234 protein-coding genes, 3 tRNA genes, 8 pseudogenes and 1 other annotated feature (2 of these 246 only partly in view) are annotated in these 230,686 nt (G+C 33.9%); of the genes and pseudogenes, 100 read left to right on the forward strand and 145 right to left on the reverse strand.

Translation table 11 applies throughout. The features are described 5' to 3' along the window. Window positions 1–1,415, forward strand: partial view of an alpha-2-macroglobulin gene (locus GYM75_RS05835; protein WP_220217214.1) — the 3' portion only. 4,600 nt of this gene lie to the left of the window's left edge; only the last 1,415 of its 6,015 coding nucleotides appear in the window; the start codon falls outside the window, past its left edge; the stop codon is at window positions 1,413–1,415. 75 nt (window positions 1,416–1,490) lie between these two features. Here GYM75_RS05835 and GYM75_RS05840 read toward each other — a convergent pair whose 3' ends face one another. Continuing rightward, window positions 1,491–2,474 carry an AEC family transporter gene (locus GYM75_RS05840; protein ID WP_220217215.1) on the reverse strand — a complete coding sequence of 328 codons (984 nt, stop codon included), beginning with the start codon at window positions 2,472–2,474 and terminating at the stop codon, window positions 1,491–1,493. Window positions 2,475–3,474: 1,000 nt separating this feature from the next. On the opposite strand from GYM75_RS05840, the gene GYM75_RS05845 reads away from it, so the two are divergent. From GYM75_RS05845 to GYM75_RS05855, 3 genes are all read left to right on the forward strand, one after another. Then, complete coding sequence (locus tag GYM75_RS05845; RefSeq protein ID WP_220217216.1) at window positions 3,475–3,921, forward strand: LexA family transcriptional regulator; 447 nt, start codon at window positions 3,475–3,477, stop codon at window positions 3,919–3,921. Continuing rightward, a complete protein-coding gene (locus GYM75_RS05850) occupies window positions 3,918–5,183 on the forward strand; it encodes a Y-family DNA polymerase (protein ID WP_220217217.1) in 1,266 nt (421 codons plus the stop codon). The genes GYM75_RS05845 and GYM75_RS05850 overlap by 4 nt, the downstream gene beginning before the upstream one ends. Window positions 5,184–5,781: 598 nt before the next feature. After that, entirely contained in the window at window positions 5,782–6,603 is an 822-nt protein-coding gene (locus GYM75_RS05855) for a helix-turn-helix transcriptional regulator (RefSeq protein WP_220217218.1), read from the forward strand. A 763-nt stretch (window positions 6,604–7,366) separates the two neighbouring features. Here the strand turns inward: GYM75_RS05855 and GYM75_RS05860 are convergent. From GYM75_RS05860 to GYM75_RS05870, 3 genes are read right to left on the reverse strand one after another with little or no spacing between them, the layout of a single operon-like run. Beyond that, window positions 7,367–8,500, reverse strand: a complete 1,134-nt coding sequence (locus GYM75_RS05860) for an ABC transporter permease (RefSeq protein ID WP_220217219.1) — start codon at window positions 8,498–8,500, stop codon at window positions 7,367–7,369. Window positions 8,501–8,502: 2 nt separating this feature from the next. Then, window positions 8,503–11,301: a ribosome-associated ATPase/putative transporter RbbA gene (rbbA, locus tag GYM75_RS05865; protein WP_220217220.1), complete on the reverse strand. Its 2,799-nt coding sequence runs from the start codon at window positions 11,299–11,301 to the stop codon at window positions 8,503–8,505. 13 nt (window positions 11,302–11,314) lie between these two features. Then, window positions 11,315–12,388, reverse strand: a complete 1,074-nt coding sequence (locus GYM75_RS05870; protein WP_220217221.1) for an HlyD family secretion protein — start codon at window positions 12,386–12,388, stop codon at window positions 11,315–11,317. Between the two features lie 351 nt (window positions 12,389–12,739). On the opposite strand from GYM75_RS05870, the gene argE reads away from it, so the two are divergent. Then, entirely contained in the window at window positions 12,740–13,897 is a 1,158-nt protein-coding gene (gene argE / locus GYM75_RS05875) for an acetylornithine deacetylase (protein ID WP_220217222.1), read from the forward strand. Between the two features lie 37 nt (window positions 13,898–13,934). Here the strand turns inward: argE and rnz are convergent, their stop codons facing one another. Beyond that, window positions 13,935–14,852, reverse strand: a complete 918-nt coding sequence (gene rnz, locus GYM75_RS05880) for a ribonuclease Z (RefSeq protein WP_220217223.1) — start codon at window positions 14,850–14,852, stop codon at window positions 13,935–13,937. Between the two features lie 5 nt (window positions 14,853–14,857). After that, window positions 14,858–15,085 (reverse strand): YccJ family protein, encoded by a 228-nt coding sequence (locus tag GYM75_RS05885; RefSeq protein ID WP_220217224.1) that lies wholly within the window; start codon window positions 15,083–15,085, stop codon window positions 14,858–14,860. Window positions 15,086–15,160: 75 nt separating this feature from the next. Here GYM75_RS05885 and yaaA point away from each other — a divergent pair, with 75 nt between their 5' ends. Both yaaA and GYM75_RS05895 read left to right on the forward strand, forming a co-directional pair. Further along, the gene (gene yaaA, locus GYM75_RS05890) at window positions 15,161–15,934 is read left to right on the forward strand and encodes a peroxide stress protein YaaA (RefSeq protein ID WP_220217225.1); all 774 of its coding nucleotides are present in this window, start codon (window positions 15,161–15,163) and stop codon (window positions 15,932–15,934) included. Window positions 15,935–15,948: 14 nt separating this feature from the next. After that, window positions 15,949–16,908 carry an AEC family transporter gene (locus GYM75_RS05895; protein WP_220217226.1) on the forward strand — a complete coding sequence of 320 codons (960 nt, stop codon included), beginning with the start codon at window positions 15,949–15,951 and terminating at the stop codon, window positions 16,906–16,908. Window positions 16,909–16,919: 11 nt separating this feature from the next. On the opposite strand, the gene GYM75_RS05900 is transcribed toward GYM75_RS05895, so the two are convergent. After that, window positions 16,920–17,777, reverse strand: coding sequence for a carboxylate/amino acid/amine transporter (locus GYM75_RS05900; protein ID WP_220217227.1), 858 nt, complete (start codon window positions 17,775–17,777; stop codon window positions 16,920–16,922). Window positions 17,778–18,783: 1,006 nt separating this feature from the next. Here GYM75_RS05900 and GYM75_RS05905 point away from each other — a divergent pair. From GYM75_RS05905 to GYM75_RS05980, 16 genes are all read left to right on the forward strand, one after another. Next, entirely contained in the window at window positions 18,784–19,905 is a 1,122-nt protein-coding gene (locus GYM75_RS05905) for a hypothetical protein (protein WP_220217228.1), read from the forward strand. A 329-nt stretch (window positions 19,906–20,234) separates the two neighbouring features. Next, window positions 20,235–20,918: a toxin-antitoxin system YwqK family antitoxin gene (locus GYM75_RS05910; RefSeq protein WP_220217229.1), complete on the forward strand. Its 684-nt coding sequence runs from the start codon at window positions 20,235–20,237 to the stop codon at window positions 20,916–20,918. Window positions 20,919–21,125: 207 nt separating this feature from the next. Then, a complete protein-coding gene (locus GYM75_RS05915; protein ID WP_220217230.1) occupies window positions 21,126–22,121 on the forward strand; it encodes a hypothetical protein in 996 nt (331 codons plus the stop codon). A gap of 82 nt (window positions 22,122–22,203) precedes the next feature. Next, on the forward strand, window positions 22,204–22,740 hold the full coding sequence (locus GYM75_RS05920; RefSeq protein ID WP_220217231.1) for a hypothetical protein: 537 nt from the start codon (window positions 22,204–22,206) through the stop codon (window positions 22,738–22,740). A 78-nt stretch (window positions 22,741–22,818) separates the two neighbouring features. Next, on the forward strand, window positions 22,819–23,529 hold the full coding sequence (locus GYM75_RS05925; RefSeq protein WP_220217232.1) for a hypothetical protein: 711 nt from the start codon (window positions 22,819–22,821) through the stop codon (window positions 23,527–23,529). Window positions 23,530–23,867: 338 nt separating this feature from the next. After that, entirely contained in the window at window positions 23,868–24,860 is a 993-nt protein-coding gene (locus GYM75_RS05930; protein WP_220217233.1) for a hypothetical protein, read from the forward strand. 167 nt (window positions 24,861–25,027) lie between these two features. Beyond that, entirely contained in the window at window positions 25,028–25,585 is a 558-nt protein-coding gene (locus GYM75_RS05935; protein ID WP_220217234.1) for a hypothetical protein, read from the forward strand. Window positions 25,586–25,601: 16 nt separating this feature from the next. Beyond that, window positions 25,602–25,835, forward strand: coding sequence for a hypothetical protein (locus tag GYM75_RS05940; RefSeq protein ID WP_220217235.1), 234 nt, complete (start codon window positions 25,602–25,604; stop codon window positions 25,833–25,835). Window positions 25,836–25,852: 17 nt separating this feature from the next. Continuing rightward, a complete protein-coding gene (locus GYM75_RS05945; RefSeq protein WP_220217236.1) occupies window positions 25,853–27,244 on the forward strand; it encodes a PAAR-like protein in 1,392 nt (463 codons plus the stop codon). 67 nt (window positions 27,245–27,311) lie between these two features. After that, window positions 27,312–28,313: a hypothetical protein gene (locus GYM75_RS05950; protein ID WP_220217237.1), complete on the forward strand. Its 1,002-nt coding sequence runs from the start codon at window positions 27,312–27,314 to the stop codon at window positions 28,311–28,313. Window positions 28,314–28,374: 61 nt separating this feature from the next. After that, entirely contained in the window at window positions 28,375–29,184 is an 810-nt protein-coding gene (locus tag GYM75_RS05955; protein WP_220217238.1) for a hypothetical protein, read from the forward strand. Next, complete coding sequence (locus tag GYM75_RS05960; RefSeq protein ID WP_220217239.1) at window positions 29,171–30,901, forward strand: hypothetical protein; 1,731 nt, start codon at window positions 29,171–29,173, stop codon at window positions 30,899–30,901. Before GYM75_RS05955 ends, GYM75_RS05960 begins: the two co-directional genes overlap by 14 nt. 12 nt (window positions 30,902–30,913) lie before the next feature. Beyond that, window positions 30,914–31,942 (forward strand): hypothetical protein, encoded by a 1,029-nt coding sequence (locus GYM75_RS05965; RefSeq protein ID WP_220217240.1) that lies wholly within the window; start codon window positions 30,914–30,916, stop codon window positions 31,940–31,942. Window positions 31,943–32,051: 109 nt separating this feature from the next. Beyond that, complete coding sequence (locus GYM75_RS05970; RefSeq protein WP_220217241.1) at window positions 32,052–33,281, forward strand: peptidoglycan recognition family protein; 1,230 nt, start codon at window positions 32,052–32,054, stop codon at window positions 33,279–33,281. Between the two features lie 35 nt (window positions 33,282–33,316). Further along, window positions 33,317–34,111 carry a hypothetical protein gene (locus GYM75_RS05975; RefSeq protein WP_220217242.1) on the forward strand — a complete coding sequence of 265 codons (795 nt, stop codon included), beginning with the start codon at window positions 33,317–33,319 and terminating at the stop codon, window positions 34,109–34,111. 118 nt (window positions 34,112–34,229) lie between these two features. Then, entirely contained in the window at window positions 34,230–35,822 is a 1,593-nt protein-coding gene (locus tag GYM75_RS05980) for an ABC-F family ATPase (protein WP_220217243.1), read from the forward strand. Between the two features lie 85 nt (window positions 35,823–35,907). On the opposite strand, the gene GYM75_RS05985 is transcribed toward GYM75_RS05980, so the two are convergent. Next, window positions 35,908–36,243 (reverse strand): YggL family protein, encoded by a 336-nt coding sequence (locus GYM75_RS05985; protein ID WP_220217244.1) that lies wholly within the window; start codon window positions 36,241–36,243, stop codon window positions 35,908–35,910. A gap of 17 nt (window positions 36,244–36,260) precedes the next feature. Continuing rightward, the gene (locus tag GYM75_RS05990) at window positions 36,261–37,583 is read right to left on the reverse strand and encodes a DEAD/DEAH box helicase (RefSeq protein ID WP_220217245.1); all 1,323 of its coding nucleotides are present in this window, start codon (window positions 37,581–37,583) and stop codon (window positions 36,261–36,263) included. A 296-nt stretch (window positions 37,584–37,879) separates the two neighbouring features. Between GYM75_RS05990 and nikA the strand changes: the two genes are divergently transcribed. From nikA to GYM75_RS06025, 7 genes are all read left to right on the forward strand, one after another. Then, a complete protein-coding gene (gene nikA / locus GYM75_RS05995) occupies window positions 37,880–39,445 on the forward strand; it encodes a nickel ABC transporter substrate-binding protein (RefSeq protein WP_220217246.1) in 1,566 nt (521 codons plus the stop codon). A gap of 24 nt (window positions 39,446–39,469) precedes the next feature. Next, window positions 39,470–40,414, forward strand: coding sequence for a nickel/cobalt ABC transporter permease (gene opp1B, locus GYM75_RS06000; protein ID WP_220217247.1), 945 nt, complete (start codon window positions 39,470–39,472; stop codon window positions 40,412–40,414). Next, window positions 40,411–41,244, forward strand: a complete 834-nt coding sequence (gene opp1C, locus GYM75_RS06005; protein WP_220217248.1) for a nickel/cobalt ABC transporter permease — start codon at window positions 40,411–40,413, stop codon at window positions 41,242–41,244. The genes opp1B and opp1C overlap by 4 nt, the downstream gene beginning before the upstream one ends. Further along, on the forward strand, window positions 41,237–42,103 hold the full coding sequence (locus GYM75_RS06010) for an ABC transporter ATP-binding protein (protein ID WP_220217249.1): 867 nt from the start codon (window positions 41,237–41,239) through the stop codon (window positions 42,101–42,103). The genes opp1C and GYM75_RS06010 overlap by 8 nt, the downstream gene beginning before the upstream one ends. Beyond that, on the forward strand, window positions 42,104–42,883 hold the full coding sequence (locus GYM75_RS06015) for an ABC transporter ATP-binding protein (protein ID WP_220217250.1): 780 nt from the start codon (window positions 42,104–42,106) through the stop codon (window positions 42,881–42,883). It begins immediately after the preceding gene. Window positions 42,884–42,886: 3 nt separating this feature from the next. Continuing rightward, window positions 42,887–44,212 (forward strand): MATE family efflux transporter, encoded by a 1,326-nt coding sequence (locus GYM75_RS06020; protein WP_220217251.1) that lies wholly within the window; start codon window positions 42,887–42,889, stop codon window positions 44,210–44,212. Window positions 44,213–44,363: 151 nt separating this feature from the next. Next, window positions 44,364–45,107, forward strand: a complete 744-nt coding sequence (locus GYM75_RS06025) for an SDR family NAD(P)-dependent oxidoreductase (RefSeq protein WP_220217252.1) — start codon at window positions 44,364–44,366, stop codon at window positions 45,105–45,107. A gap of 67 nt (window positions 45,108–45,174) precedes the next feature. Here GYM75_RS06025 and GYM75_RS06030 read toward each other — a convergent pair whose 3' ends face one another. From GYM75_RS06030 to GYM75_RS06045, 4 genes are all read right to left on the reverse strand, one after another. Further along, complete coding sequence (locus GYM75_RS06030) at window positions 45,175–47,514, reverse strand: TonB-dependent hemoglobin/transferrin/lactoferrin family receptor (protein ID WP_220217253.1); 2,340 nt, start codon at window positions 47,512–47,514, stop codon at window positions 45,175–45,177. A 390-nt stretch (window positions 47,515–47,904) separates the two neighbouring features. Beyond that, window positions 47,905–48,525, reverse strand: coding sequence for a peptide chain release factor H (gene prfH / locus GYM75_RS06035; RefSeq protein ID WP_220217254.1), 621 nt, complete (start codon window positions 48,523–48,525; stop codon window positions 47,905–47,907). Then, complete coding sequence (locus tag GYM75_RS06040) at window positions 48,525–49,613, reverse strand: RNA ligase RtcB family protein (RefSeq protein ID WP_220217255.1); 1,089 nt, start codon at window positions 49,611–49,613, stop codon at window positions 48,525–48,527. Before GYM75_RS06040 ends, prfH begins: the two co-directional genes overlap by 1 nt. 515 nt (window positions 49,614–50,128) lie before the next feature. Next, window positions 50,129–52,042 (reverse strand): hypothetical protein, encoded by a 1,914-nt coding sequence (locus GYM75_RS06045; RefSeq protein ID WP_220217256.1) that lies wholly within the window; start codon window positions 52,040–52,042, stop codon window positions 50,129–50,131. 603 nt (window positions 52,043–52,645) lie between these two features. Between GYM75_RS06045 and GYM75_RS06050 the strand changes: the two genes are divergently transcribed. Then, a complete protein-coding gene (locus GYM75_RS06050; RefSeq protein WP_220215090.1) occupies window positions 52,646–53,596 on the forward strand; it encodes an arsenic resistance protein in 951 nt (316 codons plus the stop codon). A 40-nt stretch (window positions 53,597–53,636) separates the two neighbouring features. Here GYM75_RS06050 and GYM75_RS06055 read toward each other — a convergent pair whose 3' ends face one another. From GYM75_RS06055 to GYM75_RS06065, 3 genes are all read right to left on the reverse strand, one after another. Beyond that, window positions 53,637–54,542 carry an endonuclease/exonuclease/phosphatase family protein gene (locus tag GYM75_RS06055; RefSeq protein WP_220215091.1) on the reverse strand — a complete coding sequence of 302 codons (906 nt, stop codon included), beginning with the start codon at window positions 54,540–54,542 and terminating at the stop codon, window positions 53,637–53,639. A 185-nt stretch (window positions 54,543–54,727) separates the two neighbouring features. Then, complete coding sequence (locus GYM75_RS06060; RefSeq protein WP_220215092.1) at window positions 54,728–55,639, reverse strand: endonuclease/exonuclease/phosphatase family protein; 912 nt, start codon at window positions 55,637–55,639, stop codon at window positions 54,728–54,730. 482 nt (window positions 55,640–56,121) lie between these two features. Beyond that, window positions 56,122–56,943 carry a MetQ/NlpA family ABC transporter substrate-binding protein gene (locus GYM75_RS06065; RefSeq protein WP_220215093.1) on the reverse strand — a complete coding sequence of 274 codons (822 nt, stop codon included), beginning with the start codon at window positions 56,941–56,943 and terminating at the stop codon, window positions 56,122–56,124. 221 nt (window positions 56,944–57,164) lie between these two features. On the opposite strand from GYM75_RS06065, the gene GYM75_RS06070 reads away from it, so the two are divergent. Together GYM75_RS06070 and GYM75_RS06075 are read left to right on the forward strand one after the other, a co-directional pair. Beyond that, complete coding sequence (locus GYM75_RS06070) at window positions 57,165–57,926, forward strand: hypothetical protein (RefSeq protein WP_220215094.1); 762 nt, start codon at window positions 57,165–57,167, stop codon at window positions 57,924–57,926. Window positions 57,927–57,941: 15 nt separating this feature from the next. Further along, the gene (locus GYM75_RS06075; RefSeq protein WP_220215095.1) at window positions 57,942–58,667 is read left to right on the forward strand and encodes a hypothetical protein; all 726 of its coding nucleotides are present in this window, start codon (window positions 57,942–57,944) and stop codon (window positions 58,665–58,667) included. Window positions 58,668–58,781: 114 nt separating this feature from the next. On the opposite strand, the gene GYM75_RS06080 is transcribed toward GYM75_RS06075, so the two are convergent. The 6 genes from GYM75_RS06080 to hemA all read right to left on the reverse strand — a co-directional run bounded on the left by GYM75_RS06080 (window position 58,782) and on the right by hemA (window position 63,723). Beyond that, entirely contained in the window at window positions 58,782–59,744 is a 963-nt protein-coding gene (locus GYM75_RS06080) for an aldo/keto reductase (protein ID WP_220215096.1), read from the reverse strand. A gap of 190 nt (window positions 59,745–59,934) precedes the next feature. After that, window positions 59,935–61,338, reverse strand: coding sequence for an FAD-binding oxidoreductase (locus GYM75_RS06085; protein WP_220215097.1), 1,404 nt, complete (start codon window positions 61,336–61,338; stop codon window positions 59,935–59,937). A gap of 273 nt (window positions 61,339–61,611) precedes the next feature. Continuing rightward, a tRNA-Leu gene (locus GYM75_RS06090) sits at window positions 61,612–61,698 on the reverse strand. A 99-nt stretch (window positions 61,699–61,797) separates the two neighbouring features. After that, the gene (locus tag GYM75_RS06095; protein ID WP_220215098.1) at window positions 61,798–62,040 is read right to left on the reverse strand and encodes a zinc ribbon domain-containing protein; all 243 of its coding nucleotides are present in this window, start codon (window positions 62,038–62,040) and stop codon (window positions 61,798–61,800) included. 123 nt (window positions 62,041–62,163) lie between these two features. Further along, window positions 62,164–62,421 carry a DUF1289 domain-containing protein gene (locus GYM75_RS06100; RefSeq protein ID WP_220217291.1) on the reverse strand — a complete coding sequence of 86 codons (258 nt, stop codon included), beginning with the start codon at window positions 62,419–62,421 and terminating at the stop codon, window positions 62,164–62,166. A 30-nt stretch (window positions 62,422–62,451) separates the two neighbouring features. Further along, window positions 62,452–63,723, reverse strand: coding sequence for a glutamyl-tRNA reductase (gene hemA, locus GYM75_RS06105; RefSeq protein ID WP_220215099.1), 1,272 nt, complete (start codon window positions 63,721–63,723; stop codon window positions 62,452–62,454). A gap of 173 nt (window positions 63,724–63,896) precedes the next feature. Between hemA and lolB the strand changes: the two genes are divergently transcribed. Both lolB and ispE read left to right on the forward strand, forming a co-directional pair. Further along, window positions 63,897–64,514, forward strand: a complete 618-nt coding sequence (gene lolB / locus GYM75_RS06110) for a lipoprotein insertase outer membrane protein LolB (RefSeq protein ID WP_220215100.1) — start codon at window positions 63,897–63,899, stop codon at window positions 64,512–64,514. Window positions 64,515–64,526: 12 nt separating this feature from the next. Beyond that, window positions 64,527–65,360, forward strand: a complete 834-nt coding sequence (gene ispE, locus GYM75_RS06115) for a 4-(cytidine 5'-diphospho)-2-C-methyl-D-erythritol kinase (RefSeq protein ID WP_220215101.1) — start codon at window positions 64,527–64,529, stop codon at window positions 65,358–65,360. A 74-nt stretch (window positions 65,361–65,434) separates the two neighbouring features. Here ispE and GYM75_RS06120 read toward each other — a convergent pair whose 3' ends face one another. After that, window positions 65,435–66,082, reverse strand: a complete 648-nt coding sequence (locus GYM75_RS06120) for a DUF421 domain-containing protein (protein WP_220215102.1) — start codon at window positions 66,080–66,082, stop codon at window positions 65,435–65,437. A gap of 660 nt (window positions 66,083–66,742) precedes the next feature. Between GYM75_RS06120 and GYM75_RS06125 the strand changes: the two genes are divergently transcribed. Next, window positions 66,743–67,153: a DoxX family protein gene (locus GYM75_RS06125; RefSeq protein ID WP_220215103.1), complete on the forward strand. Its 411-nt coding sequence runs from the start codon at window positions 66,743–66,745 to the stop codon at window positions 67,151–67,153. Between the two features lie 180 nt (window positions 67,154–67,333). Here the strand turns inward: GYM75_RS06125 and GYM75_RS06130 are convergent, their stop codons facing one another. Beyond that, the gene (locus GYM75_RS06130) at window positions 67,334–67,624 is read right to left on the reverse strand and encodes an isochorismatase family protein (protein WP_220215104.1); all 291 of its coding nucleotides are present in this window, start codon (window positions 67,622–67,624) and stop codon (window positions 67,334–67,336) included. Between the two features lie 241 nt (window positions 67,625–67,865). Beyond that, window positions 67,866–67,991, forward strand: a sequence feature (His leader region). Window positions 67,992–68,029: 38 nt separating this feature from the next. Here GYM75_RS06130 and hisG point away from each other — a divergent pair. Genes hisG through hisIE form a run of 8 tightly spaced genes read left to right on the forward strand, consistent with a single transcriptional unit; the run spans window position 68,030 to window position 75,098 of the window. After that, complete coding sequence (hisG, locus tag GYM75_RS06135; protein WP_220215105.1) at window positions 68,030–68,929, forward strand: ATP phosphoribosyltransferase; 900 nt, start codon at window positions 68,030–68,032, stop codon at window positions 68,927–68,929. Between the two features lie 3 nt (window positions 68,930–68,932). Then, complete coding sequence (gene hisD, locus GYM75_RS06140; RefSeq protein WP_220215106.1) at window positions 68,933–70,234, forward strand: histidinol dehydrogenase; 1,302 nt, start codon at window positions 68,933–68,935, stop codon at window positions 70,232–70,234. A gap of 9 nt (window positions 70,235–70,243) precedes the next feature. Continuing rightward, window positions 70,244–71,302 carry a histidinol-phosphate transaminase gene (gene hisC / locus GYM75_RS06145; RefSeq protein ID WP_220215107.1) on the forward strand — a complete coding sequence of 353 codons (1,059 nt, stop codon included), beginning with the start codon at window positions 70,244–70,246 and terminating at the stop codon, window positions 71,300–71,302. An 8-nt stretch (window positions 71,303–71,310) separates the two neighbouring features. Then, window positions 71,311–72,378, forward strand: a complete 1,068-nt coding sequence (hisB, locus tag GYM75_RS06150) for a bifunctional histidinol-phosphatase/imidazoleglycerol-phosphate dehydratase HisB (RefSeq protein WP_220215108.1) — start codon at window positions 71,311–71,313, stop codon at window positions 72,376–72,378. Continuing rightward, window positions 72,378–72,965 carry an imidazole glycerol phosphate synthase subunit HisH gene (gene hisH / locus GYM75_RS06155; RefSeq protein ID WP_220215109.1) on the forward strand — a complete coding sequence of 196 codons (588 nt, stop codon included), beginning with the start codon at window positions 72,378–72,380 and terminating at the stop codon, window positions 72,963–72,965. The genes hisB and hisH overlap by 1 nt, the downstream gene beginning before the upstream one ends. A gap of 2 nt (window positions 72,966–72,967) precedes the next feature. Beyond that, window positions 72,968–73,720, forward strand: coding sequence for a 1-(5-phosphoribosyl)-5-[(5-phosphoribosylamino)methylideneamino]imidazole-4-carboxamide isomerase (hisA, locus tag GYM75_RS06160; RefSeq protein ID WP_220215110.1), 753 nt, complete (start codon window positions 72,968–72,970; stop codon window positions 73,718–73,720). Further along, window positions 73,702–74,478, forward strand: a complete 777-nt coding sequence (gene hisF, locus GYM75_RS06165) for an imidazole glycerol phosphate synthase subunit HisF (RefSeq protein WP_220215111.1) — start codon at window positions 73,702–73,704, stop codon at window positions 74,476–74,478. The genes hisA and hisF overlap by 19 nt, the downstream gene beginning before the upstream one ends. Further along, window positions 74,472–75,098 (forward strand): bifunctional phosphoribosyl-AMP cyclohydrolase/phosphoribosyl-ATP diphosphatase HisIE, encoded by a 627-nt coding sequence (hisIE, locus tag GYM75_RS06170; RefSeq protein WP_220215112.1) that lies wholly within the window; start codon window positions 74,472–74,474, stop codon window positions 75,096–75,098. The genes hisF and hisIE overlap by 7 nt, the downstream gene beginning before the upstream one ends. 82 nt (window positions 75,099–75,180) lie before the next feature. Here hisIE and cysB read toward each other — a convergent pair whose 3' ends face one another. From cysB to matP, 3 genes are all read right to left on the reverse strand, one after another. After that, window positions 75,181–76,152 (reverse strand): HTH-type transcriptional regulator CysB, encoded by a 972-nt coding sequence (gene cysB, locus GYM75_RS06175; protein WP_065558285.1) that lies wholly within the window; start codon window positions 76,150–76,152, stop codon window positions 75,181–75,183. A gap of 168 nt (window positions 76,153–76,320) precedes the next feature. Beyond that, entirely contained in the window at window positions 76,321–78,921 is a 2,601-nt protein-coding gene (topA, locus tag GYM75_RS06180; RefSeq protein WP_220215113.1) for a type I DNA topoisomerase, read from the reverse strand. Between the two features lie 29 nt (window positions 78,922–78,950). Then, entirely contained in the window at window positions 78,951–79,415 is a 465-nt protein-coding gene (gene matP / locus GYM75_RS06185; RefSeq protein ID WP_220215114.1) for a macrodomain Ter protein MatP, read from the reverse strand. A 148-nt stretch (window positions 79,416–79,563) separates the two neighbouring features. Here matP and GYM75_RS06190 point away from each other — a divergent pair, with 148 nt between their 5' ends. Both GYM75_RS06190 and GYM75_RS06195 read left to right on the forward strand, forming a co-directional pair. Next, window positions 79,564–81,249, forward strand: coding sequence for an amidohydrolase (locus GYM75_RS06190; protein ID WP_220215115.1), 1,686 nt, complete (start codon window positions 79,564–79,566; stop codon window positions 81,247–81,249). A gap of 562 nt (window positions 81,250–81,811) precedes the next feature. After that, window positions 81,812–82,369 (forward strand): imm11 family protein, encoded by a 558-nt coding sequence (locus tag GYM75_RS06195; protein WP_220215116.1) that lies wholly within the window; start codon window positions 81,812–81,814, stop codon window positions 82,367–82,369. Window positions 82,370–82,476: 107 nt separating this feature from the next. On the opposite strand, the gene GYM75_RS06200 is transcribed toward GYM75_RS06195, so the two are convergent. Both GYM75_RS06200 and GYM75_RS06205 read right to left on the reverse strand, forming a co-directional pair. After that, window positions 82,477–82,941 (reverse strand): SMI1/KNR4 family protein, encoded by a 465-nt coding sequence (locus GYM75_RS06200; protein WP_220215117.1) that lies wholly within the window; start codon window positions 82,939–82,941, stop codon window positions 82,477–82,479. A 412-nt stretch (window positions 82,942–83,353) separates the two neighbouring features. Then, complete coding sequence (locus tag GYM75_RS06205; protein ID WP_220215118.1) at window positions 83,354–84,637, reverse strand: toprim domain-containing protein; 1,284 nt, start codon at window positions 84,635–84,637, stop codon at window positions 83,354–83,356. Between the two features lie 209 nt (window positions 84,638–84,846). Here GYM75_RS06205 and GYM75_RS06210 point away from each other — a divergent pair, with 209 nt between their 5' ends. Continuing rightward, entirely contained in the window at window positions 84,847–85,143 is a 297-nt protein-coding gene (locus tag GYM75_RS06210) for a helix-turn-helix domain-containing protein (RefSeq protein ID WP_220215119.1), read from the forward strand. 36 nt (window positions 85,144–85,179) lie between these two features. Here the strand turns inward: GYM75_RS06210 and GYM75_RS06215 are convergent, their stop codons facing one another. From GYM75_RS06215 to GYM75_RS06300, 18 genes and pseudogenes are all read right to left on the reverse strand, one after another. Beyond that, complete coding sequence (locus GYM75_RS06215) at window positions 85,180–85,707, reverse strand: hypothetical protein (RefSeq protein WP_220215120.1); 528 nt, start codon at window positions 85,705–85,707, stop codon at window positions 85,180–85,182. Then, entirely contained in the window at window positions 85,707–86,378 is a 672-nt protein-coding gene (locus GYM75_RS06220) for an RHS repeat domain-containing protein (protein WP_220215121.1), read from the reverse strand. Before GYM75_RS06220 ends, GYM75_RS06215 begins: the two co-directional genes overlap by 1 nt. A gap of 556 nt (window positions 86,379–86,934) precedes the next feature. Next, the gene (locus GYM75_RS06225; RefSeq protein ID WP_220215122.1) at window positions 86,935–87,396 is read right to left on the reverse strand and encodes a hypothetical protein; all 462 of its coding nucleotides are present in this window, start codon (window positions 87,394–87,396) and stop codon (window positions 86,935–86,937) included. Window positions 87,397–87,710: 314 nt separating this feature from the next. Beyond that, a pseudogene (locus tag GYM75_RS06230) lies at window positions 87,711–87,920 on the reverse strand (RHS repeat-associated core domain-containing protein); the annotation flags it as partial. A gap of 460 nt (window positions 87,921–88,380) precedes the next feature. Then, window positions 88,381–88,980 carry an imm11 family protein gene (locus GYM75_RS06235; RefSeq protein ID WP_220215123.1) on the reverse strand — a complete coding sequence of 200 codons (600 nt, stop codon included), beginning with the start codon at window positions 88,978–88,980 and terminating at the stop codon, window positions 88,381–88,383. A 245-nt stretch (window positions 88,981–89,225) separates the two neighbouring features. Then, window positions 89,226–89,588 (reverse strand): Mor transcription activator family protein, encoded by a 363-nt coding sequence (locus GYM75_RS06240; protein WP_202112856.1) that lies wholly within the window; start codon window positions 89,586–89,588, stop codon window positions 89,226–89,228. A 3-nt stretch (window positions 89,589–89,591) separates the two neighbouring features. Further along, complete coding sequence (locus GYM75_RS06245) at window positions 89,592–90,098, reverse strand: hypothetical protein (RefSeq protein ID WP_220215124.1); 507 nt, start codon at window positions 90,096–90,098, stop codon at window positions 89,592–89,594. Between the two features lie 10 nt (window positions 90,099–90,108). Next, the gene (locus GYM75_RS06250) at window positions 90,109–90,510 is read right to left on the reverse strand and encodes a gp16 family protein (RefSeq protein ID WP_220215125.1); all 402 of its coding nucleotides are present in this window, start codon (window positions 90,508–90,510) and stop codon (window positions 90,109–90,111) included. Next, entirely contained in the window at window positions 90,511–91,200 is a 690-nt protein-coding gene (locus tag GYM75_RS06255) for a DUF2786 domain-containing protein (protein WP_220215126.1), read from the reverse strand. Then, window positions 91,197–91,400, reverse strand: a complete 204-nt coding sequence (locus GYM75_RS06260; RefSeq protein WP_065636007.1) for a hypothetical protein — start codon at window positions 91,398–91,400, stop codon at window positions 91,197–91,199. Before GYM75_RS06260 ends, GYM75_RS06255 begins: the two co-directional genes overlap by 4 nt. Beyond that, a complete protein-coding gene (locus GYM75_RS06265) occupies window positions 91,393–91,536 on the reverse strand; it encodes a hypothetical protein (RefSeq protein WP_220215127.1) in 144 nt (47 codons plus the stop codon). Before GYM75_RS06265 ends, GYM75_RS06260 begins: the two co-directional genes overlap by 8 nt. A 2-nt stretch (window positions 91,537–91,538) precedes the next feature. Continuing rightward, complete coding sequence (locus GYM75_RS06270) at window positions 91,539–92,060, reverse strand: host-nuclease inhibitor Gam family protein (RefSeq protein ID WP_220215128.1); 522 nt, start codon at window positions 92,058–92,060, stop codon at window positions 91,539–91,541. An 11-nt stretch (window positions 92,061–92,071) separates the two neighbouring features. Beyond that, complete coding sequence (locus GYM75_RS06275) at window positions 92,072–92,344, reverse strand: hypothetical protein (protein WP_220215129.1); 273 nt, start codon at window positions 92,342–92,344, stop codon at window positions 92,072–92,074. After that, window positions 92,344–93,576, reverse strand: coding sequence for an ExeA family protein (locus tag GYM75_RS06280; protein WP_220215130.1), 1,233 nt, complete (start codon window positions 93,574–93,576; stop codon window positions 92,344–92,346). Before GYM75_RS06280 ends, GYM75_RS06275 begins: the two co-directional genes overlap by 1 nt. Beyond that, window positions 93,576–95,354, reverse strand: coding sequence for a hypothetical protein (locus GYM75_RS06285; protein WP_220215131.1), 1,779 nt, complete (start codon window positions 95,352–95,354; stop codon window positions 93,576–93,578). Before GYM75_RS06285 ends, GYM75_RS06280 begins: the two co-directional genes overlap by 1 nt. A gap of 24 nt (window positions 95,355–95,378) precedes the next feature. After that, complete coding sequence (locus GYM75_RS06290; protein WP_220215132.1) at window positions 95,379–96,383, reverse strand: hypothetical protein; 1,005 nt, start codon at window positions 96,381–96,383, stop codon at window positions 95,379–95,381. Window positions 96,384–96,394: 11 nt separating this feature from the next. Then, window positions 96,395–96,700, reverse strand: coding sequence for a helix-turn-helix domain-containing protein (locus tag GYM75_RS06295; RefSeq protein WP_220215133.1), 306 nt, complete (start codon window positions 96,698–96,700; stop codon window positions 96,395–96,397). A 52-nt stretch (window positions 96,701–96,752) separates the two neighbouring features. Then, the gene (locus GYM75_RS06300; protein ID WP_220215134.1) at window positions 96,753–96,944 is read right to left on the reverse strand and encodes a DNA-binding protein; all 192 of its coding nucleotides are present in this window, start codon (window positions 96,942–96,944) and stop codon (window positions 96,753–96,755) included. 93 nt (window positions 96,945–97,037) lie between these two features. On the opposite strand from GYM75_RS06300, the gene GYM75_RS06305 reads away from it, so the two are divergent. From GYM75_RS06305 to GYM75_RS06470, 34 genes are all read left to right on the forward strand, one after another. Then, window positions 97,038–97,445, forward strand: coding sequence for a helix-turn-helix domain-containing protein (locus GYM75_RS06305; protein WP_220215135.1), 408 nt, complete (start codon window positions 97,038–97,040; stop codon window positions 97,443–97,445). Window positions 97,446–97,448: 3 nt separating this feature from the next. After that, window positions 97,449–97,904 carry a hypothetical protein gene (locus GYM75_RS06310; protein WP_220215136.1) on the forward strand — a complete coding sequence of 152 codons (456 nt, stop codon included), beginning with the start codon at window positions 97,449–97,451 and terminating at the stop codon, window positions 97,902–97,904. A 23-nt stretch (window positions 97,905–97,927) separates the two neighbouring features. Next, the gene (locus tag GYM75_RS06315) at window positions 97,928–98,242 is read left to right on the forward strand and encodes a hypothetical protein (RefSeq protein WP_220215137.1); all 315 of its coding nucleotides are present in this window, start codon (window positions 97,928–97,930) and stop codon (window positions 98,240–98,242) included. A gap of 28 nt (window positions 98,243–98,270) precedes the next feature. Next, window positions 98,271–99,125, forward strand: a complete 855-nt coding sequence (locus tag GYM75_RS06320) for a hypothetical protein (RefSeq protein ID WP_220215138.1) — start codon at window positions 98,271–98,273, stop codon at window positions 99,123–99,125. Window positions 99,126–99,137: 12 nt separating this feature from the next. Further along, window positions 99,138–99,383: a hypothetical protein gene (locus GYM75_RS06325; protein WP_220215139.1), complete on the forward strand. Its 246-nt coding sequence runs from the start codon at window positions 99,138–99,140 to the stop codon at window positions 99,381–99,383. Further along, window positions 99,373–99,756: a hypothetical protein gene (locus tag GYM75_RS06330; RefSeq protein ID WP_220215140.1), complete on the forward strand. Its 384-nt coding sequence runs from the start codon at window positions 99,373–99,375 to the stop codon at window positions 99,754–99,756. The genes GYM75_RS06325 and GYM75_RS06330 overlap by 11 nt, the downstream gene beginning before the upstream one ends. An 88-nt stretch (window positions 99,757–99,844) precedes the next feature. Beyond that, entirely contained in the window at window positions 99,845–100,261 is a 417-nt protein-coding gene (locus tag GYM75_RS06335) for a putative holin (RefSeq protein WP_220215141.1), read from the forward strand. Between the two features lie 2 nt (window positions 100,262–100,263). Next, a complete protein-coding gene (locus tag GYM75_RS06340; RefSeq protein WP_220215142.1) occupies window positions 100,264–100,887 on the forward strand; it encodes a transglycosylase SLT domain-containing protein in 624 nt (207 codons plus the stop codon). Continuing rightward, window positions 100,880–101,347: a hypothetical protein gene (locus GYM75_RS06345; RefSeq protein ID WP_220215143.1), complete on the forward strand. Its 468-nt coding sequence runs from the start codon at window positions 100,880–100,882 to the stop codon at window positions 101,345–101,347. The genes GYM75_RS06340 and GYM75_RS06345 overlap by 8 nt, the downstream gene beginning before the upstream one ends. Window positions 101,348–101,451: 104 nt before the next feature. Continuing rightward, window positions 101,452–101,652: a hypothetical protein gene (locus GYM75_RS06350; RefSeq protein ID WP_220215144.1), complete on the forward strand. Its 201-nt coding sequence runs from the start codon at window positions 101,452–101,454 to the stop codon at window positions 101,650–101,652. Then, window positions 101,649–101,951, forward strand: a complete 303-nt coding sequence (locus GYM75_RS06355) for a DUF2730 family protein (protein WP_065564393.1) — start codon at window positions 101,649–101,651, stop codon at window positions 101,949–101,951. The genes GYM75_RS06350 and GYM75_RS06355 overlap by 4 nt, the downstream gene beginning before the upstream one ends. Before the next feature lie 6 nt (window positions 101,952–101,957). After that, entirely contained in the window at window positions 101,958–102,254 is a 297-nt protein-coding gene (locus tag GYM75_RS06360; RefSeq protein ID WP_220215145.1) for an ArsR family transcriptional regulator, read from the forward strand. Between the two features lie 2 nt (window positions 102,255–102,256). After that, a complete protein-coding gene (locus tag GYM75_RS06365) occupies window positions 102,257–102,802 on the forward strand; it encodes a phage protein Gp27 family protein (protein ID WP_220215146.1) in 546 nt (181 codons plus the stop codon). Continuing rightward, window positions 102,799–104,190, forward strand: coding sequence for a terminase large subunit domain-containing protein (locus tag GYM75_RS06370; protein ID WP_220215147.1), 1,392 nt, complete (start codon window positions 102,799–102,801; stop codon window positions 104,188–104,190). The genes GYM75_RS06365 and GYM75_RS06370 overlap by 4 nt, the downstream gene beginning before the upstream one ends. Continuing rightward, window positions 104,190–105,683 carry a DUF935 domain-containing protein gene (locus GYM75_RS06375; RefSeq protein WP_220215148.1) on the forward strand — a complete coding sequence of 498 codons (1,494 nt, stop codon included), beginning with the start codon at window positions 104,190–104,192 and terminating at the stop codon, window positions 105,681–105,683. The genes GYM75_RS06370 and GYM75_RS06375 overlap by 1 nt, the downstream gene beginning before the upstream one ends. Continuing rightward, window positions 105,676–106,902, forward strand: a complete 1,227-nt coding sequence (locus tag GYM75_RS06380; RefSeq protein WP_220215149.1) for a PBECR2 nuclease fold domain-containing protein — start codon at window positions 105,676–105,678, stop codon at window positions 106,900–106,902. Before GYM75_RS06375 ends, GYM75_RS06380 begins: the two co-directional genes overlap by 8 nt. Before the next feature lie 94 nt (window positions 106,903–106,996). Continuing rightward, window positions 106,997–107,479, forward strand: coding sequence for a phage virion morphogenesis protein (locus GYM75_RS06385; protein WP_220215150.1), 483 nt, complete (start codon window positions 106,997–106,999; stop codon window positions 107,477–107,479). A gap of 231 nt (window positions 107,480–107,710) precedes the next feature. Continuing rightward, window positions 107,711–108,787, forward strand: coding sequence for a hypothetical protein (locus tag GYM75_RS06390; RefSeq protein WP_220215151.1), 1,077 nt, complete (start codon window positions 107,711–107,713; stop codon window positions 108,785–108,787). Window positions 108,788–108,852: 65 nt separating this feature from the next. Continuing rightward, entirely contained in the window at window positions 108,853–109,212 is a 360-nt protein-coding gene (locus GYM75_RS06395) for a hypothetical protein (RefSeq protein ID WP_220215152.1), read from the forward strand. Window positions 109,213–109,271: 59 nt separating this feature from the next. Next, a complete protein-coding gene (locus GYM75_RS06400; protein ID WP_220215153.1) occupies window positions 109,272–110,198 on the forward strand; it encodes a hypothetical protein in 927 nt (308 codons plus the stop codon). A gap of 50 nt (window positions 110,199–110,248) precedes the next feature. After that, window positions 110,249–110,770, forward strand: coding sequence for a gp436 family protein (locus GYM75_RS06405; protein WP_220215154.1), 522 nt, complete (start codon window positions 110,249–110,251; stop codon window positions 110,768–110,770). Then, entirely contained in the window at window positions 110,767–111,216 is a 450-nt protein-coding gene (locus tag GYM75_RS06410; RefSeq protein WP_220215155.1) for a hypothetical protein, read from the forward strand. The genes GYM75_RS06405 and GYM75_RS06410 overlap by 4 nt, the downstream gene beginning before the upstream one ends. 17 nt (window positions 111,217–111,233) lie before the next feature. Beyond that, window positions 111,234–111,995: a hypothetical protein gene (locus GYM75_RS06415; RefSeq protein WP_220215156.1), complete on the forward strand. Its 762-nt coding sequence runs from the start codon at window positions 111,234–111,236 to the stop codon at window positions 111,993–111,995. A 72-nt stretch (window positions 111,996–112,067) separates the two neighbouring features. Continuing rightward, on the forward strand, window positions 112,068–112,484 hold the full coding sequence (locus GYM75_RS06420) for a DUF6631 family protein (protein WP_220215157.1): 417 nt from the start codon (window positions 112,068–112,070) through the stop codon (window positions 112,482–112,484). Window positions 112,485–112,698: 214 nt separating this feature from the next. Then, entirely contained in the window at window positions 112,699–115,851 is a 3,153-nt protein-coding gene (locus tag GYM75_RS06425; RefSeq protein WP_220215158.1) for a phage tail length tape measure family protein, read from the forward strand. Continuing rightward, window positions 115,848–117,038, forward strand: coding sequence for a hypothetical protein (locus GYM75_RS06430; RefSeq protein ID WP_220215159.1), 1,191 nt, complete (start codon window positions 115,848–115,850; stop codon window positions 117,036–117,038). Before GYM75_RS06425 ends, GYM75_RS06430 begins: the two co-directional genes overlap by 4 nt. Next, the gene (locus tag GYM75_RS06435; RefSeq protein WP_220215160.1) at window positions 117,019–117,825 is read left to right on the forward strand and encodes a phage BR0599 family protein; all 807 of its coding nucleotides are present in this window, start codon (window positions 117,019–117,021) and stop codon (window positions 117,823–117,825) included. The genes GYM75_RS06430 and GYM75_RS06435 overlap by 20 nt, the downstream gene beginning before the upstream one ends. Before the next feature lie 10 nt (window positions 117,826–117,835). Continuing rightward, a complete protein-coding gene (locus GYM75_RS06440) occupies window positions 117,836–118,072 on the forward strand; it encodes a hypothetical protein (RefSeq protein WP_220215161.1) in 237 nt (78 codons plus the stop codon). A 33-nt stretch (window positions 118,073–118,105) separates the two neighbouring features. Further along, entirely contained in the window at window positions 118,106–118,291 is a 186-nt protein-coding gene (locus GYM75_RS06445) for a hypothetical protein (protein ID WP_220215162.1), read from the forward strand. Continuing rightward, window positions 118,281–120,608, forward strand: coding sequence for a phage tail protein (locus tag GYM75_RS06450; protein ID WP_220215163.1), 2,328 nt, complete (start codon window positions 118,281–118,283; stop codon window positions 120,606–120,608). The genes GYM75_RS06445 and GYM75_RS06450 overlap by 11 nt, the downstream gene beginning before the upstream one ends. 1 nt (window position 120,609) lies before the next feature. Continuing rightward, window positions 120,610–121,392 (forward strand): hypothetical protein, encoded by a 783-nt coding sequence (locus tag GYM75_RS06455; RefSeq protein WP_220215164.1) that lies wholly within the window; start codon window positions 120,610–120,612, stop codon window positions 121,390–121,392. An 11-nt stretch (window positions 121,393–121,403) separates the two neighbouring features. Beyond that, the gene (locus GYM75_RS06460; protein WP_220215165.1) at window positions 121,404–122,147 is read left to right on the forward strand and encodes a hypothetical protein; all 744 of its coding nucleotides are present in this window, start codon (window positions 121,404–121,406) and stop codon (window positions 122,145–122,147) included. A gap of 17 nt (window positions 122,148–122,164) precedes the next feature. Then, complete coding sequence (locus GYM75_RS06465; protein ID WP_220215166.1) at window positions 122,165–122,869, forward strand: hypothetical protein; 705 nt, start codon at window positions 122,165–122,167, stop codon at window positions 122,867–122,869. A gap of 1 nt (window position 122,870) precedes the next feature. Continuing rightward, complete coding sequence (locus GYM75_RS06470; RefSeq protein WP_220215167.1) at window positions 122,871–123,398, forward strand: tail fiber assembly protein; 528 nt, start codon at window positions 122,871–122,873, stop codon at window positions 123,396–123,398. 547 nt (window positions 123,399–123,945) lie between these two features. Here the strand turns inward: GYM75_RS06470 and GYM75_RS06475 are convergent. The 21 genes and pseudogenes from GYM75_RS06475 to GYM75_RS06570 all read right to left on the reverse strand — a co-directional run bounded on the left by GYM75_RS06475 (window position 123,946) and on the right by GYM75_RS06570 (window position 135,388). Next, window positions 123,946–124,383, reverse strand: a complete 438-nt coding sequence (locus tag GYM75_RS06475) for a hypothetical protein (protein ID WP_187755338.1) — start codon at window positions 124,381–124,383, stop codon at window positions 123,946–123,948. Between the two features lie 264 nt (window positions 124,384–124,647). Further along, window positions 124,648–124,983: a DUF6156 family protein gene (locus GYM75_RS06480; RefSeq protein WP_187755339.1), complete on the reverse strand. Its 336-nt coding sequence runs from the start codon at window positions 124,981–124,983 to the stop codon at window positions 124,648–124,650. 33 nt (window positions 124,984–125,016) lie between these two features. Further along, window positions 125,017–125,331 (reverse strand): hypothetical protein, encoded by a 315-nt coding sequence (locus GYM75_RS06485; protein ID WP_220215168.1) that lies wholly within the window; start codon window positions 125,329–125,331, stop codon window positions 125,017–125,019. A 326-nt stretch (window positions 125,332–125,657) separates the two neighbouring features. After that, window positions 125,658–126,008, reverse strand: coding sequence for a hypothetical protein (locus GYM75_RS06490; RefSeq protein WP_220215169.1), 351 nt, complete (start codon window positions 126,006–126,008; stop codon window positions 125,658–125,660). A gap of 390 nt (window positions 126,009–126,398) precedes the next feature. Further along, the gene (locus GYM75_RS06495) at window positions 126,399–126,695 is read right to left on the reverse strand and encodes an SMI1/KNR4 family protein (protein ID WP_370632166.1); all 297 of its coding nucleotides are present in this window, start codon (window positions 126,693–126,695) and stop codon (window positions 126,399–126,401) included. A 15-nt stretch (window positions 126,696–126,710) separates the two neighbouring features. Next, complete coding sequence (locus GYM75_RS06500) at window positions 126,711–127,205, reverse strand: SMI1/KNR4 family protein (RefSeq protein ID WP_220215171.1); 495 nt, start codon at window positions 127,203–127,205, stop codon at window positions 126,711–126,713. 69 nt (window positions 127,206–127,274) lie between these two features. Next, the gene (locus GYM75_RS06505; protein WP_220215172.1) at window positions 127,275–127,859 is read right to left on the reverse strand and encodes an imm11 family protein; all 585 of its coding nucleotides are present in this window, start codon (window positions 127,857–127,859) and stop codon (window positions 127,275–127,277) included. An 82-nt stretch (window positions 127,860–127,941) separates the two neighbouring features. Next, window positions 127,942–128,089, reverse strand: a pseudogene (locus GYM75_RS12385) (PoNe immunity protein domain-containing protein); the annotation flags it as partial. Beyond that, window positions 128,082–128,309, reverse strand: coding sequence for an RHS repeat-associated core domain-containing protein (locus tag GYM75_RS12390; RefSeq protein WP_220217293.1), 228 nt, complete (start codon window positions 128,307–128,309; stop codon window positions 128,082–128,084). The gene GYM75_RS12390 and the pseudogene GYM75_RS12385, both read right to left, overlap by 8 nt. Window positions 128,310–128,830: 521 nt before the next feature. After that, the gene (locus tag GYM75_RS06520; RefSeq protein WP_220215173.1) at window positions 128,831–129,286 is read right to left on the reverse strand and encodes a hypothetical protein; all 456 of its coding nucleotides are present in this window, start codon (window positions 129,284–129,286) and stop codon (window positions 128,831–128,833) included. A gap of 302 nt (window positions 129,287–129,588) precedes the next feature. Beyond that, window positions 129,589–130,320, reverse strand: coding sequence for a hypothetical protein (locus GYM75_RS06525; protein ID WP_220215174.1), 732 nt, complete (start codon window positions 130,318–130,320; stop codon window positions 129,589–129,591). 187 nt (window positions 130,321–130,507) lie between these two features. Then, window positions 130,508–130,570, reverse strand: a pseudogene (locus GYM75_RS12395) (RHS repeat-associated core domain-containing protein); the annotation flags it as partial. 49 nt (window positions 130,571–130,619) lie between these two features. Next, the gene (locus GYM75_RS06530) at window positions 130,620–131,231 is read right to left on the reverse strand and encodes a hypothetical protein (RefSeq protein ID WP_220215175.1); all 612 of its coding nucleotides are present in this window, start codon (window positions 131,229–131,231) and stop codon (window positions 130,620–130,622) included. 30 nt (window positions 131,232–131,261) lie between these two features. Beyond that, entirely contained in the window at window positions 131,262–131,465 is a 204-nt protein-coding gene (locus tag GYM75_RS06535; protein ID WP_220215176.1) for a hypothetical protein, read from the reverse strand. A gap of 204 nt (window positions 131,466–131,669) precedes the next feature. After that, a complete protein-coding gene (locus GYM75_RS06540; RefSeq protein ID WP_220215177.1) occupies window positions 131,670–132,284 on the reverse strand; it encodes a hypothetical protein in 615 nt (204 codons plus the stop codon). 451 nt (window positions 132,285–132,735) lie between these two features. Beyond that, window positions 132,736–133,296 (reverse strand): imm11 family protein, encoded by a 561-nt coding sequence (locus GYM75_RS06545; RefSeq protein WP_220215178.1) that lies wholly within the window; start codon window positions 133,294–133,296, stop codon window positions 132,736–132,738. A gap of 89 nt (window positions 133,297–133,385) precedes the next feature. Further along, on the reverse strand, window positions 133,386–133,556 hold the full coding sequence (locus tag GYM75_RS06550; protein WP_255556887.1) for an AHH domain-containing protein: 171 nt from the start codon (window positions 133,554–133,556) through the stop codon (window positions 133,386–133,388). 176 nt (window positions 133,557–133,732) lie between these two features. Further along, window positions 133,733–134,290 carry a hypothetical protein gene (locus GYM75_RS06555; RefSeq protein ID WP_220215180.1) on the reverse strand — a complete coding sequence of 186 codons (558 nt, stop codon included), beginning with the start codon at window positions 134,288–134,290 and terminating at the stop codon, window positions 133,733–133,735. 61 nt (window positions 134,291–134,351) lie between these two features. After that, window positions 134,352–134,594 carry a hypothetical protein gene (locus tag GYM75_RS06560; protein ID WP_220215181.1) on the reverse strand — a complete coding sequence of 81 codons (243 nt, stop codon included), beginning with the start codon at window positions 134,592–134,594 and terminating at the stop codon, window positions 134,352–134,354. Further along, window positions 134,543–134,842, reverse strand: a pseudogene (locus GYM75_RS12400) (hypothetical protein); the annotation flags it as partial. The pseudogene GYM75_RS12400 and the gene GYM75_RS06560, both read right to left, overlap by 52 nt. Window positions 134,843–135,067: 225 nt before the next feature. After that, window positions 135,068–135,388: a hypothetical protein gene (locus GYM75_RS06570; protein WP_220215182.1), complete on the reverse strand. Its 321-nt coding sequence runs from the start codon at window positions 135,386–135,388 to the stop codon at window positions 135,068–135,070. A 654-nt stretch (window positions 135,389–136,042) separates the two neighbouring features. Between GYM75_RS06570 and GYM75_RS06575 the strand changes: the two genes are divergently transcribed. Next, window positions 136,043–136,315, forward strand: a complete 273-nt coding sequence (locus GYM75_RS06575) for a hypothetical protein (protein WP_220215183.1) — start codon at window positions 136,043–136,045, stop codon at window positions 136,313–136,315. Window positions 136,316–136,401: 86 nt separating this feature from the next. Here the strand turns inward: GYM75_RS06575 and GYM75_RS06580 are convergent, their stop codons facing one another. The 20 genes and pseudogenes from GYM75_RS06580 to GYM75_RS12425 form a co-directional block, all read right to left on the reverse strand. Next, entirely contained in the window at window positions 136,402–137,073 is a 672-nt protein-coding gene (locus GYM75_RS06580; RefSeq protein WP_255556757.1) for a hypothetical protein, read from the reverse strand. A gap of 27 nt (window positions 137,074–137,100) precedes the next feature. Next, window positions 137,101–137,229 (reverse strand): annotated as a pseudogene (locus tag GYM75_RS12405) (RHS repeat-associated core domain-containing protein); the annotation flags it as partial. Between the two features lie 544 nt (window positions 137,230–137,773). After that, on the reverse strand, window positions 137,774–138,253 hold the full coding sequence (locus GYM75_RS06585; protein WP_220215184.1) for a hypothetical protein: 480 nt from the start codon (window positions 138,251–138,253) through the stop codon (window positions 137,774–137,776). 167 nt (window positions 138,254–138,420) lie between these two features. Further along, window positions 138,421–138,813, reverse strand: a complete 393-nt coding sequence (locus tag GYM75_RS06590) for a hypothetical protein (RefSeq protein WP_220215185.1) — start codon at window positions 138,811–138,813, stop codon at window positions 138,421–138,423. A gap of 7 nt (window positions 138,814–138,820) precedes the next feature. Beyond that, on the reverse strand, window positions 138,821–139,111 hold the full coding sequence (locus tag GYM75_RS06595) for a hypothetical protein (RefSeq protein WP_187755194.1): 291 nt from the start codon (window positions 139,109–139,111) through the stop codon (window positions 138,821–138,823). A gap of 122 nt (window positions 139,112–139,233) precedes the next feature. Next, window positions 139,234–139,707, reverse strand: coding sequence for an RHS repeat domain-containing protein (locus GYM75_RS06600; protein ID WP_305053822.1), 474 nt, complete (start codon window positions 139,705–139,707; stop codon window positions 139,234–139,236). A 379-nt stretch (window positions 139,708–140,086) separates the two neighbouring features. Next, complete coding sequence (locus GYM75_RS06605) at window positions 140,087–140,641, reverse strand: hypothetical protein (protein ID WP_220215186.1); 555 nt, start codon at window positions 140,639–140,641, stop codon at window positions 140,087–140,089. Window positions 140,642–140,670: 29 nt separating this feature from the next. Then, complete coding sequence (locus tag GYM75_RS06610) at window positions 140,671–141,618, reverse strand: RHS repeat-associated core domain-containing protein (protein WP_220215187.1); 948 nt, start codon at window positions 141,616–141,618, stop codon at window positions 140,671–140,673. 408 nt (window positions 141,619–142,026) lie between these two features. Next, window positions 142,027–142,473, reverse strand: a complete 447-nt coding sequence (locus tag GYM75_RS06615; protein WP_220215188.1) for a hypothetical protein — start codon at window positions 142,471–142,473, stop codon at window positions 142,027–142,029. Continuing rightward, window positions 142,464–142,901 carry a TNT domain-containing protein gene (locus GYM75_RS06620; RefSeq protein ID WP_255556758.1) on the reverse strand — a complete coding sequence of 146 codons (438 nt, stop codon included), beginning with the start codon at window positions 142,899–142,901 and terminating at the stop codon, window positions 142,464–142,466. The genes GYM75_RS06615 and GYM75_RS06620 overlap by 10 nt, the downstream gene beginning before the upstream one ends. Before the next feature lie 28 nt (window positions 142,902–142,929). Then, window positions 142,930–143,214 (reverse strand): annotated as a pseudogene (locus tag GYM75_RS12410) (RHS repeat-associated core domain-containing protein); the annotation flags it as partial. A gap of 398 nt (window positions 143,215–143,612) precedes the next feature. Continuing rightward, window positions 143,613–143,915: a hypothetical protein gene (locus tag GYM75_RS12415; RefSeq protein ID WP_370632167.1), complete on the reverse strand. Its 303-nt coding sequence runs from the start codon at window positions 143,913–143,915 to the stop codon at window positions 143,613–143,615. A 414-nt stretch (window positions 143,916–144,329) separates the two neighbouring features. Then, window positions 144,330–144,440, reverse strand: a pseudogene (locus GYM75_RS12420) (hypothetical protein); the annotation flags it as partial. A 23-nt stretch (window positions 144,441–144,463) separates the two neighbouring features. Then, a complete protein-coding gene (locus GYM75_RS06640; protein WP_220215192.1) occupies window positions 144,464–144,724 on the reverse strand; it encodes a hypothetical protein in 261 nt (86 codons plus the stop codon). Window positions 144,725–144,987: 263 nt separating this feature from the next. Beyond that, window positions 144,988–145,338, reverse strand: coding sequence for an immunity 51 family protein (locus GYM75_RS06645; protein ID WP_220215193.1), 351 nt, complete (start codon window positions 145,336–145,338; stop codon window positions 144,988–144,990). Further along, window positions 145,328–145,675 (reverse strand): hypothetical protein, encoded by a 348-nt coding sequence (locus GYM75_RS06650; protein ID WP_220215194.1) that lies wholly within the window; start codon window positions 145,673–145,675, stop codon window positions 145,328–145,330. The genes GYM75_RS06645 and GYM75_RS06650 overlap by 11 nt, the downstream gene beginning before the upstream one ends. 183 nt (window positions 145,676–145,858) lie before the next feature. After that, a complete protein-coding gene (locus GYM75_RS06655; protein ID WP_220215195.1) occupies window positions 145,859–146,218 on the reverse strand; it encodes a hypothetical protein in 360 nt (119 codons plus the stop codon). A gap of 53 nt (window positions 146,219–146,271) precedes the next feature. Then, on the reverse strand, window positions 146,272–146,730 hold the full coding sequence (locus GYM75_RS06660; RefSeq protein ID WP_220215196.1) for a hypothetical protein: 459 nt from the start codon (window positions 146,728–146,730) through the stop codon (window positions 146,272–146,274). Window positions 146,731–146,942: 212 nt separating this feature from the next. Beyond that, window positions 146,943–147,431 carry a tetratricopeptide repeat protein gene (locus tag GYM75_RS06665; protein WP_220215197.1) on the reverse strand — a complete coding sequence of 163 codons (489 nt, stop codon included), beginning with the start codon at window positions 147,429–147,431 and terminating at the stop codon, window positions 146,943–146,945. 18 nt (window positions 147,432–147,449) lie between these two features. Then, window positions 147,450–147,719 (reverse strand): annotated as a pseudogene (locus tag GYM75_RS12425) (tetratricopeptide repeat protein); the annotation flags it as partial. A 654-nt stretch (window positions 147,720–148,373) separates the two neighbouring features. On the opposite strand from GYM75_RS12425, the gene GYM75_RS06675 reads away from it, so the two are divergent. Continuing rightward, window positions 148,374–149,735, forward strand: a complete 1,362-nt coding sequence (locus GYM75_RS06675) for an APC family permease (RefSeq protein WP_220215198.1) — start codon at window positions 148,374–148,376, stop codon at window positions 149,733–149,735. Between the two features lie 124 nt (window positions 149,736–149,859). Here the strand turns inward: GYM75_RS06675 and GYM75_RS06680 are convergent, their stop codons facing one another. The 14 genes from GYM75_RS06680 to GYM75_RS06745 all read right to left on the reverse strand — a co-directional run bounded on the left by GYM75_RS06680 (window position 149,860) and on the right by GYM75_RS06745 (window position 168,103). After that, window positions 149,860–150,123, reverse strand: a complete 264-nt coding sequence (locus GYM75_RS06680; RefSeq protein ID WP_065558280.1) for an HPr family phosphocarrier protein — start codon at window positions 150,121–150,123, stop codon at window positions 149,860–149,862. A 136-nt stretch (window positions 150,124–150,259) separates the two neighbouring features. Then, entirely contained in the window at window positions 150,260–151,198 is a 939-nt protein-coding gene (locus GYM75_RS06685; protein WP_220215199.1) for a phosphatidate cytidylyltransferase, read from the reverse strand. 57 nt (window positions 151,199–151,255) lie between these two features. After that, a complete protein-coding gene (locus GYM75_RS06690) occupies window positions 151,256–151,741 on the reverse strand; it encodes a hypothetical protein (RefSeq protein WP_220215200.1) in 486 nt (161 codons plus the stop codon). Beyond that, window positions 151,728–153,044 carry a phosphatase PAP2/dual specificity phosphatase family protein gene (locus GYM75_RS06695; RefSeq protein ID WP_220215201.1) on the reverse strand — a complete coding sequence of 439 codons (1,317 nt, stop codon included), beginning with the start codon at window positions 153,042–153,044 and terminating at the stop codon, window positions 151,728–151,730. The genes GYM75_RS06690 and GYM75_RS06695 overlap by 14 nt, the downstream gene beginning before the upstream one ends. Window positions 153,045–153,056: 12 nt before the next feature. Further along, window positions 153,057–154,808, reverse strand: coding sequence for a bifunctional alpha/beta hydrolase/class I SAM-dependent methyltransferase (locus GYM75_RS06700; RefSeq protein WP_220215202.1), 1,752 nt, complete (start codon window positions 154,806–154,808; stop codon window positions 153,057–153,059). 13 nt (window positions 154,809–154,821) lie between these two features. Beyond that, entirely contained in the window at window positions 154,822–155,430 is a 609-nt protein-coding gene (locus GYM75_RS06705) for a CDP-alcohol phosphatidyltransferase family protein (protein WP_220215203.1), read from the reverse strand. 65 nt (window positions 155,431–155,495) lie between these two features. After that, complete coding sequence (locus GYM75_RS06710; RefSeq protein WP_220215204.1) at window positions 155,496–159,770, reverse strand: acyl-CoA dehydratase activase-related protein; 4,275 nt, start codon at window positions 159,768–159,770, stop codon at window positions 155,496–155,498. 256 nt (window positions 159,771–160,026) lie between these two features. Beyond that, complete coding sequence (locus tag GYM75_RS06715; protein WP_220215205.1) at window positions 160,027–160,746, reverse strand: epoxyqueuosine reductase QueH; 720 nt, start codon at window positions 160,744–160,746, stop codon at window positions 160,027–160,029. A 270-nt stretch (window positions 160,747–161,016) separates the two neighbouring features. Next, window positions 161,017–161,349: a multidrug efflux SMR transporter gene (locus tag GYM75_RS06720; protein WP_220215206.1), complete on the reverse strand. Its 333-nt coding sequence runs from the start codon at window positions 161,347–161,349 to the stop codon at window positions 161,017–161,019. Between the two features lie 198 nt (window positions 161,350–161,547). Further along, window positions 161,548–161,623: transfer RNA gene (locus GYM75_RS06725), tRNA-Lys, on the reverse strand. Window positions 161,624–161,904: 281 nt separating this feature from the next. Beyond that, entirely contained in the window at window positions 161,905–164,763 is a 2,859-nt protein-coding gene (locus GYM75_RS06730; protein WP_220215207.1) for a valine--tRNA ligase, read from the reverse strand. A gap of 245 nt (window positions 164,764–165,008) precedes the next feature. Next, window positions 165,009–165,854, reverse strand: coding sequence for a Rossmann-like and DUF2520 domain-containing protein (locus tag GYM75_RS06735; protein ID WP_220215208.1), 846 nt, complete (start codon window positions 165,852–165,854; stop codon window positions 165,009–165,011). Between the two features lie 293 nt (window positions 165,855–166,147). Then, a complete protein-coding gene (locus GYM75_RS06740; RefSeq protein WP_220215209.1) occupies window positions 166,148–166,603 on the reverse strand; it encodes a DNA polymerase III subunit chi in 456 nt (151 codons plus the stop codon). 18 nt (window positions 166,604–166,621) lie between these two features. Next, window positions 166,622–168,103 (reverse strand): leucyl aminopeptidase, encoded by a 1,482-nt coding sequence (locus tag GYM75_RS06745; protein ID WP_220215210.1) that lies wholly within the window; start codon window positions 168,101–168,103, stop codon window positions 166,622–166,624. A gap of 142 nt (window positions 168,104–168,245) precedes the next feature. Here GYM75_RS06745 and lptF point away from each other — a divergent pair, with 142 nt between their 5' ends. Together lptF and lptG are read left to right on the forward strand one after the other, a co-directional pair. Then, a complete protein-coding gene (gene lptF / locus GYM75_RS06750; protein WP_220215211.1) occupies window positions 168,246–169,349 on the forward strand; it encodes an LPS export ABC transporter permease LptF in 1,104 nt (367 codons plus the stop codon). Between the two features lie 11 nt (window positions 169,350–169,360). Then, complete coding sequence (lptG, locus tag GYM75_RS06755; RefSeq protein WP_220215212.1) at window positions 169,361–170,425, forward strand: LPS export ABC transporter permease LptG; 1,065 nt, start codon at window positions 169,361–169,363, stop codon at window positions 170,423–170,425. 64 nt (window positions 170,426–170,489) lie between these two features. On the opposite strand, the gene msrB is transcribed toward lptG, so the two are convergent. From msrB to msrA, 3 genes are read right to left on the reverse strand one after another with little or no spacing between them, the layout of a single operon-like run. After that, window positions 170,490–170,936 carry a peptide-methionine (R)-S-oxide reductase MsrB gene (gene msrB / locus GYM75_RS06760; RefSeq protein ID WP_220215213.1) on the reverse strand — a complete coding sequence of 149 codons (447 nt, stop codon included), beginning with the start codon at window positions 170,934–170,936 and terminating at the stop codon, window positions 170,490–170,492. A 33-nt stretch (window positions 170,937–170,969) separates the two neighbouring features. Continuing rightward, window positions 170,970–171,494 (reverse strand): cytochrome b, encoded by a 525-nt coding sequence (locus tag GYM75_RS06765; RefSeq protein WP_220215214.1) that lies wholly within the window; start codon window positions 171,492–171,494, stop codon window positions 170,970–170,972. A 3-nt stretch (window positions 171,495–171,497) separates the two neighbouring features. Then, window positions 171,498–172,046, reverse strand: a complete 549-nt coding sequence (msrA, locus tag GYM75_RS06770) for a peptide-methionine (S)-S-oxide reductase MsrA (protein WP_220215215.1) — start codon at window positions 172,044–172,046, stop codon at window positions 171,498–171,500. 99 nt (window positions 172,047–172,145) lie between these two features. Here msrA and GYM75_RS06775 point away from each other — a divergent pair, with 99 nt between their 5' ends. Then, window positions 172,146–172,418, forward strand: a complete 273-nt coding sequence (locus tag GYM75_RS06775) for a DksA/TraR family C4-type zinc finger protein (RefSeq protein ID WP_220215216.1) — start codon at window positions 172,146–172,148, stop codon at window positions 172,416–172,418. 234 nt (window positions 172,419–172,652) lie between these two features. Here the strand turns inward: GYM75_RS06775 and GYM75_RS06780 are convergent, their stop codons facing one another. After that, the gene (locus tag GYM75_RS06780) at window positions 172,653–172,862 is read right to left on the reverse strand and encodes a hypothetical protein (RefSeq protein WP_065558216.1); all 210 of its coding nucleotides are present in this window, start codon (window positions 172,860–172,862) and stop codon (window positions 172,653–172,655) included. A 329-nt stretch (window positions 172,863–173,191) separates the two neighbouring features. Here GYM75_RS06780 and GYM75_RS06785 point away from each other — a divergent pair, with 329 nt between their 5' ends. Then, on the forward strand, window positions 173,192–173,842 hold the full coding sequence (locus GYM75_RS06785) for a DUF421 domain-containing protein (protein ID WP_220215217.1): 651 nt from the start codon (window positions 173,192–173,194) through the stop codon (window positions 173,840–173,842). Window positions 173,843–173,893: 51 nt separating this feature from the next. Here the strand turns inward: GYM75_RS06785 and nsrR are convergent, their stop codons facing one another. Beyond that, window positions 173,894–174,310, reverse strand: coding sequence for a nitric oxide-sensing transcriptional repressor NsrR (gene nsrR / locus GYM75_RS06790; RefSeq protein WP_220215218.1), 417 nt, complete (start codon window positions 174,308–174,310; stop codon window positions 173,894–173,896). 169 nt (window positions 174,311–174,479) lie between these two features. Continuing rightward, complete coding sequence (hcp, locus tag GYM75_RS06795) at window positions 174,480–176,150, reverse strand: hydroxylamine reductase (RefSeq protein WP_220215219.1); 1,671 nt, start codon at window positions 176,148–176,150, stop codon at window positions 174,480–174,482. Window positions 176,151–177,297: 1,147 nt separating this feature from the next. On the opposite strand from hcp, the gene GYM75_RS06800 reads away from it, so the two are divergent. Beyond that, window positions 177,298–177,663: a nuclear transport factor 2 family protein gene (locus GYM75_RS06800; RefSeq protein ID WP_220215220.1), complete on the forward strand. Its 366-nt coding sequence runs from the start codon at window positions 177,298–177,300 to the stop codon at window positions 177,661–177,663. 411 nt (window positions 177,664–178,074) lie between these two features. Beyond that, complete coding sequence (cysK, locus tag GYM75_RS06805) at window positions 178,075–179,040, forward strand: cysteine synthase A (RefSeq protein WP_220215221.1); 966 nt, start codon at window positions 178,075–178,077, stop codon at window positions 179,038–179,040. An 82-nt stretch (window positions 179,041–179,122) separates the two neighbouring features. Here the strand turns inward: cysK and ruvB are convergent, their stop codons facing one another. The 7 genes from ruvB to recQ form a co-directional block, all read right to left on the reverse strand. After that, the gene (gene ruvB, locus GYM75_RS06810) at window positions 179,123–180,127 is read right to left on the reverse strand and encodes a Holliday junction branch migration DNA helicase RuvB (protein ID WP_220215222.1); all 1,005 of its coding nucleotides are present in this window, start codon (window positions 180,125–180,127) and stop codon (window positions 179,123–179,125) included. Between the two features lie 14 nt (window positions 180,128–180,141). Next, on the reverse strand, window positions 180,142–180,750 hold the full coding sequence (gene ruvA / locus GYM75_RS06815; protein ID WP_220215223.1) for a Holliday junction branch migration protein RuvA: 609 nt from the start codon (window positions 180,748–180,750) through the stop codon (window positions 180,142–180,144). A gap of 274 nt (window positions 180,751–181,024) precedes the next feature. Further along, complete coding sequence (locus tag GYM75_RS06820) at window positions 181,025–181,363, reverse strand: YbaB/EbfC family nucleoid-associated protein (protein ID WP_220215224.1); 339 nt, start codon at window positions 181,361–181,363, stop codon at window positions 181,025–181,027. Between the two features lie 32 nt (window positions 181,364–181,395). After that, a complete protein-coding gene (gene dnaX, locus GYM75_RS06825; protein ID WP_220215225.1) occupies window positions 181,396–183,522 on the reverse strand; it encodes a DNA polymerase III subunit gamma/tau in 2,127 nt (708 codons plus the stop codon). 326 nt (window positions 183,523–183,848) lie between these two features. Continuing rightward, a complete protein-coding gene (locus GYM75_RS06830) occupies window positions 183,849–185,027 on the reverse strand; it encodes a M20 family metallopeptidase (protein WP_220215226.1) in 1,179 nt (392 codons plus the stop codon). 142 nt (window positions 185,028–185,169) lie between these two features. Further along, window positions 185,170–186,396, reverse strand: coding sequence for a hypothetical protein (locus GYM75_RS06835; RefSeq protein WP_363317394.1), 1,227 nt, complete (start codon window positions 186,394–186,396; stop codon window positions 185,170–185,172). Window positions 186,397–186,511: 115 nt separating this feature from the next. Further along, window positions 186,512–188,341, reverse strand: a complete 1,830-nt coding sequence (gene recQ, locus GYM75_RS06840) for a DNA helicase RecQ (RefSeq protein ID WP_220215228.1) — start codon at window positions 188,339–188,341, stop codon at window positions 186,512–186,514. Window positions 188,342–188,576: 235 nt separating this feature from the next. Here recQ and GYM75_RS06845 point away from each other — a divergent pair. The 3 genes from GYM75_RS06845 to GYM75_RS06855 all read left to right on the forward strand — a co-directional run bounded on the left by GYM75_RS06845 (window position 188,577) and on the right by GYM75_RS06855 (window position 190,697). Next, window positions 188,577–188,653: transfer RNA gene (locus GYM75_RS06845), tRNA-Val, on the forward strand. Between the two features lie 711 nt (window positions 188,654–189,364). Next, window positions 189,365–190,258 carry a tyrosine-type recombinase/integrase gene (locus tag GYM75_RS06850; RefSeq protein ID WP_220215229.1) on the forward strand — a complete coding sequence of 298 codons (894 nt, stop codon included), beginning with the start codon at window positions 189,365–189,367 and terminating at the stop codon, window positions 190,256–190,258. Window positions 190,259–190,508: 250 nt separating this feature from the next. Further along, window positions 190,509–190,697, forward strand: coding sequence for a hypothetical protein (locus GYM75_RS06855; protein ID WP_220215230.1), 189 nt, complete (start codon window positions 190,509–190,511; stop codon window positions 190,695–190,697). Between the two features lie 36 nt (window positions 190,698–190,733). Here the strand turns inward: GYM75_RS06855 and GYM75_RS06860 are convergent, their stop codons facing one another. The 17 genes from GYM75_RS06860 to GYM75_RS06940 all read right to left on the reverse strand — a co-directional run bounded on the left by GYM75_RS06860 (window position 190,734) and on the right by GYM75_RS06940 (window position 203,443). Beyond that, window positions 190,734–191,171: a tail fiber assembly protein gene (locus GYM75_RS06860; protein ID WP_220215231.1), complete on the reverse strand. Its 438-nt coding sequence runs from the start codon at window positions 191,169–191,171 to the stop codon at window positions 190,734–190,736. Between the two features lie 2 nt (window positions 191,172–191,173). Beyond that, on the reverse strand, window positions 191,174–191,923 hold the full coding sequence (locus tag GYM75_RS06865; RefSeq protein WP_220215232.1) for a hypothetical protein: 750 nt from the start codon (window positions 191,921–191,923) through the stop codon (window positions 191,174–191,176). After that, window positions 191,920–192,576, reverse strand: a complete 657-nt coding sequence (locus tag GYM75_RS06870) for a DUF2612 domain-containing protein (RefSeq protein ID WP_220215233.1) — start codon at window positions 192,574–192,576, stop codon at window positions 191,920–191,922. Before GYM75_RS06870 ends, GYM75_RS06865 begins: the two co-directional genes overlap by 4 nt. Beyond that, a complete protein-coding gene (locus tag GYM75_RS06875; RefSeq protein ID WP_220215234.1) occupies window positions 192,569–193,690 on the reverse strand; it encodes a baseplate J/gp47 family protein in 1,122 nt (373 codons plus the stop codon). Before GYM75_RS06875 ends, GYM75_RS06870 begins: the two co-directional genes overlap by 8 nt. Further along, a complete protein-coding gene (locus GYM75_RS06880; protein WP_220215235.1) occupies window positions 193,671–194,036 on the reverse strand; it encodes a hypothetical protein in 366 nt (121 codons plus the stop codon). The genes GYM75_RS06875 and GYM75_RS06880 overlap by 20 nt, the downstream gene beginning before the upstream one ends. Beyond that, complete coding sequence (locus GYM75_RS06885) at window positions 194,026–194,700, reverse strand: Gp138 family membrane-puncturing spike protein (RefSeq protein WP_220215236.1); 675 nt, start codon at window positions 194,698–194,700, stop codon at window positions 194,026–194,028. Before GYM75_RS06885 ends, GYM75_RS06880 begins: the two co-directional genes overlap by 11 nt. Window positions 194,701–194,870: 170 nt before the next feature. After that, complete coding sequence (locus GYM75_RS06890) at window positions 194,871–195,707, reverse strand: hypothetical protein (protein ID WP_220215237.1); 837 nt, start codon at window positions 195,705–195,707, stop codon at window positions 194,871–194,873. Further along, window positions 195,682–196,017, reverse strand: a complete 336-nt coding sequence (locus GYM75_RS06895) for a hypothetical protein (protein WP_220215238.1) — start codon at window positions 196,015–196,017, stop codon at window positions 195,682–195,684. Before GYM75_RS06895 ends, GYM75_RS06890 begins: the two co-directional genes overlap by 26 nt. Window positions 196,018–196,086: 69 nt before the next feature. Beyond that, window positions 196,087–196,809, reverse strand: coding sequence for a phage baseplate protein (locus GYM75_RS06900; RefSeq protein ID WP_220215239.1), 723 nt, complete (start codon window positions 196,807–196,809; stop codon window positions 196,087–196,089). Then, window positions 196,809–198,893, reverse strand: a complete 2,085-nt coding sequence (locus tag GYM75_RS06905; protein ID WP_220215240.1) for a hypothetical protein — start codon at window positions 198,891–198,893, stop codon at window positions 196,809–196,811. The genes GYM75_RS06900 and GYM75_RS06905 overlap by 1 nt, the downstream gene beginning before the upstream one ends. Window positions 198,894–199,034: 141 nt before the next feature. Then, a complete protein-coding gene (locus GYM75_RS06910) occupies window positions 199,035–199,451 on the reverse strand; it encodes a phage tail assembly chaperone (RefSeq protein ID WP_220215241.1) in 417 nt (138 codons plus the stop codon). Then, window positions 199,451–199,885 carry a phage protein gene (locus GYM75_RS06915; RefSeq protein WP_220215242.1) on the reverse strand — a complete coding sequence of 145 codons (435 nt, stop codon included), beginning with the start codon at window positions 199,883–199,885 and terminating at the stop codon, window positions 199,451–199,453. The genes GYM75_RS06910 and GYM75_RS06915 overlap by 1 nt, the downstream gene beginning before the upstream one ends. A 9-nt stretch (window positions 199,886–199,894) precedes the next feature. Continuing rightward, window positions 199,895–201,406, reverse strand: a complete 1,512-nt coding sequence (locus GYM75_RS06920; RefSeq protein WP_220215243.1) for a DUF3383 domain-containing protein — start codon at window positions 201,404–201,406, stop codon at window positions 199,895–199,897. Continuing rightward, window positions 201,403–201,900 carry a hypothetical protein gene (locus GYM75_RS06925; protein WP_220215244.1) on the reverse strand — a complete coding sequence of 166 codons (498 nt, stop codon included), beginning with the start codon at window positions 201,898–201,900 and terminating at the stop codon, window positions 201,403–201,405. Before GYM75_RS06925 ends, GYM75_RS06920 begins: the two co-directional genes overlap by 4 nt. 283 nt (window positions 201,901–202,183) lie before the next feature. After that, window positions 202,184–202,660, reverse strand: a complete 477-nt coding sequence (locus GYM75_RS06930) for a lysis system i-spanin subunit Rz (protein WP_220215245.1) — start codon at window positions 202,658–202,660, stop codon at window positions 202,184–202,186. After that, window positions 202,660–203,100, reverse strand: coding sequence for a D-Ala-D-Ala carboxypeptidase family metallohydrolase (locus tag GYM75_RS06935; RefSeq protein ID WP_220215246.1), 441 nt, complete (start codon window positions 203,098–203,100; stop codon window positions 202,660–202,662). The genes GYM75_RS06930 and GYM75_RS06935 overlap by 1 nt, the downstream gene beginning before the upstream one ends. 16 nt (window positions 203,101–203,116) lie before the next feature. Next, complete coding sequence (locus GYM75_RS06940) at window positions 203,117–203,443, reverse strand: phage holin family protein (RefSeq protein WP_220215247.1); 327 nt, start codon at window positions 203,441–203,443, stop codon at window positions 203,117–203,119. 1,608 nt (window positions 203,444–205,051) lie between these two features. On the opposite strand from GYM75_RS06940, the gene GYM75_RS06945 reads away from it, so the two are divergent. Continuing rightward, entirely contained in the window at window positions 205,052–205,747 is a 696-nt protein-coding gene (locus GYM75_RS06945) for a helix-turn-helix transcriptional regulator (protein WP_220215248.1), read from the forward strand. Between the two features lie 637 nt (window positions 205,748–206,384). Here the strand turns inward: GYM75_RS06945 and GYM75_RS06950 are convergent. Beyond that, window positions 206,385–207,965: a hypothetical protein gene (locus GYM75_RS06950; RefSeq protein WP_220215249.1), complete on the reverse strand. Its 1,581-nt coding sequence runs from the start codon at window positions 207,963–207,965 to the stop codon at window positions 206,385–206,387. Between the two features lie 583 nt (window positions 207,966–208,548). Beyond that, window positions 208,549–210,519: a TonB-dependent receptor domain-containing protein gene (locus GYM75_RS06955; RefSeq protein WP_220215250.1), complete on the reverse strand. Its 1,971-nt coding sequence runs from the start codon at window positions 210,517–210,519 to the stop codon at window positions 208,549–208,551. Window positions 210,520–210,706: 187 nt separating this feature from the next. On the opposite strand from GYM75_RS06955, the gene GYM75_RS06960 reads away from it, so the two are divergent. The 4 genes from GYM75_RS06960 to GYM75_RS06975 all read left to right on the forward strand — a co-directional run bounded on the left by GYM75_RS06960 (window position 210,707) and on the right by GYM75_RS06975 (window position 216,640). Continuing rightward, the gene (locus GYM75_RS06960; protein WP_220215251.1) at window positions 210,707–211,630 is read left to right on the forward strand and encodes an ABC transporter substrate-binding protein; all 924 of its coding nucleotides are present in this window, start codon (window positions 210,707–210,709) and stop codon (window positions 211,628–211,630) included. 387 nt (window positions 211,631–212,017) lie between these two features. Next, window positions 212,018–213,334, forward strand: a complete 1,317-nt coding sequence (gene rimO, locus GYM75_RS06965; protein WP_220215252.1) for a 30S ribosomal protein S12 methylthiotransferase RimO — start codon at window positions 212,018–212,020, stop codon at window positions 213,332–213,334. A 9-nt stretch (window positions 213,335–213,343) separates the two neighbouring features. Then, complete coding sequence (locus GYM75_RS06970; RefSeq protein WP_220215253.1) at window positions 213,344–214,732, forward strand: MATE family efflux transporter; 1,389 nt, start codon at window positions 213,344–213,346, stop codon at window positions 214,730–214,732. Window positions 214,733–215,050: 318 nt separating this feature from the next. Next, window positions 215,051–216,640, forward strand: a complete 1,590-nt coding sequence (locus tag GYM75_RS06975; protein WP_220215254.1) for a phosphoethanolamine transferase — start codon at window positions 215,051–215,053, stop codon at window positions 216,638–216,640. 59 nt (window positions 216,641–216,699) lie between these two features. Here the strand turns inward: GYM75_RS06975 and tkt are convergent, their stop codons facing one another. From tkt to GYM75_RS07000, 5 genes are all read right to left on the reverse strand, one after another. Further along, window positions 216,700–218,706, reverse strand: coding sequence for a transketolase (tkt, locus tag GYM75_RS06980; protein ID WP_220215255.1), 2,007 nt, complete (start codon window positions 218,704–218,706; stop codon window positions 216,700–216,702). A 110-nt stretch (window positions 218,707–218,816) separates the two neighbouring features. Continuing rightward, window positions 218,817–219,767 (reverse strand): transaldolase, encoded by a 951-nt coding sequence (tal, locus tag GYM75_RS06985; protein ID WP_220215256.1) that lies wholly within the window; start codon window positions 219,765–219,767, stop codon window positions 218,817–218,819. Between the two features lie 354 nt (window positions 219,768–220,121). Continuing rightward, window positions 220,122–220,358 carry a FeoC-like transcriptional regulator gene (locus GYM75_RS12430; protein ID WP_370632093.1) on the reverse strand — a complete coding sequence of 79 codons (237 nt, stop codon included), beginning with the start codon at window positions 220,356–220,358 and terminating at the stop codon, window positions 220,122–220,124. Between the two features lie 65 nt (window positions 220,359–220,423). Further along, window positions 220,424–222,745, reverse strand: a complete 2,322-nt coding sequence (feoB, locus tag GYM75_RS06995) for a Fe(2+) transporter permease subunit FeoB (protein ID WP_220215258.1) — start codon at window positions 222,743–222,745, stop codon at window positions 220,424–220,426. Beyond that, window positions 222,742–222,984 (reverse strand): FeoA family protein, encoded by a 243-nt coding sequence (locus GYM75_RS07000; protein WP_220215259.1) that lies wholly within the window; start codon window positions 222,982–222,984, stop codon window positions 222,742–222,744. Before GYM75_RS07000 ends, feoB begins: the two co-directional genes overlap by 4 nt. Window positions 222,985–223,355: 371 nt before the next feature. Between GYM75_RS07000 and GYM75_RS07005 the strand changes: the two genes are divergently transcribed. The 3 genes from GYM75_RS07005 to GYM75_RS07015 all read left to right on the forward strand — a co-directional run bounded on the left by GYM75_RS07005 (window position 223,356) and on the right by GYM75_RS07015 (window position 225,179). After that, entirely contained in the window at window positions 223,356–223,712 is a 357-nt protein-coding gene (locus GYM75_RS07005; RefSeq protein WP_220215260.1) for an ArsC family reductase, read from the forward strand. A gap of 13 nt (window positions 223,713–223,725) precedes the next feature. Next, entirely contained in the window at window positions 223,726–224,862 is a 1,137-nt protein-coding gene (gene dapE / locus GYM75_RS07010) for a succinyl-diaminopimelate desuccinylase (protein WP_220215261.1), read from the forward strand. Window positions 224,863–224,987: 125 nt separating this feature from the next. Continuing rightward, window positions 224,988–225,179 carry a YpfN family protein gene (locus GYM75_RS07015; RefSeq protein ID WP_220215262.1) on the forward strand — a complete coding sequence of 64 codons (192 nt, stop codon included), beginning with the start codon at window positions 224,988–224,990 and terminating at the stop codon, window positions 225,177–225,179. A gap of 24 nt (window positions 225,180–225,203) precedes the next feature. Here the strand turns inward: GYM75_RS07015 and cysZ are convergent, their stop codons facing one another. The 6 genes from cysZ to dapA form a co-directional block, all read right to left on the reverse strand. Then, window positions 225,204–225,998 (reverse strand): sulfate transporter CysZ, encoded by a 795-nt coding sequence (gene cysZ, locus GYM75_RS07020; protein WP_370632168.1) that lies wholly within the window; start codon window positions 225,996–225,998, stop codon window positions 225,204–225,206. Window positions 225,999–226,054: 56 nt separating this feature from the next. After that, window positions 226,055–228,019 carry a GNAT family N-acetyltransferase gene (locus GYM75_RS07025; RefSeq protein WP_220215264.1) on the reverse strand — a complete coding sequence of 655 codons (1,965 nt, stop codon included), beginning with the start codon at window positions 228,017–228,019 and terminating at the stop codon, window positions 226,055–226,057. Window positions 228,020–228,022: 3 nt separating this feature from the next. After that, a complete protein-coding gene (locus GYM75_RS07030) occupies window positions 228,023–228,478 on the reverse strand; it encodes a DUF441 domain-containing protein (RefSeq protein ID WP_255556890.1) in 456 nt (151 codons plus the stop codon). Next, window positions 228,478–229,188 (reverse strand): phosphoribosylaminoimidazolesuccinocarboxamide synthase, encoded by a 711-nt coding sequence (gene purC, locus GYM75_RS07035; RefSeq protein WP_220215266.1) that lies wholly within the window; start codon window positions 229,186–229,188, stop codon window positions 228,478–228,480. The genes GYM75_RS07030 and purC overlap by 1 nt, the downstream gene beginning before the upstream one ends. A gap of 244 nt (window positions 229,189–229,432) precedes the next feature. Next, window positions 229,433–230,164: an outer membrane protein assembly factor BamC gene (gene bamC, locus GYM75_RS07040; RefSeq protein WP_220215267.1), complete on the reverse strand. Its 732-nt coding sequence runs from the start codon at window positions 230,162–230,164 to the stop codon at window positions 229,433–229,435. A gap of 36 nt (window positions 230,165–230,200) precedes the next feature. Next, window positions 230,201–230,686, reverse strand: the 3' portion of a protein-coding gene (dapA, locus tag GYM75_RS07045) for a 4-hydroxy-tetrahydrodipicolinate synthase (protein WP_220215268.1). The gene runs 393 nt beyond the window's last position; the window shows 486 of its 879 coding nt (coding positions 394–879); its start codon lies beyond the right edge, outside the window; its stop codon occupies window positions 230,201–230,203.

A 230,686-nucleotide genomic window follows, 5' to 3' on the forward strand; every position in this document is an offset into this window, starting at 1 on the left:
AGCAAGGATTAACACCATTATCTGAACTATTCCAAATACTTCAATCAAGACAGAATGATGAAGGTGCAATTGGATTATGGTATTCAACCTACAACGTCGATCCATTTATTACTTTATATGCTGTTAATTTTATGCTTGAAGCAAAAGAGATGGGACAAGTTATACCACAAAAAATGTTAGATAATGCGAACAAATATTTAGAACAGTTGGCACAATCTTCCTATAGTAATAACTACAATTTGCGATTACGAGCTTATGCTATTTATCTATTAACTCGTCAAAATAAAGTAACAACTAATTATTTAGCATCATTATTAAGTGATCTTAAAAGGAATGATTCATCATGGCAAACAGATCTGACTGCTTTGTATGTTGCATCATCTTATCAAATGTTAAAGATGGATAAAGAAGCCAATAAATTACTTAAACCAATTTGGCAAGATTTGGAAAGTGCCTATAACCATGCATGGTGGACACATAATTACTATGACCCATTAGTCATTAATGCAGGCAAAATTTATTTAATTAGCAAGCATTTTCCCGAAAGAGCAAAAGAAATTCCCGCTCAAGCACTCGAAAATATGGTGTTAATGTTAAATAAACAAAAATACACAACGCAATCATCTGCTATGACAATCCTTGCTTTAAGTAGTTATTCATCAAGCATTGATAATGCAAAACTAAAAAATGATTCGCTACAAATTAATACTATTTCGAAAGATAATGGTGTTGAAAAACAAAAAATCATTGCGAAATTAAAAGGTATTTTAGCTAAAGGTCAATTCAGTGCACAAGATTCAACATTAAATGTTATCAATAGCACTGATTATCCAGCATGGTATCTTATTTCACAACAAGGCTATGACAGAAATATTCCACAAAAACCTATCAAACAAGGTCTAGAAGTTTATCGAGAATTTACTGATCTTGATGGTAACCCAGTTGAACAGGTTAAACTCGGTGATAAAATCAATGTTACAGTTCAAATTCGAGCGATAGCCAAAGAAGGAGCAACCAATATTGCCATAGTAGATTTATTACCTGGTGGTTTCGAGGTTATCCAACAACCTATTACACCAGCAAATGAACTCAAAGGCGAATATACCCAAGATGATGATGAATATGAAGAGAATGATGATTATAGTGAAGAAAATCATTTTAATTGGGTTTCACCAATTGCTATAAAAACAGGTAACAACACATGGTATCCGGAATATACTGATGTACGTGAAGATCGAGTTATTATTTATGGTTCTACTTCAAATAATAAAATACAAAAATTCACTTATCAGATTAAAGCAACGAGTGTCGGAACTTATACCGTTCCACCTGCATTCGGTGAAGCAATGTACGATCGTGATATTCAAGCGGTATCTAAAGGTGGTAACACAATTACGATTCGACCAAATGAATAATTCTTTCTAAACTCGAAATAAATACAAAACGGGCTTAACGCCCGTTTTTTTATTTCATTTTTCAATTAACACAAATTATTGCACACCAGGTACGGTAAAATGCATAATTAAAAGCAACGTTGGTAAAATAAATATGGATAAAATTGTCGAAGCAAAGAAGATACTTGAAGCTTGTTCTTGCTCAACATTCCAATTATAAGCCAAAATAACGGCTGTTGATGCTGTCGGCATAGCTAACAAGAATACTAACTCTTCCGCTTCCATACCAGTAATACCAAAAAGATGCACAGCAATTAATGCAACCACTGGCGTAAAGAAGCTTTTCAAAATCACATTGACAATTAATGGTTTTGAAAAATTCAATTTAACACCATAAATACCAACCCCAACAGCTATTAACGAAATAAAGTTACAAGCATTTGACATAATATCAAAGGTATTAAATACAAAATGTGGTAACCATTTTGTTCCATCTGTAACACTAACAATTAAACCAAGAATGACCGCTAAAAACATTGGTTTCATTAACGAGTTCTTCACTGCGCTAAATACCATATTACTAGTCACTTTTCCGCCAGATATTTTCGTATCACATAATTCCAATAAGAAAATTGTCATTGGTATTAATGATAACGCCACCACAAAATTCGCTACAGCGACTGAAATGGTTGACGAAGCACCTAACATCAATGTTAAAAATGGTACGCCCATTCCTCCCATATTTGGGAAACAACATAACATAGAGTTCATTGCTGTTGATTTTAAATCTTTATGCAAAATGTATTTATTGGTTAAAAAACAAATTATCCACAAAAATGACATTGTACAGAAAAATGCAATCATCCAGATGCCGTTGAATATTTCAGACGGCTTAGCATGTGATGTATGCACAAAAAGCAATGCCGGAAATACAAAGTTTGATACTAAACCGGATAATAGCTTCTTGGAATCTTTGGTAAAAATATTCTGATGAACACACAACCAACCAAGAAAAATTAATAAAAACACCGGAAGACAAGAACTAACAACTTGCCCTACTGCTGACCAAATTAGATTCATTTTTTTTAAAACTCCTAAAATAATATTACTTAAAATACATATTCGGTAATTGGTCGGTAACTTTGGATTAGAATTTATATTTATAGACCGAGCTAAAATAAGTAGGTAAAAAAACTGAACATGGCGTAGTTATAATAAAACTAGCAACAAAATCATTTTTTCAGTTTTTCAAAAACTTTATATAACTAAATGTTGTTTTACGTACTTTGTGTTTTTGAAAAATATTTTTAATACGACAACCCTTGCTATATCTAAATGTCAAATAACATAACTTGGAAATATTATATCTGATTCTTTTCGCCCTTGTGTCGAGCAAGCAATACTGACTGTCTAAAAAAACAAAAAATCACGACAAATATTATTGATATACATCAATATTGATATTTTATTTTTATAAAAAACAAAGAGTGAGAAAATAAAAAAAACGAGCGTTAAATTAGAGTAAAAAACAAATTTAAGCTAAAATCAGCTAAATAGCACTTTTTATCATCGATAATCAATCAAAAATGCATCAGGTTTATTTAGGTTAACAAATTGACTTTTTGTATTATTTCGTTAAGTCACAATCAAAGATTACCTTTAGTCACATATATAAGGGCTATGAACAAAAATACAAGGTATAGTGAATTCTGTCTTAAATTAATCAATAAACAATCAACATAATGTAAATCATTTAAGTGTATTTGTAAAACACGGTAATACAATTTCAATCAATTGTTATGATAGCTTGCAATTTTGTTCTGTATCTTTATGAAAAACGTAAATCTAATTCCCTTTATTTTAGTCATTCTTGATACAAAGCTAGTATATTTATCAGCTCACTAAAAAACGCTAATCATCTATGACTTTATGTCCATTTTTATGACATTGCTATTTTTTTACAGTGATTTTCATTGAATCAAGAATTTTATACTGTATATTTATACACTATTCATTTTTAACTACGAACAATACTTCATTGTATATAAATTTTACTTATCAATTTTTAGGAGAAACACTCTTGAGTAAATCCTGTATTGTGCTAGGAACCGTTGATAGCACTATCAAAAATTACTTACCTTTGGTTGATACTCCTGTCAGGGCTGGCTTTCCATCCCCTGCTGATGATTACTTAGAAGCCAAACTGGACTTAACTGATCATTTAGTTAAACACCCAAGTGCTACTTATTATATTAAAGCACAAGGTGAATCAATGATTAACTATGGTATTTTTAGTGGTGATCTTTTAGTGGTAGATCGGTCATTGGTACCCCAAATAGAAGATATTGTTGTTGCAGCTGTTGATGGTGAACTAACATGCAAGTGCCTGGGATTTATTGATGGGCAACATTATCTATTATCGGGCAATGAACTTTATCCCCCTATTTCATTAGCGGGTAAAGAAGTTCATATTTGGGGCGTTGTTATACATACTATCCATTCTTTACGAAAGCGTGGTCATGCATGATTGGACTGATTGATTGTAATAACTTTTATGCTTCGTGTGAGCGTGTTTTTAACCCTAAATTAGAAGGAAAACCAATTGGCATTTTATCCAATAATGATGGATGCGTCATCGCACGCTCCAATGAACTTAAACCTTTAGTACCAATGGGTATGCCTGCCTACCAAATTGAGGCTAACATTCGAAAACAAATTACATTATTAAGTTCTAACTATGAACTTTATGGCGATATGAGCCAACGTGTTTTTGATACTGTCAGCCATTATACGGCTGATATTGAACCTTACTCTATTGACGAAGCTTTTATTAAACTAGTGGGATTTAACGATGTTACAACCCATTGTCAACATTTAAGGGCAATAGTAAAACGTGATACGGGAATTCCGGTAAGTATTGGCATTGCATCAACCCATACTTTAGCAAAGTTGGCAAACCACATTGCAAAAAAACAACCTATTTATCAGGGAGTTTATTGCCTTCCTAACGATTCAGCCTTACTTGATCAGATTTTAAAATCATTCCCTGTTGATGAAATTTGGGGCGTTGGCAGACGCATAGCCAAAAGATTACAAACGTTAGGCATTCATACTGCATGGGATCTGCGTCAGGCAAATTTAAAACAAATTAGACAACAATTTTCAGTGGTGCTTGAACGTACTGTATTAGAGTTGCAAGGTATTAACGCTATTGAATTAGATGACATTGCAACACCTAAAAAAAACATTATGACATCACGTAGTTTTGGGCAGTTAACAGGTGAATTATTCGACTTGCAAGAGGCAATTCGTATTCACGCCAGTCGAGGAGCTGAAAAACTGAGACAACAAAAATCAATTGCTAATGCTGTACTTGTTTTTTTGAAAACAAATCGGTTTCGACAAGACTTAATTCAATACAATCCCTCGATTATCGTACCGCTACTGTCACCTACTGATGATTCAAGAGTAATTATTCATGCGGCACAAAAAGGGCTAACAGCAATTTATAAAAAAGGATTTTTATTTATGAAGTCAGGTGTTATGTTACTCGATTTAAAAGCTAAAGATAGCTTTTGCCAATCTGACTTATTTGCTTCAAATAGTATGCCAGTCTTACAGCAAAAAAATGATAACTTAATGAAAACAATCGATACCATTAATCAAAAAATGGGCAAAAATACCATTCAGTTAGGCGGAAGTAGAAAAACTGCACCTTGGCAGATCAAACGAGAACGGCTTAGCCAACGTTACACAACTCGTTGGGATGAATTACCATTAGTTAAATGATAATTTCAATAAATATAAGTCATTTTTTATATAAATATAAATGAATAACCCATTAAAAATTATTTACTTACAAATAATTATTACAAAATATTAACGATATTATTAAAATATGTTAACATAATTGTTAAATTAATATACATTGAGTGTTTAATAATAACTCAAAACACGAATAAAAGAAGGATATATAGCTGCTATGTATGTCTTCAAAATGCATTTCATAAAATAACAAAGCTTTGAAATAAATAGTTTTTAGACGGAACTTATATCTTTATTCGAAATCATTAATGTACTCTAAATTTATAAGTTTCCTCATATGCAATGTTTAATAGGTTACGGTAAATTTTGTAAGGAAGCTATTCGTAGTTTTTTCACTCCAAAATTTTTTAAGTAAATATTTGCGTGTTGAATGCCACAACTTTTTAGACATTGCCTGAAATATTTTCATAAATAACTAAAGTGTTAAATGTGTTAAATAACTTTTGTCATTTTAATTTGTGCATTTTTCATCAAATTTCAAAACAGAAGGATATATTCATTAACATTATCAATGTTGTAATTTCCACGATAAAAAAAATACTGTAGCAATGAGGCAAATAGGATGAATAGTACAGCAGTAGAAATTGAAAAACTTAAACAGTTAAGTGAAGCAAATAGTAACAGCAATTATATCTCAATTTATACCTCTAAAAAGCAACAAAATTTATCAAATATACCAATTTTAAAGCCTTTACTGATAATTATATTAAGTGGTTGTAAAGTAATTGGCAATAAAACAAAACTGGCCTGTAATAGCGGTGATTTCATTTTTTTTACCGATGTTCAGTCAATGAACATGAGAAATATACCCGCAAATACGAATTATTTTGCATTACTTATTGATTTTGAGTTTTCAGATTTTAATGATACTTCGATCAATATAAACCCTAAAAAAAATAATGAATATACCGCAGGGAAAGTAAATCCAGCCTTATATAAATGTATTTCACAAATGATAGAGTGCTTAGAATGGGCATCTGATGACATCATTACTAATCGTAGAAAGGAAATTATTAAACTATTAGTCCATTCAGGTTATGAAAATTTGGCGTGTTTACCCAACAGAAAAGAAACTACGCAAAAAGTAATTGAAATATTTAATAAAAAAGACAATAAAAAAATAACCATTGATGAAATTTGCAAAGAAATCTGCATGAGTAAAGCAACGTTGTACCGAAAATTGAAACTCGAAGGGGAAAATATACAAAAAATTAAAGAAAAACTCGTAATGGGACAAGCCCTTCACTTATTACAAACCTCAAATTTTTCAACAGAACATATCGCTGAAATGATTGGATATTCTTCGTCAACTCGATTTTCACAAAGATTTAAAGCCAATTTTGGATTAACGCCAAGAGAATTAAAAAACACCAAACGAAATTAATAAACATTTCATCATTTATTCCATTAAATGGAAACCACGTTAAGAATGAATATTACTTTCGCTGGTAAACATGCTAGTTCTAGTAAATGAGTAAATGGTGAAACTATAAAATCTTAATATCTATTTTGTCAGAAAGACATTAAGAAAATTCTAAGACTAAGTAAGTCTTAATTTGAAACAAAAAATAATTAATTACAATATTACTGCTTTTACTTATTTTGTGACTTTTACTGAAAACTCGTGAAAACTTTTAGAGGTAACAAAACCACTAAAATTAAATTAATGAAATAGAGCTGAATTTCATTAAATGAAAAGGATTAAATTTTGCAACAACAACTATAAATGATAAACATACGCGATAATTTATTAATAAAAAAATAAACTTCGCGCCAACTGTTAACCTTAACCCTTTATGTTTATTAGGATTTAACACTTAAAGTCGGCTAAATCTGCGCTAAATTTTAACAATAACTGATATAAAAGAAATGACATTTACATTCATTTTAGTGACAAAATCATTCATATTTATAAAATAATGAAAATATTTGGCGTAATAGCCCAATATTGATGACAAACATTAATTTAACTCAATAAACGAAGATTGCAATTTTTATTCACTAATCGGTTTGAGTAATATGATTGATTCAAGATAATAATGACCATTATAGAAGATGAAGGCTATTAAATCGAAAAAATAAAAAACCATAACCAACTCATTAAAAACCAATCGATGATTATGGTTTATCAGCATATAGCAAGAGACTTACGATCCCATATTAACAATTGAGCTACGGAAACGCCTTAATGCAATTAGGAAAAAGATCGATCCGATTCCAATTAACCAGACATACGATGTCCATACAACGCTTAACCCTGCACCACGATACAATATAGCTTGTCCTAATTCGACAAAATGTGTTGTTGGGGCAATCATCATTATATTTTGAACAACTTCTGGCATACTTTCCCTTGGTGTACTACCACCGGACAACATTTGTAACGGTAATAAAATCAAAATCAACAACATAGCAAATTGTGCGGTTGATTTGGCAACCGTAGCCATGAAAATTCCAAGTGACGTTGTCACAAACAAGTGTAAAGCGGCACCAATTAAAAATAACGTAATTGAGCCAGTAATAGGAACATTAAGCCAGCTTTTTACTACTAATAGTAATGCCACCCAAGTTGAGATTAATACCACTAATCCCATTGACCATACCTTAGATATCATTATTTGAAACGGTGTGACAGGCATGGAAAGCAGATGATCGATAGTGCCATGTTCACGTTCTCGCATTAATGCAGCTCCAGTTAAAATAATAGATAACGTCGTTACAATATTAATGATTTCCATTACCGAGCCAAACCATGAACGAGTCAAATTCGGATTAAATGCGGTATGAACTTGAATATTAACAGGGAGATCGGTTACTTTGCTATAACGATTAACATACTCTGTCACTTCCCCCGTGATTATTTGTGTGATATAACCATTTCCCACAAAAGCTTGCCCCATTCGAGTCGCATCGATATTTAATTGGATTTCTGGACTTTGATTGTTCAACACATCACGCTGAAAATTAGGCGGAATATTCAAAGCAAAAGTGTAGCTATCGGTATCCATGCCTCGATCTACCTCATCCATTGAGTTTAATTTTACTGGTTGGTTAAACATTGGCGGATAAAAAGCAGCAACAATTTGTCTTGATAACGGTGAATCATCTTCATCAACCACCGCTATAGAGGCATGATGAAGCGAGTCAGATGTTGCTGTTGCAGCAATATAAATATCGAAGGTAAAACAGTAACCTATTAACAGAAGCATGATAGGATCACGTAATAACCCCCATAATTCTTTAATACCTAATCGATAAATATTAATTAAGCTTTGCTTCATAACTACCCTTCCTGCTTTTTAAGAAGAAAAATACTGGCGCACAGCACAACAGGAATAGTGACTAATAATGCGAATAAAGAATTGTGTAAATCATTAAAACCAAGTGCTTTATTAAATACACCTCGTGCAATGATTAGCATATGTGTTGTCGGATAAACTTCACCGATATAACGCCCACTCCCCTCCAATGAAGCCACTGGATTGAGTAAACCAGAAAACTGAATAGCAGGTAACATAGTGCCAACACAGGTTAAAAATATCACTGCAATCTGACTACGTGTAATTGTTGACGCCAACAGCCCAAGACCCGTTGAAATAATACAATAAGCTAAAGCAGCCAAGCATAACGTGAATAAACTGCCTTTGATTGGCACGCCAAAAATAGTAATCGCCATAAACAGCAACAGCAAAAAACTAAACATAGAAATGATAATATACGGTACTTGCTTCCCTAATAAAAATTCGGCACGAGTCACAGGGGTAACATATAAATTAATAATCGATCCCATTTCTTTCTCACGAACAACCGATAAAGCTGCCAGCATGGAAGGAATCATTAATAATAAAATAGGAATAACCGCAGGTACCATTGATGGTAAGCTTTTTACATCAGGATTATATCGATACCGCGTCTCAATATTCGCCAAACTAGTAGAATCTTTACCTGACATTTCTTTCACTTTTTGACTTAGCCAAGCAAGGTGCATGCCTTGTACATACCCTTTAATGGTTTCTGCCCGTAGTGGCATAGCACCATCTATCCAAACACCGATATCAACGGAATCCCCTCGTTGAATATCTCGTCCAAAATTAGGCGGAATTTCAATCGCTAACGCAATATCATTACTTCGTAAACGGGCATCCATATCTGCATAATCCGTTATAGGCGGTCTTTCAACAAAGTAACGTTTTGAACCAGACAAATTAAGGGTATAATTTTGACTGATTTCACTTTGGTCACGATCAAGCACGGCAAAACGTAGATTTTCGACATCTAGCGTAATCCCATAACCCATAACGAGCATTAAGATCGCCGACCCCATTAATGCCAACATCGCACGCAAAGGATCTCGCGACAGTTCAAGTGTTTCACGCCATAAACAACCAATCATCCGAGTTAAACTGAATCCTTGAAGATGATTCGCTGGTGGGATGACTGTTTGGGATTTGTCGGCGGTAACTGGAGCTTCGGTCGATTTTTGTTGTGCATCACTATCATCAGCTCCAGCATCAACTAGATAGCGGATGAAGGCATCTTCTAAAGTCGATGCGTTTTTCGATGCAATAATATTATCGGGAGTATCACTTGCCAACACTTTCCCCGCATGCATTAAAGAAATTCTGTCACATCTTGCGGCCTCATTCATAAAATGTGTGGTAATGAAAACAGTTACTTTATCTTTACGGGATAATTCAATGATCAAACGCCAAAAGTCATCTCGAGCAATCGGATCGACGCCCGATGTCGGTTCATCTAAAATTAATATTTCTGGGTTGTGCACAACAGCGACCGATAAAGATAAACGCTGTTTAACCCCTAAAGGTAAACTATCAGGTAGATTTTGAGCATCTTGCTCTAATCCAAACCGTTTAAGAAGTTCAGAAACACGTTCAGGTATTTTACTTTCTTCAATGCCAAATAAACGTGCATGTAGAACTAAATTTTGCTCAACAGTTAATTCACTGTACAAAGAAAAAGCTTGAGACATATAACCTAAATGCCGTCTGGTATTAATATCATTGGCATCAACAGGTTTTCCAAATAACCAAGCTTCACCGGACGAAATAGGTAATAACCCGGTTAGCATTTTCATGGTTGTTGATTTACCACAACCATTTGACCCTAAAAAACCAAAAATCTCACCTTGCTTAATCGAAAAATTAACATGATCGACTGCAATAAAATCACCAAATTGCTTAGTTAGCCCTTTCGCTTCTATCGCTGTTTGTAGATTGTTATTTACATCCAAAGGTGGAATTTCAACGGCTTGATAGCCTTGTTTGGCGCTCTCTGGCATCAACTGAATAAAGGCATCGTCTAAATTATCTTTTCCTGTTTGGCTTAATAATGATTTGGGTGTGCCTGTTTCTAAAATTTTACCGCCATACATCGCAACAAGCCAATCAAAGTTTTGTGCTTCATCCATATAAGCTGTTGCGACAATAACGCTCATTTGTGGTCTTTGCTGCCGAATTTTATTTATTAATTGCCAAAATTGCGCTCGGGAAAGTGGATCGACCCCCGTGGTAGGTTCATCAAGAATCAGTAAATCGGGATCATGAATCAAAGCTGAACATAAACTAACTTTTTGTTTCATACCACCAGATAGTCGCCCTGCTGGTCTTGATAAAAAGGGATACAGCCCGGTACTTTTTGTTAATTCGTCAATACGACGTCGACGCTCTGCGGCATCATTACCAAATAAACGGGCGAAAAATTGAAGATTTTCCTCAACAGATAATGTCGGATAAAGATTTTTACCTAATCCTTGTGGCATGTATGCAATGCGAGTACACACCGCTTTACGATGTGACTTATCTCGCATATCGCCATCTAAAACATAAACTAAACCATCTTGAATGACATGTGCACCCGCAATCAAAGACAATAAACTTGATTTACCTACTCCATCTGGCCCAATTAATCCCACCATACATCGTGGTGGAATAGTTAAACTAATGTTATCCAGTGCACAATTCTTTTTATAATGCAGTGAAACATCAGTAATTTTAACCACTGCATCATCAATAGACTTAGCTTCTGTTAATAAAGCTAAATCCTTATTGTCTGAATCTGACATATACTATCTCCAATTATTTAGCTGGACATTTGGCTACATCAGATAAATCAGCTGGCCAGGATGTATTCGGATTAAGCTTAACCCAAGCCACACCAGGTAATCCTGTTTTAACTTGATTAATAAAACATTTTAATAATTCAGGATCGAGCTGCGCTTTTACTCTAAACATCAATTTTTGGCGCTCATCTTTTGTTTCAACTGTTTTTGGGGTGAACTGTGCGACACTCGAAACAAACGAAATTTTCGCGGAAATGGCCTTTTCAGGTAAGGCATCTAGAATAAGTCTAACTTCGTCACCGATGGCCATTTTTCCAGCCACGGTTTCAGGTAGAAAGAAAGTTAAATAAACATCATACAAATTAACCAGATTAAGTACTTTACCACCTGAAGGCATCACTTCACCTAATTGAGCAATACGGTATTGAATACGTCCATCAACAGGTGCAACGAGCGTACTATCATCAATATCGGCTTGGATTTGTCTGATATTGGCATCAGCAACATTAATGGCCGATCTAGCACTTTCTACACCAGCTTGAGCTACCTCAATAGCTGCATCAGCTGCCGTAACTTGTGATTTTGCCGAATCTAATGCAGCTTTAGCGCTATTAAATTTAGCGGTATCATCATCGTATTGTTGAATGGATAAAGCCCCTTTTTGATAAAGGGTGGTTGTTCGTTGAAGATGTTTTGAGGCGATATCTAAATCGCTTTCTCGTTGAGTGACACCTGCTAAGGCAGCAACTTTATCACTCATTTTCAAAGCAACTTGTGCTTTAGCACTTGCCTCATTACTGATTGCTTGTCGGTATTGAGCCTGTGCTTCATTCAACTGTGCTTGCAAAGTATCTGTTTGCATAACGACTAATGGTTGACCTGCTTTAACAAAATCCCCTTCATTTACATTAATTTTTTCTATTCGACCGGCTAATTTAGCTGAAATATTGATTTCGGTTGCTTCAATACGCCCATTTCCACTGGTAAAATCAGCACCATATCCATCTGTTTTTAATTGCTGCCATGCAATAAAAATAATAGCAAGAATAACGAGGGTAATAATAATCCATTTTTTGCTTATTTGTTTCATAATGATGCCTTGTAGAAAATGATTGATTTATAGTAATGATTAACAAAATCATTAATCGTTATAAACTATTGGGTCGTGATGATTAAATAATAGCAAATGTTTTTTACAAATAAAATCAGCATATAAAATAAACGCAAAAAATGTTAAAAAATTGAAAATCACCAGATCGTTACAAATCTATCACATCAAATTCCAACCTTTTGGCAATAAAGATTAACTGATCATGATACCTAAACAGATACAACACGGATTGAAATAAGCGAGTTAGTCATAGGCAAATCTTACAGTAAGTGATATGCTTGTCATCTTATTAATGGATTTAATTTAATTAGCAAGTTAAGGTGATTTTGTATGGCACTGCCCTCTTTTTTAACACTTTATAGTGAACTGATATCAACCCCAACAATTAGCAATGTGACCAATGAAAAACTCGATTTTTCAAACAAACCTTTAATAGACAAATTAGCTAACTGGTTTGAAGAGTTAGGCTTCAAAATTGAAATACAGCCCGTTCCGAATACGCGCAATAAATACAACTTATTAGCAACTTATTCAAATAATGAAAACCAGACACAAGGTGGATTACTGCTTAGCGGTCATACTGACACCGTCCCTTTTGATGAAGGACAATGGACTAAAGATCCTTTCAAATTGACGGAAGAAAACAACAAGTTATATGGATTAGGCACAGCAGACATGAAAGGTTTTTTTGCTTTTATACTCGATGCTTTACGTGATATTGATCTAACCAAACTGACTAAACCTATTTATGTTCTTGCTACCGCTGATGAAGAAACCACTATGGCAGGTGCATCATTTTTTGCTAAAAATACTCACTTACAACCCGATTGTACAATCATTGGTGAACCAACATCATTAATACCGATACGTGCACACAAAGGCTTTATTTCCAACTCAATCAAAGTCATTGGTAAGTCTGGTCACTCCAGTGATCCAGACAAAGGAATAAATGCGATTGAAGTCATGCATTTAGCTATCGCACAATTGTTAAAACTTAAGCAACAGTTTAAAGAACGATATCATAATGACGGTTTTACTGTTCCCTATCCGACGCTTAATCTCGGGGTCATTCATGGGGGCGATGCAGCAAACCGTATTTGTGGTTGTTGCGAGCTAATTATTGATATTCGTGTATTGCCAAACAACGATGTTAATTCGCTTTATCATGATCTCTGTCAGGCTTTACAACCGGTCATGGACAAATACCCTAACCGTATTTCGGTTGAATATGAAGTATCCCCAATTCCGGGTTATGAATGTAAAAAAGATCATCCTGCTTTACAGCAAGTTGAAAAATTAGTTGGTCAAACTGCGCAAACCGTAAACTACAGTACTGAAGCCCCTTATTTAAACCAAATTTCACCCACAATTGTATTAGGTCCTGGTTCTATTGAACAAGCACATCAACCTGATGAGTTTATTTCAATGGATTTTTTAAAACCGACTAAAATAGCTATCGAAAATTTGATTAAAGATTTTTGTTTATAAAAAATATCCTTTTCGCCGTAACAGTCGGCGAGAAGGATTAGATATTGAACGTTGAAAAATCACTCGCAATTTCCGTATTAGCAAATATGCTTCTTGCCTCATTAAGTAATTTATCATTATCTTTAAGGCTATATCTTGGGCTGATATGGGTCATGATAAGTTGCTTGGCATTGGCATATTTAGCAATCGTTGCAGCATGAACAGTAGTAGAATGCCCGCGTTCCAAGGCTTTTTCTTCCAAAGCATGCTCTTGAGTCGCCTCATGCACCATTAAATCAACATCTTTGGCTAGCGCAATCGAGGCTTGACATGGCACCGTGTCACCAAAAATTGCCAATTTTCGACCTTGCCTTACCGATCCTAAATAATCATTACCATGAATAACACGACCGTCTTCTAAGGTAACGGTTTTACCGGCTTTCAAAAGTGCATAGTGTGCGCCAATTTCGATATTATCTTGTTTTAATTTATCGATATCTAAACTGGCTGGTAAATCCTTTTCAATAATACGATAACCAAAACAAGGAACACGATGCTGCAACAATGTTGCTTCAACTTTGAACTTTTCATCTTCGAAAACCGTACAGTCTTCTTCAAGCTCGATAATATTGAGTGGATAACTTAACCAAGAGTGACTAATTGCGATAAACGTTTCAATAAATTGCTTCACCCCTTTAGGTGCAATTAAGGTTAAAGCGGATTGATTTTGCATTAAAGAACGCGTGGTTAATACTCCTGGTAGCCCAAACAGATGATCACCATGTAAATGTGTTAAAAAAATCATTTCAAGTTTTGCAAGACTAAATTTAACTTTTTGCATTTGCATTTGTGTGGCTTCACCACAATCAAACAACCACAATTTGCCTCGTTCTTGCAAAAGATCGAGCACAATACTACTTACATTACGCTCAGCTGTTGGGCAACCAGCACTGGTGCCTAAAAAAGTCAATTTCATAAAACTTAGATATTTTTACGCTCGATTGTTTGTTCACCCCAAAACAGTCTATCTGCTTTTGTTTTAGAAAAGGCAAGTGGCAATACTTCATCACTTCCTTCTGACCAAATTTGTTCAGCAAGCTTTTCATCATTATGTGCTAACTCAAAAATGGCTTCTGCAATTTCTAGAGATGTTTCACGAATTTTTGCCCAAGAACGAAGATCATGTATTTCTTTTTTGGTTTGATTCATTTTTATACCCCTTTTTTGCAAGATTAGGTGTAAAATACCCTCAATCTACATAAATTACAATAGGTGTATCACTTTATGCTAACGATAATTTCTCCTGCCAAGACCCTCGATTTTCAAAGTCCGCTTATCACAAAAACACACACATTACCTAAATTTATTAAAGATTCTGAGATACTTATTAAAGAGTGTAAAAAATTATCCGCCGACGATTTAGCTAAATTGATGTCAATTAGTCCAAAATTGGCTGAAGTAAATTATGAACGATTTCAACATTGGCATAAAGAATTTAATCTTGAAAATGCCAGACAAGCAATTCTTGCTTTTAAAGGTGATGTGTATGAAGGGCTTCATGTCGACGATTTTTCAGAAGCAGATTTAAAATTTGCTCAATCTCATTTACGGATCTTATCCGGACTTTATGGCCTACTCACCCCCCTTGACCTTATTCAACCCTATCGTTTAGAAATGGGGATACGCCTAAAAAACGGTCACAACAGTAATTTATATCAATTTTGGGGGGATAAATTAACCGACCAGTTAAATAATGAGTTTCATAAAAGTGCAAATCCAACGTTGATCAATTTAGCCTCGAATGAGTACTTTAAAGCCATTAAACCAAAACAGTTAAAAGCGACAATTATCCAACCTATTTTTTTAGATGAAAGTAAAGGTGAATTCAAGGTAATTAGTTTTTATGCCAAAAAAGCACGAGGATTAATGAGCCGTTACATTATCAAAAATAACCTCAATCAACCTGATGATATAAAAAGCTTTAACCTTGAAGGCTATCAATTTGATCCAAAACGATCGACGCAGTTAGAATGGTATTTTATTCGTAAACATCAATAAATAGTAATTATCATATGGCTTTTTTTTCTACGTTAGGACAACAATTTGTCGCAACATTACCGCTATTTATTCTTATTTTATTAGGCTATATAGCGGTTAAATTAGGTCGCTGGCAAAAAACGGTGACCGACAGTTTAACCAAATTCACCTTTTATATCGCTTTTCCGATTATGCTCTTTCAAATTATGAGCCATTTTTCCGAACATTCTGAAATCGATATGAAACTATTATTCGTTTTCTTCGGTAGCTCATTTATTGTTTTTGCTTTAGGCTGCTTAATTGCCTACAAATGTTTTCACCTAAATGGTTCTGAAAGTACGATGTTTGCTATGGGGGGAATCTATACCAATACAGTGTTTGTTGGTATCCCAATCATAAAAATGCTACTAGGTGACAGTGCAATTCCAATTGTTGCGATTATTGTCATCTTTAATGCACTTATTTTATGGACGCTAGCAACCGTATCGATCGAATTTGTACAAATGGGAAAACTTTCCAGCAAAGGATTTATTAAAGCATTCAAAAATGTCACCAAAAACCCTATAATTATAGGGATTTTTGCTGGTATTGCGGTTAATTATACGGGTATCGCATTACCTAAATTCATTCAACAATCCACAAAAATGGTCAGTGACATGACAGCACCTTTATCACTTATTGTATTAGGCATGGGGCTGGCCGAATATCAAATCAGGAACAAATTACACATTACCGCAACAATCTGTATGATAAAACTGGCAATACTACCTATTGTTACATTTGTGACAGGAAAACTGTTAGGATTACCCGTATTGGAATTACAAGTTATTGTATTATTAAGCTCAGTATCGATTGCGATTAACTGTTATATGATGGCAAGACAATTTGAGGTATTACAAGGCCCTATTGCATCAAGTTTACTCATATCAACAGCATTATCATCCATAACAACACCGTTGATATTATCCATCATGTTACAATTTGGCTTAACATAATGTTATTTAATTTATTTTGGGGAGTGGCGTTTTACCTTGTGATGAAGTATTAAAGCAAACACAATCACCACACTTCCAATTGAAAATCGAATCCAGTCAATGGATTGATGCCAAACTACGACATTAACCAAGATGCCTGTTGGAATAACTACGTTATTCATAATCGCTAATGTTCCTGAGTCCACTTTAGTCGCGCCATAGTTCCATAAAAAATAACACAAACCAGAGGCAATCACACCAAGCCAAATAATGATACCCCACTGTAAGTTGGTTGTAGGTAATTTTGAATAATCGCCAAACAATAACCAGCCAAGACTAGCAACAAGCACAGCCCCTAAATAGACCCATGCAAAAGCTTGATGTTGGGGCAATGGATAAAGTTCCATAATTCGTTTATACCCAACCTGCCCTAAAGCAAACACAACATTTGCCCCCTGAATTAATAAAAATCCAATAATAAAATCACGACTGATATGATCATAGCGAATAATAGCTGCACCAATAACGGCAATAATAGCCGTTAACAGATAACTATATCGAAGACGATGCCCTTGCAATATGTCATAAATGATCGTGACATAAATAGGCGTTGATATGGTAAAAAGAAGGACTTCAGGTACTGAAATATACTGAAAGGAATTATAATAAAAAAAGTACATAATCCCCAATTGACAGGCTCCAACGCCCATTAACAAAATCATCTGTTTAAAGCGGATACCACGAAATCGAAAAAAAGGAATAAAAGTAATAAAAGCTAACAAAACACGCATCACAACAGCAAACCAAGAGTCAACTTGTCCACTGAGATAAACAGCAATAAGACTGAATGAAAATGACCAAACAATCGTGACAAAAATAAGATAAAACATAAATCACAAATAACAAATTAAATTTAAATTGCACGCATCGTACCAATTCATCATTAACTTGTAAACGATTGATTACAATAATTGGTGACAAATAACGTTTATGATCTAAATTATTCAATCATTCTACACGACCACATCACTTGATAACCTGTATACAAATAATTAGTACTTTTCATCGAATACTGCCGTAGCAAAATCCATTCCACAAATAAATAGCCTAATGGAAAATAAAATTTTGAATGTTACACCCAATAATCGTAGATATATTGAACTTATTTCATATATTAAAGGAATATATACATGATTAAATTCAAATCATCCTGTAATTACTCAAGATGTTTCTAAATTGTAGTACTAAAATTTTTCAATATAAAAAATAGTGATAAAACAAAGAAAAGTTTGTTACTCTATTCCGCTATAAAGATACAGTCCGGTGACAATTGAAGGACAAAATTCAATCTATCCAAGAAGATTATAAATGGATGACACTATGAAATTATTGAAGATTTTAATCATAATATTATTAGTAATTAAATGTTTTACCAAAATTCTTATTTGTCAGGATGATCCTACCGTTTTTATAGTGTTGAAATTGAATCCTATTTCTGAAAATTATAGTTACATAAATTATTTAAGTCACAATAGTTATTATGTTTTGTTTACTGATGAAAATGAAATGATAGGACAAAATATACTTAATTTCATTTATGAAATTCCTTTAATTCTTTATATTTCAGTATTGCTTGTATTAATTTTTTTTAAACATAAAAATGCAAAAAATCATGTATAATAGCTAGGAATCTGATAAATCTATAAAAATTAATACTTTTATCCGTTAAGACCAACATATTAGACTGCCCTTTACCTACTGATAATAATACTGAAGCGAATGTAGGCATTGAGGATGACTACAAATATGCGGTATTTCACCAAAGAAAATAATTGAAACTATACCAAAATTTACACACAGAATATTCAGCTTTTATACAAAATTACCGGAAATTCAATGAATATGAAATTTTTCAAAAAAATGATGCAAAGTTTTGTGCCTTATAAAACAATAGTAAGTTGTCTATCCTTATTTTTATTGCTGGGTTGTTGTTATAATCACAATAATTCTTCTACTACAAATAATACTTATTCAGAAAATATTTACAGTAAGTTTCCCTATACGAACAAGCTTCCTTTTGGTAAAAAAGAACTGATATCAACACATTTTCCTAGAAAATGGACAACCCAATTTTTGCAAGAAAAATTTGAAAGAAGTAATAGTTGGATACAACGTAATTATGATTCAGTATTTTTTTATTTGAGTAAATATTCAAATGATTATTTATATCCAGAATTACATTTAAACCCTCGATTAACGATGCTTAAAAACAGATTTTGTGAATCTGAAATGAGTAATCTTTACTATGATAAACTAACACATTTTTTTGATGAGGATATTAAAAAAGATAATTACCTTTCACCAGTAAGCAAAATCAAAATTAATGATAAAAGTCTAAATCTATTTCTCTTAACATCTTCTCATATAACACTTAAAGACAAGCCAGTTTATAATAGTGAATACGATTCTTATAATTATGAGAGAATGGATTTAATCACAACAGATAGTACTAACATTATTGATAAATTGAATGTTTATTACTCTTTATCATGGGTAATTTATGGTTATGAAAAATTATTTTTTATAGATAAAAACAATATAATTCATATTAAATATTTTGAAGGAGACGAAGAGGATACGAATTTTATCCGTTATGAAAAATTCCAAATTTCGACTGAAGGCAAATTTATTCGATATTACGATCAAAACGGATTTTTCCAAAATGAAGAAGAACAAGGATTAGTCGAAAATCATACCCGTGAAGGTTTATGGATTGAGAAGAAGCCGAACGGTTATTATACTTATTCTCACCGTTATACTTATCTTGAAGCAAATTACCATAAAGGGTTACCTATTGGAATTTGGAAGTTTTATAAATTAGATTATCAAAAGAAACTAGATGGTTCTGCCGATCTATCTTCTGGTAAAAAAGGCATACTTTTGTACACAGAAACCTATAAAGACGGTGAACTTGTCGAACGCAAATTTGTGGATAAAGAAATTGATGAATTGAATTAAAGATTGTGTAGTAAACAAACGATTATTATGCTTATCACCCTCATAAATATTAACGGTGGTAAGTAAACAATAAATAAAAAAATAAACATAACAACTTAATATTTTTAGTTGTTATACTGTTGTCAATATAGGAAAGAAACACCCTGATGCTAGAAATAATGTAGGAGTTCTTTGGGGAAAAAATCAAACGAAATATAAAGTTTTAATCAAGCTTGATTATATTACACACCCTAAAGATGTAAAAAGTATTTACGACAATATGGACTTAATAGCAGAGCAACTTGCTCAAGGGCTAGAAATCAACATTGATAAACATTTTTAAGAATAAAATGAAAAAATTACTAATGGTGTCTATTTTTTTTGTTGGCATTTTGGCATGTGTTCAACGCATTGAAGAAAAAAAGATTTCAGAAACCACCCCGTCACATTCAGTACGAATTAATGAATCCAATACTCCGGAGGGTTTTCTACGATATGAATATTATATCAATGGCAATAAAGCAGCGGATTATATAAAAACTTACTATACTAAAGGCGGTCAATTAGAATCTGTGTATTATATGTCATCATATAAACCAGACGGCATTTCTGCTCAAGGATTTTACCCAAATGGAAAACTAAAATTCATCCGCTATGTAAGAGATGAAGTTAAAAAAGGAGATGTATTATATGTTATTTATTATCCTAATGGACAAATAAATCTTATAGAAACAATAGTTACTGACTCTTTAGAATTACCCAAACTCACTACTATGTACTTTGAAAATGGCGTTAAGCAAGGTGAAGGGGTTATGGATATGTATAATGCTACCACAATACCTGTAGGATTATGGAAAACATACGATGAAAAAGGCGATTTAATCGAAACCACCTATTATCATCCCGATGAATTCGGCAAAGACTATAAAATCGTAACTCAATATAAGAATGGAAAAGTTGTTTCAAAGAAAATTTACAATTTTGATGATTTATATGAGACTGAGTTAAAAGAGCTTTTCACCATACCGAAATAATAAATAGTTGAAAAATGAAAAAACAATGATTCAAAACTAATCCTTATAATGGTTGTTAGTTTTTTTGAAATTTAATAACAAGAGTCCGATAACAAAAGATATGTAACTAGAGTGTTTTTTATGATGATATCCCTAAATAATAAATTCATTATCACTACCCTATTAAGCCTTTTTTTATTCAGCTGTAACCCCAATAAACAAGGAAATATGAAATGGATAGCCAAATACGATTTTAATCAATTATACCAATTAACCGACCAAGCAACTGTCTTAGATCCGATGTCTGCTTTTCGTTTTGAAGAATTTATAGCCCTCAATGAAAACACCATTATTTTGATTGGAAATAAAGATCTTAATGCCTTTGATTCAATCCAAAGAGGGTATCAAGCAGTAATACATGTATCGAAAGATCGGGGCAAAAGTTATCAAGAAATAACGCTTCCCGAACAAGATATGAGATGGATTTCTCCCAGCAATGATTATTCATTAATAAAAGCTCAAAGTAGATTACCCGACAACAGTAAAAAAAATTCCATGTATCTTTTAGATAACAACAGCTTAAAAATAGTTAAAATCGATGAATATGATTCTGAAGCTGATATCTCCTATTATAATTTTAATGGAAAATATGCCGTATATTCCCATAACAAGGCATTAAAACTGGTTAATTTATTGAATCGAGAGGAACAGTATCCTTTACCCTACGAATTAAATAACCATTCTTTTTGGGTTACTGCTGATGATACATTACTTATTCTTGATGCCAAACAACTCATTCGCTACGATCCGAAAAATAATACAAAAACGGTCATACAGCAATTACATAATGATTATGATGTGCTGACTTATAAGGATGGTGAGTATTTTTTTACTAAATTCAATGCATCTGAAGAAGGAGGTTCTTATTATAATAATAAAGAAGAGCTTTTATATACTTTCAAAAAAGGGGATAGAAGTAGATATTATCGCTATAAAAATTTTGTATGTGACTATAAACCTTTATCATCTATATATCCGTCGATCCGATATTCTTATGACTATGGACAAACTTGGTTTGAACAAAAGTTTACAGGCTTTTTTTCAGCCTCTTATCCAATTGGATTTTATAAAGATAAATTCATCATTTTTCATGCATCATTCCATGATAAACCAGATCCTGAAGATCGAGGGGGACGAATTTTAATCGGTGAGTTTGAAAAATAAAAAAACCTCATGGGAACAAGTAAAGAGATTTACCTTTTAATCCGAAAAATATAACTAAATACATGAAGAAATCTAAAATAAAATGAAAAAAATAGCACGCTGTTTACTCATTCCCTTTATCGTTAATTGCAGTGGAGGAAATGTATCTAACACTAATCCAGTTCAAAGAAATATAGAATCAAAAGATGAAAACTTCATTCTTAGTCATTCCCTTACCTTAATAGATGGTGAAAAAATCTCATTATCAAATATATATGCCATACCTAACAATATAGATTCTATACAAGTGGATAATGTGCAATTTGAAGCAACATTATCTGATTATTGTGGGAAAGGAAACTATATATATGATGAAGAAAAAATGGATGGTTTTTTATCTAAAAAAATCGAATTTATCCTTTATTATCAATATAAAAAGACTAATACAGAACCCACTGCATTTAACTTTAAACAAGATAATACAAATCTTTACTTAACTGTTACTAACCATGAAATAATTACAAAATATTGTAGTAAAACAAATATACGAACACTAAATACCGCGTTTTTATTAAAGGTTTATTCAAACGGAGCTAGATATAATTTACTGGCTATTAATGATGTAAAACCTATTGAATAAATATTAAAACAAAAGAATAATGAGGTGAAAAATTTATTTGGAAAGTATAACCGATAATTGAAAAAGAAGACTAAACCAATGAAATATATTTTAACAATATTAAGCTTTTTAGTTATAGGATGTGTAAATAGTAACATTCAAGGTATTTATTCATTATCTAATAACAGAGTTTGTCACGAACCATTGAAAATAGAATTAACAAATAGTGAAACTAATAATCTAAAAAAGTTTTCAATAAACTTTATAGAAGAAAAAAGCAGCGCACAAGAATTCAGTCATATGAAAAAAATTTATGACCCAATGATTGAAAAAAATGATAAAAGATTTATAAAGACAGAAACATACTTAAAAGTGAACAATAAAACCTATATAAATAATTTGAACGATAACGAATCCATGAAAATTTATGACTATTATGGTTATTGGAAACCCTTGAATAAGGATATTATTAAAGTTTCATATTATGAAGATAGTGAGGTTAAAATTCAGGATAACAAAAATAATACAATTACTTTACAAGGAATACCCTATATAAATAAGGCAAAAACGCATTTTACTACCTTTTACATAGATTATGAAGCATCAAAGTCCATTATAGACTTATACAAGATTAAAAATAATCATATAAAGCATAATTTTCGTTTCGAAACAGAAAAATGGATTATTTGGGATTTGGTTTGGAATGACAATATCCTATACATAAAAGTAACTAATACTATATGGAACGAAAAAGGTTTTTATAATACTGATTATAAATATATAAAATTAATTATTGAAAAAATCAACTAACTTCCTGATGAAAATTATAACGCAAATTTGTGGATAAAGAAATTGATGAATTGAAGTAACGATAGTATATTAAATATACTGGTTATTTTACTTATCACCTTTATTAATATAAACGGTGGTAAGCAAGCCGATACAAAATAGTCGTTTGAAAAAACAATGATTCAAAACTAATCCTTATAATGGTTGTTAGTTTTTTTGAAATTTAATAACAACAGTCCGATAACAAAGGATATGTAACTAGAGTATTTTTTATGATGATATCCCTAAATAATAAATTCATTATCACTACCCTATTAAGCCTTTTTTTATTCAGCTGTAACCCAGATAAACAAGGAAATATGAAATGGATAGCCAAATACGATTTTAATCAATTATACCAATTAACCGACCAAGCAACTGTCTTAGACCCAATGTCTGCTTTTCGTTTTGAGGATTTTAAAGCAATTAACGAAAACACCATTATTTTAATCGGAAATAAAAGTCTTCGCTCTTTCGATTCAAGCCAAATAGGATATCAAGCGGTAATACTTATATCGAAAGATCGGGGCAAAAGTTATCAAGAATTATTGCTACCCGAACAAGAGATGAAATGGATTGATACCAGTAATGATTATTCATTAGTAGAAGCTCAAAATAGATTACCCGATAACAGTAAAAAAATTTCCCAATATCTTTTAGATCATAAGAGTCTAAAAGTGGTTAAAATAGATGAGTATTTATCTGCCGATGATATCGATTATAAAAAATTCAACGGTAAATATGTCATATATTCCAATCGAGGCAATTTAAAACTGATTAATTTATTGAATCGAGAAGAAGAATACCCCTTGCCTGACGACTTAAACAATCAGCCATTTTATTTAACCGCACAGGGTAACATTCTAACTTTACAAAAAAATCAGATCATTAGTTATGACCCTAAAACCCAAAACAAGCAAATCATCAAAAGTTTCAAAAATAACTATGATGTCTTACTATATCAAGATGACACTTTTGTTTTGGGTAAAGCTAACTTGTTAAAAACATCTGCAACTTTTTATAATGAAGAGGAAAAAGAGTTATACACACTTGATTCAAAAAATGATAACTTTTACCGATATAAAAATTTTGTATGCGACTATAAACTTTTATCATCTATTAACCCGTCGATCCGATATTCATATGACTATGGACAAACTTGGTATAAGTATGAGTTAAAAGGCATGTTTACTGCCTCTAGACCTGTCGGATTTTATAAAGATAAGTTTATCATTTTACGTGCATCATTCCATGATAAACCAGATCCTGAAGATCGAGGAGGAAGGTTATTAATCGGTGATTTTGAAAAATAGGACGATGTTAAACACGCTTAGTATAATATAATTATTTTTGATTTAATTTATCTATTAATCATACAAATTTTATTGGTATCATGAGCAATTAATGAAATGTAAAAGTCCCCAATGGTTTAGAAGAAGAAAGAAGTTTACAGAAATATTAAAAGGTATAATGAAATATAATGAGTGTATTAATAAAAAATAAAGGAATGTTTTTTATTCTAATAATTATATTAACTTTTTCTTGTCAAGGACAGGTTAAAAATGTTTATAGTAAACAAAAGTTTCAAGATGAGAGCGAAGCTCATATTATTAAAAATAATATTTTTCATATTCAATTTGATAATGCAGGGGAGTTCCATAAAAATTTAGTATCGGAACAACCGTATGATCATTTTATAATTCAAATAGAACAAGGAAATATAAAATTTAAAGAAAACTATAAATTATTAATTAGTAACTATGGTGATAGAAATGATTTAACATTTACTTTGACAAAAGTAAGTAAAAAAGAATATACCTTAGAAATTATACAAGAAACCAGACATTTAACGGTTGATAAATTCATCTTCGAAAAGGATAAAAACAGCTTATTAGAATTAATATCCATGGAACAAATCCAATCGGGAAATACTATTCAAATCTGTAAATATAGTATGTCAAGAAAGAAAGGAAATGAAATTAATTTAATCATAAATTCAATTGATGATCCTAAATGTTTCAATGTCAAAAATAAATAATATTAAAAGTGAAAACATGAATGTTTCAGTTCAAAATGATAAAACTGAAAGAGTAAACCATAATTCTTCTTATTATTCTGAAAATTTGAGCAACAGCATATCTAGCAATAAAGCTGAAATGATTGGAAATTATTATTATCAAGAATCAGGAAATGCAAATATACAAACATTAAAAGGCAGTTTACTGATGAGAGGTACTACGCTATCTGTCTTACAAGGTGGAGATGATGTAAAAATAAGTAAAGGTTAATAAGTAAAAAAAATGAAATGGACAAAGAAAAGAAATTTAACTTTTTAGCCGAAGAATCTGAACAAGGTTTTTGGGTAGATTCTCAAGAATTAACCCAAAATACGCAAAGACAAACAGCGAAAACAGAAACCGCCCGAAAAGAAGAAATTGCCAATAAATTAAGAGCAGAAAATGAAAGATTGCTAAAGGAAGGACAGCCCGAAGAAAAGCGAGAAATGGTAATACATGGCGCAACCTTACATTGTCCGTACGCACAGTCAGAAGGAAAACTTAAGGTAACATCTAACGAAATATTATTACAAGATCGCATTTGTGCTACAGAAGGCGACGGAAATAATATGATTAATCTGAAATTTTCAGGCGTTTGTAATCATCCCAAATGGGGGGATAAAAAACCCGCTTGTCAAAGTGTAATCAACTTATCGCCGTGGCAAAATTTGGGTAAAACCGTAATTCAGGAGCAAAGAGTTTTAGTTAAAGAATCCTACATAAGTTGTAATCCTTCCCCGAACACGGCAGTTGCAAAACCCATTCCTACGGTGAAAAAAATAACTGTAATCGGCTGTGATAGAAATGTAATTATCAGTTACAACAACGGAAATTATGGAAATTGTGAATTTTATAAATTTAGATATGAAGATTTTATGAGACGTCACAGTTTATGCAATCATATGCCTCCGGTTTATTATTTTGGAGAAATGCGAGAAATCAGTAAATATGATTTTATTAATACTGCTAAAGAGTGGTTGACAAAAAGTTTAACCGAAGAGATGGACAAAATGGTAATCTCAGAAGTTAAGAAAAATGGTAGTTCATATAAACCAGTTCCTGCTACCAGTTACGGATATAAATATTGCGTTCGCTTCTCTAAAGTCTTAATGCCAACTTTGACCCAAAGAGGGCAACGGTGGTTAATAAAAGCAAGATTAAAGTTGCAAGAATATATGGAACAAGGGGTGATTAATAAATCTTATAGAGCTAAATTTGATAAAATATATCCAAAAGACTGGAAAACATTGGGAAAATGGGAAAATAATTTTAACAAAAATTTTGAGCCTTCTGATGAAGAAATAGAACAGTGTAGTCAATGTGACCAAGATGATTTGGATAGAATTCGTGCAAATAAAATGGAAAAATATTATACTGATATTGAATTAGATAATGACCGTTTTCAAGAATTTGCTTTTGCCACTCATCCCGATGCGTATAATCCTAAAGAAATGAAAAAATTGCCGGCAGATGATTTAATAAAAATAATATTAACCCCCGACTTGAAAGAGTGGTTCGGTTGGGATACTTGGAAACAGGCTCTTATTATGGCTCAAAATTTAGATTATCAGTCAATTACAAGTACCACGATGCTAAGACTGTTTAAAAAATATATTTTAAAGGATGATAAGTTTGAATAAAAAAATATTGATAACAATTTTAGTAAGCTTCGCCTTATGGAGCTGTAACCCCGTTAAACAAGGAAATATGAAATGGATAGCCAAATACGATTTTAATCAATTATACCAATTAACCGACCAAGCAACTGTCTTAGATCCGATGTCTGCTTTTCGTTTTGAAGAATTTATAGCCCTCAATGAAAACACCATTATTTTGATTGGAAATAAAGATCTTAATGCCTTTGATTCAATCCAAAGAGGGTATCAAGCAGTAATACATGTATCGAAAGATCGGGGCAAAAGTTATCAAGAAATAACGCTTCCCGAACAAGATATGAGATGGATTTCTCCCAGCAATGATTATTCATTAATAAAAGCTCAAAGTAGATTACCCGACAACAGTAAAAAAAATTCCATGTATCTTTTAGATAACAACAGCTTAAAAATAGTTAAAATCGATGAATATGATTCTGAAGCTGATATCTCCTATTATAATTTTAATGGAAAATATGCCGTATATTCCCATAACAAGGCATTAAAACTGGTTAATTTATTGAATCGAGAGGAACTGTATCCTTTACCCTACGAATTAAATAACCATTCTTTTTGGGTTACTGCTGATGATACATTACTTATTCTTGATGCCAAACAACTCATTCGCTACAACCCGAAAAACAATACAAAAACCGTCATACAGCAATTACATAATAATTATGATGTGCTGACTTATAAGGATGGTGAATATTTTTTTACTAAATTCAATGAAAATAAGTCTAAAGGTGGAGGTTCTTATTATAATAATAAAGAAGAGCTTTTATATACTTTCGAAAAAGGGGATAGAAGTAGATATTATCGCTATAAAAATTTTGCATGCGATTATAAACTTACTTCAGCCCTTTATCCTATTTTCCGATATTCGTATGATTATGGTAAAACATGGTATGAAAAAGAGTTTAAGGGCTTTTTTATTGCCTCTGAACCTGTCGGATTTTATAAAGATAAATTTATCATATTAGATGCCACATTTTATGACAAAAATGAGAGTGATGACGGAGGAGGACGGCTTTTAATCGGTGAGTTTGAAAAATAAAAAACCTCATGGTAATAAGTAGAGGTATTTACCTTTTTATTCGAAAAATATATCCAAATACATGCAGAAATCTAAAATAATTTTAGGATCGTTTCCAACCACAACACAAAGATATTACGACTTTCAACAAGAAGAGTTGACCCGTATTAATGGTATCGAAGAACGTGAGGTACAAACCGCACTCATATACTGCACCCGTTATTCTATACAAGAGTTTTTTAAAGTACGTTGGGAAACGTTTAAGAATCAATATTGGAGTACTCGTATGTCGGAAACTGATAAGATATTACATAAGAAATTAGATCTTATTACTTCCGATTTGCAAATCATAATCTCACCACAAGGCACTCTGCACGACCTTACAAACTTTAACGAAGTGCAAAAGAAAGCAAAATTAATTTTAGATCAACTATCTAAAAAATACACAGACAATACAGATTTTTTGGAATATAGAAATTTATATACAGATAAACAACGGGTTTTACTCACCCTTAATTACTACCCTGCTATTTCCTTATATTTACCGCTTGCTCATGAACAAGATCCTATCGTTAGGAATACACAATTGATACCCAATACCATTTTTTATATTAATGAAACGCTGCAAAAAAATTCAACCAATATCCAAATAAACGGTAGTTTACACCAAACGCCCGACCTTGACGGATTACGTAAACTTTTTGCGTTGAAAGGTATTAAAATTTCATCTGAAAAGGCACTTCCTTGCTTAGAAGAATATCAAGGAAACTATAATCTTACTTCATCAGGCACGGTAAAAGACGCTTCCTTTGACATTCATTTTACCTTTGGAAAACACTATGAAAAAAAAATAAACTATCAACTTAAAACTTTACGCCATGAGGAAATATAAACAATTAAAACATGCCGTACAATTACAAAAACAGTTGGATCGTAAATATGGAACCAGCCGTTTTCATGCTGCTTTAATTATAGCTCTATTTTTCTGCCTCTTTTTCACCTCGTGCAGCAGTTCACAAGCTGCAAGTTCTTCTTCCAGTACACAAACAAGTACCAGTACAGGTCAATCTCAAAGTGGAAGTACAAATGTTAGCATTATCAAAACAGGGCAAACCGTTAGTGTTAACCCAGTTAACCCACCAAACGATGGGTTAAAAAGGATATACAGTGTATATTTTGCGAAAAAAAAAGTACAAAAAAATCAAGTATCATTTGACCCCATAGATTCACTACATCCTCAACGAGACGGAGAAGATAATTTGCTAACGTATGATTCTATTTTAGGAAAAACGGTTTATTTAGTCATTGAAACCCGAAATTTAACAGTTAATGAATCCATCAACGTTCAATTACAAAGCAAAGCACTCACGGGAAACTCCGAAGTACTCGAAGTCATGCAGTTTAATGAATCCCGTCAATATGTATCAGCTCGAAATATCACGGCTGTGGTAGGTAATACAAATGCCTTACATAATAATAGCGGTAGTTGTCCTTATACCAACTTAGCCGATCATTCTCACCGTGCCATTGTGAAATTGCAACTGCGCCCTAGCACCCGTCCCGCTTTTGATAATTGGGCAAACCGTTTGAAAGATGCCAATGGTACGATAAAAGTGTCGGTACAACTAGAAAAAGATAAATGTGCGTATGGTAACGATAACAAAGAGAGAAGCAAAGGGGGACTTTTTTTATCAACCGATAAGCAACAATTTAGAGTAGTAAATAGACATTTTCTAGAAATTTATCACAAAGATAATTTATTTAATTTTTTACCGATAAGAACCTTACCTAATACCAGAAAGCCGATAGGTGAACTAAATAACAGCGTTAACTCTAAGGTTTGTTATTTTTATTATGATAAAAATGATAACGAACATTTTGTGTGTGAGTCCAATAAAATAACTGTTAAATCAAAAATAAGATCAATTAATATTCCAAAAGATGAAGATAAAGGAAATCTTATTGATACCATTGATCATTCAGAAAATATAAATGCGAATGAAAGAATAGATGCACAAACTCTTGAAATATATGAGAATGGTGTACTTGCTACCCCAAGTAGATTTACTTCTAAAAAAGAAATGTGGTATAAAAACAAAGAAAATAATGTAGAACTGGTTTTTGCCGATATTCTTGAAGATCCGGGCATAGGTAGTGAAGCTTTTAGAGCTTTAAATTATGAAAGTCCAGACGGTAGCTTTGTTATTACCTTTGCATTTAAAAATACAAGAAGGCGATACGCCAATCCGGCATTTTACGCAGCATTTTTGGGCGCTTTAGCTCAGTTAAATCAAACTAAATCAATGAGTAACATTTATATTAAAAGTGGTGGTTTTTCGTATAAAGATGGATCTTGTTATCCAAGTGCTGAACATGTTGATGGAATTGCTGTTGATACCATTTATTTGGAAAATCTTAAACAAGAAAATGCATTTGTTAATTGCATGAGAAACTATGGTTTGTTAAGACATGGTAGAGGAGAATTATATTGGTATCCAAAAATTAATCACTCAATTAAAATGAAGGGGCATGACGATCATTTACATTCTTCTGTTTATAATGCAAAGTATGTTAATTTTACTAGAGATTATGTTCATTCAATTATATAAGGAATTATTGTAATGAAAAAAAATTACCTTTTACTTTTAGTTATTTTTCTATGTTCTTGTCAAGGCATAAAATCTCAGGATTTTTCAGATTCGAAAAAGAAGAATTCAATTCCCGTAATTACTTTACCTTTCGGAACTAAAGAGTTAATTGACGTCCAATTCCCAGCAAATTGGAAAAAATACGATTATCCAAGCAATACATGGTATAAAACACCTATAGATTTAGCTTATAATCATTCAGATTTGTTTTATGATGTTTATAAAGGTAAAAAACGAGATTTAAAACTTACCGATAGTATTACTTATACTTATACTAATGCTAATATGGCTAATATCTATTATGATAACTTTTTTCCCTACCCGTTTATAAAAAACCAATCAAGTATATATTACAACTATAAAGAAATATTATATCCATTATGGAAAATTAATTTATCAAATAACCAAAACTTAGTATTCCTTTTTAGTGAAGATGTTCCTACTTCACAAAAACCAAATGTAAAACCCTACACTAAATTACAATTAGTGGTTATGGATAGTCAAGGAAACATCTTAGATTCCCTAAATGCTTATATTGATGCCAATTTTGATAGGAAACGTCTATATATTGACAGAGAAGGAATTATTCACATTAAATACTTTGATATTGATGTTGAATACGTTAACTTTATCCGTTATGAAAAATTCCAAATTTCGACTGAAGGCAAATTTATTCGATATTACGATCAAAACGGATTTTTCCAAAATGAAGAAGAACAAGGATTAGTCGAAAATCATACCCGTGAAGGTTTATGGATTGAGAAGAAACCGAACGGTTATTATACTTATTCTCACCGTTATACTTATCTTGAAGCAAATTACCATAAAGGGTTACCGATTGGAATTTGGAAGTTTTATAAATTAGATTATCAAAGGAAAATAGGTTGTCCTATCGATCTATTTTCTGCTAAAAAAGGCAAACTTTTGTACACAGAAACCTATAAAGACGGTGAGCTTGTCGAACGCAAATTTGTGGATAAAGAAATTGATGAATTGAATTAAAGATTGTGTAGTAAACAAACGATTATTATGCTTATCACCCTCATAAATATGAACGGTGGTAAGTAAACAATAAATAAAAAAATAAACATAACAACTTAAACATCCTATAATGGAAAACGAAAGCCTTCCGACAGAAAATATAAAATCCCCTAACGATCAATCCGAAATAGTGGATTCTTATTCAGCCAATCCTAACCAAATTGTTTATGATTTGTTACATCAATCTGATTTTGATATTAATGTAACGGATGCCTATTTTGCAAAAAAAGTAAATGCCCCGAATAAACCAAATGAATATACCTATTTAAAATTAAATCAAGCCCGTTTGGGTGACAAAATTTATCTTGTAGTTAAATGTTACGGTAAGCCCCCTAAAGGATCTTTGGTTATTAGCATTCGTGAAATTGAAAAAAAAGGTAATGAGCAAAACTTATATCCACAAAAATCTATTTCCTTTTTAGTGAATGGAGTTGAAAAAACCGAACTACAATTTACTATTGATGAGAAAATTGAGTATATCCAAGAGATTGAAATTCGTCCTAAAGATGATGAAAAGTATCAGGAATTAGTAGATAAATTAAATAGTCTTGAAAATAAAAGTACTCATTTGACCATAAGAACAGAAATAAAAGATACCAACGCAACTAAGGTAAATTTTAAAGGTATTCTTACAGGTGAATTCGATGCGGTTAAGGGGGCAAGGTATTATGATTTTTTAAATGAAGAAAAAGAATATTTTACACTTTATAATTTATCAAGTTGTTTTTGTTCAAAATTAAAAATTGATTCTGAAGGATTTATTTCTGGAGGTAAAGTAGAAAAAAATAAAATAGCAAGTTGTAATAATGGTTCCAATATGACAGAAGTTAAAATCATCGTATTACATAGAACTGCGGGTGGAGTAGCTGCTGGAACTTTATCTCATATGAATACTAATAAATATGGCGCTCACTTTGTAATAGATAATGCTAAAAATACAGATGGAACAATTTATCATGCTATCAGCATATATAAAAAAGGAACTCATATGGGGAGAGGACAATATAAAATCACTAAAGACAATAATTGGGGAAATCATAATTCAATAGGAATTGAGGTATGTGGTTATTCATATACCTCTGATGGAAAAAAAAGAGTTGGAGCTAATGGAAATTTACCTCACGGCTATTGGCAGGAGGTAACAGAAGAGCAAGCTAAGTCATTATCTTGTTTAGTTAAATTTCTTTTAGAACACTATAATTTAACAATAGATGATGTAAAATGTCACGAAGATTTATGTGCAAAAGATCCAAATGAAGGAAAAGATGTATATAAAAAAATGATGAATTATTGGCATTAATTATATAAAAAATTTAACAGTTTAAGAGTAAAATAATGAATAAATTTTTAATACTGATAACAAGCTTATTAATAATTTTCTCTTGTAAAGCGCAAGATGAGATAACCAATATTGCTAAGTCATGTCATGATTTAAAATTTCGAAACCTAATTTATTATCAAATGTGTTTAGATTGGAATTTAAGTGCAGACAATATTCTCGAAATTACTCAAAATAAGCACGAAGAGTACTTACCTGATGATGTTAATTTTGAACATTTCTATGGTTTTACCCCTGATGGTATCTATATTAAAGCTGAATTAACGAAAAATAATAAACTTTATGATATCCTGTTAGGTTCGCAATCATGGTTTTTACTTACTGATAAGCACACTAAACAATCACAACTATATTCTTATCGATATCCTAAAAATTCTCGATACTTTATAGGGGACTTTGTCACCGAAGCATTAGTCGAACAACATCCTGAGTTAGAAGAACGGTACAAACAACATTATCAAACAGCAATTAACACTATTTCGCAATATCAACCAACTACCTTAAAAGATTTTAATGGTCATTATTTTTCCACTAATTTAACTGTTACTATTAGTGATACTAAGATTAAACTCAATAAGCTTGATTATGATTTACCATTATTCCTAAAAGACGATAACAATATTTGCGCCTATCAAGGATTAGCAAAAGAACAAACACAAGGCGATTTTATCTTTACCCTGTTTATTAAAGATAAAAGATATTATTTTCAATCACCTAACTTTATGGATAATAAGATCATTGAAGTTCATAATTATCCTACAGCCCTTATAGACTCACTTCAATACTATTAGGATCCTCAAAAGGTTTAAACTATGGCATAATGTACGTTAAATCACATTTTTTAACTTTAACTTATAAGGTATTAAAAGCATCAAGTTAAAGCGTTAATCATTTAGAGAGTATAGATCAGTGTTAAGTACAAATAACATCACCATGCAATTTGGTAGTAAACCGCTATTTGAAAATATTTCGGTTAAATTTGGGAACGGCAATCGTTATGGGCTTATTGGCGCCAATGGTAGCGGTAAGTCAACGTTTATGAAAATCATTGGTGGCGATTTAGTACCAACTTCGGGTAATGTGGCGTTAGATCCTCATGAAAGATTAGGTAAATTACGTCAAGATCAGTTCGCTTTTGAATCCTTTACCGTGTTAGATACGGTGATTATGGGGCATACTGAGTTGTGGGAAATCAAGCAAGAACGTGATCGCATCTATTCTTTACCGGAAATGAGTGAAGAAGATGGTTTTAAAGTGGCTGATTTAGAAACCCAATACGCCGAAATGGATGGTTATAGTGCCGAGTCTCGTGCTGGCGAACTATTGCTAGGGGTCGGCATTCCCATTGAACAGCATTATGGTTTAATGAGTGAAATTGCCCCTGGTTGGAAGCTACGTGTGTTATTAGCCCAAGCGCTCTTTTCGAATCCCGATATTTTATTACTGGACGAGCCAACCAATAACTTAGATATTGATACCATCCGTTGGTTAGAAGATACGCTTAATGAGCGTGAAAGTACCATGATTATTATTTCGCATGATCGCCATTTTTTAAATATGGTTTGTACCCATATGGCAGATCTTGATTATGGTGAATTGCGTATTTATCCGGGTAATTACGATGATTATATGACGGCATCAACACAAGCCCGAGAGCGTTTATTAGCGGATAACGCTAAGAAGAAAGCGCAAATCAGTGAACTGCAATCTTTTGTTAGTCGTTTTAGTGCCAATGCATCGAAATCTAAACAAGCGACATCTCGAGCCAGACAAATTGAGAAAATTAAACTGGAGGAAGTGAAAGCATCTAGCCGTCAAAATCCATTTATACGCTTTGAGCAAGATAAAAAATTGTTCCGTAATGCCTTAGTCGTTGAGAATTTGACCAAAGGCTTTGATAATGGCCCTTTGTTTGATAATCTTAATTTAATGGTTGAAGTCGGCGAGAAGGTCGCCATTTTAGGTACCAATGGGATTGGTAAAACCACTTTAATTAAAACCTTAATGGGAGAACTAACCCCTGAACAAGGCGAGATTAAATGGTCAGAAAATGCCAATATCGGTTATTATGCTCAAGATCATGAATACGAATTTGATGAAGAATTAACCGTGTTCGACTGGATGAGCCAATGGAAGCAACCTACTGATGATGAACAAGCTGTACGAAGTGTTTTAGGTCGCTTATTATTTTCGCAAGATGATATTAAGAAGAAGGTTAAAGTGCTGTCGGGTGGTGAAAAAGGACGGATGCTATTTGGTAAATTGATGATGCAAAAACCGAATATCATTGTCATGGACGAACCAACTAACCATTTAGATATGGAATCGATCGAGTCGCTCAATATGGCGTTAGAACTTTATCAAGGTACCCTATTCTTTGTTTCGCATGACCGTGAGTTTGTCAGTTCGCTAGCGACTCGTATTGTTGAAATTACGCCAGAAAAAGTGATCGATTATACCGGTAATTATGAAGATTATTTACGTAGTCAAGGAATCGAATAATTAGTTAAATGAATTGCAAACAAATAGCCACAATTGTGGCTATTGAATAATTAAGCTAACTTAATCAAATATGGTTTAAAATCGATTAGAAATCTAATTCATCCCACCAAATATCAATTAACGGACTGACTTTGATATTTTTTAAGCCATGACTTTCCAGCCATTTTGTGACAATGTCACGATGCGCTTCGGTACAATTTCCTAGTTTTTGAGTACAGACAATTCCTTTCCAATTTAGATACCCACTTCCTTCATATGCTAAACCATTTGGTTGGATAGCTTCGAGAATGAACTGATCAACAATGTTATCTAAGGTTTCTTCACTTGTCCCTTCGTCAAAAGACCAACTGACAGTAAAACCTAACTCTTTAAACTCTTCAATATGTAATTTTTTACGTAAACGTCGACTGCGATTTACCATGATAATATCCTTCTATTTTAATGAGTATGACTTTGTTTATTATTTGTGTTAGCGTATTTTTTTGTTCGGTTAACACCACCACGCTTATTGGGTTGATTAGACCGATTTTGCGTGTTGTGATCGTTTTTCGATAGCCGTTTTTTAGGTGAAGATTTTGTTTTCGGCTCAGCTTTAATGGTTGGGTCAACGGCAAAACCATCGGTATGGATTTCGGGTATTGGTTTTTTGATCAACTTTTCAATGGCTTTTAATTGTGGCAGTTCGTCAATACAGACTAATGAAATCGCCTGCCCTTGATTTTGCGCTCGCCCTGTTCGACCAATTCGATGCACGTAATCTTCAGCAACCTGCGGTAATTCATAATTAACCACATAAGGCAATAGTTCAATATCCAATCCTCTGGCTGCAATGTCGGTGGCGACTAGTGCCCGAATTTGTCCGGTTTTAAAATCGGCTAAGGCTTTGGTGCGGGCGCCTTGGCTTTTGTTACCATGAATAGCTGAAGCTTTAATCCCGTCTTTAGTGAGTTGCTCAGCTAAATGGTTAGCGCCGTACTTAGTGCGAGTAAAAATTAATACTTGTTGCCATTGGTTTTTACCAATTAAGTACGATAGTAATTCCCGTTTACGACGTTTGTCTACTCGATGAACATATTGGGTAATTTGTGTTGATGTACTGTTGGTTCTGGCGACAGCAACCGTTTCAGGGGAATGTAAAATCGTTTCCGCTAGTGTTTTTATCTCATCTGAAAACGTTGCTGAAAACATTAAATTTTGACGTTTTTTAGGTAATTTTGCAATCACTCGCCGTATATCATGAATAAAACCCATATCTAACATGCGATCGGCTTCGTCTAAAACCAGCACTTTAACCGTTGCAAGATCAACAGCATTTTGGTGGACTAAATCGAGTAACCGTCCGGGTGTAGCAATCAGAATATCCACACCACCACGCAACTTCATCATTTGGGGATTAATGCTTACGCCACCAAAAACAACTAATGAACGAATTGCTAAATGACGGCTGTAATCACGAATGTTTTCACCAATTTGCGCAGCAAGTTCACGAGTTGGCGCTAAAATTAACGCATAAAGGGGGCGTTTCTTCTTTTTTGTTTCAGGGCGATTCGCTGTTTTGGCTTGTAGTTCAATGAGTTTTTGCAAAATTGGCAAACCAAACCCTGCCGTTTTACCGGTGCCCGTTTGTGCACTTGCCATGAGGTCTTTTCCCGATAAGATCACCGGAATGGCTTGCTGTTGAATGGGGGTGGGCTGAGTGTAATGTTGTTCTTGTAGTGCTTTTAAAATCTTGGCATCTAAACCAAGAGAGTCAAATGACATGAAATGTTTCCTAAATAAACAAAAATTAAATTTTCGTTAGTTATTATAAAGCAATTCTATTACTTTTGTTTGATTATTTATTATCCCTGTTAATAAGATTGCGATGAAATCGTTCTATTAAGATTTGTTTTAACAAAATTTCGTAAGTTTTTTGCTAAAAAATAGACTAGATGATATTTATTATCATTTGCATCTGTGCTACTATTCTTGCGCTAAAAATCATTGTATTTACAACATTTTTGATACTAGTTGCATCAATGATTATTTTTTAAAAACTTTTGCATAACGGATTGCCCATGATAGTACATTTCAACCGCACCAAAAAATGGTTAATGGTTTTCGCATTAACCTCAGCTAGCTTTAATTGTTTCGCTAAAGATGATATCACTTTTGCTAATTTTCGCGATATTCGTGATCTAAACCCTCACCTCTATTCTGGTGAGATGTGGGCTCAAAATATGCTGTATGAGTCTTTAGTCCATTATAACGAAGATGGCTCTTTTTCACCTTGGCTTGCGGAAAGCTGGACAATCAGTAATGAAGGAAAAACCTATACGTTCAAACTTCGACAAGATGTGACATTTAGCGACGGTACTAAATTCGATGCGCATAGCGCTAAATTAAATTGGGATGCCGTACTTTCAAATAAAGATCGTCATACTTGGCTTGAAATGGTGCGTTTAATTACCGATATTAAAGCCCTTGATAATTATACCCTACAAGTCAATCTGTCTGAACCTTACTATCCATTTTTGATTGAGATTGCCGTCACCCGCCCTATGCGTTTTATATCGCCTAATGCCATGAAAAATGGTGAAACCAAAAATGGCGTTAATTCTTATATTGGTACGGGGCCTTATGTGTTAAGTGATCATAAAAAAGATCAGTATGCCATTTTTACAGCCAATCCCAATTATTGGGGAAATAAACCACAACTCAAAACCGTTACAATGAAGGTGATTGCGGATAATCAAAGCCGTTTGATGGCACTTGAAAAAGGTGAAATCGATCTGATTTATGGCAAAAATATGGTGGATGCCGATTCTTTCGAGCGTTTTTCGAAAATGGATAAGTTTCAGACATTGATGTCTAAACCTGTTTCAAGCCGTATCGTGTTGATGAATACGACTCGCCCTGCATTGAGTGATGTTAATGTGCGTCAGGCTATTGAGCATATTATTAATAAAAATGATATTTCAGAAGGAATTTTTAATCACAGTGAAGCACCGGCTGATACCCTAATGGCGACCAATATCCCTTATGCCAATATTGGATTAAAACCTTATCAATACGATACTAAATTAGCACAACAACTTTTGGATAAAGCAGGTTGGACAAAAGCAAACGGTCAACAATATCGCCAAAAAGACGGCAAACCGTTCGAAATCACACTGTATTATGATAGTAATACTGCTTCACAAAAAACCATCGCCCAATATATGCAAGATGAATTTGAACAAGTTGGATTAAAACTTAATATTCACGGTGAAGAAGAACAAGGCTATCGTGACCGCCAAAAAGCGGGGGATTTTGATATGGTATTCGATATTTCTTGGGGTACACCTTATGATCCACAATCCTTTTTATCCGGTATGAAATTACCAGTATATGGGGATTATATGGCACAACAAGGCTTAAAAGAAAAGCCTCAAATTGATGCCAGCATTAGCAAAGCATTGATTTCAACAGACGAGCAAGAACGCCAAGCCCTATATCGTTATGTGCTTGAAACATTGCATAAACAAGCGGTCTATATTCCTTTAACTTATGAACGCAATCGAGCTATTGCTATTAAATCTCTTAAAGGCATTGAGTTTGCTCCATCACAATTTGATATTCCTTTTGAGAAAATGCACTATTAATTGCGTTATAATTAGTTAGTCATAATGTTACATTATATTTTTAAACGTTTATTGATGATGATACCGATTTTGATCGGTATCTCGTTCATTGCCTTTTTGCTGATCAACCTTGCCCCTTCTGATCCTGCTGAAGTTGCTTTACGCTTAAATGAGATTATGCCAACGCCTGTAGCCATCGAAAGTATGCGCCAAGAGCTGGGGTTAAATGAGCCCTTTTGGTCTCGATATTTTAGTTGGTTATATCATGCTTTTCATCTGGATTTTGGACGTTCATTCGTTCATCGGGATCGATTAGTTTGGGATGAAATGATTCGTTGTTTAACCCCAACTTTACTTTTGGCAGTGTCATCATTTGTTCTTACTTTATTCGTTAGCTTAGTGCTAGGTGTGTTATGTGCTATTTTTGCTAACTCAGTCTTCGATCATGTTGTTCGAATCCTCATTTTTATTGGTACCGCCATGCCTAGTTATTGGCTTGGTTTGCTGTGTATTTGGTTTTTTGCTAATTATTTAGATCTGTTACCAACAAATGGTTATGGCACATGGCAAAATCTTATTTTACCGACAATAACTTTATCTTTTGTTTATATTGCGACTTATATTCGCTTTATTCGTAATAATATGCTGGAAAATATGCAAAATTACTTTGTATTTTATGCACGTAGTCGAGGATTAAAGGAACGAGCGATAATTTTAAAACATGTCTTAGTTAATTCATTACATACCACCATAACCGCACTGGGCATGACAATTCCACAATTGATTGCCGGTTCGTTTGTTGTGGAATATATCTTTTCATGGCCGGGACTTGGGCGCTTATGTATAGCCGCTATCATGAATCGAGACTATCCTGTTATTCAAGCTTATATTTTAGTTATGGCGATTTTATTTGTCGTATGTAATTTTATTGTTGATGTGGTGCATCAATGGTTGGATCCTCGATTACAAAATAGTGGGGATTTAGCATGAGTTTAGCAAGACAGTTGATGAAAAATAAAATGGCATTATGCTGTTTGATGATCATCTCCATCATCATTCTTTTGGGTATTTTTGCGCCCTATATTGCCCCATTTGATCCAAATAAAGTTCGTATTGTCCGCAAATATGCCAGTATCTCAACTGAACATTGGCTAGGCTGTGATCATTTAGGTCGAGATATCTTTTCTCGTTTACTTTATGGAATCCGTTCGACTCTCTTTTTATCCTTACTAACCATGACAATTACCATTATCGTCGGTTCAATCATCGGGCTAATTTCAGGTTACCAACGAGGCAAATTTGATGAAGTTATTATGCGCCTTTGCGATATTATGCTCTCCTTCCCTAGTCAAGTCATGATTTTAGCGATTGTCGGAGTGCTAGGTGTGGGGATTGAAAACGTGATTATTGCTAATATCGTGGTGAAATGGGCATGGTACAGCCGAATGATCCGCAGTTCAGTGATTAAATACAGTCGAAAAAATTATATTTTATTTTCACGTGCCATTGGTGCACCACACCGCTTTATTATTCGCCGTCATTTGTTACCCAATATTATGTCGGAATTAGTGGTGTTAGCCACGCTCGATACAGGCTGGGTCATTTTGAATATTTCGGCGCTCTCTTTTATTGGATTGGGCGTGCAAGCACCGACTGCCGAATGGGGATTAATGCTTAGTGAAGCCAAAAATGTAATGATTCAACATCCAATGCAAATGGTCTATCCGGGGATAGCTATTTTAGTCGTCGTGGCGGCTTTTAATCTATTAGGTGACTGTTTGCGAGATATTTTAGATCCGAAGGAAAAAACACATGTGTAACCCCCTGTTAGAGGTTAAAAATCTCACGGTTAACCTTGATAATGGTCAAACGTTATTGGATAACATTTCGTTTAATGTTGAACATCACCAATGCGTAGGCATTGTCGGCGAAAGTGGTAGTGGTAAAAGTTTAACCAGTAAAGCGATCATGGGGTTATTAGAACCCTATTTTAAAGTCGAAGGTCAAATTCTTTTTAATCCTAGACAACCCCAGTTGAATAGACAAGTGAAAGGCGATCTTTTAACCCAATCAGCTGACACACTGCGTCAGATTCGGGGTAACACTATCGCGATCATTTTACAGCATCCAATGAGTGCTTTCGATCCGCTTTATCGTATCGGCAAACAAGTCATCGAAACATTACAAGCACACCTTCCCTTAAGCAAAAAAGAGGCCGTTGCCAAAACACTAACCATGATTAAAGAAATCGGTTTAAATGATCCCAAACAGATTTATAATAAGTATCCTCATCAATTGAGTGGTGGAATGTTACAAAGAATCATGATCGGTATTGCATTAATGCTAAAACCCGAATTGATCATTGCTGATGAACCGACAACCGCTTTAGATTCGATTAGTCAGTTCCATATTTTGAAAATGTTTGAACAAATCAAGCAGCAATCAACTACCGCCATGATTTTTATTTCACACGATTTAGGCGTGATACATCATATTGCCGATCATATTGTTGTCATGCAACAAGGTAAAATTGTTGAACAAGGCTGTCGAGATCAAATCTTTTATCATGCTGAAAATGATTACACCCGTTATCTAATCAGCGCGCGCAAACAGTTATTAGCTAAATTTGATTCGGTGGTTTATCCTAAAATGTTTATTCCGACGTTGGAGAGTGCTTAAATGTCTGCATTATTGCAAGTTGAACAGGTAAGCAAATCCTTTTTACAACCTCATCAAGGTCTGTTTAGTCGCAAGAAGAACAAGGTCATTAAAGATGTTTCTTTCTCGTTAAAACAGGGCGAATGTCTGGGTATTATTGGTGAAAGTGGCAGTGGCAAAAGCACACTTGGAAAGCTTATTTTAGGTTTAGAAAAACCCGATACGGGTAAGATCCTATTTAACGGGCAAGATATTGCGAAACGAGCATGGAAATGCTCATCACAGCGACGTAATATTAGCGCTGTGTTTCAAGATTATAATGCTTCGGTGAATCCTTATTTTACGGCTGCTAATATTATTGCTGAACCCCTTGATATTTACGAAAAGTTATCATCGACAGCACGAAAAAAACGAATAGATCAATTATTGGAACAAGTTGGATTAGATCATTCATTCTGTCAGCGGTTTGCTCATGAAATGAGTGGCGGTCAATTGCAACGAATTTGCATAGCCAGAGCGATTGCCTGTCATCCGCAATTTATTTTGTTTGATGAAGCAGTCAGTTCGTTAGATATTTCTGTTCAAACGCAGATTTTATCGTTATTGGCAGATTTGCAAAAACAGTTAAATTTAACCAGTATTTTTATTACTCATGATTTAACCACGATTACGTATTTGTGTAATCGAGTGATGTTTTTTTATCAAGGAAGAATTGTAGAACAGGTTGACGATATTGCCCAATTGAGTAATGTCCGTCATGATTATTCCAAACAGCTTCTTGACTCTATATTAGGTTTTTAATCTATGACAACACAATCCGCCGTTAATAAACGTTATCGCTTTAACGATTATTTAGCATTGGTTATCCCTTTTATTATTTCAACTATCACAACCCCATTATTGGGCGTGGTTGATACTGCGTTGGTCGGTCATCTACCCAATCCTGCTTTTATTGCTGGCATTGCCGTTGGTGCGGTGATCTTTAATACCATTTATTGGTTATTTGGTTTTTTACGTGTGAGTACCACCGGATTTGCGGCACAAGCATTAGATGATCCTCTATTACTGCGTTCTTCGTTAATTCGCCCCCTGTTTATTGCGATTGTTTTAGGCATTTTATTTATTGTTTTTCAGCAATTTATTTTTGGTGCTTCAATGCAAATCATCAAACCTAATGAAGAAGTTAGGCATTATGCAGATATCTATTTTTCGATCCTAATTTGGGGAGCTCCGTTTGTACTGATTAACTATGTGCTGGTTGGTTGGTTAATGGGGATGTCCAAAATAAAAGCCGTGCTGTTTTTGCAAGTGTTGATTAATTTACTCAATATTATTATGGCGGTCATTTTTGTTTGGGGCTTTCATTGGGATATTCAAGGCGTGGCATTTGCAACACTCAGTGCGCAAGTGATTTGTACGTTGTTAGGGATCGGGTTTATTGGTCGCTATTTACCCCAATCACAACAAAAAACGGATTTGAAATCGATCCTTTCTTGGCAGTCATTGAAAGGGGTAATTTTAGTTAATACTAATTTAATGATTCGAACTATTTGCCTGCTAGTTGTAACGAATCATTTTATTTCGATTGGTTCAAGTTTTAGTACTGAAGTATTGGCGGCCAATGCGGTACTGTTTCAAATCCATTACTTAATGGCGTATTTATTTGATGGTTTTGCTAATGCGTCAAGTGTATTTAGTGGTAAAGCTAAAGGCACCCAAAATATGGCGTTATACCAACAAACCTTGCGTTGGTCACTGCAAGCGTGTGTGATTTGTCCGGTGATATTAATTGCAATCTGGTTTGCTTTTGACACCACGATAATCCGATTATTAACCAATCAAAATGACATTATTAATCTTTGTCTACAATACCATTATTGGTTAGTTATTTTTCCGGTTGTGGTTGCTGGTGGATTGATCTATTACGGGGTGTTTTCAGGCATCAGTTATACATCTTCTATTCGTGATTCCATGATCCTTGCCCTTTTACTTTGGTTAATCGCTCAATCTATTTTTGTACCAATATGGGGCAATAACGGTTTGTGGTTTTCCTATATTTTATTTAGTTTAGGACGCACACTCTTTTTAGTGATTTGGATTAATCGATCGAAACAATATCTTATGCGTTGATTTAACTAAACCAGCAGTAAATAGATTTCATTCTATTTACTGTTCGCTCTAGAATTTTGTAAATTGTTTTACTTTTTGCAATCAAATTTCTATTTCAATTCAACTCTTATATAATCATCTGTAATGTGAGTCAAAAGAGGAATTAAATTCGATGAATAAAGGAAACAAAACCGTTATTGTGACGGGTGCTTCAAGTGGAATTGGTTTTGCGATAGCGAAAGCCTATCTTGAGCGAGGTTTCAATGTCGTTGCCAATGGTCGAGATAAAGCTCGTTTAGAACAAGCAGCGATTAAATTAGGCGAACCTGATAATTTATTACTTGTAGCTGGGGACATTGCTAAGCCGCAAACGGCAGAATTGCTTTTTTCACACGCTATTGCGAGATTTGGTAAAGTCGATATTTTAGTGAATAATGCAGGCATATTTATATCTAAACCCGCCGTTGAGTATACACAAGATGATCTAAACACCCTAATTGATACCAACCTTAAAGGGTTTTTCTACCCTGCTCAGACAGCTGCTAAACATATGATAGCCAATCAGTCAGGGCATATCATTAATATTACTGCTGCCATTGCTATGCAACCTAATTTGACTGTACCAGCTTTATTACCAATTATGATCAAAGGCGGTATTAATAGTGCCATTAAAGGTTTAGCATTAGAATTAGCATCAAGCCATGTTATGGTTAACGGTATTGCACCTGGCATTATTGAGACCCCAATGCATCCTACCGATCCCCAAGTTCAAGCAGTGTTAAAATCTATGGCTCCTGTCAATCGGATTGGACAGGTTCAAGATATTATCAATGCCGTCATGTATTTAACGGATTCTAATTTTGTTACCGGTACAATTATGGTCGTTGACGGTGGCTCAACAGCAGGCAAATGGTAGATAGATTCAGCACTGATGACTTATTGAAACTGCCAGTAAACTGGCAGTATTCAAATTTAAATGAAGTTTAGAATCGGTATGAAACACTTGCTTTAAAGTTTCGGGCGAGTCCATAGGTGTTTTCGCCTAAATAAAGTCGATAATCTTTATTAAATAGATTATCAATGGTTAACTTAATTTCGGCTTTAGGCAGAAAAGTCGGTTGCCAACTCGCAAAAAGATTGTGTATTGAATACCCCGACGATCGCCCTAATCCATAAGCGCCCAGATCATTTAATCCGTCATGATTTCTGTCTTCTAGTCCTGTGCGATCTTGTTTTCGTACAAATTGGGCATTCCACCCTGCTCTCACATTCCAGTCCGGAATTTTAAACCCCGTTGTTAATGTTGCGGTGCGTGGTGCAATCGTTGCGACATAGGTCTTATGATGCATCCATGGTGCTTGTGGTGCTGTATCTCGTTCTCCTTTTTGGATTGAGTAGGTCGCACTTGCAAACCAATATTTACTGTCATAAAACGTTTCAAGTTCAAAACCTTTGACAATCATTTTACCCGGAATATTACGATAATTTGCCTGCCCAAGCGGACACGCTTTGCCTGGACCGCATATTGATCCATTGAATCCTCGAGTAACAAAAATCTCATCGGTGACACGCTGTCTAAATAACGTGCTACGAACTTGTAACTTATCATTTTCGAGTATTAAATTATTAAAATCGAGAATATTCCCAATTCGAATTGATAAATTCCGCTCTTTTTTCAAATGACGGCTAGTTGCCGAAATTTTACCGCTTCCTCCATTTTTAGGAGTAAACTGGACTTCATAGTTTTCATCAATAGTTGGCGCTTGCCATGCATAACTGATATCCCCAAAAAATCCGACATTTTGGGTGGTTTGCCAATAGGATCCAAAGCGTGGTGTCCAACCTGAATAGGTCACGGGTGAATAGTCATGACCATAACGAGGATCGGGATCGTTATACGCTGAAGCATAATTCTTTTTACCGTGATTTCGGACATAATCATATCGAAGGCTGGGTGATAAGACAAAATCACTAATCGAAAGTTCATCTTGAATATAAAAACTATAAGTTTGCTGTTTACCAGAAGGCATGTAAGCCGGTTGGAAATAACCATTGTTATAATTTGGTTTTTTAGCATAATTTTTGTAATACATTAACGTATCACGATCATGTAGATGTGCTTGTAATCCAATTTTTAATGCATTATCGACAGCGCCGGTGCTAAAAATACTGACATTTTCAAGCTCGATAGTTTTATCGGTATAGCTAACCCAACTTTCGTTACCCATTGTCCCTAATGAAGCCACCGGATTGTATTTATTAGGACGAGTATCATGTTGTTTAGTTTTGGAATAAGTGGTGTGTAACGTCAAATTAATTAACGGATTATAAGTTGGCTGATAATTCCATTTAAATTGGGCGGATTCATCTTGCTGATCACGTTTTACCAATTTTCTTAACCATGCTGCTTTATATCCATATTTTTTAATTTGTGCAGCGGTCGGGGGTGTCATTTTTTCGACATATTTGGCTGCCCAAGGTTGCCATGAATCCCGTTTTGAACGTATACCTGATAGAGTGAAAGTGTGTTCTTCATTGGGTCTAAAATTGAGTTTCGCCATGTAGGAATCCATGTCATCTTCTGAAAACTCAAATCTTGAGCCATCGGGACGTTTAAAATTACCGCTGTCTCGGTTAGTGTAATAAATAAGACCATCAAACATGTCATCTTGTGTTCGACCATATACTGCGCTTGTCACCATATTCTGATGATTGTTTGAATGAAAACTGTATTTGATTAATGCGCCAAGGTATTGATTGGGGTCAAGCAGATCAATCGCATCTTTAGTCTCCATTTTTATCACGCCACCAAAGCCGCCATTTCCAAACTTCACATCGTGTGGGCCTTTGTTAACTTCAACTTGTTTAAGAAGTTCTGGTTCAACAAAAATCGATCCTTGTTGATATTTTTGGAATCCTTTTTGTGCACCATCTACAATAATTTTGACATCTTCAACTTTACCAAAACCCCATATATTTAAGGTTTGCCCCCCTGGCCTAACTGAACCGGCAGCACTCACACCGGGTAAAGTATTAAGCAATTCGGCAACATTATCGGATTGTTTTTGTTCTATTAGCCCTGATGAAAGTGTTGATCGTCCCGCAATAACACTATTTATTTTTTTTAATTCATCTTGCGTTGATGAGCCGGCAATGACAGTAATCACATCGTCTATATCGTCACGATTAACCATATTGTTCTTCGTTAATGGTTTATTCGGTTCATCAATATTTTGCTTTGTATCTTTATCTTCAAGCACAGACTCAGCTTGTGAAGAAAAACTCATAAAGAGTAATAAGATACTTACCTTTTTATAACTCATGTTTCATTCCTTCATAAAAAACAATTAAATCATTTAACACATCTCTAAATTTAACCTTACAAATAATAATGATAATCATTATCAAATACAAGTTTGGTAAGTATATTGGGTTTGTCAAAAAATAGACAGAAAAATATGTATAAATTTTGGTTGAAAACGTTAACAAAATTATTTTTATTTAACGGTTAAAACAACCTAGTGTTTTCATGTTTATTATCAGAATAAAGCAACAAAATGGAGAGTGATGTTAAAAACGTCGTATCGATTTGATGTTAATTTTCAGGTTCCCTATCAGATAAACAGGAAACCTGAATGAAAAAATAATATCAATTCAAAAAAATGAATTGAAAGATATGCCTGAAATTCAATAACACAATGTTCTTCATTTAGTTATTTTCTGCCCTCCCAAAACTGTTCTCCATAAAATACTAGACTACTGTTACCACGAGGAATAGCATAATGAAATTGCTGACGAATATCTTTTTGTTGTTGATATTGATTTGCCTCATATTCAGCCAATTTATGTGCTAACAGCACTTTTGCTATACGTTTATTTGCATGTTGGCTACGTTCTGATTGAACTTTAACCGTAATACCGGTGCTAATATGCGTTGCCCGCACAGCGGACTCCGTTTTATTCACATGCTGCCCACCTGCCCCTGAAGATTTCGTTGTTGAAAATTCAATTGCACTCTCTAGTATTGGCGCAGGATTTGGTAAGCAAGTAATACCGATAAACCAATTTTTACGTTTATGATGTGGTCGGTAAGGACTCTGACACACCCATTGTAAAGTACCGCTCCAACGAGCAATTAGTTGTTCACTTTGATCACCTTCAACAGAAATCAATACCGAACGATAAGTATTGGGCTTATCGCCCATAATACTTTCTAGAATTTCGGCGGTTAACGCTAATTTGTTTGCTTCAAACAAAAATTGTTTTACCGCTTTTGCCACCGTCAATGTGCATTCATCTGGTCCTCTGCCAGACGATAATAAGAGTATTGGCATTAGTGACCTCCTTGTGTTTTATAATTCAATATTGGTGTAAGTTGAGCGATAACCGTGACAAGGTTCGCTTGTTGCATCGATTCAATCACACTATCTATTGATTTGTAGGCTTGTGGCGCCTCTTCAAAAATTAAACTGCTGTCTTCACAAATGACACGGCTACCTAATTTTGTACGTTTTAGTTCAGCTATTGAGTAACGATGATCTAGTTTGCCTTTACAGTCAGCTCGACGCCATTTTCGCCCTGCACCATGGGCGAGCGATAAAAGTAGATCTTCATTCGGTATCGGTTTAACTAAATAGCTATAATCCCCTCGAGAACCCGGTACGATAACAAGGTCATCCATTGCTGAGGAAGCCCCTTTGCGATGTAACCAATAATTTTTATGATCAAGTGTCACTTTTTGTAAAAAATTATGACAAACATTCAACATTTCACGTCCATGAGTGTTAAGATTATTCATTAACCTTTCAGCAATCACTTGTCGATTTAGCATGGCAAATGCGACCGCATTATCATGTTTTGCCAAATATTCAAGTGCGGCAGAACTTTCATCAGCTAAACCTTGATAACCAAATCGTGATAGCTGGTTTTGCAAAATAGCATGCCCTAATCCTCGTGACCCACTATGTACTAGCAAAAATAATTTTTTAGCATTAAGTTGGTAGTGTTCAAAAAGTTGTGCGTGACAAATTTTGCTAACCTTTTGTAACTCTGCAAAATGATTCCCACCACCAATTGTACCGAGGTTATATTTATGTCGTACATCAGGTTGATCAATATTCCCGATCTGCCGTGTCAATTTATCTATGCTTAATTTAGCAATATTAATATCGGTTTGCCAAAAGCCCATTCCACAACCAATATCACTGCCAATTAATGCAGGATAAATGGTTTCTCGACTTAAATAAGCTGCGCCAATTGGGTACCCTTTTCCGGGATGAAGATCCGGCATACCGACTACTTTAACCATATTGGGTAATTCGGCAGTAGTCTGTAATTGTTGAATAGCTAAACCTTCAACCCACGTGTTTTTTGATGCGATGTATAAGGCTTTTTCAGATAGTATCTGTATAGAATTGTCCATATATCAATCCATTTAAAAAATATTATTATTGTTTAGTACTCATAATTTAAATGTGATACAAAAGATGAATAACAACTAATATTAGCAATGTTAGATCGCTATTACTGACAACATTATCTTTGTGCTGTCGATAAAAGTTAGATGTTAACTAACATATTTTTTAGGTTGTTAATGACTTTAATTACATCAATAAACAAAAAATTGTTTTTTAAATTATGGGTATGAATTTAAAAGGCAGGCTAAGATTAGCAGAATGAATTGAAGCAAGAATGAAAAGATGAATTATTCAATTATTTTGCGAAAAGCCTGCAAAGGTTGTTTGTACAGATCATAATGAATTCTCCTTTGCCGTTAATAATGGCGCATATCATAATGAGCTTTTTTTCTATTGTAAATAGTTTCATTATATTATTTTTTGTTCCATTCGTTTTAAGCCCGTTTTAAAATTTGACATTTCATATGCCTATTTTGAGCTTAATTTTATGCCTTGTATTTGCAGACAAGGCATATTGTAATTATTGCGGAATTAGCGACATGACAACTGTTTCGAAAGGCTCAAGAGTGATTAATGCCGTTTTATCCACACTCGTTGGTTTTTGCGCATAAGATTCACTGTGATAATCAATGTTGATTTTAAAATGTGAACTTGCCTTTGCCGGCAACTCTAAATCATTTTGTAAATCCAGATAATAAATTTGCTGTTTATCTGACGGATTGCGTAAAGTAATAATGGATTTATCTTGCGTCCATCCCGCCCAACCATATACCCCTAATTTTGTGGGATCTTTACCAATCCAATGGGTATCGAATAACACGTTTTGGTTATCTCTTGCCCAATTAGCAGCCGATGCTAACGTATCCCAATTGTTTGTTGTCATCAGTTCAGGAGTAATGTACATTTCTTGTAATTGCGTTCCTGTTGCAAAGTAACTCCAAACTTGATCAGCAAAGTCATTTTCGGTTTCTTGTTGCAAATGTTTTGCTTGTTTAGCGTATACAATACCATGCAGCATAAGTGAATTTAATGGAAATAAGGGACCTTTTAAAACAATAGAACGATACGTTTCCGCATCACGATAAGTTAACCACTGTTGAACTTTACTACCGGGTCCATAATAATTGACATCATCGCCACCTCGCCAGATAGAGTCGGCATAAAATAACCAAGACGGCGTCGCTTGTGTACCAGTTGTTAGATTAATATATAAATGATCATTAGCTTTACGCATATCTTGGATTAAATGAATCGCAGCATCAAAATCACTGGTAAATTGGCTGCCGGCGATCACTTTATCTGCATTACCTGTTCCATCGAGTTTGAACATGGTAATGTTCTGATTTTGGATTAATTCTAAAATTCGTTTATGAAAATTAGCATAGTATTTAGGGCCTGATAAGGCGAGTTTGCCATCCATGGTTTCATAACCCAGTTTTAATGCATTGGCAACACGAGTATCACGTGGTTTATTGTATCCACCCCAAGGTGACAACCAAATACCCAGCTCGGCGTGATATTTTTCAGATGCGGTTTTTAATTTTTTAAATTCACTCGGAAAATTATCACCAAATCCCCAGTTACCCGTTAAATTATCCCAACCGTCATCAAATAGATAACCATCTAGGGTAACATGACGTTTTTCAACTAATTCTTGACCATATTGTTCGATTCGTAACAGTGCTTCCTTTTCAGTATAAGGATTAAAAAATCCGATATCTAGCCAAGAATTATAATGTAAGTACGGGCTATATGGTCGCTGGCGAACTTGATTAATAAATTCATTTACATGGCGTCTTAATTGCCCTTTTTCATAAGTGCCAATATAGGTTTTGTAACTCAAGGTATGATTCACTTGTAACGGGATAGCTTGCGGAATTTTTTGCAACACACCACCTTCATAGGCAACGGTATTGGTCAATGGATTTTCGGGAATGATAAAAAAGGTATCACTAATAATCGGCGAACTGACAACGGAGCCGTAAACAAATGGCGCTTGAGAATGAAACGGCATTATAGAAACGTCTGACATTGAAAGTGCCTGTTTTTTAGGGGTGATTTGCAGTTCATAACTGGCAAAATGTTTATCATCATTGAGAATCAATAGGGTTTGAATCGCAATATCATGACCACTGAAATTTAAATAAATTTGATTGTCTTTTTGTTGTAAATTATCTAAGTGGAAATCTTTATCGGTCAATTTTTTCCCCGAATTTAGTGTGATCTCAAATAGCGTATTAACAGTGATTGAATCATTAGTTACGGGATTAGTAATATTAAACGATGTGACGTTTTGTTGTTTGCCACTATCAGATAGCGTGATTTGGGTATGCTGCCCTGTTAATTGATATTCTTTAGCCCACACCGCATCAACAGACAAACCAAATGCGCTGAGTAACCCAATTGTGATCCAATTTTTGACATACGTTTTCATTACGACCTCCTGATTGATAAAAATTCGACAAAAGAATTGACCGAAATATGAATATCAGTATAGGTATTTGAGTGATGCTAAATTGTGATCTTGATTGCAGATTACAGGTGGATTGAAATTCTTAAAAAAAGCTTTTATTTGTCTCAAAATGAAAAGCTAATTTGGCTTCATGTTGAAATACAATGCTATTTTTTCCCTAAAATAGAGATAAGATTGTTTGTACCGAGTTCAACAATGAAAGATCGTTGATAATTAGACAGCGAATTTGCTTTTATTATCTGATGTGACAAAGATCGCATTTTTGATAAATGCTTGCCAATTTGAATGCGTAGTTCAACAAAAATTCATTTGTTGTCAACGCTATAATGATTTTAAGTGATAAATTTAAGCAAAATAGTGATATGGATGATAAATCCAAGGTATTTTCCATTTAGATGCTGTCAATAAATGAGCTATTTGAACTAAATAATTAATCGAATAATTTGAATTGAATCGAAATACAAAGATAACTGTTTGTATTTATTGGTATGAATATTACATTCTTTGAATTTGTTGATTTCTGATATGCTATCTGTTCGTTATTGCTTAATGAATAATGACACTATGCAACAAATCAAAGATAATTTAGAAAAAAATCAGATAGCTATTTATTTTTCTGTGGTGATGATAGCTATTGGTCTGGTATTTTGTTTAGACAACACCTCAATATTCGACATGTTTATCAATCCAGTATTAGCATTCATGTTGTTTGTCACTTTCTTACAAGTTCCTGTGACTGAGATTAAACAGTTTTGGTCTTATAAGCGATTTATGGTGGCATTACTTATAACAAATTTTATTATTATACCTGTTGGGGTTGGATTATTAGCGCTATTTCTACCTTCCAAACCTTTCATTAAACTGGGCGTATTACTTGTGTTACTTGCCCCTTGTATTGATTATGTTGTCACTTTTTCTCATCTTGGACGCGCAGATGCCCGTTTATTATTGATGGCAACACCTTTATTATTGTTGTTACAAATGTTTTTACTGCCTGTTTACTTAACTTTTATGATTGGTGAACAGGTCAACCAGCTCATTCACCTCCAACCCTTTATCTATGCTTTTATTTGGTTAATGGTCATTCCTTTCTGTTTAGCTACCTTAATGCAAGTCTGGGCTGTACGAAATCACACAGGCAAAAAAATGATACATGGGCTAAATATGTTACCCGTTCCAGCCACGGCATTAACGCTTTTTATCGTTATTTTGGCAGTTCTACCTCAGCTGAAAGGTAATTTATCAGTCGTAGTATCCGTTATTCCATTTTATATAATTTTTGCTATTGTCGCCCCTTTAGTTGGATGGTTTATTGGTCGTTGTTTTCATGTTTCCGTCGCAGGAAGTCGAGCGATAGCTTTTAGTGCCGGTACTCGAAATGCGCTAGTCATTTTACCTTTAGCGTTAGCCATACCTAATGCAATACCTATCCTACCTGCAATTATCGTTACGCAAACACTTATCGAATTAATCAGCGAGCTAGTTTATATTTATGTTATTGCTAAACTAAAATGAATGCTTAAAAGACAATGGGCTAAATGCCCATTTCCATTTTTTATTGCTCAATCAATTTTAATTTAGCGATCACTGGAATATGGTCGCTTACAAGTGGCCATTTGATACCATTCCACTCATTGCCATCATTGGGAATAATGAATTGCTCAACTTGCCATATTTGATTTCGACTTGTAAAAATATGATCTAAATCTAATCCAGGATTTCCTGCTGGCCAAGTGCGAGTATCGACATTTTCTTGTTTTACCAATGTCCAGTATTTTTCAAGCTCTTTAATGACTCTATCATTTTTAACAGAATTAAAATCGCCTAACAATACCATAATTCCAGTTACTAAATTTGGAAATTCATCATCTAAATCCAGATCATCAAACACAATACTATTAATAAAACGTGCTTGTGACATTCTTACCTCATCTTCTTCATGCCAATCAAAATGAGTATTAAACACATAAATTGGCGAATCAAAGCCCGGCACATTAATTTGACTTAACATCAGGGATCGTTGTTCAAAATCACCAGAGGGTAACAAAAAAGTTTTACTTTTTACTATTGGATATTTAGACAATATGGCATTACCGTAATTACCGCCTTTCATGTCCGTTGCTTTGCCAAACAGATAGTACATTCCCGTTTTTTCTGCTATTACTTTTGCTTGATCTAAGCCATCACTACGTGTGGTATTTTGATCGACTTCTTCAAGAGTTATGATATCCGCATCCATTGCTTTAATCGCGTTAGCAACTAAATCTAAATTAACCTTATGCTTTCTAAGCCCGCCTGCAATGTTGAAATTTGCAATGGTAATTTCTGGTTGATCTTTACCGGTATACACTTTATTCGGCGAATGTTGATATTGTGATATCACTAAATCTTCTGTTGCCAATGCATATGAAAATAACGAAAACAAACCCACTATAGTCAGTACTAAACAATTTTTCTTCATATCTTTATCCTACAACTTTTTTGATTTCATCAATTCGAGTTAGATTATTCGATGCTCTTTTTGATATTAATTGAATTTAAATGGACATGTTGCGATCACAATCACAACTTGTTGATTATCATTGGAAAATACTGTCATATAAAAATGACTGATAAAAGCCATGCAATGATACATGGCTTTCACTATTATGGTTGTGATGATTTATTTTTAATGATCATTTGTACAGGATAATGATCAGAGTAATTATCCGTAAAATCGTCTTTTAAGACTTTAACCTCAATAACGTCGTTTTTTAATGGGGGGGACACATAAATATAATCATAACGCAGCGGTGTTGAAGCTTGATCGTAAAATACTTTGGTTGGCGCTGTCGCAATAAATTCTTTATTTTTAATTTTCAACGCATCAATAAATCCTGCATCCAATAAATTTTGTTGAACGGTATAACTTAATTGTCCATTAACAAGATTTTCTAATATCGGTCTTTTTTTCTGTTTTTCTTTGATATCGTTTAACAAATTACTTTTATCGTAGGTTTCTTTATCCGCAGGTGAAAAAGAGTTTAAATCACCAGCAATAATCCATTTACCATTTGGATCACGGCTATATTTGATAGAATCGATAATTAAATTCATTTCATCAATTCTTTTTTCTGTCCAAAATGGATTCATATGGGTAATAACAAAATGATAATTGCCAATATCGGCATACAGCGCACCATGCCATAGATTATCCACGACTTTATCAACATTGACTATAGGATATTTTGACGTAATGGCGACAGGGAAAAAAGCGGCATCATCAGGTTTTTCTTTCAATAATACCGCATATTTATGTCCATAACTTGCGGCAAATTTTTCAAGCTTTTCACGAGTAAAAAAATTCATTTCTTGCCAGGCAATAATATCGGCATCTTGTGCTTTTGCCCATTCGATAAATTTCTGTTTTCCGTCTGTTTCGTCTAATTTCATACCATTATAGACATTGTAACTAATGATTTTAAGGTCTTTCACATCATCAATTGAAGCAAAAACAGTTGAAGTACTTAGGATAAAACTACTGATAATGGCTGCTAATTTTAATTTCCTTTTAATCATAATGATATACCTTTCTTTGATTAAGATTAGTTTTTAGTATGAGGTTGATTGAGCTCTAAAAAAATATCTTTTTCTGATTTTTGTGATGTATATCAATATATTTTTATCTAGGTTAGTGTTTTTTTATGATTGATAGAAATAATTCCGAAGCATTATTTTCCAATGTGATTTCAAACTTTTTATAAGCTTTACTAAAATCACTGCCGGTTAAGGTTAAAAGTTGCTGCCAGTTATTTCGTTTTTCTACAAATGGTTAACTAAAATTAATGAATAGATTAATTAAAAAAACAAAGAATTTTTTACATTATATTCATTTGAAGATTTTCACAAAAATAGTAACATTTTAGGGCATTAATTAAGAAATTTAATTTTTGTTATGAAGATATTGATGTTTTATTCTTCATATAATTTAAAGAATCAGCCTCAACAGTCAAACCAATATCTTTTTTCCATATAAAGATATTGGTTATTTTATTTCTTTCTTATTTTGGCCAAATAAATCTACCTTTGGCATCCGGATCTTGTTCAATAAATGTTTTGAGTTTTTCAGATTGATAGAGTTGTTTAACGTCATTTGCCCATGCCGTATTGAGATTTTCTTTTTTAACAACGACCATTAACTCTAAATTGGGCGATAATTCTTCTTGAATTAAAATATTATCTGCTGGTACTTTACTTAACCATGCTACCCCTCCAGGCATAATTGCATAATCAACTTCGCCAAGTACTCGCGGAATAATTTCGGATAAAAGCGTTTTAAATTTCAAATTATAACTGTTTTCTATTATATCATTTAATGTAATTATGCCTGATTGTGCGTCAGGTTTAAGCTTGATCCAACCAATTCTTTGCAACAATAATAATGATCGGGAAGTGTTAGAAGGATCATTTGGGATCGCAATAATTTGATTGGATGCAATATCATTGATTGAATGATGTTTTTGTGAGAATAAAGCTGCTGATATGGAAGGGATATGAACTAAAGAGACAAGATCGTTATGGGTCTCTTTGTTATAAACATCAAGATAATCTTGATGTTGGGCTGCATTCATATCAATACTTCCTTCAACCAATGCGGTATTGGCATCCCGCAAAGAACTAAAATTAACCAGTTTGACTCTGTAGCCTTTTTTTTCTAATTCGGGTTTGACCACACGCTCCATTAAAATATTGTGCATACTAGGAGGTAATCCCACAATGATTTCCTGTTTTTTAACATCATTTTTTGAAACGTTATTACCCTTTTGTTCACATCCTAATAAGGATAAACCAAGAAGCATTAATAAAAACCAGTATTTTGTCATTATCTCTCCTATTTTGTTCAAATTAAATGTAAACACATTTTTTGAATGCTTTTTATTTACTATTTTACTTTGGTAAGTATAGGCGGATGTTGAGAACGATGATAATACAGAAAAATTATATCATTATTCGATTAAGTCATATGAAATTTTTGTTTAAATGCCGATCTGTTTGTGATTAAATACATTCCCATAAAGGAAATTTAACAATAAGAAAGAATAAAATGAAAACAAAAGTTATTTTAATTGTTGGTTTAGTTTTACCCTTGTTAGCTTGTGATAATAAAAACATAAACTCAACAATAATTACAAACAATTATATCAATAATGGTCAATATAATATTATTCCTAATTCAAAAGTAATAAAGAAGCAAAAATTTGAAGGAAGCTATTCGGCAGTAATTGAATCTAATCCAGATGGGTTAATTACATTTTATACATTAAACGATATTAAAAAACATTTGGATTATAAAAATTCAAAGTACGTTATAGAATCACCTGATAAACTTTCTTATAAAATCAATTTTGATGATAATAAAAATATCCTCTCAATGGAAGATTCTTCCGGAATAAAAATCGTTAAATCTGATTATGACGATAAAGGGCGAGTGATTAAAATTGAAAATGAGATCACGCCTAGTAATAATTTTCATTTTATAAATCAGATTACTTATGACGACAATTTGGTCAAAGAAAGAAAATATGAAATGTTTGTCCGTAACAAGGATGATAATTGGTCACCACTTCATATCATAAAAATACAATTTTTTTATAACTCGAAAAAACAATTAGAAAAAACAATTGAATATTTTTATTCAGCAGTAGATGGTCAATATGAAGTTGATAAAAAAAATCAATTGATCCCCCTTAATCAATTTGAATGCTTTTTTGATGAACACAACCAATATGGTGATTGGACTAAACAATATTGTTTAAAATCCGAAGAATCAACAAAGTTTGTGTCTCGAACTTTAGAATATTATTAATTGATTAGGGAAAATATGATGAAGAGGATGCTCATTCTATGTTGTTTTCTAAGTGTATTATCCGCTTGTAATAAAACAGAGCAATCTAACAAAATAGAACTGACTAATAATTATCTTTTATTTAGTAGTGCTGATTATATACCGCATTCAAATATTATCAAACAACAAAAAATTATTGGCAGTGAACATCAACGTTATCAATCTGATTCTAATGGTATGCTTACTTCCGTTGAGCTCATACCCGTAAAAATTGACAATAATTATGAATTAAACAAAAGTCATTTTTTAATTGATAATAAATATAATTTAGATCTAACCATGGAATTTGATGAAAAGAAACGTTTAGTAAAAATGGAAGATGTTGATAAAAAAATATCTTGGATTGCAACATACGATGATCAAAATAGAATCATTAAAATAGAACGTTTTACTACTCCGATTACAATCAATCAGATATTTTATGATAACGACAAGATTACAAAAATTATTACGCAAACAACATTAGAAATGGATGACTCTTTTTCTTATAACCTGATTGAAGAAAAATATTTTTCTTATAATGAAAATAAGCAATTAAGCAAAACCACAATTAAAATTCATGATCAGTTGGATTCAAAATCGGTTCTAACCAAAAAATGTTCATTCTATGACCATAATGAAAATGGTGATTGGACAAAATCTTATTGCTTAAAATTAGGAGAAAATTATACTTATTTTAATTTGCGTGAGATAACCTATTAGTTACATCTTAGTATAAGTATAGTTTTTATTGAGATAAGTTATATCCCTAAAGCATTAAATATTGCCTTAGGGCTGATTTTTACAATTTACCAAAAAGGGCACTAGTAAACTTATTTACAATGCCCCTACGATAGGATGAGGTTTATAAAGTTCTTCAAGATAATCGATATCTTCTTTTGTCAACGAGACCTTGAGTGATCCAACTGCATCATCTAAATACCGAGTTTTAGTCGCTCCGATAATTGGTGAAGCCACCCCCCGAGCAAATTGCCAAGCTAATGCTATTTGCGTCATCGTTACCTTATATTTCTCAGCAAGTTGATGAACTCGTTGTACTATACTAATATCTGATTTTTCCATACCATCATATTTAGCAATAGCCGTTTGGTCTGTTTTACTACGTAAAGTATCGGTATGCCATTCTAACCGAGAAAGCCGTCCGGCAGCTAATGGACTATATGGCGTTAAAGAAACATTAAATTGTTTACAGACAGGAATTAATTCACGTTCATCTTCACGATATAATAAATTATAGTGATTTTGCATCGATACAAATTTTGTCCACCCATTTAGTTCTGCTGCAAGTTGCATATTATAAAATTGATAACCATACATTGCCGATGCACCTAAAGCTCTCACCTTCCCAGCTTTTACGAGTTTATCTAAAGCTTGCATGGTTTCTTCGATCGGGGTGTTATAGTCAAAACGATGAATAATGTATAAATCAACGTAATCTGTTCCAAGCCTTTTGAGTGAGCCTTCAATTTCTCTTTCAATAGCACCTTTGGATAGATGCCCCTCATTAAAATAAACTTTAGTTGCTAAAATAACTTTATCGCGAGCAATATTTTTTTTAAGAGCTTGTCCTACATATTCTTCACTTGTTCCCGCAGAGTAAATATTAGCTGTATCAATAAAATTAATACCTAAATCGAGTGCGTGCTTGATGATTGTTTCACTTTCAGCAGAATTGAGTGTCCAGGCATGCATTTTACTAGCAGGATCACCAAAGCTCATGCATCCTAAACAAAAACGTGAGACTTCAATATCGGTATTGCCTAATGTTGTATATTTCATAAAATCCCCCTATCTCACAAAATTATTTTTAATCAATGCTGTTTATCATTAAGTTTTATTTCCTTAATTAAAAAATATTCTTTAAATACTGTTATTAACATCATAATATGTTTTTATTTCATCATGTATTTAAAGTTTATATTCTGAAATTATCATTAATAAATAGAGCGTTATCCGCTGGATTAATAAACTATTTATTGTCAGTCAATTCAGTACGGTATCGTTGCAGTAACAAATTACTGAATTTATTATCTGGATCTAATCGATCCTTGAGTTTGAAATATTGCTCCGCTTGTGGATAGGCGCGCTGAAACTGTTCAACCGTTGCATGCAACTGATACGGTAAATAATAGCTTCCTTCATTTGCTAAAGCTAGATCTATTAACTTCCGTGTCCAAATTCCTACTTCATTTTTACTTTTCTCATCCGTTGCCTGCTGATAGTAAATAACAAAGGCAAAAACTTCTTTTTTAGCCCAAGCTAATAGTGAACCACTATCTTGATTTGCATGACGTATAGATATATTGATCACATTAACTTTGTGTTTTTTTAGAATAGATACCAAATCTGGATAGAACTCATCAAATCGTTCAATGGGGATAAAATATTCTTGTAGAACAAAACTTTTATTTTTACTTGCTATCGGATGGAGATTCGAGACATCATAGCTAGCTTCATAGTTACGCCACATAACAGGCTTATTAATATAATCAAAAAAATCATAGGTTTTGCGCAAGTGTTTGCCTAGATCAGATGAAGTGACTAACTTAATTTGTGCTTCTTGTTTACGAGAGTATTGAGAATTAGGCCTTAATCTTTCCAGAATAGTTAAAGGATCTTGCGTTTGTTTGAAGGTAACAGAACGCACTTTCTTATAATCAGGAGGATAAATTATTGCATTATGAAATATGGCATCTTTATCAGAACGAATGTTTTCAACAAAGTACTGGTAATAATTTTTGATTGGCATAACATCACTTACTCGTTTTACTTTAACATTTTCTGCAAGTCGTAACGTTACTTCGGTAATAACTCCCAAACCACCATATCCCCCAATAGCACCATAAAAAATCTCTTGGTTTTCTGTCGGACTTGCCACAACTATTGAACCATCTGCCAGAACTATCTTAATCTTTTCTACAGATAAAATAATAGGGCCTTCCCCAATATACCGTCCATGAACATTAACACTTAATGAACCACCAATACTAAAATTCGCATAACTTTGCATAATTTTGACTGATAAATTATAAGGATCAATTAATTCCTGTACTTGTCGCCAGTTTGCCCCCGTTTCAATGGTTAACAGCTTTTCTGTAGGATCAAAAGAAATCACATGATTCAATTTTTGTGTATCTATTTGAATACCATTTTTAATTGCTGTCTGTCCACCCATACTATATTTTCCACCAGCAATACTGACTGGTCCATCTGTATTTTTGATGAGTTCAGCTACTTGTTGAGTAGATTCAGGTTGGACGATTGATGTAACTTCTACTGGCGTCATTCCGGTTATATCATTAACAACAACCGCATGGGTAGTTAATGATAATGATAGGAAGAAAAACCCAGAAAATAGATTTAAGCATTTCATCTTTTTTATTTTTAAATAATTATTATTCAATTTAGGTTAGTTAATAGTAATGTCTTTGACATAATAATTCTATATTTTTTCATAAGTTTTTTTATATCTATTGTTACAAAGAAAAATGACTAAGCTTTTAGATGGATTGGCAAATTAACCTTAAACTTTTAGACTCTAATTTAAAATGACATTGAAAAGAGATTGGACAATCTACTTTTAATAAAGGTTGAGAATTAAAACTTGAGTAAAAAAATGACTTTTAGATAAAACATGTTGTGGAGTTGGTGCCAGTGGTCGGACTCGAACCGACACGCTTTTAAGGGCGGCGGATTTTGAATCCGCTGCGTCTACCAATTTCGCCACACTGGCATTAGAAGTGTAAATAAGTAAACGTTGGCAATTATACTAAGCTTTGCAATAACTGCAACTGATATTATGATAATGTGCTTTGAATGCCTAAAAAATCAACTACCATTGTCTTTTCCATGCGGGTAATTTTTTTAAAATCACATAGGCTGTTTGTTTCGCAATCGGATAATCAACATTGTGATTTTTGGCATAGCGTAAAGTCACTTCCTGCCATTTTTCATCAAAACTTTTCATTGAACCATTTTCATGTGCACAATATTTACAATAATTTTTTGATAAATCATGTAATGGATAATCAGCGATACAAGTCATTGGCATACCACAGGCAATACACATTTTCATATTAGGGTTCTCGATTAATCTAAATCAACTTATTGAAATGTTACTCTTAACGTTATGACAAAAATCCTACTCCGAGTTTATTTAGATTACAAGATGCTAATAAAAATAGATAATTGCATCATATCAAAAAGTGAGTTCTATTTGTGAATCTGCTTGTTTAGCTGAGTTGATTTTTTGTTGTTGCAACAGAAAATAATAACGTCGTAAAGCGCGTTGTCGACATAAACGTAACACTTCTTGCTTTTGAGAGTCTGTATATTGTAACCAATTGAATCTCTCATTTCTTGAACGATAACATGTTTTACAATATCCTTGTTTGTCTGTTTCACAAACACGTTTGCAAGGACTTTGAATATCAAAAAACTCAATCTGATCCAATATTTAATTCTTCCATTTTACGAACATCTTAAATTAATGTTCTATTAATCCCAAACTTTTGCTAAGAACCTTAAAACAATCATCACAATCATGAGTTGCAGCATGAAGCAATGTTTGAGTTGGTGCATGAATTAACTTATTGGTTAATTGATGAGAAAATTGATAAAAAACGTCATCAACATTAGCTCCTTGCCTAATAGCATTAAGCGCTTTTGTTTCTAACTCTTTTTTTATATTTTCTGCATTACTACGATATCGCTTGATATAATCCACTGCTTGTCGAGCTTTTAACCAATCAATAAAATGTTCTGCTTGTTCATGTATGATATATTGTGCTTCTTTGGCTGCAATTGAACGTTGTTCTAAATTGTTTTCAACTGTTTTATGTAAATCGTCAATGGTATAAAGATTAACATTGCCGAGATTTTTAATTTCCTGTTCGATATCACGTGGCACGGCCAGATCAATAAATAGCATCGGACGATTATTCCTAGCGTGTAAACTCTGCTCAACCATATCTTTTCCTATAACGGGTAAAGGACTTGCTGTTGAGCTAATTACAATATCAACATCTTTCAGCCGATTAGCTATATCTGGTAATGATATGATTTCTGCATCAATCATTGTTGCAAGTTTTAAAGCTTTTTCTCGGGTACGATTAGCAACGATAACGTGTTTAAAACGATGCTGTTTTAAATAACGAGCAATCAGTTCAATTGTTTCACCTGCTCCAACAAGCATAATATTTAATTGTTGAGTGTCCGCAAACAAATTTCGCGCAGCAAGACACGCTGCATAAGCGATTGAAACTGTGTTAACACCAATATTGGTTTCACTTCGCACTAACTTACCAACATGGAAAATAGTTTGAAACAGCTTTTCTAAATTCAAAGATAAACAATGATTTTTTTGCGCGATACTGTATGCTTGCTTGACCTGTCCTAATATTTGGGCTTCACCCAATATCATTGAGTCTATTCCACATGCAACAGACATCAAATGTTCGACAGCTTGTCGCCCTTGGTACCAATATAATATGTGGTGATAATCTTCTATATTAAAATCATGAAAGTGACCAAGCCAATTAATCACAATTTGTTTTAATTTGAGAAAATCTATTTCATTTTCATAACTCAGATAGATTTCAGTTCGATTACAAGTAGACAAAATAACACAACCTTCAACCAAGGGATGTTGAAAAAGGCTATATAGCGCTTTTTCGATAACTTCATTAGGAAAGGCTAATTTTTCTCTTATGGCTATTGGCGCTGTTTTATGATTAACACCTAATATTGTGATTGACATTGCTTGATTTCTTTAACAAAACTTATAATGCTTAATCGGTTATTAAGCGTTTGAATAGACCTATTATACATAAAAAAATAGTTTACGTTAATTCGTGGTTAGTTTTTCTATTATGTCAATTATCAGTTATAATAACCTCAACCTTACGCATATAAACAACTAAGAGTCATAATATGTTTAAATTAAAATACACTCTGATTATATTGCCTTTATTATTATCTGCTTGTCATATCAATAAAAATATAGATAATGCAACCGCTGAAGAACAATGGCAAATTCATCAGCAAGATCTCAAACAAGTCGTTGCTTTTCAAGTTAATGGTAGTATTGCTCATTTTAGTGATAAATCAAGAAATTACGCTCGATTTTTAATCTTACAACAATCTGAAGAAATGTATGAAATTAAAATTACTACCCCTTTAGGTGGGAACATTGTAAGTTTGAAGGCCAATTCAGACTATGCTGAACTGATAGATAGAGACGGTAGACATTATACTGACCGTGATGTTGAAAGTTTAATGAGAAAAATTTCAAACATCAATATTCCTCTTAATTCATTACACAATTGGTTAAAAGGCTTTTCTGATGATACATCTAATATTAAATTAGATAATTCGGGAAGATTAGCTTCTACAGAATTTATGCAAAACGCAAATAAATGGAATTTAACAATTCCAAATTATATGACTCGAAAGTTTAAAAGTAGACAAATTGATCTTCCGGCCACCATCGAACTAAAACATAATGATGAGAAAATTCGCTTAAAAATTGATAATTGGATTTTACGGTAATAAGGATTTTTCATGTATCAATGGCTTTCACCCGCTAAATTAAATTTATTTTTATATATTACTGGGCGTCGTCCTGATAATTATCATAATTTGCAAACACTATTTCAATTTATCGATATGAGTGACAGATTATCTTTCAATCTTCGTGAAGATGATAAGATTAATCTAGTCACTCAATTTAGTGATATCCCTTCAGATAAAAATTTAATTACTCTCGCTGCCCAACGACTAAAATCTTATACTGGTCGACATGAGTTAGGGATTGATATTGCGATTGATAAAATCATTCCTATGGGTGGTGGGCTGGGTGGCGCATCATCGAATGCCGCAACGACGTTAGTTGCACTTAATCAATTATGGAATCTTAATTTATCACGCCAAACATTGATTGAGATTGGTCGTAATATCGGTGCCGATGTACCAATTTTTATCTATGGTCACACAGCATTAGCACAAGGAATTGGCGATCAGTTGCAATCGGTTGAATTTCCGGAATATTGGTATTTGGTCACCTACCCTAATACTGCAATCTCAACAGTCAAGGTGTTTAACGATCCTGATCTTAAGCGAGATACACCTGTTCGAAGCGTTAATGAATTGCTATCCTTAGATCAATTTAGTAACGATTGTGAAGTGGTGGTGCGCAAGCGTTATCCAAAAGTAAACGCAATCATCACTCATCTTTCGCAATTTGCTCCAACACGATTAACTGGCACGGGCGCTTGTGTTTTTACGCAATGTCAATCAAAGGCAGAAGCCGAAAAGCTACAAGATACGTTGATAGACTTTGATGTAAAAAGTTTTGTGACTAAATCGTTAAACAATTCTCCGCTTTATAGCAATTAAATCAAAATTTTCATTCACGGTTATTAACCCTTAACGAAATGGTTAAGGGATTTAATATTATTGTTCTGAATCATTTAATCCACAGAATCACTAGGAATCACATACAAGCGTCGATTATAATATTCAACACAGTACAAACCTTGATAAGTTTTATACCCCTGCCGAGATAATCTCGATTTTAACCATGCTTCACTTTTACCCAAATCCTCTAAAACATCATTTCTTGGTTTTTCATTTTCTAAGACGATAGCAGAAATATCTTTATCCCCTTTTTTAACGACCGTTAATTGTCCATTAGGCTCCAAAATCGCTTTTTCAACAGAATTGATATTAAAGACATTTTTCATCCGCAATAGTACGGCAAAGCTTGATATATCCAGATTTACTGATGTGAAAGCATCCAACTTTATTTTGCCTTTATCCATTAATACGATCGGATTACCAACAATAAAGGCTTTGGCATTTTGGCTATTTTTTTTCAGATAATTCGAGGTGTACATTATTGCCGTCCACATGAGTAATACAATTAAAAAATCATAAACGGTTAATTTAGGGTTATAGATAATACCGCCTGCAATACCACCCAAAATCATGTTACCAATAAAATCGATACTCGACATTTGAGACAATGATGTTTTTCCGGTAATTTTTAAAAACAAAATAATGCAAATAAAGACAACCAATAATTTTAAGGCAATGACTAAAAAATCATAGTAATTCATTTTAGTATTACTCCAATAATTTATTGAACGATATGCATAAAATAGTAATCTTTAAAAGGACTGGAATCGTATTAAATATTTAAAGTTAGAAAAGAGAGTATTAATTATTTAACGTTAGAAATGAATCATAAAGTATAGTTAAGGCATTGTATCACAAACTTTTCAGATAAAACTGCGCTTTTTACTATTACATTATCAATTTAACAGTTTAATGTTTTATTGCGATGATAACGCAACGCAGGGAATAAAGTTTTCACCATATAGGTTTAAATCGATGACAATATTCCGCTCATTGTTTTATAACAATTATGGATGAAATACACCATCACGAATATAACTTTAGTAATCAATAATATTAACGCATGATTTAAACAATCTTATTTTGACTAGCAATTTAAATAATCACATTTTTTTATCTATTTGATTGATGATTTAATAAAAACGATTTGAACTATGTAAAGCTTGCCAGAAAAAAGCAAATTCATCTTTTCATTCAGATAATGTTTTATAAATCGAACAGGTATAACTTTACTAACTATTACCGTTTATGAGACAATCTATGTTGTATTATCCTATTTTTAACCAAGTAATAGCATTGTTTATAATTTTTTACGATTATCAATTGAAGTTATTTTCTAACTTAATATAGGAAAAATAAAAATGAGACAAAATCAAACTGATCTGGCTGCTCTATTTTTACGTATTGCTTTAGGTGTGATGTTTTTGGTTCATGGTTTCACTAAGTTACTTGTCTTTACACCCTCTGGTACAGCACAATATTTTGAATCACTTGGATTTCCCGATTTTGTTGGTTATATCGCCATTGTCTTTGAAATTGGTGGCGGTGCATTACTGTTAGTTGGTATATTAACTCGTGTCATTGCTATTTTAGCCATTATTGAATTACTCATTATCACCGTTATCCATTTTAATAATGGATGGACATTCAGCAATACCGGTGGTGGTTGGGAATACCCTGCTTTTATGGTCATTACCGCTTTCAGTCTTGCACTATTGGGCAATGGTCGTTATAGCGTTTTAGGTCAAAAATATTCTGAACTTATTGAATAGTAGTTTGAATAAATCGTTTTTATTGATGCAATAATTGATAAGGAAGATATCATAAACATAAACGATATCTTCCTGAAATATACTCAATAAAATAAACTTATTTCGTTGGCAGTATTAAATAATAGAAAGTTTTTCCAGCGCCTTTGACATTCAATCCAATCATTCTGTTTTTTTCAAAATTTAATCTATCTTTTTTTGTATGAACTCATGACAATTGATAACTTTTGCAAATCCTGCCAATGCTGACATAAAGCTATAATGGACTTTTTTAGCAGGGATGATTTCATCATTAAATTCAAGATCACGGGTTGTACATGCATCATGAATTAATATCGGTTGATAACCAAGTTCATTGGCACATCGTGTAGTTGAATCCACACACATATAGCTCATCATGCCACAAATGACCAGTTGTTTGACTGAGTATTGTTGTAATTTTTGGTGTAAATCAGTAGTTGAAAAAATTATCACCCCATAATCACGCTGAAAAATATACTCTATAAATTTCGAAAAATTAAGATGATATCGCTTTGTGATAGAAACAATTTATACGTTGTTGAAACAGAATTTAAATTTACAAAAATTTAATAAAAAAACAAAAAAACAGTTGCGAGCAGACTTTTTATGTTATATTTTGTTCAGAAATTAGATTAATAAATCAACTTAATGGTTTTTATTTTATGAATTGTTTTTGCGCTTTTATTACTAAACATCATCATCACCATCATTCCTGAATAGTCTTCGGGCGATTGGTGCTGGAAGACATTTGGTCTTCCGGTGATATCGCGAAAGCAAATAGAAAACCCTCGGAAGATCAAACTTCCGAGGGTTTTTTGTTTGTGGTTTATAAATTTTTTGGATAAGTTGGAGAATAATATGTTGGATAATTCGCGTTTACGCATTGCGATGCAAAAATCTGGTCGTTTAAGTGATGAATCAAAAAAATTGCTGGCACAGTGTGGCATTAAAATTAATCTTCAAGAACAACGCTTAATCGCATTTGCTGAAAATATGCCAATCGATATTTTACGTGTTCGTGACGACGATATTCCCGGTCTGGTTATCGACGGTGTGGTCGATATTGGTATCGTGGGTGAAAATGTTTTAGAAGAAGAAGTACTTGATAGACAAGCGGAAGGGCAAAATCCTCAGTACAAGAAATTACGTCGTTTAGATTTTGGCGGTTGTCGGTTATCCATTGCTGCCCCTCGCGATTTCGATTATACCGGCCCTGAATGTTTAAATAATCTGCGTATTGCCACCACATATCCTCACCTACTTCGTCGTTACCTTGCTGAATACAATGTGACATTTAAAACTTGTTTGTTAAACGGATCGGTGGAAGTTGCCCCTCGAGCAGGATTGGCTGATGTTATTTGTGATTTAGTTTCAAGTGGCGCCACCCTTGAGGCGAATGGTTTACAAGAAATCGAAATTATCTATCAATCCAAAGCATGTTTAATTCAACGACAAGGCGAAATGCCACCAATTAAGCAAGCGCTGATTGATAAAGTCATGACACGTATTCAAGGGGTAATACAAGCTCGCGAATCAAAATATATTATGTTACATGCCCCAACACAGGTATTAGATCAAGTGGTTGCCTTGTTACCGGGTGCTGAAAATCCAACAATATTACCGCTAACTGGCGAACAAAATCGAGTCGCGTTACATATGGTTAGTAGTGAATCGCTATTTTGGGAAACCATGGAAAAACTAAAAGCATTAGGTGCAAGCTCAATTCTTGTATTACCAATTGAAAAGATGATGGAGTAAAGTATGAAACTCTCTTATTGGCAACAATGTTCAGAACAAGAACAAACCGCTTTATTGACTCGTCCAGCTATGACTGCATCAGACTCAATTAGTCAATCTGTTGCAGATATTTTAGATCAAGTTAAGCAATATGGTGACGAAGCGTTAAAAGCCTTAAGTAACAAGTTTGATAAAGTTCAAATTAATCAGATTAAATTAAGCAACAGTGAAATTAAAATGGCAATCGATCGGGTTAATCCTGATTTAAAACAAGCTATGCAATTAGCTGTTGGCAATATTAAAAAATTTCATCAAGCGCAGGTTAAACAGACAGTAACTGTTGAAACAATGCCCGGCATTACATGTCAACTTGTAACCCGACCAATCAATTCAGTTGGACTCTATATTCCAGGGGGATCTGCGCCGTTGTTATCTACCGTATTGATGCTTGCCATACCCGCTAATATTGCAGGTTGTCGCAAAGTGATACTTTGTTCACCCCCACCAATAGCGGATGAGATCTTATATGCCGCTGAGCTGTGTGGCGTTACCGAAATTTATCAACTAGGTGGTGCCCAAGCTATTGCTGCCATGGCATTTGGTACAGAGTCTGTGCCTAAAGTAGACAAAATTTTTGGCCCCGGTAATGCTTATGTAACAGAAGCAAAACGTCAGGTAAGCCAACGCCTTGATGGTGCTGCAATTGATATGCCTGCGGGGCCATCCGAAGTGCTCGTTATTGCAGATAGTTCAGCTAATCCTGCATTTATTGCTGCTGATTTGTTATCACAAGCTGAACACGGCCCCGATTCACAAGTTGTACTCCTTACTCCCGATGAAAAAATGGCTCAAGCAGTATCATTAGAAGTCGATAAGCAGCTTGCACAATTATCACGGCAAGCTATTGCCGAGAAAGCGTTACAAGCAAGTCGACTTATTGTCACTCAAGATTTAGAACAATGCGTTGCAATCAGTAATCGTTATGGGCCAGAACATTTAATCATTCAAACCCAAAATGCCGATGAACTTGTCGATCAGATAACCAGTGCTGGCTCTATTTTTCTTGGTGACTGGTCGCCTGAATCAGCTGGCGATTATGCGTCGGGTACTAACCATGTATTACCGACTTATGGTTACACTGCTACCTACTCCAGTTTAGGATTAGCTGACTTTCAAAAACGGATGACAGTTCAAAAGTTAACACCTGAAGGGTTAAAAGCCATTGGTAACGCAGTAGAACTAATGGCGCAAGCAGAACAACTCACAGCACACAAACAAGCTGTTACATTGCGTTTAGCTGTATTAAATCAAACGAATCAAAGGTAGGTATAGCAAATGGATATTAATCAATTAGTGAGAAAAAATATACAAAAATTGACACCCTACCAATCCGCTAGACGTATTGGCGGTCAAGGTGATGTTTGGCTTAATGCAAATGAATACCCTGTTGCGCCACATTTTGAGTTAACACAGCAAACATTAAATCGTTATCCGGAACCGCAACCACAGCAAGTGATTAGGGGCTATGCACAATATGCCGGTGTACAACCCGATCAATTACTTGTCAGTCGAGGAGCAGATGAAGCGATTGAACTTTTGATGCGAGCATTTTGCGAGCCTGAACAAGATAGTATTTTATATTGTCCGCCGACATATGGTATGTACCAAGTTAGTGCTGAAACATTGGGTATAAAAACTAAGATCGTTCCGACAACAAAAGATTGGCAACTCGATCTTAACGGTATTGAACAAAATCTTGAGAATGTTAAGTTAATTTATGTCTGTTCACCGAATAACCCAACTGGTAATTTGATCAACGCTGAAGATATTAAATCCCTGCTTAATATGGCCCAAGACCGTGCTTTAGTTGTTATTGATGAAGCTTATATTGAATTTTCACCACAATCATCGGTAGTCAGTTGGCTAACTAATTATCCACACTTAGTGATTTTACGAACTTTATCTAAAGCATTTGCATTAGCAGGGTTACGCTGTGGATTTACGATTGCGAACAAACCCGTCATTGATACTCTTCAAAAAGTCATTGCCCCTTATCCATTAGCCACACCTGTAGCAGATATTGCCGCACAAGCACTGAGTAAAGACGGTATCAATACGATGAAGTTAAATGTTCAATATCTTAATGACCAAAAACAAAAATTTGCCGATCAACTCACCCAATTATCCCTGGTTGAAAAAGTTTACCCAAGCTGGTCTAACTATTTGTGTGTTAAATTTCAAGATGATAAAGATGTCTTTAATAACCTTTGGAATCAAGGAATTATTTTACGAGATCAAAGTAAATCAATGGGTCAAAAAAACATTATACGCATTTCCATTGGTACTCAAATTGAATGTGATGCGGTTATAACAGCACTTAAAACGATAGAATAGGAGTCATCATGTTACAAAAATATTTATTTATCGATCGGGATGGTACCTTAATTACTGAACCGCCTATTGATTTCCAAGTTGATCGTTTTGAAAAACTTGCTTTTGAGCCTAATGTCATACCGGCGTTACTCAAACTACAAGCCGCAGGCTTTAAATTGGTCATGGTGACCAATCAAGATGGACTAGGAACCAGTCGCTACCCACAAGCTGATTTTGATGGTCCACATAATCTAATGATGCAAATCTTTCAATCACAAGGTGTGAACTTTGAAGAAGTACTTATCTGTCCGCATTTTCCTGAAGATAATTGCCAATGTCGAAAACCCAAAATTCAATTAGTGCTACCTTATTTGTCTAGCGGTAAATTAGATAAAACCAATAGTTATGTTATAGGTGACAGGGTCACAGATATACAACTCGCTGAAAATATGGGAATTAATGGACTCCATTATCACCCAACACATTTAAATTGGAACGAGATTGCGCAACGATTAACCACAGCCGATCGTTATGCAAAAGTTGAACGACACACCAAAGAAACCAACATACTGGTTGAAGTTTGGTTAGACCGACAAGGTGGAAGCCAAATCAATACCGGCATCGGTTTTTTTGATCATATGCTTGACCAAATTGCGACCCATGGAGGAATTAAGCTTAATATCCAAGTGAAAGGTGATTTGCATGTTGATGATCATCATACTATTGAAGATACAGGACTTGCTCTAGGCGAAGCATTGAAAATTGCCCTTGGCGATAAACGAGGTATTGCTCGCTATGCGTCGGTAATTCCTATGGATGAATGTTTAGCGAAATGTTCAATGGATATATCTGGTCGTCCTTATTTGAAATTCAATGCGCAATTTTCTCATCAAAAGGTGGGCGATATGAGTACGCAAATGGTTGAACACTTTTTTTACTCCATAAGTTATGCCATGGGTATTACCCTACATATCGAAACCGAAGGCGATAACGATCATCATAAAGTGGAAAGTCTATTTAAAGCTTTTGCCCGAACGTTAAAACAAGCGATCAAAATCGAAAGTGACAGATTACCCAGTTCAAAAGGAGTGTTGTAATGAACATTGTGATTTTAGATACGGGTTGCGCTAATCTTTCTTCGGTTAAATATGCGATTGAAAGATTAGGATACCAACCTATTATCAGTCTGGAACCTGATATCGTGCTTAACTCTGATAAGCTTTTGTTACCGGGTGTTGGTTCAGCTTCAGCTGCAATGCAGAAATTAAAAGAACGCAACTTAGTCGAGCTTATTAAAGTGTGCACCCAACCTGTTTTAGGCATTTGCCTTGGCATGCAATTATTGGCTCAGTACAGTAATGAAGGTCATGTTGATACATTGGGAATAATAAACGAAAAAGTGATTAAAATCCCCGATTGTGGACTACCACTGCCTCATATGGGGTGGAATAAAGTCTACCCAAAAGCCGGACATCATCTATTTCGAGATATTCCAGATGGTGCTTATTTTTACTTTGTTCATGGATACGCGATGCCATTATGCTCAGCAACTATTGCAGAAACCAATTACGGCGAAAACTTTACCGCTGCCGTGCAAAAAGACAACTTTTACGGTGTTCAATTTCATCCCGAGCGTTCTGGCTTAGCCGGTGCAAAATTGCTCAAAAACTTTCTGGAGATGTAGTCATGAGTGCCTATCCTACTATCATACCTGCACTGGATTTAATCGATGGCACTGTTGTTCGATTACATCAAGGTGATTATGATCTCAAACGTGATTATGGCAATAACCCACTACTGAGATTACAAGACTATCAAAACCAAGGAGCCAAGCTGTTACATCTTGTTGATTTAACCGGCGCAAAAGATCCCAATGCTCGACAAATATCCTTAATTAAAACCTTAATTGCGGGTGTACAAGTTCCCGTTCAAGTTGGTGGAGGTATTCGTACAGAAGAGGATATCAAAGCCCTACTTGCCGCAGGTGCCACTCGAGTAGTCATCGGTTCAACAGCCATTAAACAACCTCAACTTGTTAAGCAATGGTTTAACACTTATGGTGCAGATGCATTAGTGTTAGCGCTCGATGTACGAATTGATGAGCAAGGTAACAAATATGTCGCTATTCATGGTTGGCAAGAGAATTCGAATCAAACACTTGAGCAGGTGATTGACGATTATCTACCTTATGGTTTGAAACATGTGCTTTGTACCGATATATCTAAAGATGGGACACTTAGTGGTTCCAATGTGAAACTCTATCAAGAAATAAGTCAACAATTTCCACAAATCGCGTTTCAAGCATCGGGGGGAATCGGACAATTAACAGACGTACAAGCACTACAAGAAAGTGGTGTTGCCGGTGTAATTGTCGGTCGTGCATTGCTTGAAGGTAAATTTACAGTTCAGGAGGCAATTTCATGCTGGCAAAAAGGATAATCCCTTGTTTAGATGTTCGTGACGGTCAAGTGGTCAAAGGGGTACAGTTTCGCAATCATGAGATCATCGGCGATATTGTACCTCTAGCCAAAAGATATGCTGAAGAAGGTGCTGACGAGCTGGTTTTTTATGACATAACAGCATCTTCTGACGGGCGTGTGGTCGATAAAAGTTGGGTTGCCAAAGTTGCAGAAGTGATTGATATTCCTTTTTGTGTGGCTGGCGGTATTAAAACCGTCGAAGATGCCGGGCAAATATTAACCTTTGGTGCGGATAAAATATCGATTAACTCCCCTGCTTTAGCTAACCCTGATTTAATTACGGAGTTAGCCAATTGTTATGGTGTGCAGTGTATTGTAGTTGGGATTGATACTTGGTACGACCAAGAAACTGACAACTACCATGTCTATCAATTTACGGGCGATGAAAAACGTACCGTTGCAACCAAATGGAATACCCTAGATTGGGTTAAGGAAGTGCAGAAACGAGGCGCCGGTGAAATCGTACTCAATATGATGAATCAAGATGGCGTTCGTCATGGGTATGATCTTAAACAACTAAAAACGATACGCAAAGTTTGCCATGTTCCATTAATTGCTTCAGGTGGTGCAGGCACAATGACGCACTTTTTAGATGCTTTTCAAGATGCTGGTGTGGATGGTGCTTTGGCTGCGTCAGTATTTCATAAACAAATTATTAATATTGCAGAACTTAAACAGTATTTAGCTAACCACGGAGTAGAGATTCGATTATGTTAGTTTCCAATTCAGACAACCAATTAGACGCGAGTCAGCTTGATTGGCAAAAAGTGAATAACTTAATGCCTGTTATTATTCAACACTATGTTTCAGGTGATGTGTTAATGCTTGGCTACATGACGCCAGAAGCCCTTAAACAAACCCAAACTAGTGGAAAAGTAACCTTCTATTCACGAACTAAAAAACGGCTATGGACGAAAGGCGAAACCTCAGGACATTTTTTAAATGTAAAAAGCATTTCAACCGATTGTGATAACGATACCCTACTGATTTTAGTGGATCCAATTGGCGCTACGTGTCATACCGGTAGCAACAGTTGCTTTGCTAAGGCAAAAACGGTATGGGGGTTTTTATATCAATTAGAACAGTTGCTTGCTGCACGTAAAAATGCCGATCCTCAGTCATCATATACCGCAAAACTTTATCATGATGGCACCAAGCGTATAGCGCAAAAAGTGGGCGAAGAAGGCGTTGAAACCGCGCTGGCTGCCACCGTACATGACCGAGAAGAACTTAAAAATGAGTCAGCGGATCTGATCTATCATTTGTTAGTTTTATTACAAGATCAAAATCTGTCCCTTCAAGATGTTATCGGTATACTAAAAGCTAGACACAAATAAAACGATACAATAAAGTGCGAAAACCTCGCACTTTACTCAATATTTATTCGGAATAATTTACCGAATGTCAGTCATCAATGACCTAACAAATTGGCAATTTCACACCATTAAACATCGCTTGTACTTCAACATTGTTATCACAAAGAATCAGTCTATCAACCGTTTGTCTATTTAAATGGGGTGAAAATTGACTGATGAAATCGTACATATAGCTACGTAAAAAGAGTGACCGAGCAAAGGCAATATAAGTTGTACTATAAGGAAATATATGACCTGCATTAAGCACGACAAAATCGCTATCGATGTTTTCATTGACTGCCATTTTCGCCACAATGCCAACCCCTACACCCAATTTAACATAAGTTTTAATTAAATCCGCATCTGTTGTGCTAAATACAATATTGGGTAATTGTTTGGCATTAATAAACGCCTGATTTAAATCTGATCCATCATTAGAAAAATCATAGCTGACTAAAGGATATTTTGATAACTCTTCAATTGAAATCATATTACTTTTAGCCAAAGGATGATCCTTCATGACAATCACAGCTTGATTCCAATGGTAGCAAGGTAAAGCGATCATATCATCACTTAACTGCGAAAGATCGGTAATTATCGCAAAATCAGCTTGACCGGTTTGCGCTTGCAATAGACATTGTTGAGACGATCCTTGCTCCATGTGCAAAATAATATGAGGATACTGTTGCATAAACTTTTGGATGACAACTGGCAAGGTATAACGGGCTTGCGTATAGGTTGTTGTGATGGTTAAAGAACCTTGATTTGGCTGACTGAACTCTTTAGCAATAATTTTGATATCTTTCGATTTATTGAGGATTTCTTTAGCTAATGCAATGATTTTTTCGCCTACCGGTGTCACTTCTGAAAGATGTTTTCCTACACGGGTAAAAATTTGGACGCCTAATTCATCCTCTAATAATTTAATCTGTTTGCTTATACCAGGCTGCGATGTATAAAGTTTTTCGGAGGTTAGCGAAACATTGAGATCGTTGTTCACCACTTCGACAATATAACGTAATTGTTGCAATTTCATGACAAAGGCTCCTTTAACTCTATACACTTCCCTCTTGATTAATACGTATTAAAAAGAGGGAAATTATAAGGTAATTCCTTTCACACTTTAGCACAAACAAACACACGACTTTATACTAAAACGTATACTTAACCTGAATGATATTAACAATCATTCAGGCGTTCTTACCTATTTTTTACTATTGATCCATTTGCCGTCGACGTATTGCATTACCCAACCAGTTGATTTGCCATTTACTTCTGATGTGACATATTGCTGTTTGCTTTTACGACTAAAACGCACAATTGATGGGTTACCATCAGGATCTTTACTTGGTGCTTCAGTTAAATACATAAATTTTTCGGGTAAACGATCTTTAAAACGCTGTAACTCTTCAATCAATGGTGCACGTGTTTCCCTTGATTTTGGAAAATTGTGTGCAGCAAGGAAGATTCCCGATGCGCCATCACGTAGTACAAAGTGTGCATCTGACTTAGTACATTTAAGTTCAGGCAAATCGACCGGATCTTCTTTTGGCGGTGCAACATCACCATTTTTTAAGATCTTACGCGTATTTTTACAATCTGGATTGGTACATCCCATGTATAGACCAAAACGTCCTGATTTGAGATGCATTTCAGATCCACATTTTTCACATTCAATAATAGGGCCTTCATAGCTTTTGACTTTGAAGTTACCTTTTTCAACAAGCGATCCATCACAAATTGGATTATTACCACAAATATGTAGTTTTCGCTCATTATCAAGCAGATAACTATCCATTGCCGTGTGACATTTAGGACAACGCTTACGAGCTCTTAACGCATCAGTTTCGGCTGTTTCTGACTCTTCTAAAATATTTAGGGTTTCATGTTCTGGGATTAAGTTAATTGTTTGCTTACAACGCTCTTTAGGCGGTAATGCATAACCGGAACAAGCAAGGAACACACCCGTCCCAGCCGTTTTAATGCCCATTTCACGTCCACAATTTGGACAGGTTATTTCTGGCGTTAAGACTAAAGGATTTAATTGCATTCCCCCTTTGTCTGGCGTTTGTTCAGCAATTTCCAGATGTTTACTAAAATCACTAAAAAACTGATCGAGTACTTCTCGCCATTCTTGTTTTTTATTGGCAATTTCATCCAGTGCATCTTCCATGCGTGCCGTGAAATCATAGCTCATAAGATCATTAAAATTCTCATTTAAGCGATCTGTAACAATTTCACCAATTTTTTCAGCATAAAAACGACGATTATCTAAACGTACATAGCCCCGATCTTGAATAGTTGAAATGATCGTTGCATAAGTTGATGGTCGTCCTATTTCACGCTTTTCAAGCTCTTTTACTAATGACGCTTCATTATAACGTGCAGGTGGTTTAGTAAAGTGTTGATTCGGATTTAAGCTGATTAAATCCAATTTATCATCGACATTAACCGCCGGTAAAATTTTATCGTCACTATTTTTTGATAATTGAGGTTGCACTTTTGTCCAACCATCAAAGCGTAATGTACGTCCCTTCGCTTTTAAAATAAAATCTCCCGCTTTTACGGTGATTGTGGTGGAATTGTATTCGGCAGCGGTCATTTGACAAGCAACAAACTGTCGCCAAATAAGCTGATAGAGTTTGCACGCATCAGCGTCAACATCGCTAAGCTTATCAGCCAGTATTGTTACATCTGATGGACGAATGGCTTCATGCGCCTCTTGCGAATTCTTTTTACTGCTGTAAACATTAGCAGATTTTGGCAGGTATTTATCCCCAAAATTCTGACCAATATAATCACGCACCATAGTCAATGCATCTTGACTTAAATTGGTTGAATCCGTACGCATATAGGTGATATAACCTGCTTCATAAAGACGCTGAGCTAACATCATCGTCTTTTTAACACCAAACCCTAAACGGGTACTTGCTGCCTGTTGCAAAGTGGAGGTAATAAAGGGTGCTGTCGGATTGCTTTTGGTTGGTTTTTCTTCAATATTGGTAACATGGTACTGGCTTTTATTAAGTTCAGCCAATGCAATATCGATCGCTACTTTATCTTTTGGCTCAAATGCTTCATTTTTATAATGTGTCACTTGTAACGTTAATTGCGCTTTATTCTGCGTCATTAAATCAGCATACAGATCCCAATACTCTTCGGGAATAAAGGCATGAATTTCACGCTCACGTTCAACGACAAGTCTAACAGCAACCGATTGGACACGCCCCGCAGATAAACCTCGAGCCACTTTTTTCCAAAGTAATGGCGAAAGCATAAAGCCCACAACCCGATCCATAAAGCGACGAGCCTGCTGAGCATTTACCCGATCCATATCTAACATAGATGGTTTATTAAATGCATTTTTAATGGCTGTTTTCGTAATTTCGTTAAATACTACACGACGGTACTTATTGTCATCGCCACCAATCACATCTTTTAAATGCCAGGCGATAGCTTCCCCTTCTCTATCCAAGTCGGTTGCGAGGTAAATCATATCGGCATCTTTAGCCAATTTTTTAAGTTCTGATACAACACGTTCCTTACCGGGTAGAATCTCATAATGTGCTTTCCAACCATGATAAGGATCTACGCTCATGCGACTGACTAACGCTTCTTTTTCTGAGCGTTTTACTTTCTTCTCGGCTTTATCTTTAGTCGTTTTCTCAGCGCGTTGGCTACTACCACTAACGGGTAAATCTCGAATATGCCCCACACTTGATTTTACAACATACTCTTTGCCAAGATATTTATTAATTGTTTTTGCTTTAGCTGGTGATTCCACAATAACAAGGGATTTTCCCATAATTAAACCTATTTATCCTGTAGTTTGTGTTATTTACTGTTACGCTTCACATCAAGAAGTGACAGTAAATCATCTTTTATTGTTGATACTTTTGTCGCATATTGTTCTTTTTGCTCAGCATCTTCAATAAGTTGCGTAATGGTTTGTGACAACGTACAACCACGGCGTTTAGCTAAATTCGCTAAGCGTTGCCAAACTAAAAATTCCAAATCGATGGACTTCTTCCGTGTATATTGTTGTTCTGCGTTAAAATGTCGTTTTCGTTTTGCCCGTATAGTCTGCTTCATGCGATTATCTAAATCGGGATTCAAATGCGATTTTATCCAATCAACAACGCTTGTTGGATTATGTTCTAACAGTAATAATTCATTTACGGCATGTTGAGCAGCACTTTTTTCAATATAGCGAGTTATTGGCTCGCCCTCTAGATGTTTTTTTACTAAATAGTGCCACTTCCAACCACATTCAAGGTTTTCGAGTTGTTGATATTTCATTTGTTCACCTTGTGACGCTGTAACTATAGAGATTATATGTAGCATAATCGTTTTACACAATAAAGAAAATTATTGCATTTGACAAATTTTTTATAAATCTGGTATCGTTCACCTTTTATATCGTTCTTTATTTAAGGAATCAAAAATAATGGTTAAAGCTGATGTTATTTATATTAATGGCTATATTTATACAGCAGATAAAAAAGATACAGTTTGTGAAGCGATAGCAATCAAAAATGGTTACATAATAGCAACAGGCTCCACAGATGAAATAAATAGCCATCACTATGTTGATAATGATACAGCAATTTACGATCTTCATGGTAAAACGATGATGCCGGGGATAATCGACTCACACCTTCATACTTTTTGGGGTGGCATGCAATTGACCTCATGTAATTTGAATTATCAAAGTTTAACCGTTGAGGATACTTTAGCAATTATTCAAAAACACTTGGATAAAGACAGTCAGAATAATAGCACACAATGGCTACAAGTTCGAGGCTGGTTAAGGCAAGAAGTGTTACCAATTGGTACCGATATTACCCGCTTCGATCTGGATAAACTCAATACTCAGCGACCGGTAATCCTTTTTTCTAACGATTGTCATACGTTAGTTGCTAATAGTATTGCGTTGCAAAAATTTGGTTTGGATAGAAACACACCCGAACCGACAGATGGAAAAATTGGCAGAACACAAGACGGTGAACTTAATGGCATTTTAGAAGATGCACCGGCTATGCGAGCTTTTGATAGCATATCAAAACTGACGGAAGAACAAGCCGCACATATTGCTAAATTAGCACAAGCCGAATTAAACAAACAAGGCGTAACAGCCGTGATGGACGCTCGGATAACCGAAACGCAAGCCGATGCCTTTTTGAAGTTGCAACAGCAAGATCAACTTACCATTCGGTTATTTGGTGCACGAGAGTTACCGCCAGATGATGTGACATCCATTGAAGCTATTCCGGCATTACTCGAAAAAGTTAAACAGTTTGCAAACCGTTATGATGATAAAAATTGGCAGCCTAAGCCCGGTATTAAAATTTCACATACTAAACTGTTTGTTGACGGGGTAATGCAAGCACCATTAATGACAGCAAGACTATTGCAACCTTATCAGCTTGAAGATGAAAAAGATCGTTATGGTGATTTGTACTATTCAACTGAGATGCTAAATGCTTTAATTTTAGAGTCCTCTCGTGCCGGTTTTCACCCTCATATGCATACTGTTGGTGAAGGTGCCATTGAAGTAGTGCTTGATGCAATTGAAAAAATGCGCCAAGCATTACCTGATGCCGATATCCGCCCTAGCACGGCGCACAATGAACTTAGTGCTGCGCATCAATATGCAAGGTATAAGCAATTAAATGCTTGTGTAGTGTTTTCATTCCAATGGGCTGGCTGTAGCGACGCCATGGTTGAACAATACCAAACACTATTTGGCGAAAAACGCTATAACGGTTTAGAAGCCCACGGACAATATATCGATGCAGGCGTCAACTGCGCCTTTGGTAGCGATTGGCCAATTGATCCACTAAATGAATGGTATGATTTTCAAATAGCCATGACCCGACAAATTGATGCACAGCACCCACGTTTAAACAGTGACCGTAATTTAACCGCGACCGAAGTTTTACGCTGCGCAACCATTGGCGCTGCTTATGTGCTAAAACAAGATGAGTATATTGGCTCAATTGAAAAAGGTAAATTTGCTGATTTGATCATCTTAGATCGCAATCCATTTACCATTCCAGCAACCGATATGCAAAATGTGAAAGTATTAACGACTATTGTTGGTGGTAAAACAGTTTATCAGCAAGACTCATAAAAACTATAGCTTTAGATAGATTGTTTAAAAAATAGAGCCAACCTAACCGTTGGCTTTATTTTTATTTAGCTATTATCTTTAAGATTTGTGTAGTATTTATTAATCTAATTCCACAGCATTTTGTCTTCATCATAATAATTCAGAAATAAAAGTAGGTGTTAATGTACTTCTTTTTTATATTTTTATTGCGCGCATCGAAAATATCATTATTTATTATAGATATTTTATCTAACATTGCTTCTTAAATATTTCAAATTATTCTATCCATAATATTTTCACTTAAATTTTTATTAATTTTAACGACTAAATTTATTATTAGGTTAACCTTCCTGAACGCTTTCATATCACCGTCATTTTGGGTTATCTCGAAAGTTTTTTTAAATTTTTTTAATGTCTTAATTAAAATTATTTTTCAATAAAAACAATTTTTTACAATGTAACATTATGAAAAGTGTTATGATTTACACCACTATATAAGCAGAGTTGTATAGAAATTAGTATACAAATACTAAATATCGATATTCATTAAAACATAAATTATAAAATTTATAAGGGATAAGGCATGAAAAACACTAATAATGAAAACAATTTTGAGTACTATTTTATGGAAAGCCAAGATGATGAAGCTTACCCGATGTTTGACATATGTGAAGAACATGATGATATCCTTGAAGCCGAGTTAGGCGATCCATTGCCTCGCCGTCCGGTTTTAGCAGATTATCACACTGGTGCTAAAGATTTTGTTAGTAAAAGAGTCGCTGAAGCAATGATGGCTATGAACATGGAAGGTGTGCGTATCGTTCCTCTAAAACTTTCAGATCGTAAAGGTGGATATATTGAAGATTATTACTGTGTTTTCGTTGATGATAATACTTATGAAGCACTAGATAAAGAAAATTCAGAATATGAATATGATGAAGATTGCGAGCTTTATTTTTTCGATAAAATTGTTTTAGACAAGGATGCTTTAAGAAAGATACCATTAAATAGACGTTTAGGATGGAGATTACTTGAAGAACCAGGTATGTATTTATACCATGAATCTGTCGTTGAAAAAATCAAAGAATTGAACCCCACTGGCGTGAGATTTATTCATTTAGATGATTATGAAGGTATCTAATAAGTCAATTTATTAACCTCTGAAAGATTTATGAATTTCGCTTTAATAACTTAACGCTTAAAATAGAAAATCCAACTTAAATGAGTTGGATTTTCTTAATATTTTATCTATTCATCTATATTTTCTTCTAAATTATTTAAAAAATTAGAAAACCCATTTATTAAAAACCTTATACTTCCATTTGATTCATTAACTTCTCCTAAATCTAGATAAATAATGTAAATATCTTCAGTCTCTACATTCATACAAAATAAATTTCCACCCCAATCCATAGCAAAAGGCAGCATATTTGTTGGTATAATATTTTTTTCTATAGATAAAATTTGGTAGATATCTTCGATTCTAAGATCATCTGAATCTGTCTTATACTTAATTGATCTAAAACGGCTAATTTCCACAAAAGTTTCATATTCTTCTATGTAAAAATAGGTCTTTGAAGAAATTCCACCATTATATTTAAAATAATGATCTTTAAAGTCTTTTGGAAAGTTAAAATTTATTTGATTTTCAACTTCTTGAATATCTTCAATTGTTAATTTTATAGCACATTCATTAAACATAGGAATAATCATTTAATTACACTCTATTTTTGCTTTTAGCTCTTTGTTGAAGAGCTTTTTCTCTATACTCCTATCATAATCATTTTTTAGCTTCAAAAGTATCAAATTCAACTCCAATATGATAAAGCCCGTTTTAGAATATTCAGAACTTAGAGACAGAATCAGCCATTACCTTTAGTGGATAAATACACAAAATTTAGGATAGTAATTTTGAATTAGTTATTTAATAATTCGTATATCCACTTTCTTTTTTAAGCTATCTAGTAAAGTGTAATCAGTAATTTTTTTGCACTTTTCAATCAGTAAACCATTCAATTTTTTGAGTTATTTTATGGCTTCTATATTTTCTAAAGCGTTGTTCCGAACCAAAGATAAGCTATTCAAAGGGAGTTTTTCTATTCCTGCTAACGTTTCAATTTTTGAGCTATAGATATGAAGTTTTTGTAACTTCTTCGCCTACAATACCGCTTTGCGCTATCAGGGTGTTGATGTTTTCAAGGCTTAAATGATTGCTTTTTGTTGGTTTGTTTTCAGTTGTTTTTTCTTTTTCAGATGAAACAAAAAAATCACTTGCTTTTGGCTGTAATGCTGGCGTATCAATACTTACAGATTTTCTTTCCTGTAGTAGTTTTATAAAAATGGTTTCATCTTCGTGCAGTTGCAGCGTTTCATTTACATCTTTATTAGGCAGCTCTACTGTAGTATATGTTATGTTGGGTAACAAGGTTTGTAATGTTTTACAATGCTTTGCTGTCGCTTGTTTGCCTGCTGCATCATTGTCGAGCATAAAAATGATTTCATCCAGTTGCTGTAATTGGCTCACCGCTTCGGTGTGTTCGTCCGTTAAGCCGTTGGTTCCGTACAGGGCAAGGACTTCGACAAGCTCAGTCTGACAAGCATTTTGCACAGTTTCTTTTATCTGTATTAGCGAAGCTGCATCTATAATGCTTTCAGTCAGTATCAGCTTGGTAGTTTCCGGTTTGGGATAATTCGGATATAAGCCCCTGCGGTTCTTTAAGTAAAAATGTTTGCTCTCGCTGTTATTGTGGATGCTCCGTCCGTAAAGACTTACAGGGTTTCCGGTTTTGTCCCGGAGCATAAAGGTAAGGCAGTGCTTTGCAAATACTTTATAGCTTACGTTTTCGCCTGTTTGGTTATTGGTTCTTTGCAATGGTTGCAGCATCCCTATGTTTACGCATTGTGCTATCAGGCTTTGATCTTTTCTGCTGCTGTGGTGGAACTGCCCGCTATTGAAGCCGATAAAGCCTTTCAGCTTTTCTATGTTCAAGGCTCTTTGCTTGCAGTACTGCTTCGCCGGTTCGCTGTGCCATACCGATGAGGCAAAGGTTTTTTCTAAGTGCTGTAAGATGCTTGGGTCTGTTGGTGGTTCTTCTTTTGGTGCTGTTCCTTGCTTTACATTATTCAATATTAACCCGCTATTTATCATTGTTTTTGCTTTTTCTATGGCTTCGTGCTTGGTGCAGCTTTCTTTGTACAGGATAAAATCTATTACGTCTATTGCTTTGCCGTGTGTTTTGCAATTGCTACTAAAACAATATACTGTACCTGTCTTTTCATACACCTGCATACTGGGCGTTTTGTCGTTATGGAACGGACAGTTTAATCTTTGGTTCTTATCCGTTCTCAACCCGTAATGTGCCAGTACTGCCGTTATGCTTAAACCCTGTCTTATCGCTGATATGTCCATTGGAAAATTATTTTAAAAATATTTTTTAGACCGTTTACGGCTCAAAGATACTCTATTCGGATTTATCAACAAAATTTATACGGCTTTTTTAGTCCGTAAAAGAGTTTTATATTTGTACTATTAAGTTAAATCAGGAGTTTTATAACCCTTTTAAGTGTTTTTGTTATGGATAGTTTCGGTAAAAGAGTGGCTGCATTACGCAAAGAAAGATGATACAGGACGAGCTGGCTAAGCTCCTCAATACTTCTATCTCGGTAATAGGCAGGTATGAACATGACGAGATGATACCGGGTATCGAAGTGGCTAAAAAAATTGCAGGTTTCTTAAATACTACGGTGGGTTATCTGCTGGGAGAAACGGACAAAGCTGACCTGTTTAAAGACCCCGTAATGCTGCAACGGCTGGCGGAACTGGACAATATGCAAAGCGAAGATAAAAACCATATCCTGCACGTGCTGGACGGTTTTATAAAATCTGTAAAACTTAAAAATATCGCTGCGCTGTAAAATATTAAAGCCACTCTTTTTGAGTGGCTTTAATTGTTATTCAATAATAGGGCGAATTGGAACAACTCCGCCATTATTATATAATTTATCCAAATAATTTTTCACTTCATCAGACCAATAATACTTGGCGAAAGTCTTGTTTAGTAATGTATACCGACTGTCTTCAGTGTGCATACCATAATTAAAATGTTTTTTAATTTCTTTTTGTAAAATAGAACCATAATGCTTAGCATTTGGACTACGGTTAGGATACCATAAAAATGAAGTATTTGTTATCTTAACTTCATTCTTTGTCCAAAAGTTTGTCATATAAATAAAGTCGTTTTTGTCATCAACAAGTGGACGATGATTTAGTAATTTTATTTTTGCTTCATAATCTTCCTTGGTACCAATATTGATAAGGATATTACTATCAACAAAATCCAACATACTGATACTACTTGATACAACTATACCACTTTTCTCAAAGTTTTTATCATTAAAAAAGACAAGGTTATTATTTTCTAAAAAATTATTTACAAATTCAATTATGCATTTTCTGGATGCAACTATATTTAGTTCCATTAGTGACAACTTGTTTTTGGTTTCGGCTTCTTATTTGTTTCTGGATGAGTATAGGAGCGGAAATGCACCCTTTCAGGAACACCATTGGCGTGTCTAATTTTATTCAAATCCTGCATAGCTAATATCTCTCTGGTAACAGGCTTTCCTTTTGCATTAGTCTTTCCTACATTACCCCAATGTGTTTTACCGTCAGCATCTTGCCAAACAATATCAGGACGTCTTCCTGATTTATGCCCTCCAGGAGTTTCAAATAATTTTTCTTTTTCGTATCCACCTCCGTATATAATCGTACCTCCATCGGATATTATTTCATCTGCCCAGGATTTGATTGTTTGATTATGAGGTCCTTTTCCTCCCGTTTTAGGTCCACGTTTTGCAAGCCCGAACGGGTCTATCCACGCATTCGTGTCATGGACGTAGCCGTAGAGCTGTATGCCTCCGTGTAATCCAATCGGGTCTTTGCTTATATAAGTTCCTGTATTACTGTCGTAATATCGGAAGCGGTTATAATAAAGCCCGTCTAGTTCCTTATCTTCGTACTGCCCCAGTTGCCTGAACGGAATAAACGACTTATTGTTAAATAAATTTTCCCGTATTCTGCCATAGATGTCAAATTCTACCTGCCAAACCAGCTCACCTTTATCATCATAGACCTGAACCGGTCTGCCCAAATAATCCTAAACAATCGAGTAGGACTTACCCTCGCATAGCTTTGCAGTAGAAAGATAGCTTTACACATCTTAATTTTTAAAACTGCGAATTAAAAACAGATCGAAAACTCTGAAAAAACGAAAAAAGAAGCTAAACTGCCCAAATACAAATTGATAGTGTGTAAAAATGTGGAAACTCAGAACAGTAAAGAGATTTAGTGTAATTGTTAATAACTTTTTATTTTGGGGGTTTTTGACAGCTAAAAACGGACAAGAAACCAGATTTTAGAAAACAATTTTTTAAATGCGTGGTTTAGCCATACCTTTTTTGCCCCTTGTTCTTCCGCTTTGGAGCGGAAAGAGATAAAAAAACCGCTTCGATTGAAGCGGTTCTTAATATTAAGCATTTAAATTATTCAGAACATTCTTATACCGTTCTCTATATGCTTCTTCCTCTAAAAAATATTTATTTGCAACCTTTTTTGCATTTTCGGTATCGTTTAGAATAGAGTACATTGCTACTGCAAGAAGAGCAACTACATCATTGCTAATTGAAAAAAAATATAACTCATTATTTTCAATAATCTTTCAGTACTTCTTGAATTTTTCCTCTCTTATCAAGAAATGGTATTATCTTTTCTATGATTAGAGGCTTGATTTCTGTTTCAATAATTTTATTCATTTCTTCAATAGAAAACGGTCGCCAGCTAATAGCATTTGAACCAACAATAAGCCCTGCATCAACATTTACAACTGTGTCTACATTGTCAAACTTATTATTAGAACCTTTTAATTTGGTCGTTACACTATTAATTTCGTTTGAATCAAAGCGTATCATAATATTTAGATGCCCAATACTTTTGTCATCTTGATATTTAGAGGGCGTAAAATAGAATAATATGCTTTGTTCAAAATCATCTTTTTTTCTTTGGAACTTCAAAGCCCCTTTTTTCCATTTGAATCCTAAATTAACAAGTTTCACTACAATACTACTCTCTATTGTTTCTTGTAATAGCGTCTTTAACTCTTTAGTGTTCATTATTTACATCCTGTTTTTCTAATTGTTATTTTTTCTTGAACTTCTCTTCCTTTAAATTTGCCTACACCTTTTGCAGGTGTTGCTTTGCTTACCTCGTTGTCAAAAATTCTTTGTGCTTTTGTTTTGGATGCTGTGTTTGATTTAACTTCTACTCCGACAACTGTGTCCCGTCAGGTTTTCTAAAAACTAAATCATATCGTCTTAATTGTCCGCTTGAATTTCTTACTGACAATTCATCCCCTAAATGTATCCAACCTTTATTAGATGATAAGTCTGTATGAACGGCATCAACTGCCCCCCTGCCCAGAAATTCCCTATCCTTGCGGAGATGCAAATTTTCCATTCGAGGTAAGCCAACCGTTATTCCATTCGATACCGCTCAATCCAAAAGGGTCTATCCAAGCGCTTGTATCGTGAACATAAGCGTAAAAATTCGGGTTATTCCCCTCCAGTTTTATGGGATCTTGGCTTATATAAGTTCCCGTATTACTATCGTTATACCTAAACCGGTTATAATAAAGCCCCGTTTCAACATCCTAATACTGCCCAAGTAGCCTGAGCGGAATAAACGACTTATTGTTAAATAAATTTTCCCGTATTCTGCCATAAATATCAAATTCCACCTCTTAAATCAGCTTACCTTTATCATCCATAGGGCTGAGCCGGTCTGCCCAAATAATCCGATACAATTGAGTAGGACTTGACTTCCCATAGTTTAGCTGTGGGAAGAAAGCTTCATACATATAAATTTTAAAATTGTGAACTAAAAACAGCTCGAAAAACTTTGAAAAAACAAAAACTGCTAACCGCATAAAATACGTAAAAAGCCCATTCTCAAAGTACCTAATGTAAGTTGATAGAGTGAAAAAAGGTGAAAATTCAGAACAGTTAATGAATTTTGTGTAATTGTGGATTTTTTTTTATTTTGAGTAATTTTAAAAATTAAAAATTCAATAAAAACATAATGTTGATAAACATCCTTACTTATATTTTCTCGTAAATTGTTCGTTCTTGTGGAGTAATGTCAATGCTATCACTAAATTGTAATCCTTTCAAATTGGCATTAAATAATGCTTTTTTTATTCTTTCACTTACGACTATTATACGAGGCGACTCTTTACAAAGAGTAACATCAATGTTTGATTCTTTCGTAAAAATATTATCTTTTAATTTCATATAATAAAACATATATTTTGGATTATTGACATCAAAATTCATAATGCTGTACTCGCTTTTTTCAATATCTACACAAGGTGTTTTATTCGGGACATTTAATGCAAAAAAACCTTCTATCTTTTCATTTTCACAATATAGCTCCACATCAAAAAACTGAAGAGTATTTGTATTGGCTTCTAAGACTTCTTTTAAAAGTTTATTTACAAGTTTAGGACCTGATGATTCTAATATTAAGGCAGATTTAACTTTATTTAAATTAGATTTTTTAGGGATACTAAAAAACAATGGTAATTCTTTTTCAGGGAAAAATCGTCCTTTTAAAAACTCTAAAAAATCTGTCGAAATATCATTTTCATAAATAACCCAACCATATGTATTCTTGGTAGTATTTATAATATATCCTTTCATAAAATCATCCCCGGGAATAATGGATTACATCATTTAAATATATTCGTTTTATGTCATTGGCACATATAAGGTTAAATGTAATCGAGTCTTTAGCCTATTTGAAATAGAACATGATAAATAATAACAGAATGATGAGATAAATGGGATATAACAAAATAAAAGGGGAAATAATGAAATTGTTTTTTGAAAAAGTGTTACAAAATATGAAATAAAAAATTGCCTAAAAAATTTTGCTCTAAAATTAATTAGGCGTCATTAAAATCAAACAGTGTTGGTTGCTTTTCTTTTATCATTCGTTTATGAACTCTGTCAATTACTTTCCTGATACCACGTTCAGTCATATTATATTTTTGGCTTAGTTCTGCATAGTTATTACCTTTAAATGCATCATAGATTTGCAAGTCACGTTGGTTAAGTTTGAAGATATAATCACGCGGAAAAGTGAAGTTTTGACCTCCAAATAGTTCTGAAATTGTATTTGCAATGCTATCACCTAACTGTGCTGCAATATCTTCAGGTAAACCGTAATCCATCGCATCGTTAGCTACAGATAATGATACATGTGTTAGTAATTCATGACGTTTAATAGACATTGCAGACTTAGTCATAATTTACGCTCCTGTTTTCTTCTTATACCAATCTAGTGCACCAGGTATATTTTTTTCTAATTTATTAAAATCGATACCGGCTCTATACATCTGTTCAAAATACTCTTCATTACTGCTACGAGCGGGTTTGTCTTCTCCTTTATGTTCAACGTACGCAAATAAATGTTTAGTAGAATTATAAACTGACTTTAGATAATTATGATTTTTAAACGGTTTGTATTCACCCAATGCACGTTTTGCGTGAATATTGTTAACGGTTTCTCTTAATGCGTGTGCTAGATGTCTACTTGGTTGAAAAAGTTGTAGTACCTCATTTATTAAATTTACTGCTCGTGAGTTACTTAAATTTGATTTTTGAGTACGAAATAAACCAATATAGGCAATCATTGGTTTAGCACAACCATAGTTTAAATTACTTACTAATATAAGTAGTTCCCTGCCAGAATCATCCTCTACCAATGCTTCTAAATTAATTTCATTATGACAAATTGGGCAACGTGTTAATTTCATGCTTCTTCCTTTATATGCGTGATTGCCAACTTTTTAGGCTTTCAATTACAACCATTGCTTGTTTTTGAGTAAGCCAATTCATCACTTCAACACCAGTAATACGTTTTACATAAGAATTGATAGCTTTTTCGGAGCGGTTTTTTACTTCACCTGCATCAGCTAGTTCTAGCCATAATGAGCGTATTTTTTTATGAACTGGTTCTGTAGCAGTTATCTTCCCCGTTTTTTTTGATGATTTAACTTTAAAGCCTTTTGCTTTAAGGTTATTTAGGATTTTTTCCAGTTCCCAAACTGTCATATCCTTGGTACTAGTTTTTTTAGTTATAGTCAGTAATAGATAACGATAGGTATCGTCATCCAGATTAAGTTGAGATTTTGCAATATGAATCAGCTTGATGTATTTAGATTTCATCTATTTAATCCCTATTAATGATGGAGAATAACCTGAACTTGATACACCATGATTCAATTGAGCGGTTTTACCTTGTAAGTAACCAATAAATTGTGAAGAGTCCGAACCATTACACTTTTTAGAATCTCTAACCTTAGCTGGTGATAAATCTTTGGTCTTTCTATATTCAGCTAATAGATTTAGTTCCTCATCAGTCATTGCAAAATCTTCAATTAATTGATAAACACCATTAACCCAGCCAACACAGAACGCATCAGCTCGGTTGACTTTAGTGGTTTTTTTACAATTACCATTTTGTTGCGATAAGAATTCTTTTCGAGCTTTAACTAATTGAACACTTAAAACGTCAAAGGTATAAGCTGCTAATTGTGGTCGTTCCCTAAGTCCATAAAATGAAACCTTTCTTTTACTGTTTTCCCAAGTAAAGTAAGTTCGAACACCAAATGCGCTTGAAATGATACTTACTAATATTGAAAAATATCTTGGTGGTTTTTCTGCATTTGAAGGGGCATGTTTTGACACATGTTCCTCAATTTTAGATAATTCCACATCTTTATTACTAATATTATGTTTTACCATCAATTTGATGGCTTGATTCATTGCAATAGCAGCTTCGTTGGGATTTGTTGATTTTGCTAAAGCTAAAAGTTTTTTGATTTTTTCAATATACTTTTCATTATTATTTTTCATAAAAATACCTTAAAAAAACTAACAAAACGCTGTTTTAATGTTTTAGCTGATTTTAATTTTATATATTCAGCATAAAGTTCATCGTACAGCTTTCCATCAACATAGCCCTGACCAGTTACTTCACGCATAAATGAATGTTCATGACTGATTGAAATATAATGGTCGGGCATATAACGTTTTGGGCTAGAGAATTTAGCCATTTGCTAATTCCTCTAGCTCGTCGATGATGCGATCAGCTTCAAATTCAGATAAACCATACTCTTTACAGTGAACTATAAAATTAGCTGTCTGGCTTAATATAAATTGATGCAAAATATAATAATCTTGTGTTTGCATGCTTAGATAACCTCCTGTTCAAATGGGATTATCGCAAAATCCTCTACATCTTTTTTAATGGTAATACCTGGCACATGAGCGACAACGTTTGGTTCGTTTAAAATAGCTTCTTTATTAACTTCTTCTTTTGTACGAATAAATCGTTCCAGTTTTAGCTTTTTCAGGGTTTCTATAACCGTTTCTAAACCACGAATAACACACGATGGGGGGCGATTGCGCCATTGCACTTCACCAGTAACTAAATTGGCTGATTTAACTTTACCATTGTTGGTTAATTCATCACGGTTTGCTTCGCACCAAATTTGGATACCTTTTTGAATTTCTGTCGACTTCTTTTTTAATGCTTCAATACTAGATGAATAGCTTCCAGTTATATCAGCAATTTTGTCGTTCATTTCGGTTTCTAATCGGGTTAATTCACGCTGTATATCGCCTAAATATTTTATTGCTTCTGACGCTTGTTCTTTAGTTTGCACAACATAGATTGATGCGGTAGCTTTAATACGTTTTTTAGTTTTTATCATTTTAATAATCCTTAATGTAAACGACTAATATCGCGTTCTTTCCATACAATACGACAACCAGCTAATTCAAATTGACCAAACCGATAATAACCTTCATGTCGATAGTATGTCGCTTGCCCTGCGGCTATATATTTATTGCATTTTGGGTGGTGTTCAATTTCAACCGTCGGTCTTGAAAGTGAATCATGATAAAAACCAATAACTGTCAACTCTTCATTTGATAATGCATTGATTGCTTTATTAACAGCATTTATTCCATTATTGATTACGTGGTTATTTTTCATTACATATCTCCCCGATCTTTGATACATTCAACAATCACTTCACCTGTAACTCTCGGGGCACCTATACGTGCTGCTAGATTTAATGCGTTTGATAACAAATTGTTAACAGCTAGTGGATAACATAATGAACGCACTTGCTTTTCACCACGTCGAGTTGATGCAACTCTTAATCGGTTAATGATTTCGTTAAATGCAGACGAATCAAATAACGTTGTATAGTCCATATCAACACGTGAAAATTTATGCTTGATATATTCTTCAACTTTAAAATCAAGTGGTTTTAAGTTCACAACTTCACAACGCTGAACCACTTCACGAACTTCAGGGTTGTATTCTGATAGTTTTGTTTGTAATTCTGTTTGGCCAATTAAAATAATTGATAGCAGTTTTTTAAAGCCTTCTTGTAGCTCATAAAAGCGTTTTAAATGCTTAAGCGTATGAATTGATAAACCATGCGCTTCTTCAATAATCATTAAATGTTTACGACCTGATAATGCGCTATTTTTAAGTAAAGTATGCATTTGCCTTGCTCGTGCTTCAGCACTGCGTTTTGGTTTTGCTTGTGGATCAATTGCATTGATGATTGCACCACTAATATCCATACTTTTTAACGATTTGCCTTTAACCTCGTTATCTTCTAAACCGAGTACATAGGGTTCTATAACGGTAATAGGTTCATGATTAATGTTGATCCAATCAATTAAATCATGGCGCAATGTTGATTTACCACTTCCTGATTCGCCAATTACCGCTAGCATTCCGCCATGCTTTGCCGTTTGACGCATTGCTGCACGTACATAACGAATATCATCAGAAAGATAAACATCAGCATCCTGTGTCATTTCATCCGTAAATGGATCCCTAGGAATGCGGAAATGTGCCCGTGCATCTCGATTTATAGTTTGCTTTCGTAGTAACATATAGGCTGACTCCTTTGTTGAATGTTTTTCATTTGAGTCAACTGGCACAGCGTCGTCCGCCAAGATTTCGGCTGTGTCAGTTTCTTCTTCAAAAATATTTAGTAAATAATCATTGCTTAAACCTAATTTTATTAATGCTTTTTCAATTTTCTGCTCTAGTTCTTCACGTTTAATAGAGCGTGGCCAAATATTGTGATTAACGAGCTGGCTAATTACTGCTTGGCTGATTGAATTGCCTTTATAATCAATATGCTTAGCGAGTTGTGCTTGTTTGATATTGAATTGCGTCATTACGCTTTTTAATTTCAGCATTATTTAACACTCCTAAACCCTGTCGTACCGTCACCGACTGCAACAGGTGTTGTAAATGTACGAATTAGTGAATCTAACGAATCTTCGGGAACACCATCTTGATAACGAGCGGATAGCCACTTATTTTCATCAGTTGTTAATCTGCGACCGATTGAACGAGTAATACGCATTAAAGCTGCGGTTAGCGTTAATGTTGTGGTAGCAGGCTTTAAATGTTCCGGTGTTTCAATTTCATTGCCTTTTTGTTCAAAGTAAGCAGGATGATTAATATCATCTAGATAACTGAGTGTATTGAGCTGACCGCCGAACGGCGCAACTTGTTTTTGCTTCGCTTTTTTGATTTCATCCTCTGTCATGTTTGGGTATGCCACTTGATCCATCGCTTTCGCTGCTTGTTCAATTTCTGTATCACCTTTAGATTTATATTCCTCACCAATCACAGGTGCATCTAAACGTTGTCCAAACTTATCAAAATTGCGGTCTGGCTCAACACGATAAATCAGTGCTTCACCGTCATAACGGGGGACTTCAATTTGAATAGCACAATCACCGTAAACTAATGAACGCACACTGACTTTATCTTTAACAGCAATACCATCTAAACCTTTTAAACTATAAATAAGCGAACTATCAGCTTGCGGATGTTTGAAACTAATGGTTAAATCAGCTTTCACTTGTCGCTCTTGCTCACGACTTGCCATTAATGCCTGACAAACTTCTATTGATGGCAATGTGCGTAATTGCTCTGCCGTAATATGTTGCCAAAGTGATTGACGTGATACGGGTTCTGATAATCCAATACGACGCAAACGTGTATCTTGTCCTGGCAGTCTGTTGGCATTATAGGCTTCAGCCCAATTCATTGCTGCATGATTTAATTCATCAATACTGCTAACTGGTTGAAACTTCAAACGACTTTCAAATTGTGTTTCGATAATATTATTGGCGTTTTCAACGCCACCTTTAGCCCTTGCATTACCTGCTTCGTGTTCTAGATATTTAACTTCTAAATGGTCTAGCAAGTTCTTGATTGCTGATGATGTATTAGCCGAACCTTTATCCCAATAAAGCAGTTGTGGTACACCATGAAATAAACGCCCATCTTGCTTACCCCAAGCAAACATTAAAAATTGGAATAATGAGTGTTGGTTTTCGCCTGCAGCTTCAACGTACCAAGGTATAATCATGCCTGATGCACGGTCATACAAAGTATAACGCCAGACTTTGTATTTAACTTTTGCGTAGTTTCCTAACTTATTTTTATAAAAATCACGGTCGCGCATAATATGCTGTTTATCTTTCATGTAATAAATTAAGCATAGAGAGGGATCTACTTCGTGGACATGATTAGGATGCAATGCACGTAATGACTGAACAGGATTTGCCACTTGTTGTGCTTTTACATTCATTTTGCGGTTTCGTAATAACCTAGTAAAATGATTAGTACTTACACCAATTTCATAACCATTTTGTTTTGCAATACTTGTTGCTGTTGTTGTAAACATAGTTTGTTTACCATTATCACGCACTGACTCTTTACATATTGCTCCGACCACATTTAAAGCAATATCAGAAACACTTGTATCACCTTTATCAGCTCTGCATTTCCGATCACTTGACCAACCACAAAACTCTTTTAATTGTCGGTAAATAGTTTGTTTAGAAATACCTAAAAAGGCTTGAGCTTCACTCATAATAGCGCTTCTTGAACCAAAATCTGTGTTATCTAGCTTAATTGCTAATTCATTTAAATAGTTGCGAATATTAGGTGATACCATTTTTTATTCCCTTGATATGAAATATCATTTATATAAATCTTGGATATTCTCATTTACTAAAGATTCTTGTCGCTGTTGAGCTTCCATAATATCGCTATCAAATTTGCTCCAAAGTTCACGATGCACATAACGAGCTTGATCTAAAGTTAATACGGCCGAACCATTCAATGTTAATAATGCAATTTGCATTGATTCAGGCAATGAATATGGTTTTTCGGGATCGTAATCAGGGTCATTCTCCAGTATTTCGAGCATCAATTTATACATAATGTCTACATACTGCCTTTGTTCTTCAAATAGCTTATCCATGCGTGATTGTGTTTCTGCTATCTGTTTTTTAAACGGCTCTAAACGCTCATCTAGTGGTACGGTTTTCATTTCAAATTGTGCTAGTTTTATTGCTAATTCTTCCTTTTCTTTCGCTACATCAGCATTACGTTTGCTCAGGGCTTTATAATCAGCTTGCAAATTACTGTTTTCTTTTTTTAGCTGCTCTTTTTCTTTATTATTTTTAGCGATAAACTCTTCTGCTAATTCAACTAATGATTCTTTGTCACCCGATTTTGCCACTTCAATTAATGCTGTTTTTTGGTCTTCCGGTAGTTTGCGGTATTGACGTAATTCACGGTAACCGATGCCCATTTTGGACATTGATTCAAGAGCTTCTTCACCAAATGATTTTAGATTTGCTAAATCTTGATTAGCTTTTTCATCAGAAACTCCTAATAATGAACAAAATTCTTCCCAAGTTCCTTTTAACTCCAAACCGTTTGGAGTTTTCTTGCCTGCTAAATTACGATAAAGCTTGTTTTCTTTAACAAAATTTAATTTAGAAGCCCAAACGGTTTGGGAAAATTTTCCAAAAGCATCTGCCATTTGGGCTTGCCCTAAAAGCTGATTAACTAGATCGCGCTCTTCATTATATTCACTTTGAATCGTAGTCATGGTATTCATTACATCATTAATTCCTTGCTCATCAATTGCAGGTACTTCAATTTCTTCTTTTGCTTTGTTTGCTTGTCTTGCCATTGCTATATTCCTTATCTGGTTCCAGCTGTAATTCTCTGATTAATTTCTGTTATTTTGTCTTGCATTTTCGTGATGTGAATTGCATGGGCTTGGGCTATTTGTAACATTTGCACACTGTGAGCAAATAAACCATTATCAAGTTTGATAACCAAACCTTCCTCTATTAATGTTTGTAATGATCTGGTTACATTAACTGGCGATTCATTGATCATTTTTGCAATGTCACCATTTGATAATCCAGTCAATGTATAACCTTTCAACGCTTTTAATACTTTCAAGGTACGTGTGCCCGATGTTGAAATTTGTGATCTGATCATGTTTTTTATCCTTTTTTGTTTTTCTATATATGAAAAACTGTTACAATTAAAACTAATAAGCCTGTTTTAATCTAAGTTTTACGGCTATATCATGCGTTTTACCGCGATGAGCACGGCTTAAACCGTTTAAAACATTGTAAACAACCACTGGATGGTAACCATTTTCAATTGCCCAAGATTTGATTGTTTTACCTTCTTGTTGAAACTGTTGTTTAACTTGTTGTGGAGTGAGAACTTTAGACATTTTTATCTCCTGTGTTATACATTATTAATAATTTATTTATAATTTATAGGATAAATTATGGTATAAATATTTATACCTGTCAATATAAAAAGTATGCAAAAAGATATCGGATTAAGACTTAAAGAAGAACGTGAGCGCATGGGCCTTAGCCAAGTTGCTATGGGTGAAATTGCCAATGTAAAAAAATTAACTCAGCTTAATTATGAAAAAGGCGAGAGATTTCCTGATGCTTTATATTTATCTACACTAGCCAATTTTGGGTTAGATGTTCAGTATGTTATAACAGGAATTAGATCTGCCCAGAACTTATCTGTTGATGAACAAGATTTGATAAATAAATTTAGATCTGCTTCATTAGCAATTAAAGCCGCTGTGATTGGAGCATTGACGGCGGGAACTGCACAACAAAGCGGAACAAAGCAAGTATTTAATAGTAAAGTTTCAGGACAAGTCTCTGCTGAAAATATTTATAACTTTATAGGAGAAAAAATAAGGAAATAAAATATGGAGCAGAATTTTTATGGGCAGGTGGATCAGGTTGCTGCTAACAATATTTACAATATCTATATTAAAATAAAGGGCAATGACCTGAATCTAAGTAATTTAACGTCGCAAGACTTGTTTGATGTAGTTTATTATGTTAGAGCAGAAAATAGAGAAATAATCAGACGAAAATATCTGAATATCCCAACTGCTTCAATTCTATTAATTACTTTGTTTTTATTATTTATTATTCTATTAAATGTAAATGCCATTTTAAAACATGGTATATTAAGTGCCACCTTCTCAAATAATATTTTATATGTAATAGCCACCATTTGTCTTTTTTTATTCCCAATCTTATTCGTATTACTATACTCACGTACAAAATATTTAAATCCAATATTAGTAGAAAATAATAAAATAATTTATGAATTGGAATTAGAAATTCAGAGACGAGAGTTACGCGGCCAAAATTAATATTATTAAGGATCAGAAATAAAATGAAAAAATTAAGTTTATTGTTGTGTATGTTGTGTTTATCGGGGTGTGCCACTAAAAATTATGGCCGACAAGGTGAGTTAACACAATACGAGAAAAATACCATGACATGCCGTGAAATAGCACTAGAAAAAGCAAAAGTTCAAGGATTTAAAGAGCATGTTGAAAAAGAAAGTGAATTTGATGGACGTTCCGTTTTATCTTTTTTAGGTGATTTTGGGGTTGGTAATGTTATTGAAAAAAGCTCAGCTTTAAAGAGTGCAAATAGGCGGTTAGAGCAATTAAAAGAAGTTGAAGAGAAGAATTGTAGCGAATAAAAAATATTTTTATGTAAGGAATTAAATAATGACAAATCAAACAGAATTTTCAATTGTTTATGGTGGTGACGCATACTCGGATAATCAAATTGATGCCAGAACTCTCGGTAATACACTTACATCCCTCGTCAATTTATTAGAACATTCTAATGATATATTGAATGAAAAAAAACAAATCGCAGAAATTTCTGTAAAAGCTCATAAAGAAGGTTCTTTTGAAATTCTTTTAGAAGCAACGGGCTTGTCTATCAATACACTAAAAGCATTAGGTATCGTGGTTAGTGCATCTACAACAGTATGGACTGTACTTGAAGCATTGAAAGGGAAAATGATAGCTCATGCTGAATTTGATAAACAATCAGGGAATACTAAGCTTTTTGTCGAAAATGATGTTGTAGAATGTCCTGAAGATGTAGCAAAGCTGATAACAGATCATATTGTTAGAAAAGAGATTGATCAATTAGTTTATCAGCCATTAATGCAAGAAAATAGAGAGGCTACTTTCAAGATCAATAGTGGTTCCTCTAATATTTTGGAAATTAATCAGCAGAAAGCTATAAGTTATAAAAAAACATTACCAATTATGAAAGTGGAAGATGTTGATGATGAAGAGGTAAATATATATTTTTCGAAAGTTAATTTTTATTCTAAAAATGGATGGAGTATTATTTTACCTGATAACAAACAAGTATCGGCTTTAATGAATGATGAATCTTTTGTTGAATTAATAAACAAAAATGAGGCTAGTTTTTCAAAAGATGATTTATTTGTAGTAATATTAAGAACCAAAACAACAAAAGAAAATAATGTTGTTACCAAAGTAAGCTACTCTATACAACGAGTTCTTCGACATAGGGCAGCCAAAGAGAGAAAAATACTCTAGGTCAATTGAATTATGACTTTTATTAATATTTTAGTTTGTTTATTTATCGCTATTATTTTAAGCCTTGTTATACGGGGTGTTATTCTATATGTATGGTCTTTTTTTAGACCATTAAATTATATTGCGGTGACAGTAATAGATGAAAATGGTAATAGACAAAGAAAAAAAGTTTACATTAAAGATAAAGAATTACTTGAACGGATGCTTATCATAAGAAAAAGACAAAAATTAACACAAGGGAATAACCGTGTTAAATAAAAAAATATATCTGGCAATCCAAGCTTTTTTCGTATCAATAATCACTCCATTTTTAAATATATTATGTTCGTTGCATAAATGGATTGAGGAATATAAGGTAATTTTTCCGGCAATTTCTGTGTTTATTTCATACTATGTTGCAGTTTTTATTTGCCGTTTTATTACTTTGAAAAGCTTAGAAGAAGTTCGAGTTGAACGAGCACAAAAATTGATGCTTAAAGAAATCAAAAAACAATTGAAGATGGATATTTCCGAATCAAGAAAGCAAGAGTTGATTTCATTCAGAGATGAAATATTAACTGAACGGATTAATATGCAAAAAATGTTTTTGGAAGCTTGCAAAGAAGACTTTAAAAAAAGCTTAGACGAGTAAAATTAATCTGCCCCCGTTCAAATTACATTTCAAGTAAGTAAGATCATAATAACCTCATACATTAATTTAATTAATTATGAGGTTTTTTATGGCTCACCCTATCAAAAAATTATCCCAAATTCGTTTGCTTAAATGGTATTTAGTCGCCATTACTTTATTTGCAATTATTACGTTAATTTCACCCCAACAGTTGCCAGTTGTTGCTTATAAGTTGGCTTTGGTCTTGCTTTCTGCTGTGATTGGTTACCACCTAGATCGCGCTCTATTCCCTTATGCATCTCCAGGAGGTTATTTATATAACGATTGGAAAAAGTTCGGTCCTGATTTTTATACCCAGCAATATATTGAATCTCAAGTAAACAATGAACAACCCAATGCGATAGATTCAAAAATGTGTGCAGAATACCCTGTTCTTGATGAGTATCGAAATCTGTTTGCGGTTGTTCTGATTCGTCGGGCGTTGATTGTTTCCGCTGTGATTCTTGGCATAACACTTGGATTATAGCCATGCGTTATTTAACTTTAATCGTTGTGTTTATGCTGTTTAGTTGTCATTTAGCACCTGCTATAGCAGTTGTACCAAATGATGCTAAGCAACATCAACGGGAACTAACACGTAATGCACGTGCAATCTTTGGTCTTGATGCGCCAATTGCGTTGTTTGCTGCTCAAATTCATCAGGAATCTCGATGGAAAGTAAACGCAAAATCGCGAGTAGGTGCTCAAGGTTTGGCTCAGTTTATGCCAACTACAGCTGATTGGATTGCAGGGGCTTATCCTAAATCATTGGGTAGTAATGAACCATACAACCCATCTTGGGCATTACGTGCCTTAGTTCAATATGATTATTGGTTATATCAGCGTATTAATGCAACGGCGAGTGAATGTGATAGATGGGGATTTACTTTGTCTGCCTATAACGGCGGGCTGGGCTGGGTTAATCGTGACCGTCAACGAGCAAAACGAGAATACCAAGATGCTACGCACTATTGGGGGGTTGTTGAAAATATTAATGGTGGACGTAAAAGCATTAATTTTAAAGAAAACCGTGATTATCCAATTCGGATCATCTATCGTTGGCAGCCTGTTTATATTGATGGTGGTTGGGGTTTAGGAGTTTGTGATGATTAAAAATATATACAAATTAATCAAAAGCTTTTTTGTGAGCAATAAAAGTTATTTTTTGTTGGGAATAATTTTGAGTGTAGGTTTTGGTTCACTTTACCAATTAGGTGTCAGTCATGGCAAATCAATAGCTAAACAAGAATATATTGCTTTAGAAGCAAAACAAGCAATGAATACTTTAAGCCAATTTATTGAGAGCACAAAGCAACTAACTAAAACCGCTAATGATGCAAGTTATTTATTGTCACAGCAGATAGCAGAAAGGAAATTATATGATGAACAATCAACTCAAGCATTACAGGATGCACTTAATAAAACAGCTAATGATCGCAGTCATTGCGTGTTTGATGATAGTGTCTTGCAGTTCATCGACTCAGCCCGTGCAAATGCCGTTCAAGCAACAACCCATGGTTTTACCAGCACAACTGACGGTACCATGCGAATTACCGGTAAAACGACGAAATAATACGGCGGATGGTTTAGCTGAAGCCTTAAAACAGCTTTATGACCAATATGGGCAGTGCTCAGGTCGATTTATTGAACTAATAAAATATATCAACGAGGCAAACAATGGATAACGCTGATTTAGCATCAACTGTTGAAATGGAAGCACGAGAACGGATACTGGCGAAACATCAAGAAAAAATTGGAGTATCAAGCCTGTATTGTCGAATCTGTGAAGATCCTATAACTGAAGAACGTCGAAAGCTAATTGTTACTGATTTATGTATTGAATGTGCAGCAATGGAAGAAAAAAGGAATAGACGATGAATTTTAACGAACTTACCTTTAACTGGCAGTTTCTGCAATGGGTTGTAATGGCTGTTGTTGGCGTTTATTCCTGGTTAATTGGTCGTCAATCAGCTAGCCAAAAAGAGCTACTAGACTTACGTATTCGAGTAACACAAGTTGAAGAGACGGTTAAGTCATTACCAACTCAGCATCAGGTAACCAAATTGATTGAAAAACTAAGTAGCAATGAAGCTACTTTAAATCAGTTATCTGATCGGCTTTCAGGATTATCTCGTCAATTAGATAACATTAACCAATTTTTATTAAAGAACAAGTGAGGGACTATGAGTTACGCCGAATTTTTAAAAGAAGATCAAAGATTGGTCATTTTGCGTATCTTGTATGAAATGCCAAGTTATAGTAGTAACTCCAGTATTATTTATAGCGCATTAGATCACTATGGTCACGCTATTAGTCGTGATCAGGTTAAAACTCATATGAGTTGGTTAGCACAGCAAGATTTAATAAAAACAGAAACTATTGGGAACGTCATTGTTGGACGTTTAACAGATTTTGGTGCTGATGTGGCAATAGGTAAAGTGGTTGTTCCTGGTGTGAAACGTCCTTGCGCGGGTGCGTAATTATGGGACGAAAATCAACTATACACAAACTAGAACCTGAAGTTCGTAGTTATATTGAAAAATTACTACGTGCAGATCAGCTTACTCTAGATGAAATGATTGCAGAACTGCAACAAAAATTCCCCTGCGAGGAAACACCAAGCCGTTCTAGTCTTCACCGCTATCAAAAAGGTTTTAATGAAATGACCAACAACTTACGTGAAATTGAAACGGCATCACGTATTTTGGTTGATGAGCTTGGTGATAGAGTTGATGATAAATCTGGTGCTTTGCTTGCGCAAGCCGTCACGACATTAGCAACTCGTGCAGCATTTAAAGCGCATGAATCAGAAGATATCACTATCAAGGAAATTAGTTTTTTAGCGAAAGCCGCTAAAGAAGCCATGCAAGCAAGGCAGCTTAGTTTTAAAGAGCGCCAAGAAATTGAAAAAGCGGCACGTGACAAGTTATTGCGTGAGCAAAAAGAAAAATTGGACGAACTGGGTAAAACGGGCGAAGTACCAACTGAAATGTTAGCGAAAGTAATCAAAGCGGCGTATGACTTATGACAAAAAATACTGAACCAGCTCTTAAATTATATGATTACCAAAAACAGTGGGTAAACGACACTAGCCGTTTTGCTATTGCTATGTTCTCACGTCAATGCGGTAAAACATTTACCAGTACGTTGCAAATCGTACTCGATTGTTTACGTGCTGAAGCGCAGGGTAAACGTGCTCGCTGGGTTATTTTGTCACGCGGTGAACGCCAAGCCCGTGAAGCCATGAACGAAGGCATAAAAGTCCATTTAAGAGCCATGTCAGCAGGTTTTAAAGAGCTTGATTATGATTGGGACGCTAACGTTCGGGCGCTTGAAGTCGAATTACCCGGTGGTAGCAAAATTACCGCGTTACCTGCTAATCCAGATACGGCGCGTGGCTTTAGTGCCAACGTTCTGCTTGATGAGTTTGCCTTTCACCAAGATAGCCGAGCTATTTGGAAGGCACTGTTTCCTGTTATTTCGAAACCCGGATTAAAGCTGCGTGTCATTAGTACGCCTAATGGCAAAGGCAATAAGTTCTATGAACTTATGACAGGCAAAGATGATGGCTGGTCACGCCATATAGCAGATATTTATCAATGCGTTAATGATGGGTTACCTCGAAATATTGAGGAATTGCGCAAAGGTGCCGGTGATGATGATTTATGGGCGCAAGAATTTGAACTTAAATGGTTGGATGAAGCCAGTAGCTGGCTTGATTTTGATTTAATCACGAGCGTTGAAGACGAAAAAGCAGGCATACCAGAGCACTACACTGGCAACCCGTGTTTTGTTGGCGTGGATATTGCTGCCCGTAATGACCTGTTTGTGATCTGGGTGATTGAACAAGTTGGCGATGTTTTTTGGACGCGTGAGATTATTGAACGTAAGCGTATCTCGTTTGCCGAACAAGATCACTTACTTGATGATGTTTTTCGTCGTTACCGAATCATTAGAGGTTGCATGGATCAAACTGGCATGGGCGAAAAGCCGGTTGAAGATGCCAAGCGTCGTTATGGTGAAATGGTGATTGAAGGTGTTCTCTTTACTGCCCCTAATAAACTCACCCTTGCAACGCAAGGTAAACAAGCATTTCAAGATAGAAAAATTCGCATTCCTGCTGGTAATAATGCCCTACGAGCTGATCTGCATAAACTTAAAAAAGTGACGGGGTCAACGGGGCAACCTCGTTTTGTCGCTGACTCTGACAGTAATGGTCATGCCGATAGAACATGGGCGGGCTTCTTAGCATTAAATGCAGCAAGTCAAGGTGTGTACGAAATTGAATATCAATCACTTGGCGCACGTGATTCTTACCGTTCACTCAATGAGTATTCTGGTAGCACTGAACTTGAAACAACAGACTCAGGCTTTGGCACGGTGCGTGGCGGTAACGACTTCGGAGGATTTATTTAATGTTGAACTGGTTTAAAGGTAAAAAGCCAAGCGTTGAAACTGGCCGTGAAGTAGCCGGTACTGGTGAAAATAATGATATTACTAAATTGTATGTAGGAGCACTAGCTCAACCTGACGATAGTGTTCTTCGCAATCGTGGTGGCGGGCGTTTAGATATTTACAAAGAAGTTTTAAATGATGATGAAGTTATATCTGCATTTGGTCAACGCCAAGGCGCTGTAATATCAAAAGAATGGAAAGTTGAGCCAGGAGGCGATAAACCAATTGATACCGAAGCTGCTGAAGCTATGAGTGAGTTACTAAAATCGGTGGGATTTGACCGAGTGACTAAGTTAATGCACTACGGTGTTTTTTATGGATATGCTGTTGCGGAGTTAATTTATGGTATCAAAGATAATATGTATTGGATCGACGATATTAAAGTTCGCGATCGTCGCAGGTTCCGTTTTACTCCAACAGGTGAACTACGTTTATTAACTCCATCCAATATGCACGAAGGTGTTGCATGCGAATCTCCTTATTTTTGGCATTATGCAACTGGTGCTGATCATGATGATGAACCGTATGGACTTGGACTTGCTCACTGGCTTTACTGGCCAAGCTTTTTTAAACGCAATGATATTAAGTTCTGGCTTATATTTCTTGAAAAGTTTGGTATGCCAACTGCGGTAGGTAAATATGGAACAGGCGCAACAACCGAACAAAAACGGGATTTACTGTCACTCACACGTGCAATTCAGACCGATTCAGGCATCATCATGCCAGAAGGCATGACGTTGGAATTAATGCAAATCGCTAGGTCTGGAGCTGGCGATTATAAGGCATTCTATGATTCAATGAACGAAGCTATTCGGCGTGTAACAGTCGGTCAAATCACTTCTTCAGGCGGTGCATCTAGTTCAATCGGTGGGGACGAATCATTGCAAGCGGCTGTGTTGACGTCAATTGCTAAATCAGATTCAGATGTGATGTGTGAAAGTTGGAATCGTGGCCCAGGCACATGGTTTACGCAGATGAATTTTCCGGGCGCTGCTGTTCCTCAAGTTTCACGTGTTTTTGAGGAGCCAGCAGATTTAAAATCAATGTCAGAGCGTGACAAAAATATAATTGATTCGACAGGATATCGCCCAACATTAGCTCATATACAGGATACATATGGCGGTGAATGGGAAGAAAAACCACAACCAGCATCGCCGATTGATGTGCAATCTTTAAAAAATGTTGATTTTGCTGAACAGCAACAACAAAACTTTGCGCCAGTACTTCAGTCACAACGATTAAATACTGAGATGCAATCCATCACCGACCAATGGATTAATCAAATTAAAGAACTAGTTGATAATGTTCAATCATTAGAAGAATTACGTGATAAGTTATTTGAGCTAATTCCCGATATGCAATTAGATGAATATGCCGCAGTCATGGCTCAAGCATTAACAGCAGCTAATTTAGCTGGCCGTACAGAACTACTTGAGGATAGCAAAAATGGCTAATGTGGCATATGGCTCGTTGCCATTTAAAGAACAAATTGAATTCTTCAGGCGTAAAGCAAATGTGCCCACAAACGGTTACGCTGATATCTACAACAGTGAGCATGATTATGCTTTTGTTGTTGCGGGTGCTAATCGTAATGCATTACTAAATGATTTTCGTGCAGCTATTGATAAAGCAATTAGCCAAGGTACTACACTGGATGAGTTCCGTAAAGACTTTGCTGAGATAGTAGAACGTCATGGTTGGAGTTATAACGGCGGTTTTAACTGGCGTACTCGTATCATCTATGAAACAAATTTAAATTCATCTTATCAAGCTGGACGCTACCAGCAATTACGTGATGCTAAGTTTCCATACATGGAATATTTGCATAGTGATTATGTTGAACACCCTAGAGAACTTCATCAAAGTTGGGATCATCTAGTATTAGATTTTAATGATCCTTGGTGGAATACTCACTTTCCACCCAATGGCTATGGTTGTCAATGTCGTGTTCGTGGGCGAACTAAAGGTGATTTAAAAAGAATGGGAAAACACCAACCTGACAAAGCACCAACAATAAATTGGGTTGATAGAGTGATTGGTGAAAATAGCGGTAATCCTAGAATAGTTCGAGTACCTGAAGGAATTGACCCTAGTTTTGAACATATTCCCGGGCAATCAAGACTTGATAATTTTGTACCAAATCCATTAGATACAAACCCAACTTTAAAACGAGGTTTACCATCAAACAAAGCAACTGATGAATGGCCAGCTATCCGTGAAGTAAGCAAAAATAGACTGTTAGAAAAGGGCTTAACTGAAGAAGATTATGCCAATATTTTCTTAAATGAATTTGGCGCAACGTTAACTAAGCCAGCTATTTTTAAAGATGTAGCCGGTGATGCATTAGTAATCGGTAAACAGCTTTTCACTGTTAGCAAAACTGGTGAATTGAAAGTTACAAAACGTGGTCGTGAGCAATTTTTATTATTACTGGCGGATTCGTTAAAACTGCCTGATGAAATTTGGACAAGAATGGAATACTTTGATCATCTACAAAAATCGGTAGTTCGTCGGCGTTATATCTCGCGTTTTATGATTGATGGTGAAGTTAAGCCCATGCTTGCGGTATTTGAAGTGGGTGATGATGGTTGGCTCGGTGTGACGACATTTGCGCCTGATAACCCCGACTATCTAGAGCAACTGAGGGTTGGTGTTCGAGTGTTTAAACGATAAACCTCAATCACTGCCATAATTGAGGTGCATAAGTAAGGATTTGAGGCTTTGGCAGAAGCTGCTTACTTACATTCAAAATAGTATAGGTGAAAAAATGACTGGCGTAAATATTGAGTTTAATATACAAAATGCGCTTGATGCTATGCTTCATATTGAAGCGGCCATAGATGATACTCAAAGTTTATTTAGTCATATGGGCGAAGTATTACTTGATATTCATGAAGCACACTTTAATGCCCAGGAATCGCCCGATGGTGTACCGTGGAAAAAACTATCTCCTTGGTATAAAGACTCAAAACCCAAACAAAAAGATAAAATTTTAACGCTAGATGGTAATCTAAGAAGTACGTTGCATTGGCAGATTGAAGGTAATACTTTGTTATTCGGTACAAATTTAATTTATGGCGCTATCCATCAGTTCGGCGGTACAATTAAACCAGTTAAGGGCAATGCATTAAATGTGGGAGGATGTCCTGTAAAACAAGTGGTAATTCCAGCAAGACCATGGCTTGGCATTAGCGCCCAAGATAAATTACTCTTGGTCGATGTTGTGCGTGAGCACTTGGGTTTTGCTTAAAACGCAATATAACGCGTTTTAAGCCACTTTACTAAAAAAGGCTAATTAGTTTATTTACGAATCGCTTTAATCGTGTTGTAAATGCTTTATAATAAGTTTTTAGTGTATATTTCTTCTATTATTTTGCCGTTCCCCTTTTCAAATCATTAAAAAATTATCTGCCCGCGTTCAGATTACCCTTTTCTCAAAATAAGTCATGATGCTCTATATCAATTTACTGGAGCATTTTTTATGGCACTTATTCCCGTTTTTAAACCTGGTACGCATACTGCGGTAGATGGTCGAAAAATCACAGTTACTTTAGAAAACTGTATTGATTTAGCTGAAAGCTATGATCCAACGCTATCTGAAGCACCTGCTGTAATCGGCCATCCCAAACTAACAGCTCCAGCTTACGCATGGGCAAAATCATTTGAAGTAAAAGATGGTTTGGTTTATGCAAAGTTAGATCAGATTAATCCAGAATTTGCTGAAGCCTATAATGCGGGCAGTTATAAAAAACGCTCACTTTCAATTTATTTACCGGATTCACCAGGCAATCCTAAACCGGGTCATTACTATGCGCGGCACATTGGTTTTTTAGGTGCAGCAGCGCCTGCTATTAAAGGTTTGCCTGATGTTAGTTTTGCCGAATCTGACGGCGAGCAAGGTGCTGTTGAATTCTCTATGGCTGATGAAGAATTTGATGAGAATTTGATTTCAATTTTAGCTAATTTGCGTGACCTGCTGATTGAAAAAGCCGGCATTGCCAGTGCTGACCTATTTTTACCGCAATGGCGCCTTGAATCATTGCGTGCAATATCCGACAGAAAACAAAAGGAGAAAGAAAAAATGCCACAACCTTTAGACGCTAGCTTTGCCGAACAACAAGCAACAATTGACGCTAAGAATGCTGAACTAGCCAAACGTGAACAAGCATTGCTAGAAAAAGAACAAACTAACAAGCGAGCGGAATTTGCTGCCTTTGTTGATGAACTAGTTAAAGATGGAAAATTATTACCTGCGCATAAAACTACAGTTGTTGAAGTATTTATGGCGTTGGGTAGTGAACCAATTTCATTTGCTGAAGGTGATGCAACTGTTAACAGTTCCCCAGTTGATTTAATCAAAAAAGTACTTTCAGAGCGTCCCGCTTTTATGAACTTTGCTGAAAAATCGGCTGCTAGTGATAGTGAAGATAACGTTGACAAACAAGATCCAAAAGTCATTGCTGATGCTGCCAAAGCCTATCAAAAAGAACAGGCAGACAAAGGCAATACAATTTCAATTAGCCAAGCCGTTACGCATGTAACCAAAGCTAAAAAGTAAGAGCATTAATTACAGGCTGATTATTAATGTCAGCATCATTTTAATTTTAACCAAAAGGTTTTTATATGAATATTCCAGGATTAACAGTAGCAAAAACCGCTGAAGGCGAAGTTAAACCACGCGTGATTGTCTGTCATGGTAGTGAAGATGGCCTAGCAAAAACAGCGATTGACGGTAACGCATTATTAATCGGTGTATCAACAATTGTTGGTGGTGGTAACGGTGAAGTGTTTGATGTTGTGCGCAGTGGGTTGGCACAAGTTTTTTATAGCGAAGCAATTGCAATTGGTGATCCAATCACAGCAAATGCCGATGGTCGAGCTAAAAAAGCGATGTCTGGTGATTTTATTATTGGCTATGCCGAAGTTGTGGGTGATGCCGATGAGTTAGGCACTATTTGGATTGCACCAAGCAAACAAGCTTAGCCTTTTATTTAACTAATGGTCTATGACCTTTAATAAACACGTTTTAATAGGAGTTTTATATGCAACGCCCTTTTCCAGTCGAACCGCAGTTGACTGCAATTGCTATCGCTTACCGTAATAATAAGTTAATTGCCGATGAGGTTTTGCCCCGTGTGCCTGTTTCTAGCACATCATTTAAATGGCTTGAATTTGATTTTTCAGAGCGATTTACTTTGCCTAATACAAAAGTTGGTCGGACGTCACAACCGAATCAAGTTGAGTTTAGTGCCAAAGAAAAAGAAAGTTCAGTTGAAGATTGGGGACTCGATAGCCCTGTCCCTCAAGATGATATTGATACAGCCATTACAGGCTATAACCCACTGGGTCATGCCGTTGAGGCCACGACTGATTTAATTTTGTTAGATCGTGAGGTTAGAGCTGCAAATTTGCTTTTTAATGGTGCAAATTACAACAATAAACAAATATTAACTTCTGCTGAGCAATGGAATAATCCTGATAGTAACCCAGTAGCATTAATAACGGATGCATTTGATTCAATGGTTCAGCGTCCAAATATCGGCACACTAGGACGTCGAGTTGCCACAATATTACGTCGTCATCCAAAGATTGTTTCAGCATATCATGGAAATGCCGGTGAAAGTGGTTTAGTTCCTCTCGGATTTTTAGCTGACTTATTAGAGCTAGAGGACATTTATGTCGGTGATGCATTTTTAAATAGTGCAAAACCAGGTAAATCGCCGGCATTACTTCGTGCGTGGGGCAATAAAGCATCATTCACGGTACGCAATAAATTAGCAAATACTAAAGGTGGTGTGACGTTCGGTTATACAGCTCAATTTAAAGATCGTGTTTCGGGTTCGATTGTTGATCCTGATATCGGTTTACGGGGTGGTCAACGTGTTCGAGTCGGTGAATCGGTCAAAGAGCTAGTTGTGGCTAAAGATGCGGGCTATTTGTTTGAAAATGTTATTCCAGCAAACAGTTAATAATGTGAACAACAACCAACGGTAATTTATCGTTGGTTTGGGTAAAGATGATGAATATTCATTACATTACATTGCTAAATTTATCCGAACGTCCAGGACTCGTTGAGCTATCGCAATTAGTTGCTCAAGATGGTGAAATGCCCGTAGATGCTAATTTATTGGAAGTCATTATTAATGGTGGTGATGTTTCAAATTGGTTACCTGATGATGTTATTAATGCAAATCGAGCAATCTCACGCATTAATGAATCAATCGCTGATGCGCAAGCCGAGATAAACGGTTTTTTACGTCAACGCGGGCACAAACTACCATTAATTAAAGTACCACGTCTGTTAGCTGATTGGGCACGCATTATTGTTCGTTACAAATTACATCGCAATCGTGTTTCTGATGAAAAAAGCGATCCAATAGTTCGTGATTACAAGCAAGTGATTAGCTTTTTAAAACAAGTTGCGGATGGTAAGTATTCATTGGGTATTGAAGATACTCTACCGGTCGCAGGTGGTGTACCAAAACAGACTGGACCGGTAAGAGTATTTGATATGAACACGCTTAGGGATTTTGGACGATGAGCAGCGTACCGTTTGATATATCAGTCATTGCGGACAAACTCAAGTTATTACTGCAAGACAAAACCTTAGTGTTTGTCGGTACCAGTGCTGAATACAGCAAATTAACCGATTTAACATCGGCGCCAACACCAGCTGCTTATGTATTGCTAGGTAAAGAAACACCGAATGACAAACTTGTAGGAACACGACAGTCAGTAAGTGTTAATTTTGGTGTTGTGATTGTTGCACGTGATGCTTCAAGTTTGGCAACCAATATTCAAAATGTTAAACAGCTTGCTAACCCTGTTATTGGCGCGATTCGTGATTTGTTAATTGGTAAAACAGTTCAGTTTATTGATGGAGTTCGTCCAGTCACTTGGGTTGGTGGGCAAACGTTAGGTTTTCAAAACGGCGTACTAGTGTGGATTGATTCATTTCAAACCCAACACTTCATTGGTAGCCGATAAAAGTTTAGGAGAAAGATATGTCAGATTTATTAATGAGTTTGCAAGGTACCATAAACCTTGCCACCCGTAATACCGCCAGTTCACCAGCCCGCCCTGGTGCATTTCGGCATGTCGGCACGGCAGATTCTTGCGAAATGGAACTCAGTGTTGAAACGGTAACACAAAATGAATCCTACACAGGACAACGCTTACAAGTCGGTGAATTAACACTGGGTAAAAGCGGCACTTTAAATCTGACGTTAAAAGATTGGTCAATCGAGAACATTGCGTTAGCGCTTTACGGTGAAAAGATTATTGTTGAGGCAGGTATTGTTACTGATGAAAAATTACCGGAAGGTTTAGTTGTCGGTGACCGCATAAAATTAGCCCATCCATTTGTTGCAGATGTTGAGTTAAAAACGGCTGATGGAACAATTTTAATACCAGGTACTGATTATGAAATTGAATCAACATATGCCGGATTAATCAAATTATTAACCACGACGGCATTAGCTGCAACGGTAGATTATTCATATGCTAAAAAAGAGAGCCTAGGAATATTCACACGCCAACCACCTGAACGTTGGTTTATGTTAGATGGTATTAATACCGACCGCGAAGATGAACACATTATTGTGGAATTATTCCGGGTTAAATTTAATCCGATTTCGAATTTTTCGTTGCTACATAATGAAGGGTACGGTGAATTACCACTTACTGCTACGGTTTTGGCTGATATGAGTCAAAACAAGGATAGTTCGCTTGGTTATTTTGGCTCATACGTTCAAAAGGCGAAATAAATTTATTTTATTATGCGGTGATGTGTCACCGCTAATTATTCAACTATCTAATTTTATTAGCAGGTAAATAACATGGCAGAAAAAGTGACAGCAACAAAAGAAGAATCAAATGATTTAGCAACATTAATGCCAAATCGTGAAATCGTGCTAGCAGGAGAAACAATTACAGTACGTGAATATTCATTTAAAGATGCACTAACAATCGGTAACGAAATTGACCAGTTCGTTACATTAATCGTTACAGAAATGAACGGTACAAACAAAATCACTATTGAACAAGCCGACACAATTATTATGGGTAATTTAGAGTTAATTTATTCGTTAATCAGTACCTCTATTCAAAAACCGATTTCGTTTATTGAAGCGTTGTCATATGAAGATGGTTTACAACTACTTGATTGGTGGTGGGTTGTTAATTCTCGTTTTTTTATGAACGCGGTAACCCGCAAAATCATTCGGCAAAACGCTGCAAAACAGGCAAATCAGTAAGCTGGAGTGAGGTTTTCACACTATTAATTAAAAACGGACATGATCCACAGCAGTTACTGCATTACACGCAACGCCAATTACTGCTGTATTACGATGAATTAATTAAGTTACAAAATCGAGAACGAGCCAACCGAATTGAAGATATTTGTGTTGGGTTTAATGGCGGTAAACAAGTCAATAAGTTTGTAAAACAGTTACGCGGAGAGCAATAATAATGGCTAATAACGATATGAATATTGCAATGAAGTTCACGGCTGACGTGAATCGTGCTAAAAAAAATATTCATGACGTCGGTGAGCAGCTAAAAAACGTCTATGAAAAACAGACTGATGCAATGAATCGTGGCCAACGGGCGATTATTGAATTATTGCAACAAGAAAAAGCTGAAGAACGGGCTCAAGAGGCAGCAGCTAAAGCCGCGAAAGAGCATCAAAAAGAAGTTGAAAAACTGCGTCAAGGTTTAGACAAATTACTGGCTAGTATCGATCCAGCGACTAAAGGTTTAAGCCGCCTAGATGAATTAGAAAGTAAATTACGCAAATCTAGAAAAGCAGGGGTAATTGATAGAGATGCGTTTGATGATTATCTGGGAAAAATCAATAATCAACGTGCTGCATTATCAACGGTTGATTCGATAAATGAAGGCACTAAAAAATTGGTTGTAAATACTAAATCTGCCCATAGAAGCTTTTTTATGATGTCAAAGCAGTTAGCTACTGGTAATTTTAATGGTATTGGTAATTCGTTATTTTCAATTGCAAATATGACGGGAAAATTGCCACCACTATTTAATGTCGCAGCTCTCTCAGTTGGAGTGTTTATTGTTGCAGTGTACAAAATGTGCCACGTAGTTAGTACAATAATTTCAGAACACGAACGGTTTAATCGAGCATTGATTTCTACTGGCAATTATGCAGGCACCACAGCTGGTGGACTAGAGGCAATGTCCCAACGCATCGGAAAAATCAATCATAACTACAGTGAAACACGTGAGGTCATAGCTGAATTAGCCGCGTCTGGTAAATTATCATCAAACTCAATTGAAAATATTGCCTCAGCAGCAGCTTACATGTCTAGTATCACTCAACAAAGTGCTCAGGAATCTATTCAATCATTCAAAGGTATTGAAGATTCTGTTGTTAAATGGGCGATGACCAGCAGTAAACAATATAATTGGTTAGATATTGCTACATATCAACGTATAAGTGCATTAGAAGAACAAGGAAAAACTGAAGAAGCTATTGCCATCGCCACAGATAAATACGCTGCCGTTATGGAAGTTCGTGCAAATGAAATGGCAACCCAATTAAATTGGTTAACAAAAAATTGGCAAGATTTCAAAAATAATGTTAGTGAAGGCAGCAATATAGTTTCATATTTATTTAAAAATAGTTTGTCATTAACATCTGATGAGGAAGAACTGGAGCAACTGAAAAAAACAAAGTCACAACTACAAGAAAAAATTAATGAGTTGAAATTAACTAATCCATCCAGTGGCTGGTTACAAATTTATGCTAGAGATATAAAAAAATTAGACAATGACATTGAAAACTTACAAATAAAACTGAAGCCATCTAACTATGCGGCTAATTTACAACGAGAGCAGCAAAAAATTATAAAAGATGCTGTAATTGCAGGAGACAAATTAAATAACGTTTGGAAAAATAATCGCACGGAGTCTGAAAAACAAGCTAATGCATTAGAGGATTTACGAAAAAATTATGCTGCACTATGGAAAACAGTAGATGGACGTAAATCACTGGAATCGAAGGACGTAACATCTATTGACGGTAAATCATTTTCTGGCGGTCAATATGATAAAGATGTTAAGCAAATTACTGACAAAGGTATTCTTGAATACAATAAAGGGGTTGAAAAATCACTAAAACTGACAACAGAATTGCAACGAGTGATGTATGAAATCAACAATGGACAATATAAAAATGCATCACAAGCAGAAAAAGACAGAGCCATTGCTCTAGCGAAACAAGTTGACGCAAAAAATGTGGCAAAAAACAAAAAAACTGATTTTTCATTATCAAATGACAAAACCAATTTATCACTACAGCAACAGTTAAATGAATTATTACTTGGTACAAAGGCAAGTGATGATACAGTTGAACAATGGTACAACAATCTATTGGCCCAATTTAAGAAAACGGGAAATAAAGAAGGTATTGATTTAATCGACCAAATTTTACCACTGAAAAAAGCTGAAGTGAATTTAAATGAAATTACCACCAAAATTCAACAAGCACAATCACGTCAATCAACGAAAGAACAAAGTATTCAAGCACAAGTAACTAGTGGTTTAATTACACAAGTTGAAGCGCAAAGCCAATTAGTCGATTTACACAAACAGACAGCGCAAGAACTGGCAAAGTATTTACCTATCCTGCAAGCCATGACTGAATTACCAGGACAAGCAGGCGAAAATGCACAGAAAGCACTTGCGACACTTCAGTTACAAATTGCAGAACTAAATAAAACTACTGATGCACTCACAAATGCATTTAAAAGTGGATTGCAAAGCGGTATCCAAGGTAGTCTCGATTCTTTAGCAAAAGGCACATTTGAATTAAAAGATGCCCTACAAAATCTAGCGCAAAGTATTTTATCGTCAATGGCGCAAGTAGCGACGAAAGGTTTAGCTGATATGGCAATGAATGGACTATCAAATTTAGGTAGTTCGTTATTTTGTGCTGCCACTGATGCTGCTGTTGATAATGCAAGTGCTGCTGCTTCTGCAGGGCTGATGGAAACAGCAATTGCAACAAGTAGCGCGACTGGCGCTGGATTGATGGGGGAGTCAATATCGATGTCGGCAGGTATTGGTGCAGAAACGATTTCAGCATCGATGGTAACAGCCGGAACAACAGCAGGTGAAATTATTAGTGCAGCAATGATTTCGGCATCAAGTGCTAGTGCTGGTGCAAATGCAGGTAGTTCAGCTATAGGTGCGGCAGCAGTAGCTGCTGCAACAGGTGGTTATATTACAGGTGCCGGAACATCAACGTCTGACTCGATTCCGGCAAAACTATCTAACGGAGAATATGTTGTTAAAGCGGAATCCGTTAAAAAATATGGAGTTGATTATCTTCATGCAATCAACACGGGACGATTACATCGTTACGCAACTGGTGGTTTAGCTTCAAATGCCAGCAGTCCGAAGGCACCAAATATATATGATGAAAATTTAACATCACGCGCAACAAATCAAGCTCAGTCGGCTCCTGTCATTCAACAAACTCTGGTTCTTGATAGCGGTGAAATGATGAAGTCTGGTATTAGTTCTGTTGATGGTTCAAGGGCATTAATGACGTGGATTCATGCTAATGCACCAACGTTAAAGCAGGTGTTATCATGAAAAACATATTTTTATGGCAAGCTGAACCAGATTGGACTAATGGCATAACTGAAATACTGGAATGGAAAACCGATATTTTACAATCGTACAGTGGCGCAGAGCAACGCATTGCTCGGCGATTATCACCACGTCGGACGTTTGAATTTTCAATTCTAATTAATGGTAATGAACGTTCACGATTTGAGAACCGATTAGCATTTGTGGGTGGTAATTCTTGGTATTTTCCTGTTTTTACGGATGTCACCTATCTCGATGATGACATTAATAGAGGCGCTACAATTCTTCCGTGTAGCACAATTGGTCGTGATTTTGTTATTGGCAATAAAGTGCTAATTAAAAGCGAGATTAATAATGTTAATCAATCGGCATTGCTCGAAATTGTTTCTATAAATGAAAATTCAATCACATTGGTTAATCCAGTGAAAGCTCAGTTTTTGGCTGGCGCCTGTATTTATCCGATTCGATTAGCCGTACTAACAGATATGCCAGAATTAACTCGGCATAATGATGACCTGTTGAGTGGACAAATTCGTTTCAGAATTAGCGAACATAACGCATTTAGTAACGATATTTCATATCTACCTGTTTATCGAGATTTTCCTGTATTGACTATGTCCCCTGATTGGTCTGAATCTCTCAAATGCCGATATGAACGTGTTTTATTTGAATTAGACAACAGCTTAGGCATTCCAAAACGATTAGATACAGCAAAATTACCATTTTTTGTAACAGAATTTCGTTGGTTTATGACTGAACGAAATGAGCAAATGCAGTTACGTAAACTATTTTATTATCTCAATGGTTGTCAAAAGAACATTTGGATATCAAGCCAAGCGAGCGATTTTAATGTTCTAGCTGTTGATGGTCGAGTTCTTGAAGTTGAAAACACTGGATTTAATGAAATCGATCTAATGCCTGGTCGAAAAGATATTGTTATCAATTTATGTAATGGTAATGCGCTATATCGTCGCATTGAACTCGTTGCTGTAGTTTCTGATAAAATTGAACGTTTATTACTAAATGAATCAATTAATGTAAATGCTGAAGATATTTTGTCAGTTTCATTTTTAACGCTATGCCGGTTAGATTCAGACTCTGTCAGTTGGGAACATGTAACAGACGCTGATGGGTTAGCAAATATAACGTGCAGTTTTCGAGGAGTTCGTGATGAGTTGGAATCAATTTGAGTATTCAACAAACAATGGCAAACCATTAACGTTATACGAGTTTATTCGTAATGAACAAAAATACTATCGCTATACCAATGCTGACAGAGATATCGATTTTAATGGTATGAAGTGGACAAGTGAAGCTATCAGTAATACAGGGTTGAGCATTGGAACAGGCAATAATTTAGAAATTACATTACCGTCCATGTCTGACGTAGTTCGATTGTTTCGTGGTGTACCGCCAACCAAACCCGTTGTAATCAAAATGTATCAATTCCACGGAAATGACAATGAATTTAGGGTTATTTGGATTGGAAAAATTCAAGAGGTCAAACGTGAATCAATTGAAAAAGCAAAGTTGATTACAGCCAGTATAGCCAGTTCGTTTGAGCGTAGTGGTCTACGATTGACATACGGACGTTCATGTCCCTATGCACTGTATGACCACAATTGCAGAATTAAACAAGAAAACTATAAAGCAGCGAATATCGAAATTATTGCGCTTGATGGAGCAAATATAACCGTCAATATATCTAATGTAAATAATGGTTATTTTTCAGGCGGATATATGGAATTTTATATCGATGGTATACAAGAACTACGTGGATTGAAAGCGCATGTTAATAACGTTATTGGAATACTCGGAGGCACTCAAGGATTACAAAAGGGAATGAAAATTAATTTATATCCGGGGTGTGACAAAACAATAAAAACATGTGATGAGAAATTCAAAAATCATCTGAATTATGGCGGTCAACCTCATATTCCTGGTGTTTCACCGTTCACAATCGTCAAACTATTTTAGGAGAAATTTTATGTGGTGGGCTGTTGCTAAATTTGTTGCTGTTATTGTTGCCAGTTATGTGATTGCACGTGTTACTGCGAAACAACCTAAAAGTAATCGTCCAACAGCGGCAACCGAAGATGATTGGAATATGCCGATACCTGATGAGGGTACACCCCAATGTATCTTTTTTGGTGATTGTTGGACTGCGGATTGGTTTGTACTAGGTTACGGTAACTATCGTTACAGTGCAATTCGCAAAAAATAACTAATCTATGAGTGAGTAATGATGAAAATAACAATGGAGCATATTCGCGCTAGTGGCGGTTGCGCGTGGGGATTACGTGAGTTTTTTAAACGTTACAATCTGGATCTCGATGCGTTTATTCGTAATGGATATATTGATTCAGAAACCGTTTTAAAAACTGGTGATGCACTAGCAATTCGTATAGTCAAAATTGCAGAGGAGCAGAAAAATGGGCGGTAGTTCATCAAAAAAAGTGACTGTTGGTTATCGGTATTATTGGGATCTGTTTTGTGGATTAGGTCGAGGACCAATTGATTCTATTGTTGCAATAACCGCAGATAAAAAAGTCGTGCTAATGTGTACTGAAAATGAAGGGAATTCGTCGTGCTCTATAAGAATTAACAAACCAAATTTATTTGGTGGAGATGATACTGGCGGTGAAGGAGGTGTACAGGGAAATTTGGAAATAATGATGGGTGAATCAAACCAATTTCCAACAGATAATCTACGTAGTATTTTAAAAGGGTTAATTCCTGGATTTCGAGGGTTAGTTACAACATTTTATTCAGGATTAATCAGCTGTTACAGTACATCACCAAAACCATGGTCGTATCGAGTTCGTCGAACAACAAAAGGTTGGGATAAAGACAATGTATGGTATCCAGAAAAATGTTTGATTTTATTGCGAGATGATTTATCGGAAATTGCTGGTATCGAAACTGAAGCAAGAAGCCGCATAAATCTGAGTAAACGTTTAATAAATAAAGAAAAGTATAAGCGAGAAATTACAAAACTACGCATGGCATTAAACTATAATATTAAAAATATTCATGCAATGAATGCAGCACATATTTTATTTGAATGTGCAACGAATCGAGATTGGGGGCGAGGTCTGAGTTGGAATGAAATTGATATCGAAAGCTTTAAAAAATCTGCCGATACACTATTTAATGAAAAGTTTGGTTTATGTTTTCGATATAATCGCCAAGATCAACTACAAACATTTATACAACAGGTTTTAGATCATATTGGTGCAGCTCAATATGCAGATCTATCAACAGGAAAATTAAAGTTAAAATTGATTCGTAATGATTACGATCCGAATCAGTTGCCGCTGTTCACATATGATAACGGTATTTTGTCAGTGCAAGATGATGATAGTGCGAGTAGCGATGCGTCATATAATGAAATCGTTGTTACCTATCATAATCCAGTCACACATGAGGATGGTAGTGTTAGAGCACAAAATCTAGCATCTATACAAAATGTTGGTTTGATTAGTAATTCAGTTGAATATAAAGCAATACCAACACAAGAATTAGCTGCTAGACTAGCTGAACGAGATTTAGAAATGTGCGCAGCGGGAATTACACGTTTAATTATTAAATTTGATAGACGTGGAGGCATATTAGAGCCAGCATCGTGTTTTCGCGTTTCACTACCTGATCGCGATATTGAAAATATGATTTTACGCGTGGGAAAAATAGAAGAACAAAGTGATGGTTCTTTATTGATTACTGGAGTGCAGGATGTTTTTAGTTTGTCTGAAACATCATACAGTAGCAATACACAGACAAATGAAATTATCATCCAAGATGACACAATCAAAACTGTAAATAATGTCAAATTAATTGAACTACCATATACACTGCTAGTATCAAGATTGAGCGCGGCAGATTTAGATTATTTAAAACCATCGTCATGCTATTTAGGCGTAATGGCAACCGCTCCAACATCGATGTCAATTAATTATCTATTACAGTCACAAGTGAGTGGAGCAGATTCAATTAACCAAAATCAATGCGATTGGACACCTAGTGCAACACTAATTAATGATATTGAAAAACTAACAACAAATTTCGAAATCAAAATGGGAATGGATTACCCAATTTCAATTGGAGAAGGAATTATCATTAATAACGAATTCATGCGTATTGATGAGTTTGATATGGATAAAAATATTTTAACAGTTGGGCGGGGTTGTGCCGATTCATTGCCAGAATTTCATAAAGCTGGGTCAACAATACGTTTCTATATGAGTGTGTTAGAAACAGATCATATTGAATATATTAGTGGTGAAACAGTCAGAATCAAACTGTTGACACAAACTAATTCAAGCAGGCTGCATGAGGATATAGCACCTGTTGAAAAAATAACAATGTCACATAGACAAATTCGCCCATATTTACCAGGAAACATTAAAATTAACGATATTTTATATCCTGACATGATAGAACAATCTGATTCATATGTTGTAACGTTTGCTCATCGGGATCGTATACTGCAAGCTGATCGGCTAATTGATTGTTTATCAGATAATATTGGTCCAGAGATAGGAACTGAATATATAGTTGAAATTTCTGATTATTACTCAAATGAAGTGATCTGGAGTTTTAACACTACTGATTCATTAATTGTACTCCCCTATGTGACAAATCAAGATTACATTTATGACGATCGTCACATACTAACATTATATAGTAAGCGTGATGGCTACGAATCATTATATAAATATACCGCAGAACTGCCGGAAGGTCATGTTATGGTTGGAGTTTAATATGTCTGAAAATGAATATTACTATGGACAGGGAAAAGTATTTTTATCACCGGTTAATTCAGGGCAATGGCGATGGATTGGAGATGTATCATCGTTAAAAATTAATTTTGAATTTGAAGAACAATATAGTAAGCGCAGCATTGGTGGTCGCCTGGTTAATGGTAAACGATTCGTGACATTTAATGGAGGAAACATTACAGCAACATGGTTTAATCGTTCCCTAGAAAATCTGCAATTATTATTAAGAGGAAAGTTTGTAACACATCAACAAAGTTGGACAACAGAAGAATTCAAAAATATAAAATCTGGTATGACAATTTCACTACAACATCAAAATATAAGAGACGTTTTTATTGAAAATCTAAACGAGAATATTGATTACACTGTAGATTGTATAGCAGGCTCTATTCAATTTCTAACAAATCCAAAATCACAACAGCTATTCGTTGAATATGATTATTCGGGTGTAAGTGGCATTAGTATTTTAAATAATGAACCGAATGATTTTTCATTACGTTATGAAGGAATAAACATAATAGAACAAAAGCAGATTAATATTGAGCTGTATCGATTGTCATTAGATCCTATTGAATTTATCAGTTGTATTGATGACAAATCAGAATTTTCGAATGTTGAAACCAGATTACAGTTATTACCTGATTTGTCAAAAAATCCAAAATCTGATTTCGGACAATTCGGCAGAATAATACAGTTCAACGATTTCATCAATATTTTATACGACGATGGAATTGCATATGATGAAAAATACCAATTTGCATATTAGAGGAATCATAGATGGAACATCTAATTGAAGAAGTAAAATGGGAAGATGAAGTATATTTGATACAACGAACCGATCGCGTTGGCGGAGGGGTTCGTGGTGTAGCAAATAAACCTCATGGTGAACTAGCAAACCGTACACAGTATTTAAAAAAAGAGGTCGATAATATTAATTCAGCATTAGAAAATACATTATCTACAGCAAAGGATAAATTAAATTTTGATGCCAGAAATTATCGTATTGAGAATGTTGGAAAACCCGAAAAAAAAGGGGATGCTGTAAATAAAGAATACACGGATAAAGCAGATAATAATCTACAAAAACAGGTTAATCAGTTAAAAGAAGCACAAATTGGTTACGAATCAGTTGGTAATTTTCAAACCGGTTGCACATTAAATACACGTAATGAAATTGTTTATGATGAACAAACCAAAAAATATTATGCGTGGGCTGGTAATTTACCATATAAAGTCGTGCCTAAAACTAATGTCATTGATGAAATTAACAATGGTAAACCATGGTTAGTGATTGAAAATTCGAACGAATTTATAGCAAAAATTGAAAGCATAAAACAGATAGCACAAAGTGTAGCAACTCAATTTTATGGATTTAAAAAAGATGGTGCAAAACTGATTTTAGAAATAGTTGGAAATATTGATAACAAAACATTACATATTTCTGAATTTCTTGAGTGGATAATTGCACCTGGTGGGTGTGAATTTATTGTTAATGACAAAGAACTATTGATGGTTATATAAGAAAAGAGAGGTTAAAAATGGCAACAATTAACTTAGGAAACATCAGATTCAACTGGTGTGGCGAATATGCCAGTTCAACACAATACACAAAAGATGATGTTGTGGGATTTGGAGGCTCAAGCTGGATAGCTCGTAAAAATGCAAAAGGTGTTAATCCTGCAAAAAATGAATTTTGGGATTTGATGATTGCCGGAGCTGAAAAACCATATGTTATAGGTGAACAAAAACTAATGGCGTTTAGAGCTTCTGAGCTTCCCTTTGGGTGGTATTTTAGAAATGGCGACAACTACTTACTCGATTCACCACAAGGCCGAGCATTAAACAGTTTATCTGCAAACTACAAAGAAGATTACAAAATAACTATTAAAGTAATTAATGGTCAACAATATATCAATGTACCCACCGCATTTGCGCCTGATGGCAGAGGCTACTTTGAGCGGGCGGTTAATGGCATAAATCGACAAGTAGGCAGCATTGAAAATGATGCAATAAGAGAAATCGATGGGCATTTTGATACTGGTGTTGTAGCAAATCACCACGAGTACACGAGAGGTGCATTTAGCGGCACGCGAGCAATTAATCCAACAAACGCGGCGTTTTTAGCAACTTATGATTACACGGTGTGGGGTTATGATTTTCATGCTTCAAATGTAGTACCTACCGCATCAGAAAATAGACCAATCAATATCGGTATGACACCAGCAATCTATCTAGGAGTTTAATATGATTAATTATTATTTCGATAACACAAATGAATTCAAACCATTCACACACGAGCTAGAAGCGAATATCGACACATTGCCACCCGATAATGCATTACGCATACCTCCCGAATTCAAAAACGGTTGTTGGCCATGCGAGCAAAATGGCACATGGATTTTAGTTGAAGATAATCGAGGAAAAACGGTATATAACATTAATACGAAAGAATCAAGTACAGTTGATTATCTCGGTAAAATCAAAGAGGGTCATACACAACTTGAACCATTTGAATTTTGCAAATGGGATGGAAAAAAATGGATTTTAGATGAAGAAGAAAAACGAGATTTTAAAATCAAAAAAAATGTAACTATTAGAGATTCTTTACTAAATGAAGCTAACGCTGAAATTGAAATTATTAATCGTGCAGTCAAATTACATAGAGCATCCGAAGAGGATAAACAACGATTAAATAAATTAGAAATTTACACTATAGATTTATATGAACTAGATTTAAATAACATTGATGTAGTATTCCCTGATAAACCGTAAATTGTAATTCACTTTCAAATATAGAAAAAGATGGCGTGGTTAATTATCAATTAATTTAAACAATAATTATCTCACGCCGCATCACCTATTAATTATCATACGCCAGATTGTGTTTTTCGTCATGGACTATTCTTGTTTAGGTCGATATTAGCACTCGAAGGTAACTTAAGATTATTAATACTTTGTTGAATATTAAATCCCAATTTATCCAACAATAAATGTTTCAATGACAGGAGAATGATATGACGATTTTAGTACACTGATATTGATAGATTTGATGAAATTTTTGTAATGTCAAAGAGTTAATTAAAAATTTCTAAGTATGAAAGAATGCGTATAAATTTGTCTTAATTATTTAAGACAAATCTAAAAAGTTAGTAATAAATGAGCTACTGTCCATTATTATATTCTAATAGAAATATTTCCTCAGAAAGCTATTTTGAATTTGTAGGTGGTGTTATTTTATCTCTACTTTGGGTTACCCTTCCAGAAAAATATGTATGAAAAGTTGACTGGTTTATTTCTACTTTTCAGCATTTATTCATGGTTAACGCCCTAAAAAAATATCTTTACTGGATCTAAAACTCTCATCTTTAATTTGTTTCTTCTTTTCTATTAAATAGTTATTTGCTTTGATATATATATCTTTATCGCATTCAATGTTTAAGATTAATTTATTATTACTCTTATTTATGATGTGAAAATGATTATCCTTATAATCAAAAATAATATCTTCTACCGCTGTAGCACCTTTATTAAAATTAGATAAATTATAATAATATCTGAAAGTTACATATTCTTTTGAAATATTAATAAAACCACACTCTTTTTCTTTAACCTTAGAAAAAATTTTTAATGTAAAAGAATCATAATCCTTATCATATTGATAGGATTTTATATAAAACTTAGGGCTAAAAATGAACACAATAAATAATAGAGATATTATTAAAAAGATTATTACTGAAATTAACTGATACAATTTCATTTATACCTTCTGCTTGAGATGCATTATACGGAAAAGTTGCTCATTGTCTTTTAAGCATATTATATCTTTTTGGGCTTTTTTAAATATCAAAATTATCAACGTACTTTTTCAAAATTAAGCATCTACATATTATCTAATTCGAATGATATAGGGATTAATTTAAAACGGCTTAAATGAGAGGTATCACTCATGCGCTTACTTATCCGCAATACAGAATGAGAATTATTAAACAAACTACATGTGTTTGGTATCTCATGATTTAATTTAGTAATATTTCTTTTTTTCCTCATTAATATCGGTGATTTTTACTTTTATTAATTTATTTCTTTCATAGACATAATCGTATCTAAAAAAAAGCTTTTCATCGTTATATTTTTCAACTACTTTAAGTTTTTTATTTATATAAATCCCTTTTAAATAATTATTTCTAACTTTTACACTATCAGCACCAATCTCATTGATTAATTTTATTGGATGATTATATCCGGCAAAACTTTTATAATATTTTACTTCTTCCAAAATAGTTTCTTTGAAACCGACGCATTTAGATGCACCAACCTTAACTTTCTTTACTATCTTTTTCAATTCACCAATGCCCATATCTAATCTAATGAAATATATACATAGTTTTTTTTAAATCAATTTAAGAGTTTGGTTAAATATATCATCTAATTGATCCATATAAGAAGTATTCCATTCTTCAATCTTAAAATCATTTATTTTAGATAAATCAAACGGATCAAAATGATAAATAACAACCTTAAATATAGACTCCATAATCCATAGAATAGATTTTAAAATATCTTTATTGATTGATTTTATATTCAAACGATAATATTCAATTAATCTATTGATATTAAATATTAATTCTTTAAATAAAGAATTATCAAAAACTCTTCTTAGTAGGTCTAATAAAATCTTTGACCGTATTCCAAAAATAAGAGCCAAATAGTCTATCTCCTCCTGCCATCAACCCAAACGGGTCAACTTCCGAATTAGAACCAAACGTACACGCATAAAAATTCGGTTTATTACCTGCTTATTTTATCGGGGCTTGGCTAATATATAAGCTGGTTTCATGATTATAATAACGGGTGCGATTTTAATCCCCCCGTTTCAAGATTCTCATACTGTCCCTGTTGCCGGAGCGGTATATCAGTATCATTTCATTGGGCAACTTTCTGAATTATTATTTTTAAATTTCTTTAATTGAACAATTCATTTTTTATACTTATTTCCAATTGAGTTGAAGTTCCAATGTTATAATTTAATTATTAACTTTCATTTTCTATTTCCTCTAAAAATATATCCTGTAGATTTCCATTAAGTTTTTTTCCTTTATATAAAAATTGGAAATTTTCCTCTTGTCCTTTCAGATAACTAACACCGTCAATAATACCTAATAAATTAGAAACGGTATCTGTAATTGACAATTTTAAAAAAGATATAAATTTATCTTTGTCTTTTACATCTAACTTATTATAAAGAGATACTCCATTTTTCCATTCCCCTTCAGGTAATTCATCTTGTTTATTATTCAAATTACTCAAATTAACTTTATACTGATCTAAATTATTTTTTAATACTTCTAAAATTATATTATTTACAAATTCTACATCGTTCATATTTATTTATATCTTATTTCGGGCTTTTTTAAACGCTTCAGTATACATCTCTTTAAACGCTATGAGTTCTTTTAGCTTTGAATTTGGAATATCTGAATATACTCTTTTAAGTTCTTTAATGTCTCTAGCTAATAAATTTTTGCCGTATTAATTCCTTTTATACTCTTTGAAACTACAGTGTTTGTTATAAGATTTTTTATTGTATACCCCTGCTTTAGGAACTAACTATAGCTGGTGCTTTTTCTAAATCGTATTTAGGTATAAATTTACTCATTAATCCTCAAGAATTCTTAACTAATTTACCAAATCTTATTGATTCCTGATGGTAAGAATTTAGGTTTTATCGCAAAAATGAAAAAAAATACAACTTTTGGATTTGCTTATTATTTATTATAAATTATAAGCTTCATCTTCTGTTTTCATCCCGTAGATAAATTTTATTAATGAATCTGATATAAAACGTATTGTTGATTCTGGACTACCATCGTAGTCTTCTAAATATCCTATATATATCTTATCATCATTAGCATTAATGCAATATGGATATCCTCCATCATCGATAGCAAAAGGTATATAAGATAAAGGAATTAATTTCTTTTCAACAGCTAATGATTGATATAATTCTTCTAATAAAATATCGTTTTCACATTGTTTATATTTCATAGGTAAAAATAGTTTAACACTAATATCTACATCGTTATCTTAATCTATATAAAAATATTTTTCTCCTTCAATTTTACTTCCGTTATATTGAATGTATAGCTCAACTAAATCTTTTGGAAATGTAAGATTCATACTCTTGCTTACATCCATAATATCAGACTCGGTTAACTTTATTCCTGTATTTATAAATTTTTGCATTATTATGTATTTTCTATATATATTTTTTACATGTAGTATACATTCTTGTTTCTTAGAAATATCGACGGCCTCTTTATAAGCCTGGGTAAAATCAGAGCTTCTTCTGCCATTTAGTTGTATTGTTACAATATTTTTTTGACTTCCTGTTGTTGGAAATAAATCAGCATGCCCAGTAAAATCAACAGTATTTGTTTCAGTCATTAACCCGAGCGGATCAACTTTTACATTGCTGTCAAAAACATACGCATAGAAATTCGGGTTGTTTCCTTCAAGTTTTATGGAATTTTGACTAATAGATAAGCCGGTTTTAGGATTATAATAAAGATCTGTTTCCAAATTCTTTAACTGTCCTAATAATTAAAATATTAATAAACCAACTTTATATAAGTTGGCTTGCGAGATTTTTTAAATATCTGTATAAATACTATATCCTTCTGGGACAAAATCTAAGCCTTTTAATTTTGCAACTTCACATCGCTTTGTAAATTCTTTGGTCACAATGATATATGCTTTTTTTTCTTTCATCCTAATAATATCGTAATTTTTCAAACCATTAGAAATTATATATAATTTCTTAATTTGGATTACAGCGGTTTTACCATAAGTTTTAATATCATAAATAGATTTCTCCATATCCATACATGGAACTACTTTCAAAACATTTAATAAATAGTAATCATTATTAATATTTCCCTTTTGATCAGAAATAGTTACATTTATAAATTGAATTTGTTTGTCATTTTCTAAATCTTCAAAGTTGTTTTTCAATCTCTTACTAACTAAAGGAGCATTGTATGTAGGCAAAATATCATAATTATTTATATAAGAATCTATTTTATCTACACTAAACAATAGAGGTTTAGATACCGAAATTTCCTCTCCTTGATTAAATATTTTATTAGATAGCTCATTTTGCTCTTCATCATAAACAAAATATACATCTCTCTTGTAAAAAGCTGTTAGTTCAAAATACATAATATTTTTTTGCATTTAATTTTACCATCTATTAGTCTTTTACCAGTTTAGCTACTATTTTTAGAATTGTATTTTTAATTTTGAGTATTCCATATTGTTACTTTTTCCAATGCGCCATATCGTAAGGGTAGTATGGTTGGTCTTTTAGGGGGGATGTCGTCTAAGCCAAGTATTTTGACTAATGCATAACTTTCAAAGCTCCAATAGCCTGTAGGAATATTCCATTTGCTTTTATGATCATCGTGTCACCCTTATCTGCAGAGTATCTCTTTTACTTACATAAAGCCCCAGCGGATCCACCGTTGTATTACTATCATACGCATAAAAATTCCGGTTATTACCTGCTAACCATATCGGGTCTTGGCTTATATAAGTTCCCGTATTACTATCGTAATATAGGAACCGATTATAATAAAGCCCGTCTAGTTCCTTATCCTCATACTGTCCCAGTTGCCTGAATGAAATAAATTATTTATTGTTAAACGAATCTTCCCGTATTCTGCCATAGATGTCAAACTCCACCTGCCAATCTAGCTCACCTTTATCATCATAAGCCTGAGCGGGTCTGCCCAAACAATCCGATACAATCGAGTAAGACTTACCCTCGCATAGCATATGCTGTGGGAAGATAGCTTTACACTTCTTAATTTTTAAAATTAAGAATTTAAAACAGCTCGAAAAACTCTGAAAAAACAAAAAAACGCTAAGCCGCCAAAAATATATAAAAAAACCACTCTGAAACCGCCCAAATAAAAATTGATAGCGTGTCAAAAGGTGAAAATGTAGAACAAGTGAAGGGATTTAAGCAATTTGGTACAATTATGGATAACTTTTTATTTTGGGCTGCTTTGACAGCCAAAAACTGACAAGAAACTGAATTTTGCGAAGCAATATTTATAAACCTGTGGCTTTGCAACACCTTTTTTTATTCTGCTTTTGGAGCGGAAAGGAATTAAAAAAACCGCTTCAATCGAAGCGGTTTTGTTTTAAAGTTTACTATAAATTTCTTTTAGTTCTTTTTCATATTTTTTTGCATTTGGAATACGAGTAGCTTTTAGATAAGGCTCTAATCCAGAAGGATTAGTTTTAAGCAAAAAATATTCAATTAGATAAAGGAGTAAAAAACTTTTTGAGTAACCAAGTATTGTTTCATTATCATTTTCTTGTTCAGGCTCTTCTCCATTTGGATATTCTTCATCAATTTTTGCATTTTCAAATTTTTGTATTTTATATAAGACAAATTTATTGAAAATTTCTTTATCCATTTCGAGTAATTTCATTGCTTCTTCTTTTGACAAATTTGCCAATTTCATCTTTTGTTCATCACGACTTGCGACAGGATCTCTATATTCGCTAAGAACTTTTAGCCTTGTTCTTTTCTGTATATTATCAACTAAATTTTTATATTGAATTGAATCAAGTATTTGTTTTGCAATTTCCATTTTATAATCTTTATTTATTACCCAACATCTACACCTTTAATAACGGCATTTAAATCAGAACCTACGGGACAATTGCTTCGTGTTCCCACTGAGTTAATTTTATTAGGTTTGAGGGGGTGTGCCAACTCTTTGTGGTATATTTGTATAATATGATTCTAAAGAATAATCTTTTACCGAAGTAACTTCTGCTTTTCTATTATTAACTTCAACAGTCATTCTGGGAGTATCCCTCGTCCATTCTTGTCAAGTTATCTGGAAATACATTAGATTTCTTAATTTGATATGCAAAATAAATATTTTCCTTAAAAATAAAAAAAACTAAAACTTTTATTAAACTCATCTACAAATTTTTCATTAATAATATCATCGTTTATATCTAAACCTAGCATTTTCCAAAATCTGATTTTTCCTATAGTTGCGTACATATTACTAAAATCCTGATAACCAATTGTCTTAGGTGTTTGATTATCATTCAAATATAATGATTTCATTCTATTAATATTGACTAAATCCATTGTAACAACATCATATAACATTTGATAATCAGCATCTATTATTCCTTTAAATTGGTCATAAAGATTTTCTAAAATGTTTTTATTATCCAATATGATATTTTTATTAAAATTATTATTTAATAAATATTCTGCCAAAATTAATAAGTATACTTTTGAATAATTTTTTAATTCATCTTCATCATCGATTTTAATTTTGTTAATTAATATATTTAAAGAGGCAAATAATATTTTATTTTTAGTTTTAAAATTATAATTAGAAGCCACTAGAAAAAATAAAGAATCTAATAAATCAAAGTAATCTAAAGATGAAAATTCCTTTGCTTTTTCATATTTATAGCAGGATTGAATAAAATAATCTAAAGATTCATCTTTTAATGATTCTAATGGATGATCTAAACAAAAGTTTAATTGCAAAATATTCTTTTTGTTATATAAATCATTACTGGACTCCTCATCAAACTCACCTTTTAACGAGATTAATAATGCTTTTGTAGAATAGAAAAACCTAATATGAGACATATAATTATTTACATTTTTTTATTTTAGCTATTTTAGAATTATCTAATACTTCTATAGCGTCTTGATGAATCGCCCTTTTAGATAAAACCTCATTTGATCTAGTATTATATCTATTACTTCATACATATAAAAATTCGGGTTGAGCCCCCGTCAATTTTATCGGGTCTTGGCTAATGTATGAGCCTTATTCAGGATCATAATATCTAAACCGATTATAATAAAGCCCCGTTTCAACAACCTCATACTGCCCTAATATTTAATAAGCCAACTTTTATGAGTTGGCTTTTATTTCAATATTGTTAATCAACAATTTCAAAATTTATATTTTCAGGAATTTCTGAATTAATGGAAAAACCATCTACTTTTTTTAATTCAAAGCCAAGCCCATAGTCTTCATCATCATTTACAGGTTCGTTATGTTTTATCCTTTTATATCCATGTAGCGTAACAAGATATTTTCCTGAAGCAAAATTCATTTTTTGAGCTTCATAATAAAACGACTCTTTGCCTTCTACTCCATTTTTTGTAGTATAACCTAAAATGTTTTGAGTAAATTTATTTATATCCCATGCATTAAGAACATCCATGCTACATATCCAAAGTTCATTTTCATTTATCTCTAAATTAAAAATCCCTTTTTCAGCTATTTTAGTCCAATTATTAGCTGAAAAATAAGATTGTTTTTTATTTTCTGTTATAAAGTCAAAATAAAATTGATTAAAGGACATTGTATTTATAGGTAAGATAATTCCCTTTTCAAGAGTATCATCACTTAACAATTTATTTTTATTAAAAAAGTTAATTAATGATTTACTTTTTATCTTATTTTTTTTGAGATATTTTGAAAAGTTGTTTAAAGAAAACAAACATATCCCATAGCTTCCAGAATCTATTTTATTAATTTTATTCATAATATTATTTACAAGGAATATTTTTACTTTTTATCTTTTTTCTATTTCTTCTAAGGCTTCTAATGGAGTAAGGTTCTTTTGTACAATTCGTCCATTTTTTCCTGGAAATTTTAAGACAACTTTTGCATCAATATCTTTATATGCCTCTTTTGCGGCTTTCATAAAATCATCTAAATTCCCAGTGAATTTACTACCCTGCCAAGGAATATCAGCCTCTAGCTGTAATTTATGCATATCTAAATGTAAATCTGGATAAGCTGAAGACCTATTCGGAAACCATGCTAAAGCATTTTGACCTGCTGAATTTGAATTATATAATTTGTAGCAATAGCCCTAAGCATTAAATGATGTCCCATTCCATACCAATTTAAAGCACCACATAATCTTGATGGTTCCACAAACGTATTAGAGTCGTAAACATACGCATAAAAATTCGGGTCATTTCCAATTTATTTTCATCTTTTCTAAAAAAAAGGCTTTTTCCTTTTCATTAGGAGCAAAATCAGTAAACCATTTCAAAGATTCTTCCTTTCCTTTTGTCAAATACAACATTGCAGCCATCCTTAAAGATTCTCTTAATGAAGGCTTAAAATAATCTTTAAATAATGAATCTCTTAAATTTATACTTGCTATAATATCTTCAAGAGTTGAAAATTTTTTAAATAAATTAAATGCCCCATCTTTAATGTTTTTAATAATTTCGTGTGAAACATAATTTAATTCTGAAATATTGGTTATTTTTATAGAAAAATAGTTAGGATTTTTCTCTTTAAAGTACCCTATTGATCCAGCAATTATTGGGTATGAGTTTAAGAAATCATTGACTATCTTTTTATCCAAGTTATTTACCTCTTTATAATATATTGCACAAGTGGATGTTATTTCTATATATTCATAAGGTGCTCTACTTCGTCTTGAATCAATTACAATTTGATTCTCTCTTTTATATGATGATTCTTTTTGTACAAATTTATTTTTACCCTTTAATTGAAAATTTTGTTCTATTAAAAATTTTTCAATTTCAGCTTTAACACTTAAAATTAAATCATTCATATAATCTATTTCCATCTAATTACTTTTACATCATCTATCTTTTTATCCCTGCATTACCAATAGGTTTTATTGAAGGATGTCCACTATAAACCTTGGCATCAAATGTACTTAGTGCTTTTTTATAAGATGCTTTAGATAAATTTTTCACTTATATTCCTGAAACCTTTCCAGTCTCAACATGCTGAACAATAATCTTATCTTCTTAACTGATTTCCATCTGTAAATGATATTTCTTCACCTAATATCTTATAGTTTGTATCAACTTCAAATTGTTCTCTTACCTTTGCAACAGCATCCCTCCATGTATCGTATCTCCTGAACTTTTCGGTAAAAACCATCCTAATGCATCTCTTCCTAATGATTCTTTAAGAAAGGCTATATCTATGGGATTAGTAGGAGCAAAGACATCAACCCAAGTATCCATGTCGTTTGAGTTGGCTTGAGGTTTATTTTAAATATCTGTATAAATACTATATCCTTCCGGAATAAAATGAAAACCATTTAATTTTGCATCTTCACATTGCTTTTTAAATTCTTTTGTTACGATAATATAGGATTTATGTTCTTCCATTCGAATTATAGAAAATTTATCTAATGAGCCAGTTTTAAAATATGCTTTTTTAATTTCGTAATAATTATCTTCATCAATTGTAAACACTGATCTTCTTTCATCTAAACACGGAAATACATTTAAAATATTAATAGAATAAAAATCCTCGTTTTTTTGACCTTTCTCATCAATAATTATAGATTCAAAAAATTGAATTTCTCGATTATTTAGTAAATTTTCAAATTCTGTTTTAAATTTTTTACTAACCAAAGGTAATGGGTCTGATGGTAGAATATCATAATTATTAATATAATTATCTAACCTATCCACATTATAAATTATCGGTGAAATAAAGTTTAATTCTCTACCATTTCTTAAATCTACCCAATTAATAGGATTCTTATCTTCACTATACCAAAAATAAGTATCTCTTTTATAAAATGCGTCTAATCTATAATACATAATATTTAATACTACCTTTTCTCAAACTTTGACGAGTATTGTTTCGTAATTTATCAACTTCACTAGCATAACGAGCTTGGCCGCATCCTTTAACTTTCATTTCCGAATTTATAACCATAATAAACCTTATTGCAACCATTATGAATACTTCTCGTTGGATGTATATCCACTTCTTTTGGTAAATAAATTAAATTTTTAGGTGCATCTATATTAAAATCTGCTGCTTTCAGTGCTGGATGATTTGCCATAGAACGAGGGATAACATGATGATTCTAATATCCAATAATTTTAGGGATATTAGCATAGTTCCAATTTTTCAGCCCAAACGAATTAACCTATGTATTACTATCATACAGAAAAGCATAAAATTTGGGTTGTTTCCTTCAAGTTTTATCGAGGAATAAGAAAAAAGGCCACCTCAGACTGTCTTATACATTTACGAATATTGCCAAAAACCAGCTATTATTTCAGCAGTTATATTGTGTTTATATAAATATAATGCTCCATAACCAAATACATAGTTTTCTTTAATTAAATTTTCTGGATAATAATCTTCATCAATCTGGATAAAAAAGCCATAACCATTTTTTTCTAAATCTTTAAAATAATAATTTTCATCTTGTATAAGTCTTGGATTTTTTGATTCTGTTATAAAATTGAAAACATCAGATTCTACTTTTTTATACTCTTTTATATTTGCTTTATTAAGGCCTTTAATCGTATATATTTCATTATTACTTTCTTCTGAGAAAGAATGAACAAAGACTTTTATAGAACAATTAGGATATATATTGTTGTCTATCATTTCATTATAATTTTTAGGTATAAAAACAGATATATATTTTTCTTTATCTTGAGGATTTTGGAAAGATAAATAAAAATTATAATTGTCGATTCCATTCACTTTATTTAAAAAATATTTGGGAATATTTCCTCCAATTCTACCTATTATGTTTTCTTTAGTATCTTGACTAATTTCAGCTGTTAAATTCATATTTAATTACATTTTATTAAATTATTCTTTTTAGCAAAATTTATAGCTTCTTCTCTTAACTCTAAAGCTTTTTTATTTGCAAAATCTTTAGCATTAGAAGGTTCCCAACCTCTTTTTTAACTAAATCTTCATATATGCCACGTCTGATTATAGCTGTATTTCTATTGATATTTTGTATCGCAGTTTGGGCTTTTAATATATTTGGATTATGTAAACCATATTTTGCTTGTAATTTAGAAATTGTTTTATGCATCATATTTTCTTGAAGAGCAATAGCTGGATTAGTTCTAGCAATGCCAGACATTCGGCCTTTAACAACGCCATTATTACGTAACCATGCATTTGAAGTAGTTCGTGAGCAGATAATCCATCTTTAGCATGAAGTACACTACCATAACCTGCTATCTCAAATTCATTCAGTAACCCAAACAGGTCAACTTCCGAATTAGAATCAAACGTGTACGCATAAAAATTCAGGTTATTACCTGCTAATCCTATCGGATCTTGGCTTATATAAGTTCCCTTATTATTGTCGTTATGCCTAAACCGATTGTAATAAAGCCCGTCTAGTTACTCGTCTTCATAATATACTAATTGTCTAAACTTATGCTCATAATAACAAGACGACTCATTGAGTTAATTTGTTTGTTATTCTCACTTTGTAATTTACTTAAAAATAATATTAAGTAGGGTCTACTCTATTATTAGTTTATAATCTTTTGCAATAATATCATATACACAATCATATGTTTGTAAAACATAGTGCCTATGATTTTCTTATATCTTAGAAGATTTACGTCCATTTTTTAATTCTTCTATTAGATATGAATTATGAACTAAATCAAAAGATGAATCCATCTTTGCTTCATTTATATAAGTATCTAATTCGCAACATTGATAATAAATAATATGAGAAAAATAAAATATATAAGGGATATATTCCTTTTCAAAATTTATTTCAATCAATTTAGAATTAAACTTCCCTTTGAAAACACAAATACATTCTGAATTAAATTTCTGTCTGAAATCATCCAAAAAAATAGCATCTCTTCCATTAATGATTCCAACTTCTTTTTTTTTAATAGCTTGATATTCCATAATATTTAATTACATTTTATTTTTGTTGATTTACCCGCATATCTGTACTAAATCGTTTATTAAGATTTATTTCTGCTAAATCTTCGGGAGTAGCCCATCTGGTATTTATTTTTGTTCCTGCTGCATATAAACGTCTATTACCTAATGTAAATACAGCATCTGCATGTGTGCCTTGTTTTAATAATCTTTCTTAAATATTTACATGGAGATCTTTCATTCGAACTAATCTTATTGCTTCAATTGATTCTGCTACTGGATTGTTTTTTAGTAATCCTACTGAATTATTTAATTTACTATCATATTCAAAAATGGGATTTACAGAATCTTGGCTAATATATAAGCCGGTTTCAGGATTATAATATCGAAACCGATTATGAAAAAGAAGTAGATAATGTAATTCAGAATTTTAAGACTAAAAAGGCTTTTTCCTAAAAGGAATTAACCATTATAATGAAATAAAAACTTCTTTGTCTAAAAAACAAAGAAGTTTTTTTGTTAGTTTTTTTATCTACTTTTACGACTCCTAAACACAAGATTTATGAAACTTAAAAAAACTCCCATATGGCAGGGTGTGAGCTGTACGAAAGTCTCTCGGCGCACTTGTGGCGCAGGACACCTAAACTATATGGGTTCTTTATCCTAAACACAAGTTTTATGAAAAACAAAAATGTTTTCAATGACAACGAAAACCTAAACCCCAAAGAGTTTTTAACGATTTTAGAAAAACTAAAATCTATTCCCGATTACCAGAACTTAGGTTTTACCCTCAAATCTCTCTGTAAAATAACCCAAACTGCCCTGCTGGCAGACCTCTCCTTTCCGGAATATACAGAACACAATAAATGGGATATTTACAATATCCTACAACTTCTACGCTCACTTATCCCGGAAGATGAACTGGAACTACTGGATAAGCTGAATAGTTGAACTCTTAAAAAAACAAAAACCAACCCTAAAGGTTGGCTTGTTTATTTATTTTATTTTTTTGGAATTCAATCTTTTACTTGAATACACTAACGATTATCAGTATAAATTTTTATGTGTGCATCAAAAGGTCTAAACAAAACTACATTTGTATAAATTTTATGAAATTCATTTTTTGTAATATTAGGATTAAAATAACTTTTACCATTTATTTTTTTATCACTTAAAAACACAAATACTTTTTTACCATCATGAGAATACCCAAAAATTAAATTAAATACTGTATTATTATTGAATTTAAAATAGCTCTTAAAAAGAACATTTGAAGAACTATAGATTTGATCTTTTAAGTCTAATAAATTCTCAACATGATCCTTTTTAGTTATTTTTAGTAGTAAATGTGAATAGAAAAAATCATCAAATATAAATTTGAAAAAGTATTCCCATAATTCTAATGTATCTAATTTAGAAAAATCTATATAGTATTTTTTACCATCTATCTCTATAAAATAGTTTTGAGTTCTATTCTTAATAAATAAATCTAGCTTTTTTTTACCAAAAGCTTTTTGTGAAAAATCAATTTTAGGATTAATTGTAGAATTAGTTTCTTCATAGATTCCAAAATTTAATTCGAAACCCTTAAATAAATTTTCAAATAAAGTAATTGCTTCTGATTTCTCATCTTTTCCAATAAAAATCCAAGTAGCTGATATTTTATTATCACCTATATAGATCCCTTCATTATCATTAAATATTTTCATATATGTTACAAATACATCCGTAAGTGCATTAGAGTCGGAAACATAGGCGTAGGTATTCAATCCCCCTAAGATAGAGATAGAGATAGGGTCGGAACTGAAGAAAATTCCACTTTCAGGGTCATAATATCTACAACGATTGTAATAAAGCCCCGTTTCTACATCCTCATACTACCCCAGTTGCCTGAACGGAATAAACGACTTATTGTTAAATAAATTTAACCGTATTCTTCCATAGATGTCAAATTTTACCTGCCAAACCAGCTTACCTTTATCATCGTAGGCCTTAGCGGGTCTACCCAAATAATCTGATACAATCGAGTAGGACTTGTCTTCACATAGCTTAGCTGTAGGAAGATAATTTTACACATCTTAATTTTTAAAATTGTGAACTAAAACAGATCAAAAAAATCTGAAAAAAAAACGCTAAACCGCCAAAAATATTAAAAAAACCATTCTCAAACCACCCAAATACAAATTGATAGTGTGTAAAAAGTGGAAACGCAGAACAGTAAAGGGATTGGAACGATTTAGCATAATTTTGGATAACTTTTTATTTTGGGCTGTTTTGACAGCCCAAAACGGACAAGAAACCAAATTTTGTGAAGCAATTTTTATAAATGCGTGGCTTTGCCAAACCTTTTTGTCCCCTTTTTTTCTTTTTTTGATACAAAAAAACCGCTTCAATCGAAGCGGTTTTGTTTTAAAGTTTACTATAAATTTCTTTTAGTTCTTTTTCATATTTTTTTGCATTTGGAATACGAGTAGCTTTTAGATAAGGCTCTAATCCAGAAGGATTAGTTTTAAGCAAAAAATATTCAATTAGATAAAGGAGTAAAAAATTTTTTGAGTAACCAAGTATTGTTTCATTATCATTTTCTTGTTCAGGCTCTTCTCCATTTGGATATTCTTCATCAATTTTTGCATTTTCAAATTTTTGCATTTTATATAAGACAAATTTATTGAAAAAATCTTTATCCATTTCGAGTAATTTCATTGCTTCTTCTTTTGACAAATTTGCCAATTTCATCTTTTGTTCATCACGACTTGCGACAGCATCTCTATATTCGCTAAGAACTTTTAGCCTTGTACTTTTCTTTATATTGTCAACTAAATTTTTATATTGACTTGAATCAATTATTTGTTTTGCAATTTCCATTTTATAATATTTATTTATTGCCAAACATCCACACCTTTAATAACGGTATTCTTACTCTTAGAGTTAATCCCTAAAAGCGAATGGGAACTCTTGGACAAACTAAATAAGAATTCTTAAATAAAAAAAGCCAACTTTTATTTTGTTTAATTTTTTTTGCTAGCTCATTTTAAAATTAATCTTATTTATTTAAGCTATTCATCCTCTACAAATTCAATCGCTTTTTTTATTGGATAAAAATTTTTAGTAGATTTTGATAGGCTATCTATTAATTTGTTATACTCATCTTTTCCTAATATTTCTTTGTAATCGTCTAACATTACATCTAAATTAGTCGAAAAAGATACTTTATTTCTAGGGTTACCTTCTAAATATACTGTTTTTAAAAAATTAATTGCTTCATCTTTATCAAAGTGTAACATTACTTCGAATATTTTAGCTTCAAAAAGTTTACTATGAATTAGTTTAAGTAAGATATCTTTATTTTTTAAATAATCAAAATGCTCAATATCTATATTTCTAAGATAATCTTTAGCTTCATTTTGAGCTTTTGTATACTCATCAGATAATATTTTTAAATCTAACATACTTTATTTATTTACAAACTTTACCATATTCTAAAATATCATCCGTCCCCCAAGTGACATCATCTTTTATTTTCCAATCAGGTATACCTCCTTTTGTTGGACCTTTTAATTCTACATTTTTATCCTTAGTATTAATATCGACATAATAATCAGCACCAAATGCTCCTGTACTATTTTTAATGGCATCTGGATTTTTAGGTTTAATACTTGTTGATGTAGAGCTAATTCCTCCCCTTGAGTCAGTAGGATCGAATTTAAATCCATTCTTCTTAAATTCTTTAAATTCAGCTTTAGACATAAAACGTCTAACAACACCTGGGTTTTGAGGAACACCATTTATTATATCCAACCCAAACGGGTCGACCGTTGTATTGGAGTCGAAGGTATACGCATAAAGATTAGGGTTATTCCCGGCAAGACCTATGGGGTCTTTCCTTTACTCATCAAATCATAATTTGAAGCCCCTGCATCAAGTAATTTTTGTACAGTAGGATTGGTTTTCCCTACAATAGGGTCAACAAATGTTGGAACACCTCCGCCAAAATCAACAGGATTTTGATATACTTCTCTTCCTAAAACCTCAATCGGATTATACTTACTTAATCCAAATATATCCACTTCTGTATTTGTATCACTCACATAAGCATAAAAATTCGGGTTATTTCCTTGCAGACCGATGGGGTCTTGGCATATATAAGTTCCTGTATTACTGTCGTAATATCGGAAGCGGTTATAATAAAGCCCCGTTTCAACATCCTCATACTGCCCCAGTTGCCTGAACGGAATAAACGACTTATTGTTAAAGGTATCTTCCCGTATTCTGCCATAAATGTCAAACTCCACCTGCCAAACCAGTTCACCTTTATCATCATAGGCCTGAGCGGGTCTGCCCAAATAATCCGATACAATCGAGTAGGACTTGCCCTCGCATAGCTTTGCAGTAGAAAGATAGCTTTACACATCCTAATTATTAAAATTGCGAATTAAAAACAGCTCGAAAGATTCTGAAAAAACAAAAAAACGCTAAACCGCCCAAATACAAATTGATAGTGTGTAAAAAGCTCGTACCTAAGAACAGTAATGAGGTTTAGTATAATTGTGAATAACTTTTTATTTTGGGCTGTTTCGACAGCCAAAAACGGACAAGAAACCAAATTTTGCTGAGCAATTTTTATAAATGCGTGGCTTTGCCACACCTTTTTTGCCCCCTTTTTCTTCCGGTTTTGGAGCGGAAAGAGATAAAAAAACCGCTTTGAAGAAAGCGGTTAAAGTCTTAAACTTCTTTTAGTTTGATATTGAAATTATGTTCTATTAGTACCTCTTTCATTTTATCTGTAATTGCATATAGATTTTTTTCTTCACTATCACGAGCTATATAAAAATCGGTATTGACGGAACTACTAAAAACAGGAATATCCATAATTTTTTCGCCCTCTGATAACTCATAATATTCTGATTTTTCTTTGTCTATTAGTTGTATGAAATTTAAAATCCTACCTACATAAAAATCATACGAAATATTATCACAGATAACTTTACAGGGAATAAACTCCATATCCTGCCTTAACTTGTCCTGCAATATTTCAACAAATTGTTGAGAAAAAATAGGAACAGGCGAAGAACATTTTAAATAATCAATCTTCTCTATATTATTACTGTTATATCCTTGTTGAGCTGTAAAAACAAGTTTTTTATGTTCAAGGAACTTTCTATCATTAAGCCCCTCAATGAAATAATTATAATATTCCTCATAATCTTTTTCTTTGATGCTCGACAAATCAACAATAGCTAACTCATTTAAAATACTTGTTCTTAATTCATATAACATAATCTAATGACATTTTAATTTACCTGAATCTAACTCGGCTCTTGTCCGGTGTTGTAAATTGTGAATCTCCGTTTGTATTCTCGTTGGACTCCATTTTCTTTTGTTGCAACCCTTTCAAGAGCATCAAGTCTTTTGCCCATTATATCATTATAATCTGCGTGTACGGAATTGAATCCTTTGTGTAAAGATTTGTTTGGGTTAGGGTCTATTCCTTCGGCTACTGGTAAATACTTCATATTTGTAGCATTATTAATATCCAATCCCGATTTTTGGAATAGAGTATGATTCCGTAAACTGTACGGTATTATGTGATGTCTTTGATACCCTTGCTTTGTCGGCATCCAAGACGGAAATCTATCAATAGGAATAGGACTTAAACCGAAAGGGTCTATCAAAGTGTTTGTATCGTGTACATAGGCATAAAAATTCGGGTTATTACCTGCCAGTTTTATAGGATCTTGGCTTATATAAGTTCCTGTATTACTATCGTGATACCTAAAACGATTATAATAAAGCCCCGTTTCAACATCCTCATACTGCCCCAGTTGCCTGAACGGAATAAATAACTTATTGTTAAAGATATCTTCCCGTATTCTGCCATAGATGTCAAATTCTACCTGCCAAACCAGCTCACCTTTGTCATCATAGGCCTGAGCGGGTCTGCCCAAATAATCCGATACAATCGAGTAGGACTTGCCCTCGCTTAACTTAGCAGTGGGTACTAAACTTCCTTCTTCATAAACCCAAGTAGTCAGGTTTTCGACCGGTTCGGGTTGTTCCAACATAAGCATTCCCAGCTCGTCAGATACAACCTTAGGACGTCGCTCACACTCATAAAACCATTCATGCAATATTGCATTACCATCCCAAAGATAACGATAAATCTTTGTATTTACAATTTTTGCTGTTCTTCTTCCTAACGCGTCGTATTCAAAACGGATCCATTTCCCCTGAGGATTGCGTACTGCTTGTAACATTCCGTTGCCCTGCCATTGGTATTCCCAGTCACCTTGCTGCCATTTGGGAGGGTCAGAATTTTCAAGCGTTTTTTTTTCGTATTTTATCGTATTGTTTGAGTTCAGAATAAAAATGGAAAAGAATCCTTAATTCTTAAGAATTCTTACTACTTTACCATAACTTAAATATATTCCTGTAAATAAGAATTCAGGCTTTACCCTTAAATCTTTATGTAATATCGGGCAAAGGCTCTTTTAGTGGAAACGGAATGCAAGGGGTTTACGCTCTGCCATAGTCCTTTAGACTTTCATAATCTTTTTTTGCTTGTTACATCCATACTCTCTTCTTCTGAATGGGAACTCTTAGATAAACTGTATAAGAATTATACTAAAACAAAACACCAACCTTTATGGTTGGTGTTTTTAAATTTATTTTGTTAATTCAAGAATACCCTGATACAATATTACGTATCTACCTGGATTTAATTCAGAAACACCAAAGCAGAATAAAAGATATTTTTCATTTAAACTTTTTATAGTAAAACATGGTGAAAAGTCAAAACTTTTAACATAATAATATTTTAAACCAGTAGGATTATTATATTCAGGAATTTTTGACTTTAAATTTAATTTATTTACAATTTCATAATATAGAGATTCTTTATTTTCATTATCAATAAAAAAGCTATTCAGTAATAATGATTTACAAAACAATGAAAATGTCGAAAGATAATTTTTTTCAAAATCAGAAAATAAAACCGTAATTTTCTCATTATCAATCTCATAATTGAATATTTGCTTATATAATAAATCTAAAGTACCATCAAATATCGTTTTGTGTTTAGTATTTAATTTATTTAATCTTGTTATTTGCATGTAATACGTTTTAAATATCCTTCATCAATTAATTGTGCTATATTTTTTTCACCTGTAAAATACTGTGTTCCCATACCTTTTTGATTAAACCAAGGTATTGCAGGTCCAGCATCAACTTGTAAAGGTTTTATAACTTTATAAAATTTTAAATCACTTGGAACATTAGAAGATATAGGGAGAGCTCTTGATTCAAAACTAGCTCCTAAAGGTGCAAGAAATCTTCCTCCTTCATGACCAAACCTATCCAATTGAGTTCCTACTGATAAAGTTACTTTTTCAATATTTGTAAAACCTTGAATTAGGCGGCCATGATCCATTCCCCATAAAATCTTCCAAACCTTTCCAATCTTTAGCTTTAAATAATTTATAGGCATCAGATGCCTTTTTATTTTTATTAAATAAACCTTTTGATCTTTTTTGAAAGTCATTCCACGAAGTAGCCATCAACCCCAACGGGTCAACTTCCGAATTAGAGTCAAACGTATATGCATAAAAATTCGGGTTGTTTCCTTCAAGTTTTATAGGGTCTTGGCTTATATAAGTTCCCGTATTACTGTCATAATATCGGAACCTATTATAATAAAGCCCGTCTAGTTCCTTATCTTCGTACTGCCCCAGTTGCCTGAATGGAATAAACGACTTATTGTTAAATAAATTTAACCGTATTCTTCCATAGATGTCAAACTCAACCTGCCAAACCAATTCACCTTTGTCATCATAGGCCTGAGCGGGTCTGCCCAAATAATCCGATACAATCGAGTAGGACTTGCCCTCGCATAGCTTTGCAGTAGAAAGATAGCTTTACACATCCTAATTATTAAAATTGCGAATTAAAAACAGCTCGAAAGACTCTGAAAAAACAAAAAAACGCTAAACCGCCCAAATACAAATTGATAGTGTGTAAAAAGGCGGTACCCAAGAACAGTAATGAGATTTAGTATAATTGTGAATAACTTTTTATTTTGGGCGGTTTCGACAGCCAAAAAACGGACAAGAAACCAAATTTTGCTGAGCAATTTTTATAAATGCGTGGCTTTGCCACACCTTTTTTTGCCCCCTTTTTTTCTTTTTTGGTACAAAAAAAACCGCTTCAATCGAAGCGGTTTTTTAAAATTCTTTTATCTTAAATAGACACGCAGTTATTCCAAAGGTTTTATTGCCAAACAGAAAGATTTAAAATTTGCTACCACATTATATAAACCTTCTTCAAGGTCATATTCCCAAGAAACATACTTTACTATTCCTGTAGGAATTTCAATAAAAAAAACATTTCCGCCAGCATTTCCAGCAAATGGAAAATGAGTTTCCATAAATTTCTTTGCTTCAGATGAACGCTCTTTTATTGCTTCCCATATTTTTTGTATTTGGTCAATTCTATAAATACTTTCTATTTCCAGCTCATAATATTCGTCTTCATCTGTAGGGAGATATTCTGTACTTATTTCTGCTCCTTCTGTAAAATATACTCCGTTCTGTAAAAGATAAAATGGACAAAATCATTCTTGCCCTTAAAGTCTTGTGCAATTACACTTTCAATTTGTTCTTTTGTTAAACGTCCATTTGAAACTTGAAATTTTAAATTTGGGTTCGTAAAAAAAATATTATCCATTTTCAAGATTTATGATTTACATTCAGCTTTTGTTTTTTTTCTTGGTTTGTTCATATCCTTCCCCATTATGCTTTTCTCTGTAATCTTTAACTCCTCTAACGTGGCTTAATTTTGAGTGAACATCTTGTCTGACAAGTTGCATTTTCATAGTATTAGTTTCTGGAGCATAACTAACATGGGGTGCAACCCAATCACTTGAAAACCTTCTTTTAAAAAGGAAGTTTGCCCTCACTGTAATCCCAATACATCAGTCCAAGTATTGGGATCTTTCACGTAAGCGTAAGTATTTAAGCCCCCTGCAATAGAAATAGGGGTCGGAGCTTATGTAGCAACCACTTTCAGAGTCATAGTATCTAAAACGATTATAATAAAGCCCCGTTTCTACATCCTCATACTGCCCCGTTGCCTGAACGGAATAAACGACTTATTGTTAAATAAATTTAACCGTATTCTTCCATAGATGTCAAATTCTACCTGCCAAACCAATTCACCTTTGTCATCATAGGGCTGAGCGGGTCTGCCCAAATAATCCGATACAATCGAGTAGGACTTGCCCTCATATAGCTTTGCAGTGGGTACTAAACTTCCTTCCTCATAAACCAAAGTAGTCAGGTTTTCAACCGGTTCGGGTTGTTCCACCATAAGCATTCCCTGCTCATCAGAAATAACCTTTGGACGCCTTTCATTCTGATAAAACCACTCATGCAATATTGCATTACCATCCCAAAGATAGCGATAAATCTTTGTATTTACAATTTTCGCTGTTCTTCTTCCTAAAGCGTCGTATTCAAAACGGATCCATTTCCCCTGAGTTGCCCCCTTTTTTATTCCGCTTTGGAGCGGAAAGAGATTAAAAAAAACCGCTTCGATTAAAGCGGTTTTTTATTGTTTCTAAAACGTATTTTCTAATCTAATTCGGCTCTTGAAAATAAATCTTGTATTAAGGTTTCGTTTTCGCAGGCTTCTTTGAATGCAATTATAAAGAATTTTAGAGCATCGTGATTTGATGAATAAGCACAAAACATTCCAGCTTCGGGGTCAAACTTAACGACTTCTATTAGTTCGGGTTTTTGTTCCTCCAAAAATACTTTTGCTAAAGAAGCCCAATCGTAACCGTTACCCTCAAATCCTTCTTCTTCTCTTGTTTGGAAAATTTCAGCTTTGTATTCTCCAACATTTAAGCATACCGAAACACTCTTTTCGTGTTCAACCCAAAAGAAAGGCTTAATTAATTCCTTAAAATTTTTAGTGTCCATATTGTTCTAACTCTTTAAAAAGTTCATCGCCATTTGCTTTTATTCCGTCCCTGTATTTCGCAGGTATTTTACTTCCTACACGTTCAAACCATTCATTAAATATCTTTTTCCACTCTTGGACTCTGTCTTTTTTAATTAATAAATTGGCATCAACAGTAAACCTTTTAGCAAGTATAATTAATATATCAATATTCGCCAAAAGCGCTTGTGTTGGCTTTGTTGCGGTCTTTAACCATTCTGCATTTTCTTCAATTTGTTTTATCGCCAAATTAAAGTAACGAGCATTTACCATGTCTGCCATCTCATTACCCTCTGGTGCGGTGCTAAATATTTTCATTTTCATTCTCATTAATTTATAAATTATCCAAAATCTTCTTGAATCAATGCATTGAGACATCTTGTATCTATATCTTGGCTTGTTAAAGATCTTCTCACTAACTCGAAATGGGAACTTTAAGACCAGTTAAGTAATAAGTAACTAAGAAATTCGACTTGTAAAATTTGGTTTTAGTATTGTTATTTATTGATTTTGTTTTTCTCTAAACTCTTTTAATTTTTTCTCAATAAATGCAAAGTCATTAATGGTTTTATCCTTATTTTTTACTCTGTCATATTTTTCTCTCCATTTTCTAATTCCAAATATATAAAATTTCAATCCCTCTTCTGTCAAATCTCCAACCGTTATTTGAGAATCATCATTTGCTTTTTCTCCTTTTTTTAAAATCACTTTTGTAGTAAATCCATTATCCTGTAAAAAATGAACATAATTTTCAAAAAAAAGATATTGTTCTTCCTTAAATCCATTTCTCATTGGTTGGGGAGTTGATAAAGGAGATTGAAATATCCAACTTAATTTTTCTATTACTCTATTTTTTTCCATAATTTCCTTGAACTTAATGACATTTAACTTGTTCTTCGGTTACATTCTAAATCTTAGATAATAGATATGTTTTTTAATCCTATTAACTCAATTCCTTTTAAGTCCACATTATTACATTTTTCTATGACTAAATTTTCAATATTCTTCATTTGTTTTATTGTTTCTTTTACGTGAATTAAAGAATTGCAACTTTGAATAAATATAGTTTTGAGTTTATCACATTTTTCAAGCCCCCTAATTGTAGTAAACTTTCCTTTTATAAGACGTAAGTATTCTAAACTATCAGTTTTGTTTAAAAAATATAAATCTTCAGATTCCACACCACCAATCATTAATCGGTTTAACAATTTTAGATTTTCCCAACCCGTAACTCCAGAATAGTATCCAATATTAAGGTTTTCTAGTTTTGGAAAATTTGAAAGGTCAATAATATTAAAATCCCAACGTAGATTTTTCAAATTTGATAAAACCCAAATAGTCAGATTTTCGACTGGTTCGGGTTGTTCCAACATAAGCATACCCAGCTCGTCAAATATAACCTTAGGACGCCGTTTATTTTTTCCAGATATTAAAGTAAATTCATGATGTCAATTGCTATTTTTATTTGAGCAGCTAGTACCTTTTCCTACTTCTTGTTTTGACACTTTGAATATAAAGAAATTAGAAATCAGCGTTGACGAGATATCAACACCATATATCTCCTTATATAGGAATAATGTTTAATTCATTCCTTAAAAAAGATATCACAACTTTCTTTAAATTTTAGATAATAAGCTTTTTCAAAATACTTACTAGCTAACTTGCTATTTTTTTCAACACCATCACCTTCATCATACATAATGCCTAATCTATACATTGCTTCAGCAATATCCCAATCTGCTGCTTTTGTATACCAATAGAGCGCTTCCTCTTTATTGACTTCGACACCATCACCTTTATCATACATACGCGCTAAATCATATTGCGCATACTCATGCCCTCGTATTGCTGCTTTTGTATACCAATAGAACGCTTTTTCTTTATTAACTTTGACGACTTTGACAGCATCTTTACCTTCGTCATATATACGTGCTAAATGATATTGCACGCGAGCCAAATTCAAATTATCTTTTACCTCTGCTTTAGCTTTAGAATACCAATATCGTGCTTTTTCTTTATTGACTTCTATACCCTTACCTTGGTCATACATATATACTAACTCTAATTGCGGCAAAACATACCCTACTTTTGCCGCTTGAGTATACCAATAGAGCGCTTTTTCTTTATTAACTTCGACACCGTCTCCTGATTCATATATACGTGCTAAATGATATTGCGCATTATCATGCCCCTGTTCCGCTGCTTGAGTGTACCAATAGAGCGCTTTTTCTTTATTGACTTCGACTCCCTTACCTTCGTCATACAGAAGGGCTAAGTTAAACTGAGCTGTACTATCTCCCTGCTCAGCCTCAGTGTTACAAGCAATAAAAGCTTTATCAAATTTTTCTAGAGCAAAATCAATAACGCAATTACTAGCTTAAGCCGTCGTCGATAATAATGCTGTTAATACAATAAATAGTATTTTTTTCATTAGTTTTCCTTAAACTACTAAAATATAATATTTTTTTATTTTAACTACTGACAAGAAAAGTCAAAAATAGACTTACTCTCTATTACTCGTTAACAATGCATTTTTAAATGGCTTATGGGTAAATGGAGTTGGTAATATTGTTAACACGCCAACTAAACTTATTGGGGCACATATAAAAATGTCACTGTTATTAGAGAAGTATTTAACCATAGATATATTTTTTTCACTACTTTATATCAAATTGCCCTCTTCACCAATTAAAAATGTAATAACTTTTGAATGTTAATAACCCTTGGCTTTTTCATTTTTTGTACTTCTATGCTTATCCACAATAGAACGCTAAACATAAATATATGTCATGGTCTACGAGTTTAAACAATCTATTTTTATTAAGATTTGTTTAGAAATAATTCATATTAAATGATCTAATTCAAAATTTGCATAATTTAATGTCAATATAATAAAAATTAACTTGCATAATTAGAATAATGTGGGAGAATTCCCTGCCGCTTTTAGCGGGTAAAAAGGCAAAACTATACTTAGTAGTTTTTTATTGTTTTTTGGGACAGAGGAGCAAAGTTAGTCATGTCCGCAATAAAAATGAAACGAGTTTTAACCACACCTGCATTGATTGCATTTGGTTTAGCTTATATGGTTCCTTTGGGGATCTTTACCACTTATGGGGAAGTCACTGTTACAAGTAATGGACACTTACCTATAGCCTACATCATTACCCTTGCCATGATCTTTTTCACAGCATTGAGTTACTGCCGAATGGCAAATAAACTTCCTATTGCTGGTTCGGCCTATTCGTATGTTCAACGTACTTTTGGTGGAAAAGTCGGTTTTTTGGTTGGTTGGGCTCAAATTTTAGATTACCTTTTTTTACCAATTTTAAATTATTTGGTTTTAGGTATTTATTTAAACGAAGCGTTTCCAGCGATTCCTGCACCCGTATTTGTTTTAGGATCTTTAATTGGCGTAAGTTTACTCAATTATTTGGGAATCAAATTAATTAACTCGGTTAATTTCACTTTGATCATCATTCAAATGATTTTTATCGGTTTATTTATCTTTTTGACATTTACAAACGTTAATTTAACGCCTGATGCTATGATGAAACCATTATTAGTTAATGCTAGCGATTTTAGCGGATTACTTTCTGGTGCAGCAATATTATGTCTTGCTTTTTTAGGGTTTGATGCTATTGCGACATTAGCAGAGGAATCGAATGATGCCCAAAAATCGTTACCAAGAGCAATTATCTGGACTGTCCTTATTGCTGGATGTATCTTCTTAATCGTTTCTTATTGTGCTCATTTAGCCTATCCAAATTGGACTGATTTTGCAGAGAATAAAGATACCGCAAGTTTAGATGTTGTTCGTCGTGTGGGCGATATTAGCCGGTTAGGTGGAGAGTTTATGTATAACTTCTTCCAAGCGGCTTATTTAACTGGTGTATTTGCCTCTGCAATGACTGCACAAACCAGTGTTTCACGAATTTTCTATGCAATGGGTCGTGAAGGTGTATTACCAAAGCAGATCTTTTATCGTATTCACCCTCGTTTTAGAACACCTTATTTATCTATAATATTTGTGGCATGTTTTTCATTATTATCGTTGGTGTTAAGTTTAACATTGGTTGTTTCAATGATTAGCTTTGGGGCGTTAGTCGCATTTACTTTTGTCAATTTATGTGTAATTAAAAGCTATTTAGGTGAAGGTCAAACCAAAACATTAGCGTTAATCATCAAATATGGTCTTTTACCGGCAATTGGTGTTTTACTTTCTTTATGGTTGTGGACTAGTTTAGATGCGACAGCCATGGTAGTTGGTTTAATTTGGCTCGCTATTGGATTTTTCTATCTGATATATTTAACTAAGGGTTTTACAAAATTATTGCCATCTATTGATCCACACGAATTAAATTCAATCATCAAAGATTAGCTTAATTTTTTCAAATAGTTCTACTTAAAAGTAATCAGTTCTCGCCCTTTTAAAACCATTCCGTCGACCTAAGTCGACGGAATAGATATGTTTATAACATTCTGTTTTGATAAAGATTTATCAATTATTCACCAAAACCAGTAGCAAATAATTCGCGGATTTCATCCATTGCAGCTTGCTCGTCTTCTCCATCACAGATGATTTCAACAGTGGAACCACCTTTTACACCTGCTCCAAGCAATCCCATCATACTTTTTAATTTAATTGCTTTGTCGTTATAAACAAGCTCAATTGATGATTTATAGCGACCGGCTAATTTAACTAATGCCGTTACTGGGCGCGCATGAAGACCGGTTGAATTTTTTACTACCATTTGCTCTTTTAACATACTAAGTCCTTCTTTCTATCTTAAGTTAATACAATACCTAGTATTTATATCATAAAATAATCTGTTTTGCTCATTTTTAGATATAAATTTTTATAATTTATACAAAGCTTTTTATTAATTTAAACTTAATACTATTTTATGCCCAATAATATCTGACTACATGAAAGAAAACAGGCGCTGCAAAACAGATTGAATCAAAACGATCAAGTACACCACCATGTCCGCCAATTAGGTTACCCCAATCTTTTACCCCCCTATCACGCTTTATGGCAGACATAACTAATCCGCCAAAAAATCCAAGCAAGGTGATCATGAGAGAAATTAAACCAGCTTGAAAAAAACTAAATGGCGTAATCCAAAACAGACAACTACCAATAAAACTGGTTGTAACTATACCACCAATAAATCCTTCCACTGTTTTGGATGGTGATAGATTAGGGCTAATTTTATGTTTACCAAATAATTTACCAAAGACATACTGCAAAACATCTGACATTTGAACAACTAACACCAAAAAAGCAATAAGTAATAAATTTCGGTCGTGATAGTTATCAATTTGGAGTGACAATAAGGCAGGTACACAAGAGATATTATATACGGTGATGACTAATCCCCATTGTACTTCGGCCGTTCTGTCTAAGAATTTAAATGAGGATCCGGTAATTGTGGCTAAAATAGAAAGAATTAAAAAACCATATACTGGAATGAATATGCTAAATAGACCATACCATGAAACAGCAACTAAAATATATTGCGCCGGCAACGCTATTCCAAAAGCAAATATTAAAACGTAATAATCATATCGGCTAATGCTGGTCAGATTAAGAAACTCTCGTAATGCTAAACCCGATACCACAAAAAATAAAAAAATGACCGCTAATTTTCCGATCAAAAAAGCAGTACCTAAAATCGCCACCATGACCCACCACGCATTAATGCGAGTATTTAAATTATCAATAACGCGATTAGGGGATCGAATTCGATGTTTTAACGTGAGACCAATTAACGACGCAACGATTAAAAATAGAGTAACGCCCAAAAATAACAATAAAGTATGGTATTGATAGTTAGACATCTATTCCCTCAAATTGCTGATTTTTTTAATACTTTAAAAATGAATGTTGAAATCATTTTACAATAAATTATAAATAATACGACTGGCAAATCCGCCTATAAATAGTAAAAGTTGGATCATCACTGTCACTAATTGAATTTTAAAAAGTCGTAATGTCCCTTTTTCGCGCTCATACATTGTTCGAGATTTAGAAAGATCAGATTTGATTAAACCTAATTTTACAAGCGCATGATCTAACTCTTTCAACACTATTGAGGGTTCATGAATATATGGCGTCAAATATTCAAAAAGTTTGATATCGAAATTAGTCCTAAGTGCATAATATTGACTTATTAAACCTAAAATAAAAACAAAAAAACAGATTAAACTTATCAGATTCGAATCATTAATTGCCAGATAAATAAAACCAATGACCAGCGCAGAAATTGTTAAAAACCCAGAAAAAATATTAATTTGCTTACTTAAAGAAAGCAAACTACACAATGTCACAATTTCAGTTTGATTGATGTGAAACTGTTTTCTATTATGATCAGATTTCAGCATGTAGATTTCTGCTCCATTCTATTAATATTAACCGTTGTCTAGTTGAAATAATAATATTACGCCGACATGTTCTTACCTTAGCTATCGCATCATCAACATCCTTGGCTCGATGAGTCCACAACAACCACGCAATAACTGCTGTCGCACTTCTTGAATAACCTAATGCACAGCAGACTAACAATCGACCTTGCAGTCGATATTGTTCAATGATTTCAGCCGTCATTTGACATTGCGCTTGCGTGAGCGGTGTCATATCCAAAATGGGCATTAGCATATAATTACCTTTAAATTGACCTATCGGCAGTTCTGCACATAAATCAACAATAGTTGTAAATTGATTGTGTTTCAGATAGTACGTTGAAGGAATTCTACCTAAATAAACGTTATCCTCAATGAAATTGTTTGGATGGTACCGAATCGTCCATAAACATGAATTAATCCACATAATGATAAAATAAGGGAAATATAATAAAATAACGACGAGTGAAAAATGCCCATTAGATTGTTTTTGATATCCTTTTGCACCTATCAATAAATAATTAAGCGCGACCAACAAAAATGCCCCAGAAAGCCAAAATAACCAAAGTCCCCAACCCATCATATAAATGGCCAAACTCATGGTTAATAGAGTTAAACAACAATAAATAAAAGCCCAACGGTACTGTTTTGATAAAAACGCTAATTTTAGGGTAAATATACCATCATTAGGCCATAACCATATGCATAAACACCCCACCCATACACCAGTTGGGATATCAAAAAAATGATGTTGCCAGGTTGTTAATACCGATAGCGCAATTAACAAACACCAAATATGCAAAATATTACGGAAAAAAGTCTGAAAATAATTAGCATAGAACTGCCATAAAATAATAAGTAATGTGATATGTAATGATGGGGCTTGATTAAAAGGTTTATCAAATCCCATAAGAATATCAAAAAGTAAACCAAAAAATCCGTCCATAGCTGGACGATCAAAACTGAATTTAAGTGGGAAAAGAAGAAAACAACAGACACAAATAATTTGTGCGGTTAATAATCTAAAACAAAGTATTTTTAATGACTGATTCGATTTTGCTAGTAATATAGCAAGTCCATACATTAAGTCTATCGACCAATAGGGTACAATCGTCCATGACCAAAGTGGTATGATCGTTTCCCAATCAAAAACAATGCTACTGACATCATTACGTTCAGCTGTGAATGCATTGCTAAAATTGTAACTAGCAAAGAAAAATACCGTTAACCCGATAAGCCATAAACATTTGCTAATGTTTAATTGAATAGAACCCTGCTTCATCATAACGTTAATCAATTAATCAATGCGCTGAGCTAATGACACCGTAAAAATCCCCCACTGATCAATACGCATTGTGACTTTTCGAAAGCCTGCTGCCATGACAAGTTGATCCATTTCAAGTTGTGTCCGTCTGCGCATTATCCATGGTTGTCCGTCACGATGTGAAGTTAATGCTCGGGCAATAAACTCAAGTTGAGGATGCCAAGGTTGATTGGTATAAATTAAATATCCACCTTTGGGGATAGCATCCGCTAAACCCGATAAAGATTCACGTAATAATGAATTATCACTAAACAATTCATACAAACCAGAAACGACAGCTAATGTTGGTTTAGGCGATAGGTCAGCTAACTGCTGTCTGTTAAAAGCATCGCCCTTTTTAAACTGTACAAAGTGGCTTAAGCCCAATTCATTAATCAAATTTTGACCATCACGAATATTAATATCGCTATAATCTCTAAGGAGTACTGAATCAGGTTTCTTGGCTAACTGATTAATTGTCTCAAGAATATAACGTCCATGGCCTGCTGCTATATCAACAATATTGACGATATTATCGTATTTTTGTAATTGCGATATGGCTAATTTTAATAATTCTTCAAGATGCATTTTACGTTGCCGAATTCCTCGCCAACCCATTGATTGCAAATAAATATAGTCAAAAAACTGACCTAATTTTGAGCTTCCTGAAGGTTGATTACGATAAACATAATCCAATGTGCTACCTGAGTCGAACCCAGTTTCAACTCCAAGTTTGATACCATCAGAAATTTTACTGGCATATTTTAAATTAGCTTTGATGAATTTCCAGTAAAGAGGTTTAACTATTCCCTTCACAGGCAATGATAAATTATCGGCTTCTTGCTTAGTGTAACCAACAAGATCTGCGTTAACCAAAGAAGGAATATTCGGTTGATTTGCAAAGCACCCTATTATAAAACGCCTTGCTCTTTCAATAGCGATATGGCGTTCTTGTTCACCAAACGTGTCATGATAAAAATTAGGCAAGATATGAAATTCTTTTTGAATAGTACCTAAATTTTCATAAAACTGTTTTTGAGGTTTACGTCTGACAACAAAATCAGAACCAGAAACAAGTATTTGAGTCGGCACTGTTATTGCATTAGCATCTTTAACAATACGATCAGCTACAGAATATAAATCAAGTAGCAATCTGACTGAAATTGGTCGAGTGATTAATGGATCTTGATTAAATGATTCTGCTCGTTGTTTGTCATGAGTCAATAATCCAGATTTAACGTAACTATTAACAAAAAAATTACCTTTCAGATTATATAATAATTTTAAACCAGGTACGGCCAAAGGAACATAAAGTTTTACACGAAAAGCAGGCGCACCTAATACTAATGCCCGAATATTGGGGCTATAATCATGCACCCATGCACTCGCAATGACGGCACCCACACTTTGTGCAATAATTGCAATATCTTGTTGCCTTAAACTATATTCATGGGTAATGTGTTCAATAAAAGCATTCGCATCCTTGATCAGCGTAGCAAAATTGGGGGCATCGCCTCGTTCACCTTCTGATTGTCCATTACCTCGGGCATCCCATGCAAAAATGTGAAAATTAGGTAATTCAAGTTCGTCGGCAAGATGCGCTATTCGACCAGAATGTTCATGTCCACGATGAAAAAGCACAATCGCTTGATTGGGTTGGATATCGGCATCTATTGCAGGCCAGTAGCGATAAAATATTTGGCAACCATCATGGCTTGTGAATGTTTTTTGTTGCTGTTGACGCATCGACAACTCCTTGTTAAATTTTAGCTTCTTGCAAACCTTTTCGAATTCGATTCACAGTCGTCCATATGAGTAAAAAAATAATTATCCCTAATAACGCATTTATCCAATTCAATGGTAACAAACCGGTAGCAATACCTAAACTGATTAAGCTAAAAATAAAAGCTCTATCGCTTTTTCCCATTGGACCGTCATACCGTCTGGATGCACCAATTAGTAACCCTAAAACACCACTATATTCAGTTAAAAAAGACAGTAACACAATCAATATCACTAAACCAGTATTGACACTTGGCACCTGAATAAATACTAATAATAACGCACAATCGGAAATAACATCCGTTATTTCATTTAAATATGCGCCTAAATTAGATTTTTGATGATACTCTCGTGCTAACATGCCATCAATGGCGTTGAGCGCCATTCGAATAAACATCCATACTGGAATTAAGAAAAATAGCCAAAGATATTCAATAAAATAACTCACAATCAAGGCGATAAAAATAGAGCCCATACAAGCGAATAAGGTGACCTGATTAGCGGTAATGTTCGCATTATAGAATTTTTCAACGCAGGGACGAAGTAACGATTGAAATCGTGATTTTAATTGATAAATTGATAACACAAACAATCCTTTTATAAATTATCTTTTTACTATTACTTACACTGAATCGTCATGTACTTTAACATTTAAACAATCCGTTGTAACTGGGTATACTTTAATGAACTTACCATAAAATGCAAACGATTAAGCACATTAACTTCACCTGCACCATCATCAAAGTCTAAATAAAGTAAGTTGAGTTTTGGGTTAAGATCTCGCATTCGTTTTTCAACACCTTTAGATACAACATGGTTCGCAATACATCCAAACGGTTGCAGGCTAATAACATTGTTAATTCCCTGTTCAGCAAATGTCATGATGCCAGCAGGTATCAACCAACCTTCACCATATTGATTCGCCAGATTTAAGATTTCTTCAGCCTTTTTAGACATATCACGTATACTATGGAAAGGTTGATAATACTTAAATTGGGACAAAATTTTATTTGTTTTATCAATATACCGATATGCAATCTTTTCAAAAAAGGATATTAGATAAGAGATATAACTCTTTGATGAGAGATAATTATTGACATTACTATCATAATTAACAAAACATTGCGCAAAAAACTCAATCATTGGTGGAATAACCGGTTCAATACCCTGCTCGACTAACCATTCAACACTGTGTTGATTACCAAAACTATTATATTTAACGTAAATTTCGCCCACTATACCGATTTGTGGACAATCTTTATGGTGTGTTTCAATTTGATTAAAGTGTAGAACGGCTTGCGTTAATAGTTCGAAGATGGCCTTTTTACTTTGCTTTTGTTGAATAAGTTGTTGCAATTTATGCATATAAAGCGCTTTAAGCTGATCAGCTTGTTGTTTAACTTTCGCTCTTGGCGCAATAGCGTAATACATTTTTGATAGTGAATCAGTAAAAAGCATCGCAAAAAAAGTTATCGGTAATGTTTTAAACCAATTTAGCTTAAAGCCAGGTTGTTCTATTTCATGAATATTTCCAGTACTAAGTGAAATTATGGGAATATCTTCAAAACCATTACTGATCATCGCTTTTTTGATCAACGATAAATAACTACTCGCTCGACACTGTCCACCCGTTTGAGTTATCCCTATTGCTACATCATTACGGTCATATTTTCCTGAACGCAGTGCTTTAATAATATCCCCAACAATAATTGTTGCCGGATAACAGATTTCGTTATTGCAGTATTTTAATCCCCATTCGACTGAACGCTTATCTGGTTTAGGTAATGTTTCCAGTTTATAACCCGATAACGCAAAAATTGGCGTTAAGAGCGGAGAATAAAAATCGGAGATAAACGGTGCTAAAATGGTTCGACGTTGCTTATCTTGCTTGTTAAAAATAGCCGTTTTTTTACGTTCAACTATTTTTAGCGGTTGCTGATGATTCATTCGTATCGATTCAATAATGGAACGTAAACGTAATCTGACAGAACCGGTTGCGGTAATCTCGTCAACACGAATTATCGTACCGGTTTTACCTTTTGATTCTAAAATTGCTTTACACTCATCGGTAACAATAGCATCAGGCCCGCAACCAAATGAATTAAGTTGAACAAATTGGATATTATTGGGTTGCTCTGCAACGAATGAAGCGGCTGCATATAAACGATTCGGATAGCTCCATTGTGAACAAATTTGAAGTTCTGGCGATAACTGGCTAATGCCACCTAATACAGAATCTTCAGTAATCACATCACAACCAAGCGCATTTAAGATTTCAGGTGTTTTATGGTTTATTAAACTATCACTATGATAAGGCCGTCCTGCTAAAATAAATACATATCGCCCTGTTTGTTTGGCATTATCTAATACTTCAATCGCTTTGTTGTAAAGATTCTGTTTAAACTGGGACTGTGCCATTAATGCTGCCGAAAAGGCGTTATCAATGACTTTTTTCGCTATACCTAATGACCGTAAATATTGAACACAACTTTTTTTGAGTAACTTCATATCCGTGAAATTCATCACAGGATAATCAATCGGAATACCATATTTTAATTCTGGATTGATAGCACTATGTATGACTTCTGCATAACTACTCACAATAGGACAATTAAAACTATTTACTACATTATCAAACTGGGATGATTCAAATACGACCATAGGCATAAAAATACGATCCACTTTTTGACCAACTAATTCCATAATATGCCCATGTACTAATTTAGCAGGAAAACAGATACTATCAGACATCACTGTACCTGCTCCTTGTTCATAAATTTTATGGGTCGAATAAGGTGAAAGTATTACGTTGATACCACTTTGAGTCAATAACGTATGCCAAAAAGGAAAATTTTCATACTGTCCAAGAACACGAGGTATGCCTATATTAATTTTTGCTTGAGGATTTTCGACAGTGATTCGATCAAACAAGAGCGTGTTTTTATAATCAAACATGTTAAAGGCATGATTATCTTTATATTGATTATTACTTAAGAAACGTTCACATTTATTACCGGAATAATATTTTTGTCCATTGGCAAAACGGTAGATCATAATATCACAATTATTTTCGCACCCCTTACAGCGAGAAGGTTTCGCTTTGTTATCTTCAGCTTTTGCTAAGTTATCCAGCCCAATAAATTGTGAAGGTGTATTATTTTCAACAAAATGATTTTTTGCCACTAAAGCCGAGCCATAGGCGCCCATTAATTCAGGGATATTTGAGCTGGTGATTTGCGCACCGGTTAATTGTTCTAAGGCTCGAAAAACAGCAGGATTCTTAAAGGTTCCACCTTGCACGACGATATTACTACCTAATTTACGCATATCGTGCAGTTTAAGCACTTTATGAATTGCATTTTTAATCACTGAAAACGCAAGTCCAGCCGAAATATCCCCCATGGTGGCATTTTCGCGTAGGGCTTGTTTAACTTTAGAGTTCATAAACACAGTACAGCGTGTACCTAAATCACAGGGATGAGTTGATTGACAGGCCGCATCGGCAAAATCAATGGTATTTGAGTTTAATGATTTAGCAAAAGTTTCAATGAAGGAACCACACCCTGATGAACAAGCTTCATTAAGTTCGATATGATTAACCACACCATTGGCAATAAAAATGGCTTTCATATCTTGACCACCTATATCCATGATAAAACTGACATCTGGATCAATATGCTTTGCTGCGGCAAAATGCGCCATCGTTTCAACTAAACCATCATCAATACCAAATGCGGCTTTTAATAACTCTTCGCCATAACCGGTGACACCCGTACGCAAAATCACAATATCTTTATTGGATGTCTCAATTTCTTTTTTTAATTGAGATAATCCTTTAATCAGTGCACTAATTGAATGACCGTTATTGGGGGCATAATAAGTAAACAGTAGTTCATCATCTTCACTTATTAACGTAATTTTGGTTGTCGTTGAACCACTATCTATGCCCAAAAAAGCATTTTGCTTTTTATAATTTGCGATATTTAATCGAGGAATATCGATATATTTCCGTCTTTTTTTCCAGTCATCAAATGATAAGGCTTCATTAAAAAGAGGAGATAATCGAAAAGATTGATTCACTGCAATTTTTGTTGAAGCATTTAATTTCTCGATAAAACTATTAATTGAAAGTTCAGCACGTTCAATCGGATGAATTGCCGCTCCCCAAGCAGACAACAATGTTGGATAAGGCGTTTCAACTAGCTGATCTTCACCTAATTTCAACGTATTAAGCGCTGCTTTACCTAAGGTTGGAATAAAGGAAAATGGACCACCAATTAACATCACTTTAGGAACGATATCATAACCACGTGCTAAGGTATTAACGAGTTGAATACAAACAGCATGTAAAACAGAATAGGCGATATTTTCTTTTGAGACATTACGACTAATGAGATTTTGGACATCGGTTTTGGCAAAAACGCCACAACGAGAAGCAATCGGAAAGATCTTGTCATGATGTTGAGCGAGTTGATCAAATTGTTGAACAGGCGTGTTTAATAAGGTTGCCATTTGATCGATAAATGCCCCTGTCCCACCCGCACAGCTTCCGTTCATTCGAATATCGGGCGGGCGATCGGGAAAGAAGAAAATCATCTTACTATCTTCACCGCCAATATCAATTAAGGTTCTGACTTCGGGATAGTTGCGCTGCACAACTTCAGATGCCGCCACCACTTCTTGGATAAAAGGAATATCGGCTTTTTCAGATATTCCCATACCAGCCGAACCCGTTACCTTGACGGATAGACAAATATCATTACCAAACTTTTGTTTAATTTCATTAAGTAAATTGAGGACTGTCGCCACAATATGTGTATTATGACGAACGTAATTGGTATAAACAAAATTGTCAAACTCATCAAGTACAACACATTTCGCTGTTGTGGAACCAACATCTAAACCAAATTTAAATAATTTTGACATAAGCAGCACATAATCCCCAAAGCATCCATTACTTTTTAATCGATATAATCAATATCGCTTTATTTTTTATGTGTAATAATTATAGCCGAATCTTACTTTTTTTTAATCAATTTGGTTAAAAAATATCTTGTTTTAAAGTTGCGTTTTTAAAATCCTATTAAATTAATTTCTATCAGAGAAAATAGTTAGCTAAAACCATTTTTAATAGGGTGAACTAACTATTTTTTTGCATCTTTTATGAGGATAATAATATGTATTAACTCATTTTTTCTAATCCCTGCTTAGCGATCGCAATAACATTTTTTAAATCGACGCCTTGCGCTTTAGCAGCAAAAATACAACCACAATAACATTGTCGATAGACATCATATTCTTTGCAAAGCTCGATAGAACGTTTATAACCATTATTTTTTTTAAAATCGGAAGGGAGATAATTCACCGAAAAAATTTCCTGTATTTCAAAACCCAGTTGATTGATTTTCTGGCTGTTTTTTTTAGGACTTAACGTCAATGCACTCGCAAAATAATCAAATCCCAATTCTTGCGCTTTAATCGCTGCCAAATCTAACCGCATTTTATAGCAGAGATGACAACGCTCTCCTCCTTCGGGTTCATCACGCAAATGCCCAACTTGTTTAACAAACTCTGCCGGTTGGTAAGGTGCTTCTAAAAACTGGACATGATGCCCTGTTTTCAGGTTAAAATCGTTGATGAATTTTTGTTGAACCAGACTACGGTGTTCATATTCAACTCTTGGATGAATATTCGAATTGGCAAAATAGATAGTAATATCAGCATACTGCGCCAAATACTCTAAAACATAGGTACTACATGGTGCACAGCAACTATGAATCAATAATTTAGGACGAACTGCTTCGTGCTGCCAATCTGCGATGACTTCTTGTAAAACAGAATCGTAATTGATTTTGTTATGAGGATTTAATTTTTCCAGTATATTTTTAGCATTAATTAACATGATGACTCGTTTATAATTTTGATGATTAAAGTCTTTTTAAGCTGCGCTATGATATAGCGATAAACGCAACCATTCAAGCTTAGCATGTAATTTTTTATACTGAAACGAAGGTAATAACTAAAACTTTTTGATAATCTAATGATGACGTCAATAGCGTGCTTTTACTCAATAGTCATTAAACCTGAAGATTATTCAATCATCCAACCTTATTCATTAATTTTTATTAAAACAAACTATTACACTGAATAAGTATTCATCTCAAAAATAATATTAGTGCCCTGACACTTTAGAAAATAAGTTTATAATAATTACCCCAAACATGATAAATCCCATACCGATTACAGCCGCTAAGTCCAAAGTTTGTTTCAGAAAGATCCAAGCAATCAAACTAATAAGCACAATACCAATTCCTGACCAAATCGCATAAGCAATACCTACGGGAATGGTTTTTAATGCTAAGGAAAGAATATAAAATGATGCGCTATAACCAACAATTGTAATAATAGAATAGATAAGATGGGTAAACCCGTTCGATAATTTTAATGAAGATGTAGCGATAACTTCACAAATAATAGCGAAAAAAAGATAAAGATATGCATTCATAATAATACCTATAGTCATTTGAAAAACAAAATTATTGGTTAAGTTTAACCTTAACGTTTTGATGTTTTATTAACCTATCACACCTTAATCAATAATATTAAAGCTTAATTATGGTTTCATTTCATCATGCTAATTTGAACAAACAGGTAAACTTGAAAGCTATCAAAGCTAGAAAATTATTAAAAAGGAATATTAAAATGGTGGGTTGTGAGGGGATCGAACCCGCGACCAATTGATTAAGAGTCAACTGCTCTACCGACTGAGCTAACAACCCATAAAAGTATTTTCGAAGTATATAGTAAACTTAATTCAAAAGCAAATTAGCTATACAAATTTTTTTTGTAAAACATTGATATTAATCTTAATATATCATTTCTTACCTTAACGGCTACATGGTCTAATTGCACATACACGATGTATCATTTTATAGTGGTAGTACTTTATTAACCTTGATATCTATCAGTTAACATACAATTTCAGATATCATCGATAAGCAGTTATGTAGCAAGGTAAAAAAATCTCTCGCTAATTTAGCGAGAGATTTTATTGGCAAGACTATAAATTTTTAATCGCAAGATATTGTTCTTGCAACTTGGTTTTATCATCAATATAGCCTTGTTGTTTTTCTTTCTCTTTGGCAACGACTGCTGCCGGTGCTTTATCTACAAAACTAGCATTCGATAATTTACCGGCAATACGGGCTATTTCACCGTCAATACGGGCTATCTCTTTTTCAAGACGCGCTAATTCATCGTCTTTATTAATTAAGCCAGCCATTGGCATTAATAGCTCAGCACCATCCACCAATTTAGTTACTGACAATGGCCCCGTTTCACCCTCATCTAATAAGACAATTTCGGATAATCTGGCTAACGATTCAATGAAATTGATATTATCACTGATGATTCGATGAACTGTAGGCGAAGCTTTACGAATCAATAGTTGCAATGGTTTACTTGGTGCAATATTCATCTCAGCACGAATATTTCGAACAGCAATAACCACATCTTTAATCCAGTTAATATCCGCAACGGCTTGGTCATCCGTATGCTTGCTGTCAAATGCAGGCATCGGCTGTAACATAATGGTATCGGCTTTAATCGCCATTAACGGTTTGACACTTTGCCAAATCTCTTCTGTAATAAAAGGAATAATTGGGTGTGCAAGTCGTAATAATGCCTCAAGAACGGTGACTAAGGTATGACGGGCAGCACGTTGTTCGGATTGTCCACCATTGGCTAATACTGATTTAGTCAATTCTAAATACCAGTCACAGAACTGATTCCACGTAAATTCATATAAAATATTAGCAGCTAAATCAAATCGATAAGTATCAAAAGCTTCACGATAAGATTTTACGGTTTGGTTAAATTCAGCTAGTATCCATTTATCCGCTAATGAATAAGCCAGATCGCCACCTTTGAAACCACAATCATGTGCTTCGGTGTTCATTAGCACATAACGGCTAGCATTCCAAAGTTTATTACAGAAGTTACGATAACCTTCTAAACGTTTTAAATCCCAATTGATATCACGCCCAGTTGATGCAAGCGCCGCTAAAGTAAAGCGTAATGCATCAGTACCATGTGCTTCTATCCCGTTTGGAAACTGTTTTTCCGTACGTTTGGCTATTTTTTCAGCCAATTGAGGTTGCATCATATTACCAGTACGTTTTTCGAGTAAATCAGCAAGTGATATCCCATCAATCATATCTAAAGGATCAATAACATTTCCTTTAGATTTAGACATTTTTTGCCCTTCTTCATCACGAATCAAGCCAGTCACATAGACTGTTTTAAACGGAACTTGAGGTTTGCCATCTTTATCTTTAATAAAGTGCATGGTCATCATGATCATTCTAGCTACCCAGAAGAAGATGATATCAAAGCCTGTTACTAAAACATTCGTTGGATGAAAAGTTGCTAAATCATCCGTATTTTCTGGCCAACCTAACGTTGAGAATGTCCAAAGCGCAGATGAAAACCACGTATCAAGTACATCTTCATCTTGAGATAAAATAATATTGTCAGATAAATTATTTTCACGTCGAACTTCAGCTTCATCTCGTCCAACATAAACACGACCTTGCTCATCATACCAAGCAGGAATACGATGTCCCCACCATAATTGACGTGAAATACACCAATCTTGAATATCATTCATCCAAGAAAAGTACATGTTTTCGTACTGTTTTGGTACAAATTGAATATCGCCATTTTTCACCGCATCAATAGCTGGCTCTGCTAACACTTTAGCTCGAACATACCATTGGTCAGTTAACATTGGTTCGATCACAACTCCACCACGATCACCATAAGGAATGGTTAAATCATGCGGTTCGATTTTTTCTAAAATAGCTTGAGCTTCACATGCAGCAATGACCGCTTTGCGTGCTGCAAAACGCTCTAAATTTTGGAACTCAGACGGAATATCAGTTGAATAGATATCACTTGCTTCACCATTGGTATCAAAAACTTCAGCTTGTGCACGAATATCACCGTCAAATGTAAAAATGTTGATCATCGGTAATTGATGTCGACGACCGACTTCGTAGTCATTGAAATCATGCGCAGGTGTAATTTTTACACAACCGGTACCTTTGGTCATATCAGCATGTTCATCGCCAACAATCGGAATACGACGGTTAACAAAAGGCAATATCACATAGTGACCAATTAAATCTTTGTAACGCGGATCTTCAGGATTAACAGCCACACCGGTATCCCCAAATAGCGTTTCGGGGCGAGTAGTTGCAACTACTAAATAATCTTTTCCATCAGCAGTTTTGGCACCGTCAGCTAAGGGATAACGCAAATGCCACATAGACCCTTTTACTTCACGATTTTCAACTTCTAAATCAGAAATAGCTGTACGTAACTTCGGATCCCAGTTTACTAAACGTTTACCACGATAAATTAAATCCTCTTGATAAAGCCTTACAAATACCTCTTTAACGGCATTAGATAAACCTTCATCCATGGTAAAACGCTCACGATCCCAATCAACCGAATCACCCAAACGACGCATTTGCTTAGTAATGCTTCCTCCTGATTCGGCTTTCCATTGCCAAATTTTTTCAATAAAAGCTTCACGACCATAATCATGACGGGTTTTACTTTCTTCGGCTGCGATTTTACGCTCTACCACCATTTGCGTTGCAATACCGGCATGGTCAGTACCAGATTGCCATAATGTGTTATGACCTTGCATACGATGATACCGAATCAACGCATCCATAATCGTTTGTTGGAACGCATGCCCCATATGTAAACTACCTGTCACATTAGGTGGTGGAATCGCTATGCAATAGCTAGGCTGGGATTTGTCACCGTTGGGTTTAAAATAACCGCTCTGTTCCCAATGTTGGTAAATGGGCTGTTCGATTTCTTGTGGATTATAAGTCGAATTTTTCATATAAATGCATTAATCCTAATTCAAGGCATAAAAATGGAATTATTCTACTATAAAATAGATAAACAATAAATTGTCATGACACGTTGTCAGGTGGATTTAATCCATAATTAGATTTTTTATCAAAACACAATATTAAATTTAAACTATTTTATTCAAAAAACAGATAAAATGACTTCATATTGGAGATATTATTAGGATAGTTTTTAGCAGAACTTATGCTGAGTCAAAACAATATTTTAAGATTACTACAGCTCTAGTTCTAATTGTTTACAATCTCTATTTGAATGTTTTTTACGGCTTATATTTATTAAAATTGTGGATAATTGTTGATAAATTGGTTTTAGTTCATCTGGCATTACCGTCAAATATTGATTGATAGTTTTGATATCTCCACGTTCAACAGGACCTGTTAATGCATCAATAATCCCTTTTCGATAGATATTTTTTGCATTGCTCAAAAACAATGGGTGCCAAGCTTGCTCACTGAATTTTTCATCAAGTCCACACTGATAAAGTAATTCAACACCTATTTCGACCAAAGCAATAATTTGATTACTTAACATCACGCAAGCTGCATGATAAAGCGGTTTTTTTTGTGCTGGTAAAAAAGCAATAGGATTTTTTAACGGTGTGAAAAAAGAGTGTAATTTACTTAGGTTATTCTTATGCGTTTCAAGTGTAAAAGAAACACCAGACATTGCTGTATAGCAATCGAATCTATCATAGATGGCGTATAATGGATGCAACGAAAATGCATAGGGATGAACAATTTTATTTTTATTGAAAATATGCGAGGTTAAGAGCCCACTACAATGTCCTATCCATTTATTTTGAATTGGCAACTGACATAATTCATCCCATAATATTAAGACTTGTTGTTCAGCTGTCGTAATAAAAATACACTCACAATGATTAACTAATTCAGATAACGTCCGAAAAGCTTGAGTTTGGGTAAATTCACTTGCGATTTTGGCATGCTCATATGTTCGACTATAAAAACCAGCGATCGTCATACCACATAAGGAAAAGTATTTAGCTAATGTGCAACCTACTTTACCAGCTCCAATAAAACCAACAATCATTACATACATAAATAAATATTTAAAAATTAAGGTATTATATCTTAACTTGTCTAATATTCAATTAAATATCTTTATTTACCATTAAGGTTATTATTCATGCAATATTAACGTTATAGCTTGACAATCAAGCTATCATCAGGAAAATTTAGGGAGCAAGTAATTGATTAAAATAGTCAGATCAATTTTCATGTATTTATTGAAACAAAATGACAAAAGGCAATAAGCGCAGTAAATGTTTATTGTTGAAAAAGTAAAAAATTCCATTTGGCTTATTACTTCTTGCCTTTTTGTATAAAGATAATTTATTCACACATAACTGGAATAGTTTTTAAATTAAAGCCAGCATCTTTGTAGGATCTATATCTCATTCTTGCAAGGGTTTTTAATCGCTCATCAACGGGTACAAAATCAATAATATCTCGATATACACCCGAAAATTCAGGGAATTGTTCCTGCAAATTGATCAATAATTGGCGATTACCGCTACTGCGTTTTTGAGGCCAGCATATTTCAACAGGTGATCCCCCTTTCATTCCCTCGCCGACTAAATTATGAGGAACAAAATTATCGGTATCCAGTTGCCAAAGGTATTCATCGATACGTTCAGCTTGAACTTGATCTTGGCAAGCAACCAGCACTCTTTGTTTTGCTTGCCATGCCTCGACAATTTTTTGGCAAGCGAGTTTTTCATAAAACAATATGCCTGTTTCGCTTGCTTCTGTTTGGTTTTCTAACAGATAGAAAATCACTTTTTTCATAAAAATAGTAATGCCGTCTTATTGATCTAACAAATATTGAATCAACATAGCAACCGGTCGCCCTGTCGCACCTTTGTTTGCACCTGATTTCCATGCTGTACCAGCAATATCTAAATGTGCCCAATGGTATTTTTGAGTAAAGCGAGACAAGAAACATGCCGCTGTAATCGTACCACCATCACGCCCACCAGCATTGACAATATCGGCACAGGTTGATTTAATCTGATCTTGGAAATCATTATCCATTGGTAAAGCCCAAGCTTTATCATCCGCTTTATTAGATGCATGCACTAATTGTGATACTAACTTTTCATCATTTCCCATAACGCCCGTATAATGATGTCCTAAAGCCACAATACATGCGCCAGTTAGCGTTGCAATATCAATCACCGCTTTTGGATTAAAACGCTCCACATAAGTTAGTGTATCACACAAAACTAAACGACCTTCTGCATCAGTATTAATCACTTCAACTGTTGTGCCTGACATTGTCGTTAAAATATCACCAGGACGATAAGCATTACCATCGGGCATATTTTCACATCCAGCCATAACACCAACCACATTAATTGGTAAATTTAATTCTGCTACAGCTTGCATTACGCCATAAACGGTAGCTGCGCCACACATGTCATACTTCATTTCATCCATACTTGCAGCTGGTTTAATTGACAAACCACCAGAATCAAAAGTTAATCCTTTACCGACTAAAACAATAGGTTGAGCTTTTTTATCTTTCGCGCCTTTATATTCAATAACAGTCATAATCGATTCATTCTGTGAACCTCTTCCTACTGCTAAGTAAGCATTCATATTTAATTTAGCCAGCTCTTTCTCACCTAAACATGTCGTTTTTAATGATCTATACGTTTTATCGAGCAATTTACCTTGTTCTGCTAAATATTGTGCATTACAGATATTTGAAGGCATATTAGCCAGTGTTTTAGTAGCCAAGATAGCATCGGCAATAATTTTACCTTGCTGAAGATTACAACTCATTGATTGAATTTGTTTTTTATCACAATAAATCAAATTAATTTTCGCTAGATTTGGTTTAGGTGCTTTCTCAGTTTTGAATAGATCAAAGTGATAAGTTGTATCGTTCACAATTTGAGGTAATTGTTTCGCAATCATTAAACTATAGGTATTATTGACTGTTAGTAAATCCCAAGTGATACTCTTAATATTTTTAGCAACTAACTCTTTTACCACATTTTGAATCATTTTTTTTGCTTTAGAAAAGTCAAAATCTTTACATTTGCCACAGCCAACCAATAATAATTTTTGTTTTAAACCATTTATACAAGGATACAATAATGTCGTTTTTCCAAGTTCACCACTCACATCACCACTTTTAATGAGTTGACTAATCATGCCATTGGTCAATTGATCGATTTCATTAACAAATTCAGATTGTTTTTTGCCAGAATCTATTGAAATAATTAAACATTCTGTTTTTTGATTAGCTAAGGTATGACTATTTTTAATTAAGAATTCCATAATGTTTCTCTTGTAAAAGATAATGTGAATAGTATTATTCTATCGATTCATCATGGGATAGCAACAAAAAGATAACTAATTATCGTTATTTCAGTTTATAATACTTAGATCTTAAAAACGTTTAATTTTATATAGGTAAAATGTGATAATTCGTCGATATTTAGTTAAAGAGACATTGAAAACACAAGGTGCAATTTTGTTTATTCTGCTCCTTATTTTCTTTTCTCAAAAATTAATTAAAATTTTGTCGAGTGCGATTGAAGGAAATATTCCTCGTGACTTAATCATGCCCCTGTTAGTCTTGGGCATTTCAAATATGGCCGATCTGATTTTACCACTAAGCCTTTTTTTAGGTGTGCTTGTTACATTTGGTCGTTTATATTCTGACAGTGAAATGGTTGCTATGCATGCCTGTGGGGTGAAAAAAAATGTCACCTACCAAGTTGTTTTTTTACTTTGTATTTTTACGTGTTCATTAAGCTTATTTAACACTATTTGGTTTGGTCCCTGGTCAAGTATCAAGCAAGATCAATTAATTGAAAATGCAAAATTAAATCCCAGTTTAGCTGGTTTATTATCTGGTCAATTTCAACAAACACCGGATGGAAATTCAGTTATTTATATTGGTAATGTTAATAATAATAACTTAGACAATGTCTTTATTGCCAAAGTGAATACTAGAAATAATGAGCGACCATCTATAATTATTGCTAACAAAGGGAAAACAGGACACGATAAAGAAGGTAATCAAATTATTACGTTGGAAAATGCAAATCGTTATGAAGGAACGGCTAATCTAAAAGATTTTCGCATTTCAAATTTTCATAATTATTTAGGAATTATTAAACCTAAAGAATTAGAAATGAACAGTGATGATGATAAAATTGATGTTCAGCAACTAGGTATATTGGAGTTATATCATCACAATACAGCCAAAACTAGAGCTGAATTTTATTGGCGGTTAACATTAATAATTTCAGTCCCATTAATGGCTTTTTTAGTGATTCCGTTAAGTGTATCTAATCCAAGACAAGGTAGACTTGCGCAAATATTACCTGCATTACTTCTTTATTTAGCTTATTTTTTATTAGCAAGTTCTGTAAAAGCTAACGCAGGAAAAGAGCGTTTAGATGCAGAAATATGGTTTTATTTAATCAATATAGTTTATTTTATAGTTGCAATTATTTTGAATTTTTGGGATAGCCTATTTATGCGTAAACTTCGATTAAAATATGTGGCATCATAAAGGAGAAAAACGTGTTTTCGATTTTAGATCGCTATATTGGTAAAACAATTTTAAGCACCATTGGTATCAGCTTATTTTTATTAATTAGTCTTTCAGGGATTATACGGTTTATTGATCAATTACGTAAAATAAAAGGTGATTATGATGCATTCTCAATAGGTCTTTATACTGCATTAATGACCCCCAAAGATCTTGAAACCTTTTTACCGATGGCTGTGCTATTGGGAGCGCTAATTGGGCTCGGTTTATTAGCATCAAGAAGTGAACTTATTGTAATGGAAACATCTGGGTTTAGCCGTTTTAAAATTGCAAAAGCAGTAATGAAAACAGCAATTCCGCTAGTTATTATTACCATGGCAATAGGGGAATGGGTCGCACCTAAAAGTGAACAAACCGCACGTAATATGCGTTCAGAAAAACTATATGGTAATTCACTAATGGCTGAACAAGGTGGATTATGGGCTAAAGATGGCAACAATTATATCTTCATCGGTCACATAAATGATGATAATTCGATTTCAAATATCACTATCTATGAAACAGATAATAACAAATTATTATCAATTACTCATGCTGAGTATGGTTCTTTTAATAATAACAAATGGACATTATCTCAAGTAGAGAAGAATGATTTAACAGATCCTATAAAAGTGACAGGGTCAAATATGTTAACAATGGACTGGAAAACTAATATCGCACCAGATAAACTAAGTATTGTTGCCTTTGATCCTGATTCTCTCTCTGCTACAGGGCTTTATAAATATTCACAATACCTTAAAAGTTCTGGGCAAGATACCAAATATTATGATTTACTTTTTTGGAAAAAAATCATTAAACCAATTTCGGTAGCTGTAATGATGTTACTGGCACTTTCTTTTATTTTTGGTCCGCTTCGAAGTGTGTCAATGGGAGTAAGAGTTATCATTGGAATTAGTTTTGGTTTCCTGTTCTATATAGCTGACAATCTATTTGCTCAAATCAGTATTGTTATTGGTATTTATCCTATCATAGGTTCACTATTAACAAGCTTTGTCTTTTTGATGATTAGTTACGTATTATTTAGAAGACAGAACTAACATATACCATTCATAATGAATAAAGAATAAATCCTATTATCAATTATCGATAATAGGATCTATTTTATCTATTTTTCTTAAACAACTTCAAATATTGCCCATACCCAGCTGCTTCAAGTTTGTTAGTAGGAATAAAACGTAAAGCTGCAGAATTTATGCAATAACGTAATCCTCCTAATACTTTTGGACCATCATTAAAGACATGACCTAAATGTGAGTCTGCTTTGATAGAACGAACTTCAGTACGTTGCATACCATGACTATTATCGTTTTTTTCTAAAATGTTTTTAGCGTCAATGGGTTTAGCGAAACTAGGCCAACCACATCCGGAATCAAATTTATCTAACGAACTAAATAGCGGTTCCCCTGACACGATATCAACATATAAACCCTCTTCATGATTATCATTAAATTCATTTTCAAAAGGAGGTTCTGTCCCATTTTGCTGAGTTACATGATATTGCATTGGTGTTAATGCTGATATTGCTTTTTCTTTGATTAATTTATTCATAATTCACCTAGTCTTTTTAAAATTAATAAAGTGTTATTTTATTAGCATCGATTGAAGGACTTTATCTTTAACCCAAAAGTAATGATATAGAGCCCCAATGACATGAAGCATAATTAATATAGCTAACAAATATGAACTGACTAAATGTGTTGTATGAAAAAACTGATAAAACTCATTTGGTACGTTTATAGCAGGAATGGAAATCATACCAAAAAAATTGAGCGGACGGCTACTCATCAAATAACCAGAAAGTGGAACAATCAAAAGAAAAATATAGATAAACCCTTGAGTAGATTTTGATAAAATCCGTTGCAATCTTTGATGTTTATCTAAAACATCTGGGATGCCATATTGTATAATCACTTTAATACGCCATATCGTTAAAATAAAAACCAAAACGCCGATTGATTTATGTAACAGATATATATTCGGCATCCCTCCCAAAAATTGGGATAAGATGATTTTAAACATAATTATTAAAAACGCTAATATAACGACTACTGCTGATAGCCAATGTATTATTTTTTGTTGACTACGATACTGAGGGTAATCTTGCATAACTTACTCACTTTTAGGTTTAGATTTATCTTGCCAATGCTGAGACAAAAAAGCAGAACGACCAGATAATTGATAATAACGATTATAGTGTTGTGATTGTTTTTTATAAAAATCTTGATGATACTCTTCAGCCGGATAAAAAGCGACAGCCGGTTCGATAGCGACCCGAATAGGGTGAGTAAAACGACTACTTGCCTCTAATTCTTTTTTCGATTCTAATGCTAAATTGTGCTGAAATTCATTATGATAAAAAATAACTGGGCGATATGAATCCCCTCGGTCTGCAAATTGACCATTTTGATCCGTAGGATCAATTTGCTGCCAAAAAATATCCAATAACTTTTTATAACTGATTTTTTTAGGATCAAAAGTGATTTGAACAGCTTCAGTATGCCCAGTATCACCTTGACAAACTTGTTCATAGGTTGGATTTGATACATGTCCACCGGTATAACCCGATACCACACTAATAACACCCTCGTATTGATCAAACGGCTTGACCATACACCAAAAACAACCGCCGGCAAATGTTGCTTGCTCATATTGTTGCATAATAATCTCCAATAAAATGATTTTAAAAGACACCCCTTGAAAAAGCTTAAAAAATCACCATTTCACAAGCTAACCATCTCAGTTTTAGGAGGATCGAATATGGCTAGTGGTTGGGCATCTGATGATGCCGTTAATCAACAAATTGAAAGCACAATTGCTGATGCTATCGAAAATGCTAGACGCCAACTTAAACAAGGTGCTCAAAGTGCTGATTTCTGCGTTGAATGCGGAGATCCTATTCCACAAGCACGAAAGCTTGCATTACCTGGCGTACAATATTGTTTAAACTGCCAACAGGAACTGGATAAGCAATCTGCTAAAGCGGCAATTTTATATAATCGCCGAGGCAGTAAAGATAGCCAACTTCGTTAATGATACAGTTAATTGCTTAATTATTATATTCATTGTTATATATAACTGAAATCACTCTTTTAGTTAAAAACATGTTGGATTCAATACAAATGCCTAGATAATGATTTATACATTTTTGGAGCGTTACTAATTGTTCTTTGCTAGTTTTAAAAGTAAAAAAACAAGCAACGCTCCTTTTTAATACTTTTGATAACCAAAACACATAGAATGTGAATGTATTTTAGCAATGATTTTCTACTTTTTTTTATCTGGATGAGGATCTTTTACTGAGTCGCCCTGCCCTGAAACAATATACCAACCATTTTTAATATGGGGTTTTTTGTTATGATCCGGACATGGAGGCAAGGATTTTTTACTTTGATTTGAAAAAGTATAACCACAATCAGCACACTTGTAGGTGCCCGCTGAAACATCACTACCGTATGAAGCAAATTTCTGTACCATTATTAGCTCCTCGTATAATTGTTTGTTAGTGATAAGCACATTACTTATCTCTATTATATATAAACGTCTATCAATAAAAAATCAAGTTCAGATTTGATTAATTTACAATCGGACTGATAATTTTATCATCAAATTTATCAAAAATCAGATATAATAAAAACTGCTTTTCAAGTAAAAACACGTTTTTAACCATATTCTATTTAAATTAAAACTTACTAAATTTAATCACGTCATTTTTTAATTAATAATGAAAATAAGTAGATTTTTATTTCTCTAAAAAGGCATGGATCAATGCCAGTTAAAATAACTTAATAATTTGGAGGTTGGAAATGTATTTACTACAAATGGCGCCGAAATTTTTACTTGCGTTAATCATTTTACTTATTTACGTGAAATTATCGGGTAAAAGCCAAATTGCCCCGATGTCTCAGTTAGATCAGGTTGGTAGTATGGTAATCGGTGCGTTGGTTGGGGGAGCTTTACTCAGTCCAACTGTTTCAGCCTGGGAAGCAGCAGGTCTTGTCGCAATTTGGGCAGCGTTATTAATTTTAATTCGGTTTATAAAATCAAAGAACTCTCGTTTAAGGGATGCGATTGACGGTGAAGCAATTCAATTAGTTAAAAACGGAAAATTATTAACCGATAATTTTGCTAAAGCAAACTTACCGGTACGTGATTTTGAAACTTTAGTGAACATACAAGGAATATCCTCATTTAGTCAATTAAAACAAGTTTGGTACGAATTAAATGGTTCATTAACCATCATTAAGAAAGGTGAAAAAGATATTGCTGAATTGATTATTGAAAATGGCTGTATCAGTCAAGATAATCTTGAACAACTAAAAAAAGATGAAGATTGGCTTATGCAAGAAATTCATAAACAAGGATATGAAAAAGTCGAAGACATTTTTTGTGCAGAGTGGTTTGATAACAAATTAATCATTTATCCATATGATAAAAAAGAAGAAAAGTCAGCTTAGCACTTACTTTAAAAAAATAACAATTTAATTAACTTTAACTAATTTAACCTGTTAGTTAAAGTTATTTAATTGCACATTTTTATCCACGAGATCTTCAATCGTATACTTTTCAAGCTCTTTCAAAAATGCTTCCTTAGCATCTGAAAGATAATGTTTTAAACGACAAGCAGGACTAATATGACAAAATGACAAACTGCAATTAAGAATATTAAGAGGTTCTATTTGCCTAACCACAGTACCAATATTGATCTGTTTTTTTTCTATTTTTAATTTAATGCCCCCGTTTTTTCCTTGTTTAGTCTCGACATAACCTAATTTGCTTAAATTATAAACTACTTTAACTAAATGGTTTTTAGAAATTTTAAAATAGTTACTAATATCTGCGATACTGACTAACTGCTCATCTTTTACGGAGGATAAATAAAGAAGAACTCGTATACTATAATCGGTAAAACTTGATAATTGCACAGATTTTTCCTATCAACTTAAAAAACTTATCATCTCACATTATAGGCAATATCAATGATTATATTAACTATCTTTTAATGACTAATTGAAATTTATTATAAAATTAGATTCTCGAATTATCATTGTTTTATCCTCATCAACAAGATGAGGATATGTTAAATTTAATTATTCAAGCTGCGCAATAATTTAGAATTTGATTCAAATCTTTACTTGCTTGAGTTGTCAAACGTAAATCAAATTTATCTTTTAAAATATTCAATATATTGTCTGTTAAAAATTCTGGCATCGAAGGGCCAGCATAAATTCCCTTGATTCCAAGCGATAATAATGTCAATAATATAACGATGGCTTTCTGTTCAAACCATGATAGTACCAATGTCAATGGTAATTCATTCACCCCACATCCAAAAGCTTCAACCAACGCCAATGCTAATTGTACTGCTGAATAAGCATCGTTACATTGTCCAATATCAATTAATCGTGGAATACCATTAATGCTGCCAAAATTTTGCATATTAAATCGATATTTACCACAACCTAACGTCAAAATAATACTATCTTTAGGGACTTGATTTGCCATTTCAGTATAATAATGCCGTTCACTTTTACTACCGTCACATCCACCAATTAAAAAGAAATGCTTAATATTGCCTGCTTTTACTTGTTCGACAACCGTTGGTGCCACATTTAACAAAGTGTTACGTGCAAATCCTACTGTTATAAAATGTTCTAATTCAGTGTAATCAAATCCGGATTGATTCAATGCACACTCAATAACAGGACTAAAATCATCTGTTTCAATATGAGTGACGCCTGGCCAACCCACCATGCTTCGGGTAAAGATACGCTGCCCATAGCCTTGAGTAAATGGATTAATAATACAGTTAGATGTCATGACAATAGCGCCGGGAAAATTTGCAAATTCTGATTGTTGATTTTGCCAAGCTGTACCGTAATTTCCAACTAAATGAGAATATTTTTTTAATTCAGGATAAGCATGAGCTGGTAACATTTCACCATGCGTATAAACATTTATGCCTTTATCTTGAGTCTGCTCTAATATCAAACGCAAATCATGAAAATCATGACCAGACACAAGAATACATTTTCCTGCAACAGGTTTTGTATTGACTTTGGTCGGAATTGGATCACCAAATGAATTTGTGGCTCCAGCATCAAGCATCCCCATTACTTTATAATTCAATCGTCCTATCTGCATAGACAATTGAAATAATTTATTAATATCCGATGGGTTATCACCAAGATAACTCATAATTTGGTGATATTCGGTGTAAATATCTTGGTTAAATTGCCCTAAAACTGCTGCGTGTTCCATATATGCAGCCGCCCCTTTTAATCCATATAATGCTAATAAGCGCAGTCCAATGACATCCTCACCCACTTTGTCTTGTTCCCGCTTTAACATAACTAAATGCGAAAAATCCAATATTTCTTGTTTGGATTTGGGAAAATCAAGCTGGGCTACATAGGTTAATGCTGGCAAATGCTCGTTAAATTGAAGTACAGCAGCTTTAGCAAGCTGTTCTAATTTTTGAGAATAGATATCAGCTTCTTCCAGATACGCCAACATTCTATCTGCATCAAAATTCACATTAGTTAACGTTGAAAAAAATGTTTGTGCAGACCATCTATCGATTTGTCTATCTACGATTTCATGTCGACGACAAATTGCAGCCCAAAACGAAACCTTTTGTAAACTGGCCACTAAAACATCTTGAAGATCAGAGACTTCCGCTGTTTTACCACACATTCCTTTAGAATAACTACACCCTTTTTCATTTGATTTTATTATTGTTTGCTCACATTGAATACAAAACATTATTACTCCTGTTTTCTTTCCTCTTACTAAAACAGGTATATAAAATACATGTTTAAAATAAAAAAAGAAAGAGGATTTACCATTTTTAAATTTGTGAAAATTGTTAAAAATATCTAATATTTAATCTTCACTAAAGAGCACTTTATCCAATATTAATACTATAAAAAAGTGGATAAATACGATGCAAAATTAAAATATGATGAGAAGTTAAAAAGAGGCAGAAAAAAGACTATTTATTTGAGAACAGATTAAGAATACTGATTGAGTGAGAAAACATGCCGATTAAATACAACTTTTCAATTAATTACCAAACCACAAATAAAATTATTTTTAAAAATAATTTTAAAATATTCTTTACAAGAATTAACTGATTTTTCAATAAGTTATAGTCTATAATTGATAAATATCAATCACCAGAACAAATATGTTAAAACTATAAAAACAATAGATAATTTAATATTAGTTATCAGAATATAAGGAAAAAAACAATGAAATTTTATTACTTTCCAGAACCACCAAATTAGCCTTATACCTTTTATTGTAATAACCCTGATACAATAAAAGTTATCACTAAAATAAACAAGGGAAATTTTGTTAATTAACAAAAATAGTACTTGTAATAGTTTAGTACTAATTTTATTTGAATATTAATTAGAACAAATAGAAGTTTTTTACGGTTTATACCAAATGGTTTTAATTCAATATAGAAAATAAAAAGAAAATTATAAAATGGTATTTATGACGACTGAAGGATTATCATTAGAATCTTTATAAATACCATATCCAACATTTCCCATAATAGTGTCTAATGCTTACTCACTAACCACACGACAATTTTACCATCCGGAAATTAGCAAATAATTAATACACCAATTATATATATCAAAAAAGAGCAATTGGTTTTATATCATTAATGGTAGATGATAGAGTTTTATTATTTTATTTTTAAGGCAGAGAAAATTACTAATTTGATTGTTATACGTGACATTTTTAATCAGAGATGATATAACAAAAGAAGTATTATTTAAATGCAACCTTATCTTATAATCTAATCGTCATTTTTAATCACTTACAGACCAAATATCTTCTGTTCCTATGAATTATTAACTTTACTGTAATTTGTGTCTTCCTAAAAGAGGTCTATAACATGAAAAACAAAGAGTTAGTTGAGAACTATTATAAAGATGTGTTTATCAATGGTAATGTAGATAAAATCCCAGTTTATATTGCAGAAAATTATATTCAACACAATCCCCAGGTTGAAGATGGTCAAGCTGGTTTTATTAAATTTTTTAAAAACTTCATTAAAACAAAACCTAAGATTGAAATTATTAATGTTAGCTGTGAAGGTAATATGGTTTACGTTTTTTATAAATGCTCATTGCCAGACGGAACCATAAATAAAGTTTGCGATATTTATCGTGTTGAGAGCAATAAGATAGTTGAACATTGGGATGTAATAGAATCTCATGTTGAAAAAATTAAATCTGTTAACCATAACAGCCTTTTTTAAATAAGAATGGTATTTTAACAACCTTATCTAATAGATGCCTAAAATGATAAGGTTGTCTATCAATCATAAGTTTTCTATTTTCCATATTAAAAAAGCATGCTCTCATAATTCAATATTAATAGAAGATTAGAAAACTCATCCGTCTCGTTATGAAATATTCAATAAAAATAGAACAAATCTTTTTTATCTTATGATCAAAACCATCAAAATCAGACCGACATTACGCAAGCTCACTTTTTAAGATTTTTTATTTGATTACAATATTTATTCTAGAAAACTTATAGCTAAAATGAATATTGTTATAATTAATAATTAGTATCATCTTTTTCAGTAATCTTTATAATACTAAAAAGTTTAGCAATAGATAATTAACGCTACCCCTTATCCAAAGTCACTTAAAAGGATTCATTTATGAGTAAAATCTTTGATGATAATTCTCAAACTATTGGCTATACGCCACTTGTTCGCTTAAAACATTTTGGTCATGGTAATATTTTAGCCAAGGTGGAATCTCGTAATCCCAGTTTTAGTGTAAAATGCCGTATTGCATCAAATATGATTTGGGATGCAGAAAAGCGTGGTTTATTAACTTCTAATGTTGAATTAATTGAACCAACCAGTGGGAACACAGGGATAGCATTAGCAGCTGTTGCAGCTGCACGAGGTTATAAGTTAACTTTAACCATGCCTGAAAGCATGAGCATTGAGCGACGAAAATTATTAAAAGCATTAGGTGCTAATTTAGTTTTAACTGAAGCAAGCAAAGGGATGAAGGGTGCTATTGAAAAGGCAGAGGAAATTGTTGCGAGTAATCCCAAACGCAATATCATGTTACAACAATTCAGTAATCCAGCAAATCCAGAAATTCATGAAAAAACAACCGGGCCTGAAATTTGGCTTGATACTGATGGAAAGATAGATATTTTTGTTGCCGGGGTAGGAACAGGTGGTACATTCACAGGCGTAACACGTTACATTAAAAATACCCAAGGTCGAAATATTACGGCGGTTGCGGTCGAACCAAGCCAGTCACCTGTAATCACTCAAGCACTTGCTGGCGAACCGCTTAAACCAGGGCCACATAAAATTCAAGGTATCGGAGCGGGTTTTATTCCGGCTAATTTGGATTTGAGTTTAATTGATTTAGTGGAAAAAGTATCGAATGAAGAAGCGATCGAAACTGCGCGCATTTTAATGGAAAAGGAAGGGATTTTGGCGGGAATCTCTTCAGGAGCAGCAGTTTTTGCCGCTGATAGATTGGCTAACTTACCGGAGAATAGCAATAAAACCATTGTGGTAATTTTACCTTCATCGGGCGAACGCTATTTAAGTACTGATCTATTTAGCGGGATTTTTACCGAAAAAGAATTGGGATGATTTAAAATAAAAATACCGTCAAATGACGGTATTTAATCAACTCGATTTGAAGATTTTATAACAATTTAAATTGATTAACACATTATGCTTCTTGAATAATACCAAAGTGTCGATATGCATGTGGTGTTGCAATTCTGCCACGTGGTGTTCTTTGAATATAACCTTGTTGAATTAAAAAAGGCTCAAGCACATCTTCAATCGTTTCTCGCTCTTCGCCAATTGCAGCAGCAATATTATCTAAACCAACTGGACCACCCATAAATTTTTCAATAATAGCTAGCAGTAATTTACGATCCATATAATCAAAGCCTTCATTATCGACATCGAGCATATCGAGTGCTTGGGTTGCTATTTTTTCATCAATAATACCTTTTGATTTAACATCAGCATAATCTCTAACCCGGCGTAATAAACGGTTAGCTATTCGAGGGGTACCACGTGAACGTTTAGCGATTAAATGAGCCCCTTCACAGGATAAATCCATACCCAAAAATTTTGCACTTCGACTAACAATATATTCCAGATCTTCGACACGATAAAATTCAAGGCGTTGTACGATTCCAAATCGATCACGCAAAGGTGATGTTAATGAACCGGCTCTTGTTGTTGCACCAACAAGGGTAAAAGGTGGGAGATCGATTTTAATTGAACGCGCAGCTGGTCCTTCGCCAATCATAATGTCTAATTGATAATCTTCCATTGCTGGATATAAAATTTCTTCAACGACAGGTGATAATCGATGAATTTCATCGATAAAAAGGACATCATTAGGCTCTAAATTGGTTAACATGGCAGCGAGATCCCCCGCTTTTTCTAAAACTGGACCTGAGGTAGTACGCAAATTGACATTCATCTCATTAGCAACAATATTTGCTAAGGTAGTTTTGCCCAATCCTGGAGGACCAAAAATAAGAACATGATCGAGAGCATCACATCGCTGTTTTGCAGCTTGAATAAAAATTTTCATTTGCTCACGTACATGAGGTTGACCGATATATTCATCCAGATACTTTGGGCGAATTGCACGATCTAAAGACTCTTCTTCTTTTTGAGCTTGTGGTGCTATTAGACGATCCGCTTCAATCATAATGCTTACCTATTTTATAACGCAGATTTTAATGCTTCACGTATAAGCGTTTCACAATCCATTTCAGGTTTAATAACTTTACTGATGATACGGCTTGCTTCTTGTGGTTTATAGCCTAAAGCAATAAGAGCTGAAACAGCTTCACTTTCAATTTGATTTGAGGATTTTTTGATATTACCAGTTTCTATTACGGTCATTGAATCAGATAATTCTTCACCGAAGCGTTTAACACGGTCTTTCATCTCCACTATTAATCGCTCAGCTGTTTTAGTGCCAACACCGGGTAATTTAACCAATGTTTTAATTTCACTTTGTTCAACAGCCACAATAAACTGTTTAGCTGACATTCCTGACAATATTGCTAATGCTAATTTCGGTCCAACACCATTCACTTTAATTAATTCACGAAACAATTCTCGTTCTTGTTCATGATTAAACCCATATAGTAATTGCGCATCTTCACGAACAATCAAATGCGTGAGAACGATAACTTCTTGACCATTATTCGGCAATTCATAAAAACAGGTCATTGGCATAAAAACATTGTAACCGACACCACCCACATCAATGAGCACTTTAGGTGGCTGTTTTTCTATAATGATCCCACGTAAACGACCTATCACAATTTATCCTTAATATTGAGTGTTATTAGCATTATCAATGACATAAAAACAACAGAAATTAATGAATTCTCAAGTAAATTCAACTTATTGAAAACATTGAGTGTCGCCATTGATATCGAATATATTAATTATTGTCGATTAGTTTACCTGATGGAATGAAAATAATAAAGAAAAAACTGTATAAATAGACAGGCAATGAGTAAGAAATTTTGCCGATAAGTTCGGCAAAATATGAAGCACGAATAATAAGTTAACTGTATTAAAATTAGCTGTATTAAAAAGGCATTTTAAAACCTGGTGGTAATTGCATTCCGCCCGTAACTTGTGACATTCTCTCTTTTTGAGCTTCATCTAACCGGCGAGTAGCATCATTAAAAGCAGCTGCAATGAGATCTTCTAACATTTCTTTATCATCTTCATTCAATAATGAAGGATCGATTTCAATGCGTTTACAGCTGTGTGCGCCATTAATTGTAACTTTGACAATACCAGCACCAGATTCACCTGTTACTTCTAATTTGGCGATTTCTTCTTGAGCCTGTTGCATTTTTGCTTGCATCTGCTGGGCTTGTTTCATTAAATTACCCAAACCGCCTTTTCCACCTGAAAACATAATTATTCCTCTTTAAAAAATTTAGTCCTTGATTATACAGGACGAATACTTGTTTCATCAATCTTGGCTTCAAAATATTGACAAATCATCGCGACTTTTGGATCTTGATTAATCGTTACTTTAGCCTGCGCAAGTTTTTGTTGATAAAGGTCTTCACGCATTTCTGAAGGTGTTTTAATATTTTGGTTATCATCAATGATAACGTTAATTTTTAATGGTTTTTGTCGATAACTTGACATCGCTTTTTCTAATTTTGAAATATTTGCTGATGAATTTACGAGATGTTTTACTGCCGATCGCAAATGTAAAACAATATTTTCATCATCAATTTGTTCGATATAGCTATTTATCACAATTTGGTTAATTAAAGGAGCAATATCCAGTTTCTCAATCTCCGCACACCATGCGTCTTTTTGCACCATTTCATCAATTAATTTTTTCATCATTTCAGGCGTTTTATCACCATTTAATGATTCGCGAAAGCTTTTCGTATCAATGACTAATTCATCTTTAGTTTCAATTAGTCCACATGACTGCCATTGATAATTTTCAGCAGTAATTTGCTCTTCATCAGATTTAGCTAAGCTCTTTTCATTTTGCTTCAATGGTAGATTATTATCAGTGACATGCCTTAATGGTGCATTAATACTTGCTTCGTTTGGTTGATTTTTCTCAACCAATTCAGACTTTTTTTTATTCTTTTCCTCTTGTATTAATTGCATCCGCATTTCTAAAATGCTTTTGGTCACTGAAGAAACGTCATCAGGAATCGGCATATCTTGTTTAGCCGATTGTTGAGGACTATTTTGAGAATGTCTTATTTCTGATTGCGAGTTACTCTCAATACGTGATGTTTTTTCTGGCCCTGCTTGATGAAGATTAGGCTCTGATTGTGGTGAACCAAATGCTGATTTTTGATGAATATCAGTCACGGGCGGTACATTACTCATCGAATCAGATGTAGCGTTTGATATGTCACTCTTACTAGCTGATGCTTGAATAGGTAAAGGTTTTGATGGCTGCGGCGCCTGAACCGTTGAATTTGTATTTGATACTAAGGTACTGTTACCATTAGTCTTGGGTTGAAATGCTAGCGCTCTTAGAAAGCTCATCTCAACACCTATTTTTTTGTCAGGTGAATAAGCCAACTCCTTACGACCCATCAATAATATTTGATAAAATAATTGTATATCATTCGGTGCAATATATTGTGCTAGAAAACGAATTCGTTCTTCATTATCGGTATAATCACCCAATGCAGTTGGAACAATTTGTAATAAAGCGATTTGATGCAAAAGCGTAATAGTTTCTGCGAGTAGACTATCCCAATCTACCCCTTGTGTTGCTGCCGCTTCAATTTGTTGCATCAAAGCATTACCATCATTTTGATAAAGTGCCTCAACCAATAAAAAAGGAATTGTTTTATCCAGTGTCCCTAACATAACGCTGACTGATTGCGCATCAACAACGCCATTACCTAGAGCGATAGCTTGATCGGTTAAACTTAAGGCATCTCGCATACTACCATTAGCCGCTTTAGCTAATAATTGAATCGCCTTCGGTTCAAATTCAATTTTTTCAAGCTGCAAAATGTGAGAAAGCTGTTCAGATATAAGCGAAGTATCTAGCACATTTAAATGCAAATGTAGACAGCGTGATAATATGGTAATCGGTAACTTTTGTGGATCGGTTGTTGCCAACAAAAATTTGACATGTTCTGGCGGTTCTTCTAATGTTTTTAGCAAGGCATTAAAACTGCTACGAGATAACATGTGCACTTCATCAATTAAATAGACTTTAAAGCGCCCTTTGGTTGGCAAGTATTGGATGTTATCTAATATTTCACGTGTATCTTCAACTTTAGTTCGTGAGGCGGCATCAATTTCTAAAAGATCGACAAATCTGCCTTGCTCAATATCACGGCAATTATCACACTCTCCACAAGGCGTGGCAGTAATCCCACTTTCGCAGTTTAAGCCTTTAGCAAGTAAACGAGCAATAGAGGTTTTCCCAACACCGCGCGTGCCTGAAAATAGATAAGCATGATGAACCCGACCTAGCGAAAGTGCATTTGATAGAATTTTGAGGACATGCTGTTGCCCTACTACTTCAGTAAATGATTTTGGTCGCCATTTGCGTGCCAGAACTTGATAACTCATATTCACCATTGCGTATAACTAATCAATTTGGCATCAATAATATCATAAAGCGTAAAATTAGTCTTTAAGATGACAATAAACTATTTACAATTGCTTTATTTAGTGTTGGTCTACGTGATATGTATTATTAATCTTGTTTACGTGACTAGTTTTTAATAAGAAATTAACGATAAGAATAAACTGAATTTAGCATGTTTGGATATAGAGTAATATTTGCATTAATACAAATACAAATTAAATGGAGGGGAGTGGAGTGGAAAATTTGAATATTGTCTAGATAAATCCCAACCATTATTTCGATCACATAATGGTTGGATTATTCATAATTATTGTTGATTCAAATATGACCAAGCATATTGTGCGTAAAATTCTGCGCCCATTGTCATGCCGTCCTCATCAACATTAAAACAACCATGGTGATGTGGCCACTGTGTATCTTTTTCAGGATTCCCCGAACCCACTAATGCAAATGCACCGGGAATGTTTTCAGTATAAAAACTGAAGTCTTCACCGCCAGTTGTTGGTGGCTCAAAATAAAGGGCTTCTTCACCAAACGATTCAACGATGACTTTCTGTGCTAAAAGCGCAGATTGTTCATCATTAATGACGGGTAACGTACCATAAATATATTCTACTTCAGCGGTTGCACGATACATTGCAGCGACTTGATTGGCGTAACGGCGAATAGCATCTTCGATTTTATTTCGAACTTCAACACTAAAACAGCGAACTGTACCTTCTAAAACCGCATTTTCCGCAATGACATTAAAACGAGTACCGACATCCATTTTTCCTATAGTGACCACCGCCGGGGTAAGCGGAGACACTTCGCGAGAGACAATCGATTGTATGTTCATCACAAATGAAGATGCCACCATGACAGCATCAACCGTGTCGTGAGGCATCGAGCCATGCCCGCCCTTTCCTTTGAAACGGACTGTGAGCAAATCGGCAGAAGCAAAACTTGAACCTACCACACAGGATACTTTTCCGACAGGTGTTTGTGACCAGATATGCATACCAAAAGCGGTATCCACATCATCTAATACACCTTGTTTAATCATGCCTTTTGCACCTTGTGCGATCTCTTCAGCAGGCTGAAAAACTAGTCTCACATTACCCTTTAGTTGATCACGTATTGCATAAAGCGCTTTTGCCGCAGTCAGTAGCATGGCTGCATGTGTGTCATGTCCGCAAGCATGCATTTTCCCGTTTATGGTTGATTTGTAATCAATATTGTCGCTTAACTCTTGCACTGGTAACGCATCGATATCGGCTCTTAATAAAATCCTATTGCCCGGTTTTCCACCTTGAATATCGGCAATAATACCGGTTGGCTCTGTACGGCGATAAGGGATGCCAATTTTATCGAGCTGCTCTGCAATTTTGTCTGTCGTTCTGAACTCTTCCCACGGTAATTCTGGGTGACGATGCAAATCACGGCGAAAAGCAACCATTTCTTTTATATTTTGTTGTACTATCTTTTTAATATCTTGATTTATCATTTTACTACCTTTGTTCTTGTTATTTAGTCCATCAAAATTAATGCGTTTGATATTGAAAACATATTAAGAAGATAGTTACAAAAAACTGTTCTTAAATCTTGTTATCCGATTAATTGTCATCAAACTTGTAGACATTTATCATTTACTGTGTTGCTGGTGCGACTATCATATTGACCATAAAGCCTGCTAAAACAACCGACACTATAGTGACTGAAATAAATCCACCAATCAACATAGGCGGTAACATATGACGAGTGAGTACCTCTTTTTCTTTTTCATTTTTGGTTAAATTATTAATCACTTCATTGGTAATAATATAATCAGCAGGAAACCCATAGAGTGCTGTTAGTGCTATCGAAAACGCCATTTCTCGACTAACGTTTAACATTTTTCCGGCAATAAGCGAAAAGATAAACATACCAAGTACAGCTGATAATATAAAGACAACCAGAGGCGTAATTAATCTTACTAGCATGTCAGGTGTAGCTTGACTTAATGTGTCAAAAATAAACAGCATAAGTCCCATGACAGCTAAACCAAAACCACCCGCCTTTTTTAAAGGATGACGTTCAAGAAAACCACACGATGCGGCAATTACACCGAATAATAGACAAAGTACAAATGGACTTATACTGATAATAGGATCCAATACTTTTGCCACGTAATAAGCAAAAAAGCCAATAATCGCAATTCGTAAAAAAATAAAATAGGTTGTGTTATACCGTGCTGAAAACATCGCAAACATTTTTGGCATTGGATGTTCATCATTAGATTCGGTTTCTTCCTTATTCGATGTAGACTTAGGATCATTTAAAGCATTCCATGTACCGTCATGATACTTTTTAAGCACTCTTCGTCCTTCACGTTTAAGCATGATTGAAGTTAGTGGATAACCAATAAAGCCTTGCATGACATAAATAATAATGGCGAACACGGCAAGATCTTGCAAACCGGCTTTCGTTGCACCGCCTGCCATTATAATAGCTGAAACAATCCCCCCGACTAAAGGCGGAATTGCAATAATAACTGTGTTGTAGTCAAAAAATAAGTATCCTACGATCACAACCACAATGATGATTCCGACAATGCCTGACAGTGAAATAACGATAGTTTTCCATTGGCGCAGTAATTCTCTAACTGAAAGTAAAGTTCCCATGTTTACGACTAACAGATACATAAACATGACAGCAACGACTTTGGGGATTCCTGCTCGAGCGACAATATCTTTTGGGAAGAAAGTGAAGTAACCTGCTAAGAAAAGCACGGCACAAACAAAAACTGAAGGCACCCATGCTTTGGTTCGTGTAGATACGATATCGCCTAAATAAAGAATTAGTAGCAATAATACTAATGCAAGCATTTGAGACATATCATTCATTGTTGACATAAAAAGCTCCATTTTATTGGTTGTTAATTATTTAACTTTTCCTGTTGGATCATACAAATAATTATCATGCTAAGTTTATTTTTAAATTGTTTCAATATTATATATTGTTAATCATATATTCTTTAATTTTATCCAGAAAAAGATTGCCATATTTTTCTAATTTAATTTTACCAACGCCGGTAATATTGAGTAATTGCTGTTTACTTTCAGGCATCGTTTGTACCATTTCGAGTAATGTTGCATCACTAAAAATAATATAGGGTGGAACATCTTCACTATCGGCAATGTCTTTACGTAATTTTTTAAGATACCCAAATAAAATACGCTCTTCATAAGATAAGATAGTAGTTAAATTTATTGCTCTTGCATAACGATTTAAACGGCTTTTCTTCACAATTTCAAGTCGTGGTTTAGCCAAAGATAATGCAATCTCTCCTTTCAATATTTTGCGTGCACGCTCTGTTAATTGAAGGGTATTATATGCAGCAATATTTTGTATCAGATAGCCATGATAAATTAATTGCCTTATTACATGAAGCCAATAGTCGATAGAGTGCTCTTTCCCAATACCATAAACAGACAAACGATCATGTCCGTTTTCTTTTATTTTCGATCGGTTTGACCCTCGTAAAACTTCTGCAATATATTGCGCACCATAGCGCTGCTCAACACGATATATACAAGATAATACTTTTTGCGCATCCACTAAACCATCATAATGTTCAGGAGGATAAAGGCATATATCGCAGTTATTACAAGGTTCTTGTCGTTGTTCACCAAAATAGTTGAGTAAAACGATACGACGGCAAGTTAAACTTTGGGCAAATGATTGCATTGCATCGATTTTATGGAATTCAACATCTTTATGTTGTCCTTCCATTTTTTCACTAATCTGTTGTCGGTACCAGCTCAGATCATTGGCATTAAACAGTAGCATTACTTCAGCCGGTACACCGTCACGCCCTGCTCGCCCGGTTTCTTGATAGTAAGCCTCGATACTGCGTGGACAATCCGCATGAACAACAAAACGGACATTCGGTTTATTGATCCCCATCCCAAAAGCAACGGTTGCAACAATAATTTGAATATCATCTTTCAAAAAAGCTTCTTGTGCTTGTTGGCGTTGTTGATTAGTCAGTCCTGCATGATAAGCAGCCACGGAAAATCCCCGTGCAGCAAGTTTAGTAGTCATATCTTCTACTTTTGAACGACTAGCACAATAAATAATACCGCTATTCCCTTTTTGGGTTTCAATGAAAGAGACAATTTGGTCGGTTAAATTATATTTTTCGACAACAGTATAACGGATATTTGGACGATCAAAGCTACGAACGACAACTAAAGGATCCACTAAATTTAACTGGGTAATAATATCCGCTTGAGTCATTTTATCGGCAGTTGCGGTTAAAGCAACAATCGGTACACCAGGAAAACGTGCTGAAAGTTGTCCCAATTGCCGATAATCAGGTCTAAAATCATGCCCCCATTGTGAAATACAATGAGCTTCATCAATTGCAATTAAAGAAGGGGGATTTTGTTCGATTAAACTTTGGAAATACGCTAATGCCAATCTTTCTGGTGAGATATATAAAAGCTTAATAGAATGATTAAGGTATCGTTCAATGACATTTTGCTGTTCGGATGACGATTGAGAACCATTAAGATAAGCAGCAGAAATACCATTTGCGGCTAATTGATCTACTTGATCTTTCATTAGCGAAATTAAGGGGGAAACCACGATTGCCGTTTTAGGTAAGATTACAGCGGGGATTTGGTAACATAACGACTTTCCGCCACCAGTGGGAATAATAATTAATGTGTCACGCCCATCGATAATTGATTCGATAATCTCTTTTTGTTGATTTCGGAAAGATTTATAACCAAAAACATTATGCAAAACTGTATCAATCTGATCTTTTATCGACATGCTAACCTAAAAATAAATCACTGCTGTTAATTTATCGAGTATAGCTAAAAATAAAGCAACAAACCACCTTGAACTGATATTTGTTTTCAATTTAGATTTGTTACAGTGATAAAAACTAACAAATCCTGTATTTTTTATAATCAAAAACGTTCAACAGCCGAAAAAACAACCAAAAAATAATTTTTTTACTTGCTTGGAATCAATTTGGAAGCTAATATTTGCGTGTTTCAAATTTACGCCCGTAGCTCAGTTGGTTAGAGCATCACCTTGACATGGTGGGGGTCAGTGGTTCGAGTCCACCCGGGCGTACCATTCTAAAGTCTTATGCGAAAAGGCTTCACAAGGATTCAATTTCACATCAATTTTTTTCTGGGGTAAAACTGGGGTAACTGCGGGGTAAAACTCACTTCGTAAAAATTGATTACTGATTAATCCTCGTCAAAACAAATTACAAACATCTAAAAAATACCACAAAAAGAAAAAAATAGTTAATGACCGCATAAAGCGCTCAATATGCAATACAATCAAACAGTTAATTATAACTAACAGCACTAGTGGGATTTCCAGATTTTTGATGAGGAAAATGTTATGTAAGCATTTAAATGAAGTTTTTGTTTGAATTAATCAATTTAACACAGTTGGTATTTTATTCAAAATATGATGGAGAGAACTTTTCGATTTGATGACAATGGTTTATATCCTATAGATAATTTATTATCAACTCGTTAGGATCATGCTGAGGGAATTGTATTAACTCTAGACTAATATAAAAAATTAAAAATTGAAATAAAATAAACTATCCCTATGGGTTAGTTTATATAAACATTAAATGGGGTTCATCAAATTATACATTTGCATGCCCCACCAAGCGTTGTTCACCAAAATGATTTTTGGGTGAACAGGTTAAATGGATAACGTTCCCTATACACATAGGGGTAAAACGATTATTTAATTACAACAAATTGTAAATAATATGGCGTACCCTATAAATTTTAGTGCAAAATAATAAATTTATGGGGCACTATGTTTTTTCTATCTAAACTATTTAAATCAACAAAATCTCAAACTGTAAATAATTGGCTAGATGAATATATTAAAATTCTTGCTGAACGCAAGTTAAAACCAAAAACAATCGAAATTAAAACGTATTTAATAAAAGTCATCCGCCAGCAAATTGGTGTTAAACCACTCACGCAAATAACCCCTCCTGATATTTCTAAAATCATTAAAATATACACCGATCAAGATAAAGCCCCGTCAGCAAAATGTATGTATCACCTTCTTAAAGATGTTTTCAGGGAGGCATATGCTCAAGGTTGGAATGACAGAAATCCTGCTGAACCAATTAAATGCCCTAAAGTTACGGTAAAACGATCTCGAATGACATTAAATGAGTTTAGAAAAATATTAAATGAAGCTGACAAAATGGGAAATAAAACATTACATGATGCAATGATGTTAGCCATAGTAACGGGTCAACGTCGTTCCGATATCGCAACTATGAAAAAATCTAACATTAAACGTAATTACTTATTAATTGAACAATATAAAACAGGAGCGAAAATAGCATTACCTGTTAAATTGAAATGTAAAAAACTTAATATTAGTTTACAAGATATCATTGAATCGACTAAAAACAATTATTTGCTAAGCAATAATAACAAACAAATAAAGTTAGATACAATAACAAGACAATTTGCACGCTTACGTGATAAAGTTTTTAAAAAAAATTATTGGACAGGTACACCTACCACATTTCATGAAATAAGATCATTAGCAGAACGTTTATACCGAGAGCAACGAGTCGATACAATGACTTTATTAGGACATAAATCTCAACAGATGACAGATAGATATAATGACAATAGAGGGAGGGAATATAAAAAACTAAGAATTAATAAATCATCCTATTTATGAGGTAGGTGACCAAACCAATTTTAAAAAAACGCCGTTAGTTAATAATTCTGTTATTGTAACAATAGATCAATTTGAACATCTAAAAAACCCATCAATCGGTTGGTATATGTTACCGAATGGTTATATACATCAATTCGGGACTTTAAAACTAGATCCGGTGGGTAAATATAACGCTGCAACGGTTGCAGGGGTTACATATTACACACATTTTTATAAAATTCCGCTACCACGGGCATATCCAACAACCCACGTGTCTACAACTGTGAGTTTAGCAGGTGCTACGATCGATATCCCGCAATCTAACGAATACGGGGCATGGGTGAGAAGTAACCGCGGTTCCGATGGTTTAGGGGTGTCGAAAAATTCGTTTGATGTATCTGTCACATCATCAACGCCTGGGTTTATCCCTGTCATTCATTTTTCATCTGACGGTTATTAGGCGGGGGATAAATGTTAGCTAGTACCGCCCGAGTCATTACTCGGGCATTTCAGGAAACACTGCGTTAACATTTGCCGTGTCAATACGAGAAACATTAATCGTAAATAATTCTAGTTGTTCTAGTAATTGTTTTTCAGTATCTGTGGCTACGTTATATTTTATTGCGCGTTGTAATAATGTTATTTTTGCATTTGCATCATTAATCAGTTTATCCCTGAGAGCAATATTTTGTTTGAATTTAAAATCGTTTTCAGCATTTTTATCTAAAACCCATTTTTCCCCGTCCCACTGGTGAAAAATATCGGGGGACGGTTCTGAATACGTTAAATCATCAAATATGATGCAACCAGCATTAATTGCATAATACAATTCATCGTGCTGTTTTGCTGTAATTTCCACACTGTCATTAGGTATTTCGTTGTTAATGTCATCTATATAAAATGATTGTGTGTTGGGGTTATAAAAATGTTTCATATTTAAAATCCTATCGCGATGTAAAAAAAACCGGTGTTAGCATAATTCCCCCACGGATCTCTACACCAACATCCATATTGAGCACGAGAAATCGGGTACGCTGCTGTTGAATTAACCCCTGCAAATCCGTCGCCGGTAACAATAGATAAACACGCATTGGGAAATTCTGTGTAAAACGATTGAATACACCCATTTATCCCAGCCTCAGCCTGATACTGCCCCTCGCCCCATTGCAAAATTAAACCACTCGGCATTTTTGCATAACCGTTTTTTGCAAATACCCCTGCATATTCAGCACTGCTAATCAAACTAGAATTATTAAATGTAGGGCGTTTTTTAAAATCAACCTGTTCACCTACCTCATAAATAGGACCATTACCATTCGTTATTTTTTGTGCGGGTAAAGCATTAAAATAATCTGCCTGTAATCTTTGCCACTTAGACGTGTTGCTCGCCGGTTTTGCATTGTCATTTTCAACTATGGCAATATATAAAACACCATTATATTTTATAATAGCATTTTCTGGATAAGTCACTAACTCACTCCATTCCGGCACACCTTGTTGTAACAAATATAGTATGTTTTTATCAATTCGATTAAATGCACCGTTCATCCATTCCATTGGTGGTTTCGAAGCAGTTTGATCGATAGTAATACCCCAACCTCTACTTACATCGGGAAAATCTATATTTTCACCTTTTTTTGCAGTATCAGCAAAAATTAAATAATCTGGTTTTTTTTGTATAATCATTGAATAGTTCCTATGTCTTGAAGTCGAACAAATTTTCCAAAATTAAATGCAGATGATTGATCATCAGCAGCAAATCCGAATGGTTGGTTATTAGATAACACAAGAAAACGGTACATAACGCCAATAGGACGGACTAATATGTCCATTCTACTGATTGCATATAAAGTTAAGGAGTTGAGATAATCACTGTTTACAAGAATATTCATAGACATATTTTGTAAATCAACTACATTACCATCATTACCAATCACAAATTTAATGGATTCGACAATATTTGATATTTTTCCTGTTTGATAATTTTTAGTAATTTTAGCTTTTATGAAAAAACGGTAGTCATTATCATTTAACACAACTGAAGATAATAATGCGTTACCATATCGGTAAAACTCACCATCACCGAAAGCTAACGCAGTTTTATCAGACAAAAAACCAAAATATTCTCTGGCAATAGCGGTTGGCAATACTCTAGATACCCCAACATGGCGACCGACAAGATCTAGTGCATAACCAGTTGCATCATTGATACTTAGAATATCGCCAATTTGAATCACATTTTGAAAGGTATTTTCTGTTTCTTTGAAAATGGCTTTAATTGTACCTAATGCTTTGGGTTTTGTTCGATATTGCCAAATTAAAAAGTCTTCTCTAGCCATCGATCAAGACCTCAACATTTGTTATTTCTGCATAGTCACGATAACCAATGTTAGCAATGTTAGATCCGTTTACTGTCAGTTCTTTTATATAGAATCCGTCGACGAGATTAATGTTAGATATAATCCGTGAAGCATAAATATTTTCACCAATATCAAATTCTAACTCTCTCAAATTTCTTTTAATTTCATTAACATTTATATCATTAAACGTTTGATAACGTCCTAATGTCATTGATACGTTAATGTCAATTTTTTTAGGTCTATCAAAATAGACTTTTCGTAAAATTCCGTCTAACTTATAAAAAGTTTCAATCTCGCCATGTAAACCACATCCACCGATTTTCTTCTTAGTGATAACCTCAGCTATTTTTTCATCTGAGCCGCCTAAAACAACAGCATTAAATGAGTGTGGAGGAACCGCTTTTTCATCGTTTTGATTGGTAAAGTTTTCATATACCTTACATTTTTTAACACCAACAATATTTTTCAAGGCAGCTGTAATACCTTGGCGATCATCATAATTATTAATTGAATGAGAAAGCATAAACCGCTTTAGAAGTTGACTATCAGTTTCTTGATCAACGCCACCATAACTTGAAGTGTTAGCTGTGACATTATCAACACCAATAATAACGGTACTAGGTGTAAATGTTTCAAAGGCATTAACATTATAATGACCCAGTTCTAATGATTGAAACTTGGCTCGAGCACTCCCTAATTCATTGAGGGTGATAGAATGCATTAATTGCCATTTGTTCTTATTTTTATCAATATATATTGCATTTTGAGGTATGCTAGTATTTGGTGTTCCACTGAATATCACCTCATCAATATATGAATATGAAGCATTAATTCTAGTTATACCGGCATACATAGCACGTTGTTCTAGCCATTGACCCGTCGCTTGATAAGGATCTAGCATTTGAACAATAAATGATACTGCTTGATGAATATTCGTTAATTCTTGAGAAAATAACCCCAGTAATTGTCCATCTGGCGTATCACTATCTAAATTAACATTTTCACCATAAATCGATTTAAATGCTTTTACTAAACGATTTTGGATGATATCAATATCATCAATAGTAATTCCTTTATCTGTTATCTGTAACATTAAATGAGGCCTCATTGGAATTGTTATATTTATCGGTGTAACTGATTTGGATTAGAAATTCACGTGTATCTGTGTCTAATAGAATGTCAAAACTATCAATACTTATGACACCATCAACTTTAAAAACTTCAGTTTTTACATCTATTTCTAACTGTCTTGTATTTGGATTTTTCGTCAGATAATCAAACCATGCAATGCCATCATTACGATTTAAAAACCAATCATTTTTGAGTGAAAGTAATTTGGTTTTAACACATTGTGCAATTGCTTGAGACTTATCTAAATAATTAGCCAGACTTAATCCAAATGACCAATCATGATTTTTATCGAGTTCCCTAACCTTCATTTGGTACTCCTGTTGTTTCGTTACCGCTTTTCACACCGATATGCGTATGTGTATTTAAATCAATACCTTTATTTGTCTTGACATCTTCGGCTGTAATAATTCCAGAACTAAATGTATTACCATTGGACTGACTAAAACTACCAATTTGATTGTAGTTGCCTAATTGCTGTTTATTACCCTCGTGGTCAATATCGCCCTTAATATAGATTTTTCCATTGGTAAGCCTTATATAAGTTTCACCATCATCCGTTTGCATGGATATGCCATTATGGTAAAAATCAGGAATTTTATTTGGAATACTATTGCATCCGACAATAAAAAAACCATCACTCAAATCATTGATTCTATTATCAAGTGGTTTTGAAGCTTGGCCCGAGACAAACCAGCCATCGATGCAACGGCTTGAAAAGACTACAAGTCCTTCATCTCCTTCTTTAATTGGTACGGTAATACAATATCCGCCGGCATGAGGAAATTGTGCTGGTACGTCTACCAATGTGGGAATGGATATTTCTTCACCATTTGCTAATACTCTATTTATCATTGGGATACATTTAACCGTATGACCATCGAAAGAAATCACTTTAGCTGGTAAAGCAGTATATATATTCGATTGTGCCCGTTTAATTTGATTCTCAATTGCTTGAAATAGTGAATTTGTCATATATTCTCCTGACAATAAAAAAACCGCCAAAAGGCGGTTTGATGAGATTTGATTTAATTTTTATCGGGAAATGAGTATTTTTTGTTATGAAAACAATGATGTCAGTTTTATCATCTGTTGCTACATAACTATCATAGAAATGTATGTAATAATGTTATTATCAATAATCATCATTTTGAAGATGAAGACTTTTCAAATTTTCCACTAATGCAAACTAATTTACTATGCCAATTAGTTCCGTATAAGTCTCCATTATGTTCAATAGATTCTATCTTATAGTCACCGTTATATTCAGTTAACCTTGATTCCACTCGAATAAGAGCCCCAATTTTATAATGAGGATTACATAACGTGGTAACTTCCAACCCATTATCGGTTTTTTTGGGGCTACCAATCATGCCGGTATTCATTGATATGACCCATCCCTCGTTATTAGCTAAGGCTTTATTATCTGGAATAACAACTAACTGATCATCTTGTATAGACCAATCGGCATTGTTATTAATTGCTATTTTGTGCATCACTTCACGTGTATCACACATCATAACTTTACCTCTGGGCAAAATCCTATCATTTGGAAGATCAATCTCACCTTTTTGGATTCCTAAATTTTTCAGCACTTCTTCTACAATATCTTTATCCTTTTGCCCTTTTTCCATTGTTTTGAAAATGGTTTTTTCGGTATATATTCGATGACCATCACCACATCGCATGGTGGTGATGATATCCTGCCCAGATAGATTATTTTCAACAGAAAGAATATCACCACAAAAGATTAAACTAAGAATGTCCTCTTTGTAGCAAACTGACAGTTCAAGATAATTATATTGTTTACTGGTAATTAAATTACGATTAGAATCATTAAGATTATAGACTGATATTTCGCCTGTATTAGGTTCAGAAGATAACGTTTTTTTTATAGAAAAAGTCACTCTAAGGTTATTAATAATTACACATTCTTTCCGATTGCCTATTTTAAGTTCAAGAACTCGACCAAATTGCTTCACGATACTCTTCCTTCGTCATGATTAGTAATTGCATACGATTGTTTAAGTCACCTTTAGATATTGCATTAATTCCTAATCCTGATTTGTCATAAAGTACTAAAACAAAAGGTGTATCAAACTCAATAAGAGCAGGACTACTTACAGACAAACCTTTATTTTGGGTAATGTATTTATCATTATCAATATCAAACAAATCAAATTGATATCCTATTGAAACAGCATTAAATCTCAATGTTAAACGTAAATTCATATCATATAACGAAAATGATTGTTCTAAAACATCATCACTGGTTGTTTGAATAACGTACATACTTAATCTCTCAAATTTCCACCAATTACCAAATATTCAATCACTTCATTTAGCATTGGCTTTGTTAAACTAACTAAATAACCATCTAAAAAACCTGTATAAAATTGATTTTTCCTCTTTGGGTTTTTGAGGCTGTGTTTTACCGAGATTTTTTTTAGCAACAGGTTTATTTATAATAGTTGCAATTTTAGTTTCGACAATAAAGATTTCTCGAAATGTTAATACAAATTCACCATAGGTCTCCTTTTTTTGAGTCAACCCTACAGAAGTAAGAACCATGTTTTTGTACAGTTTTGCATTTGTTTGCAATATAACAGGTTCACCACTACGTTGAATCGCCAATAACTTTTCGTAAGCATCCGCAATCCGATCTGAAGATAAACTATTCAATTGTGGGGACTGATATTCAGGAAGAAAATCAGCCACAACTGGATTTTGAATTTTTGCTTCACTTTCAAAATGGGATGCAAATCGATTGACCATACACTGAGCTTGTCCGCTAAATATGTTGAGCGGCATGGGCAATGGATAATCATTAAAATTCGATTCCACAGTACTGTCCACTGACACATTATTTATTTCATATCCAACAATAAGCCCATTTATTGAGATTTCTTTAGGATCTAATACGGCATGATCTGCAATATTAGCCCCACTTTCAATTGGATTTTCAGTTAGTTTTAATTTAGATGTATGCTGTTCAGAGGTATTAATATCTAAACTGAATATAAAATTATTACTAACAATCAACCCATTGTTTGTTGATGATTTATTTAATATAGATTGAAACATCAGTTAGACCCCATTGCTGTGCATGTATTATCGTTGATTCGTCTTGCTGTGTTGTCTACAATATTATAAATGCTATCAAAGCCATCCTGAGCCTGGGTAACATTCATCGTATTATGAATTGTTACTGAATTATTATTAAGGTTTGTATTTGATGAAGATAAACTACCAGCGTAAGCAAAATTTGTATTAACATTAGCTAAATTTTTATTATCATTTAATTTTTTTTCTTCATCATTATTCATATTGATACCTAGCCATGAAAGCTTGTCCTTAATACCATTTTTGGCTTTATTAAGGAAACCATCATAGTTATCTTTGATCCATTTTTTTCCGTCAGAAAATGGTTTTTTAATGAAGTCAAAAACTTTGGAAAAAGCATCTTTAATGCCATCAATAAAAGAATCAAGATCGACACCCCAAATATTGAATAAATCTTTTACTAATTTCCAACCTTCTTTAAATGGAGTTGAGATAAAATCGATTGCGGCTTCAAAAGATTTTCCAATTTTTTCCATGGTAGAAGTGCTATCATCAGTCCAAATGCTAAATAGATTTTTGACAAAATCCACTGCCGCCTCAAAAGGTGAAGTTAAAAAGTCAAATGTGGCGTCAAATACTCTTCCTATAGTTTCAACAGTCTTTTCCGCATTTTCTTCGCTCATACCAAAGTACATGAGAATATCTTTAGCTGCATTTCTACAAGAAGTAGTTACATCATCCCATAAGTTAGAAAAAAATGAGGTTATACCGTCCCAGTTATCATAAATGAGATAACATGCTAAAGCGATTGCTGAAATAATAGCCAGAATTGGATTTGCCATCATAACTGCAGTGAGGGCTTTTATCGCGACACCAATTGTTCTTATTACTTTGACCACTGCTCCAAGCGCTTTGAAAGCATTACCGACTTTAACAATAGCTTTGGTAAGTGAAGAAATTAGTTTGGCTTTACCTGATAACCAGGCTAATTTACCCCCGACAAGTAGTAGATATCCTAATAAAGCAAAAATTACACTTTTCCAGTTTTTATCTAAATTTTGCCACCAATCTATTACTGCCTTTATGCTGTCTATACAGGCTTGCCAAAATGGACCAAATAAACTTTTACCGCCCTTCAAGAAAACCATGAAATCATCAATGATTAATAATAATCCTGTTATCAAACCTATTATCAAACCTAAAGGACTGAATAACATAGCACGATTTAAAATTGCCCAAGCAACACTTAAGGCTATTATGGCGTTTTCCCAACCGATTGTGTTAGAAATAATCATGTCGATAAATTCAAAAGCATGCTTTATCACTTGAATAAAACTCGAAACAACACTTACAACGACATTGATACCTTTGGCAACCAATTCCTTGTTAGTCTCGAGCCATTTATTAAAAGTCTTAACAAGATCAGTTACACTTGGTAATAATCCTAAAGCAATTTTCGTTTTTATGGTGTCAATCGCCAGACCTGATTTCTCAATCTCAGCCTTGTATTTTTTTACTAATGCTAATTCCTTTTTTGAAATTGAAAATAAAAGATTTTTTTTGGTAGAAAGTTCTTCTGCTTTGTCAATAGCGCTATTAAAAGCATCAACAATTTTTTCACCATATTTTTTTGCAGCAGATGAAATTTTAACTAGCTTTTCTTTCAATGACTCAAAATTAGATTTGGATTTTTCAGCTGATTTAGCAGCCTTATCTGTAGACTCAGCAAGTTTTTCTGTATTTCCAGCTGCTTCCTTAGTAGATTTAATAGTTTTTTCTATAGATTTAATGGACTTCTCTATGGATTTAGTAGCGTCTTCTACCGCACTCACAATTTTGTCACCATATTTTTTAGCAACAGTTGTAATGTCATCTAAAGATTCTTTCAAAATTTCAAATTTAGATTTGGCTTCTTCAGATGATTCAGCGGCTTGTTTTACAGATTTGTTAGAACCAGTAATGACATTAGTAAGCGAATCATTTATAACATTACCAATGTTTGATAACTTCATTGCACTGATTTCTAACAAAGTAGTGACTTTAGTTAGATTGTTTACTTGTGAGATATCAACACCAATTTTTATCAAATATTGTTCTAGATGCACTTTATTTCTCCTTTGGCTTTTCAGCCAATCTAACTTCTGCTATCACATTGTGCATTTCGATAACATCATCAAGTGAATAAACAGTTCTTAAATCGTGGAGTGTTGCGTATTTGTTTACAATTACACTCCACATAAACCAATCTACATCGCTTTCTTGGCTATCTCCTCCAAGCTGAGCGTATTTACATTGGATAACAGGCCACTTGGTAAAAAACCCAAAAAATGGAATTTTAATCCCTCAATGATGATTTGATAATAATGGCTTCTGTGAGCATTGAAAAATTCACTAACCTCTCTAGGATTTTGGAATAGTACCTTCTTACCTGCTTCATCAGTAGCAGTAACATAATCAAGAATGAATCGTTCAATTTCCTCAAACTGTTCAGTGCCAATGTTAGAAGCCAATTGACCAATATCAAGCCCTGATTTATCATCCCCCAACGAAAAACAGCCCTTTAAAAGGGCTGTTAATTTTTTGAGATATTTATTGGCTTTGTAAAAATCTGCCTGTTTAAAGACATAAACAACATCGTCTAATGTATAATCTTTGTTTTCCATTATAGACCACCTTTGATGTTAAATTCAGCCTTCGTTGCTTTAAGTGTCCATGTTAAACCATTGTGTGCTGTACCTCGAGCAATTGTCGGCGGCGTAGTAAACCAACATCCGGTTAATAAAAACTCATCGCCATTACGTAAATCTTTATAGGCAATTAATTTACTAGTCGCTTTAGTTGGATTATTAATTTGCTCTTGTCGTAATTGATTTAATACTTCGTTAGTTTCAGTGTGTTGTAATGTTTTAATTGTAACAGTAGCACCTCTATTACAAGTATTAACAAATACGCCTTCACCATTAATACCATAAGTGATATCTCCATCATCACCTATTGGAGCAATACTTATAGAATCTTGAGCATTTTCATAACCAGTAATTTCATAGCCATCAATTGTTAAGACAGCATCTTCTAAAGAAAAAGATTTATTAGACATCGTGTATCCTTATCGATTAAATTGAACAATAATATCAACGCTGTGACCTGCACCAGCAAGTTTTAATGCGCAGTTGATTGGCATCATTTTGCGCGCCTCACGATCAGCCGTGTCTTGCATATCAAAAGAATCAGAATAGAAATAATATCCATTCATGGTATCTCCAGATTTTAACTCACCAATATCACCAAGCGACCATTTACCAAGTCCAAGAAATCCGTTATTGACAAATTGTTCACCAATGATTTTTAACTTACTAATTAAACGTTGTTGACCTTTATCGGTTTGAGGTATCTTTGTTGGTTCACCTTGTAAAGCATTAAAGGCTTGGACTTGAATAGCATTAACAAACGCATCTAAACCAGTTGTTTCATCAATAAATGTTCCACCAATCATTACACCTTCTGCAAGCATATTGACACCAGCATAATCAGTATAGAAATTGATACCTAAGCGACGGCATTTCATTGCTTCATTGACAGTGATTTTGTCATCTGAAGTAACACTAGCCTCTTGTTTAAACTTAACTGTTTTAGCAGTATTAACACCAGTCCAAACGGTAGTTAACGCAATACCCATAAGTTCAGCAGCAGCATGATTATTTCCTTTGTTATTATATTGAACCATCAAACGACCACTATTACGTTTTGACAATGTTTTAAGAACATTATCATCACTGTATTCAATATTTTTAACACGAGTTTCGGTATAAGCTAATACTTTGGCATTTTCAACGCCTTGTGCAACAACCCAATCATGAGCCTCAACTAGTTCACTATCAGTAATCGTATTTGCAAAGTAAACACCATACCAATTTTGATATTGATTTTGTAATGCAGTTAATGCTTCTGCAGGCGACTCTTTACTATAAGTTGTCGCATCCTCTCCTTTAATTAATGATGCTTTACCATCAATTAAATTACAAAGATTACCGATATAAGAGCCTTCTGATTGAGAATCAAACACATATCCAAAATTGTCGCCCTTACCTTCTTTTTGAGCAGCTAAAATAAATCTATTACCAACAGAATCATAAATAACTGAAACTCCACTATCTTTTAATTTAGTATTGATGACTGTTGCAACATCATTCATACTTGATACATTACTAAAATCCAGATCAGTAATTTGATGTTTAGCATCACCAAAATAAAAAGAAAAATAACCATCTTTAATATTCTTAAATTGAATATAGCTGACAGCTAAGGCAGAGCCATTAATTTTTGAACTCAACGCTTTAGTTGTAACGCCTTCTTGCATATATTTAGCAATCAATGCCGTTTTTGGTTTTGGCTGAGCAGAAAATAAAGCAACTGCAGCTTTATATGCATCAGAATCAGTGCCAAATAAATTTGCGACTGTCGTTGCATCAGAAACAACAACATAGCGCGCATCTTTATTGCTAAACTCTTCACACATATCTTTTGTAAAAATAGCCACAACGCTTAGGTCTCGTTTTTGTGCCCCTCTTGGCGATTGTTGTAGCGTTGCATCTACGACTTGACTTAATGGTAAACTCATTTAGTAACCTCGAATGTAAAATTAACGTTATCACCGCGTTTAATTTCGGTTTTAACGATTGGATTGATGGAAAAAATAAGATCTACTTGTGCATGACAAATTGTTTTGTCAGCAGAAGTTGTAGATATGTTTTCAATATCAGAGCATCTAAGATACCCCATTCTTAATTTTTTTAATTTTTGCCATACAGGCGTTAACTTCATTGACTCCGTTAACTTGCATAGCAGATCATAGGCATCATTGCCATAGGTTTTGACAGTTATAGTTGCCTCTTTTAGAGTAGATATCACTTCCTCCTCTTCATTGCCGAAATATAAAATTTCTTTTCCTATTTCAGTTTGGGAAATATTAAGTACAGTGACAAATCTATCTAAACTTGAAACATCAGGCACGCTATCTTCATCAAATATGTTTGATTCCGGTAAGTTCAAAATTCCCGCTATCAAATTTTTAATCTCAGTCATTTCAAGTTTAGAAACAGTCGTGATTTGCATAGTTGCTCCATAAAAATAGAAGATATTGCTTAATGATTTAAAATCATGCTTTTCGTAATTTGGCATTAACAATCAATTTTTTAATTGAGTTAAATTTGTAGTTGGTTTTTTCGATAATTAAGTTATCTAGATTCAGATAAATTAGAATGGCAATTTTTCTAATCTAAAAAGTAATTAAAATTGATTTAAGTTATTAGGAATATTTTGAAAAATTAAACAGGATCATATTAATTTTTACACATAAAGTTAACTTATTGAAATAAAATAAGTAATATTACGTAACTTATTCTTTGCACATAAATTGCGTATTGTTCTTGGGTGCAATCTCCTGACAATAATATTGCTGCCAACCTTCAATTATGGCTCGGTTATAGCCGATTGCGTTGGTGAGACGGTAATAATCTTGTTGAGAAGACTTTGCAAGTCGTAAGGCTTGCTCAGCAACATCGCTGGAGGTGGCACTATTTCGCTCGATGGCGGCAACTTTGACGCGCAACTCGACAAGACCATTATCCACATTATCACGTAAATTCTCTGTTTTAGCCTGTTCATCTTTTATTGTCTCAATGATAGTTGACTCAATTTGTTTAATGGCATTATTATTTTGTTGATATGCTTTAAATTGCGCTTCTAACGTAAGGGTTTTAGTGATAGCTATTTGTTCATCCTTCCAACAGCGATACGCAAAATAGAGCGCAAAAAAAGTGATAAAAATACAACAATACGGTAATATTTTAGGGAGTAACGTAAACTTGTTCATCACATCAAACCATTTAAATACACTGTTTTACCGCCATTTTTAACTGCAGTGAGTACTATTTGACGGTTTTTGGTTGGACTAAATCCGATATGCACCCATTGATTATGCTCTTGGATAAGCTTATCAAATACCACACCGGCATCAATTAAGCGTTGACAAATTTGTTTCGGGGTACCAAATGGAGAACGAAAGTCAACCGCTAAACCCTTTGTATGTGCACTATTTGCCGCACCACCGACCCGGGCATTTAATGCCGGACAACGATAGCCTGAGGTTATGATTACCGGATGTCCTAACGCTTTTCTAACAAATTCAAGCTTAATCGCGGTCAGTTGAACATTAGGCATCAGCTCAGCCGGTACGGAATTGTCTATTTTTAGTCGACTGGCGGTCAGTGAATAAGTAAACTCTTCCAGTTTGAAGTGTTCAGTCAATTTCATTTGTTTTAATTTCCTCTCAATTATCATGTCCACGTGTTTTTTTTAATAATTGTTCTTCAAGTGTTTTGATTAATGTGGCACCTGACCATCCCGCTAACCCAGCCACACCGCCTGCCAGCTCAAACTGCCAGTTAAAATAACTGGCTGCCAGCACCACCAGCGCTCCGGCAAAAGTTGAAATAAAGATCTGAGCAATTAAAATCATCAGATTGAACTTATTACCATTGATAATTTGATAGCAATAACTGGCTAGTGAACCAAGTAAAGTGACAAAAAATAAATAAACGACAACATACCAATTGATATTGTCAGGATCTCTGATTGGCATAGGTTTAATCTTCATAGGTGAGCCTCAAAATGAGGCGATTGAAATAAGAAAGGGTTACACAGCTCTTATGTTAAGTCATTTTCTGAGATTGCTCTGTGAACCCATAAATCGTTATAGCTCTATAGTCGAATTTTAGATATAAAAAAACCGCATTAAAGCGGCTATATAAAAATGAATTATATTTATGAAACTTATCAAGATAAACTTTTTTATAAAATTAAACATAGTGTTATATTAAAACTTTCAATTTTTAGGCAATAAAAAAGCCCGCTTAACGGGCTTTTTAAACAATTCTTGATTTTGAGATAATTATATACTAATTAGCGTACGTTGTCAACCCTTAGATTGAATTTTTGATATTAATATCATCTAAAACACTAAATCAATTTTGCTAAAAGAAATAGTCATATATAAAAACAAAATTAAAAAATCATCTTTATTAATTTGATAATTTGCATATTGATAAAAATAAATCATTTATTGATTGCTTGGATTATCTTATAGCTAAATTATATTTTTATAAAATCATGAACTGTTATATAGAAAAATGATTAATTATAACTAGACTGAATTATTATAGTTTTAATAATTGATTAATAATAATCAATCTATATAAATATTATTTTTGTCGCAAAAAAAAAGCCCATTAATGGGCTTTTCTTACAATTTCTGATTTTGTGACCTTTATATACTGATTAGCGTACGTTGTCAACCCTAAAGCCGATCTTTTTATCATAATATTATTTATTACGCCTAATTATTTTACATAATATCTGATAGTTCGGAAAAGATACCCAAAATCGACCTATTTATATTAATGATAATTTAGCATATCAATTAAAACAAACAATCAAAAAGGTAAGGTATTTTATTGACTAGATGGATTCATATCACAGATATATTTACTTTCTTATACATTAGATAAATGAAAAGTAAATTTGAGTTAATAGAATACATTATTGTTATTGTTATTGTTATTGTTATTTAAAAACACTTGCATTTAATATCTGAAATATCAAATTAGGAATAATAAAAAAGCCCGCAAAGCGGGCTTTTCATACAATTCTGCATTTTGGAATAATTATATAATTGTTTGCGTACGTTGTCAATACTTAGTCTCCAAATCAGTATAAAAGAATATTAATTACTTCGAAAATTAACTTTTAGTCATACCTAAATACTATGTACAGATAACTACGCCTAAAATTCGCATTCACCAATATGTTTAATGTTTCGAACAGTACGTTATTACACACGCTATCATTAGTAATTAAAGCAGAAATTTTAGGTTTGATCGTCGTTTTGGGTAATTTTAGTGGCTTATCTCTTTCTATGTAGATATAATTATCAAGAATTATTTCAACACAATTCGGGAATTTCTGAAATAATTTTATCGTTCCTTTTTCACTATTTAGTTGTTTTTGTTATCGATATTATTATGTCGATAATTAATCTATTTTTTAGTCGTTAATAATGGTTGCACAATTATCTTAAGTTATATATTATCGATAACCTATAGAATTAATGATAACAATAGCTATCAAAAAACCAATAACTATGATTAGTTGATTGGTAATAACTTGACTTATATAATCATAAGCTCTATCAAGATGAGATAAAATTATGACTACATTTACAGATAGATTAAATTTAGCATTGAAAAATTCTGGTTTGTCACAGCATCAATTAGCTGAAAAAGTGAAAATTAGCCAACCAGCTATTCAAAAACTTCTTTCAGGGAAATCGAGTACATCTAGAAAAATTGTCGAAATAGCTAGTGCATTAAATGTCGACTTATTATGGCTAACTAAAGGAATTGGTTCAGCTACAAATAATAAAAGTAAATCAAATGCATCAATGCTCGGTGCTATTGATGAATGGGACCAGCAAACACCTCTTGATGATGATGAAGTTGAATTGCCTTTTTATAAAGATGTTCGACTTGCAGCTGGTAATGGATTTGCAGATGATATAGAAGATTACAATGGATATAAATTAAGATTATCACGCTCAACAATGCGTAAATATGGTATTGATAAAGATTGTGCTGTCTGTTTAACTGTTTATGGAGATAGTATGGAACCTGTCTTTAGAGACGGTTCTACAGTAGGTATAAATCAAGCAGATAAAAATATCCGAGATGGAAAAATATATGCAATCAATCATGACGGATTGTTAAGAATAAAAATACTCGAAAAATTACCGGGTAATCATGTTAAAATTCGTAGTTATAATCCCGAATACAGTGACGAAGTTGTATCTCAAGATGAAATAACCGTGTTAGGAAGAGTTTGGTGGCAATCATCGATATTAGATTAACACATTTAATAGTAATTATTACCGCTACGGCGGTTTTTTTATAACTTTTATTATTAATATTTTTTTACAACTAATACAAAGTTAGCTCACCAATATATTTACAATAAATTAAGTTATTCCTAAGTGATTAATATTGAGTAAATTAATAAAGTTAAGAATGAATAACGGTTTTAATGGGACTTTCGAATAACATTTCAATATAAACCATAATACAAGATATCTGTCATTTTCAAATCACAGGTAAAACCAATATCTTTATCAATTTATGAACGTTATAAAATTAATATTACAATTTTGAATTATTAAATAATATCCATATAATTGGATTAAAATTTCAACTATATAATTAGATAACTTACTTACAAATTGAAACAATATGAATTAAACAATGCAAAATGCAATAAATTGTTTGAAGAAATAGATCATCGCTATTGTTATAGAATGAAACTAATCAATGCAAATTTAGATAACAAAATGAGAGTTTATGTTTATATAAAGCTAAATAATTTAAAATATAAGCGTTATCATTATTAAATTAATCTTAATGATAACGCTTGTATGTTTATAGATTAGATGAATTTACTAGCATTAATGGTAAGTAAAACAAACTTTTTATACGATAGACTAATAGTTGTTCTTAGTAATGAACGCCGCATAATGCTCTTTTCGGTTCATCATTACCCCAAGCGCTAGGAAATGAAATCATTCCATCATGGCTTGAAACAACAATTCCTTCTGTAATTTTTTCTTTATTTTCATTAGTTATAGTATGTGTTTCGTTTGTGTAATACCAACCAAACAGCCACTTAGTTTTCGGATAAGATACTGGAATACTATTATATTTTTGTGATAATAATCTTCCCCATTCACCAAAAACACCTTTACCAATACCACGAGTCATAATATTATATAAACGTCCCTTCATGCCATCTAAGTTTTTAGTCGAATACTCTGAAGCATTGTTTAAATCTTGACGACTTAATAATTGCATGCCACCACTACACTGTGTTTTGGCATCAGCATAACTTTTCGTTGATGTTATTTGTGGCTCAACCCAAAGCCCCAAGGTAAAAGTATAGTCATAATGGATATTTTTATCTGATTTTAAAGTAGCAGTGATTTTCGCTGTTTTAAATTTACTGTTAAACGTTACAATACCATTACTATCAACGGTTACAGAACTGTTATTACTGGTATAATTATAATCTTGTTGTAAACCACCCATGACTAACTGAAATTGTGCACCAGAAAAACCTGTTGTTGGAAAAGGAACTTTAGAAACGGTTGGTTTTACTTTATACCCCTGATTTATTACATAATCTTGAGTGTGTCCTCCTCCTACATAAGGATTAGGTTTGTCTTTGGATATTCCATTCAAGCCCATACCGGTTAGGTTCCAACTAGCATCATTTTCCTGCAAATCATTTTTTACAGAACGCCATTGAGTAGTCGGATCTGTCAAAATTCCATTTGGTTTTGCAAAGCAAGTATTAGCAACAGCTATTTGGTAGGTTTTAGTAATAGTTTTTTTGCCAGCAGACTCAGTTTGAATAAAATTAACCGGATCGCTTTCTTTAGGATTCCCGAATTGCGTATGCACTTTAATATTTGATGCCGTAATTTGCAATTTTAATGGCATTTTATATTTATTATGACTACATGCAATATCTTTAAGATCTGCATCATCAACCTTTTTATTATTACTATCTAGCCAAACGTAATTTAATGTATTTGTAACAGGTGTATTAGCATCAAAAGGATCCCCATTCTTATCAAAATATTCACCATTCACATCATCAATTGCGTTTCTAGGAGTAAAATAACTTTTTATGACAAAATCTTTAAGATTTGTAGTATGATCAAAGTATTTTGTATCTGCACTTTTTATATTACCTAATTTTTCACTGTAATCCACTCCTTTATAATTAAAACCGAGTTTATCAACTATAGATTCAGATGCAAAAAATAAAGGTTTATCTCCTTGAATCGAATTGATAGTTGCTGTTGAAAGTGCAGCATTAGCAAAGTTAATACTACCTAAAATAAACATAGCAGATAGAAAACTAAACCTTGCTATTTTCTTTTTATTTTTTAATACAGATAAACTTTTTAAATAATTCCAATTTGAAGTTGGAATTAAATCTAAACTCAGATTATGTTGAGAATCTAGTTTTACTTCGCTTAAAAATTGCGATTTTGTTTTTTTATATTGTTTCATATCGTTTTCTTAATTAATAAAATAAAAAATCAATCATTACTCAATTTGGATTGATTTCATAAACCTTCACTAGTTAGAACATACTTATGAATCTAGAGGTATGCTCATGGCGCGCATTATCGATCGGATTTATCGATCTATCAATATATGATTAATTTAAAATCACTATCAAAACAATGTATAAATAACTAAATCTAATTTTTTCAAGGTTAAATTTTTAATCATTGACAGTTTATTTTTTAGCAACAAGAATTAGAATAACCAGTTGATTAATAATGTTTTTTATTTTTTATTTGGGGTTTTAGTCTAAAACCAGATTTTGGCAATAATAAGTTTAACCTATTAAAATTATAGGTTAATTTAGCAACAACTTATCAGTGGTTAAATTCAACAGAGATTGATGAAAAAACACCCGCTTATATAATTAATATGATTCAATTTAGAGGGATGTTTTTTGCAATTTTAAAAGGCTTTTGTAAGATTTAATATGAGATATATTTTATAAAAAATAATAGGTTATTTACTTGATGTGACATTCTCATCAAGCAATTTAAAAATACTATTACTTGATGAGAAATAACGTTTAAAAATTAATTTCAGTTCCCATGAAATAACGTCTACCATCTAATGTTTTACCATAATCATCATTGGTGACTTTTTTATCAAATAAATTATAAATACCCGCATAAATTTTTGCCTGTTTGTGTATTTGATAAGATGCACCGAAATCCCAGAAAGTATAACTCGGATATTCCGTTTTTTTGCCATTACGATTTACCGATGTTTCTATTCCAGAATAAACTACTTTAGCCCATAAATCCCATTGTTGAGTAACATTCCAATCTAATTGAGTATTAAATTTTTGTTTAGGGGTTCGATTTAAAGGCTTACCTTTATTGTTTCCACTCTTCTGTTCTGTTTTGGTCCAAGAGTAATTAGCGGATAAAAGTAATTCACTGAATAGAGGTGTTTTAAACGATATTTCAAGACCTTTAATATCAGCTTTATCTACATTTTCCCATTTCTGTATCAAATCATAATATCCTTGACCAGATAGATAACATTTTTTCTTGTTGGTTTTATCATCACATATGTTATAACTTTGAATTTTATTTTTATATTTTGTGTAAAATAGTGTTGCAGTGGTATCTAATCCATAACTATTACTATAGCCTAAGCCAATTTCAAAATTTTGACTTTTTTCTGGTTTTAAATCTGGATTACCTATTATAATTCCATCTCTTGCGTAACCACCTGTTCCCTGTCCCCAATCAGATACGACCTGACGCAATTTTGGTGTTGCAAAACCTGTTGAATACCCCCCTTTCAGAGTAAAATTATCATCAATATCCCAAACACTGTAAATTCTTGGATTCCAGTTATCGCCATAATTTTCATCTCGGTTATAACGTAACCCGAATGTTAAATTTAGATTATCTAAAAGTTGCAATTCATCTTCACTAAATAAAGCATAATTCCAACGTTCAATTTTAGTGATACTATTTTTAAGTTTATTACCATGATCAAGTAACTGCTGATAACTATATTTACCACCAATGGTTAGCATATTGATACCAAAGGGAACAGTAGCTCTTGTATCCACATCAGTGTTACGGATTTTCATTTTTCTATTTTTATTATTGTTTCCTTCAAAGGCAACAAAAGAAGTAGTTGAAACATCTCCAAACAAGCCATTATGAGTTAACGCAAATGAATTATGGTGATTGTCACGCGCAAATTTACCCTGCCTATTCGTTCTAGTTTTACCGGCAGTAGCCTCACTGTTTTGTAAAGCGCGCCCAAAATCCAGATCAAACTTTTGAGAATCAGAAGCATTGACTGATATCTTACCATTTATACTACGTAATTTTTGTGCAGCATGACCATTTAAGAACTTATCTTCATGACGATCAGAATATTGACCATATAACTGAATTCCCAGAATATTTTCTATAAGTGGTCCCATTGTTGAAAAACTACTGGTAAAGGTATTTTTTTCCTCAGAACGATAAGGAATAATAGATTCTAAGCGTAGGCTTGAGTTCCAATTATCTGATACTTTTTTAGTAATAACATTGATTACTCCCCCCATTGCATCAGAACCATATAATGATGACATTGGTCCTCTGACCACTTCAATACGTTCTATTGCGGTTAAAGGTGGAAGCCAACCTTGTTCAAAACCAGAATTATCACTATTTGGCCTTGTTTCACGTGTACTCACCTTTTTTCCATCAACTAAAATCATTGTATATTTTGAATCCATACCACGAATACTAATATCGGTGGAATCTCCACCGCCAGTAATCGTGACTCCTGGTATATCCTTTAATGCATCTGTCACATCTCGATAAGGTTTATTACTAATTTCTTCTGAGGTAATAACCGAAATGGTTGCAGGGGCTTCTTTTATTTGTTGAGCAAAACCTGAAGCGGTAACAACCATTGTGTCTGTATTAGCAGAATTATTAGCTATAGCGTGAGTTGATAAAGACAATAATAGACAGGAATTAATAACATGCGCGGAGAATTTTAAATTTTTTTTCATATTCATTGATATAACCCTATTATTTATATTGATATTTTGCGATTTGATGCGACTGATGATCAATATACCATATGAGAATGATTATCGATAGCTTTTTGAGAATGATTGCTAATATTAAAATTATATAGCTTTAAATAAGATTTAACTATAAAATAAGAATAATTATCATTTACATTAAGGTGAGGAAATGAACATGGTTAGAAATAAAAAAATACTTTTAATTATGATAACATCAGCAATATTAGGCTTAGCTGGATGCCAATCAAAAACGACAATAACAACGGATAATCAAACTATCGTTATACCTAAATATCTCCACAAAATAGTTGTAATGAACTATGGGGCTCTCGATACTTTAGATGCTTTAGGTAAAGGTTCATTAGTAGCAGCCACCCCTCAATCAATTATCCCGTCATATTTAGAACAATATAAAAATAATCATGTCATCGATACCGGTAATATGAAAGAACCCAATATAGAACTAATCAAACAAACTCATCCTGATCTTATTATTATTGATGGACGTCAAGCAAATAAAAAAGATGAGTTGTCAAAAATTGCCCCAGTGCTTAATTTAAGTGTTGATAGCAAACATTATTTTGAATCAACAAAAAATCATATCAATTTGTTAGCGAGCATTACCGGAACCGAAAACACAGCAACTCAACTCATTGCTTCGCTCAATAACAAAATTAACCAAGCTCAAATAATAACCTCAGCAAGCCCTAAAAAGGCCATTGTCGCTATTCACAACAATGGAAAAATGATTCTTATTAATAATAGTTCAAGTGCTTCGCTTATCCATGATGTATTAAAAGTCAAAAGAGCGGTACCACTTTTAGCTAACCAGCCAGCTACAAATGGAGAACGACCAGCACCTACTTTTGTTGACGATAAATATATTAAAACCGTTAAGCCAGATATTATTTTTGTCATTGATCGAAGTCATGCTATTGGTCAACAAGCCATAAAAGCGGACTATTTCGATGCAAAAGTTCTCAATAAAAGTAAAACAACCGTTATATATTTGACACCTGATCTATGGTACTTATCTGGTGGTGGTGCAGAAAGCTTAGAGCGTCAAGTGACCGAAGTGATGAATGCTTTTAATAATTAACATGTTGTTTAAATTGATTCATACAGCCCAGTACAAAGGCTGTATGAGTTAGCATCTAACGTATTTTTAATACTAAGTCACCTTCTTAAAATAAAGTTAAGTCACAAAAGTTGGAATAATCAAGTTGATCTATCAAATTATGTTCGTTTGATTGTATTAAAATATTGTCAGTTCAAGCGATAATTCTACCTAATAAACATTATTAACATTATCATTCAAATCCCATTTTCTGTTAATTAAGAATGTGAAAATCAGTGTATTTACAATGCTTAAATGTGTTAAAATGGCAATATTTTGAATTAACAACAACTAATTAATCGATAAAATTTATTTTATTATCAATTTAATACCCCATAAATATTAAACACTATTACAAATACTATGAATATGTCATCCCCTACTATTGGATTTGTGAGCCTTGGTTGTCCTAAAAATTTGGTTGACTCAGAGCGAATTTTAACTGAATTAAGAACGCAAGGTTATCAGGTGGTACCAAGCTACGAAAATGCAGATTTAGTCATCGTCAATACATGCGGTTTTATTGATAGTGCCGTACAAGAATCGTTAGAAGCCATTGGTGAAGCTTTAAATGAGAATGGCAAGGTCATTGTGACAGGCTGTTTAGGTGCAAAAGAAGATCAAATACGCAATGTACATCCTAAAGTACTCGAAATATCGGGACCTCACAGCTACGAGGCAGTACTCACTCATGTCAATAAATATGCCCCTAAACCCGCATATAATCCCTTTACCAGTTTAGTACCACAGCAAGGTGTGAAATTAACGCCTAAGCATTATGCGTATTTAAAAATATCGGAAGGTTGTAATCACAACTGTACATTTTGCATTATTCCATCACTTCGTGGCGAAATGGTTAGCCGACCAATTGGTAATGTACTTGATGAAGCAAAGCGATTAGCTGATAGTGGCGTTAAAGAGTTACTCGTTATTGCTCAAGATACCTCAGCATATGGTATCGATATTAAAAATCGTACCAACTTTTGGAATGGAATGCCATTAAAAACTGATATCCAAACGTTATGCGAACAATTAGCAACGTTAGGCATTTGGGTAAGGCTCCATTACATGTATCCTTATCCAAGTGTTGATAATTTGATCCCGTTAATGGCAGAGGGGAAAATCTTACCGTATCTGGATGTACCACTTCAACATGCCAGCCCTTCGGTTTTAAAATCAATGAAACGACCAGGCACCATTGATAAAACACTTGAACGAATTTATAAATGGCGAGAAATCTGTCCGGATATTACTTTACGTTCAACATTTATTGTCGGTTATCCAGGGGAAACAGAACAAGATTTCGATTTATTACTCGATTTTCTAAGCAAAGCCAAGCTTGATCGTGTGGGATGTTTTCCCTATAGCCCGATCGAAGGTGCGGCAGCCAATCAGCTCGCGAATCAACTTCCGGAAGAAGTTAAGCAAGAACGTTTTCATCGTTTTATGCAATTACAACAAACAATTTCAACCGAAAAATTACAAAATAAAATTGGCAAAACCTTGTCTGTTATTATTGATGAAGTGGATGAAGAAGGCGCTATCGGACGCAGCATGGCCGATGCACCTGAAATAGATGGTGTTGTCTATTTAAATGAAGAAAAAAGTGTTCACGTTGGTGATATTGTTCAAGTTGAGATTGAACATTCCGATGAATATGATTTATGGGGAACTGTAAAACAGTAAACAATTCCAATGAAACAACATTATCGAAACGAAATCAAAAAACTTATTGCTCTTTCAGTTCCCGTACTGATAGCACAAATCTCGCAAACAGCCATAACCTTCGTCGATACTATTATGGCTGGTAACTATAGTAAAACGGCGTTATCTGGGGTTGCCATTGCAGTCTCAATTTGGTTACCAACCATATTATTTGGACAAGGTTTATTAAGCGTTTTAACGCCAATTATTTCCAATTTAAATGGTGCAGCTAAACGTCATCAAGTTGCTGATCACACTCGACAAGGTGTGGTTATTGCGTTGTTGTTATCAGTGATAATGATGTTGATTTTATACCACTCGGATAAACTGATTAGTTTAAGAAGTTCAGTCGAACATCCTATCGATCCGGAAATGGTTGAAGTTGCCGTATCTTTTTTACGAGCCATAATGTGGGGTGTTCCTGCTTTCTTATTGTTTTTAGTTTACCGCAATCAGTGTGAAGGTTTATCCAATACAAAACCGGCCATGGTAATTATCTTTATTGCATTACTTGCCAACATTCCCATTAATTATGTTTTAATTTATGGAAAATTAGGTTTACCTGCTTTCGGTGGAGTTGGATGTGGCATTACCGCAGCAATTATATTTTGGCTAATGTTTTTTTTAAAACGTCTGTATACATTAACCACTACCAGTCAACGTGATATTCGAAAAACCCCAATCACAAAACTTATTGATTGGGCAATTATAAAAAAGGTTGTTCTATTAGGGACTCCTCTTGCATTGGCTTACTTTTTTGAAATGAGTTTATTTGCTGTCATAGCATTACTGATCGCCCCATTAGGTCAAATTACGGTGGCAGCACATCAAATTATCTTTACTATCAGCAGTTTAACATTTGCAATTCCGCTTTCACTTGGAGTTGCAACCAGTATTCGTGTTGGTTATTTGTTGGGACAAAAAGAACTATCTCTAGCCAAACATACCGCATATATGAGTTTAGCTATTTCTCTGACAATTGCGATAATTGTTGCGTTAATTCTAGTTGTTTTTCGAACACCAATCATTACGTTATTTACTCAAGAAGTCGCCGTTATTACGATTTGTATGCATCTCATTATTTTATTAGCTATCTATCAGGCTTCTGATTATTTGCAAGTTGTAGCCAGCAATGTACTTCGTGGTTATAAAGACACGCAAAGCATCTTCTTTATTACTTTGCTTTCTTATTGGGTAGTAGGATTACCTGTGGGTTATATTTTAGGTTTGACAGATCTAATTATGGAGCCAATTGGTGCTGCTGGTTTTTGGATTGGCATTATTTTAGGACTGGCAGTCGCCGCCATTTTATTAATTGTCAGAATGATATACATCCAAAAACAGCCTGACGTAACAATATTAACACGAGCATCAAAGTAAAATAATGCTGCAAATCTAAAACAAATTTTTTATTCATTCTGAAATTCAACACTAATCAAATAATTGATCAGTGTTGATTTACAATAAACCAAAAATTATTTATCAATAACATAAATTTAAACTCCACTGAAGAATAATCTTCAATTTCGTTATACAACTAACGCAGCCTCCCAAAAATTAAGAAATTGTTAAAATTTATTTCTGTAATTCTTATAAATACTACATTTAAAAGAAATGATAATATCAATTGATTAAAAATCAATTAACTATATAATTACCTACTTTGTAAATAATTCATTAAAGTGTATTGATTTTGTAATGACCTCTAAAAAAAATTTATTTTCTCATATAATCTGTTTTGCTCTTGCTGTAGTGTTAGTGTATTTATTAGGATATCCCCAAAGGAGAGATCGAATATTACTTACCTATTTTTCGCTAATTTTTTTAGCTAGATTTCCTTTTTTTAGGATTTTTTTTGGTATTTCGTTCGTCATTGCTGCATTTTATGCACCAATTGCTTACTACTATGGTCCACCTAATGTGGCTGTTATAAGCGCTTTATTTGAAACCGATATTGACGAAATAAAGGAATTTTTTTCGCAATTGCCTATTTATTTCTTTCTAATAACTTTTTTACTGGTATCTGTATTTATTCTTATTTTTATAAAAATGCCATTTCCTCATGTTAAAAATCGCTTATTAATTATTTTTGCATTGTTATTATTATGTTACAAACCTACAAAATCTGTAATTAAATCGATTCCTAGTGAAACCAATCATTCTATGGTTGAATTAGCCTTAAATAAGGTTAAATATCCTTTTTTTGAGTTCTATAAGGCACTATATGCCAGTGGAAAAATTTATTTTACTGAGAAACAAGCACAGCTTGAACAAATACAGAAACAAAACACCATACCTATTATATCGGTGAAACCTAGTCACAAAAATTACATTATTATTATTGGTGAAAGTGTTCGCAAAGATTATATGAATGCATACGGATTTAATTATGACAATACGCCTTTTGCCAGTCAGAATGCTAATATAGTATGGGATGGCTTAATTTCACCGGCATCCAACACTCAATCATCTGTGCCTCATTTAATAAGCCAATCTATTTTTTCAGACAATAAAACTGTTAATGCTCAGTTAAATAATAATATCGTCAGTATTGCAAATGAAGCAGGATTTGAAACCTATTGGCTTTCTAATCAAGGCAAATTAGGAGAAATTGAGATTACCGTACCTCGCATTGCGGCCTATGCAAAGTCAAGTTTTTACACAAAAAAAGGCGAATACAATGGTAAATCTTCACATGGTAAATTTGATACGTTACTATTGCCTGAATTAGATAGAATTTTGTCAGATAAACATCCTAAACCAAGACTAATTGTCATGCATCTTATGGGTTCTCATTCAAAGTTCTGTCGTAGATTAGAATATGATATCCAATTTGAACTAAACCATGAAAATATTTCATGCTATGTCAGTAGTATAAAAGAAACAGATGATTTGATTAAATCAACGATTGATATACTAAAAAAATACAATGAAGATTATTCTGTCGTTTATTTTGCAGATCATGGTCTTGCGCATTTCAATCAACATCAAGATCTAAGACACAATTGGGAATATCAAAATAGTTACGAAGTACCCTTTATTTTCTTTGATTCAAAAAGTATATCACAACAAAAAATACAGAAAAAAATTTCAGGCTTTCAGTTCGTTTACTTATTAAGTAAATGGATGGGGATTACTTTAGATGTTTCACATGACTACATGCAAAATGAGCTTATTGATATTCCTCATCAAACTAAAATCAAAGTAAAAGATTGGAAAAATGAACTGTATCCATATGAAAAATTAAAGAACGATCCAAATCCGTATTCGAATGAATCAAAAAAATGATCTATTTAAACAACGCCATTACACTAAAGTAATGGCGCTTTACTCATGGTAATGACCAATTATTTTAATAAGTCATTTGCTTTCGCAATAATATTTTCAACCGTAAAACCAAATTTTTCAAATAATTGTTCTGCCGGGCCGGACTCACCAAAACTTGTCATACCCACAATTTTACCATTTAGCCCCACGTATTTATACCAATAATCACTAATACCAGCTTCAATCGCAATGCGAGCAGTGACCGAAGACGGTAATACCGACTCTTTATAAGCACAGTCTTGTTTATCAAACGCATCAGTTGATGGCATTGAAACAACCCGTACTTTTTTCCCTGCTGCCGTTAATTGATGATAGGTTTCAACCGCTAACTCAACTTCGGAACCCGTCGCAATTAAGATCAACTCTGGCGTTCCTGCACAATCATTTAAAATATAACCGCCACGATAAACATTCGCTAATTGTTCAGCTGTTCGTGGTTGTTGTTTAAGATTCTGCCTTGAGAAGATCAATGCTGTTGGACCATCTTTACGTTCTATAGCATATTGCCATGCAATAGCTGATTCAACTTGGTCACATGGGCGCCACGTACTGACATTTGGTGTTACCCGTAAACTTGCCATTTGTTCAACGGGTTGGTGTGTTGGTCCGTCTTCACCTAATCCGATTGAGTCATGGGTATAGACAAACAGTGAACGAATCTTCATTAAGGCAGCCATGCGTACCGCATTTCGTGCATACTCCATAAACATTAAGAATGTTGCCCCATAAGGAATAAAGCCGCCATGAAGTGCAATACCATTCATAATGGCAGACATCCCAAATTCACGTACACCATAGTGAATATAGTTACCATCTGGATTGGCTAAAATTTCTTTTGAGCCTGACCACATTGTTAAGTTACTTGGAGCTAAGTCAGCCGAGCCACCTAAAAACTCAGATAATACCGGAGCAAAAGCTTCAATTGCATTTTGTGATGCTTTACGCGTCGCTATCGTTGCTGGATTTGCTTGCAATTTATTGACAAAATCGGTAGCCACTTGTTGCCAATTTTCAGGTAAATCTCCCTGCATTCGTCGTTTAAATTCGCTTGCAAGTTCTGGATATACTTTGGCATAAGCTTCAAAGCGAGTATTCCACTCATCTTCAATTTGTTTGCCTTTGGTTTTCGCATCCCACGCTTCATAATAAGCTTTCGGAATGTCAAACGGTGGGTAGTTCCAACCAAGTGCTTGACGGGTTGCTTCAATTTCAGCATCTCCCAGTGGTGCACCATGACTGTCATGACTGCCCGCTTTATTTGGTGATCCAAAACCTATTACTGTTTTACACATCAGTAATGAAGGTTTATCGGTCACAGCTTGCGCTTGTTCAATCGCTTGAGCAATAGCCTTTGCATCATGACCGTCAATACTACGAATTACATGCCATCCATAAGCTTCAAAGCGTTTCGCAGTATCATCAGTAAACCAACCTTCTATTTCTCCATCGATTGAAATACCATTTTCATCATAAAATGCAACGAGTTTTCCTAATTTTAGTGTTCCAGCCAATGAGCAAGCTTCGTGTGAAATCCCTTCCATCATACAACCATCACCCATGAATACATAGGTAAAATGGTCAACTATATTATGACCTGGTTTATTAAATTGTGCAGATAAAGTTCTTTCTGCAATTGCCATACCAACTGCATTAGCAATACCTTGTCCTAAAGGTCCGGTTGTGGTTTCAACGCCCGGAACATGACCATATTCTGGATGCCCTGCTGTGATTGAATGCAACTGACGGAAATTTTTTAAGTCATCAATGCTAACTTTATAGCCAGTAAGATGTAATAAACTATAAATCAACATTGAAGCATGACCATTTGATAATACAAAACGGTCTCGATCTGCCCAATTTGGATTGTTCGGGTTATGTTTTAAAAATCCACGCCAAAGTACTTCAGCCATATCAGCCATACCCATAGGTGCACCCGGATGACCTGATTTTGCTTTTTGTACACCATCCATGCTTAATGCCCTTATCGCATTCGCAAGTTCGCGGTGAGATAGCGTCGTTGCATTCATGTTTTAATCTCCAAAATATATTTTAAGTTATTCGATATTCATTTTTCTGTTTTTTAAAACAGATTAATATTATTAAAAAATTAAAGGGGAATATTGATTCCCCTCTATCACTATAGAAGTGCTGCGATCATCTCTTCTAATTTTCCCTGATCCACTGCAAAGGCACGAATCCCTTCAGCTAGTTTTTCTACTGCCATGGCATCACTATTGTGTTGCCATCTAAATTCAGATTCGGTAATCGGTGCAGGTCTTTCTATGACGGTTTGATTAGGATTAAGTTTTTGCACTACTGGAGCGCTTGATTGTTGCATTTCAGCCAATAAATTTGGCGCAATCGTTAATCGGTCACAACCGGCTAATGCTAAAATTTGCTCAACTTTACGGAAGCTTGCCCCCATGACGATTGTTTTATAACCATGTTGTTTATAATAGTTGTAAATATTACGTACTGATACCACTCCTGGATCTTGATCGGCAATATAAGGGTCAATCGGTTTTTTAGCTTGATACCAATCATAAATACGACCAACAAAAGGCGAGATAAGAAAGACATTCGCTTCTGCACAAGCACGTGCCTGAGCAAATGAAAAGAGTAACGTCAAATTACAATTAATGCCTTCTTTTTCGAGAACTTCAGCAGCTTTTATCCCTTCCCATGTGGATGCGATTTTAATCAAAATTCGTGATTTATCGATACCTTTTTGTTGATAAAGTTCTATAATTCGGCGGGCTTTTTCGATACAAGCTTGTGTATCAAAAGATAAACGGGCATCCACTTCAGTCGAAATACGTCCCGGCACCGTTTTTAAAATTTCAGCACCGATATTAACCGCAACTTGGTCACAAGCATTAATTAATTGTTGTTCTTTGCTACCCCCTAATTTTTTTGCTGTCTCAACAGCAGAATCAATCAGATAACGATATTGTGGAAGTTGAGCAGCTTTTAAGACCAGAGAAGGGTTGGTAGTGGCATCTTCAGGAGAAAACTGCTTAATGGAATCGATATCACCTGTATCGGCAACAACGGCGGTTAATTTTTTAAATTCATCTAATTGACTCATAAACTTCTATATCCTCTACAGCTTCAATTTTCTAAAAGATTATAATAGCATTTATCTAGTGATAAAACGACTTAACAAGTCGTTGTTTTAACGTTTTTACAAATTAAACAATAACCTACCTAAGATAGCAAAAAGCAAAAAATTTCAAACATTTGTTATTTTTAATACTGTTGATTGATATCTTTTATCGGAGTGATATTTTTACAATATAAATTAATTTTTTAATGTGACATAAGTCACGAAATTAACTTTATCAAACTGAAAAACATATTGTTAAAAAATAACCTATCAATTTTTATGATCCATTATCAACGAACTTGCTAATAATTAAAAAAATTAAAATAAAAAAATTTTCTAAATCCATGCATAAATAGTTTTGCTGTTAAAATTGCAATTTGAACAATCATCACATTTCTTTGACTGACAAAAATATGGCTGTTCAATAGTGATTATTTTGATCACCTTTTTCTTTACCCAAAAACTTAGTATTGGAAAAACAGCACTTTCAGGTAACCTAAAATGGCGTGCTATATCTTGCAATTCCACACGCCCTTTTAATTGTACATAATCACGAATCGAGGTCATTAACATTTTTTATATTAAACTTATAGGTTTTACCTAATTTTTTATCAATTAAATTAAATAACACAAGTAAATTAATCACAACAAGATGATTTTATAGAATTTTTACGATTGGACATGTTATTTTTATTGAATGAGTAATTCCCTAATTTACGCAGGATAACCATCATCAATGTTATCAATAGTCCACACCCCATCAACCAATAACTTGCAGTATGTGAATAGGCAAGTTGTGTAAATTGATAATAGATTGTCGCCACCAACCAAGCAATTGTAAAAGTCCATACTGCAACAAAAATCATCCAACGCCACCCTGCTTCGCGATAAATTGTCCCTAATACTGCTGTACATGGCGTATAAAGTAAGATGAATATTAAATAAGCTATTACGGCTGACGAAGACGTAAATGATGTCTTAATTTTAGAAATAGCTGTGGAATTAATTGCTAAATCAGTTTTTAAAGTATCGATATCATCATTTAATGAAGACAATCCAAGCGGATCGGTAATCGTTTCAGACAGAGCGAGTAAATTATCAGGAATAGTGGCAAAAGCTGATTTAATGTCTTCAATCCAATCAAATTGTTCATTGTCTTGCGATTGATTATCCATAGAATAAAGTGAATTTAAAGTTGCAATAATAGACTCTTTAGCAAAAATGCCCGTAAAAACGCCAACTGTAGCAGGCCAATTTTCATTATCGATCCCCATGGGCTGAAAAACAGGTGTAACTTTTTGGCTTATGACTGATAATACCGATTGATTGGTATTTTCATGTCCAAAGGTATTATCTGTTCCCCAAGAGTTGAGTAAACTTAAAATCGTCACCATAATTACAATCGCTTTTCCGGCTTTAAATATAAAACTTTTCAAGCGTTGCCAAGTTAAGCGTAAAATGCTACGAAGGGTTGGAATTCGATAAACTGGCATCTCCATAATAAAGGGGGTCAACTCACCTTTTAATAACGTGTTTTTTAAAATCATTCCTGATATAACTGCGACACCAATACCAAGCAGATATAACATAAATACAACCAAAGAAGCATGAAGCGGAAAAAATACGACTGCAAATAACGCATAAACCGGTAATCTTGCCCCACAAGACATAAAAGGAATCATGCAGATAGCCATTAACCGATCACGGGGACTTTCTAATGTTCGAGTTCCCATTATCGCAGGCACACCACAGCCAAATCCCATCAACATAGGCACGAAAGCTTTACCCGGTAAACCAATACAACGTAAAACCCGATCAACGACCATTGCTGCACGAGCTAAATAACCTGAATCTTCTAAAAAAGATAAAGCCAAAAACATTGCAGCAATGACAGGAATAAACGTTGAAACAGTTTGAATCCCATTACCTATACCGTCTGATAATATGACACGAGCCCAATCTGGCGCATGAATAAATTCTAATAAACGTGCTGTTCCATTGACAAAAATTGTGCCGAAAAATTTTTCAAAAAAGTCAACAAATACTGAACCAAAATTGATAGCGACCATAAACATGGCATACATCACAATTAAAAAAAACGGAATGCCAGTAAAGCGCCCTAACGTAATTTTATCGATCTTTTCAGATATATGGGTACTCAATTCACGAGGTTTATCAATAACCATTTTACACACTTGATCAATCGTATCATATCTAGCACTTGCTAGCGCAACATCAATTTCGTTATCACACCATGCCGAAAGGAGTTGTCGACAAATTTCAAGTTTTTCTAATTCAAGTGAATTAAAATGATCTGTGTTGTGTCCTAATAAGGCTTCAATTAGCTGCCAGCGATTAAGTTGATGAACAATACTTTCTTTTGGCAATTCATAAAGATAACGTGTCAAAAGTCTTTGCTGAGATTGCCCTAACGTATCTATTGAAGGATAAGCTTTTTGCTTGTTGACAAGCCTGTTTTCAATTTCTTGATAAAATAAATTAATACCTAATTTTTTGGTTGATGAAATAGGCACAACTGGGCAACCCAGTAAAGCAGATAATTTTGGGTAATCGATATTTTCGCCCATATTCTTGACTGTATCAATCATGTTAAGTACAACAATCATCGGAACTTGCAAATCAATCAACTGAAATGTTAGATAAAGACTTCGTTGTAAATTACTAGCATCAATTACATTAATAATGACATTATTTTTTTCTGTCAGAACAAATTCGCGCGTTATCCATTCATCTTGCGACATTGAAACCGCATCAGATTCAATCGAGTAAGTCCCCGGTAGATCAACGACTTCATATTGGTGATTTTGATAAGAAAATAAACCTAATTTTTGTTCAACAGTCACACCAGGCCAATTACCGACTCGCTGTTTTGATCCAGTCAGTAAATTAAATAGTGTTGTTTTGCCACAATTTGGATTTCCAACCAGTGCTATTTTCACTCATTTATCTCCATTACTTCAATGGTAGCCGCTTCACGACGCCTTAAACAAAGAAGAAAACCACGTATTTTAATCTCAAGTGGATCTCCCAAAGGTGCCACTCGGACAATCGTAATTTTACAGCCTGGTGTTAATCCCATAGCCAGTAACTTTCTACGAAAAGGTAAGGATTCAGGTAATAGACGAGAGATAACCGCCTCATTTCCTAAAGAGAGGTGATTTAATGTTGATACTGACATTAATGTTCCTGTGAATTATGCAAGCACGTTTTATTCCGTTTATTTTAAAAAAAAATTTAATATAAAAATAGTTTTAAAATGAGAATAATTCGCAATATTAATATTTAATATTTAAAAAAATAGAAAAGTTACATTAAAAAATGAAATTTATGCAAAAAATAGGGGTTAATATGTTTTTTTCAAGTGTTTTGTTATGAAAAACAAAAAATCTGAGTGAACCGTTCATTTAGCTTCAAATAGTTAAATTAAAGCGCTTAATCTTCTGATTATTCATTTAATTAAAACTTAGATTATCTTCATATTCAAAATTAGAGATTCAGTAAGACAACTGATATAATTTGTCTTTATACTTCGCTTAAGGAATAAGAATTATGTTAACCATATATGGTATTAAAAACTGCAGTACAATGAAAAAAGCGTTCACATGGCTTGATGACAATAAAATCAAGCATCAATTTCATAATTATAAATTGGATGGACTTTCAGCTGAACAATTACAGACTATTTTGAAATTAGTTGATTGGCAAAGCCTACTCAATACACGAGGTACAACCTGGCGTAAACTGGATGAGTCAGTACGTGCTAAAATTGACAATGAGCAAGCTGCTATGAAACTGATGTTGGACAATCCTTCAATTATAAAACGACCGCTACTAATTAAGGGTAAACATGTATTACTAGGATTTTCAGAAGAAAGTTATTCGCAATTTTTTAAACAACAACAATAAGACCGAGATAATTATGACAGAGCCTGTTATTGAACTAACCAAAGCATTGATTGCTGAAAAATCGATAAGTCCTGATGATAAAGATTGTCAAAATATACTTATTAAACGTTTGACATCACTAAATTTTATTATTGAAGAATTCAATATTAGTCGTACTAAAAATTTTTGGGCTTATCATGGTGATCCTTCCGAAACAACACTTATGTTCGCTGGTCATACCGATGTGGTGCCTGCTGGCGATGAAAGCCAATGGCTGTATCCCCCATTTGAGGCAACCATTGATACTCATGGTGTACTTTATGGTCGTGGAGCATCGGATATGAAAAGTGGTGTTGCGGCAATGGTCTGTGCCGCAGAGGATTTTGTTAAAGCAAATCCAAACCATCGTGGTCGTATTGCGTTTTTAATTACCTCTGATGAAGAAGCTGATGCAACCGATGGAACGGTAAAAGTCGTTAATCATCTTCTTGAACGTCAAGAACGTGTAGACTATTGTATTGTAGGAGAGCCTTCTTGTGACAAGATATTGGGGGATCAAATTAAAAATGGTCGTCGCGGTTCATTGACCGCAAATTTAATTATCCATGGTGTGCAAGGTCATGTCGCCTACCCTCATCTAGTTGACAATCCTGTTCATCGGTTTGCCCCTGCTTTGGCTGAACTTGTTGATAGTGTTTGGGATAATGGCAATCAATATTTTCCCCAAACCTCCATGCAAATTGCAAACATTCAAGCTGGCACAGGTGCTGAAAACGTTGTGCCCGGTGACCTATCAGTGCAGTTCAATTTTCGATACAGCAGTGAACTCACTGACGAATTAATTAAAACCCGTGTTGAGCAACTTTTACAAAAGCATAAATTAAATTATACGTTAAATTGGCGTTTATCAGGTCATCCTTTTTTAACGCCACAAGGTGAATTGACTCAAGCTGCAGCAAGTGCGATAAAAGAGTACACAAATATTGATACAAAATTATCAACAAGTGGGGGAACATCAGATGGACGTTTCATTGCAAAAATGGGCTGTCAGATTATCGAGTTTGGAGTATTAAATAAAACAATCCATAAAGTTAACGAAAATGTGAATTGTCAGGATATCATTACGCTAAAAAGAATTTACCAAAGAATTTTGGAAAAATTGCTGGTTTAATATAGTCAATTAAATTGTGAGCGATTTAATAAATCAATTTGAGCACAACAGAATAACTATTCAATACTGCTTATAACATTTAGCTATATTAACTTCACTAACATTCATTTATTAAAGGTAAAAAAATGGAATGGTTAAAAGATTATTGGTGGATAATTTTAATATTTCTTGCAGGTGTTTTTATCAATACCATTAAAGCACTCAATAAACTTAACTTTAAATCTTATATTGATAAAAAAGGAATTAAACCGATACCTTATGATGACGAGGATAATAATAAAATCAAGAGAGTAGAGGATAAAAATAAAAGTGATTAATCTAAAAATTAATCACTATTTTCTTTATCGGATATTGTTAATATCACTTTTAAATAAAGCTTGATGACGATAACGATCAACCCACATCGCAGTTGAGCCACAAACGGCAATTGGCATAATAATTAGATTTAGTAGTGGCACCATTGTGAAAAAACTAACTAAAATACCATAGACAAGATTATCAACTCTATCCTGCTTAAGTAATTCACGCATACGATGAAAAGTAATTTTATGATTATCGAAAGGATAATCAGCGTATTGAATATTAATTTGCCAAGCAGTGAATAAAAACCAAATTACTGGTGTCACTGTTTGACCTATAACAGGAATAAAATAAGTTAAAAATATCGGTATAGACCATAATACATAATTGACTAATTTTTGGATTTCTCGACTCAATATTCTGGGTAGATCTTTAATCAAGCTAAACCAAGATGTATCAGAAGCAGGAATACCTGTTAATTCAGCTTCAACCTGTTCAGCAAGCAAACCATTAAAAGGCGCAGCAATAAAATTAGCCACCGTACTAAAAAAATAACAGAATAGTATGACTAGTATCAAAATCACCATAAAGCTGATTATATAGCCAAGCCAGTGAAGCCAGCTCGGTACTAAAGAAAGCCCCCAATCAACCATACCTGTAATTGCTGAGAAAAACCAATAAAACAGCGCAGACATAATGACAATATTAGCCAATAAAGGCAAAAAAACATAATGTCTTATTTTAGGGCTAAATGCGATTGACCACCCAAATAGAAAATATTCAAAACCTGATTTAGGTCGATCTTTACCGTTATTAAAATTATGATGGAATCTTATTCTATCTACATTATTATTCACTTTTTTTCCTTTTATAAGTTGATAATGTCCAACTCTTAATCTAACTTATTACTTTGATAATTGGATGTCTCAATTTGGTTAGTATGATGTAACCATTGATTAACTTCTTGCTTAATTGAACTAATCAGTGCCTTACGCCCATTTAATCGAAATTGCTCAATCACTAAAAATTCATTTTTTTTATTTGTTATTAACGCTTTTAAAATGGGTAACCTTAATTGATTATTTGAATGGTCATTATATTGACTCATTCGACAAAGTGAAGCATAAGTTGCTTCAAAGGGGCGATGGTAATAGCAAAATCCTTGTAAATCATCAATATCTTGATCCGATAAAAACTGAGCATCATCCTTGAGCAACATCGTCTCAAATGGTAAATCGATAAAATCTTTAATCCAGAAAATATCTCGTCTCAATTTTTTATTTAATTTATTAGCCATTTCAAAAGCATTTTGGCTAATTGGCTTTATTGCCATTATAGAATAAGTTCCACTACTGGTTTCACGACGACTACCAATATGTACTAACAAAAATCCTAAGCTTTTCCAAAATTCATATGTGATATTACTATAGGCAAAGCTGACTGATAAAAAATCAATGCCATTTATCACAGCTTCTTTGAAAACCTTGTTGATTAATTGTTTTGCAATTTTTTGTCGTCTATATGATTCAAACACAGCAATTCGATTAATACGTACTGATTTTAATTTTGCTGCCGATCTCTCGCCTGCATGCGCAACTAAAGATTGTGCAACCATGTTACCTCTGGGACGTCGAATACCCTTCCAAACGTCATCAATTAATCTGTCTGATAAATCCCCTTCATTTACAGTAACGGCAGCAGCAATTAATTTATTTTCGATTCTAGCACCCCAAACATCCAAATTATGTGCATCCAAAATTCGTCTTAAATCAATTAATGTTGTTTGATAATGGGCTATTTTAAGTAAATAAAAAATTTCTTTTAAAGTTTTAAGGTCATGACGTGCAATCATTGAATAGTCTACTAATTGGTGATTAAGGGGCTGACTACATGACTTAAAACTAGTTCCATCAAGCAATAGGTGATGAGTAAAATACTCAAGTTGATCGTTATTACACCAGCGAATTGGTTTTTTCAGATAAAAATAGTCAACATTATATTTATGCAATAATTTTATGATAAAACCTTGCCCTGTTCCTTCGTAACCCTCCAGCGTCGTGACTAATAAAATTCGAATATCTTTTGAAGTTGCAAGTTGAATTAATTTATTCAACATCGGTAATGGAATCATTGCAGCTTCATCTATAATTAAGTATTGAAAAGTATCATGAAAGCCTTTTTCAATTAGTTCATCGGGCGATAAAAAAAGCGTATTTTGATTAGCAAATTTGTAAAATGTAGTCAGCGCTTTTTTATTAGGTGCCGTTACCACACAGTGATAAAATTGACTAAACTGACCGGCTAAGGCTGATTTACCTCGACCACGTTGGGCTGTTAATACATGTATTGGTTTTCGACTTGCGAGTAGTTGTTGCAATACGTTTTTTTGATCCTCGTGATGATCATTTACATTATGCAGACAAGGGAATTCGTCATTTTTAGATAGACTTGCTAATTCCAAAGTTTGTTTTAAATGTTTAACAAAATTAGGTACTTTGATTGGTTCAGGATTTTCATTCCATCGTAAGCTATCCAAATCTTGCCACGTTTCAATGTTTTTAGGTAATAATAAAATCAGAACGCTTCCCTTTACTAAGGTTCCGGCTAACATAGCAAATGCTTCAAGATTAAATCCTTGTGTCGCATCAAAAATTGCATGTAGAAATTCTTGTCCTAAAAGAGTTTTAGCTTTCGAAGGGGAAATAAAATTAGTAATATATTCCTGTAAAATGGTTTGGTCAGTTATTGTTAGCCAATCCCCTTGATGTTGTTTTATAGTATTACGTAGTTGTTCTATTAATTCATTCAGATTCCCATTAAACACCCAAATATTTCTAGAACTATCAGTATTTGTCATCAACTAATTTTTTCCAATAATTAATGATAATAAACCTGCAGCGATAAGTGGCCCAACTGGAATACCTTTAAAAAATGCAACTCCAATTAAAGTCCCAACGATTAAACCATTTACAATTGTCGGATGCGCTCCAATTAATGAAATTCCACGTGTTCCAAGCCAAGAGACCAGAATACCAACTATGATAGCTAAAATTGATTGCCATGAAGTGAACGATTTTAAGATATCTTTGATGCTTAATGAACCATCAGCAAGCGGAACCATCATAGCTGCAGTTAAAATGACAATACCTATCGTCAGTCCATATTGATTTAAAAATGGAAAATAGGTCGACAATGGGGTTAATTTAAATAAAAGTAACAATAATACGGCAAAAGTGACTGTGTTATTATGCGTTAAATAACACAGTGCAGCTAAACCAAGTAGAAGGAAAAATGAGATATCAAATTGAGCAAGCATCACAATGTAACGCCAATTCTTGTGGCGACTTCCTCATAAGCTTCAATGACACCGCCAAGCCCTTGGCGAAAACGATCTTTATCCATTTTTTTTAAGGTTTCTTTTTCCCATAATCGACAACCGTCAGGGGAAAATTCATCACCCAACGTAATTTCACCCTTAAACAATCCAAATTCAAGTTTATAGTCCACTAAAATAAATCCTGCTTTATCAAAAAGATCGGTCAAAATTGAATTGATTTTAAAGCTTAATGCCTTCATCGTTGATAACTGCTCATCTGTAGCCCAACCAAATGTTTTACAATGTGATTCATTAACCATGGGATCATGCAATGCATCATTTTTTAGGAACAATTCAAATGTTGGCGGATTTAACACCTTACCTTCTTCAACCCCTAAGCGTTTAACCAAAGAACCTGCGGCACGATTTCGAACAACACACTCCACGGGTATCATATCCAGTTTTTTGACGATGACTTCCGTATCAGATAAAAGCGTTTCAACTTGAGTAGGGATACCTGCTTCTTGAAGTTTAGTCATAATAAAATAGTTAAATTTATTATTTACTATCCCTTTGCGTTCAAGCTGTTCTATGCGCAAACCATCAAAAGCTGACGTATCGTTTCTAAATTCTAATATTAATAAATCTGGATTTTCAGTAGTATGAACCGTTTTTGCTTTACCACGGTAAAGTTCTGCCAACTTTTTCATTGTTATAACCTTATATTTAATTGCCAACAAATGATTAAGGAGCTATTCGCTCCTTAGTTCTAAACTTTTTATGGTATAGTTCTTGTACCAATGTAATCAGTAATACCTTTACTTTTGACAGTATTACATTAATTAGTCAAAACTCCCGATACATTTCTACATAAGCATGAAAAACTTAACTAATTCTTCACTGCAACTTAAGTAGATTATTAATCCTTATTTTGTCTATCGCCCATAGCATCTTTTAGCGATCGCTTAATTCTGGATCTTTATCTGTATTCTCGTTTTTGACGCCATCTTTCTCTGCTTTTTGTGGAACAATCCGCGATGATTCTGGTGCTGCATCATCCATTATAAAATTAAATAATCTCACAACATAACGTTGTACTTCTATTGGATCAGATGAAATATCTTGTCCTGCTTTAGATAGGTTTTTTAAGCCAACAGTAATAATTTCTGAACCTGCATGTGTTTCTCTTTGAATGATATAAGAAGCTTGTATAGATAGACCTTCATCTTCAGGATAAATAGATGCATTACTGGTCACTATTTCCTTAGTATTATTGCTACTAATAGGGATATTTCGTTTGCTTAAAGTACTTGGAATGATAGACCATACATCGTTGGAATCAGGGACATTGAGTGTAACAACACCATGGTTATAAGACGCATATGAATCAGGTATTGTTGGAATGGGTATAACTGGTGGACGAACATCAACCTGTTTTCCAACAGCCCCTCCCTCTATTTTATTAGAATAGATATAAAAGTCGATAGTCTCTGCTGGAATCGTTACCCCTTCAGGAACGATTAAAGGTTTTAATGCTGGCGAATCTAAATAATCTTGATTACCGTCAACTTCACGTTTATAACTCTGATCACTACCACAGCCAACAAGGAAAAGAGAGGCTATAGTTGTCATCATAAATGTTTTTTTAATGATCATGTTTTTATTAATTAAGTTTTTATTAAACATAGATGTCTGCTTTTTAATTAAAGGTTATATAAAATATTAGATTAAATTAGCATCTTTTAACGCTTTTTCAACTGCTGGAATCGAAGCATCAGTCAGCGATAACAATGGCAAACGTATTGTCGCATTTTCAATTAAGCCTAATTTAGCACAAGCCCATTTCACGGGAGTTGGATTAGGCTCCATAAACAAGTTATTATGCAAAGAAGCTAGTTTATCATTCAACTCTCTAGCTTGATGAATTTGATTATTTTCAACTAGCTGACAAATAGTCGCAACTTGTTTTGCTGCAACATTAGCGGTAACTGAAATCACACCATCACCACCTAAAATCATAAAATCTAAAAAAGTTGAATCATCACCACTGAGTAATTTAAAATCGTTACCTACAAGTTTACGTGTTTTATATACACGAGATAAATCACCAGTTGCATCTTTAAGAGCGACAATATTTTTAATTTTTGATAAACGCCCAACTGTTTCTGGCTTAATATCACTACTTGTACGACCGGGTACATTATATAA

Source organism: Gilliamella sp. ESL0441, from assembly GCF_019469185.1.
Classification (GTDB): domain Bacteria; phylum Pseudomonadota; class Gammaproteobacteria; order Enterobacterales; family Orbaceae; genus Gilliamella.

What these genes read in the sequence shown, in the direction of transcription:
- GYM75_RS05840 (WP_220217215.1), bottom strand. Translation starts at nt 2,474, where the DNA reads ATGAATCTAATTTGGTCAGCAGTAGGGCAAGTTGTTAGTTCTTGTCTT.
- GYM75_RS05850 (WP_220217217.1), top strand. Translation starts at nt 3,918, where the DNA reads ATGATTGGACTGATTGATTGTAATAACTTTTATGCTTCGTGTGAGCGT.
- GYM75_RS05855 (WP_220217218.1), top strand. Translation starts at nt 5,782, where the DNA reads ATGAATAGTACAGCAGTAGAAATTGAAAAACTTAAACAGTTAAGTGAA.
- GYM75_RS05860 (WP_220217219.1), bottom strand. Translation starts at nt 8,500, where the DNA reads ATGAAGCAAAGCTTAATTAATATTTATCGATTAGGTATTAAAGAATTA.
- rbbA (WP_220217220.1), bottom strand. Translation starts at nt 11,301, where the DNA reads ATGTCAGATTCAGACAATAAGGATTTAGCTTTATTAACAGAAGCTAAG.
- GYM75_RS05870 (WP_220217221.1), bottom strand. Translation starts at nt 12,388, where the DNA reads ATGAAACAAATAAGCAAAAAATGGATTATTATTACCCTCGTTATTCTT.
- argE (WP_220217222.1), top strand. Translation starts at nt 12,740, where the DNA reads ATGGCACTGCCCTCTTTTTTAACACTTTATAGTGAACTGATATCAACC.
- rnz (WP_220217223.1), bottom strand. Translation starts at nt 14,852, where the DNA reads ATGAAATTGACTTTTTTAGGCACCAGTGCTGGTTGCCCAACAGCTGAG.
- GYM75_RS05885 (WP_220217224.1), bottom strand. Translation starts at nt 15,085, where the DNA reads ATGAATCAAACCAAAAAAGAAATACATGATCTTCGTTCTTGGGCAAAA.
- yaaA (WP_220217225.1), top strand. Translation starts at nt 15,161, where the DNA reads ATGCTAACGATAATTTCTCCTGCCAAGACCCTCGATTTTCAAAGTCCG.
- GYM75_RS05895 (WP_220217226.1), top strand. Translation starts at nt 15,949, where the DNA reads ATGGCTTTTTTTTCTACGTTAGGACAACAATTTGTCGCAACATTACCG.
- GYM75_RS05900 (WP_220217227.1), bottom strand. Translation starts at nt 17,777, where the DNA reads ATGTTTTATCTTATTTTTGTCACGATTGTTTGGTCATTTTCATTCAGT.
- GYM75_RS05905 (WP_220217228.1), top strand. Translation starts at nt 18,784, where the DNA reads ATGAATATGAAATTTTTCAAAAAAATGATGCAAAGTTTTGTGCCTTAT.
- GYM75_RS05910 (WP_220217229.1), top strand. Translation starts at nt 20,235, where the DNA reads ATGAAAAAATTACTAATGGTGTCTATTTTTTTTGTTGGCATTTTGGCA.
- GYM75_RS05915 (WP_220217230.1), top strand. Translation starts at nt 21,126, where the DNA reads ATGAAATGGATAGCCAAATACGATTTTAATCAATTATACCAATTAACC.
- GYM75_RS05920 (WP_220217231.1), top strand. Translation starts at nt 22,204, where the DNA reads ATGAAAAAAATAGCACGCTGTTTACTCATTCCCTTTATCGTTAATTGC.
- GYM75_RS05925 (WP_220217232.1), top strand. Translation starts at nt 22,819, where the DNA reads ATGAAATATATTTTAACAATATTAAGCTTTTTAGTTATAGGATGTGTA.
- GYM75_RS05930 (WP_220217233.1), top strand. Translation starts at nt 23,868, where the DNA reads ATGAAATGGATAGCCAAATACGATTTTAATCAATTATACCAATTAACC.
- GYM75_RS05935 (WP_220217234.1), top strand. Translation starts at nt 25,028, where the DNA reads ATGAGTGTATTAATAAAAAATAAAGGAATGTTTTTTATTCTAATAATT.
- GYM75_RS05940 (WP_220217235.1), top strand. Translation starts at nt 25,602, where the DNA reads ATGAATGTTTCAGTTCAAAATGATAAAACTGAAAGAGTAAACCATAAT.
- GYM75_RS05945 (WP_220217236.1), top strand. Translation starts at nt 25,853, where the DNA reads ATGGACAAAGAAAAGAAATTTAACTTTTTAGCCGAAGAATCTGAACAA.
- GYM75_RS05950 (WP_220217237.1), top strand. Translation starts at nt 27,312, where the DNA reads ATGAAATGGATAGCCAAATACGATTTTAATCAATTATACCAATTAACC.
- GYM75_RS05955 (WP_220217238.1), top strand. Translation starts at nt 28,375, where the DNA reads ATGCAGAAATCTAAAATAATTTTAGGATCGTTTCCAACCACAACACAA.
- GYM75_RS05960 (WP_220217239.1), top strand. Translation starts at nt 29,171, where the DNA reads ATGAGGAAATATAAACAATTAAAACATGCCGTACAATTACAAAAACAG.
- GYM75_RS05965 (WP_220217240.1), top strand. Translation starts at nt 30,914, where the DNA reads ATGAAAAAAAATTACCTTTTACTTTTAGTTATTTTTCTATGTTCTTGT.
- GYM75_RS05970 (WP_220217241.1), top strand. Translation starts at nt 32,052, where the DNA reads ATGGAAAACGAAAGCCTTCCGACAGAAAATATAAAATCCCCTAACGAT.
- GYM75_RS05975 (WP_220217242.1), top strand. Translation starts at nt 33,317, where the DNA reads ATGAATAAATTTTTAATACTGATAACAAGCTTATTAATAATTTTCTCT.
- GYM75_RS05985 (WP_220217244.1), bottom strand. Translation starts at nt 36,243, where the DNA reads ATGGTAAATCGCAGTCGACGTTTACGTAAAAAATTACATATTGAAGAG.
- GYM75_RS05990 (WP_220217245.1), bottom strand. Translation starts at nt 37,583, where the DNA reads ATGTCATTTGACTCTCTTGGTTTAGATGCCAAGATTTTAAAAGCACTA.
- nikA (WP_220217246.1), top strand. Translation starts at nt 37,880, where the DNA reads ATGATAGTACATTTCAACCGCACCAAAAAATGGTTAATGGTTTTCGCA.
- opp1B (WP_220217247.1), top strand. Translation starts at nt 39,470, where the DNA reads ATGTTACATTATATTTTTAAACGTTTATTGATGATGATACCGATTTTG.
- opp1C (WP_220217248.1), top strand. Translation starts at nt 40,411, where the DNA reads ATGAGTTTAGCAAGACAGTTGATGAAAAATAAAATGGCATTATGCTGT.
- GYM75_RS06010 (WP_220217249.1), top strand. Translation starts at nt 41,237, where the DNA reads ATGTGTAACCCCCTGTTAGAGGTTAAAAATCTCACGGTTAACCTTGAT.
- GYM75_RS06015 (WP_220217250.1), top strand. Translation starts at nt 42,104, where the DNA reads ATGTCTGCATTATTGCAAGTTGAACAGGTAAGCAAATCCTTTTTACAA.
- GYM75_RS06020 (WP_220217251.1), top strand. Translation starts at nt 42,887, where the DNA reads ATGACAACACAATCCGCCGTTAATAAACGTTATCGCTTTAACGATTAT.
- GYM75_RS06025 (WP_220217252.1), top strand. Translation starts at nt 44,364, where the DNA reads ATGAATAAAGGAAACAAAACCGTTATTGTGACGGGTGCTTCAAGTGGA.
- GYM75_RS06030 (WP_220217253.1), bottom strand. Translation starts at nt 47,514, where the DNA reads ATGAGTTATAAAAAGGTAAGTATCTTATTACTCTTTATGAGTTTTTCT.
- prfH (WP_220217254.1), bottom strand. Translation starts at nt 48,525, where the DNA reads ATGCCAATACTCTTATTATCGTCTGGCAGAGGACCAGATGAATGCACA.
- GYM75_RS06040 (WP_220217255.1), bottom strand. Translation starts at nt 49,613, where the DNA reads ATGGACAATTCTATACAGATACTATCTGAAAAAGCCTTATACATCGCA.
- GYM75_RS06045 (WP_220217256.1), bottom strand. Translation starts at nt 52,042, where the DNA reads ATGAAAACGTATGTCAAAAATTGGATCACAATTGGGTTACTCAGCGCA.
- GYM75_RS06050 (WP_220215090.1), top strand. Translation starts at nt 52,646, where the DNA reads ATGCAACAAATCAAAGATAATTTAGAAAAAAATCAGATAGCTATTTAT.
- GYM75_RS06055 (WP_220215091.1), bottom strand. Translation starts at nt 54,542, where the DNA reads ATGAAGAAAAATTGTTTAGTACTGACTATAGTGGGTTTGTTTTCGTTA.
- GYM75_RS06060 (WP_220215092.1), bottom strand. Translation starts at nt 55,639, where the DNA reads ATGATTAAAAGGAAATTAAAATTAGCAGCCATTATCAGTAGTTTTATC.
- GYM75_RS06065 (WP_220215093.1), bottom strand. Translation starts at nt 56,943, where the DNA reads ATGACAAAATACTGGTTTTTATTAATGCTTCTTGGTTTATCCTTATTA.
- GYM75_RS06070 (WP_220215094.1), top strand. Translation starts at nt 57,165, where the DNA reads ATGAAAACAAAAGTTATTTTAATTGTTGGTTTAGTTTTACCCTTGTTA.
- GYM75_RS06075 (WP_220215095.1), top strand. Translation starts at nt 57,942, where the DNA reads ATGATGAAGAGGATGCTCATTCTATGTTGTTTTCTAAGTGTATTATCC.
- GYM75_RS06080 (WP_220215096.1), bottom strand. Translation starts at nt 59,744, where the DNA reads ATGAAATATACAACATTAGGCAATACCGATATTGAAGTCTCACGTTTT.
- GYM75_RS06085 (WP_220215097.1), bottom strand. Translation starts at nt 61,338, where the DNA reads ATGAAATGCTTAAATCTATTTTCTGGGTTTTTCTTCCTATCATTATCA.
- GYM75_RS06095 (WP_220215098.1), bottom strand. Translation starts at nt 62,040, where the DNA reads ATGAAAATGTGTATTGCCTGTGGTATGCCAATGACTTGTATCGCTGAT.
- hemA (WP_220215099.1), bottom strand. Translation starts at nt 63,723, where the DNA reads ATGTCAATCACAATATTAGGTGTTAATCATAAAACAGCGCCAATAGCC.
- lolB (WP_220215100.1), top strand. Translation starts at nt 63,897, where the DNA reads ATGTTTAAATTAAAATACACTCTGATTATATTGCCTTTATTATTATCT.
- ispE (WP_220215101.1), top strand. Translation starts at nt 64,527, where the DNA reads ATGTATCAATGGCTTTCACCCGCTAAATTAAATTTATTTTTATATATT.
- GYM75_RS06120 (WP_220215102.1), bottom strand. Translation starts at nt 66,082, where the DNA reads ATGAATTACTATGATTTTTTAGTCATTGCCTTAAAATTATTGGTTGTC.
- GYM75_RS06125 (WP_220215103.1), top strand. Translation starts at nt 66,743, where the DNA reads ATGAGACAAAATCAAACTGATCTGGCTGCTCTATTTTTACGTATTGCT.
- hisG (WP_220215105.1), top strand. Translation starts at nt 68,030, where the DNA reads ATGTTGGATAATTCGCGTTTACGCATTGCGATGCAAAAATCTGGTCGT.
- hisD (WP_220215106.1), top strand. Translation starts at nt 68,933, where the DNA reads ATGAAACTCTCTTATTGGCAACAATGTTCAGAACAAGAACAAACCGCT.
- hisC (WP_220215107.1), top strand. Translation starts at nt 70,244, where the DNA reads ATGGATATTAATCAATTAGTGAGAAAAAATATACAAAAATTGACACCC.
- hisB (WP_220215108.1), top strand. Translation starts at nt 71,311, where the DNA reads ATGTTACAAAAATATTTATTTATCGATCGGGATGGTACCTTAATTACT.
- hisH (WP_220215109.1), top strand. Translation starts at nt 72,378, where the DNA reads ATGAACATTGTGATTTTAGATACGGGTTGCGCTAATCTTTCTTCGGTT.
- hisA (WP_220215110.1), top strand. Translation starts at nt 72,968, where the DNA reads ATGAGTGCCTATCCTACTATCATACCTGCACTGGATTTAATCGATGGC.
- hisF (WP_220215111.1), top strand. Translation starts at nt 73,702, where the DNA reads ATGCTGGCAAAAAGGATAATCCCTTGTTTAGATGTTCGTGACGGTCAA.
- hisIE (WP_220215112.1), top strand. Translation starts at nt 74,472, where the DNA reads ATGTTAGTTTCCAATTCAGACAACCAATTAGACGCGAGTCAGCTTGAT.
- cysB (WP_065558285.1), bottom strand. Translation starts at nt 76,152, where the DNA reads ATGAAATTGCAACAATTACGTTATATTGTCGAAGTGGTGAACAACGAT.
- topA (WP_220215113.1), bottom strand. Translation starts at nt 78,921, where the DNA reads ATGGGAAAATCCCTTGTTATTGTGGAATCACCAGCTAAAGCAAAAACA.
- matP (WP_220215114.1), bottom strand. Translation starts at nt 79,415, where the DNA reads ATGAAATATCAACAACTCGAAAACCTTGAATGTGGTTGGAAGTGGCAC.
- GYM75_RS06190 (WP_220215115.1), top strand. Translation starts at nt 79,564, where the DNA reads ATGGTTAAAGCTGATGTTATTTATATTAATGGCTATATTTATACAGCA.
- GYM75_RS06195 (WP_220215116.1), top strand. Translation starts at nt 81,812, where the DNA reads ATGAAAAACACTAATAATGAAAACAATTTTGAGTACTATTTTATGGAA.
- GYM75_RS06200 (WP_220215117.1), bottom strand. Translation starts at nt 82,941, where the DNA reads ATGATTATTCCTATGTTTAATGAATGTGCTATAAAATTAACAATTGAA.
- GYM75_RS06205 (WP_220215118.1), bottom strand. Translation starts at nt 84,637, where the DNA reads ATGGACATATCAGCGATAAGACAGGGTTTAAGCATAACGGCAGTACTG.
- GYM75_RS06210 (WP_220215119.1), top strand. Translation starts at nt 84,847, where the DNA reads ATGATACAGGACGAGCTGGCTAAGCTCCTCAATACTTCTATCTCGGTA.
- GYM75_RS06215 (WP_220215120.1), bottom strand. Translation starts at nt 85,707, where the DNA reads ATGGAACTAAATATAGTTGCATCCAGAAAATGCATAATTGAATTTGTA.
- GYM75_RS06225 (WP_220215122.1), bottom strand. Translation starts at nt 87,396, where the DNA reads ATGAACACTAAAGAGTTAAAGACGCTATTACAAGAAACAATAGAGAGT.
- GYM75_RS06235 (WP_220215123.1), bottom strand. Translation starts at nt 88,980, where the DNA reads ATGAAAGGATATATTATAAATACTACCAAGAATACATATGGTTGGGTT.
- GYM75_RS06240 (WP_202112856.1), bottom strand. Translation starts at nt 89,588, where the DNA reads ATGACTAAGTCTGCAATGTCTATTAAACGTCATGAATTACTAACACAT.
- GYM75_RS06245 (WP_220215124.1), bottom strand. Translation starts at nt 90,098, where the DNA reads ATGAAATTAACACGTTGCCCAATTTGTCATAATGAAATTAATTTAGAA.
- GYM75_RS06250 (WP_220215125.1), bottom strand. Translation starts at nt 90,510, where the DNA reads ATGAAATCTAAATACATCAAGCTGATTCATATTGCAAAATCTCAACTT.
- GYM75_RS06255 (WP_220215126.1), bottom strand. Translation starts at nt 91,200, where the DNA reads ATGAAAAATAATAATGAAAAGTATATTGAAAAAATCAAAAAACTTTTA.
- GYM75_RS06260 (WP_065636007.1), bottom strand. Translation starts at nt 91,400, where the DNA reads ATGGCTAAATTCTCTAGCCCAAAACGTTATATGCCCGACCATTATATT.
- GYM75_RS06265 (WP_220215127.1), bottom strand. Translation starts at nt 91,536, where the DNA reads ATGCAAACACAAGATTATTATATTTTGCATCAATTTATATTAAGCCAG.
- GYM75_RS06270 (WP_220215128.1), bottom strand. Translation starts at nt 92,060, where the DNA reads ATGATAAAAACTAAAAAACGTATTAAAGCTACCGCATCAATCTATGTT.
- GYM75_RS06275 (WP_220215129.1), bottom strand. Translation starts at nt 92,344, where the DNA reads ATGAAAAATAACCACGTAATCAATAATGGAATAAATGCTGTTAATAAA.
- GYM75_RS06280 (WP_220215130.1), bottom strand. Translation starts at nt 93,576, where the DNA reads ATGCTGAAATTAAAAAGCGTAATGACGCAATTCAATATCAAACAAGCA.
- GYM75_RS06285 (WP_220215131.1), bottom strand. Translation starts at nt 95,354, where the DNA reads ATGGTATCACCTAATATTCGCAACTATTTAAATGAATTAGCAATTAAG.
- GYM75_RS06290 (WP_220215132.1), bottom strand. Translation starts at nt 96,383, where the DNA reads ATGGCAAGACAAGCAAACAAAGCAAAAGAAGAAATTGAAGTACCTGCA.
- GYM75_RS06295 (WP_220215133.1), bottom strand. Translation starts at nt 96,700, where the DNA reads ATGATCAGATCACAAATTTCAACATCGGGCACACGTACCTTGAAAGTA.
- GYM75_RS06300 (WP_220215134.1), bottom strand. Translation starts at nt 96,944, where the DNA reads ATGTCTAAAGTTCTCACTCCACAACAAGTTAAACAACAGTTTCAACAA.
- GYM75_RS06305 (WP_220215135.1), top strand. Translation starts at nt 97,038, where the DNA reads ATGCAAAAAGATATCGGATTAAGACTTAAAGAAGAACGTGAGCGCATG.
- GYM75_RS06310 (WP_220215136.1), top strand. Translation starts at nt 97,449, where the DNA reads ATGGAGCAGAATTTTTATGGGCAGGTGGATCAGGTTGCTGCTAACAAT.
- GYM75_RS06315 (WP_220215137.1), top strand. Translation starts at nt 97,928, where the DNA reads ATGAAAAAATTAAGTTTATTGTTGTGTATGTTGTGTTTATCGGGGTGT.
- GYM75_RS06320 (WP_220215138.1), top strand. Translation starts at nt 98,271, where the DNA reads ATGACAAATCAAACAGAATTTTCAATTGTTTATGGTGGTGACGCATAC.
- GYM75_RS06325 (WP_220215139.1), top strand. Translation starts at nt 99,138, where the DNA reads ATGACTTTTATTAATATTTTAGTTTGTTTATTTATCGCTATTATTTTA.
- GYM75_RS06335 (WP_220215141.1), top strand. Translation starts at nt 99,845, where the DNA reads ATGGCTCACCCTATCAAAAAATTATCCCAAATTCGTTTGCTTAAATGG.
- GYM75_RS06340 (WP_220215142.1), top strand. Translation starts at nt 100,264, where the DNA reads ATGCGTTATTTAACTTTAATCGTTGTGTTTATGCTGTTTAGTTGTCAT.
- GYM75_RS06345 (WP_220215143.1), top strand. Translation starts at nt 100,880, where the DNA reads ATGATTAAAAATATATACAAATTAATCAAAAGCTTTTTTGTGAGCAAT.
- GYM75_RS06350 (WP_220215144.1), top strand. Translation starts at nt 101,452, where the DNA reads ATGGATAACGCTGATTTAGCATCAACTGTTGAAATGGAAGCACGAGAA.
- GYM75_RS06355 (WP_065564393.1), top strand. Translation starts at nt 101,649, where the DNA reads ATGAATTTTAACGAACTTACCTTTAACTGGCAGTTTCTGCAATGGGTT.
- GYM75_RS06360 (WP_220215145.1), top strand. Translation starts at nt 101,958, where the DNA reads ATGAGTTACGCCGAATTTTTAAAAGAAGATCAAAGATTGGTCATTTTG.
- GYM75_RS06365 (WP_220215146.1), top strand. Translation starts at nt 102,257, where the DNA reads ATGGGACGAAAATCAACTATACACAAACTAGAACCTGAAGTTCGTAGT.
- GYM75_RS06370 (WP_220215147.1), top strand. Translation starts at nt 102,799, where the DNA reads ATGACAAAAAATACTGAACCAGCTCTTAAATTATATGATTACCAAAAA.
- GYM75_RS06375 (WP_220215148.1), top strand. Translation starts at nt 104,190, where the DNA reads ATGTTGAACTGGTTTAAAGGTAAAAAGCCAAGCGTTGAAACTGGCCGT.
- GYM75_RS06380 (WP_220215149.1), top strand. Translation starts at nt 105,676, where the DNA reads ATGGCTAATGTGGCATATGGCTCGTTGCCATTTAAAGAACAAATTGAA.
- GYM75_RS06385 (WP_220215150.1), top strand. Translation starts at nt 106,997, where the DNA reads ATGACTGGCGTAAATATTGAGTTTAATATACAAAATGCGCTTGATGCT.
- GYM75_RS06390 (WP_220215151.1), top strand. Translation starts at nt 107,711, where the DNA reads ATGGCACTTATTCCCGTTTTTAAACCTGGTACGCATACTGCGGTAGAT.
- GYM75_RS06395 (WP_220215152.1), top strand. Translation starts at nt 108,853, where the DNA reads ATGAATATTCCAGGATTAACAGTAGCAAAAACCGCTGAAGGCGAAGTT.
- GYM75_RS06400 (WP_220215153.1), top strand. Translation starts at nt 109,272, where the DNA reads ATGCAACGCCCTTTTCCAGTCGAACCGCAGTTGACTGCAATTGCTATC.
- GYM75_RS06405 (WP_220215154.1), top strand. Translation starts at nt 110,249, where the DNA reads ATGAATATTCATTACATTACATTGCTAAATTTATCCGAACGTCCAGGA.
- GYM75_RS06410 (WP_220215155.1), top strand. Translation starts at nt 110,767, where the DNA reads ATGAGCAGCGTACCGTTTGATATATCAGTCATTGCGGACAAACTCAAG.
- GYM75_RS06415 (WP_220215156.1), top strand. Translation starts at nt 111,234, where the DNA reads ATGTCAGATTTATTAATGAGTTTGCAAGGTACCATAAACCTTGCCACC.
- GYM75_RS06420 (WP_220215157.1), top strand. Translation starts at nt 112,068, where the DNA reads ATGGCAGAAAAAGTGACAGCAACAAAAGAAGAATCAAATGATTTAGCA.
- GYM75_RS06425 (WP_220215158.1), top strand. Translation starts at nt 112,699, where the DNA reads ATGGCTAATAACGATATGAATATTGCAATGAAGTTCACGGCTGACGTG.
- GYM75_RS06430 (WP_220215159.1), top strand. Translation starts at nt 115,848, where the DNA reads ATGAAAAACATATTTTTATGGCAAGCTGAACCAGATTGGACTAATGGC.
- GYM75_RS06435 (WP_220215160.1), top strand. Translation starts at nt 117,019, where the DNA reads ATGAGTTGGAATCAATTTGAGTATTCAACAAACAATGGCAAACCATTA.
- GYM75_RS06440 (WP_220215161.1), top strand. Translation starts at nt 117,836, where the DNA reads ATGTGGTGGGCTGTTGCTAAATTTGTTGCTGTTATTGTTGCCAGTTAT.
- GYM75_RS06445 (WP_220215162.1), top strand. Translation starts at nt 118,106, where the DNA reads ATGGAGCATATTCGCGCTAGTGGCGGTTGCGCGTGGGGATTACGTGAG.
- GYM75_RS06450 (WP_220215163.1), top strand. Translation starts at nt 118,281, where the DNA reads ATGGGCGGTAGTTCATCAAAAAAAGTGACTGTTGGTTATCGGTATTAT.
- GYM75_RS06455 (WP_220215164.1), top strand. Translation starts at nt 120,610, where the DNA reads ATGTCTGAAAATGAATATTACTATGGACAGGGAAAAGTATTTTTATCA.
- GYM75_RS06460 (WP_220215165.1), top strand. Translation starts at nt 121,404, where the DNA reads ATGGAACATCTAATTGAAGAAGTAAAATGGGAAGATGAAGTATATTTG.
- GYM75_RS06465 (WP_220215166.1), top strand. Translation starts at nt 122,165, where the DNA reads ATGGCAACAATTAACTTAGGAAACATCAGATTCAACTGGTGTGGCGAA.
- GYM75_RS06470 (WP_220215167.1), top strand. Translation starts at nt 122,871, where the DNA reads ATGATTAATTATTATTTCGATAACACAAATGAATTCAAACCATTCACA.
- GYM75_RS06475 (WP_187755338.1), bottom strand. Translation starts at nt 124,383, where the DNA reads ATGAAATTGTATCAGTTAATTTCAGTAATAATCTTTTTAATAATATCT.
- GYM75_RS06480 (WP_187755339.1), bottom strand. Translation starts at nt 124,983, where the DNA reads ATGGGCATTGGTGAATTGAAAAAGATAGTAAAGAAAGTTAAGGTTGGT.
- GYM75_RS06490 (WP_220215169.1), bottom strand. Translation starts at nt 126,008, where the DNA reads ATGAACGATGTAGAATTTGTAAATAATATAATTTTAGAAGTATTAAAA.
- GYM75_RS06505 (WP_220215172.1), bottom strand. Translation starts at nt 127,859, where the DNA reads ATGCAAAAAAATATTATGTATTTTGAACTAACAGCTTTTTACAAGAGA.
- GYM75_RS06520 (WP_220215173.1), bottom strand. Translation starts at nt 129,286, where the DNA reads ATGGAAATTGCAAAACAAATACTTGATTCAATTCAATATAAAAATTTA.
- GYM75_RS06525 (WP_220215174.1), bottom strand. Translation starts at nt 130,320, where the DNA reads ATGTCTCATATTAGGTTTTTCTATTCTACAAAAGCATTATTAATCTCG.
- GYM75_RS06530 (WP_220215175.1), bottom strand. Translation starts at nt 131,231, where the DNA reads ATGAATAAAATTAATAAAATAGATTCTGGAAGCTATGGGATATGTTTG.
- GYM75_RS06535 (WP_220215176.1), bottom strand. Translation starts at nt 131,465, where the DNA reads ATGCATAAATTACAGCTAGAGGCTGATATTCCTTGGCAGGGTAGTAAA.
- GYM75_RS06540 (WP_220215177.1), bottom strand. Translation starts at nt 132,284, where the DNA reads ATGAATGATTTAATTTTAAGTGTTAAAGCTGAAATTGAAAAATTTTTA.
- GYM75_RS06545 (WP_220215178.1), bottom strand. Translation starts at nt 133,296, where the DNA reads ATGTATTATAGATTAGACGCATTTTATAAAAGAGATACTTATTTTTGG.
- GYM75_RS06555 (WP_220215180.1), bottom strand. Translation starts at nt 134,290, where the DNA reads ATGAATTTAACAGCTGAAATTAGTCAAGATACTAAAGAAAACATAATA.
- GYM75_RS06560 (WP_220215181.1), bottom strand. Translation starts at nt 134,594, where the DNA reads ATGTCTGGCATTGCTAGAACTAATCCAGCTATTGCTCTTCAAGAAAAT.
- GYM75_RS06570 (WP_220215182.1), bottom strand. Translation starts at nt 135,388, where the DNA reads ATGGAATATCAAGCTATTAAAAAAAAAGAAGTTGGAATCATTAATGGA.
- GYM75_RS06575 (WP_220215183.1), top strand. Translation starts at nt 136,043, where the DNA reads ATGAAAAACAAAAATGTTTTCAATGACAACGAAAACCTAAACCCCAAA.
- GYM75_RS06580 (WP_255556757.1), bottom strand. Translation starts at nt 137,073, where the DNA reads ATGAAAATATTTAATGATAATGAAGGGATCTATATAGGTGATAATAAA.
- GYM75_RS06590 (WP_220215185.1), bottom strand. Translation starts at nt 138,813, where the DNA reads ATGTTAGATTTAAAAATATTATCTGATGAGTATACAAAAGCTCAAAAT.
- GYM75_RS06595 (WP_187755194.1), bottom strand. Translation starts at nt 139,111, where the DNA reads ATGTCTAAAGCTGAATTTAAAGAATTTAAGAAGAATGGATTTAAATTC.
- GYM75_RS06605 (WP_220215186.1), bottom strand. Translation starts at nt 140,641, where the DNA reads ATGTTATATGAATTAAGAACAAGTATTTTAAATGAGTTAGCTATTGTT.
- GYM75_RS06610 (WP_220215187.1), bottom strand. Translation starts at nt 141,618, where the DNA reads ATGTTACAAGCAGTACGCAATCCTCAGGGGAAATGGATCCGTTTTGAA.
- GYM75_RS06615 (WP_220215188.1), bottom strand. Translation starts at nt 142,473, where the DNA reads ATGCAAATAACAAGATTAAATAAATTAAATACTAAACACAAAACGATA.
- GYM75_RS06620 (WP_255556758.1), bottom strand. Translation starts at nt 142,901, where the DNA reads ATGACTTTCAAAAAAGATCAAAAGGTTTATTTAATAAAAATAAAAAGG.
- GYM75_RS06640 (WP_220215192.1), bottom strand. Translation starts at nt 144,724, where the DNA reads ATGGTGGAACAACCCGAACCGGTTGAAAACCTGACTACTTTGGTTTAT.
- GYM75_RS06645 (WP_220215193.1), bottom strand. Translation starts at nt 145,338, where the DNA reads ATGGACACTAAAAATTTTAAGGAATTAATTAAGCCTTTCTTTTGGGTT.
- GYM75_RS06650 (WP_220215194.1), bottom strand. Translation starts at nt 145,675, where the DNA reads ATGAAAATATTTAGCACCGCACCAGAGGGTAATGAGATGGCAGACATG.
- GYM75_RS06655 (WP_220215195.1), bottom strand. Translation starts at nt 146,218, where the DNA reads ATGGAAAAAAATAGAGTAATAGAAAAATTAAGTTGGATATTTCAATCT.
- GYM75_RS06660 (WP_220215196.1), bottom strand. Translation starts at nt 146,730, where the DNA reads ATGTTGGAACAACCCGAACCAGTCGAAAATCTGACTATTTGGGTTTTA.
- GYM75_RS06675 (WP_220215198.1), top strand. Translation starts at nt 148,374, where the DNA reads ATGTCCGCAATAAAAATGAAACGAGTTTTAACCACACCTGCATTGATT.
- GYM75_RS06680 (WP_065558280.1), bottom strand. Translation starts at nt 150,123, where the DNA reads ATGTTAAAAGAGCAAATGGTAGTAAAAAATTCAACCGGTCTTCATGCG.
- GYM75_RS06685 (WP_220215199.1), bottom strand. Translation starts at nt 151,198, where the DNA reads ATGTCTAACTATCAATACCATACTTTATTGTTATTTTTGGGCGTTACT.
- GYM75_RS06690 (WP_220215200.1), bottom strand. Translation starts at nt 151,741, where the DNA reads ATGCTGAAATCTGATCATAATAGAAAACAGTTTCACATCAATCAAACT.
- GYM75_RS06695 (WP_220215201.1), bottom strand. Translation starts at nt 153,044, where the DNA reads ATGATGAAGCAGGGTTCTATTCAATTAAACATTAGCAAATGTTTATGG.
- GYM75_RS06700 (WP_220215202.1), bottom strand. Translation starts at nt 154,808, where the DNA reads ATGCGTCAACAGCAACAAAAAACATTCACAAGCCATGATGGTTGCCAA.
- GYM75_RS06710 (WP_220215204.1), bottom strand. Translation starts at nt 159,770, where the DNA reads ATGTCAAAATTATTTAAATTTGGTTTAGATGTTGGTTCCACAACAGCG.
- GYM75_RS06715 (WP_220215205.1), bottom strand. Translation starts at nt 160,746, where the DNA reads ATGTTAATTAATGCTAAAAATATACTGGAAAAATTAAATCCTCATAAC.
- GYM75_RS06720 (WP_220215206.1), bottom strand. Translation starts at nt 161,349, where the DNA reads ATGAATGCATATCTTTATCTTTTTTTCGCTATTATTTGTGAAGTTATC.
- GYM75_RS06730 (WP_220215207.1), bottom strand. Translation starts at nt 164,763, where the DNA reads ATGAAAAATTCGACTTATAATCCACAAGAAATCGAACAGCCCATTTAC.
- GYM75_RS06735 (WP_220215208.1), bottom strand. Translation starts at nt 165,854, where the DNA reads ATGTATGTAATGATTGTTGGTTTTATTGGAGCTGGTAAAGTAGGTTGC.
- GYM75_RS06740 (WP_220215209.1), bottom strand. Translation starts at nt 166,603, where the DNA reads ATGAAAAAAGTGATTTTCTATCTGTTAGAAAACCAAACAGAAGCAAGC.
- GYM75_RS06745 (WP_220215210.1), bottom strand. Translation starts at nt 168,103, where the DNA reads ATGGAATTCTTAATTAAAAATAGTCATACCTTAGCTAATCAAAAAACA.
- msrB (WP_220215213.1), bottom strand. Translation starts at nt 170,936, where the DNA reads ATGAATAAATTAATCAAAGAAAAAGCAATATCAGCATTAACACCAATG.
- GYM75_RS06765 (WP_220215214.1), bottom strand. Translation starts at nt 171,494, where the DNA reads ATGCAAGATTACCCTCAGTATCGTAGTCAACAAAAAATAATACATTGG.
- msrA (WP_220215215.1), bottom strand. Translation starts at nt 172,046, where the DNA reads ATGCAACAATATGAGCAAGCAACATTTGCCGGCGGTTGTTTTTGGTGT.
- GYM75_RS06775 (WP_220215216.1), top strand. Translation starts at nt 172,146, where the DNA reads ATGGCTAGTGGTTGGGCATCTGATGATGCCGTTAATCAACAAATTGAA.
- GYM75_RS06780 (WP_065558216.1), bottom strand. Translation starts at nt 172,862, where the DNA reads ATGGTACAGAAATTTGCTTCATACGGTAGTGATGTTTCAGCGGGCACC.
- GYM75_RS06785 (WP_220215217.1), top strand. Translation starts at nt 173,192, where the DNA reads ATGTATTTACTACAAATGGCGCCGAAATTTTTACTTGCGTTAATCATT.
- hcp (WP_220215219.1), bottom strand. Translation starts at nt 176,150, where the DNA reads ATGTTTTGTATTCAATGTGAGCAAACAATAATAAAATCAAATGAAAAA.
- GYM75_RS06800 (WP_220215220.1), top strand. Translation starts at nt 177,298, where the DNA reads ATGAAAAACAAAGAGTTAGTTGAGAACTATTATAAAGATGTGTTTATC.
- cysK (WP_220215221.1), top strand. Translation starts at nt 178,075, where the DNA reads ATGAGTAAAATCTTTGATGATAATTCTCAAACTATTGGCTATACGCCA.
- ruvB (WP_220215222.1), bottom strand. Translation starts at nt 180,127, where the DNA reads ATGATTGAAGCGGATCGTCTAATAGCACCACAAGCTCAAAAAGAAGAA.
- GYM75_RS06820 (WP_220215224.1), bottom strand. Translation starts at nt 181,363, where the DNA reads ATGTTTTCAGGTGGAAAAGGCGGTTTGGGTAATTTAATGAAACAAGCC.
- dnaX (WP_220215225.1), bottom strand. Translation starts at nt 183,522, where the DNA reads ATGAGTTATCAAGTTCTGGCACGCAAATGGCGACCAAAATCATTTACT.
- GYM75_RS06830 (WP_220215226.1), bottom strand. Translation starts at nt 185,027, where the DNA reads ATGATAAATCAAGATATTAAAAAGATAGTACAACAAAATATAAAAGAA.
- GYM75_RS06835 (WP_363317394.1), bottom strand. Translation starts at nt 186,396, where the DNA reads ATGTCTCAAATGCTTGCATTAGTATTATTGCTACTAATTCTTTATTTA.
- recQ (WP_220215228.1), bottom strand. Translation starts at nt 188,341, where the DNA reads ATGTCGATAAAAGATCAGATTGATACAGTTTTGCATAATGTTTTTGGT.
- GYM75_RS06850 (WP_220215229.1), top strand. Translation starts at nt 189,365, where the DNA reads ATGTTTTTTCTATCTAAACTATTTAAATCAACAAAATCTCAAACTGTA.
- GYM75_RS06860 (WP_220215231.1), bottom strand. Translation starts at nt 191,171, where the DNA reads ATGAAACATTTTTATAACCCCAACACACAATCATTTTATATAGATGAC.
- GYM75_RS06865 (WP_220215232.1), bottom strand. Translation starts at nt 191,923, where the DNA reads ATGATTATACAAAAAAAACCAGATTATTTAATTTTTGCTGATACTGCA.
- GYM75_RS06870 (WP_220215233.1), bottom strand. Translation starts at nt 192,576, where the DNA reads ATGGCTAGAGAAGACTTTTTAATTTGGCAATATCGAACAAAACCCAAA.
- GYM75_RS06875 (WP_220215234.1), bottom strand. Translation starts at nt 193,690, where the DNA reads ATGTTACAGATAACAGATAAAGGAATTACTATTGATGATATTGATATC.
- GYM75_RS06880 (WP_220215235.1), bottom strand. Translation starts at nt 194,036, where the DNA reads ATGAAGGTTAGGGAACTCGATAAAAATCATGATTGGTCATTTGGATTA.
- GYM75_RS06885 (WP_220215236.1), bottom strand. Translation starts at nt 194,700, where the DNA reads ATGACAAATTCACTATTTCAAGCAATTGAGAATCAAATTAAACGGGCA.
- GYM75_RS06895 (WP_220215238.1), bottom strand. Translation starts at nt 196,017, where the DNA reads ATGTACGTTATTCAAACAACCAGTGATGATGTTTTAGAACAATCATTT.
- GYM75_RS06900 (WP_220215239.1), bottom strand. Translation starts at nt 196,809, where the DNA reads ATGTTTCAATCTATATTAAATAAATCATCAACAAACAATGGGTTGATT.
- GYM75_RS06910 (WP_220215241.1), bottom strand. Translation starts at nt 199,451, where the DNA reads ATGGAAAACAAAGATTATACATTAGACGATGTTGTTTATGTCTTTAAA.
- GYM75_RS06915 (WP_220215242.1), bottom strand. Translation starts at nt 199,885, where the DNA reads ATGTCTAATAAATCTTTTTCTTTAGAAGATGCTGTCTTAACAATTGAT.
- GYM75_RS06920 (WP_220215243.1), bottom strand. Translation starts at nt 201,406, where the DNA reads ATGAGTTTACCATTAAGTCAAGTCGTAGATGCAACGCTACAACAATCG.
- GYM75_RS06925 (WP_220215244.1), bottom strand. Translation starts at nt 201,900, where the DNA reads ATGCAAATCACGACTGTTTCTAAACTTGAAATGACTGAGATTAAAAAT.
- GYM75_RS06930 (WP_220215245.1), bottom strand. Translation starts at nt 202,660, where the DNA reads ATGAACAAGTTTACGTTACTCCCTAAAATATTACCGTATTGTTGTATT.
- GYM75_RS06935 (WP_220215246.1), bottom strand. Translation starts at nt 203,100, where the DNA reads ATGAAATTGACTGAACACTTCAAACTGGAAGAGTTTACTTATTCACTG.
- GYM75_RS06940 (WP_220215247.1), bottom strand. Translation starts at nt 203,443, where the DNA reads ATGAAGATTAAACCTATGCCAATCAGAGATCCTGACAATATCAATTGG.
- GYM75_RS06945 (WP_220215248.1), top strand. Translation starts at nt 205,052, where the DNA reads ATGACTACATTTACAGATAGATTAAATTTAGCATTGAAAAATTCTGGT.
- GYM75_RS06950 (WP_220215249.1), bottom strand. Translation starts at nt 207,965, where the DNA reads ATGAAACAATATAAAAAAACAAAATCGCAATTTTTAAGCGAAGTAAAA.
- GYM75_RS06955 (WP_220215250.1), bottom strand. Translation starts at nt 210,519, where the DNA reads ATGAATATGAAAAAAAATTTAAAATTCTCCGCGCATGTTATTAATTCC.
- GYM75_RS06960 (WP_220215251.1), top strand. Translation starts at nt 210,707, where the DNA reads ATGGTTAGAAATAAAAAAATACTTTTAATTATGATAACATCAGCAATA.
- rimO (WP_220215252.1), top strand. Translation starts at nt 212,018, where the DNA reads ATGTCATCCCCTACTATTGGATTTGTGAGCCTTGGTTGTCCTAAAAAT.
- GYM75_RS06970 (WP_220215253.1), top strand. Translation starts at nt 213,344, where the DNA reads ATGAAACAACATTATCGAAACGAAATCAAAAAACTTATTGCTCTTTCA.
- GYM75_RS06975 (WP_220215254.1), top strand. Translation starts at nt 215,051, where the DNA reads ATGACCTCTAAAAAAAATTTATTTTCTCATATAATCTGTTTTGCTCTT.
- tkt (WP_220215255.1), bottom strand. Translation starts at nt 218,706, where the DNA reads ATGAATGCAACGACGCTATCTCACCGCGAACTTGCGAATGCGATAAGG.
- tal (WP_220215256.1), bottom strand. Translation starts at nt 219,767, where the DNA reads ATGAGTCAATTAGATGAATTTAAAAAATTAACCGCCGTTGTTGCCGAT.
- GYM75_RS12430 (WP_370632093.1), bottom strand. Translation starts at nt 220,358, where the DNA reads ATGTTAATGACCTCGATTCGTGATTATGTACAATTAAAAGGGCGTGTG.
- GYM75_RS07000 (WP_220215259.1), bottom strand. Translation starts at nt 222,984, where the DNA reads ATGTCAGTATCAACATTAAATCACCTCTCTTTAGGAAATGAGGCGGTT.
- GYM75_RS07005 (WP_220215260.1), top strand. Translation starts at nt 223,356, where the DNA reads ATGTTAACCATATATGGTATTAAAAACTGCAGTACAATGAAAAAAGCG.
- dapE (WP_220215261.1), top strand. Translation starts at nt 223,726, where the DNA reads ATGACAGAGCCTGTTATTGAACTAACCAAAGCATTGATTGCTGAAAAA.
- GYM75_RS07015 (WP_220215262.1), top strand. Translation starts at nt 224,988, where the DNA reads ATGGAATGGTTAAAAGATTATTGGTGGATAATTTTAATATTTCTTGCA.
- GYM75_RS07025 (WP_220215264.1), bottom strand. Translation starts at nt 228,019, where the DNA reads ATGACAAATACTGATAGTTCTAGAAATATTTGGGTGTTTAATGGGAAT.
- GYM75_RS07030 (WP_255556890.1), bottom strand. Translation starts at nt 228,478, where the DNA reads ATGCTTGCTCAATTTGATATCTCATTTTTCCTTCTACTTGGTTTAGCT.
- purC (WP_220215266.1), bottom strand. Translation starts at nt 229,188, where the DNA reads ATGAAAAAGTTGGCAGAACTTTACCGTGGTAAAGCAAAAACGGTTCAT.
- bamC (WP_220215267.1), bottom strand. Translation starts at nt 230,164, where the DNA reads ATGTTTAATAAAAACTTAATTAATAAAAACATGATCATTAAAAAAACA.